The following is a 206,386-nucleotide window of genomic DNA, read 5'->3' as shown; positions in this document are numbered from 1 at the left end:
TACTGAGGATTATAGGTAAATATGAAATATTTTCGGGAGTTAATTAATTACCAAATATTTAACATTCAATTAAACAAATATAAACATAAACCGCAAGTGGAATGAACATTTATTATTCATTAATTTAATTACAGTGTAGCCGGGTTTTAGATTTGCGCGACAAAACCCGGTTTTTTTTCAGGCGCGGCGAGTTGCCAGCCAGCAAAGTAGCGATCCCGCGCAGACCATTAGTGCGCCCTGCCAGAAAGATAGCGAAAGCGGTGCACTGAGTAACACAGCAGCCAGTGCGGAAGAGAGCACTGGGGTAAAATAGGAACCTACGGCCATGATGGTCACGTTGCCATGCAAAATTCCAATATTCCACGCTGCATAGGCAAATCCTAACGTTAATGCCGCTGAGAACATTTTAATAGTTACCGAAGTGCTGAAAATCATTTCTGGTTGAGGAGTCATAAAATAGTAAATCCACAAACTTGCGGCTGTTAGTAAAACGAACACGGTGATGCCGTTAAAGCCTTTTGCATATTTATTGGTCACAGTGCAATACGTTGCCCAGATAAAAGCGCCGAGAAAGGCGAGAAAATAGCTCAGCGGGCTGCTGGCAACATTGTTGATAATTTCATCAAGGTTAAGGCCATTTTCACCACCCAATACCCAACAAACCCCGGTCAATGCGATAAGTAATCCAGGGATCACCAGCCAGGTTGATTTTTGACCATTAAATAAAATAGCAAACAATATCGTCAGACTCGGCCATAGATAATTGACCATACCGACTTCAATAGCCTGGTGACGAGTAGCCGCATAACCGAGAGCCAGCGCTAAACATATTTCATAGGTAACAAAAAGCACGCTACCTGCGATTAAATAACGAACAGGAATTTTTCTGATATTCGGAAAGCCAACGGTAAAAATCAGCAACAGGCCACTTAACGAAAAAATCATTGCTGCGCCACCCGCAGGACCCAGTCCTTCACTTACCCCACGCATGAGTCCGACCATCGTGCTCCACAGCACGATGGCAATGAGCCCAATTAACGTTGCTTTTTGTTTTGTCATTCTGATTGTCTGTCCATGGTACTGGCAAAAATTTAAGCTGAAATTTATAGCATCTTTACACCATAGCGCGCTAATTAATTGCCTTTCACATACTCCCTTATGGGTACAAAGGTTAAACAAAGTGCACTATTTAGTAGCGGAACCGTTTCGTTATTGATTTGACGCAAAAAAAATATGGATATAGCTGATAGTTTCGTCGCGAAGTTGTACATGTCATCTTTCAATTATGCCGCGCTGGCGCGATTTGAGAGATGTCCTGTACGAATCCCTGCAAAAAAGAGGAAAGCAATGGACGTCAGCCGCAGACAATTTTTTAAAATCTGCGCGGGCGGTATGGCGGGAACAACAGTAGCCGCTTTGGGTTTTGCACCCAAAATGGCACTGGCTCAGGCGCGAAACTATAAGCTGTTACGCGCCAAAGAGATCCGAAACACCTGCACATACTGTTCCGTAGGTTGCGGGCTATTAATGTATAGCCTGGGAGATGGAGCAAAAAACGCCAAAGAGTCGATTTACCATATTGAAGGGGATCCGGATCATCCGGTGAGTCGCGGGGCATTATGTCCTAAAGGCGCAGGATTACTGGATTACGTGCACAGTGAAAACCGTCTGCGTTACCCGGAATATCGCGCTCCTGGTTCCGACAAATGGCAGCGTATCAGCTGGGATGAAGCATTCACCCGTATCGCGAAGCTGATGAAAACTGACCGTGACGCCAACTTTATTGAGAAGAATGAGCAGGGCGTAACGGTAAACCGCTGGCTTTCAACCGGGATGCTGTGTGCATCTGCGGCAAGTAATGAAACCGGCATGCTGACGCAAAAATTTGTGCGCTCACTCGGCATGCTGGCAGTAGACAACCAGGCGCGCGTCTGACACGGACCAACGGTAGCAAGTCTTGCTCCAACATTTGGTCGCGGTGCGATGACCAACCACTGGGTTGATATTAAAAACGCTAACGTCGTGATGGTGATGGGCGGTAACGCCGCTGAAGCACATCCGGTGGGATTCCGCTGGGCGATGGAAGCCAAAAACAACAATGATGCCACGCTGATTGTTGTTGACCCTCGTTTTACACGTACAGCTTCGGTGGCGGATATCTATGCGCCAATTCGTTCCGGCACGGACATTACGTTCCTGTCCGGCGTCTTGCTGTACCTGATTGAAAACAACAAAATTAACGCTGAATACGTTAAGCATTACACCAACGCCAGCCTGCTGGTGCGGGATGACTATGCTTTTGAAGACGGTCTGTTCAGCGGGTATGACGCGAAAAAACGTCAATACGATAAATCGTCCTGGAACTACCAGTTCGATGAAAACGGCTACGCGAAACGCGATGAAACGTTAAGCCATCCTCGCTGTGTCTGGAACCTGCTAAAACAGCACGTTTCCCGCTACACGCCGGATGTGGTGGAAAACATTTGCGGTACGCCGAAAGAAGACTTCCTGAAAGTCTGCGAAGTGCTGGCCTCCACCAGCGCCGCCGATCGCACCACCACATTCCTGTATGCGCTGGGTTGGACTCAGCATACCGTCGGGGCACAGAACATCCGCACCATGGCGATGATCCAGTTGCTGCTCGGCAACATGGGGATGGCAGGTGGCGGTGTCAACGCCTTGCGTGGTCACTCCAACATTCAAGGGTTAACCGACTTAGGTCTGCTCTCTACCAGCCTGCCGGGCTACCTGACGCTGCCGTCAGAGAAACAGACAGATCTGCAAACCTATCTGGCCGCGAACACGCCAAAAGCGACATTGGCCGATCAGGTTAACTACTGGGGCAACTATCCGAAGTTCTTCGTCAGTCTGATGAAGTCTTTCTACGGCAATGCTGCGCAGAAAGAAAACGACTGGGGCTTTGAGTGGCTGCCGAAGTGGGATCAGTCCTACGACGTCATCAAATACTTCAACATGATGGATAGCGGGAAAGTCACCGGTTACATCTGTCAGGGCTTTAACCCTGTTGCGTCCTTCCCGGACAAAAACAAAGTGGTGCAGAGTCTCAGCAAACTGAAGTATCTGGTGATTATCGATCCGCTGGTGACCGAAACCTCAACATTCTGGCAGAACCACGGTGAATCAAACGACGTTGATCCGGCGTCGATTCAGACCGAAGTTTTCCGTTTACCTTCTACCTGCTTTGCGGAAGAGGACGGCTCCATCGCCAACTCTGGCCGCTGGCTGCAGTGGCACTGGAAAGGTCAGGATGCACCGGGTGAAGCCCGTAACGACGGCGAAATTCTGGCTGGTATTTACCACCGTCTGCGCGACATGTATCGCACTGAAGGCGGTAAAGGCGTAGAGCCAGTGCTGAAAATGAGCTGGAACTATAAGCAGCCGGACGAACCGCATTCTGAAGAAGTGGCAAAAGAGAACAACGGCTATGCGCTGGAAGATCTCTACGATGCCAACGGTGTACTGGTTGCGAAGAAAGGTCAGTTGCTTAACAGCTTTGCGTTGCTGCGCGATGATGGTTCTACGTCATCGTCCTGCTGGATTTATACCGGTAGCTGGACCGAGCAGGGCAACCAGATGGCCAATCGCGATAACGCCGACCCATCAGGTCTCGGTAATACGCTGGGCTGGGCCTGGGCATGGCCGCTGAACCGTCGCGTGCTGTATAACCGCGCCTCGGCGGATCCACAGGGCAAACCGTGGGATCCAAAACGCATGCTTATCCAGTGGAACGGTACGAAGTGGACGGGTAACGATATCCCGGACTTCAATACCGCGGCACCGGGCAGTGGCACCAATCCGTTTATCATGCAGCCGGAAGGGCTGGGTCGTCTGTTTGCTATCGATAAGATGGCGGAAGGTCCGTTCCCGGAACACTACGAGCCGATGGAAACGCCGCTGGGTACTAACCCGCTGCACCCGAACGTGATCTCCAACCCGGCAGCGCGTCTGTACGAAGCGGATAAACTCCGTATGGGCACGAAACAGGACTTCCCGTACGTCGGGACGACCTATCGTCTGACCGAACATTTCCATACCTGGACCAAGCACGCATTGCTGAATGCGATCGCCCAGCCAGAGCAGTTTGTGGAAATCAGCGAAACGCTGGCGGCAGCGAAGGGGATCAACAACGGCGATCACGTGAAAGTCAGTAGCAAGCGTGGATTTATTCGCGCAGTTGCCGTGGTCACCCGTCGTCTGCGTACTTTGAACGTCAATGGTCAGCAGGTTGAAACGGTTGGGATCCCAATCCACTGGGGCTTTGAAGGAGTCGCGCGTAAAGGCTATATCGCCAACACCCTGACGCCGAATATCGGTGATGCAAACTCGCAAACGCCGGAATACAAAGCGTTTTTAGTTAACATCGAGAAGGCGTAAGGGAGGCGAACATATGTCTATGGAAACGCAGGACATCATCAAACGGTCCGCAACAAACTCCATCACGCCGCCGCCTCAGGCTCGTGATTACAAAGCAGAGGTCGCGAAGCTGATCGACGTTTCCACCTGTATAGGTTGTAAAGCCTGTCAGGTGGCATGCTCAGAGTGGAACGATATCCGCGATGAAGTTGGCCACTGCGTCGGGGTTTATGACAACCCCGCCGATCTCAGTGCCAAGTCCTGGACGGTGATGCGGTTTACCGAAACCGAACAGAACGGCAAGCTGGAGTGGTTGATTCGTAAAGACGGCTGTATGCACTGTGAAGATCCGGGCTGCCTGAAGGCGTGCCCGTCTGCCGGGGCCATCATCCAGTACGCCAACGGGATTGTCGATTTCCAGTCAGAGCACTGCATTGGCTGCGGCTACTGTATTGCCGGGTGTCCATTTAATATTCCGCGCCTCAATAAAGAGGATAACCGCGTGTATAAATGTACGCTGTGTGTGGACCGAGTCAGCGTCGGGCAGGAACCTGCCTGCGTGAAAACGTGTCCGACCGGGGCAATACATTTCGGCACCAAGCAGGAAATGCTGGAAATGGGTGAACAGCGTGTGGCAAAACTGAAAGCACGCGGTTTTGAACATGCCGGTCTCTACAACCCGGAGGGTGTGGGCGGCACGCACGTCATGTACGTTCTGCATCATGCCAACCAGCCGGAACTGTATCACGGCCTGCCAAAAGACCCGCAGATTGATACCTCTATCAATCTGTGGAAAGGGGCGCTGAAACCGCTGGCCGCTGCCGGATTTATCGCCACCTTCGCCGGACTGATATACCACTACATTGGTATTGGTCCGAATAAGGAAGTGGACGACGACGAGGAGGATCATCATGAGTAAGTCGAAAATGATTGTGCGCACGAAGTTTATCGACCGCGCCTGTCACTGGACGGTGGTGATCTGCTTCTTCCTGGTGGCGCTGTCGGGGATTTCATTTTTCTTCCCGACTCTGCAATGGCTGACGCAAACCTTCGGTACGCCGCAGATGGGACGCATTTTGCATCCGTTCTTCGGCATACTGATTTTCGTGGCGCTGATGTTCATGTTTGTACGCTTTGTGCACCACAACATCCCGGATAAGAAAGATATTCCGTGGCTGAAAAACATTGTGGAAGTACTGAAAGGCAATGAACACAAAGTGGCGGATGTGGGCAAATACAACGCCGGGCAGAAAATGATGTTCTGGTCGATCATGAGCATGATTTTCGTGCTGCTGATCACCGGTATCATTATCTGGCGTCCGTACTTTGCGCAGTTCTTCCCGATGCAGGTCGTGCGCTATAGCCTGCTGATCCATGCGGCGGCGGGGATTATCCTGATGCACGCCATCCTCATCCATATGTATATGGCATTCTGGGTGAAAGGATCGATTAAAGGTATGGTCGAAGGGAAAGTGAGCCGTCGTTGGGCGAAGAAACATCACCCACGTTGGTATCGCGAAGTTGAAAGACAAGAAGCGAAAAAAGAGAGCGAGGAAGGGGTTAACTAATCCCTGATGTTCCCTCTACGCAATGGCGCTACATCGGTAGCGCCATTTTTTTGCCAAAAAAACGTCATGTTTCTGTCATCTGCTGAACGTAAGGTGTTGTCTTTCCGATAATAGAAGAGTTAAAAGACAATGCATCTGGTGAAAAAATTACTCGCAGTCAGCGTGTTTCTTTGTGCTTCAGCTCAGGCGCAGAACATCCTCGAATTTCCTCAGCCGGAGAACAACCCGGAAGAGTTTTATGCCGTAACCGAAATCCCGGCAGGCGGAATGATTAAATATGAAACCGACGCCAAAACCGGTTTTATCGTTGCCGATCGCTTCCAGTCAATGCCGGTTGCCTATCCCGCCAACTACGGGTCACTCACCCAGTCTTTAGCCGGTGATGGCGATCCGCTGGACGTCATTTTTTATACCCGTGCACCGCTGGCTCCGGGAACGCTGATTAAGCTGCGCGCTATTGGCGTACTGAAGATGATCGACGGTGGTGAAAAGGACGACAAAATTGTTGCCGTTCCGGCCAGCAAAATTGACCCCACTTATGACGACATCAAAGAGTTGAGCGATCTGCCCAAGATTGAAGTTCAACGTCTGGAATCTTTCTTCCGCGTGTACAAAGATCTGCCGGAAGGGCGCAAGAAGGTCGAATTAAACGGTTTCAACGACGCCGCTACGGCAAAGCAAGAGATCAAACAGGCCTGGGATGCCTGGAAAGAGAAAAAACCTCAGTAATAAATGGTATGCCGGATGGCATAAGTTTATCCGGCATTTACTTTTATCACTGTACTGCCAGCTTACGCAGGCGTGAAATATCCACGCTTTTTTGGGCCTCTGCCAGACTCCAGGTATTTTGCAGGTTTAACCACATTTCGGGTGAACTGCCAATCACTACAGAAAGTTTAATCGCCATCTCAGGCGTCAGGGCTGCCTTCCCGGTTAATAGTCGACTTGCCGTTGAAGGCGCAATCTCCATAGCTCTGGCAAACTCGCGCAGGCTGACATTGAGTTCTTCCAGCGCTTCCTGAATGATATCCCCAGGACGGGGATGATTTGCCATCTTCATCAATGATAGTCCTCGTAGTCCAGTATGTACGCGTCGCATCCTTGTTCCTTCAAGAGGAACGCTACCATTGATGTTCCGTTAAACGCAACACCAAGATTGCGATATTTAAAATTGTGCGGCGAATGTGCAAAAAGAAAAAGAGAGAAGGGGAATATCTGGAAAGCGTCACGCAAGAATTGCCGGATGGCAGGCCTACACGCGCATTTTGCTGATGTAGGCCGGATAAGCTTGCGCCATCCGGCAATAAAGGTTACTCCAGTTGTGAGTTCAGACGCTCAATCTCTTTACGCCATTGCGCCTGTAACAACGGTTTCTGGTGCTTCGGCTTGCGCGCGAGATCGTCGGCCAGACGCTGTTCCAAATCGAGGAGTTGTTCCAGCAATCCATCGCTGTCACCGCTTATTTCAGCTTTCACTTCGACCACCGTTTTGGGAACGGTTATCTCCGCGGACGTTTCCCGAATACGCGCATTGACCGCCTCCAGATCGTGCCATTCACTGAGCTCGCCATTGTCGATTAACCAGAACCGATTACAGCTTTGGCTGATAAGCTGCCGGTCGTGACTGACCAGCAACACGCCGCCGTTATAGCTTTGTAGCGTTTCTGCCAGCGCCTCTTTGCCTTCCATATCCAGATGGTTGGTCGGTTCATCGAGCATCAGCAGACTGTAGCGTGCAAGCGTCAGCCCCACAAACAGTAGCCGGGAGCGCTCACCGCCGCTTAATGTACTGACCCGCTGCGCATGACGAACCCACGGAAATCCCGCGCTAATCAGCGCCATCTTGCGAATCTCTGGCTGCGGGGCAAACGCTTCCAGCGCGTCAAACAATGAATCGTTATCGGCAAGCTGATGCAGCGTCTGGTCGTAATAACCCAGCGTAACGCGCGGGTGCAACACCAGTGAAGGCGATGCCAACTGTGACTGAAACTGTTGCCAGATAAGCCTTAACAGCGATGATTTCCCGCAACCGTTACGACCGACAATCGCCACGCGATCGCCGCTTTTTAACCGGATACCGGCAATGGAAAACAGCGTATCTGCGCCGGGAGCAGGGGCTACAGACAGATTGGTCATCTCCAGCAAACGATCTGCACGCAGGGCATCACCCTGTAATGTTAGTGTCCACTGACTTCCTGACGTCACTTCTGTTTGCACCTCTTTCAGACGCTGTACCTGTTTTTCCATCTGCTTGGCCTTGCGGGAGAGATCTTCGTTGTCGTAGACCCGCCCCCAGGTTGCCAGCCGTTTGGCGCTGGCAGTCACCCGGTCTATCTCTTTTTGCTCAGCCTTGTGACGCAGAGCATCGCTGACATCTCTTTCCGTCAGCGCCTGACGCGCCGCGCTACAGGGTAGATCGAAGGCATGGAGGGTGCGATCGCGCAAGATCCAGGTTCCGTGAGTCACCGCGTCCAACAACTGCGGGTCGTGGGAAACCACCACAAAACTACCAGACCAGTTCTGTAAGAACTGCTCCAGCCACAGTAATGTTGGCAAATCCAGGTGGTTACCCGGCTCATCCAGCAGCAGCAAGTCAGGATTACGCATCAGCGCCCGCGCTAATAGCAAGCGCGTGTGCTGGCCACCGCTCAACGTTTGCGCTGTCAGAGACAAATTCTCCGGCGTGAAACCCATTTCGGCGAGCAACGCTTCAACCCGCCACTGCTGAGCTGCACGTTCGTGCTCGGGAAGTTGAGCAAGAACCGCTTCCTGCAGCGTAAGGGGCAGTATATCGTCAGGTAGATGTTGTTCTACACGCGCGAGATGGCAGTGATTCGCCTGCGCGATTGACCCACTTGTGGGCGAGATCGTGCCATCGAGCAGTTTTAACAGCGTGCTTTTGCCGCAGCCGTTGTAACCGATAAGCCCGATGCGGTCGCCTTTTTTCAGGGTAAAGGAAAGATCGTCGAATAGCGTGCCGAATGCCGTATCAACGTGTAAGGATTGTGCGGTTAGTAATGTGCTCATTGTTGCTTACTCAAGAGTTACAGGCGTAAAAACGCCTCGTCAAACATCGCTGACGATAACCCGGTAAGCCCGAGAGAAGGGGATTTAGAAGTTAGCTTCGCTCAAGCAGAAGTTATCGCAGCACGATACCGATAACGCTTGAGCACTGGCGATCGCCAAAAGCATGTGAATCGATAAAACGTTCACAGTACAGCATAAGTATCCTCCTTTTATTTTTCAGAATGTTGATCGGTAGCGAAAGTGTAATCGCAAGTTACGCAAAAGCGCAAGTGTCGAACGCCCGGCAGCAGAGTGCCGCCGGGCAAACCGTCAAATAGAGGTTCGACGGTAGTCGCGATATTCTGCCTGCCAGAAATTATCGTCAATCGCCTGTTGCAGCGCTTCGGCGGAGGTTTTAACCGCCACACCTTGTTGCTGAGCCATTTTACCGACGGCAAAGGCAATGGCGCGAGAAACGGTCTGAATATCTTTCAGCTCCGGTAACACCAGTCCTTCGCCGTTGAGCACCAGCGGTGAATACTGCGCCAGCGTTTCACTCGCCGACATCAGCATTTCATCAGTGATGCGTTTGGCGCCAGAAGCAATCACACCCAGACCAATACCCGGGAAGATATAGGCGTTGTTACACTGGGCGATTGGGTAAATTTTATCTTTCCACAGTACCGGTGCGAACGGACTACCGGTCGCAACCAGCGCGTTACCTTCGGTCCAGGCGATAATATCCTGTGGCGTAGCTTCAACACGGGAAGTGGGGTTAGACAACGGCATGACGATCGGACGCGGACAATGCTTGTGCATTTCGCGGATGATCTCTTCGGTAAACAGGCCGGTTTGTCCGGAAACGCCAATCAGGATATCCGGCTTAACGTTGCGCACCACATCGAGCAACGACAGGACATCTTCTTGGGTATCCCAGTGCTGGAGATTTTCGCGTTTTTGCACCAGTTTGGTCTGGAAGGAGAGCAGGTTCGGCATTTTGTCTGTTAACAGGCCGAAGCGATCGACCATGAATACACGTTGACGCGCCGCTTCTTCGCTTAAACCTTCACGCTGGATTTGCGCAATGATCTGCTCGGCGATCCCGCAACCGGCTGAACCCGCACCGAGGAAGACGATGTTCTGTTCGCTTAACTGGCTACCTGCCGCGCGGCTAGCTGCAATCAGCGTACCGACGGTAACCGCCGCGGTGCCCTGAATATCGTCGTTAAACGAGCAAATTTCATCGCGATAACGGGTCAGCAGCGGCATAGCGTTTTTCTGCGCGAAATCTTCAAACTGCAACAGCACGTCCGGCCAGCGATGCTTCACGGCCTGGATGAATTCATCAACGAATTCGTAGTATTCATCATCAGTGATACGCGGATTGCGCCAGCCCATATACAGCGGATCGTTCAGCAGTTGCTGGTTGTTGGTCCCCACATCCAGTACCACCGGAAGAGTGTAGGCCGGGCTAATTCCGCCACATGCGGTATACAGCGACAGTTTACCGATTGGAATGCCCATCCCGCCGATCCCCTGATCGCCCAGACCTAAAATACGTTCGCCATCGGTGACAACGATGACCTTGATATTGTGGTTAGGGACGTTTTGCAGGATATCGTCCATATTGTGGCGGTTCTGATAAGAGATAAACACGCCGCGCGCGCGACGATAAATCTCAGAGAAACGCTCACAGGCTGCGCCGACCGTTGGGGTATAGATAACAGGCATCATCTCATCAAGATGATTATGCACCAGTCGGTAAAACAGGGTTTCGTTGGTGTCCTGAATGTTGCGCAGGTAAATATGTTTGTCGATTTCGGTTTTGAATCCCTGATATTGGATCCAGGCGCGCTCAGCCTGTTCTTCAATCGTCTCGACCACTTCCGGCAGTAACCCCAGCAGGTTGAAGTTACGGCGTTCTTCCACACTGAAGGCGCTCCCTTTATTCAGTAAAGGGAATTCCAGCAGTACCGGGCCAGCGTAGGGGATGTAAAGGGAACGCAGTTTTTTGGTTTCGTTTTCCATGTCACTCACTCTTTTTTGAATAACCGTCCCTGGCGCTCTTTATGATCGTATGTGGCCTGTCCGCCAGGGAAACGGGCGAAGTATAAAGCATTGTGAATGGGTTAAGGGGTTTTATAAGCAAAAACACCACTGCGGTTGCAATGGTGTTTATCTCGTTATTCAGTCAGACGTGCGAAAGGCTACTTGCCGTCAGTGCGGCGCTTTCTTCCAGTAGGATTGTTGACCACGTTGGTTTTGTCACCTTCGGTCACGACTTTACGTTGATTTGAGATTTTGTGGTCCAGTCCGAGAATATGACGGGCCTGACGGTTCGATTTCATTCTAACTCCTTAATCCTGTTACTGGTTTCAAGGGCGAGCCCGTATGAAAACGGACGAAATACAACCTGATATAAAGCCGATGTTCAACATAACGGCTTTCTGGATGGTCGGTCATTTTATCTGAAAGGTCAATGCTTAAGCGGCAAATGAGAACTATCCCGTATGTAACATGCTTTTTCCCGGACGTCCTATACTAGTAACTCCGACGACAACACAGGAGAGCGGTAATGACTATCCATAAGAAAGGTCAGGCACACTGGGAAGGCGACATTAAGCGCGGCAAAGGCACTGTGTCGACCGAAAGTGGCGTGTTGAATCAGCAACCGTATGGGTTTAATACACGATTTGAAGGTGAGAAAGGCACCAATCCTGAAGAGTTGATTGGCGCGGCCCATGCAGCCTGTTTCTCGATGGCGCTTTCGCTGATGCTGGGTGAAGCGGGGTTTACGCCAGATGCCATTGATACCACTGCCGATGTTTCTCTGGATAAGGTAGATGCCGGGTTTGCGATCACTAAAGTCGCGTTGCATAGCCAGGTGAGCGTGCCGGGGATAGACGCCGCCACGTTTGACGGCATCATCCAGAAAGCAAAAGCCGGATGCCCGGTATCGCAGGTACTGAACGCGGAAATTACGCTGGATTATCAGCTGAAGTCTTAATCGTGGCGTGCCGGATGCGACGATGTCTTATCCGGCCTACAACGTATAAGGATATTGTGCCGGATGTAAGTCGGTCTTATCCGGCACCGGATGATGTTATTGCGCTACCCAACCGCCATCCATATTCCACGCCACACCGCGCACCTGCGCCGCACCGTCTGAACATAAGAATAACGCAAGATTCCCTAACTGCTCTGGGGTAACGAATTCACGCGACGGCTGCTTTTCCGCCAGCAGGGCATCACGCGCGGCTTCAGGCTCTGCGCCTTTGGCAATACGCTTATCGATCTGTTGCTGAACCAGCGGCGTGAGCACCCAGCCGGGACACAGCGCATTGCAGGTTACCCCCGTCTGCGCGGTTTCCAGCGCAATGGTCTTGGTGAATCCCACCACACCGTGCTTCGCCGCTACGTAGGCAGATTTCTCTTTTGAAGCCACCAGACCGTGAACAGAAGCGATATTAATGATTCGACCCCAGTTACGCTCGCGCATACCAGGAAGCGCCAGACGCGTGGTGTGAAAAACGGAAGAGAGATTAATGGCGATAATCGCGTTCCATTTATCAACCGGGAAGGTTTCCACCGGGGATACATGCTGGATCCCCGCGTTGTTGACCAGAATATCAACACCGCCGAATTCGCTCTCGGCATAGCGCATCATATCGGCAATTTGCGCTTCATCGCTCAGATCCGCGCCATGATAGCCTGGTGTTTTGCCATATTGCGCAACAGCGTCTTTGGCGGCATCCACATCACCAAACCCGTTAAGGATCAGGGTAGCGCCCGCTTGCGCCAGCACCTGTGCGATACCTAATCCGATACCGCTGGTCGAGCCGGTAACCAGGGCGATTTTTCCCGTTAAGTTCATGATGATTCTCCTTAAACAATTCCGGTGGTGTAGAAGACGCCGATGACAAACAGTACGGCCAGACTTTTAATGACGGTAATAGCGAAAATTCCGCCATACGCCTGACGATGGCTGAGACCGGTGATAGCCAATAAGGTAATGACCGCGCCGTTATGCGGTAGGGTGTCCATACCGCCGCTGGCCATAGATGCCACGCGGTGGAAGACTTCAAGTGGGATATTGGCAGCGTGAGCGGCTGCAATGAAGGTATCAGACATGGCAGCAAGGGCAATACTCATCCCGCCAGACGCCGAACCGGTGATCCCGGCAAGCGTGGTGATGCTGATAGCCTCATTGAGCAGCGGGTCAGGAATAGCCGCCAGCGCTTTTGACAGCACGAGGAAACCTGGCAGGGCGGCAATCACTGCGCCAAAACCGTACTCTGACGCGGTATTCATCGCCGCAAGGATCGCACCGCCAACCGCCGTTCTGCTGCCTTCCGCCAGGCGACCTTTAATGTTGCGGTAGCCGAAGAGCACCACCAGCAGGATCCCAGAAATCAGCGCCGCTTCCACTGCCCAGATAGCGGTGATTTTACCGACTTCGGTGGTAATCGGCTTGGCGAGCCCCGGAAGCTCAAGTTGATGCGTGGCGCCATACCATTGCGGGATCCAGCGGGTAAACAACAGGTTAAATACCCCAACCAGGATCAGCGGAGAGATCGCGATGATCGGATTCGGCAGGTTAATGTTATCCGGCGTTTCCGGCTCGTTTAACAGTTCAGTCCCATAACCCTCATTCTTAGCCTGTGCTTTACGACGCTGACGTTCGAGATAAACCAGACCAACAACGATGATAAACACGGAACCTATCAGACCCAGCCACGGCGCGGCCCAGGCGTTTGTCCCGAAAAAGCTGGTCGGAATAATGTTCTGGATCTGCGGCGTGCCTGGCAGGGCATCCATGGTGAAGGAGAACGCGCCCAACGCAACGGTTGCCGGGATCAGGCGTTTAGGAATATTGCTCTGACGGAACAGTTCGGCCGCGAACGGATACACTGCAAAAGCCACTACGAACAGGGATACGCCGCCGTAGGTCAACAGCGCACATACCAGCACAATCACCGGGATGGCATGACGACGACCAAGGATGTTGATAGCGGCGGCAACAATGGAACGTGAAAAACCGGACAACTCGATTAACTTGCCAAACACTGCACCCAGCAAGAACACCGGGAAGTAAAGCTTCACAAAACCGACCATTTTTTCCATAAACAGGCCGGTGAAGGCGGGGCCGACGGCGCTGGGTTCGGTAAGCAATACAGCACCTAATGCCGCGATGGGGGCAAACAGGATGACGCTGTATCCGCGATAGGCTGCCAGCATCAGCAGGCCCAGCGCTGCCAGGGCGATTAATACACTCATCATGACTCCTTATTATTATATTGGGGTACAGAAAGAGATGTTATGGTTTCAGGGCAAAGCGCAGTTGATGCTCTCTGCGTTGCTGGATGTATTCCTTGCGTGAATCATCCCAGTGATAAAACCCCTGACCGCTGCGTAAACCGGTATCACCGTTGGCAACCTTGTCAGCGACCAGTGACAGCATGTCGCTACCGGTTGCCAGTTCCGGGAGCAGATGCCGGCAAATGTCCTGCACCGTAGAGAGTCCGGTCATATCTGCTGCCTCCAGTGGACCAACCATCGCATAGCGACGTCCAAGCGAGGCGCGCATCACCTGATCAACCACTTCTGCGCTGGCGATGCCGCTTTTAACGATATGTAGCGCTTCACGCAGCAGGGCAAACTGCAGTCGGTTGCCGACAAACCCAGGGGCGGCGCGGTCGAGCACCACCGCCTCAAGTTGCATCGCGATCAGCATTTGTTGTAATTCATGGAGATATTCCGGCTTCGTTGCGGTGCCAGGCACAATTTCGACCAGCGGAATAAAATGAGGCGGGTGCCAGAAATGGGCTATCAGTAACCGCTCGGGATGGGCGAGCTTTTCCGCCAGTGCATCCGGCGGCAGGCCGCTGGTGTTACTGGCAATAACGGCCTCCGGCGCGATCAGCTCTTCCAGTTGGACATACAGTGCATGTTTGAGTTCGAGCCGCTCCGGGATCGCTTCAATCAATAGCTTGCATGCGGCAATATCCTGTAGCGAGGTCGTGCCGCGCAGACGAGACACGACCGTCGTTTTTTCACCAATGGCAAATTGGTCGGTGGCTATCAGCTCATCCAGGATACCGCCGGCAACTCCGCTTATTTCTGCAATTCGGCTGCTATCGGTATCGTATAACCAGACATCGTGACCATAACGGGCGAAGTGGGTAGCAATGCCGACGCCCATTAAACCCGCCCCCAGGACGCAGATAGGTTTACTATGCATGAGATACCTCCTGTGAACGCTCCACTGCCAGCGCCACACCTTGACCGCCGCCCACGCACAACGTAGCCAGCCCTTTTGCGGCGTTGCTGCGAGCCATTTCGTGCAGCAGTGTTACCAGAATCCGGCAACCTGATGCGCCAATCGGGTGCCCTAGCGCAATTGCGCCGCCGTTCACGTTCACCCGGTTGCTGTCCCAGTTCAGGGATTCGCCAACCGCCAGCGCTTGTGCGGCAAATGCTTCGTTGGCTTCGATAAGATCCACGTCATTCAGCGTCCAGCCAGCACGTTTCAGGCACTGGAGGGACGCTTCTACCGGCCCAATCCCCATAATGGCGGGCTCGACGCCAGAAACCGCGTAGCCTGCCACCCGGGCCAGTACCGGCAGATTGAGTTCTGCTGCTTTGGCAGCGCTCATTAACATCACCGCGGCGGCACCATCATTGATGGATGAGGCATTTCCGGCGGTCACCGTACCGTTACCTGGACGAAATGCTGGTTTAAGTTGCGCCAGCTTGTCGGCCTGAGTATCCGGGCGAGGCTGTTCGTCACGATCCACCACACGTGGCGGTTTTTTACCCTGCGGGACGCTGACCGGCGTGATTTCCGCGCTAAAACGACCCGCTTCAATGGCGGCGGCGGCTTTTTGCTGGGAGCGCAGGGCAAAAGCATCCTGTTGCTCACGGCTGATAACAAACTTATCCGCCAGGTTTTCGGCAGTAATTCCCATGTGATAATCGTTGAACGCATCCCACAGACCGTCATGCACCACGCTGTCTTTCATGCTGGCATGACCCAACCGCAGACCGGCCCGCGCGCCGTCGAGAAAATAGGGCGCATTACTCATGCTCTCCTGGCCTCCGGCAATCACGATTTGCGCATCGCCACAGCGAATCGCCTGTACCGCCTGATGCACCGCCTTCAGACCCGAACCACACACCAGATTAATGGTTAACGCGGGTGTGGTGACTGGCAAACCTGCGCGTAATGCCGTTTGTCTGGCCGGATTCTGACCGCAGCCCGCGGCCAGAACCTGACCTAAGATCACCTCATCAATTTGCTCGGGTTCCACAGCCGTTTTTTCCAGCAGCGAACGGATCACCACTGAACCAAGCTCAACCGCGGAAAGTGGTGCCAGCGCGCCATGAAAACTGCCAATCGGGGTGCGCGTTGCCGCGACAATGACAACATCCTGCATGGTCAGCTCCTCAGTTAAATTGCATTTCGGGGACAGTTTCGGGAACGATCAGCTTACCGGCGGTTCTGGCGACAATCTCATCCACGCTAATGCCCGGTGCGCGTTCACGCAGAATGAACGCACCGTCGGCAATTTCCAGCAGAGCCAGGTCGGTAAGCACGCGTTTGATGCAGGCCACGCCGGTCAGCGGCAGAGTGCAGGCGGGAAGCAGTTTCGACTCACCGCTTTTGGAAGCATGGGTCATTACCACGATGATATTGTCGGCTCCGGCAACCAGGTCCATCGCGCCGCCCATGCCTTTCACCATTTTTCCGGGGATCATCCAAGAGGCGATATTGCCGTTAACATCGACTTCAAACGCACCGAGCACCGTCAGATCAACGTGGCCGCCGCGGATCATGGCGAAGGATTGCGCCGAGTCGAAAATCGCCGCGCCTTTGCGCGCCGTCACGGTCTGTTTCCCGGCGTTGATCATGTCGGCATCAATTTCGTCTTCTGTGGGAAACGGCCCCATACCGAGCAAACCGTTCTCTGATTGCAGCATCACGTCCATGCCATCAGGGATATAATTTGCCACCAGCGTGGGAATACCGATCCCAAGGTTGACGTAATAACCGTCGCGCAGCTCGCGGGCGACGCGCATCGCCATTTGTTCACGCGTTAACATGGTCAGGCTCCTTTCTGGCGCAGGGTGCGTTGTTCAATACGTTTTTCAAACTGCCCCTGAATGATGCGGTTAACGAAAATTCCGGGAGTGTGAATCGCAGCCGGGTCCAGTTCTCCGGGAGGGACAATCTCTTCAACTTCCACGACGGTAATGCGTCCGGCAGCGGCCATCAGCGGATTAAAGTTCTGTGCGGTGTGGCGATAGATGACGTTGCCGTACCAGTCGGCTTTCCAGCCTTTAACCAATGCAAAATCACCGGTTATCGCCTGCTCAAGGATGTAAGGGCGTCCGGCAAACTCGCGAACCTCTTTCCCTTCTGCCACGGGGGTTCCATATCCGGTCGCGGTAAAAAATGCCGGGATCCCCGCGCCGCCCGCGCGCAACTGCTCTGCCAGCGTACCCTGTGGCGTCAGGATGGCTTCCAGTTCGCCGCTAAGCACCTGCTTCTCAAACAGGGCGTTTTCCCCTACATAGGACGCGACCACTTTGCGCACCTGACGCGTTTCCAGCAGTACGCCAAGGCCAAAGCCATCCACGCCACAGTTGTTTGATACAACGGTAAGTCCCTGTACCTCTCGACGGCGTACTTCGGTAATCAGGTTTTCAGGGATCCCACATAAACCAAAACCGCCCGCCAGCAGCGTCATGTTGTCGGTCAGTCCTTCCAGCGCCTCTTGATAAGTGGCAACACGTTTATCCAGTCCAGCCATACACTTGCCTCCCCAGTTGTCCTTGCCGACATCATTGGGGGTGAAAAATGATTTGTTAATTTTAAATTTGTGACTCACTCATTGGGTTTTTTTATCAATTTAATGTTAATTAAAGGTATTCAACAGGTTAAAGGAATGCGAAATGGGAATGAGCATCAAACAGTTACGCGCGTTTTTAGCGGTAGCTCACACTCTGAATTTTGCTCATGCCAGCGAAAGACTGAATATGTCGCAACCCGCGTTAAGCCTGGCGATTAAAGGACTGGAAGATTCTCTGGGCGGGGCGTTACTGTTAAGAACTACCCGCAAAGTGACCCTGACACAGGAGGGAGAAACGCTGCTGAATATGGGGCGACAGCTGCTGGCGGACTGGGAGAATACGGAAGAAGCCATGCGCCAGCGCTTTACGCTGCAACGCGGTAAAATCTCGATCGCCGCCATGCCCTCATTTGCCACTAACGTCCTGCCATCGGTACTGAAAACATTTCGTGATTCTTATTCCGGTATCAACGTTACGGTTCATGATGTGATCAATGAACACGTGATTGAAATGGTCAGTGAAGGGCGTGTCGAGCTGGGCATAGCCTTCGAGCCGGACTATTCGGGACATCTGCATTTCACGCCGCTCGGCGTGGATCGTTTTATCGCGATTGTCCCGCCAACCTGTCGGCTGGCAGGCAGGGATCGTATTGCGTGGCGCGAACTGCTGACGCTGGATTTCATCACCCTGCAACGCCCGTCCGCCGTGCGGCTGATGCTGGAAGAACAACTGGTGCAAAGCGGACATACGCTGGAAGTAGCGCTGGAGAGCCATCAATTGGTAACCGTTGGCCGTCTGGTGGCTAACGGTCTGGGCGGTAGCGCCGTACCTGCACTTTGCCGCACGCAAATGACAGAGTTAGGCGCAACCTGTATCGATCTGGATACGCCGGTGATCCAGCGTCGGATCGGGGTTTTGCGTTCGGCGCATCATAAATTATCTACCGCTTCCGAGGTGCTGGTGGATTCACTGAAAAAGGCGTATCGCACCTGACTTTTCTCAACGGCTCAGGTCATGTAACCGCCCGCCAGCAGCGAACGTCACATCCGGTATCACTCTTCAGCAATGCCTGTTTTTTCTCACAACCGTGGGTTGCCAATGGACATCTGTCACGGAAAAAGCAGCCCTGGGGCAACGTTCGGTTTCCCGGTAGCTCAGTTTTACGTAACACCAAATCTTCCGCCAGCGGTGCGCCCGTTTTAGGGACCGAGTCCAGCAATAATCGTGTGTACGGATGCGCGGGGTGAGTGAGGACCTGTTGGGCGTCGCCCAGCTCAACAATTTGCCCGAGGTACATCACCGCCACACGGTCGCTCATATGGCGGACCACCGACACGTTGTGCGATATCAATACGTAGGTCAGATTTCTGCGTGCCTGTAGCGACACCAGCAGGTTGAGAATTTGCGCCTGTACGGAGATATCCAGCGCTGAAGTGGGCTCATCGAGGACGATAACATCAGGTTCTGACGATAACGCCCGGGCAATAGCAATTCGCTGGCGCTGCCCGCCGGAAAACGCGTGCGGTAAGCGGTCGAGATATTCAGGACGAATGCCCACCTGTCGTGCCAAATCCTCGGCAAGCATGCGTCGTTCACGCTCCGGGCTCCGTTTTTGGATCCACACCGGCTCGGTAATTATCCGCCACACCGGTAATCTAGGATCCAGCGATGAAAGAGGGTCCTGAAAGACCATTTGCATCCCGTTATGCTGTTTTTCACCACGGCGAGAATAGCTTCCCTGACTGGGTTTCAACATGCCCATCAGCAGTTGCGCCAGCGTACTTTTTCCACAGCCGGATTCGCCAACAATCCCCAGCGTTTCACCCTGGCGAATCTGTAAATCCAGACCGTTGAGCGCATGCACTCGTTCCGTAATCTTGCCAAGCCAGTTTTTACGCGCAGGAAAGTTGACATGAACATCCTGCAGCGCCAGTAAAAAATCAGACATGTGTTGTCTCCAGTTGCGGATACCAGCAGGCAGATTGTTGATCCGCGCCTCCCTGATTACTTAACGCAGGCGTTTCTTCACAACGAGGACCGGCGGCAAAGCAGCGCTCGCGAAACGCGCATCCGGCAGGTAAGCAGGTTAGGTTCGGCACGGTGCCGGGAATGGCGGGCAGCAATGCGCGCGGTTCGCCGTGTTCCGGTGCACATTTCAGCAAACCGATGGAATAGGGGTGCGTCGGGCGTTGAATAACGGTTTGCGTCGGGCCACTCTCAATCACGCTCCCGGCATACATGACATACAACCGGTCGCACAACTGTGAAACCACCGCCATATCATGACTGATAAATAACACGGCTGTTCCGCTGGCGCGTGCTTTTAACTTCAGCAAACGCAGCACCTGCAGTTGCACCGTGACGTCCAGCGCGGTGGTTGGTTCATCGGCAATGATAAGCTCCGGCTCGCACGAAAAAGCCAGCGCAATCATCACGCGTTGGCGCATCCCGCCGGAAAGCTCAAACGGAAAACGTTTCATGACCTCCGGCGCATCCGGGATTTGCATCTCTTCGAGTAGAGCGACGGCTTTCTGGCGGGCATCCGTGCGGCTTAATGCCTGATGATGGCGGATCACTTCCACCATTTGCTGGCCGATGCGGCGAGTCGGATTCAGTGCCGTCATGGGCTCCTGAAAGATCATCGCGACGCGCGCGCCGCGCCATTGGCGCATTTGTTTCTCACTGGCGTTGAGCACATCTTCACCCAGCAGCGAAACGCGTCCCTGGTGAATACGATAGCTTCCTTCCGGTAGCAGACGCATGGTGAGCATGGCGGTTACGGACTTACCGGATCCGGATTCACCCACCACGCCAACGATTTCTCCGCGGTTGATGTGCAGTGATACATGGTTCAGCGCGTGCACATCAGCTTTATAGCCGGGAAAACTCAGATGCAAATCTTCGATTTCCAGTACGGGTTGTGTCATGACTGTTTTCCTCCGGCTTTCGGATCCAGCAGATCGCGAATACCATCGCCAAAGAGATTAAAGCCCACGGCGGTAATCAGAATGGCGGCGCCGGGAAAAGCACAATACCACCACTGATCAAGCACGTAATTGCGGCCAATTGCGACCATCGCGCCCCATTCAGCGCTGGGCTGCTGCGCGCCCAGACCAATAAACCCGAGCGTGGCGGCCATCAGGATCGCACTGCCGATATCCAGCGATGCCTGCACAATGAGCGGCGGTAGAGAATTGCGTAAAATGTGCCAGCTAATCAGATGCCAGCGTGAAGCGCCGTAGGTCCGGGCAGCCTGTACATAAGTAAACTGGCGCACCACTAACGTCTGACCGCGGGCGAGGCGTACATAGAAAGGGATACGGACGATTGCAATCGCCAGCATGGCGTTAAACAGGCTGGGACCCAGCGCAGCGGCCAACGCCATCGTCAACACCAGCGAAGGAATGGACAGCATAATGTCCATCATCTGCATAATTATTGCGTCGGCCCGCCCGCCCATGACACCCGACAAGCAGCCCAGCAGTGATCCCAGTCCTCCGGCGATACCCACTACCACCAGGCCCGCAACAACAGATTGCTGACTTCCTACCAGAACGCGGCTGAACAGATCGCGGCCGACTTCATCGGTTCCAAACCAGTGAGCGGCTGACGGGGGCAGCAGGCGCGCACTCAAATTGATGGCATTCGGATCGTGGGGTGTTATCCACGGCGACAGCACCATCAACAGCAGTATCAGTATGATGATGACCCCGCCAACCAGCGTCAGCGGGCTACTTTTCATCATCCAGAACAGCCTGGCCCAGTCCGTGCGGCGGCGTGCTGTCTGAGGGGCGGTCGGTGTTTCTTGTGTGAGCATCATTCAGCACCTCCACGTCCAATTCGAGGGTCTACCCACAGATAGAGTAAATCCACCACCAGGTTGACCAGCACATAGGCGAACGAGACCACCACCGCAAATCCCATTACCGCCGGGAAGTCGAGCGCCTGAATTGAAGTCACCACCCAGGCGCCCATGCCTGGCCAGGCAAAAACCGTTTCGGTTAATACCGCACCGTAGAGCAGATCGCCCAGCGCCAGGCCGAGGACGGTGATTGATGGGATGAGTGCGTTAGGCAATGCATAGCACAGCACGATGTACCAGCCTGGTAACCCGCTGGCGCGGGCGGTACGAATGTAATCTTCACTCAGCTGCTCCAGCATGGCGGAACGAATCTGACGGGCAACGATCCCGAGATGTACAAAAGCCAACGTCAGCGATGGCAAAATCAGGTGCTGAAGCGCATTGAAAAAGACTTCGCCGTTGCCTTCCAGCAGTGCATCAATCAGGTAGAAACCGGTGACGTGAGCAGGTGGATCCAGCCAGTCGTCTAAACGTCCACCGCCGGGTAAAATTTGCAGATGACCGTAAAACAGCACGATAACCCCCAGCCCCAACCAGAATGCAGGTGTGGAGATACCGGTAATTGCCATTAACCGAACAAGGTGATCGAGCCAGCGGTTACGCCAGACCGCAGATAAAATACCCAGCGGGATACCTATCACCAGTGCCAGCAACAAAGAGCAGAAAGCCAATTCAAGGGTCGCGGGAAAGAAGATGCGCAGCTCATCCAGTACCGGACGCCCGGTGCGAATAGAGGTGCCTAAATCGCCGTGAAAAATGTCGCTGACATAGCGAAAAAACTGGACATACAGCGGCTGATTCAGCCCCAGCTGTTGGCGAATATTTTCGACAATTTCATCGCTGGCACGGTCGCCCGCCAGCAGCCGCGCGGGGTCGCCAGGTATCAGGTGTGAAATAATAAAGGTGATTACGCAAACACCGATAACCACCAGAATAAGTCCCCAGCATCGCTGGCGTAAAATACTCCAGAACGTCATTAGCTTCCCCTTGCGGAGCCAGAGCGGCTCCGCATAAACGTGGCTTATTTACTCATGGTGGAGATATTGAAGACCTGTTCCAGCATGGGGTTGAATACAAAACCTTTGACGTCTTTGTTCATCGCCAGCTGATAGTTTTTCTGGAATAAATAGACGTAGGCCGCTTCATCAATCACGATGGTTTGCGCCTGCTGGTAGTCATTGGTTCTGGCCACCTGATCGGTCGTGGTCAGCGCACTACGCAGCAGCTTATCGACCTCACCGTTTTCATAGAACGAACGGTTACCCGGCAAGCCTTTCTTATCTGACTCAAACCAGTAGTTCATAAACATGTACGGGTCGGCGAAGTCCGGACTCCAGTTGCCAATGGCTATGTCGTAATCGCCTTTACCCACGCGGTCACGCATGGTGGCGTTTGCCAGTTTTTCCAGTTTCACCTTAATGCCCAGTTTGCCAAGGCTTGCCTGGGTGGCGAGCGCGATAGGTTCCCAGTTAGGGTCATTATCGGAATAGAGGAAGCTCAGGCTTTCAGGTTTGGTGGCAACTTTGTCCAGGGCCGCTTTGGCTTTGGCTTCATCAAAGCTGTACTGCATGGCCTTATCGTCAAAACCCCACATGCCTTCCGGGATCGGGCCACGCATTTGCTTTCCATTGCCGCTCAGAATCCCGTTGACCATGCCTTTATAATCGGTGGCCCACGAGATGGCGCGGCGTAAATCCACCTGATTGAGCGGGGCTTTACTGTTGTTGAGATACAGATAGGTCACGCGCAATGAGGGATAATCCGCCACGTTCACTTTGCCTTCCTGTTTCAAAGCGGCAAGCTGGTCAACAGGCAGCGCATCGGCAATGTCGATATCACCACGCGACAGTTGCAGACGACGGGAGGCGCTTTCACCAATGATTTTGACTGAGACACGCTTAAATGTCGGTTTCGCCCCGGAATAATGCGGGTTCGGCACCAGCACCAGCTGTTGTCCTTTTTGCCAGCTCTTCAGCATGAAGGGACCAGAGCCTGCCGTGTTCTGTGCAAGGAATCCGCGAGCATCGTCTGCGGCATGCTCTTTTAAGATGGCCGGGTTAATGATTGAGGCACCGTCATTTGCCAGCGTATACAGAAACGGGGCAAACGGCTGGCTGAGAGTAAATTTCACCGTGTTGTTATCAATAACGTCGACCTTCAGATCCTTCGGGAAAGCCTCCGCCGGTCCCTGACCAATTTTGAGCAAACGTTCAAAGGATTGCTTTACCGCATCTGCCGTTACCGGTGTTCCGTCAGTGAATTTGGCATCGTTTTTCAGGGTAAACGTCCACTCTTTCTGATCGTCAGAGGCTTTCCAGCCGCTGGCTAAATCACCTTCAACTTCCGTGGAGCCTTTACCTCCGTCGGTTTTGTATTGAACCAACCGCTGGTAAGAGGGATAGGTGACCGTCCAGTCATTGTTATCGATGGTCACGGCGGGGTCGAGCGTCTGCGGATCGGCGGCTTTACCAATCACCAACATATCTTTGGGAACGGCAGCCTGTGCGGCGGGCAGGGCAAACGCTAACGCAACGGCTATCAGAGCGGGGCGGAAAAACGTGTTTAACGCAGGTGTAGTCTTCATAACCAGGCTCCAGAATTAAAGGGGATGTTGTGTTGTTATAGACGTGACAGTGTAACAATTTATTTGATCGTCAAGCAGCGGGTAACGGGCGGCATCAGGTAATTCAAAATGCCACCATTCGCTGTTAATCCCGACAAAACCACCACCAAACATAATGGCATTAAGCAGCAGGCGGTTACGCTGCGCTGCCGGGGGAACCGAGGGGTGCCAGGCATGGGATCGGTCGTGCATTTCATCAAAACCGGCCCCCATATCAAGGAGATGGCCGCGATCGTCCATTAACGTAACGTCAATGGCCGTTCCGCGACTGTGATTGGAACCAATTGCGACATCGACAACATACTGTGGGTCGGGACAGGCATTCCACAGTATCGCCTGCGCCTGCTGGGGGCGATACGCGTCGTACACCACCAGCGACAATCCCGCCAGTTGCGCAATGCTGATGCTTTTAGCCAGCGCGGTTACCGCCTCGGTATGCAACAGGCAACGCGCTTCCCGGTAGATAGGTGCGCCGGTAATGTTGTCGGCAGTAGCGTATTTAAGATCGATATGCAGCGACGGAAATATCACCGACAGATCGACCAGTTCTGGGAGTTCTGACATAGCACGTTTCCTGTTTATTGTTCGAATTGACCAAATTGTTGTTGTAACTGGCGATTGGTTTGCAGGCGTCCTGCGAGGGCGTCACCCAATTGCGCCACCACCGCAGAAAGTAATAAGTTGAACAGACAGCTCACCGGTGCCAGTGAGTCCCAGAAATGTCCGGTGTCGGTTTTTACCTGAAGTGAATCAATGGAATAATCCCTGGCCCATGGGCACCACACATCGGTAATGAGCGCCAGCGGAATACAGCGTTCTGTGGCGACGCGGCAATATTGTCGCGAAATAGCGGAGTAGGCGCGCATATCGGTAATAACCACGTAAGGCTGGCTGAATCCCGAGTTCAGCGACTCAACCCAACTGCCGGAAAGGCCTTCGGAGTAGCTGACTTTAGGTCGCAGGTATTCCAGGTGACTAAAAAAGGCGTTGGCGATCCCGCGGGTGGACTGGATCCCGAGGATGTAAACGGCTTCCGCATGCGCCAGCTGCTGTGCAATGCGTAGAAACGTCTCACCCTGAGCAAGTTGATAGACGTGGGTAATAGCGTCGATCTCCAGCAACAGTGACTGATGCGCCCGATCCGGCAGGCTTTGTTGCTGGTGCCAGGAGTCCAGTCGTTCATTCATTCCCCAGGGTTGATACGGAACAACGGGTAGCTCACGCAGACTGGCTTTTGCATCCTCAAGATTACGAAAGCCCAGTTTACGCAGATAACGTCCGACGGTAATGCCGCTGGTTCCGGTTGCTTTAGCGATGCCATCCGCGGTTTCAAATGGGATCTGCACAGCATGGGCTAACAGCCACCCAGCCACGCGCTTTTCGCTGGGCGTCAGATGGCTAAAGGTTTGCTCTATGCGGGTAAATAACTCTGGTTTGGCTGTCATTACCTTCTCGCTGTTAGTTGTCTGTCAGATTCCGTATCTCTGTTAGCGAATTAACAATGCAGGACGCGTGCCATGTCAGTAACAGCGGCTCGCCGGGCTGCTTTTGTTAAATCCCAATCCATATTCATTAACTAATGATCAACATTTGTGCAGCGTAGTTCAGTTTTGGTGCAACGGCAGGGGAAGCGGGGTATGAATCTGCTGATTTCGTCGTAACGATCACATTGTGGGCAACATTTGTCCCTAAGACATAAGAATCAGTAATGGGAAATATAAATTTCAGCCATATCAATAACCGCAATCTTTATTCTTATAACGGTAAGGGTATTATTTTTCACGAGCTACATTAACGGTGTTAAGCGCAAGTGTAGATATTATTAATATTATACATGGAGTACTACAATGAATAAATTCTCCCTTTCTACAGCAGGTATTCTGGTCGCAGCGCTGTTAACCAGTGTCAGCGTCAATGCAGCAACAGATAACGCTAAAACTGAAGTGACTCCGAAAGGCATGAACTGCCAGGAGTTTATTGATTTGAACCCACAAACTATGGCTCCGGTGGCCTTCTGGGTGCTCAATGAAGACGAAGACTTCAAAGGTGGCGATTACGTAGACTATAACGAAACCGTTACGACCGCAGTTCCTCTGACCGTTGAACTTTGTAAGAAACATCCGCAGAGTGAATTAAGTAAAATAAAAGACGAAATCAAAAAAGAATTATCCAAATAAGATTAAGTTGTTATTAAAACCCAGCCAAAGTGCTGGGTTTTGTTATTTGTGACGCTGTCACTTATTTGTTTTGCAATACTTAAGAAAACTTTATAAAGATATAAACGCCTGTGCCGATACTGGATAAAAGTTAGCCTTTTGCAGAAGGAGTTTGTATGGCCTGGTATCCTACTCGTATTTCAACGCGTTTAACCATCGGCGGCATTCTGCTGCTTGCAGTAACGACCCTTGTTATCGTGGTAATTATGCTCTGGCGCGGTCAGCCGCGTGTCGTTGAAATCAACACCGCCCTGATCGAAGAAACAGGGCAAGGTTTAACCCGTCAGTTGAGTACCGTATTGTCCCGAATTGAAGGTGAGACCGTCAGTCTGTCGCGACTGGCTGAAGTGTTGCCTAACGATGAATCTTTGTACCAAAGCGTCGTTCCGCATCTTATTGGTGAAGGTAAAGACTCGATTATTACTGGCGGGGGCATCTGGCCAGAACCAGACGCCTTCAGCGCAGGTGTGGAGAAAAGAAGCTTTTTCTGGGCGCGTAATGCTGAAGGAAAGCTGGTGTACTCCAACGACTATAACGTTGAAGGATCAAGTGGATACCACAATGAAAGCTGGTATCAGCACGCCAAAGGGCAATCACAAAACAACTGCCTGTGGTCTGATGTTTACCAGGATGCCAGTTCTGGCGTCAACATGGTGACATGCAGCGTGCCTTATCAACAGGCGGGCAAGTTTGCCGGTGTCGCTACCACCGATATCCGTCTGGATAACGTCGCCACTTTCATGCAGCAGCAGGGAAACAGCACCGGCGGTTACGCGTTTGTGGTAGACAAGCAGGGACAAATTCTCTATTTCCCGCAGGCCGACCTGGCCAAACATAAAACCATTAACGATTTGGCGCAAAGCGCGCAGTGGCTTATCCCGGTGCAAAACGGTCTGAAATCTTTGCGCCCGACAGATGGGGTGAAGACTATCACGCTGGCAAACGACAACGTCCTGAATACAGCGTCACAGGTAATGCTGTTCCCGATGCCAGATACCGGCTGGGTCGTAGGGCTTGCGACACCAGAATCACGTATTGTCGGTCTTGCCAAAGTGATGATGCAGGACGTTCTGGAAGTATTGATCCCTATCATGACGCTGTTGCTGGTGGGATCATGGCTGGTGGTTCGTCGACTGATTTCACGTCTTGATGATACTCGTCAGGCACTTGATGACATCGCGCAGGGAGAAGGCGATCTTACCCGTCGGCTGGATGTTCGTGGCAAAGACGAGATTTCGGCTATCGCCGAGGCGTTTAACCTGTTCGTCGATAAAATCTCGGCCATCCTGATCACCGTCAGAAGCAGTAGCACAGTGGTGGCGAATAACGCTGTTAGCCTTGCTGACAGTAATATGGAGCTTTCATCTCGCGTAACGCAGCAGGCCGCTGCGCTGGAAGAGAGTTCGGCGGCTATGGAGCAGTTAAATGCGACCGTTCATCAAAACGCCAGTAATACACAACTGGCGGATGAGCTATCCGATAGCACCGCGCAAACGGCCAACCGCTGCGGCGATGTGATGCAAGGCGTGATCTCTACGATGGATAACGTCAGCGCCTCATCCGGCAGAATGGTGGAAATTGTCGCGGTCATCGACAGCATTGCGTTCCAGACCAATATTCTCGCCCTGAATGCCGCGGTTGAAGCCGCCAGAGCAGGTGATGCTGGCAGAGGGTTTGCTGTCGTAGCCTCAGAAGTGCGCACGCTGGCTCAGCGCAGTGCCACTGCTGCCCAGGAAATTAAAGTGCTGATTGATGAATCCGTTTCTCATGTAGGTAGCGGAAGTCAGCAAATCCACACTGCCGGCGAACGTCTGGGAGAACTGGTCAGCAATGTGCGTCAGGTGCGCCAGTTGATGGGGGAAATACGCGTTGCGGGTGAAGAACAACGTAAGGGCGTTTCCGAAGTCACGCTGGCCGTTACCGAAATGGACAGCACCGTTCAGCAAAACGCCTCATTAATTGATGATGCCGCAGCACGGACGCAGGCGCTGAAAGAAGAGGCGGAACAGCTGGCAATGCTGGTTTCGTCATTCAGACTACCTGAGCCTTCCGTTGCCTGATAACGACATCATATCCGGGGGCAGACCTTGCGCCCGGATAATTCCAGTATAATGCCCCTTAAGTAAGATTTTCCGTTTTAACTCCCTTTTATTGTGTCTTATAAGATTTTGAACTCCACTTCACTTAACTCTATAATATTGGGTGTAAAGTCGGTTTTATCCCAATAAGAGCCAATATTATGGATTTAACGCTAAATACTGCAGCTGATATCGTCAAACTGCTTTGCGACAGATTACGTAAAGAACGACTCGCGCGGCAAATGACGCAGGCTGATGTTGCAGCGCGTTCAGGTGTCGGTGTGAATACCGTTTCGAATCTGGAAGCGGGTAAAAATGTAGGATTTGAGAATCTGGTCAAAGTCGCAATGGTGTTAGGCTATGGCGATGCACTGGAGGGGTTATTCAAACCCAGGATTGATAGTCTGGATGACATTTTGCGTTACGAAAAGAGCGCAACGCGCCAGCGGATCAAAAGGAAAAATTCTGATGCCTGAACAAGTTGATGTCTTCTATGAAGGTTGGGGTGAAAAATGGCTGTGGGGAAAACTGGTGTCTTCCACAGCCCTGACCGGACGTCCGTTGATCGCCTTTGAATACAGTGAAGATGCCTTACGTAAGGGCCTGGAACTGTCCCGACTGATGTTACCGCTGAACGGTCCCCGTTTGCGCAGGGATTTCCCAGCTCATCAGTTGGGATTACCCGGACCGGTCTATGATTCACTACCTGACGGCTGGGGCATGCTGTTGATGGACCGATTATTTAAACGCCGCGGACTCAACGCAGCACGCATAGGTCCATTAGAGCGTTTAACCTGGGTCGGCAACAACGCGATGGGCGCCATGACATTCCAGCCAGTTCAGTCAGATGTCGAGATGCTGTCAAAAGAGGATGTTCCTCTCGAACAACTGGCCGCTGAGGTTCAGGAAGTCCTGAGCGGCGAAGGCGGAGAATTCTTGCAAAAACTGCTCCAGATGGGCGGTTCGCCACAAGGAGCAAGGCCTAAGGCGCTACTTTATCGTGACACTGTCACGCATAAATTCACCACGGTGCCGCTACCCGGGAGCGAAAGCTGGCTGATTAAATTTCCCGCCAGGCATGAGCATGCTGAGGTATGTGCCATCGAAGCGGTTTATGCTGAATGCTTGCGCCAATGTGGGATCACCACGCCCGATACGGCGTATTTCAATCTGCCCGGCGGACAGGCGGCATTTGCCACTCGCCGTTTCGACCGTGACCAGTCGACACGAATTCCTATGCAGAGTCTGGCGGCACTTACCGGGGCAAATTACCAGATCCCCGGTGCTTTAGACTACCGGGATTTTCTGCGCGCCACGCAGATTTGTACCAATGATGTCAGAGAAAAGGCAAAAGCGTTTGAGCGCGTGGTTTTCAACGTGGCTTTTAACAACCGCGACGATCACCCGAAGAATTTTGCCTATTTAATGTCAGCCGATGGAAACTGGACTCTGGCTCCGGCTTACGACGTCACCTGGTGCGAAGGGCCTGGTGGGTATCACCAAATGGACGTGCTGGGAGAGGCGCTGGATATCGAAAGAAAGCATCTTCAGTCGCTTGGCGTTCAGGAAGCTGAGTTATCTGCTGACCATGTGAGCGGCATAATCGAAAAAGTCTGTCACTTTGCCACGGCATTGAGCGCTATCGCCAGGGACAAATATCCCGATCAGATAACGCAATCCACGTTGAAGACGATTCAGAAACAAATTGATGATAATGTCCGCCGGTTAATGTCCCGGTAACGCAGATACAGCCGCTACACTTAGCGAAGAATTAAATCTGAGTGGGGCAACGTTATGGCTGAATTTGTCTTGAATATGCTGCAACACACACCGGTTTGGGTGTATCTGCTGTTTATCTTTCTACTGTACCGAGGGATTAAAGCCAGAACGCCCGCCACAGTTACGCTGGAAAAGCTGGCGCTGATCCCCGCTATTTTTCTTTTCTGGGATATCTACGATTTAATCACTTATCGCGACCCGACCCTCATTACGTATATCCAGTGGGCGATAGGTATTATCAGCGGCGCAATAATTGGCTACATGTTGATTAACCCCAGTCGTTTGAGTCGCAGTAGCGCACCGCGGAGTATTCAGCGTCCGGCAGATTATTCTGCATTGCCATTTATGCTGCTGGCATTCGGCGTTAAGTACGTACTTGGCGTACTTAACGCCATTGCCCCCGACGTTTTACGTCAACCCGCAATGAGCGCTCTGGCTATCATTACAGGCGGCATATTCGCCGGCGTTTTTGTGGGGAAATTTACCCGCTACGTGAGCGTCTGGCTCAGGCTTCCCGCTCAGGACAACCATTAACGTCCCCAACGATTGCGAATATAAGTCACAGCTTCCTGCGTTTGCGGTTGATTAAGGTAATCTTCGCGAAACAGGATCGTGCCGTTGATGTACGGTTCGGATTCGTTTAGATCGAGCTGCTTTTTCAGCTCCGGTACACCGCCTTTGACCGTCCAGTCAGGCTCTTTTCTCGATGGTTCACCGACTTTATACAGCGCTACACCAATGTAGAGGCGAGTGTTGGTTGATTTCACGACATCTGCCCACCATTTTGCCAGCACATCGTAGCGCGCTGCGTCTCGGGCAAAAGGCCAGTAGAGTTGCGGCGCGATGTAATCCAGCAAGCCTTGTTGCACCCAACGGCGGGTATCGGCATACGACTCATCATACGCTGCTGCGCCGCGCGTGTCGGAGCCAGCCGGATCGTGCGAACGGTTGCGCCATACCCCCGCAGGGCTGACACCGAATTCAACCTCAGGCTTGAGTTTCTTGATGGTCCGCGATACCTGGGCAATCAGCCGTTGCGTGTTATCGCGACGCCAGTCCGCTTTGGAAGCGAATCCCTGGCCGTATCTTCTGAAGGTCTGGCTGTCATTGAGCGCAGAGCCGGGAGACTCGGTATAGAAGTAATCATCAAACTGCACGCCGTCAACCGGGTAGTTCTCAACCACTTCCGCCACGATGCTGGTTATCCAGTCACGCACGTCGGGAATTCCGGGGTCTAACACAAAACGCTCGCCCGCGGTGCGGATCCAGTCCCGATGCAGGACGTAGACGCTGGACGGTGTTTGTGACAACGTGCTGTTTAATTCAGTGACCGTCGAAGGTTTGGTGTTTACGGACACGCGATAGGGGTTAAGCCAGGCATGAACTTTCATTCCGCGCTTATGCGCTTCATCGAGCATAAACTGCAGCGGATCGTAACCTGGATCCTTGCCAATCGTGCCAGTCAGGGTATCTGACCACGGTAGGATCTTTGACTTCCACAATGCGGTCCCATCGGGCTTAACCTGGAAAAAAACGGTGTTAATACCCAGCCGTTTCAGGTTGTCCAGCTTATCCGTCAGCGCTTTTTGCTGCTGGCTGATGCGCACGGCAGGCGAACTGATGTTCACGGATGAGATCGGCGGCCAGTCAAGACGTGAAACCGTCGCCAGCCAGATCCCGCGCACTGGCTCCTTGCTCTGCTGGGGTTTGCTCACCGGAGGTTGCTCAGTGGTTTTGGGGCCGGGCGGTTGTGAAGAACAGCTGCCAAGTAACAACATACTGCCCACAAGTACAGCAAACCATTTCATGTTGGTCAGCGGTAGTCTGGCACGAGAACGGGCGAGAATCTTCGCCAGTTTTTTCTGATAATTTCCTGAAAAGAAACCGGATTCTGCCATCTGACTTTGCTCTTATTTCTTCTTATTGCGGCTGTTAGCCCAAGGGTCGAAGGCCGGTTCGGGGGTGTTGTTTGAGGACTGGTCATGCAGCGAATCAAGGTACAGCGCTTCGACTTCTGCCCGCGCCCACGGCGTACGGCGCAGAAACTTCAGACTGGATTTAACGCTCGGTTCATTTTTAAAGCAGTTGATATTAATGCGTTGCGCCAGCTCAGCCCAACCATAACGTTCAACCAGGGCATTGACCTGCATTTCTAGCGTCACGCCATGTAAAGGGTCTTTAGAATTATGAGCATTCATATGAAGTCCAGTTCAGTGGTTCCAGATTTTGTCAGTAGTGAGACGGGAAGAAGGTTACAAGAAAGCAAAGCTGCCAGCAACGGCAGAAAGCGGTATGGCGCGACAAGCCGTACGCCATACCGGCAATGGATGGATCAATACTCTTTAAAAGCCAGTTCCAGACGGGCAATCAACGGTTTAAACAGGTAACTCATCAGGGTTCGTTCACCGGTCTTGATCGTCACGCTGGCGGGCATTCCCGCTTTAATTTTGTAATCGCCCAGCAAACGCGCGCCCTCTGCTGAAACCTGTACTTCCGCAAGGTAGTAAGGCTGCTGAGTGGCTTCATCAATTAAGCGGTCCGCAGAGATAGTCAGAACCCGGGCCGGAACCGACGGTAACAGCGCGTGGTTAAGGGCAGGGAATAGCACATCAACGGTTAAACCGGGGACCAGTTTATCAATGGCATGTACGGGTATTTTGGCATCGATTTGCATCGGTTGTCCGGCGGCAACGATATCCATAAGATGTTCGCCGGGTTGAATGACGCCGCCCACGGTACTGACTTTAACATCCAGCACGATACCGTTAATCGGTGAGCGGATCTCGGTGTTATCCAGCTCGTGACGGGTGGACACCAGTTCATCCTCCAGCATTGCCACTTCTTTTTGATTTTCCGTCAGTTCAGACTCAACTTCACGTAAATATTGATGACGCACCTGGTAGGCTTTAATTTTTAATTCGTTTTGCTGCGATTTCAGTTTGGCAATGTTAAGAATATCTTCTGAAACGCTGCCAGATATTTCTGCCGCCTCGCGCTCCAGCACCAGTAATTGCGCTTTGGGATAATAGTTTTTTTCACTCAGCGCACGAATAGCCCCTAACTCCCGGTTAATCAGAGAAAACTGGTGGTCGCGATAGCCTTTTATTTTATTGAGATTATCCGTTTGTCCTACCAGACCATCGAGCGTTTCCTGAATCATCGACAGTTCATCCTGAACCGTTTTGCGACGGGTATCGAAAAGTTTGGCCTGCAAATTTCTGACTTCTGCCAGCCTTTTATTGCCAGACAATTGCTGCGTTAGCGTAGTATTAAAGACGATCGCATCGAGGCCATCGCGTTCTGCTAACAGGCGATCTTCGATACTTTTTGCAGAGATATATTGGGCATTTAACGCGCTGAAACGCATTTCAAGCTGCATTTTATCCAACCGGACGAGGACCTGATTTTTCTTCACCAATTCGCCTTCTTTGATAAAGATATCCGTTACCCGACCGCCGCTCAGATGCTGAATGGTTTTGCGGTTACTCGATACGGTTACCGTACCATCGGCGACCACGCCCGCATCTAATGGAGCTTGCACTGCCCAGAGGATAAAACTACCGACACCAAGCACAATGACAATCACGCCCCGGATAATCGGCGACCAGATATTGGTATCTACGCCAGCAGAGGCCGCGTTCTCAGATTTCTTTTTCATCTTCATGCCTCGCGTTGCTGTTCAGAAGTGGATGGAGAAGGCGTAGCCACCGGCTTCAGTACGTTGGCCTGACGCAAATGAGCAAAAACTTGATCGCGGGTACCAAACTCCTGTATAGCGCCATCGTTAAGCAGCAAAACCTTATTGACCACGCCGAGCAGCGTCGGGCGATGTGAGATAATGACGGTAGTTTGTCCCTGTGTACGCAGGGTGTTGATGGCTTTAACGAGTGCAAATTCGCCCGCATCATCAAGATTGGCATTCGGTTCATCAAGCACGATAAACGCAGGGTTGTTATACACGGCGCGCGCCAGACCGATGCGCTGCCGCTGCCCGCCGGAGAGCTGGTATCCACCTGCGCCCAACAGCGTGTCATAACCTTGTGGCAATCGCAGGATCATCTCATGAACGCCTGCCAGTAATGCGGCGGCGACGATAAGCTCACTGTCATTCTGCGCGAAGCGGGCAATGTTTTGCGCGATGGTACCGTCAAACAGTTCCACATCCTGCGGCAGATAGCCAATAGACGGGCCCAGCAGCGCTTTATCCCACTGACAAATATCTGCGCCGTCTAATCTGACTTTCCCTGATAACGGTTTCCAGACGCCAACCAGAACCTTTGCCAGCGAGGTTTTCCCTGAGGCTGAGGGGCCGATAATCCCCAGCACTTCACCTTGCTCCAGCTGGAATGAGATATTACGCAGTAGCGGGGAAGGCTGGCCGGGGGCTGCAGCGAAGACGCTTTCGACGCTGATGTTGCCATTCGGACGCGGCAGGGTCAGTACCTCTTTCGGCGCCGGATACTCCTTCAGCAAGGTTGAGAGCTGATGCCAGGCGCTACGAAATTGCACGAACTGCTTCCAACTGCCAATAACTTGTTCTACCGGGTTGAGGACGCGGCCAAGAATGATCGAGGCGGCAATCATCAAGCCCGGAGTAATATGGCCGCCAATCACCAGTAACGCTCCGGCCCCCAGCGCAATCGACTGTAGCAACACCCGCACAAAGCGGCTGAGACTGCTTAACCCGGCCGTTTTGTCGGCAATCTGCGTTTGTAGCGCCAGCACTTTGTTATGCTGCTCCTGCCAGTTGGACTTCAGAGTCGAGAGCATTCCCATCGCCTCAATGGCATCGGCGTTTTGCAACTGTTTATTCAGTTTACTGGCATTGTTAATGGTTAAGGCGTGCGCTTGCTGAATCGGGCGTTTGGTAGAGATTTCAGATACCAGCGTCAGAATAAATAATAATGTTATTCCGCCGAGAGAAAGGTATCCCAGAAGGGGATGGACCAAAAAGGCGATGAACAGATATATCGGCGTCCAGGGAATATCCAGTAAGGCGAACAGACTATTCCCGGAAAGAAACTGACGGATCTGATCCAGTTCGGCTAAAGATTGCGCCGGGTTGTTATCACCGGTAACCATCTTTCTTTTAAAGGCTGCGTTAAAGACCAACTGACTTAGCTTTATATCCAGCCTGTTGCCAAGCCTGACCATAACCTGCGCGCGGGCAGATTCAATCATGGCAATAACGATGTACAAGCCGACAATCAATAAGGTTAACATTAACAGCGTGGTGGTATTTTTACTGACCAGCACACGGTCGTAAACCTGTAGCATATAAATTGCCGGCGCCAGCATAAGCATATTAATCACACAACTAAAAAACAACAGAATCAGAAAAGTGGGTTTCGTTCCCTTTAATGCATCATTCAGTTCTGTTGGCGTATGCTGGCGCGACATAGTCTTCTCCTTATACGATCAATGAACTATTGCCATTGTTGCTGGCAAGGGTGGTGGGCATTTCCAGATAAAAGTCACCAATATTCACGGTGGTCGAATTGACGCCCACCAATGTGATGGTATCTGTACCGATAGTCACAATGGTGTTGCCATTGTTTCCGGTGATAGACACGCTGCTGGCAAAGTTACCCGCGTTGATACCTAACAAGACGAGATCAAGGAAGTCCTGCCCGCCGTTGGGGTTACTGTCAAAACCGTTAATTCGGTCCTGCCCAAAGTTGGCGCCAAAGGCGAAGATATCGCTCCCGGCACCACCGTCCAGAATGTCGTTACCTTCCTGACCATTGAGAATATCGTCCCCGCTACCGCCGGAGAGGGTATCCGCACCCGCACCGCCAATCATGACGTCGTTGCCAACTCCACCTTGCAGGTTATCAGCGCCATCTCCGCCATCGAGGAAGTCATTCCCGATACCACCAAACAACTGGTCGTTACCGCCCATACCAAACAGATAGTCGTTACCAGAACCGCCCGTAATGGTATTCGCAATGGCATTACCGGTACCGATAAAGCTGCCGCTACCGGTAAATACCAGTTCTTCCACGTTATTGGTGAGGTCGTAACTGCTAAGGTTGGTTCGGACAATGTCCGTGCCGCCATTCACACCTTCGATAACTACATCACCGAAATCATCAACGATGTAGGTATCATCGCCCGCGCCGCCGGTCATACTGTCGGCACCAAGCCCACCATCAAGCGTGTCATTACCGGCATCACCTTGCAGAATATCTTGCCCAGCCTGACCAGAGAGGTTGTCGTTTCCCGCACCGCCGATGAGCAGATCGTCACCTGCACCGCCGAGTAAGGTGTCATTACCCCCTTCACCGCGCAGGATATCGCTCCAGGCAGTACCGACGAGGGTGTTAGCCCCGTTGGTACCAACAATCAGATCGCCCACGGGTTGGGTGGTGGTCGACGTCAGGACAACAGGGGGATTGCCTTCATCGTCGACGACAGTAACGACCACCTGCAATGTTCTGCCGACCATAGCCTGGCCCGGCGTATACGTAGCGGATGTCGCGCCGTTAATATTGACGAATCCGATTGGCGAACTCATTCTCCATTGATAAGTGAAATTACCGCCGCTCAGACCATCAGCGTCAGCAATGCCTGAAACCACCGCGGTCAGCGTCAGGCTTTCAGTTGGGGTGAGGTCGTTAATTACCGGCACACCGGTCGTGGCCTGATTTCGCGGTAGGATCGCCTGAGTTTGTGCCGACACCAGGGTTTCAGCGTCGCCCATGCGGTCATTAAAACTGGCTACTACACGCAACGGTGCACCCTGAATAGCGGCAGGCACTCTGAATTCAAGGCCTGTTGCCTGATCTCGCCATTGGCCGTTGACGAATGCTTGCCAGGTCATGGTGATGGCCACATCTGCCGCCAGCCCGTTACCATCCAGCAAGTTCGCCGCGTTGACGCGCAGCAGGTCGCCCACCGAAGGGTTAGGATTGCTGATGGTAAGATCGCCCGTCGCTTGCTGCGCCGTCACCCACAGCTGCTTCCCATCGCCAAACTCCAGTTTTTCGATGTTCAACAGACGGTCAATGCCATCATTCAGGTTCAGCGCGGCATCCGGCGTAGCGTGATCGACGCGCAGGCTACCGTCCGCCATACGGGTAAAGACATAGTTGCTGCTAACATCACGGTACACCGCGACGTCAGTTTCCGTGCCGTTACCTTCATGCAGGATTTCTCGCACAATCGATAGCTGATTCGGTTTCAGCGTGCCGGCCAGCATGTACGATTTCAGTTCGGCCATACCTTCGGCGCTGGTGAGTCCCGCCATACCTGTAACGGCAATACGAACGTTGAGCCATGCATCACCATCAATGATATCGTTACCGGCTTTACCCATAATGCGGTCGCTACCACCACCGCCGAGTAAAATATCGCTACCATCATCAGGGTTTAGTAGCACCGCGTCCGGATTTGTAGAACGCTCTACGCCGAGAATAGCCTGTAAACCGTTGATCCGGTCCGCACCTTCCTGGGTCAGGTTGTTAGAGAGGGGAACGCCCTGAACAGGCGCAGTACCTATCGGCTGTTCTGTTCCGGTCAGGATATCGTCGTATTTCCAGCCCGACAGCCCTTCAACAAGATCAAAACGGTCGCGTAGAATAAACTCCTGCTGGTTGACGAAAATAGGGATCCCAAGGTCAGAGTTAGCGCCATTTGGGTCGCCTTTATGGATAGCCCAGTCGAAACCGGCCATGCCATTATTGCGCTGGATCCCCGCGCCCTGAACCATGATGTCGTCACCGGCTTCGCCATCGTAGTCGGTGTCGTTACCCTGACCGTTGAGGACATCGTGACCGATAATGGTACTGTTGAAGAACAACTCGGAGTTGTCACCCGCCAGCGTGTCAAACCCGTCGCCGCCTTCCAGCCAGTCATCGCCTTCGTTGCCCATCAGGAAATCACCACCCGAGCCACCAAGCGCAAAGTCGTTATCCTGACCCGAGAAGACCTCCTGCGCATCTTCGCCGACCACCACGAAGTCGCTACCGCTGCCACCAAAGACCAGATCGTTTCCGTTACCGGAGAAGATAACGTCATGTCCGGCATCACCGTGCAGGAAGTCCGCATCACCCACAGGCGTACCGGTATCGGTAATAATGTCATCACCGTCACCGCCATGGACCACATCTGCTTCGTCGCCGCCGTCAAGTCGGTCATCTCCGCCATCGCCCCACAGACTGTCGATCCCTTTACCGCCGATTAACGTATCGTTGCCTGCCGTCCCTCCAAGCACCACATGCCCATCGCCGGTATATTTCAGATACCCACCATCGGCAAAACTATCGCCGTCAACATCCGCACCTGGGTCGCGACGCACCAACAACGGCGAGAGCAGATCCTTCAGCGGATTACCCCATTTCGGGTCAATTTCCGTTTGCAGCACGCGGTTCACTTCAAAAATATGGTCCGGTGTCTGGAACAGGTTAGCGGGCAGGTGGGAGGAGCCTTCATCACCAAGATCGCTGTTACGCATTACCAGCGCGGAAAACGAGTTGGCCTCCAGCTCATTGAGTAAGTTCAGCCCCTGAACGCGGCTCAGATAGTAGAAACGATCGCCGTCCTGAAGCATTTCCATTTGCGTTTCAAAGACGAAGTTGAAGGTTGAACCGAGCATGCCGCCAAATTCATTTTTGCGCTCTGCCAGCCCGCCAATCCAGAAATCGACCATATTCAGGCCGGTCTCTTTGGTTGCCCACGCTCCGGTACTGTTAAAGAAATCCATCGCATCCGCAGGTGGGGCATTGCTGGCGTCGCCAAACAACAGGAAGTTAACCGCTGCACGCTTACCTTCGAGGCTGGTGGCGTTGAGGATCAGTTCGTGCTGGCCATAGGCGGCCATAAAGTTAATGATTGAAGCGGGATTTTTCAGATAGGTAGTGAAGTCAGCCCAACTGGTATAAGGCTTCAGTTGACTATCACCGCTTAATGCAAAAAACTGCTCGCGAGCCTGGTTCAGCGTCGGCATTGCGGTATCACGGCCACGGGCTATATTAAGCGCACCTAAATCGAGGGGCAGGCCGATGAGATTATTACGCAGAGCATCGGTAATAAATTCATCAATTTCGTTACCCACCTGACGCGTCATACCACGCACAATTGCGCCAATAGCCTGATCGTCCGTGACGGTGGCCCCGTTGATTTGATTGAATGCTACTGGATTCAGGAATGCTGAAATCAGGTCAATATCACCGCTTTGCATATCAATGTCGGTACGCGCCACGGTTTCTGTCAGCATTGAATGCCCAAAACGGTAAACAACATGCGCAAACTCTGCAAAGATCAGCGGGTTAATATCCGCCGTGTTGGAGAAGACAAACGGATCGACGGCAGGTTGTACGGTACGGGCAAACTCCTCGAATACGAGGTGCTGATATTGCATTTCCGTGGAGAAGCGGCCTGCCTGGAATAGGTACTCGCCGTTCCATACCAGAGTATTGGTATCGGCAGGTAATTCCGTGATTTGATGGTTGGGCATCAACCACTGATTAATGAGGTCGATATCGCCGGTTTCCAGTAGAGTGGTTTTATACTGTTCAACCAGGCGGTTATGTTCGCTGTGAAAAACGGCGTGCACCGCGGTTAAACCTATATTTTCGTTCCCGCGCCCGTCACCGGTAATAAAGTGACGATCGAGCAGTTCGTTATCATAGGTTCCTGCCGGTTGCGGTCCTTCGCTGCCGATGGCGCTGTCATCATCTGCCAGCAGACCTGCTTTTGGCGCGGCGGTATGAGCGATGTCATCCAAAAACGCATGACCGGTACGGAACGTCTCCGGGGGTAACAGACCGCCGTTGGCTTCAACCAGCCCTCCGGTGGTCACAATCTGTACCTTTCCGTTTTCACTTAAAATCAAATTACCGTAGCGATCCGTTGCCAGCAGGGGAACATTAAATACGTCCTGATCGGTGAGTTTAATACCCAGCAGAGTTTCAGCCTGGTTTTTAACGTCGGCCCAGGTCGCCAGTCCACCGTTCGCACCGCCTAATAAATTCCCTGTAGGCTCAGGTTTCCCATCAATAATGACGTATTCGCGGATGAAAATCTGATGTGAAGGATGGGAGGTGTAGGTTTGGTTTTGGTCGATGAAGGGGGTTGTCAGGTTTACTGTCTCTCGATTTTCATCCACCGTTGCCCGGGTTAATAGCATAAAGTTTGTCGATGACCCTTCCACATATAAAGGGTCATCGGGCTGTAGCGGAATGAAAACGATACCGTTGCCTCCTTTGGGAATCAAATCCAGACCGTGGTCAAAAAACTGGCCAAAGAAGGTCATCCAGCCGTTAAAAGCAGGGGAGAGACCGATATCGGGAGACTGGTTAGGAATGGATAACGTTTCTCCGTCTCCTGTAATAGTCCCCCCGCCGGGTGCATCTTTTAACGCGTTAAATACCTCCAGTGCGGCCGGGTTAGACGCCGTTTGATCAGAAATTAAGTTACTAATAATACGTGGGTCGGCATCAATAACGGTGCCACCAATTTGGATATAACTGGTCATTTGGTCTGCATCTTGCCAGTTTAATGCGGTCAATCTCGGCATTGACTGGTCAGCAGATCCGTATAACTCCTGGCCCGGTAGAAGGTTATTCCATGAACCATCTACCGTACGAAGTCCATAGGGCAATAGCGGACTGGAGACTAATTCTCTAAGCAATTCAGCATTAACGCTACCATCCGGGTTAGTTGCCGCTTCGGATATTTTGATCTGCTTAAGAATAAAAGCAAGATCGTGTAGAGTGACAGTAAAGTCATATTGTGAGGCCATAAGTCATTACCCCTATCTTTACCTGTATTAGCTATCATCACTCTTTTCTTCTGCTTACAGAAACTGACAGAAGAATGAGTCGTATCAGATACCTGATTGTTATTGCATGATTAAAATTCCATATTTTAGAAATGAAGTATCCATGACCTGATTAGAGTTATTCTCCTGAGATTTAGTTAGCACAATAAGATATTCACCTCACTTATATATTAGGTTTTAGTGGTTAATAATCATCGTGCCCCATTGAAATCACAGGCATATTTGAGACACGAAGTTTTGAGAAGACAAGGTCTCCTCAAGGCTGTAAAGGTTTTACTTTTTAAAACGCATATTACAGTTATGTGATGATCATAACTATGGTTTTTCCGTTGGCGACTTCACTCATACTTTATTATGAAAAGATTAAATTTTCATTTCTTTACATTAGAATTTATGTCAAATCGCTTATTAAGAAGAATTCTCATTAAGTCGACTTTTAAGATGTCATTGTGTTGAATTATAAAATTTAATATTGGATGAAATTTAACACGACATCATTCCTGATGCCTGATTATGCTATTAGCATAAATCAATACAGTGTGATAGCTGACCCTACGTTTAGTAAAGAACGCCCCCCTCCAAACAGGTAATGCAATGAAAAAAAATATAATTTTTCTCTCCGGGATGATTTTTTCGTCAGTCGGTCACGCCAGCGCGCTCTACTTCTATGAAGTCGGAACGGAGGATACCGCACTGGCTGGTGCAGGGCAGGCCGCTCGTGCTCAGGATGCCTCTACGCTGTTAACGAACCCAGCGGGGATGACTCGTTTACCTGACCATATGGTCACCGGAGGATTACAGGCGATGGGCGGAGATATTCCCTATACGCTGAATAATACGACAGATGGAAGACAAAGCCCTGGCAATGTAATGACACTTTTCCCCAATGCCAGCATGTTTTATACGCAACGGCTGAGTGATACCGTTTCTGCCGGTTTGGGTTTGTACGGCAACTATGGGTTAGGTATCGACTTTGGCAACTGGGCAGGGGATCGGTTAATTAAACAAAGTACCATGGTTGCGATGACGCTGAGTCCCGGCGTTGCATGGAAACTAAGTGATAAGGTGTCGGTTGGCGCAGCTGCAGGGCTAAACTATGGTTTTCTGTCGCTAAGCAGAGATGTCGACGGCCACGATGAAAAACAAAGCGATCATGATTGGGCGATGAATTACCACCTTGGCTTATTAATGGACTTAACTGACAATACACGGGCGGGCGTAACCTGGACCAGCAAGACTGATTATCATTTTAATATTGACGGGACAGCGCGTTTCCCTAATTTACCCAATATTGGATATGACCTGCCGATCTCCACACAAGTCCGTGCTCCGCAGCAGGTAATGTTTAGTCTGGTTCACGATATCAACAGGCAGTGGTCAGTGATGGGTGATCTAGGCTGGCAGGACTGGAGTCAGTTTGGCAGCCCGCAGATTACAATAAATGGTCAGCAAAGCGATCGTGATAATCGTCTGAAAGATACATGGCATACCGCGCTGGGCGTACAATATCATCCCGATGAGCAGTGGCGCATTAATGCCGGTATTGCCTATGACAGTTCACCGTACAAATCGCAAAGTGATGTAGCACTTTCGATGCCGACCGGCGATGAATGGCGACTTGCCACCGGTGCACAGTACCAGATTACACCAGCCAGCAATATTGGCGTTGTCGTTGAGTATTTGCACATGCAGTCGTCCAACGTTAAATCTGATATCTTTGCAGGCCAGTATAAAAACCCGTGGTTATGGTTTGCCAGCGTCAACTACAGCTATCAATTCTAGCGCCACTATTCCCGATTTGATATTTCACGCATTGTTAATAGTCACCATGGCGGATTATCTATCCGACAGTGTCTGGTGACCATCTGCTGGTGGTCTTATCATACACGCTGGTTTAAATAAAAATAAATTTGTACTTTTATTATTGAGCAATTTATGGTTTTAATATGAATCTGTACTACCTTCATGGAATATAGGTAAAAGCATATTGTTGTCTCAATCAAAATAATACAGGTTTGATTATGCAAATTTCACCTCCGGTACGCCCAGAACAAAGCATACAACGTTTAATGCAAGTACTTGAACCTATTGCAGAAAAGCTGAAAGTTGTGCCGCGGCGGCGTATCATGTGGAAATACAAGAATAAGCCTCAACTCTACCTTTTTTTGCAAGGGGAACTGTCCATTTTACGTTCTTCTGATGGTTTGTTAATCGTGACCGTCTATGAACCCCATCTGTTCGGTATTGCCGAAATGATCCAACCGGTACACGGCCATTTATTGCGCGCTGAAGCTGAGTCAACCTTATTACGCGTCGATGCCGATAAAGCACGAGAACTCTTTCACCAACAAAACCTGTGGGAAGATGCGGCGGCTGTGCTTTCATATCATACGGGCTATCTCTTTTATCGTGATGATTTAGTTGTACAGCAGCGTACTTATTCAGTGATTCGTAACCACCTCGAAGAGATGATTTTGTTGCCGGAAGAGACGCGCACGCGAGTCTCTATTTTGGATTATATTCAGGATCGGACCCACTTATCGCGCAGCAGTGTTTTAAATGTTGTATCTGCGTTAAAAAAAGGGGGTTATATTGATTTTGAGCGCGGAGGGTATCTTACTTCCATCAATAAAATGCCTGAGCGATTTTAAATAAACCCACAAACAAGTTATAAATCGATTATCAACATAACTTTAATGCCCTATTGTAGCGACACGTTATATATCAATCGTAAGAAAATCCTCCTCATCATTCTCTGAGGAGTTTTTTTTGTTATTCGATAAGAGAGTTCACGGACTGATTGATGCTTAACAGTCCTGCTTGATTATGCTCCTTATAATAAAAATTGTTCATCTGTTGCATTTGTTCGAGCTTTGTTAAAGAAGCATAAACCTGGTATGCCTGACTATGAACGTCAAACATCTCTCTTGGTTTAACTTTATGAAGATACTCATTTTTTAACGAACTCACGACGTTTTCAATTTGCTGTTTATTTTCCTGATATAAGGACAGGGATGCCGAGTCACGAGTTGATTTTGACTCGGGTTGTGCCTGAACAACAGGGATTACCATTTTATTGATTTTCACAACATTCTCTGGGGGAGACGTATTACAGCCAGCAAGTATCCCAGTGATGAGAAGTAGATAGAGAGTGCGCATATTTTGTGTTCTAAAGAAAATGAATGCCAATCATTATCTTTTTAAACAGTCAGGTGTCTACTAATGTTTTGTTTAAATAAAAACAAAAGAAAATTTAAAATTAAATGTTATTTCATCATCTGGTTTAACAATGTCATGTTAGCCTATGAACATTGAATCATGGCAACCTGATAAATACAGTTTTGCGAAAATTATCAACGATCAGAGAAGCAGGGTTTCTTTCTTCTTGAGAATATATTATTAGATGAGGATTTATGAAACTAAATAAACTAATGAGTTATCTGGCTGTAGCAGGTGTGTGTTCAACATCATTAATTTCACTACCTGTAATGGCACAGGAAGGGGCAAAAGATGCGACTGCTCAGACCAAAAGTGTGAATGACGCCTTATATGGTCAATTGCCATTTACTGATAAAACTGATTTTATGAACGCACATAAAGGTTTTATTGCTCCGCTTCCCAGTGAATTGATTAAAGGGAAGCAAGGAAATGTTGTTTGGGACCCTCAACAATATGCCTTTATCAAAGAGGGCGAAAAAGCCCCCGACACGGTTAACCCAAGCCTGTGGCGTCAGTCGCAACTGATCAATATTGGCGGCTTGTTCCAGGTCACCGATGGCGTATATCAAATCCGAAATCTTGATCTTTCGAATATGACAATTATGGAAGGGAAAGAGGGTATTACGATCATTGATCCGCTGGTATCGGCAGAAACTGCGAAAGTTGGAATGGACCTTTATTATAAAAATCGCGGTAAAAGACCGGTTGTTGCCGTCATTTATACGCACAGCCATGTTGACCACTACGGTGGCGTCCGCGGTGTGATTGATGAAGCAGATGTGAAATCCGGTAAAGTGAAGGTATATGCACCGGCTGGTTTTATGAAGGAAGCTGTATCTGAAAATATTATGGCAGGTAACGCCATGAGTCGCCGAGCTAGTTACATGTATGGCAATCTGTTGAAACCAGATGCAAAAGGCCAGGTCGGTGCGGGGCTTGGTACGACAACCTCCGCCGGTACGGTCACGCTGATTGAACCCACTAACTATATTACCCACACCGGGCAGAAAGAAGTTATAGACGGCCTAACCTATGACTTCATGATGGCACCGGGATCGGAAGCTCCTTCCGAAATGCTGTGGTATGTAGAAGAGAAGGGTATGATCGAAGCTGCAGAGGATGTCACCCATACGCTACATAACACCTATTCACTACGTGGTGCGAAGATCCGCGATCCGCTGGCATGGTCAAAATATATCAATGACGTTATTGGCCGCTGGGGTGGAAAGGCAAACATTATTATTGCTCAGCATCACTGGCCGACCTGGGGTAATGAAAATGTGGTGAAGTTAATGAAAAGTCAGCGTGATATGTACCGTTACATTAACGATCAGACGCTGCGCATGGCTAACAAGGGGCTGACTCGTGACGAAATCGCCGCTAACTTCAAACTGCCGTCTGGCCTGGAAAAATCATGGGCCAGTCGTGGATACTATGGTTCTGTTAGCCATGATGTGAAAGCAACGTATGTCTTTTACCTCGGCTGGTTCAACGGTAATCCGGCAACACTGAATGAATTACCGCCCGTTGATGCCGCGAAGAAATATGTCGATTATATGGGCGGCGCTGATGCAATCATGCAAAAAGCGAAAACGGATTACGCCCAGGGCAATTACCGTTGGGTAGCGCAAGTCACTAACAATATCGTCTTTGCTGATCCGAGCAATAAAGAAGCTCGTAATCTGGAAGCCGATGCCCTTGAGCAAATGGGTTACCAGGCTGAGTCCGGTCCATGGCGTAATTTTTATCTGACGGGTGCACAAGAATTACGCAACGGTGTGGTAAAAGGCGCGACGCCAAATACCGCCAGCCCAGATACCGTTAAGGCCATGTCGCCGGAGATGTTCTTTGATTATCTCGCGGTACATATTAACGGAGAAAAAGCGGCAAATGCGCAGGCAGTCTTCAACGTCGATTTAGGTGCTGACGGCGGTAAATACAAACTGGAACTGGAAAACGGGGTTCTCAACCATAGCGCTGATGCACAGGCCAGCAATGCTGATGCCTCTATTACACTTAACCGTGCAACGTTGAACAAAATCATTCTCAAGGAAGAATCGCTGAAACAGGCAGAAGAGAAGGGTGATGTACAAATTTCCGGCAATCAAGCCAAGCTTGATGAGTTCCTCGGGTATTTAGATAGCTTTGATTTCTGGTTTAACATGGTAACGCCTTAATTATTGAGACACACCATGCCATAACCCGCCAACACTGGCGGGTTTTTTATTGTTGATTATCAGGGCGTTGAATTGAAAAAGACTGTATAGCAGTTGCTATACATAAGCCTTATGACCACAGTGGGATTTGTAACTGCACCTGAGCCGCTAACTCACATTCATCAATTGGCGGAATTTGTCAGCGGAGAAATTGTTCTCGATGATTGGTTAAAGCAAAAAGGGCTAAAAAATCAGGCTCTCGGCGCAGCCAGGACGTTTGTTGTCTGCAAAACAGACACGCGACAAGTTGCTGGCTTTGATTCACTGGCTACTGGTAGCGTCAACCACACAGAAGCAACAGACAATCTTCGGCGTAACATGCCAGATCCAATCCCCGTAATTATCCTTGCCAGATAGGCCGTGGATCTTTCTGTTCGTGGAAAAAGGTTAGGGGCCGATCTGCTTCACGATGCGGTACTGCGGTGTTACAAAGTGGCAGAAAAAATTGGCGTGCGTTCCGTTATGGTGCATGCGCTCACAGACGAAGCTAAACGTTTTTATATTCACCACGGATTCAAAGCATCTCAGCTGCAGGAACGAACTCTGTTCCTTAGGCTTTCATGATTGACTATTCGACTAATGAGCAGAGCAGAGGAGGCCAATGACCGAACGAGGCCACATGGGAACTCAACTGAGTGCGCATCAAATTGTATTTAACATAATATACATTATGCGTACTCAGGTAGATGGAGGCTGAATCTGATGTTTTATGGTCATCCTTGTACAGTTCAATAATGACGCCTTAAAACCCTTTCAAGCGCCATTTCTCAGTTTTGAATGATGACCTCGACTACAACTGGTTATTCAGTTCGTTATATACTGTTCATGGTGCATCACTTACTTTTCGATAAGCGGTAATAAAATTGAGCACCTATCGGACAATGCAAAACAAAAAAAGCAAAACCATCCTACGCTTCGCGCTCTTAGTATTCTTTACCTCTATGCTATCTGGCTGCACATTAACCCGTGTTTCTGACAGCTCACACGCCAAAGAGATCCAGGAGCTAAATGTTATTGGCCTGAGCCTTGAGTCAGCAAGGAAAAGAGCAACTGAAAAAGGTTTTGTGTGCAGCGAGTACGGAAACGTAAACACGGTTGTCACTGACGATGGTGAGCATCGATGGCTTCAAACTGAATGCAGTAAGAAAAGCGCGGAGCTGTTCTGCCCGCAAATGCGTTTTGTCGTTCTTAATGTCGATCCCAACACGAATAGAGTCGTTGATGTCGGCAACTATATTAATCAACACGCCTGTTTTTGAAGACAACACCTGCATCTTGCGCTAATTATCGTATCGACTAAAGGACGCCATCTTGCTCATCAGAATCATCATCGCAATGGTCGCATTTGCCGGCAACTCCGTACTTTGCCGACTCGCGTTGAAGGGGATGCATGCTGATGCTATTTCATTCAGCAGCCTCCGGTTGATAAGTGGCGCAATTGCCCTCTTTATATTTATTGCGATAACATCTGACAGCAGAAAATTTAAGTTCAAGTGGTTAAATACCCTGCTCCTTTGCATCTATGTTTTTGCATTCTCCATTGCCTATGTTTCTCTCAGCACCGGCGCTGGTGCCCTGCTGCTCTTTGGTACTGTTCAGCTCGTCATGACGGTATGGGGAATAGCTCAGGGAGAAAAACTCGTAATTTTAAAAATAACAGGAATACTCGGGGCATTGGCTGGAATAGCAATATTGTTGCTTCCTGGTGCAGAACGCCCTTCCTTTTATGCCGCAATAATGATGGTTATTGCTGGGTTAGCCTGGGCTTTCTACAGTATCACAGGGAAAAAAATCACGGATGCTGCTGCCTCAACCGGGGGGAATTTCATACTGGCAATCCCGGTCGCTTTGATTATTCCCCTGTTCTTCCACTCTCATCTTCATATTGATATATATGGATTAGTTCTGGGTGTGCTTTCTGGTGCAATTACATCGGGAGGCGCATATCTGCTCTGGTATTCATTGCTCCCCTTACTCAGGTCCACAACGGCCAGTACCATTCAACTCAGCGTACCTTGTCTGGCCACTCTCGGTGGGGTCATATTTTTGGGCGAAACGCTTACCATCAGAATCCTTCTCGCAAGCGTCATTATTTTGACAGGAATTGGCTTAGTTATTTTCTCTGATATGAGAAAAGGACCAAAATAGTCTGATAAATTATCGGCATAGGCGATACAAAACATGTTGTGCCAATCGATGATCTGACGGCAACGCGGGATGCACAAACTCTTCTGCTTTATTCATACCAAGTCGTATCATCAGATTCTCTGACGGTTTATTCAGCACAGAAGTAAATGAAACCACTTCATTTAGCGCCAGTACGTCAAAGGCAAATGCCAGGCTCGCTTGTGCGGCTTCTAACGCCAGACCCTGGTGCCAGTATGCTTTAGCAAGACGCCAGCCTATTTCGGTGCAGGGTGAAAAATGAAATTTATCAGGTTGCGGATGCAACCCCACACAGCCCACAAACTGGTGTGTTTCTTTTAGCTCTACGGCCCAAAATCCCCAGCCGCGAGCTGCAATACCTTCACTAAATCTATCGGCCAGGTTATCGCTTTCAGCAGTCTGTAGCGGTGCAGGGAAAAAACGCATCACGTCAGAATCGGCATTGAGTGCAGCGAAAGGGGCTCGGTCTTTAGCTTCCCACTGTCGTAATATCAACCTTGATGTTTCCAGCATATTCCTGCCCTTATCATTCATTTTCATATAATCTTCTAAAATAAGTGGCTCATCGGCAAGGGCTTATACCGTCCTTTTCCGACTTTTCCTCTCATACTGGAGATTTATACATGGCCGACTGGAACCCTTCGCTTTATCTGCAATATGAAACTGAACGTTCAAGACCCGCCGCGGAATTACTCAGTCGTGTGGCGTTAGAAAATGTCCGCTCAGTTGTTGACCTTGGTTGTGGCCCGGGAAACAGTACGGCATTGCTGCATCAGCGCTGGCCCACGGCAAAAACAACAGGAGTCGATTCCTCTCCTGCTATGCTGAATGAAGCACGCAACGCATTACCTGACTGCCATTTTATCGAAGCGGATATTAGCCAGTTTCAGCCCGAGCATCCTGTGGATCTGCTTTATGCAAATGCGTCGTTACAGTGGGTGCCCGATCACTATGAATTATTCCCACATTTGGTCTCACTACTGGGTCACAACGGTGTTCTGGCCGTGCAAATGCCGGATAACTGGCTGGAGCCCACGCATGTACTGATGCGCGAAGTGGCTTATGAACAAGATTACCCAGATCGGGGACGTGCTCCGCTTCCTGGCGTCCACGCCTACTATGATATTTTGACCGAAGCGGGTTGTGATGTGGATATCTGGCGTACAACTTATTATCACATTATGGATTCGCATCAGGCAATTATCGACTGGGTAAGCTCAACGGGTCTGCGCCCCTGGTTGCAGGATTTAAGCGAAAGCGAGCAGCGTCATTACCTGGCTCGCTACCATGAACTGCTCCAGGAACAATATCCATTGCAGGAGAACGGCAACATTTTACTGGCATTTCCGCGATTGTTTATTGTTGCCAGGCGCAATAGTTAAGCGTTTATCATCAGACAGATCACAGGACTGGCCTATCGAGTATGCGCGCCCTCGCCTTTTTATCATAAGGATCTAGTGGCTATGTCTGGCATCTGCTAGTGTCTTGCAACATGTTTCTGACGGGGGGTTGTTATGTCTAAAGTCTACATTGGTGGGTGTCTGTGTGGCTCGATCCGTTTCACAGCCAGCAGTCCAAATAATTCCCATACCTGCTCCTGCGATATATGCCGGAAACATACGGGTGCCCCGACTGTCGTCTGGATTGAGTTTGATGCAGAAAATGTAGAATGGACGGGAAAAGCCGGAAAACCGACAACCTGGCGCTCATCAGAAACGACCAGTCGGGCCTTTTGCCCTCAGTGCGGCAGTTCGGTGGGCGCCATCGATGACGCCCCGGTCATTGCGCTTTTAGCCGGCGCTTTTGACGATCCTAACGATGAAGACCTTGCGCCGGAGTTTCATTCGTTTTCCGATATGCAACCCGCGTGGTGGCAAAACGAACGGCGCTAAGTGAGTTGATAGTGCTTATCCGGCATCTGTTTTGCTGGCACATTTGTTTCATCGTTCATTTGCAGTAAATCGATTTCGATCGCATTGCAAATCGCATCCAGCGGCAGGTCATTGTTCTCAGTACCAAACGGATCTTCAAGTTCTTCCGCAAGCGTATCGAGCGAGATAAAAGTATAGGAAATAAGCACTGAAATAAACGGCGTCATGTAGTGCAGATCCACCACTAAGGCGAACGGCAGCATGATACAAAACAGGTACACCGTGCGATGAAGGATCAAAGTATAAGCAAACGGAACTGGTGTATTCGCGATTCGCTCACAACCTGCCAGTACTGCCGACATATCATTTAATCTGTTGTTTAAACTATGAAATAATATATCGGACAGCTGTCCATCTCGTCTGCGTACGGCCAGCCACTCGCCCATCAGCAACAAAATGCGGTTTGCCGGGGATTGTGCGGCAAATACCGTCTGCAGATCTTTCGCGCTGAGATATTTGGCCAACGGCTCCGCCTGTGGGTTTCGACGTAACGTCATGCGTAAACAGTGGGCAAATGCGATTTGTAGACGCACAAACTGTCCCAGTTCTGCATCGTCCGGTAAGGTGGTTTTTACCTCACGCAGAAGCGATCGGGAAGCAATCATCAACTGCCCCCACAGGTGTCGGGCTTCGACATAACGTGAGTAGCAGGCGTTATTGCGAAAACCTAAAAAGATCGCAATCGCCACGCCGAGAATGCTGAACGGCGCAAGGGTAAATTTTATGCCCAGCATCGTATACCAGGGCAACATGATAATAACGGCAATGGAAAGCAGGAAGTTCAGCAGCAGACGTGAAAATATTTTGGATAATACGGAACCGTGCCAGACGAATATCAGACGTATCCAGTGTTGTTGGGGGCGAACGATCATGGTTATCTTCGGGAAAATGTGAAATCCGTCACATTAGACGTGATCGCGATTAATGTTGCAAGTTAATCGCAACATTAACTAAACAACCAGAACAATACCGCACTTGAGCTACAGAATGGCTCCGTATTTAATAAAAAATAGTATGTTGTAACTAATCAATATCCTAAAAAACCCGGCCTGAGCCGGGTCATCGGTAGTCGTCTTAGCACAGTGGTTTAACGGCTTCACGCATACCTTTTGCCAGAATGGTCTCCAGATCGGCAGAGACCTGTTCCACCAGTCCAGAAACCTGCGTCAGATCTTGTTCCCAGTGATCTTTAACACCCAGTACAGATTTGACCAACGCTTCGGTGCTTATCTGGCGATCGCGATGCTGAGACCACAGCTGTTGAAAACGTTCAATCCAGTGCGCATCATCCTGAACCGGATAAGACTCACCGTTGCGCTCTCCACGATAAAAAGCAATTAACGCAGCAAGCGCAAACGTTAAACGCGCCGGCAGTTTACCGCTAGCCTGTTGCCCTGCCAGCAGTTGCGGCAATATACGGGTGCGGAATTTGGTCATGCCATTCAGGGCAATAGATAGCAGCTGATGCTTGATATACGGGTTGCAGAATCGACCGGTTACCGCGCTGGCAAAAGAAGCTAACTCATCACGTGGTAAATCCAGTACCGGAATGATCTCTTCATAGATCGCTTTCTCCACGAAGGCGCAAATTTCTGCGTCATTCATCGCCTCGCCCACTGTGTCCAACCCTGCCTGCCATGCAACAGGGACCAGCGCGGTGTGAGCACCGTTGAGAATCGCCACTTTGCGCTCTTTGTACGGTTTGATGTCATCCACGATCAGGACATTCAGCGGATACTTATCCAGACGTAGTTCTGCGGCTAATGACTTCGGCCCCTGAATGACAAACAGATAGAAATGTTCTGCGGTGTCGAGGAAAGCATCATGATAGCCCAGTTCAGATTCGAGCTTAGCTACCTCATCACGCGGATAGCCGGTAACAATACGGTCCACCAGCGTGGAGCAAAATGCATTGGCCTGATCCAGCCACTGAATAAACGCTTCCGGCAACGCCCATTCCTGAGCGTAGCGCAGAACCAGTTCACGCAGTGCATCACCGTTGTAATCAATCAGTTCGCAAGGGATGATAATCCAGCCTTTATCCAATGCGCCGTTAAAATAGCTGAAGCGTTCGAACAGCAGACGCGTCAGTTTAGCCGGAAAACTTACCGCTGGCGCGTCGTCAAACTTATCACCCGCGTGGTAACTGATACCTGCTTCCGTGGTGTTAGAGAACACAAAACGCATATCAGGATTATGCGCCAGTTTCAGGAACTCATCGTATTCGCTATAGACGCTGATTTCACGGTTAACTGAACGAATTAGACGGGCATCGCTAACAACCTCGCCCTTCTCATTCAAACCACGAATGATAGTGGTATAGAGGCCATCCTGCGTACTCAGCGATGGCGGGAAGGTGCTTTCGATAGGACGAACAATGACCACACCAGCGTTCAGATCGGTATGTTCGTTCAGCAGATCAACCTGCCAGTCTACAAAGGCGCGCAGGAAGTTTCCTTCACCAAACTGAATAATGCGTTCAGGATACTGAGCACCGGGGAAATCGCGACGATTTAGTGTTTGCACAATGGGTTCCCTTTATGATTAGTCATACAACCTGATTGAATTGGTCCAATAGGTTAGCAAACTTTAATACATTGAAACCCTGTTTTGATCAATCCCCGGCGACAAATTAGAGCGTTTTATAGAAAAGTGTGGTCCCGGTCAGCGTCCCATCGGGCATTTGGGCGTAATCAGGTATCACCCCTATCTTTTTCCACCCGCAATTGTGGTAGAACAACTCCGCGCCACTGCCCGTCGCCGTATCAAGCACCAGCAGCGTTTTACCTTGTTGACGCGCGCAATTTTCCAGTTCGGTCATCAAATCACGGGCCAGGCCACCGCGTCGCGCTGAGGGGTGAACCAGCAGTTTGGCGACATCAGCGCGATGAGGTTGATTTTCGGGTTGATCGATAATGAGTTGGACGGTACCGACAAGCGCCCCCTGCGCGTTCTGCGTACCAAGAACGATCCGTTCTCCGCGAGAAACACTTTGCGCGATGTTCATCCAGAAAGGCTCTGATTTTTCTCGATTAAAGGGCAGCATAAAACTGATGGAGGCGCCGTCATTGACGCACCGTTCAAGAACATCGCTGAGTTCGTCGATTCGCGACAGAATCTGTGCCGCGCTCAGCACAAAGCAGGGTTTGCCGGAAGCCATGGTTTCTCCTTAGATTGACCCCCTCATACTGCTTTTAACAATCACGTAACACAAGGGGGCATATCATAGGATAAAGTTATCTATGGCTTATTCATTTGGAGCACTAACCAGTGGTAAATAACCGTGACAACGTAACGTTGCTGTTCATCGTTTAACGTTACGCCCTCAGGTATATCATGCCATTTCGCCAGACACCCTCGACAGCACGTCGCCGTAGCATGTTGAGCGATAAATACCGGGTGACCCCGCATGGGAGTCTGTTTACCATCATTGGCAGGAAACGCCGGTGCCAGTCGTTTAGCAATAAAATCCGCAGCATGTTGCTCGATGACAGGCGCACCTTTATCCAGACAATACTGCCTTTCTTTCTGACCAAGACGAAACCGCGAGCGAAACGTTGATTTCGCCAGCCTGGCAAAAAGAGGATCGAGCGTTTTCATCAGTAAACCGAGCGCCCCAGCTGTTGTGTTAATTGCTCCAGCACGGCGATACCGGCCAGTGAATTTCCCGCCGGATCCAGTTCCGGACTCCAGACAGCAATCGCCATCTCGTGTGGCACTATCGCCACGATTCCGCCACCCACGCCTGATTTCGCCGGAAGTCCGACCCGCCAGGCAAATTCCCCTGCGTTCTGATACATGCCGCTGGTCGCCATCAGTGCGTTTATCTGCCTGGCCTGCATCGGTGTGACCACGGGCTCCGTAAGATGAAAGGCATGTCCTTGATTTGCTAAAAAGACAAAGGTTCGTGCCAGTTCCACGCAGCTCATTTTCAGCGCGCAGTAGTGAAAGTAATTTTGCAAAACGGTGGTCACGTCATGGTGAAAATTGCCGAAGGATTTCATCAGCCAGGCAATAGCAGCGTTGCGTGCCGAGTGCTCAAACTCTGATCGTGCAACCGTCGTGTCATAGGCGATATCCGAAACGCCGCTTAACGCCCGCACCACTTCCAGCATCCGTTGACGCGGTGCACTCAGACGTCCTTGCAGCATATCGCAAACCACCAGCGCCCCGGCGTTAATAAAGGGATTGCGAGGGATGCCCTGCTCCATTTCCAGCTGTACCAGGGAGTTAAAAGGATGACCAGAAGGATCTTTGCCTACGCGCTGCCAGATCTCCTCTTCCTGATAATGACGCATCGCCACGACCAGACTGAGCACCTTTGAAATCGACTGAATAGAAAAACGTTCTTGCGCATCTCCCGCCTGATAGTGCTGTCCATCAACGGTGCAAATGGCAATACCCAGTTTTGAACCATCGACGGAAGCTAATGCAGGAATGTAATCAGCGACTTTACCCTGACCAATCAGCGGACGAACCTGCTGCACAATGGTCTCTAAAATTGAATTGTCCATGGCCCTGGCCACAACATGCTCCTTGCTCGCAGGTATGAAAGGCCTGCGAGTATAACAGAGCTGAATACGCAACGTCAGGCCGGAAGGCGGAATCTGGCCACGGCCTGCATAAGCTGATTAGATTCATGGTGAAGTTGTAAGGAAGAATCAGATGCAGCATTTACCAGGTCACTGGTTTGTCGGGCTTCGCCGTTCAGTACATGAAGCTGACGGGTTAACTGGTGAATACTGTTCCCCTGATTTAACGTTGCAGTCGAAATGTCGTTCAGTAACGCGCCGAGGTTTTCCACCAACGAAATAACCTGCTGTAAATTCTTATCAAGTCCGTTAACCGCCTGAAAGCCCTCTTCAATGCCCTGTAACGAGTGTTTAATCAGTGTCTGAATGTTTTGCGTAGACTGACCGCTTTTTCGCGCCAGCAGTCCAACTTCTTTCGCAACCACGGCAAACCCGCGCCCTTGCTCCCCTGCATGCGCTGCCTCGATTGCCGCGTTGAGAGCCAGGATATTTGTCTGAAATGCAATGTTGTCAATGAGCGTTGTAATCCCTCGCATTTCAGACGAGCGAGTCACAATCGCCTGCATTGACGCATTTACCGTCGCCATCATTCGGTCTCCGCCTGCCGCAATATCACGCGCCTGCACTGCGCGTTGATTCGCCAGTTCAGCAAAACCACTGTTATCCTCAACATGCGTTTCCAGAACCGAAATATGCGATGTCACAGTACTTAACTCTTCACTTTGTTTTGCCGACTGCTGGTATAGCTGTTTATTGTTCTGCGCAAGTTCGTTGATATTTCCTACCATTGCGGTGGTGGCATCATTCACCTGCCGCACCAGCGCACAGAGCCCCTGCTGCATTGCAGCAATACGTGAACTTAATTGCGCCACTTCCCGATTAAACTGACTCACCTGCGGGGCCGGACGAGACAGATCCCCGGCCGCTAAAATATCGATATGATCGATCAGCCGGCGCAGCGGCATAATCACCCAACGGAACATACTGCGCCAGACCAGAAAGGCGATAACCACCAGCACCAGAGGAATAAACAAAAATAGATTCTGTAAACGCTCAAGACTGGTCAACAGCTGCTGACGTCCAGCTTCCGCATGTCGCCCACTGTCCTGCTGAAAGCGGGCGTAATTACCGTTAAAGTCTGTCTGAAAGGCCTGCACGGGTACGGCAAAAAACGCATCAATGGAACCTGACTGCATCAGACCGTCCGCCTGCTCCTGAATACCGCTATAAAAACGCTGATAGCTCTTCGTTAGATCCGGGTCCGGTTGCGGCTTCAGATCCCGCCAGGCATCCCATGCACTTTTTGACTGCGCCAGCGCCCGATACGCCTCTTCCATTAACGGACGCCAACTCCCATCTGAACCGGTGGCGGCATCCTGCATAAAATAAATCCCCGCCCGGTTAAGTAAATCGCTGGCAGATAATAACGCCACCCGCGCTTCATCAACCTTTGCCTGCTGCAAAAGCGCGAGTTGATTACGCCCTTCATTATGTTGCGCATCGCTGACAGAGGCCGAGAGCATCAAGGAGGACACGACCTGCAAAACAGAGAACAGCGCAATAATGCAAAAAATGCCGGTTAACAGACCAAACTGACGGGGTAAAAGACGATGGAAAATTTGCGTTATGTTCATATTACTCTTCTGTATCAAAGCGTTAGACGCGAGTGTACGGAGAGTAAATGACAGAAAAATTGCAGAAATAAGACAGGTGCCCCCAGCGGAGGCACCTACACCATCAAAGGCGGTTTTTCCAGACGGTCTGCACGTTACAAAACTCATGCAGGCCAAAGTGCGAAAGCTCGCGGCCAAAACCACTTTTCTTCACACCACCAAACGCAACGCGGGCATCGCTGGCGCTGTAACCATTGATAAATACGCCACCACACTCCAGGCGTGACGCCATCTTCTGTGCCAGTGCTTCATCAGCAGTAAATACCGTGGCGGATAAGCCGAAATCACTGTCATTCGCCAGCGCTAAAGCATGTTCCGCATTCTTCGCCACGGTAATTGCCGCCACCGGACCAAACAGCTCCTGGCGGAACGCCGTCATTTCAGGGGTGACATCGCCCAGTACCGTCACGGCATAGTAGTTGCCCTGACCGGCAATTTTTTCCCCGCCGAGAAGTAACCGCGCTCCTTCAGCAAGGGTGGCTTCAACCTGCTGGTGCAACTCATCACGCAGATCAAATCGCGCCATCGGCCCCAGATCGTTTTCTTCGTTCAGCGGATCGCCCATTTTGAGCGCGCTTGCGGCGGCCACAAAGCGTGAAGTAAATTCTGCCGCGATCCCTTCTTCGATAATAAAGCGTTTGGCTGCCGCACAAACCTGCCCGGTGTTCTGATAACGCCCGGCGACCGCCGCCTTAACGGCCAGATCGAGGTCAGCATCATTGAGGACAATAAACGGGTCGGAGCCGCCCAGTTCAAGCACACATTTTTTCAGCGCGGCACCCGCCTGGGCGCCAATCGCCGCACCGGCACGTACACTGCCTGTCACCGTTACCGCCGTAATACGCGGGTCATTGATCATCTGACTGACCCCGGCGTTATCGGCATTCACCCACCCATAGACCCCCGCGGGTACACCAGCATCAGCGAAAACCTGCGCAATAATTGCAGCACAGCCGGTTACGTTAGGTGCATGCTTTAGCAGGTAACCATTTCCGGCCAACAGAATCGGAACGGCACCTCGCATTACCTGCCAGAGCGGGAAGTTCCACGGCATGATCGCCAGAATGGTTCCTACCGGACGATACTCAATCACCGCCTGGTTATTTTCCACCAGCGTGGGTTCCGGACTGAGCATCGCCGGTCCATGCTCGGCGTACCAGTCACACAACGCAGCTGATTTGGCGACTTCAGCACGCGCCTGCTTAATGGGTTTACCCATTTCACGTGAGATACACTGCGCCATCTCTTCCGCACGATGGCGCAGAGCCTGCCCGATATGGCGTAGCGTTTGCGCACGGTGCTCAACGGAAGTGCGTTTCCATTCGCTATAGCCATTCGCCGCAAGGTTCAGCGCATGATCAATCTCTTTCACGCTGGCCCACGGTGTCGCCGTCAGCCTTTCACCGCTGGCAGGGTCAACGGAAATCGCATGTGTTGCTGCTGTGATAGTCATAAGTGCCTCTCTTTATCGCAGGGTATGGTTATATCATGAGCATATTTACTCTTTCTGAAAAATGAATAATATTAACCATACCATTCACGAATAGAGAAGATTATGGATCTGACGCAGCTGGAAATGTTCAATGCCGTCGCGGAGACTGGCAGTATTACGCAGGCCGCCGCGAAGGTGCATCGCGTGCCTTCCAATCTCACCACCCGTATACGTCAGCTTGAAGCCGACCTGGGCGTCGATCTGTTTATTCGTGAAAACCAGCGTCTGCGGCTTTCCCCGTCCGGGCATAACTTTTTGCGCTACAGCCAGCGGATCCTGGCACTGGTTGAAGAAGCAAGGATGGTGGTCGCTGGGGATGAGCCACAAGGACTCTTCTCTCTCGGCTCGCTTGAAAGTACAGCAGCAGTACGCATCCCCGCCACGCTGGCTGAATATAACCAGCGTTACCCTAAAATTCAGTTCGCGTTGGCGACAGGTCCTTCAGGCACAATGCTGGACGGCGTGCTCGACGGTACATTGAACGCTGCCTTTGTCGATGGCCCAATTACCCATCCGGGACTTGAAGGAATGCCGGTCTACCGCGAAGAGATGATGATTGTCACGCCTAACGGTCATCCCCCCATTCAGCGGGCCAGCGACGTTAACGGTTGCAGTATTTACGCCTTTCGCGCCAACTGTTCCTATCGCCGCCATTTCGAAAGCTGGTTTCATGCCGATCGCGCCATGCCCGGCACCATTCATGAAATGGAGTCATATCACGGCATGCTGGCCTGTGTCATTGCCGGCGCGGGTATCGCAATGATCCCGCGTTCGATGCTGGAGAGCATGCCTGGACATCATCAGGTCAACGCCTGGCCGCTAAGCGAGAACTGGCGCTGGCTGAATACATGGCTGGTCTGGCGCAGAGGTGCAATGACACGGCAGCTGGAGGCGTTTATTGAGGTGTTGAACCCTCAGTTATCACAGAGCCCTGAATAACTGACGATCCTCAAAGAACATGAATACCTGTAAATCCGGGTGAAGTCATACACCCGGAATTTCATTATTATTGAAATAGTTAAAAATACGAGGAATGTTAGGCTGCAAATTGTGGCGCCCTGCCAATGAAATGAGATCCGCATCACAAAATGATTGTATTTTCGCCAGCAAACGTTTTAAGATCGTGGCCTTACCTTTTCGCAGCTAATCCTCTTATTTGATATGACAACAGACACTGTTTCCCGCAAGGTCGCGTGGCTACGGGTAGTTACGCTTGCCATTGCCGGTTTTATTTTCAATACCACAGAGTTTGTCCCTGTTGGCTTGCTGTCCGACATCGCACAAAGCTTCAATATGCAGACCGCTCAGGTCGGGATCATGCTGACGATCTACGCCTGGGTTGTCGCCCTGATGTCGCTCCCCTTTATGTTGCTCACCAGCCAGGTGGAGCGCCGAAAACTTCTGATTTGCCTGTTTGTTGTGTTTATCGCCAGCCATGTACTCTCTTTCCTGGCATGGAATTTTACCGTGCTGGTAATTAGCCGTATTGGTATTGCCTTTGCGCACGCGATTTTCTGGTCAATCACCGCATCGCTGGCAATTCGTTTGGCTCCTGCCGGGAAACGCGCACAGGCTCTCAGCCTGATTGCCACTGGCACCGCACTGGCGATGGTGTTGGGGCTGCCCATCGGGCGTATCGTCGGTCAGTATTTTGGCTGGCGCACGACCTTCTTCGCCATCGGTATGGGGGCGTTAGTTACCCTGCTTTGCCTGATTAAGCTCCTGCCCAAACTACCCAGTGAGCACTCCGGCTCTTTAAAAAGCCTGCCCGTGTTATTCCATCGCCCGGCATTGATGAGTCTGTATCTACTGACGGTGATTGTGGTCACCGCGCATTACACGGCCTACAGCTATATCGAGCCGTTTGTGCAGACCGTCGCAGGCCTGAGCGCAAACTTTGCTACCGTGCTGTTGCTGGTACTGGGTGGCGCGGGAATTGTCGGTAGCGTCATTTTCGGTAAGCTGGGTAATTTGCATGCGTCCGTGCTGATTAGCAGTGCCATTGCCCTGTTGACGGTATGCCTTATGCTGTTACTTCCCGCTGCTGACAGCGAAATGCACCTTGCTATCCTGAGTATTTTCTGGGGCGTTGCCATCATGCTGATAGGTCTGGGTATGCAGGTGAAAGTGCTGGCGCTTGCTCCTGATGCAACTGACGTCGCAATGGCACTGTTCTCAGGTATTTTTAATATCGGCATTGGCGCTGGCGCGCTGGTAGGCAATCAGGTGAGTTTGCACTGGTCGATGTCTACGATTGGTTACGTCGGCGCAGTGCCTGCCGTGGTGGCGTTGATATGGTCGGTGATTATCTTTCGTAAATGGCCAGTATCGCTGGAAGAACAACCTCAACATTCATAAAAAAATATGCCCGGTAGATATTACCGGGCACAGTGTTTTAAGCGTAGGTTTTGATAATTTCCAGCACGCCGTTAATAATAAACTGTACACCCATACACACCAGCAAGAAGCCCATCAAACGAGAAATCGCTTCGATACCACCTTTGCCGACCAGGCGCATGATCCCCCCGGAACTGCGCAAACAGCCCCACAGTATAATCCCGACAACCGCAAAAATAATCGGCGGCGCGATCATGATCACCCAGTCCGGAAATTCGGAGCCATGACGCACGGTTGATGCGGAACTGATGATCATCGCAATCGTCCCCGGGCCGGCAGTGCTTGGCATAGCCAGCGGTACGAAGGCGATATTGGCAGTCGGTTCGTCTTCCAGCTCTTCTGACTTGCTTCTCGCTTCCGGAGAATCATGCGCCTTCTGCTGCGGAAACAGCATCCGAAAGCCGATAAACGCAACGATTAACCCACCCGCAATACGTAGTCCGGGAATCGAAATCCCGAAGGTATTCATCACAAGTTGCCCGGCATAGTACGCCACCATCATGATGGCAAACACGTAAACGGACGCCATGAGTGACTGACGGTTACGCTCTGCGCTGTTCATATTGCCTGCAAGGCCAAGGAACAACGCCACGGTGGTTAACGGGTTTGCCAACGGTAACAGGACTACCAGCCCCAGTCCTATTGCTTTAAACAAGTCCATCATAATGTCATCTTTCCTGTGCGTTAATCGTCAACGGCAAGTATACGGTGAAATCCGCGAGATAAGCCATTTTCGTGGTGTAAGGATTCATTTTTCATCCGCACGTATAAACCATAATTATCAAACCGTTAAAATTCCACTCGCCAGGTATTAAGTCTGATGATTTAGCAAAACGTGGCATTTGCGGATCCATTCGTTTGACTTATATTTGCCTAAGCAATAATATCAGCCGTGACTAACTACTTGCCAGGGCAACCATTGTGAAAAACACCAGTGATCTGTTTAACGAAATCATCCCACTGGGTCGTTTGATCTATATGGTTAATCAGAAAAAAGATCGTTTGTTAAACGACTATCTGTCACCGCTGGATATCACGGCATCGCAGTTCAAGGTGCTCTGCTCCATCCGTTGCGCGGTGTGCATCACCCCTGTCGAATTGAAAAAAGTGCTGTCTGTCGACCTTGGCGCCCTGACGCGGATGCTGGACAGACTGGCCTGTAAAGGCTGGATAGAAAGGCTTCCGAATCCACATGATAAGCGTGGCGTGCTGGTGAAACTCACCGAGCATGGCGCAGCAATTTGCGAGCAGTGTCATCAATTAGTAGGGCAAGACCTGCACCAGGAACTAACAAAAAACTTAACGGCGGATGAAGTAGCCACACTTGAGCACTTGCTTAAGAGAATCCTGCCGTAAACAGAAAGAGGTATGACGATGTCCAGACGCAATACTGACACAATCACTATTCATAGCATTTTGGACTGGATCGAAAATAACCTTGAATCGCCGCTCTCACTGGAAAAAGTGTCAGAGCGTTCAGGTTACTCCAAATGGCACCTGCAACGGATGTTTAAAAAAGAAACCGGTCATTCACTGGGTCAATACATTCGCAGCCGTAAAATGACTGAAATAGCGCAAAAATTAAAAGAAAGTAACGAGCCCATTCTTTATCTGGCAGAGCGTTACGGTTTTGAGTCTCAGCAGACGCTGACCCGGACATTCAAAAACTATTTTGATGTTCCGCCGCATAAATACCGTATGACGAATATGCATGGCGAATCGCGCTATTTGCTTCCACTCAATCAATGTAATTGCTAATCGCCAGTTAACGACGTAACCGAGGAAATCATGAAACTTCTGTCTTATGCAATGCTGGCCCTGCTGTTTGTTGTTTCGGGTCAGAGCATGGCGGAACAGACCGCGCAACCTGCCACCCAGAACAGTCGCGACGCGATGATTATGCCCCCTGCGCACGATCAGTCCCCGTTCGATTTTAATCATATGGGCGCAGGCAGCGACAAGTCCGACGAATTAGGTGTGCCTTATTACAATATGCGCAACCTGTAATTATATTGCCCCGCCACTGCGGTAATGCCAGTCAGTTAACATCTCAGTTTCGTAAGCATCAACCTGTGCTGGCGGGAGTAAAGAACAGGCTATCTCGGAGAAAGAGTTCCGTTCACCTCATGTTCATCGTTTCTCTGAAACACGGATTCCCGTGAACGTGTAAAGGGCGTTCTCCGTCACGCCCTTTACAATCCCGGCTCCCGGCGGGAAAATTGCCACTTCGTGGTTCCCTCCGCTTATTCCTTCAGGCTACCGGGCCGGGCGCGAGGTAGCATCCATGCAAAGCGCGCCCTGAACCCGCATCCATGCGGGTTCTCCCGGCCTTACGGAAACACGTCGGCAATTTTCAGCCGGACCAACTCACACCTCACCTTCTGCGTTTTTTGTTAAAACAGCAAAATAGATTTAACTGGAAGCCAGAGCGTTGAAGCGATGACCCCGGTCCGGCTGAAAATCGATGAGGCGTTGACGGCTGACCGGGGCTGTCCGCAGGGATGCGGACAGAGGGGACGGCCTGCATGGACGCAGGCTCGGCCCCGACCCGACAGGCAGACGGCATAAGACGAATAGCTCGCGTAGCGACGATTTTCCCGCCGGGAGCCTGGGATGCAAGGGAGACGGCGGTGAGTCTCCCTTGCTCGTTCACGGGTATCTACGCTTCAGAGAAATGATACCGCTGAGGTGAACGGAACCATGAGCAATAACCACATGTTCACCATACATGCTTAACTGACGAGCATTACGCCACTGCGGGGCTTTTTTTAGCCCCTCACCGACGCAACCTTACGCAACCGAAAGCCAAACACATTGATATACAACCCTGCCATGATCAGTAGCGCACCGACCAGTTGCAATCCGGTCAGCGTTTCATCCAGCAACACGACTGCACTCGCCAGCCCGACAACCGGCACCAACAGCGATAACGGTGCTACCCGCCAGGTCTCATAGCGTCCGAGTAACGAACCCCAGATGCCATAACCCACGATGGTCGCCACAAACGCCAGATAAACCAGTGACAGAATGGTTGTCATATCTATCGCTACCAGGCTTTGGGTCATTTGCGTTGGACCATCGAGAATCAATGATGCGAGGAAGAACGGAACAATGGGGATTAACGCGCTCCATACCACCAAGGACATTACGGCCGGACGCGATGTATGCTGCATGATTTTTTTGTTAAAGATATTGCCGCAGGCCCAGCTTAGCGCCGCCGCCAGCGTCAGCATAAAACCGAGCATGCCAACATGCTGCCCGTTCAGACTGGCCTCAATCAGCACCAGCACGCCAAATACCGCCAGCGCAATGCCTACCAGTTGTTTACCCTGCAGACGTTCGCCAAAGGCAAATGCCCCAAGAATGATGGTGAAAAACGCCTGAGCCTGCAATACCAGAGAAGCTAACCCGGCAGGCATACCGAATTTGATAGCGCTAAAGAGAAACGCAAACTGCCCAAAACTGATGGTTAGCCCATAGCCGAGCAACAGCGAAAGTGGGATTTTCGGCCTGGCAACAAAGAGTATTGCCGGGAACGCCACCAGTAAAAAACGCAGCCCTGCCAGCATTAAGGGGGGCATATTATGCAGCCCCACTTTGATGACCACAAAGTTCAGTCCCCAAACCACAACGACCAGTAACGCTAATAACCCGTCTTTACGCGACATACCACCGCCCCTGCAAATATTAAATTTTTGTAAACAAGTTAAAGTAACGGAAATCGTTGTGCCGTAACAGATCATTATTTCAGGTAGGCCATGCAAGGCATTTTCGGACAACTTATTGAGTGTACATCACAGTTTTTGCATGCTATTTGTTTCTTATATCTAAAAAAAACATAACAACATGCATTGTCGGGCAGGAAAATGAATATCTCTCTGAGAAGATCCACTCTCGCGTTACTCGCGTCATCTTTGTTATTAACAATTGGCCGTGGCGCCACTCTGCCATTTATGACGATTTACCTCAGTCGGCAGTATCATCTGAGCGTCGACCTGATCGGCTATGCGATGACTGTCGCGCTGACCATTGGCGTGGTGTTCAGCCTTGGCTTTGGTATTCTGGCCGACAAGTTTGATAAAAAACGCTATATGCTGCTGGCAATTTGTGGCTTTGCGTCCGGCTTTATTGCGATCCCACTGGTGCATAACGTGGTGGTAGTGGTTTTGCTCTTTGCTCTGATCAACTGCGCGTACTCCGTCTTCGCCACGGTGCTGAAGGCCTGGTTTGCCGATAATCTGTCTGCCACCAACAAGACTAAAATTTTCTCGCTTAACTATACCGTGCTGAATATTGGCTGGACCGTTGGTCCACCGCTGGGCACGCTGCTGGTGATGCAAAGCATTAACCTGCCATTCTGGCTGGCTGCCGCCTGTTCAGCATTGCCACTGGTGTTTATCCAGACCTGGGTAAAACGTTCGACTGTACCATCAGAAGGTTTAAACGCCGCAGAGTGGTCCCCCTCGGTACTTTTGCGCGACCGGGCATTATTCTGGTTTACGTTGTCAGCCTTTCTGGCATCGTTTGTTGGTGGTGCTTTTGCGTCCTGTATTTCGCAATACGTCATGGTGGTCGCCGATGGCGATTTTGCCGAGAAAGTCGTCGCGGTCGTCCTGCCCGTTAACGCCGCCATCGTAGTATCACTGCAATACGCACTTGGTCGCAGGCTCACCGCCACGAATATCCGCCCGTTAATGACAATGGGTACAGTCTTCTTTGTCGTTGGCCTGGTCGGTTTCGCGTTCTCCGGCAACAGCCTGTTGTTATGGGGAATTTCTGCTGCCTTTTTCACTATCGGCGAAGTCATTTACGCACCGGGTGAATACATGCTTATCGACAACATCGCGCCAGCAGGCATGAAAGCCAGCTATTTTTCCGCCCAGTCGTTGGGCTGGCTTGGCGCAGCGGTTAACCCATTAGTCAGCGGCGTCATTTTAACCACATTGCCACCATGGTCGCTGTTTGTAGCGCTGATAGTGGCGATCGTTCTTGCCTGGGCGCTCATGATAAAAGGCATGCGCGCCAAGCCCTGGGGGCAGACGGCGGTCTGCTGATGAGTTTAGCGACAGAGCCGAAGCCGCTCTGTCGCATACCTCAGATAGCAACCAGTCCTCGAACGCCCTCGGCCTCCATATTTTTACCGTCGCCGCTTTGAATAATGCTGCCCCGCGACATCAGCAGGTATTTGTCGGCTAGCTGCTGCGCAAAATCATAGAACTGCTCCACCAGCAAAATGGCCATATCACCCCGGTGTGCCAGTTGAGAAATCACCTGACCAATCTCTTTAATTACCGAAGGCTGAATCCCCTCGGTGGGTTCATCGAGGATCAACAGCTGTGGGCGACTTGCCAGTGCTCGCCCAATTGCCAGTTGCTGCTGTTGCCCGCCGGACAAATCTCCGCCCCGCCGATGCTTCATCTCCTGTAAAACCGGAAAGAGCGCGTAAATATCATCCGGCACATGTCGGGCCTCCGGTGCAGAAAAACGGGAAAGACCGAGCAGCAAATTCTCTTCTACTGTCAAACGCGGAAAAATATCGCGGCCCTGTGGGACATATGCCACACCGGCCCTGACCCGCTGATGCGGCTTCCAGTGAGTGACATTTTTTTCCTGCCAGAGCACGCTTCCGCTACGGGCCGGAATAAGCCCCATCAGACACTTCAGTAGCGTTGTTTTCCCCACGCCGTTACGTCCCAGCAAACATGTCACCTCGCCGATACGCGCTTCAAAGCTCACCCCGCGCAGAATATGGCTGCCACCATAATATTGATTCAGTTCTTTCACCTGCAGCATTTGAACTCCTTAACGCCCGAGATAGACTTCAATAACCTGCTCGTTGGCCTGCACATCGCGAAGGCTCCCCTGAGCGAGGACACGTCCCTGATGTAATACTGTCACGCGATCGGCAATGGTTTCGACAAATCCCATATCGTGCTCAACAACCATCAGAGAGTGCTTTCCGGCAAGCTGGCGAAACAGCTCCGCTGTGTATTCCGTTTCCGCATCCGTCATCCCCGCCGCGGGTTCATCCAGTAGCAATAAATGCGGCTCCTGTACCAGCAGCATGCCAATTTCGAGAAACTGTTTTTGTCCATGCGAAAGCAGACCGGCGCGGCGGGCCCGCTCATTACTCAGTCGCAATAGCGCCAGTACGTCATCAATACGATCCCGTTGTTCGCCTGAGAGTCGTGCCCGTAGAGAACCCCAGACAGATTTATCATTTTTCAGCGCCAGTTCCAGGTTCTCCTCCACCGTTAAGGCTTCAAATACCGTGGGTTTTTGAAATTTCCGTCCAATCCCCTGACGCGCAATGGCGATGGGATCCAGCGTTGTTAAATCGGTCGACTGATCGTATATCGCACGACCACTTTGCGGTCTGGTTTTACCGGTTATGACATCCATTAACGTCGTTTTTCCGGCACCGTTGGGGCCAATAATACAGCGCAGCTCCCCGACACCAATATTGAGCGAGAGATCCGTTAACGCCTGGAATCCGTCGAAATTAACGTTAATTTTTTCCAGTTGCAGCACCGGGTCAGTTTGTTCACGAAACCGATCGCCCGGCATCTGGCGAGTAAAAAGTCCTTCATCTGGCTGCATTATTTGTCTCCCTTGCGAAACAGGCCAATCACACCACGCGGTAAAAAAAGCGTAACGCCAATAAAGATCAGGCCAAGAAATAGCTGCCAGTATTCCGGCATAATGACGGTAAACAGGCTTTTAGCACCGTTCACCAGTACGGCGCCAAATACCGGACCGATCAGGGTTCCACGTCCGCCGAGAGCAACCCAAATCGCCGCTTCAATCGAGTTGGTCGGCGACATTTCGCTGGGATTAATAATCCCTACCTGCGGGACATAAAGCGCCCCGGCCAGGCCGCACAGTACAGCGGAAAGCGTCCACACCAGTAACTTGAAACCTTTCGGATCGTAACCACAGAACATCAGACGGTTCTCGGCGTCGCGCACGGCGGTCAGAATACGACCAAACTTACTGCGGGCCAGCGCAAGTCCCAGCCATATTGCCAGCACCAGCAGCATAACCGTCGCCAGAAACAGCGCGATCCTGGTTGACGTTGCAGTCACCGGAAACCCCAGAATGGTGGTAAAACCGGTAAAACCGTTATTTCCCCCAAAGCCGGTTTCATTGCGGAAAAACAGCAGCATTCCGGCGAAAGTCAGGGCCTGGGTCATGATGGAGAAATAGACCCCTTTGATTTTTGAACGGAAGGCAAACCAACCAAATACCAGCGCCAGCAGGCCCGGCACCAGAACAACCAGCAGCATCGCCCAGAGAAAATGTTGCGTCCCCCACCAAAACCACGGCAGCTCGCTCCACGACAGGAACGACATAAAGGCCGGCAATCCTTCGCCGGAAGCCTGGCGCATCAGGTACATCCCCATTGCATAGCCCCCCAGCGCGAAGAAGATACCGTGTCCCAGCGAGAGCATTCCGGCATAGCCCCACACCAGATCCAGTGCGACGGCCACAATGGCATAGCAGAGAATTTTCCCAGCCAGCGTCAACGTCCACACCGATATGGCCAGCGGATGCTCCGCAGGTAACAGCGCAAGAAACGGCAGAATAATCAGCGCCAGCAGTAAGCCCAGACCCAGCACGCGTGTCACACGTGGCGCTTTACGCACAAGCGTTATTGTCATTGGCATCGTCATCAGTCAATAACCCTCCCTTTCAGCGCGAACAGTCCCTGAGGTCGTTTCTGAATAAACAGAATGATCAGCACCAGGATCATGATTTTGCCCAGAACCGCCCCCACCTGAGGCTCCAGAATTTTATTGAAGATCCCCAGCCCAAATGCCGCAGCCACGCTCCCGGCAAGCTGCCCAACGCCGCCCAATACCACGACCAAAAACGAATCGATAATGTAGCTTTGCCCCAGTTCCGGTCCTACGTTACCTAATTGCGAGAGCGCCACGCCTCCCAGTCCGGCAATCCCTGAGCCGAGACCAAAGGCCAGCATATCGACTCTCCCGGTGGGTACGCCGCAGCAGGCCGCCATATTGCGATTTTGCGTCACGGCACGCACGCGCAGCCCGAGACGCGTTTTATTCAACAGCAGCCAGGTGAAGAACAGCACCAGCATGGCAAAGCCAAGCACCACTATTCGGTTCCATGGCAATATCAGATTGGCATAAACCTGAATACCGCCGGAAAGCCATGCAGGATTGGCGACTTCCAGGTTTTGCGCGCCGAAAGCCATACGCACCAGTTGGATGAGCATCAGGCTGATACCCCAGGTCGCAAGCAGCGTTTCGAGCGGGCGGCCGTATAAATGGCGTATCACCCCGCGCTCCAGAAGCATTCCTACTGCCGCAGTCAGCAAAAAGGCAACAGGGAGAGCAATAACCGGATACCAGGCTAACCCGTGTGGGAAAAACTGGCCCATCAGCTGTTGCACCATCCAGGTACAGTACGCCCCGAGCATTAACATTTCGCCATGCGCCATATTGATGACGCCGAGTAATCCATAGGTTATCGCCAGACCCAATGCCGCCAGCAGCAAAATAGAACCCAGTGACAGTCCCATGAAGGCCTGCCCAAGAAGATCCCCAATCTTCATGCGATGAGCGATGGAATTCAGGCTTTCGCCAGCGGCAGCACGCACGCGGGCATCGGGTTCATGTTCGGCCCGGGTGAATGGCTGCAGGCGCGCCTGAGTTTCAGGATCATTTGACGCGCCTAATAGCTCAATTGCCTGACGCCTGACCTCCGGCGAGGTGCTGCTCAGTTGCAGATTTGCCAGAGCAATAGCGAGTGCGGATTTCACATCACCATCTGACTCCTGAGCCAGTCGTTGCTGTAAAAACGACAGCATGCCCGGCTGCGCCTCACGCTGTAATGTACGAGCTGCCTTTCCCCTTTCCGTGACACTGTCACTTAAAAGTTGATGAACAGCCAACGCTCCGGCCACCAGATTACGCAGGCGGTTAGTCAGGCGAATTTTTTTTAGTTCGCCGTTCGGGGCTGTCGCTGTTCCTAACGGCTGTACGTGCGGGCCGTTCATGATGAAGGCATTTTTCGCACTATCGGTCAGCAGGTTCTCATCTCGTAGCGCGCTGAGCAGCGGGATGCGCTGAACATCGGGATTCACGGCCCATTGTTCAAGCAAAGCGGCCTGCTGAGTCCGGTTGGCGGCGGAAAAGGTATCGGCATCTGCGGCCTGCGCTATCCACGGCAAAAACCACATTAGCAACAACACACCACGAATAAAGCGCATAGCTTTCATGAGCGTTCTCCAAAGCATTACCCTCCCGCAGGAGGGCGTTAGATCAGTTGCTGGCGGTTTTCACAGGCTGTTCAGATTTTTTATCATTACCAGCGATGTACGGACTCCACGGCTGGGCGCGGACCGGCTCATCGGTTTGCCAGACCACGTTAAACTGGCCGTTGCCTTCAATCTCGCCAATCATGACGGGTTTATGCAGGTGATGGTTGGTCGCATCCATAGTCAGGGTAAAGCCTGATGGCGCGGCGAAGGATTGCCCCGCCATAGCAGCACGAACTTTATCCACATCGGTAGTTCCGGCTTTTTCTACCGCCTGCGCCCACATATGCAGGCCAACATACGTAGCTTCCATTGGGTCGTTCGTCACCACCGAATCAGCATTCGGTAATTTGTGCGCTTTGGCATACGCCCGGTAATCAGCGACAAACTTTTTGTTGGCCGCATTATCGACGGACTCAAAGTAGTTCCAGGCGGCAAGGTTGCCCACCAGCGGTTTGGTATCAATACCGCGTAGCTCCTCCTCACCTACGGAAAAAGCCACGACCGGCACATCGGTGGCTTTCAGCCCCTGATTGGCTAACTCTTTATAAAACGGTACGTTAGAATCCCCATTGATGGTCGATACCACCGCCGTTTTACCCCCTGCGGCGAATTTTTTAATACTGGCGACAATGGTCTGGTAATCGCTGTGTCCGAATGGGGTGTACACCTCTTCGATGTCTTTATCGGCGACCCCTTTTGAATGCAAAAAGGCGCGTAAAATTTTGTTGGTCGTGCGCGGATAAACATAATCTGTGCCCAGCAGGAAGAAGCGTTTCGCGCTACCACCGTCCTCACTCATCAGATACTCAACCGCAGGGATCGCCTGCTGATTAGGGGCTGCGCCGGTATAGAAGACGTTAGGCGACATCTCCTCACCTTCATATTGCACTGGGTAAAACAGCAGACCGTTTAACTCTTCAAATACCGGTAGAACCGATTTACGCGAAACCGATGTCCAGCAGCCGAAAACTGCCGCTACCTTGTCCTGACTCAGCAATTGCCTTGCTTTTTCTGCAAATAACGGCCAGTTCGAGGCCGGGTCAACCACCACCGGTTCCAGCTTTTTACCCAACACACCACCCTGAGCATTTATTTCATCGATAGTCATCAACGCCACATCTTTTAGCGGCGTTTCGGATATGGCCATCGTGCCGGATAACGAATGCATGATGCCAACCTTAATGGTGTCGGCTGCCTGAACGCTAAAACTCACGCCCATTGCTACAACAGAGGCAGAAAGTGCAAAAGCTTTTAAAAATGTACGACGCTGCATAGTTTCACTCCTGAAATTAGACTTGCTGAAAGCTCCGGTGCAGCCGGGCAGACAAAACGGTGCAAATTAAGGGTGTTCAGAAGTGATAAGGCAAAAACGATGCCAGATATTAAAATACCCTATAAAATCAATAAATTAGAACTCTACACACAAAGATCAGTATTCCATTTCCCCGCCAAAAGGATTAATCACACGAAAAAATGAACCACCATGAAACAACCCTGCATTATAAACGTGCAACAATCTGTGTCAGCATCACACCGTCATAACAGCGTCTCAGGGTTTAAAAACAGGGTTATTTGTGCGCAGATAAATGTGTCTCGTCACTATTATTTATTTTATACGACGTGATCATGTCAAAAATTTACTTTTCAGCCGAAATAATCACACAGTTCAGCCTTTGTTTAAGATTGAATTGCTACTATAGTCATAAGCGAGGTGAACTTAAGGTAAGAGAGGAAACTCACAGATAAAGGAGCATTTACTATGCTGGGTAATATGAATATTTTTATGGCTGTTCTGGGAATTATTTTATTTTCCGGTTTCCTGGCCGCGTATTTTAGCCACAGATGGGATGATTGATGAACGGAGATAGTCCTGCACCGACCCGGCCCCTTGTAGCGTAACTGCACAAGGGGCCATTTTTTTACCTGAATCGCGCTCGCGGTACCTTTTTCCTGATTTACAGATAAAAAAAACCGCCGGATAAACCAGCGGTAAATGCTTGCATGGATAGATTTGTGTTTTGCTTTTATACGCTATCTGGCAATTCCCTGCGAAGATAACGGATAGTCAGCTAACCTATCATCGACAACCCCAATGAAAGTTAAACGAAACGCAACTACCTCAAAGCGTTTTCGAAAACTCACGCACTGAGGGGATACGAGGTCTCGTCATTGATGTCCACCAACGCGATCTGCTCATTTTCATTCATAAACATACAGCGATTTCTGCCGGTCTGTTTCCCCTGATACATCGCCCTGTCAGCCCGACCAAGCGCGGTATCCAGCGTTTCACCCTGTTGAACCCGGGTTATGCCAGCCGTTACCGTGATACCGATCTCTCCATCAGAGTAGGGAATTTTTTTCTGACCAATCAGACGACAAAGTCGCAAACCCGCCTGGCATGCCTGCTCGTCCGTTTTTGTTCTAATGATGATAATGAACTCTTCTCCACCGTAGCGGTACGCCACTTCATCATATCGCGTCCATGACAATAAATTTGATGCCAGAGCCCGCAATACCACGTCACCAACCAAATGGCCGTAGGTATCGTTAACGTATTTAAAACGATCGATATCCAACAACAATAAATAGAGATTAAGCGGTTCGGCATCGAGCAACTGCCGATCAAAAGACTCATCAAGCATTCTTCTGCCAGGTAAACCTGTTAATACATCGATATTACTACGGATACTCAATAAATATATTTTGTAGTCCATTACAGATGAGGTAAATGCCAGAAGCGCGTCCTGGAAACTGTCGAAATGCCATGAGTGGCTACGTTTCTCCACTATAGCCAATAGCAACTCCTTGCCTAATAAATGCATCTTTTCGTGAGTGGCACTTATCTTGCTCACGTAACTACAATCATCCTCATTGTACCGCGATTGATTATTAAGCCACTGTCCAAATCGACAAACTAAATGCGAGTTTTCACCCATAATATCAGGCTGTGTTACATCTGAAGACACCACGCAGCGGAACATCTTTACCAGCCATTTGTAGTGGGCATCAATGGACTTGTTCAACTCAATCAAAATTGTATCTATTTCCTTCGTATTTCTCATCATCACGTTCTCTCTCCCTGTTCGAGCGTTTCTGATGGAATTATCTTAACGATAAAAAAGAAAATTTATGTAAATTTTTTAATAGTAATTAATAAGCCGCGATTAACAATAGCATTGCGCTATGCCACTGGTCGCGGCATAGCGAGTATCGCCGACTCAGTTCATACCTGGCTCAAATTGGTCGCGGTTCATTGAGCCTTTTATTTTCGCGGATAGATAAAAACCGTTAAGAAAGCTGATGTGTATGCCTTAAGCTTTTTATAGCTATGAATGTCCAGTGTCAGTGTTGCTACCGTCAGAGTTGTTACGGTCAGGGTAAAAATTACAATATCCCCTGCAGTCGCCAGTGGCCAATTCTCAAAGTAGGTTTGCAGACTGTTAAGGACGATTTTATCAACAAGTTCTGTACGTTCAGGCATGTTTAAGACCTCTATGAAGTTCAACGTTTTGGAACAATGATTGTCGCACAGAGTAAAAGTAACTTTTTCCGGTAAGGACGTTAAATTGCAGGGTTCTTTTCTTAGATAATTCAAATAAACGGGCATCACATCCGGTTGTTGATGCGCGAAGCGACAGTAAGCAGTAGGCCGGATGGCGCTTCGCTACCCGGCCTACTGCGTAATTCCCTTTTCAGCACAATGATGAATTTATCGGCATCATTATGTTTAACTAAGCTGAATTGAGGACTTTCCCCCTCTGAACAAACCTTACGCGCTCAAACCACGATGTTCCAGCATCGGCTCCATTTTTGGATCGCGTCCGCTCCACTGGCGGTAAAGTTCAGTTAAATCAGTGCTATTTCCACGAGACAAAATCGCTTCGCGGAATTTCTGCCCGTTTTCGCGGGTTAATCCGCCCTGCTCTACAAACCACTGATAGCCATCATCGGCCAGCATTTGCGTCCACAAATAGGCGTAATAACCTGCGGCATAACCGCCGCCGAAGATATGGGCAAAATAGCTGCTGCGATAACGAGGCGGCACAGCCTTGAGTTCCAAACCTTCTGCTGCCAGCGCCTGCTGTTCAAATTGATCAACCGAAAGAGATAACGCGCTATTTTCCAGACTGTGCCAACGCATATCCAGCAATGCAGCACTGAGCAGTTCGGTCATGTCGTAACCTTTGTTAAACAGGCTGGCCCGCTGCATCTTATCCCGCAACGCCTGCGGCATTTGCTCCCCGGTATCAACATGACGAGCAAAACGAGCAAAGACCTGCGGATGACTTGCCCAGTGTTCGTTGATCTGCGAAGGAAATTCAACAAAATCACGCGGAGTGTTGGTCCCTGAAAGCGTGGCATAACGCTGAGTAGCGAACAGGCCGTGCAACGTGTGCCCAAACTCATGAAATAACGTAATAACATCATCCCACAATAACAGTGCAGGCTGACCTTTTGCCGGTTTTTGATAATTACACACGTTGTAAATAACCGGCCGGGTTTCATTGAGTTGCGATTGCTCAACAAAATTGCCCATCCAGGCACCACCGCTTTTCGATTCCCGGGCAAAGAAGTCGCCGTAAAATAACGCCAGACCTACGCCATCGTGATCAAATATTTCCCATACCCTAACATCCGGGTGATAAACAGGAATGTCGAACCGTTCTATAAATTTTATGCCAAAGAGTTGATTGGCCGTCCAGAAAACGCCCTCGTTCAGCACCGTATCAAGGGCAAAGTAAGGTTTGAGCTGCGCCTCATCCAGAGCATATTTCTCACGACGAACCTGCTCAGCATAAAATGCCCAGTCCCAGGCCTCGACGTTAAATTGCCCCTGTTCGTGATTGATAACATTCTGGATTTCGGCCTGTTCATCCAATACCCGAGCTCGCGCGGCAGGAACAATCGCCCGCATGAAAGTCAGTGCTGCTTCCGGTGTTTTTGCCATCTGGTCGGCAATTTTCCATGCCGCGTAATTGGCAAAACCGAGTAGTTTCGCCTGCTGCATCCGGATCTCGACCAGTCGCTGAACAATCGCCCGAGTATCGTTAGCGTCATTGTTTTCTGCTCTCGTCCATGCGCGGTTGAACAGATTTTCACGAGTCTGGCGATCGCGTAACGCCGCAAGCGCCGGTTGCTGTGTCGTGTTCAATAGCGGGATAACCCAACGCGCTTCAAGCCCTTTATCCTTTGCAGCTTCGGCGGCAACGGCAATTTCCTCTGCACTGAGTCCATCCAGATAACGTGCATCATCCACCACCAGAGCACCGGACTTGTTCGCCGCCAGCAGCCGTTGATTAAACTGGCTGGTCAGCGTGGCGGACTCCGTATTGAGCACTTTAAGGCGGGTTTTATCCGCCTCATTCAAACGTGCGCCAGCTAGTACAAAACGCTGGTGGATGACCTCCAGCAAGCGTGATGATTCGCTATCCAGTCCCAGCGAACCTCGCCGTTGCCAGACCGCTTCAACGCGCGAGAAAAGTGCTTCATTGAGATAGATATCATTGGCAAGGCTCGCCAGTTCCGCGGAAAACTCTTCATCAAGGCGCTGTAGTTCATCGTTGGTGTGTGCCGCCGTCATCGCGAAGAAAACGCTGGTTACGCGTGTCAGCAAAGCGCCACTTTGTTCAAGCGCCAGCAACGTATTGGCAAAATCAGGGGCTTGCGGGTTTTGCACAATCGCCTCGATCTCTGCACGTTTTTGCCGCACACCTTCATCGAACGCGGGGCGATAGTGCTGCACATCTATCTGATCAAACTGCGGGGCCTGATACGGCAATGTGCTGTGGTGAAAAAAAGGATTCGTTAACGACATCTTTCACTCCTGAAAACGATTTGTTTACCAGAGTAGACTTCCCGGGAATCAACCGCAATCACGTTACGCAGGAATAGCTCTGAACGGAAATGACGTGCTATGGTAGTACTACATAAAAAGCGTTGAGGAACAGTGAGATGATCGTTTTAGTAACCGGAGCAACCGCAGGTTTTGGTGAGTGCATTACGCGTCGTTTTATTGAGAATGGGCATAAAGTTATTGCCACCGGACGCCGCCAGGAGCGCCTGCAGGAGCTCAAAGATGAGCTGGGTGACCGCCTCTATACCGCGCAACTGGACGTACGTAATCGTGCATCAATCGAAGAAATGATGGACACCTTACCCGCAGAATGGCGCAATATTGATGTTCTGGTCAACAACGCGGGTCTGGCGCTGGGCCTTGAGCCTGCCCACAAGGCCAGCATTGAAGACTGGGAAAATATGATCGACACCAACAACAAAGGGCTTGTTTATATGACACGCGCCGTTCTGCCTGGCATGGTTGAACGCAACCGCGGTCATATTATCAATATCGGCTCTACAGCGGGCAGTTGGCCATACGCTGGCGGTAACGTCTACGGTGCGACTAAAGCGTTCGTGCGCCAGTTTAGCCTGAATTTACGTACTGATTTACACGGCACTGCAATTCGCGTTACCGACATCGAGCCGGGTCTGGTTGGCGGTACGGAATTCTCTAATGTCCGTTTCAAAGGTGATGATGCCAAAGCTGAAAAAGCCTACGAAAATACCACGGCGCTGACCCCGCAAGATGTTACAGAGGCGGTATGGTGGGTGGCTTCTTTACCGACTCATGTCAATATCAATACCCTTGAAATGATGCCTGTCGCGCAGTCTTTTGCCGGACTGAGTATTCATCGTGGCTAATTACTCTGCCCGGCCTTGCGCCGGGTATAGATAGCCTGAAAGAAGTGATAAAATATCCGGGTTAACTCTCTAAAAAGTAAGAATGAATGACCGTAGAAACGCAGCTCAACCCTACACAGCCAGTAAATCAACAGATTTACCGTATTCTTCGCCGTGATATCGTGCATTGCCTGATTGCACCCGGTACACCGCTGTCGGAGAAAGAGGTTTCCGTACGCTTTAATGTGTCACGCCAGCCGGTACGAGAAGCATTCATCAAACTGGCCGAGAACGGCCTGATTCAGATCCGTCCGCAGCGTGGCAGCTATGTGAACAAGATTTCGCTGTCGCAGGTGCAAAACGGCTGTTTTGTTCGCCAGGCAATTGAATGTGCCGTTGTACGCCGTGCCGCATCGCTGATCAACGATCAACAGTGCTACCAGCTTGAACAGAATTTGCATCAGCAGCGCATCGCAATTGACCGAAAACAGATCAATGATTTCTTCCAGCTTGATGATGAGTTTCATCAGAAACTGGCTTTAATCGCCGAGTGCCAACTCGCCTGGGATACCGTTGAGAATATAAAGGCCACAATTGACCGCGTTCGTTATATGAGCCTGGATCATATTTCCCCGCCTGAAATGCTGTTACGTCAGCATCACGATATTTTTGCCGCCCTTGAGAAGCACGATGGCGATGCGGTCGAGCGCGCAATGATGCTCCATCTCCAGGAAATTGGTGAGTCCGTTCAGCTCATCCGCCAGGAAAATAGCGACTGGTTCAGCGAAGATTAATACTACGCTCACCTCACACCGGGGTGAGTTTCTCCTGCATTTTCCCCTCTTCCGCATAACTGCATAAAAAAAGCTGTGATTTTGATCGAAAACAAAAAAAATCATTAACGAGAAGCGTATTTATATTGCGCCCGTTACGTGGGACTAAAAGCCCACGGGCTTTGACGGTAAGTTGGAAAGGAGAAAACACCATGAAAACATACGATCGTAACCGTAACGCAATCACCACTGGCAGCCGCGTCATGATCAGCGACACCGGACTCACAGGCCGCATTACAGCGATAGATACCGATGGCCTGACCGCTGAGCAGATCCGCCGCGGGAAAACAGTGGTAATCGAAGGATGTGAAGGAAAATACGCCCCCCTCGAGCTGATTCGTTTAGGCATGAACTGATTGGTGTGAATGCCAGAAAACACAGCGCCATCTGGCCCGTTGAAAGCCAGATGGCGACATAAAACATATTCTTCGTTACTTCAGTTTTTCTGCATACTTCGCAACTGTAGACTTCGCCCCTTCAGCCAGTAAAGCAAGATACGCTTGTGTGACCTGACGGTTGAACAGCTCAACCTGCGGCAGTTCGCGACCAAAAATAGCATCAATTGCCAGCAGCGCCTGAACGCGCTCTTCGCCCTCGTTACTGCTACGCACTGCATTCTGGATCACCGGCAACAGTGGATCGCTAATTTCAATCGCCTGGCCCTGTTCATCCACACCACCTACGTAACGCATCCAGCCAGCCACACCCAGTGCCAGCAGCGCAAAGTCACTACCGTGAACAATGTGCCAACGAATGGAATCAAGCATACGCTGCGGCAGCTTTTGGCTGCCGTCCATGGCGATCTGCCAGGTACGATGACGGAGCGCCGGATTGCTGTAGCGCTCAATTAACAGATCGGCATAACGCTGTAAATCAACACCTTTTACTTTCAGCGTAGGGGCTTGTTCCTGCAACATCAGCGCACGGGCAGCAAGACGATAATTTTCATCGCCCATGCAATCATTAATATGCTGATATCCCGCCAGATAACCAAGATACGCAAGGAAGGAATGGCTGCCGTTGAGCATACGCAGTTTCATCTCTTCAAATGGAATGACATCAGCCACCAGCTCAGCACCGGCTTTCTCCCATTCAGGGCGACCGGCGACAAAGTTATCTTCAATTACCCACTGGCGGAACGGTTCACATGCAACGCCTGCCGGGTCGCGTACGCCGGTGATATGTTCAATTTTGTCCAGCGTCTCTTGCGTAACAGCTGGGACAATGCGGTCAACCATTGTTGATGGGAATGTCACATGTTGTTCGATCCACGCGGCCAGTTCCATATCCACCGCTCGGGCATATGCAGTGACAACATTGCGCATCACATGACCGTTTTCTGGCATGTTATCGCAGGACATCACGGTGAAGGCGGCTAAACCCGCAGCTTTGCGACGCGCCAGGGCTTCAACCACCACGCCCGGCGCAGTTTTTGGCTGTTTGGAGTTTTGCAGATCGGCTGCAATCATTGGGTTGTCTAACATCAGTTGGCCGGTCGCCGGAGAATGGCAGTATCCTTTCTCGGTGATGGTCAGGGAAACGATCGCAACCTGCGGTTCACACATCGCTGCCAGTACGCTTTCCAGACCATCAACCTGCGCATGCAATGCGTTTTTCACCACGCCCACGACTCTCGCAGTCCAGGCATCAGCAGACATCTCTGCAACGGTATACAGATTATCTTGCTGTTTCAGATCGAAAATCTGCTGCTCGCCGCCAATCAGGTTCACTTCGCAGTAGCCCCAGTCACTGCCATGATCGGCGGCCAGAATGTCTGCGTAAACACCCTGATGTGCGCGGTGAAACGCGCCAAACCCCAGATGAACAATACGCGGAACCAGTTTTGAACGATCGTAGTCAGGAAGTGCAGCCTTTGCCGCTAAGAGCTTATTTTGCATGGTATGGCCTACTTATAAATGAAATCAGGACTGTTCCAGAGTAACGCCTGTATGGTTGTATGTTTTGATTTGCATTAAGCTTTTTATGATTGGTATGACATCATGCAAAGCTGTGTAATAGCATGGGCAGCGTACGAGTACATCCGCCCATGCTACTGTCTGGTATCAGCTTGTCTGAGTCACCGAGCAACGAACCTTCTCGGCTTTATTCACCTCGGCAGCATCCTCAAGCACGCTCAGGTCGCGATCTTTCACTTCTGGCATCAGCAACGCGGAAATCAGACCAATCAGTGAATAAGCAATGACCATCACCAGAATTGGCCACCAGGAATTAGTCATGTTGCAGAAAATACCCGCCAGAACCGGACCAAAACCAACGGCAACTAACCCGCCCGCCTCTTTTGAAATCGCCATTCGCGTAAACCGGTTACGCGCACCGAACATTTCCGCCATGGTTATATTTTCGAGAGCAAATAACCCCAATACGGCAAAGTTATGAATAACAATCAGTGCCGTCATAATGACACCCGGGCTATACGTTTTATCCACTACAATTGACAGCATCGGGTAAGCCAAAATAATTGCTGAGATATTCAGGATAATATAAGGCAAACGTCGACCAAATTTATCAGACAACCAACCAAGCAACGGTATTGTAATAAAGCCTAACACCGAACTGATCATTAAGGCATCAGTGGGTATAGATTTATCAAATAACAGCGTCTGCACTAAATAACCGGCAAGGAAGGTTTGAATTAATCCTGAATTACCCGCTTGTCCAAAACGTAGGCCGGTTGCCAGCCAGAAAGATTTACTGGTAAACATCGCCCCCAGCGTATTTTCTGACGAATTATTTAATGCCGGAGCATTTTCTTCATCATTTACTTTCTCAAATACCGGGCTTTCTTTGAGATTCATACGCAACCAGATGGCAAAGATCATCACCACGACACTCGCCAGGAACGGAATGCGCCAACCCCAGGCTAATAACTCCTCACGGTCGAGCGCAAAGAACATCACCGCCCAGATGGCCGTTGCGCTAAGGGTTCCACAGTTGGTTCCCATGGCAACAAGTGAGGAAATAATGCCACGTTTACCTTTTGGTGCGTACTCAGCAAGCATCGTGCCTGCGCCCGAGATTTCAGCTCCTGCACCAAGCCCTTGCACGATACGCAGCGTCACCAGTAGCACAGGCGCAAAGATACCAATTTGTGCATATGTTGGCAGCACACCAATTAAGGTCGTACAAATTCCCATCATCGTAATGGTAATAAACAGCACTTTTTTACGGCCGATGCTGTCTCCCATTTTGCCAAATATAAATGCGCCAACGATACGAGCAATATATCCTGCACCGTATGTGCCCATCGCTAAAATAAGCGCCATGGCGGCAGACTGTTCCGGGAAAAATATTTCATGGAATACCAGTGCGGCACCCAATGAATATAGCTGAAAATCCATAAATTCGAGCGCAGTCCCCAACCATCCGGATACGGCAGCTCTAACCAGATCTTTCGTGGATCTTTCGTGTTTTTCTTGATTCATATTGGCTATCTCTAAGAGGTAAGATGCGTACCACTTACTCGCAGTTATTTATATTATTCAGTGAATGTGAGTAAGACTTTGCAGCAGTGCTGCTGATCTTTCTCAAACAATTCAATTGCGTCTGTAACGTGGTGATAGTCAAAAGTGTGAGTAATAAGTTGATTAGGATCGATAAGTCCGTTGACCAACCAATCAATCACAACCGGGAATTTGTTCGCATTTAACCTTGAGGAATAAATGGACAGTTCTTTCCCGGTAATGCCTTGTTGAATAATCTGACAAGGATCACTGGAGAAGCCCATCAGAACAATTCGCGCAGCCGGCGATGCAAGCGTGATAGCCTCCTGTAAAATGGATGGATGGCAAGCTGCATCCACGATGATGGTCGGTTTTAGCCCGTTTTCCGCCAGGAACTCTTGCAACGAGTGCTGACTATTATTGATGGCCCAGTCTGCACCGCACTGCTTCGCCATATTCAGGCGTTCATCGATTCTGTCGGCAATCACCACTGTTTTTACTTTATAGACACGTTTAAGCGCCTGTACGGTGGTAAGCCCCATAGGACCCGCGCCATAAATCAGCGCAATATCGTTCTCTGTTGGTTTAATTTGCCCGGTCACGTTTGCGGCGATGGTGAAAGGCTCCACCATAACTGCATGCTCATCAGGCACGGCGTCAGGGATCGTCCAGGCATTTTTCGCCGGCACAACCGCGTACTCGCTGAAACCGCCATCGCGGTGCACGCCCAGAACCACCAGCGATGTACAAACGTTAGGTTTACCAATTGAACAGGGATAACAATGTCCGCAGCTGATGACCGGATCAACGGACACCCGCTCGCCTATTCGCGAATGGTCAACGCCGTCACCCACAGCCTCGATCACGCCATAAAACTCGTGGCCAATCACACGTGGGTATTGCGCAAATGGATTATGACCGCGGTAAATATGGCTGTCTGAACCACAAATTCCTGCCAGTTTCACTTTTACCCTGACCTCACCTGCTGAGGGCTCTGGCACCGGTCGTTCGGCGATAATCAGCGTATTCGGTTTTTCAATCACGATACTTTTCATAGCAAATCACTCCTTACCAGTTCCACAGCGTGCCATCTTCCAGGCGAGCAACAGGCAGATATGCAGGGTCATACGGATATTTCGCCGCCAGTTTTTCGTCAAACTCGATCCCAAGGCCGGGTTTGTCTCCTGGGTGCATATAGCCGTTATCAAAGGTCCAGTTATGCGGGAACACTTCCAGCATCTGCTCGGAATAACCCATATATTCCTGTACGCCGAAGTTCGGCACCCAGAGATCAAAATGTAGCGCAGCGGCCATGCACACAGGCGACAGATCGGAAGGTCCATGTGAACCGGTACGTACTTGATACAACGACGCAAAATCGGCAATCCGGCGCATACCGGTGATACCACCCGCATGGGTGATGGTGGTGCGGATATAGTCGATCAGTTGTTCTTCAATAAGCTGTTTACAGTCCCATATACTGTTGAACACTTCCCCTACCGCTATCGGCGTGACCGTATGCTGGCGGATCAGGCGGAAGCACTCCTGGTTTTCAGCTGGCGTTGGATCTTCCATCCAGAACAAACGGTACTGTTCAATGCTTTTGCCGAAACGGGCCGCTTCAATTGGCGTCAGACGGTGGTGCATATCGTGTAAAAGGTGTTCGTTGAAACCAAACTTGTCACGCACGGCAGCAAACAATTTGGGTGTGAAATCCAGGTATTTCTCCGTTGACCACAACTGCTCTTCCGGCCATTGCCCTTTGGTGGCGGGTTCGTAGGCCAGTCCTTTGCCTTTAGACATACCGTAAGTGGTTTTCATGCCCGGCACGCCGCACTGCACGCGAATGGCTTTAAAGCCCATTTCTTTATGACGCGCATAATCTTCGAGTACGTCATCAACGGTATGGCCTGTGGTGTGGCAGTAGACCATAACCCCTTCACGAGAAGCTCCGCCGAGCAACTGGTACAATGGCATATTCGCCGCTTTCGCTTTGATGTCCCAGAGAGCCATATCCACTGCGGAAATCGCCGACATGGTGACCGGCCCACGACGCCAGTACGCGCCTTTGTAGAAAAACTGCCAGATATCCTCAATACGATGTGCATCACGACCAATAAGCTGCGGACACACGTGATCTTTCAGATACGACGCCACGGACAGCTCGCGTCCATTTAACGTGGCATCTCCCAGCCCGGTGATCCCATCTTCTGTCGTAATTTTCAACGTCACAAAATTACGTCCAGGACAGGTAACAAAAACATCAGCCCCAACAATCTTCATTTCTTATTCCCTACATCTGTTCTTGTGATGCAGGAAATTTACCCAACTGAGCTACTACCATACAAGTATGAAGATCAAAAAAGTGCTGTTTGATCACAAAAAAGGCGCTATGCGCGCCCCCATCCAGCCACAATGATCAACATGCCGCACAACGCCACCAGCGCGCCAGACCAGTCATACAAACTGAGTTTTACACCATCGACAATGCGTAGCCATAGCAGCGCGGTCACCACGTAAACACCGCCATAGGCTGCGTATACGCGCCCGCTGGCTGCCGGGTGCAGTGTCAGCAACCAGACGAATAAAGCCAGTGACACCCCGGCGGGTATCAGCAACCAAGCTGTAGCTCCTCGCTTAAGCCAAAGCCAGGGTAAAAAGCAGCCAATGATTTCGCATAACGCGGTGATGAAAAAAAGGAATGTGGTCTTAAGCATTGATGTTATTCAGTTACCTTCGGTTTAACCATGATACGACAGAATCTCGTTAGCGTATCCATATCCACCGGGTGGGTATGCCCGCAAACTGGAATAGTGTAGAATTTAACCCTGTTTTATCGTTTTTACCCTTTCCCATAAAAGGAATTCACCATGAAAATTACACTGACCAAACGCCTGTGCCTGACGACTATGCTGACGCTGGCTGCGGCTGTGTACACCTCTTCCGCATTTGCTGAAACCAGTAAACTGATCATTGAATCCGGAGACAGTGCGCAAAGTCGTCAACAAGCCGCAATGGAAAAGGAACAATGGAACGATACGCGTCAGCTTCGCCAGAAAGTCAACAAACGTGTAGAGAAAGAGTGGGACAAAACCGACGCTGCCTTCGATAGTCGTGATAAGTGCGAACAGAGCGCTAATATTAATGCGTACTGGGAACCCAACACCCTGCGCTGCCTTGACCGCCGTACTGGCCGCACCGTTGCCCCATAATCATTGCACTTTGAAGGATATTGAAAGGATACGATATGACTAGCGCCCTCAGTGTTAAGTTGCGCCCGCTGGAGCGTGAAGATTTACGATTCGTCCATCAGCTTGATAATAATGCCAGCGTAATGCGTTACTGGTTTGAAGAACCTTACGAAGCGTTTGTTGAGCTGTCAGACCTGTATGACAAACATATCCACGACCAAAGCGAACGTCGCTTCGTGGTGGAGTGCGACGGTGAAAAAGCCGGGCTGGTGGAGCTGGTTGAAATTAACCATGTGCACCGCCGGGCCGAATTTCAGATCATTATTTCGCCGGAGTATCAGGGGAAGGGTCTGGCCTCACGGGCGGCTAAGCTTGCGATGGATTACGGCTTTACCGTACTTAACCTCTATAAGCTGTATTTGATCGTTGATAAAGAGAACGAAAAAGCTATCCACATCTACCGTAAACTCGGCTTTATGGTCGAAGGTGAGCTGATTCATGAATTCTTTATCAACGGCCAATACCGCAACACTATCCGCATGTGCATCTTCCAGCAGCAGTATCTGGCAGAACACAAAACAGCAGGCCCTAACCTGCTGCAACCTACCGCTCAGTAAAGGCGATTAGTAGTAATCGATAGTGTTTTCAATCGAGTAATGATGTTCAACTGCCGGCTTCACGCTCTCGTCAACGATAACGAGCTGGCAGTTGACCGGATTTGCGTATTCATCGTATTTGCACGTTTGTTTGACATTGCCTAACGGATGATTGTTGAGCAGGCTCACCGCGGTGTAATCCAGTTTCTTCAACGGGTCGACCGACGGTTTGGCATCAACCTGTAAGGTATTGTCCTTATTGACGGTTGTTTTACCCAGCGGGTAGCCTTCCGCATCATATCGGTACTGCACCTTCATCTCTTTGCCCGTGGCAGAAACGACAAAACCGTTATCGTCGGTATCCCACACCACACCTGCCGCTGGCAGTTCCGCCAGTTGGCATTTGCCCTGTAAACGGATCCGTTTTTCCAGCGTTTCGGCATCCCGATAGTAGTTCGCATCCAGGACCAGCGCCATGCCGGTATTGTTTTCGATATCGTGCAGTTCAAGCGTATCGAAACACCCTTCCTGTGACAGCGTACCAACAACCCGCTTAGTGACCTCACCTTTATCATTAAGCAGCGTCTGGCTGAAATCTTTCACCGGCCCACGCAGCGGGTCGAAATCAAATTCATTGGAAAAACTGGCCATTTCCGGCGTAAAGGAAACCAGCCCTTTGGCGTTATCACACCCAACCAGCACGACACACAGAAATCCTAACAGGGCCTGTTTCTTCACATTTTTCACCGGAATAAGAAGATAATTCTCAATCATATTAGCAAATACAGTTATTTACACCAGAAATGCTAATCTTAGTCTATGTCGATAACAAAGGAGCTGATGATGAAATACATAACAGGACTGGCCGCGCTCATACTGCTAGCCGCCTCACCGCAGGTTCTGGCGGCCCCGGCGTCATGTGAACGCGTGAAGAGCGATATCGAACAGCGCATCATCAATAATGGCGTCGCAGAGTCCAGCTTTTCGCTGAACATTGTCCCCAACGATCAGGCCGATCAACCTGATTCACTGGTGGTAGGCCATTGTGCAAACGATACGCACAAAATTCTCTATACCCGGACCAACAGCGGCAACGCCCCTGCCAATAGCACCCCAGCCCAAGACGGACACGCCGCCGAACCGCAATAAATCTCCCCCTCCGTACGCGGAGGGGTACTCCTGTTTGATATGCATTAAGATGGCATACCCATAAGGGGGTAAACTCATTCCATTATTAGCATGCTATTAATTTCGTTATAAATATTCATATATAACGATAACTATAATGGAGTGAGTTATGTCGGAAACTGAGCAATATGGAGGCATCAGCCGCAGGACATTAGTGAAATCCTCGGCTATCGGTTCGTTGGCGCTGGCCGCGGGCGGGCTGTCGTTACCTTTTGGCATACGAACTGCAGCAGCAACGGTACAGAACTCAATACACCCCGTTGAAGATAAAGCTGTCTGGAGTTCTTGTACCGTAAACTGCGGCAGCCGTTGTCTTTTACGCCTGCACGTAAAAGATGATGCTGTCTACTGGGTCGAATCTGATACAACGGGGGATGATACCTACGGTAATCACCAGGTTCGTGCCTGCTTGCGCGGTCGTTCGATTCGCCGTCGCATGAATCACCCTGATCGCCTTAAATATCCCATGAAACGTGTAGGCAAACGCGGAGAAGGAAAATTTGAGCGTATCACCTGGGATGAAGCACTGGATACCATTAGCGGTAATTTGAAGCGCATCCTGCAGGATTATGGTAATGAAGCCGTCCACGTACTGTACGGTACAGGTGTAGATGGTGGGAATATTACTAACTCCAATGTCCCCTATCGCTTGATGAATTCATGCGGCGGATATTTGAGTCGCTATGGTAGCTATAGTACCGCACAAATCAGCGCTGCCATGGGTTATATGTTTGGTGCTAACGACGGCAACAGCCCGGACGATATCGCCAATACAAAACTGGTTGTCATGTTTGGCAACAACCCTGCCGAAACCCGCATGAGCGGCGGTGGTGTAACCTGGTATGTTGAGCAAGCCCGCGAACGTTCAAACGCCCGAATGATCGTTATCGATCCTCGTTATAACGATACTGCCGCTGGCCGTGAAGATGAATGGCTTCCTATACGTCCGGGAACTGACGCTGCATTGGCGGCGGCGATTGCATGGGTGTTAATCACCGAAGATCTGATTGATAAACCTTTTCTCGATAAATACTGCGTTGGCTACGACGAAACCACTCTTCCTGCCAGTGCCCCCCGGAATGCGCACTATAAGGCCTATATTCTGGGCGAAGGCTCGGATGGGATCGCCAAAACACCAGAATGGGCTTCGCACATTACCAGCATTCCTGCTGAAAAGATTATCCAGTTGGCACGTGAGATTGGATCGGCGAAACCCGCTTATATCTGCCAGGGTTGGGGGCCGCAACGTCACTCCAACGGTGAACAAACTGCCCGCGCTATTACTATGCTCTCAGTTTTAACAGGCAACGTAGGGATTAATGGCGGTAACTCAGGCATGCGTGAGGGAACCTGGGATCTGGGCGTGGAATGGTTCTCCATGTTAGAAAATCCGGTTAAAACACAGATATCTGTCTTTACCTGGACGGATGCTATCGATCATGGTGCAGAGATGACCGCTACCAAGGACGGTGTTCGCGGCAAAGATAAGCTGGACGTGCCTATCAAGTTTATCTGGTGTTATGCCAGTAATACGCTCATCAATCAGCATGGCAATATCGCGCATACCCATGAAGTCTTGCAGGATGACAGCAAGTGCGAAATGATCGTCGGTATTGAGCATTTTATGACTGCCTCCGCAAAATACTGCGACATCCTGCTGCCTGACCTGATGCCAACCGAACAGGAAGATCTCATCTCACACGAGTCTGCCGGGAACATGGGGTATGTCATCCTTGGTCAACCAGCTACCTCGCCGAAATTTGAACGTAAACCCATTTACTGGACGCTAAGCGAAGTTGCCAAACGTCTTGGCCCGGATGTGTACCAAACGTTCACCGAAGGTCGTACGCAGCAAGAATGGGTGAAATACCTGCATGCCAAAACCAAAGAGCGTAACCCGGAAATGCCGGATTACGAGGAGATGAAAACAACAGGCATATTCAAGAAAAAATGTCCCGAAGAACACTATGTTGCTTTTCGTTCTTTCCGGGAAGATCCCAAGGCTAACCCATTGAAAACGCCATCAGGGAAAATTGAGATTTACTCTGAACGGCTTGCCGCCATCGCAGAAACATGGGAACTCAAAGACGACGAGATTGTTCATCCTCTTCCAGCTTATGCACCAGGCTTTGACGGTTGGGACGATCCTAAACGCAAAACATACCCACTGCAGCTCACAGGGTTCCACTATAAGGCGAGAACCCACTCCAGCTACGGCAATATCGACGTGTTACAGCAGGCTTGCCCGCAGGAAATCTGGATGAACCCCATCGATGCCAATACACGTGGTATTCGTAACGGCGACACGGTAAGGGTGTTTAACAATAATGGTCAGATGCTGATCGCGGCGAAAGTGACACCACGCATTTTGCCAGGCGTCACTGCCATCGGGCAAGGGGCATGGCTCAATGCCGATATGTTCGGCGATCGGATCGATCATGGTGGTTCAATTAACATTCTCACGTCGCATCGACCATCTCCGCTCGCGAAGGGAAACCCATCCCACAGTAATCTCGTTCAGGTTGAAAAGGCTTAAGGTGTAACCCACATGACAACTCAGTATGGATTTTTTATTGATTCCAGCCGTTGCACAGGGTGTAAAACCTGCGAGCTGGCCTGTAAAGACTACAAAGATCTCACGCCTGACGTCAGTTTCCGGCGGATTTACGAATACGCAGGTGGTGACTGGCAGGAAGACAACGGCGTCTGGCACCAGAACGTTTTTGCTTACTATCTCTCTATCTCCTGTAACCACTGCGAAGATCCGGCCTGCACCAAGGTTTGTCCAAGCGGCGCTATGCATAAGCGTGAGGATGGTTTTGTGGTGGTCGATGAAGACGTGTGCATTGGCTGTCGCTACTGTCATATGGCCTGCCCGTACGGTGCGCCACAGTACAATGCTGCGAAAGGACATATGACCAAGTGCGATGGCTGTCATGATCGCGTGGCAGACGGCAAAAAGCCCATCTGCGTCGAGTCCTGTCCGCTGCGTGCGCTGGATTTTGGCCCCATCGACGAACTGCGCAAAAAACATGGTGAACTGGCTGCCGTCGCCCCGCTACCGGGTGCGCACTTCACCAAACCGAGTATTGTGATCAAACCAAACGCCAATTGCCGCCCGACCGGGGATACCACGGGTTTTCTGGCTAATCCAAAGGAGGTGTAAAATGGGAAATGGATGGCATGAATGGCCGCTGGTACTGTTCACGGTGCTGGGCCAGTGCGTAGCCGGGGCGCTGATCGTAAGTGGTTACGGCTGGCTGACCGCTAAGGACGAGCTGGTAAAACAACGTATCGTTCGCAGTATGTTTTTTCTCTGGCTGGTGATGGGCATCGCCTTTCTCGCCTCGGTCATGCATTTAGGTTCGCCGCTGCGCGCGTTTAACTCGCTGAACAGAATTGGCGCATCGGCGCTGAGTAACGAAATTGCCAGCGGTTCACTGTTTTTCGCCGTCGGTGGCCTGTGGTGGCTGGTGGCGTTTCTCGGTAAAATGCCCGCAGCGTTAGGTAAAATCTGGCTGCTGTTGAGCATGCTGCTGGGCCTGGTATTTGTCTTTGCGATGACCAACGTCTACCAGATAGACACCGTCCCAACCTGGTATAACGGCTATACTACACTGGCGTTTTTCATGACGATGCTGCTCAGTGGACCGCTATTTGCCGCTCTGCTGCTGCGTGCTGCAGGTGCTTCTTTTAACGCCGCCAGATTCGCCGGTATCAGCGTATTGGCTCTGCTGGTTACGGTGGCCGTTATTGTGCTGCAGGGACTGTCGCTCGGCGAGATCCACAGTTCGGTACAATCCGCCAGCGCGCTGGTTCCCGACTACGGAAGTTTACAGGTCTGGCGTGTCCTGCTGCTGGCTGCGGGTCTGGGTTGCTGGATATGTCCGTTGATCCGTCGCAAAGGACCGTCCACTGGCGGGTTAGCGCTCGGGTTAACTCTGGTGCTTGCCGGTGAAATCATTGGCCGCGGATTATTTTACGGTTTACATATGACAGTCGGAATGGCTGTCGCAGGTTAACTTTCGGGTGCGGGGCAACCCGCACTGTTCAGGATTGTTTGCATGACCCATTTTTCACAACGTGACAACTTTTCTACCGCAGCGCGTGTGCTCGGCGCGCTGTTTTACTATGCCCCAGACAGTGCAGAAGCTTCGGCACTGGTCAGTGCGTTAACAACCGATGGCTGGCAGGCGCAGTGGCCGCTTGAAAAGACAACGCTTTCGCCGTTAGTCGCACAGTTTCAGGCTGAGGCCGATGAGTCTCTTCCGCAGGCCTGGCAACGTCTGTTTGTTGGCCCTTATGCGCTTCCTTCTCCGCCCTGGGGGTCCGTCTGGCTGGATCGTGAAAACGTATTATTTGGCGACTCCACGCTGGCATTACGTCAGTGGATGCGGGACAACGGCATCCAGTTTGCCATGCAGCAAAATGAGCCAGAAGATCACTTTGGTTCGCTGCTGTTACTGACAGCCTGGCTTGCTGAGAACGAACGCCACACCGAGTGCGAGCAATTGTTGGCCTGGCATCTGTTCCCATGGTCATCGCGCTTCCTTAATGTGTTTATCGAAAAAGCCGATCACCCGTTCTACCTGGCGCTGGGTGAGTTGGCGCGTCTGACGCTGGCACAGTGGCAATCACAGTTACTGATCCCGGTAGCCGATAAGCCTTTGTTCCGTTAATTTCGTCACAGGCAGGACGCGTCCTGCCTGTGGTGCATCCTGATGCGCACGCTGAGCTTTTGCTTCTGTTGCCTAATAGCCGCAAAATAGAGCGTCTGAATTTTCCAGTCTGGCCACTCATGCATCACTTACATGCTTACCCTGACCTGCGTGCCATGTTCCGCCGCCTGCTGATCGCCGCGTTGATTGGCGTCCTTGCTGCGCTGGCCGTCGCAGGATTTCGTCATGCCATGCTGCTTCTCGAATGGTTGTTTCTGAGCAATAACACGGGGAGTCTGGTCAACGCAGCGACAAACCTTTCGCCTTTAAGGCGTATGCTGACACCTGCACTCGGCGGTCTGGCGGCTGGATTACTACTGTGGGGCTGGCAAAAATTTAACCGTTTACGTCCACAGGCTCCCACTGATTATATGGAAGCCCTGCAAACCGACGGACAATTTGACGTCAGCGCAAGCCTGATAAAATCGCTGGCCTCGTTACTGGTCGTCGCCAGCGGGAGCGCCATCGGGCGTGAAGGTGCCATGATTTTACTGGCGGCACTGGCGGCCTCCTGCTTTGCTCAACGCTTTACCCCGCGTACAGAATGGAAGTTATGGATTGCCTGCGGCGCCGCTGCAGGTATGGCTGGAGCCTATCATGCCCCGCTGGCAGGCAGTTTATTTATTGCTGAAGTGTTGTTCGGCACGTTGATCCTGGCATCATTGGGGCCGGTGGTGGTATCCGCCGTCGTCGCTCTGCTCACCACCAATCTGTTGAGCGACAGCAATGCGCTGCTGTATACCGTGCACCTGTCGCGGGAATTGCATGTCCTGGAATACGTGATGATTGTCAGCACCGGTCTGGTTGCGGGCATCTGTGGACCGCTTTTCATGTGGTTGATGACCGCCAGCCATAGTGTATTTTTGCGTTTAAAACTCTCGCCGCCGTGGCAACTGGCGCTTGGCGGGCTGATCGTTGGCCTGCTTTCATTGCTCACGCCTGCGGTCTGGGGGAATGGCTACAGCGTGGTGCAGTCATATTTACTTTCACCACCGCTGCTGGCCGTGGTTAGCGGAATTTTTATCTGCAAATTACTGGCAGTGCTTGCCAGCAGTGGATCCGGTGCCCCTGGTGGCGTGTTTACGCCAACGCTGTTTGTCGGCTTGTCGGTGGGCATGTTGCTGGGTCAGGTATGGGGATTATGGCTTCCTGGCTCGGATGATATTGCTATTTTGCTAGGATTAACGGGGATGGCCACGCTACTGGCGGCTACCACGCATGCACCAATAATGTCGACGTTGATGGTTTGTGAAATGACCGGGGAGTATCGCCTACTCCCCGGATTACTGATCGCCTGTGTCCTGGCGTCGGTGCTGTCGCGTACGTTACGCCACGACTCTATCTACCGACAGCACGCTGCCGAGCATTGACAGGCGGATGTACTGTGACAGCTCACGCTGCTCTGCACGAGGCAGATAAGGCAGTTCACCGATCAGCGGTGCAGGTAATTTTTTACCAAGCACATCAATGATTTCCGCATAATGCGCCAGCCCCGGGTTAATGCGATTCGCAACCCAGCCAATCAACGGCAGTCCGTCGCTGGCTATCGCCTGCGCGGTGAGGATCGCATGATTAATACAGCCTTCCTGGATACCCACTACCATCAGCACCGGCAGTTGTTCCTGCACCACCCACTCCGATAACGGACGCAGATCGTTCATCAAGCTCCGCCAGCCTCCGGTGCCTTCCACGACAACGTGATCGACTTTTTCGCTAAGGCTTGCGAGACCGTTGGATAACAGGGTGTAATTGACCGGACCACTATGCGCCACGCTACTTTCATCTTCGCTCAACGCAATTGGGTTAATCGCCTCATAAGGCAGCTCGATAGATGACACACTTTGCAGTACCAGTGCATCTTTGTTGCGCAGACCTTCAGGCGTCTCTTTGCTGCCTTTGGCTACAGGTTTGTAACCCGCAACGCTTTTACCCCCTGACGCTAACGCTTGTAGTAATGCGCGGGAAACCACGGTCTTCCCAACAGAAGTGTCTGTACCTGTAATAAAGAAACGCTTCAGCATCACTAACTCCACCGTTATGCTTTGAAAATATAAGTCAGGAAAATAAAACAGTGGAGAAAGTCTAAGGTATGACGACCAGGATCAGCTTGAGATAGCGCAATTTTTCGTACAACAGTTAAAAAATGTTAACCCTGTAATAGACGAATCAACAAAGAACCGTTATACATCGCGTCCTTCACGAGCGCCGCCCCCGCCATCGTCCCCTGATTGGTAAACTGGGTGCTTTCAACGACTATATGCTGACTGTAAGCCGGAAGCGCCTGCTGACGAATGCTGTCAGCGATGGTAGGGAACAAGATATCTGCCGCTTTACTGAGCGGAGAGCCAATCAATATCTTTTGCGGGTTGAACAAATTCACCATGATGGCAAGAATTCGACCGACGTGGGTCCCGACGCCGCTAATGATATCTTTCGCCAATAAATCACCCTGCATGGCCGCCAGACACAGCGCGTCTACCGTTAACGGTTGTCCATGTAGAGAAGAACTCATTGACTGCTTCAGGCGCACCTGTGCCAATTCGAGCACGCTGTCGACGCTGGCGATTGTTTCCAGACAACCATGGTTACCGCAGTAGCAGCGTTTACCATAGGGATCGACCTGCGTATGGCCAATCTCCACCAGGCTACTGCTGCCTGCATGCAGCAAATGGCCGTCAGTGATCACCCCTGCACCCACGTTATGATCGATCACCACCTGAATGACGTCGCGCGCACCACGCGATGCGCCAAAAAGCGCCTCGGCCATCGTCCAGGCGCTGATATCGTGCTGAATATACACCGGCACGCCGGTATGGTTCTCAAGCGCTTCGCCCAACGGCATCTCTTTGACATCTTCGTAAAATGGCATGCGATGAACAATACCGTTTTCAGTATCAATAATACCGGGTAAGGTGATGGCGATGGAGGTTAAGCGCTCCAGCTTTTGCTGGTGGCGGATGAAAAACTGATCGACCTGGGTTATCACGCGATCCAGCAACGGTGTTTCGCTGACCAGCGCCATTTCAAGACAATCTTCAACCACCAGCTTGCTGCTCAGATCGCGTAGCGCCAGAAAAATCTCGCCACGACTGATACGAATGGATAAGTAGTGCCAGGCTTCCGTTTCGACAACCAGCCCAACGGCCGGACGCCCACGGCTACCCGCTTCCTTAATTTCCAGCTCTTGCACCAGATGCGCTTCGAGCATTTCGCGGACAATTTTGGTAATGCTGGCAGGCGCCAATTGTGCCAGGCGAGAGAGATCAATACGCGATACCGGACCCAGCTGATCAATCAGGCGATAAACCGCGCCCGCATTGGTCTGCTTAATTTGATCGATATGCCCAGGCTGACTATCAGCAACCACCACTTACTCCCTTTATTTTCGCGCTCCGAAATAATCTGCGGACTATGGTGAAGCACTTCAATGGCTTCCGTCAACTTTTTACTTAGCCTTGTGATTTACTGCACATTTTCACCCATTTTTAAACTAAATTAATCGCCTGAACGGCCGCCAGCAACTGCTCGCGAAAGCGTTGTGCGGCGTGACTTTGCTCATGATGCTTTGGCCACACTAACCACATTTCCGAGACAGCATCTTCTTCCGCTATCGGGATCCAACACATTTCATACAGCTGCACCCGTTTAAAAGAAGCAGGAAGTATAGAAACCCCTAATCCTGCGGCCACCAGCCCGATAATAGTCATCGCCTCGCCAACCTCCTGCGCAATCGTCGGTTTCAGTCCATAGCGACGCATCAGGCCCAGAATATCGTCATACAACCCTGTCCCCACATGGGGGTCAAAAAAGACAAATGGCTCATTCGCCAGCTCGGCCAACGTGACCACGGGTTTTTGCGCCAACGGATGCGCGCGTGGGATCATCGCCATTAGTGGTTCATGCAGAATAATTTCGCGCGCCAGCGTTTCCGGAAGCTGCGTATTGCGCAGTAGTCCCAAGTCCAGCGTACCTTCATTGAGCGGAGCAATTTGCTCACGCGTGTTCATTTCGCGGGTTTGCATATGCACTGCCGGGTAGCTTTGGCGAAACAGAGATAAGGTATCTGAAACCGCTTTGATAAACGGCGCGGACGACGTAAAGCCGATACGCAATTCCCCTGCTTCTCCCAGATGCAAACGCTCAGCCCTGGCGGCGGCTTCATTAACCAGCCCGAGGATCTGCCGACTGTCGGCCAGAAACTGCTTTCCGGCAGAAGTCAGCGCCACGCTACGGTTAGTTCGGGCAAGTAACCGGGCGCCAACCTGTTGTTCAAGGATCTGGATCTGCTGACTTAGCGGCGGTTGCGAAATGTTTAGCCGCGCCGCCGCCCGACCAAAATGCAACTCTTCGGCAACGGCCACAAAGTAACGTAAATGACGCAGTTCGATATTCATATTTTTAAAATATTATTTGAGATTATTAATATATTAGACAGAATATTGTGATTTTCATACTCTTAAGGCTGGTCCTGTAGACGTAATTGAATGAGCAAGGATTTCAAGTGAGCCGTACAACAACTGTCGATACCGCGCCAACAAGCGATGTTGATGAACAGATAGTTACCCCGCCGGATGGATTTATCAAACGCGGAACATCCCCATTTATGCGCGTCACGCTGGCGCTGTTTTCCGCCGGACTGGCGACTTTTGCCCTCCTCTATTGCGTACAACCCATACTACCAGTGCTTTCGCACGAGTTTGGGGTTTCTCCCGCCAGCAGCAGTATCTCGCTTTCCATCTCAACGGCGATGCTGGCTATAGGGTTACTGTTTACCGGCCCACTTTCAGATGCTATTGGCCGCAAGCCGGTGATGGTTACCGCGCTGCTGCTCGCCTCTTGTTGCACACTGCTTTCAACGATGATGACCAGCTGGCACGGTATTTTAATCATGCGGGCGCTGATAGGACTTTCACTGAGCGGCGTCGCGGCAGTAGGGATGACCTATCTGAGTGAAGAAATTCATCCTAGTTTCGTCGCCTTCTCAATGGGCCTGTATATCAGCGGTAACTCGATTGGCGGTATGAGTGGTCGCTTGATCAGCGGCGTGTTTACTGACTTTTTTAACTGGCGTATCGCGCTGGCGGCGATCGGCTGTTTTGCCCTTGCCTCTGCGCTGATGTTCTGGAAAATCTTACCGGAATCGCGTCATTTCAGACCCACGTCGCTGCGCCCGAAAACGCTGTTTATCAACTTCCGCCTGCACTGGCGCGACAGAGGCTTGCCGCTGCTGTTTGCGGAAGGTTTTTTACTGATGGGATCGTTTGTCACGCTGTTTAATTACATCGGCTACCGCCTGATGCTCTCCCCCTGGGAGCTCAGCCAGGCGGTTGTCGGTCTGTTATCTGTGGCGTATCTGACCGGGACCTGGAGTTCGCCAAAGGCGGGTTCTATGACCACTCGTTATGGCCGTGGCCCGGTCATGCTCTTTTCAACTGGCGTGATGCTGGTTGGACTGTTGATGACCCTGTTCACATCGCTATGGCTGATCTTTGCCGGGATGCTACTCTTTTCAGCCGGATTCTTTGCCGCGCACTCCGTAGCAAGCAGCTGGATTGGACCACGGGCAAAACGCGCTAAAGGCCAGGCTTCTTCCCTGTACCTGTTCAGCTATTATCTGGGATCCAGTATTGCCGGTACGCTGGGCGGTGTGTTCTGGCACAGCTATGGCTGGAACGGCGTGGGCGGATTTATTGCCCTGATGCTGGTGTTGGCATTGCTGGTCGGTGCGCGTTTGCACCATCGTCTGCACGTATAATCCACGATGCCCGGGTTCCGGGCATCACCTTCATCACCCAGGCTGTAACGTCTGAGCCGCTATTTGCAAGGCAATAACCGTCCCGTTCATCACTATATGCAGCATAATTGGCATCAACAGGCCGTTGCTTTTCAGTCTGGCCAGGATCAAAACCTGCGACACAAGAAACAACATCAACAGCGTGCGTAGATCCACATACTGAGTATGCATGATGGCAAAAATGACCGATACCACGACTGACGATAGCCAGGTTTTATTATTGAACCAGTACTGGAACGCGTTGAATAAACAGCCTCTGAAAACAATTTCTTCATAAACTGGCGCAATAAATATCAGGGTCAACGTAGATAACCACAACGCGTAACTACTTAAGGATATTTGGCTGGTCACCCACGCTTCGGTTTGTTTAAGCCCCAAAACCAATGGCAGGATAAGCTGAATAAACAGCAGCGCCGTGAACAAAATGGTAAACCACCTGGCGTTGAAAATGCCTTTGCCCAGCCCCTCTCTTTTTCTGAAGAAGAAGTAATACAGCGGAACCAGCACAACAAATTCCAGCGCAAACAGCAGTGGGAAAAGCAACCCTTGGGCAAGCAGATCCTGACTCGCGGGGAAAAACAACGGGGTAAACGTGAGGCCAAACATCAGTAAAAACATTGAAAAGCAGCCAGCAACTGCTTTAGTCCTGGCGATATACAGGTTGTCGGCATCCTGTGACATAAGATCTCCTTGCGCTCATCGAAGATAAGTTGATGAATTACCAATATATGATAAAAATTCTCATTATCACTGACAACCTACCAACTTTTACGCAATGCCCACGGGTGCAACGCCAAAACCCTCTTTACTCCGGAACTTCACCGTCAACTACTCAGTGGAGAATCCGCCAGCGGCAACCAAAAACGGAAGCGGGCCCCTGCCGTTGAGCTAACCAGGCTGATATCCCCCCCATGGAGTTCAAGCATTCTACGCACGATCAGTAAGCCCAGGCCGCCGCGCTCAGCCCTCTGCTCACGGGGAACTAACGCGGTCGGGCGCTGAAATAATACTTCTCGCACAGCTTCTTCTACCCCTGGTCCGCTATCCTGCACTTCGGCTAATAAACGGTCTTCATCACGCCAGACTTTTAGCCGCACTTCGCCTCCGTCAGGCGTATGACGGATAGCGTTATCCAGCAAATTCGTCACGACTCTTTCTATCATCGATAAATCGGCATTCACCAACGGTAGCGGTCCCATGACGTCAAGGTGCAACTGCAAATGACGCGTGGCAACAGGGAGATCAAATTTCTGCGCCACATCCTGGATCAATTCACCAATAGCAAAACGTTCACGCTGCGGTTTTATACCGCCATGCTCCAGTCTTGCCAGCTCAAACAGCTGTTGTGACAGATGGCGAACCTTATGCCCCTGGCGCAGCGCGATGCTAAGATAATGTCGGTTTTCCTCCGGCGTCATCGTATCGGCTTTCAGCGATAGCATTTCCAGATACCCCAACAGCGAAGTCAGCGGCGTGCGTAAATCGTGCGAAATATTGGCAATGAACTCTCTGCGCTGACGATCGCTGTCTGCTAATAAATCCCACTGCTGGGCAATCTTCTGCGCTAACTCGATAAACGCATTGTTCAGCAGCGCTATTTCATTCTCCGGTGCCGGTTCGGGATTTTTTTGCGCCAGCTGTTTGATGACGGTAATGCTGTCATTCTCCAGTTTTACCACCTGTCCGGTTAGCCTTTTCACTGGATTCGTCACCCATCGCCACACCAGAAAACCTGCAATTCCGGCGGCTAATAAAACCAGTATTAACGTCCAGGCCACGGTATTCCAGAGCGTTTTTTGCCAGGCGGTATTCGCCAGCATATTCAGATCTTCGCCCTGCAGAATAATATACAAATAGCCATGTAGTTCACCGTTATATAAAACCGGTGCGGCGCTGAATACTTTTTGCTGGCTGCTACGCGGATCGTTGCCATATACGGGCAACACATCTGAGCTAAGGAAATCCTGAATCGGCTGTACGCTAATATTCTGTCGCTGGATATGCCCAGGCGGTGCGGCATCAGCGAGTATTTCACCTGACGGTGAAACAAGATACAGCTCCACGCTGGGGTTGAGCGTCATCAGGTGATTAAACAATCCTTTTAAGGTCTGGCGATTAACCTGCCCACTGGCATCAATAAGCGACTCACTTTTGACGATCTTGCTCGCCAGCTCCAGCGAGAGCCTTTGCACCATGGCGTCGCCATACTGTTTGCTACTGCGAACCTGGACAACACTGATGGTAACAGCGCAAATCAGCATAATGGCGGTAAAGACGAGGGTCAGACGCTGGCTTAGCGACAGGCGATAAATCATGGCTGATGCTCCGCGTTAACCGCAGCAAGCTTATAGCCTCGCCCCCAAACCGTGAGAATAATTTCCGGCTCAGCAGCATCCTTTTCAATTTTGGTCCGCAGGCGATTAATATGACTGTTCACCGTATGCTCATACCCTTCATGCTGGTAGCCCCATACCTGATCTAACAGCGCCTGACGCGAAAAGACCTCGCCTGGATGACGGGCGAAAAAATAGAGCAGATCGAATTCGCGCGGTGTCAAATCGAGGGATTTACCATGCTGCCGGACTTCCCGGGCTAATGGGTCAATCTCTACACCATGAACGGTGATAATCCCCGCCTCCATACGTAAGTTCTGACTCATCGCTTCCTGACGGCGAAACAACGCCTTCACCCGGGCCATCAACTCCAGCACCGAGAAAGGTTTGGCCATATAATCATCGGCCCCCATTTCCAGCCCCAATACACGGTGCGTTTCGCTGGTGCGGGCGCTGATGATAATGACGGGCAAATAAAAACTCATTTGGCGAATGCGACGGCAAATCTCCAGCCCATCGACACCCGGCAGCATCAGATCGAGGATAACGGCATCCCAGACGTGTCTCTCCAGCTGTTCAAGCGCTCGCGTGCCGTCCGCCTCATGAACAATCTCGTACCCCTCATCCTTCAGGCTAAGCTGCAAAAGTGAGGCAATATCGCTGTCATCTTCCACCAAAAATATCTTTTTCGCGCCTGCCATCAGTGTCATCCCCCTCTCGTCGTGCTGAAAGCTTACCTCAGGCAAGGGGCGGAAGTTATCACAAAATTTTTAACTTTTCGTGAGGATCCAGGGATACGCATGCGAGCAGTATGCCGTTATAGACACGTCAGACATCAACAGGGAAACGTCGCTTTGTTTTCCTTAACATGAAAATAAGAAGGAAAAGTCATGCTAAAAAAACGTCCACTTCGGGAAGCAGATGTTACAGCCGAGTCAGTATTTTTTATGCAACGACGACAGATCCTCAAAGCATTAGGGATAGGTGCGGCTGCGGCCACGCTGTCCTCCCCTGCACAGGCTAATTTACTGGATTGGTTTAAAGGCAACGATCGTCCACCCGCACCCGCAGGCAAAGCGCTTGAGTTCACAAAGCCCGAACGCTGGCAAAACAGCCTGTCTCTGACGCCAGAAGACAAGGTGACGGGCTACAACAATTTCTACGAATTTGGTCTGGATAAAGCCGATCCTGCCGCCAATGCCGGTAGCCTGAAAACCGATCCCTGGACGTTAACCATCAGCGGTGAGGTAAACAAACCTTTAACCCTGGATCACGATGCGCTGACCACACGCTTTCCATTAGAAGAGCGTATTTATCGGATGCGTTGCGTTGAGGCCTGGTCGATGGTTGTGCCGTGGGTGGGTTTTCCGTTGCATAAATTACTGGCACTGGTTGAGCCAACCAGTCACGCCAAATACGTCGCCTTTGAAACACGCTACGCCCCCGATGAAATGCCGGGCCAGAAAGACCGCTTTATTGGTGGTGGGTTGAAATATCCCTATGTCGAAGGTCTGCGGTTGGATGAGGCCATGCACCCGCTCACACTTCTCACCGTAGGCGTATATGGCAAAGCGTTGCCGCCGCAAAACGGGGCGCCGATACGCCTGACCGTCCCCTGGAAGTACGGCTTCAAGGGCATTAAATCAATAGTCAGTATTAAGCTGACGCGTGAGCAGCCGCCGACGACCTGGAATATGTCAGCACCGAATGAATACGGTTTTTACGCCAATGTAAATCCGCAGGTCGATCACCCTCGTTGGTCTCAGGCCTCGGAGCGTTTTATCGGTTCAGGTGGCATCCTCGATGTACAGCGACAGCCTACGCTGCCTTTTAATGGTTATGCCGATGAGGTGGCATCGTTATATCAGGGCATGGATCTACGGGAGTATTTTTAAGTGAGGCTAACCGCAAAACAGATAACCGGTCTGAAAGTACTGCTGCATCTCGCCGGTTTTTTACCCCTGCTATGGCTCTTCTGGGCCGCGCAGCATGGCGGGTTGGGAGCCGATCCAGGAAAAGATATCCAGCACTTTACGGGCATTACCGCGCTGAAGTTTTTGCTGGCTACCCTGCTGATATCACCGCTCGCGCGCTATGCAAAGCAGCCGTTATTATTTCGCACCAGGCGGTTGTTAGGTTTATGGTGTTTTGCATGGGCCACACTGCATATAACCAGCTATGCTCTGCTGGAACTGGGTATACAAAACCTGGGATTGTTGGGTCGTGAACTGGTTTCACGTCCATGGCTAACGCTGGGTATGGCCGGTTGGATTATTTTGTTCTTGTTGACGTTGACCTCCACGCAAGCCGCGCAACGTAAAATGGGCAAACGCTGGCAAACGCTGCACAACTACGTTTACCTGGCCGCCGTTTTGCTACCGCTGCATTACCTGTGGTCGGTAAAAGTGTTATCGCCGCTCCCCATTATTTACGCCATCTGTTTTGTGGTGCTGCTGGCTTTCCGCTATAAAAAGTTGTTACGGAAAAGCCGGTATAAAGGTGTGTTTATGAAAAGTGAGTGAACCGCGGTAAACTTCTTAACCACACCTAAACAGAACGAGAACAAAAAATGAGTAACAATGATAATTACCATCAGCTCACCCGCACGTTCCAGCGGCTCTCTCGCTTCTCCCACCTCTCGGCAATCGCCAGTTGGGACATGTTTACCATGATGCCGCCAGGCGGAAGCAAAGCCCGCGGCGAAGCGCTGGCTGAGCTGAGCGTGCTTGAACATCAGCTGTTAACCGACCCGAAGGTGGCAACATGGATCGCCGCAGCGCAACAGGAAGACCTCAACGATGTAGAACAGGCGAACCTGCGCGAAATGTCGCGACTGCATCACCAGGCATCCTTGTTGCCCGAATCGTTGGTAGAAGCAAAATCACTTGCGGGAAGCCGCTGTGAGCATGCCTGGCGTAGCCAGCGACCGGCAAATGACTGGGAAGGATTTTCCGAAAACCTGAAAGAGGTTGTGAAGTATAGCCGCGAAGAAGCCCGACTACGCGCAGAAGCTAAAGGCTGTTCGCCGTATGACTCATTACTGGACATCTTTGAACCAGGAATGACCAGCGCGCAGTTGGATGTCCTTTTCGCGGACGTTAAAAGCTGGCTGCCCGATCTGCTAAACAAAGTGGTGGCAAAGCAGTCTCAAAAGTCGCTCATCGCCCCGGTAGGTCCTTTCCCAACCGCAATTCAGCGGAAACTGGGCCTTGAAACGATGGCGCAACTGGGATTCGATTTTGCGGCTGGTCGACTGGATATCAGCGCACATCCCTTCTGTGGCGGCGTACCGGAAGATGTTCGCATTACCACCCGCTATGATGAAAACGAATTACTCAGCGCACTGTTTGGCGTGATCCATGAAACCGGTCATGCGCGCTACGAGCAAAACCTGCCACACAGCTGGTCTGGGCAACCTATCGCTCTGGCACGCTCAACCGCCATTCATGAGTCCCAAAGTTTGTTCTTTGAGATGCAGCTGGGACGCAGTAAAGCCTTCCTTATGCGGTTAATTCCGGCTGTAACGCGCCACTTTGGCGATCAGGCAGCGTTTGAAGAAAGCAATTTCATCGCCTGGAACCAGCAGGTCAAACCCGGGTTTATCCGCGTTGATGCCGACGAGGTAAGCTACCCTGCTCACGTGATCCTGCGTTATGAAATCGAACGTGCGCTTATTAATGGCGATATTGAAGTGGATGATATCCCGGCATTGTGGAACGAGAAAATGCAGGCCTGGCTGGGACTCTCAACGATCGGAAACTATCGTAACGGTTGTATGCAGGATATTCACTGGACCGATGGCGGCTTTGGCTACTTCCCTTCCTATACCCTGGGCGCCATGTATGCAGCGCAGTTGTTCAGTGCCGCTAACCGCGCATTGCCTGATTTGAATCAGTCTATTGCGCAAGGTGAGTTTGGCGCCCTGTTTGACTGGTTACGTCAGAATATCTGGCAGCATGGCAGCCGCTTTACCACTGAACAGCTTATTACCCAGGCGACCGGAGAGCCGCTCAGCAGCCGTTATTTCCGCGCTCATCTGGAAGCCCGCTATTTGTAATCTTATACCGTGAGTCATTGTACATATCGTTACACGCCGAAACCAATGACTCACGGAAGCCCTCTGATTACAGCGATATAGTTATTTCAACGGCCCCGCAGTGGGGTTGAATGAAAAACCAAATCGAGGGTATGAGAATGAAAAAAGTATTAGCTCTGGTTGTTGCCGCTGCTATGGGTCTGTCTTCTGCTGCGTTTGCTGCTGAGACAACTGCTACCACCGCTCCGGCTGCTGCTGCAACCACGAAAGCAGCCCCGGCGAAAACCACTCATCACAAAAAACAGCACGCTAAAAAATCCACCGCTAAACCAGCGGCAGAACAAAAAGCGCAGGCTGCCAAAAAACACACCAAAAAAGCTGCCACTAAACCGGCTGTAGAACAGAAAGCACCAGAGCAGAAAGCTCAGGCTGCTAAAAAACACACCAAAAAAGCTGCCACCAAACCAGCTACAGAACAAAAAGCACCAGAGCAGAAAGCTCAGGCCGCTAAAAAACACACCAAAAAAGCAGTAAAACACGACACCGCTAAACCAGCTGCTCAACCTGCTGCATAACACATTTGTAGTCACTATGGCGTCCCCCACGCCATAGCATACGGCGCTAAATCGACCTGATTTAGCGCCGCCTTTCGGAGGGTAAAATGGTGTCACATTACCGCTTTGAGTTCATTCTTATTACTCTGATAATTTGCGCACTCATCGCCATGCATTTTTATCTTTCTTGAGTGTAGTTATCTGATTTTACTCCCACTTTCCCGCCGTCCCGTCTATAGTATTAACTGAGGGTTTGCTGTTAAAAATCATAATTCCCCACCAGAGTGTGCTATGCAAAAAACCATTGCTGTGTTACTGGGTTCAATTTATTTACTTCCTGTCGTTGCACATGCGGATCAGCCTGCAACGGCCAGCGCTGAAGCAGAAAATATAAAAACGCTGTTTTTTGGTCATGACGATCGCACGAAAGTAACGGACCCAACGCAATCACCGTGGGACGCTATCGGACAACTGGAAACAGCCAGTGGTAATCTGTGTACCGCCACGCTCATTTCACCGCATCTGGCCCTGACTGCCGGACACTGTTTGCTCGCTCCACCGAAAGGCAAACCGGATAAAGCCGTCGCGTTACGCTTTGTGTCAAAAAAGGGCGTCTGGCGCTATGAGATCCATGGAATCGAAGGACGGGTTGATCCCTCACTCGGTAAACGTTTAAAAGCCGATGGAGATGGCTGGATTGTGCCGCCATCAGCAGCCCCGTGGGATTTCGGTCTGGTGGTGCTGCGTTACCCGCCTTCCGGAATCACGCCACTACCATTATTTGGAGGTGATAAAGCGGCGTTAACCGCGGCGTTGAAAACCGCCGATCGTAAAGTCACACAGTCGGGCTATCCAGAAGATCATCTTGACGACTTGTACACCCATCAGGATTGCGTAGTGACCGGCTGGGCGCAGAATACCGTCTTATCACACCAGTGCGATACGCTTCCGGGCGACAGCGGTTCACCATTGATGTTGAAGACAGATTCAGGCTGGCAGTTGATTGGTGTACAAAGCTCAGCACCAGCAGCGAAAGATCGCTGGCGAGCCGATAATCGTGCTATTTCCGTTACCGGTTTTCGCGATAAGCTGGAAGAGTTGGCGAAGGAATAACATATGCTGCCCGCATTAACGGGCAGCACGGATATCAGGCAAGTTTAATCATCACCATTCCGGCCAGCAGCAGCGCCACACCGATCCAGCCTTTATTATTCAGGCGCTGACCAAACAACACCCAACCAGCCGCTAACGTCGCGGCAATCCCGAATCCGCCCCACAAGGCGTAGGCAACAGAAAGGTCAATGCCTTTTACCGCCTGCGACAGCGCGCTAAAGGCCGCTAACACGGCAGCCAGCGACAGCACGCCATAAATCTTGCGGCGAAATCCATCAGAAAACTTCAAAAAGACGTTAGCGACAATTTCCAGCACGATGGCCATGCCAAGCCAGGCACCATGAACCCACTCAAACTGCTGCATGGGTCACCTCTTTGCTCGTTTTGGCAGGTTTTCGAGTCCCAGACTTGATCAGCACAATGCCTAATACCAGCGAGACCAGCCCAGCCACTTTCATCGTGGACAAGGTTTCGTCAAATAACAACACACTAAACAGCGTAATAAATAAAATACCGATACCTTCCCACAAGGCATAGGCCACACCAAGGGCAATCTTTTTAACGGCGAAACTGAGAAAAATATATGATAAGGCGATCATTACCAGCATTAAAATAAAGCCCGAATTACCATGACCGACGCTTGCCCATTTCATTGACAGCGTACCGGTAATTTCAGCCGCGATGGCCAGACCTAATAATATCCAGTAAAACATGATGCTTCTCCTGCTTGAGAATATAGTCCTTTGGGCCTACTGCATGCAGTAAACCAAAAAATAGAATCAGTTAGCTCAGCGCACAGCGCCAGCTCAGGCAGAAGAAGGGACTAAAGCGCGTTGCGCCAGTGTTGCTCACCCGCAAGCAAGAAAGTGGAGGAGGTACGAAGAAGTGTAGGTAAACGCAAAAACATCCTGAACATATTGTCCATAATATTACAATTATCCGCAGTGTTGCTTCTCATCATCGCGGATGATAATTGTCCTCGGTAGTTAAACACAGATGATTTGTATCATAGCTTCAAGACGAACTCAAAGTCTTTTCACTTCTTTACCTGCCCCATTTGATTTTTGTTATAACGGCTCGACGCAAATCACATTATTATGCAGATTCAAAAATAAAAAATGCGGGAATACACATGGCGAAACCGATCATCACGCTTAACGGTCTAAAAATAGTCATTATGCTGGGCATGCTGGTTATCATCCTGAGTGGTATTCGCTTTGCCGCAGATATCATCGTCCCCTTTATTCTGGCGTTATTTATAGCCGTTGTGCTAAACCCCATGGTGCAGCGGATGGTCAAGCTTCGCATACCTCGCGTATTTGCGGTGTCATTGCTTATCGTTATTATTGTCATGCTAATGGTGCTGCTGTTGGCGTATTTAGGTACATCCTTAAATGAACTTGCGCGTACGCTACCGCAATATCGCTCTTCACTGGTTATCCCACTGAAAAATCTTGAACCATGGTTACAACGCGCAGGGATCGGCGTTTCCGTGGACGAGCTCGTCAAATATATCGATCCAAACGCGGCAATGACGCTGGTGACCAATTTGCTGGCGCAGCTTTCAAATGCCATGTCATCGATATTTTTACTGCTACTGACTGTCGTTTTTATGCTGCTGGAAGTACCGCAATTGCCCAACAAACTCAAACAAATGATGAGCCGCCCCATTGAAGGTATGGCGGCGATTCAACGCGCCATCGACAGCGTCTCTCACTATCTGGTGCTTAAAACGGCAATCAGCATTGTGACCGGGTTGGTCGCCTGGGGCATGCTTGCTGCATTGGATGTGCGCTTCGCCTTTGTCTGGGGATTACTGGCCTTCGCCCTGAACTACATCCCTAATATCGGTTCGGTATTGGCAGCCATTCCCCCTATTGCTCAGGTGCTGGCATTCAGCGGCCTTTACGATGCGCTGGTGGTTTTGGCAGGCTATCTGGTGATCAACCTGGTATTCGGAAATATCCTCGAACCTCGGATCATGGGCCGCGGGCTGGGGCTGTCCACGCTGGTAGTGTTTCTGTCGTTGATCTTCTGGGGCTGGTTGCTCGGTCCCGTGGGGATGCTGCTTTCTGTGCCGCTGACCATCATCGTGAAAATCGCGCTTGAACAAACCAACGGCGGTCAAAGCATTGCCGTACTGCTTAGCGATCTGAATAAAGAATGAGTTTTCGCCCCGCCATCGCGGGGCATTTCCTTTATCGTTTCACGCGGAAAGCCAAAACAGCGCTTAACAGCGTAAATAGCGCTATTATCCACGCCATAGTCCAGGGCGTGCCATCACTGAAGGCGGCCAGCAGTAACGATGAAATAATACCGCTGCCATATTGTAACGCGCCAATAAGCGCCGAAGCTGAACCCGCAATGTTCGGTACCGCATCCAGCGCAGCGGCAGTCGACGTCGCGGCAATAATGCCATTCATTGAGAAAAACAGGAAAACGGTGACGATAATCGCAATGACGCCACCTGATTCCAGCTTAACCAGCAGCGCAAGCACAACAGCAGCCAACGCCGCCAGCATCGTCGCATACTTCAGCAGTTGTTCCAGAGGGTGCCGCTGTACCAGACGACGATTTACCACGCTCATCGCCATAACGCCGACAATGTTTAGCGCAAACAACCAGCCGTAATGCTGTGGATCAACATGGTAATAGCTAATATAAACAAACGGTGACCCGGTAATAAACGCATACGCACCGACGTAATAAAACGTCAGGCTCAGGGTATAGCGCATAAAACGCCCATTGGTTAACAACGAACGGTAATTACGAAATGCACCAGCTAAAGAGGCTTTCACCCGCTTCTCTTCCGGCAATGTTTCGGGCAGCCAGTTTAAGGAGATAAACATCAGCGCACCAATCACCACCAGCAGCCAAAAAATAGAGTGCCAGGTGCTCAGGCGAATAATTTGCCCGCCAATCAATGGCCCGGCGATTGGCGCAATCGCCATCACCAACACCAGGGTCGAGAGCATTTGCGCCGCACGGGTACGAGCAAAGAGATCGCGGATCATCGCTCGCGCCAGCATAGGCCCGGTACAGGCACCAAGCGCCTGAAACACCCGCCAGAAAACAATTTGCGTAATACTTGTAGACAGCGCACACCCTGCGGAACCAATGATAAATAGCACCATGCCGATAAACAGCGGCTTACGCCGCCCCATATGATCGCTAATCGGCCCCCAAATCAACTGTGCAATAGTAAAACCAATTAAGAAACCGGTGATCGTCAGCTCAACATTGCCATGTAAATCCTCGGCCATCGTCGGCATTGCTGGAAGATAAATATCGGTAGAAAGCGATGTAAAGGCCATCAGGCCACTGAGGATCAAAATAAAAGTAAGACCGGTATGGCTTGCGGTGGCTACCGGCGAGGCATGTTCACGTGTACGCATAGTGCCCTGTCATGTTCTAAAAAGTCAGGTCGCAGTATATCTACAACGTATTGCTGCGATTAGACGGTTAAAACAGCATGAGTTTATGAATTGCAATCATGAATAGTGAAATCATATGCGTCTTATTCTGTGATGCACTTCCAATAATATCCTGCCAGAAATGAATACTACTCATAGGTTCATGCGAATTTCACAGACTAATCGTATCAACACAGATTTGCTAATCTGCAGCCAATACAACGATGATGCTCGGGAGACCTCTATGAATACAACAGTTCTGAATAACGGTGTTGAGATGCCCCTGCTCGGATTTGGCGTTTATCAAATGACCGATGCCAGCGAATGTGAGCAAGCCGTACGTGATGCCATTGACACAGGCTATCGCCTGATTGATACCGCTGCCTCCTACCAGAATGAAACTCAGGTCGGCAATGCACTTAAGCAAAGCGGAGTCCCCCGTGAGGCGCTTTTTGTGACTACCAAACTGTGGTTACAGGATACCAACTATGCAGGCGCCAAGGCGCAATTCGCACGTTCTCTGCAACGGCTTCAACTGGATTATATTGACCTTTATTTGATTCATCAGCCCTATGGCGATGTGCACGGTGCCTGGCGCGCGATGGAAGAATTATATGAAGAAGGGAAAATCCGCGCGATTGGCGTGAGTAATTTTCATCCGGATCGTCTGGCGGATTTAATGGCTTTCAATCGCATTATTCCAGCCGTTAACCAGATTGAGGTGAATCCTTTTCATCAGCAGCCGCATGCCGTCGCCTGGATGCAGAGCCGGAACATTCAGCCGCAAGCCTGGGCACCGTTTGCCGAGGGACGCAATGACCTGTTTCAGAACCCGGTCTTAGCGGCTATTGGTGAAAAATATGGCAAAAGCGTTGGTCAGGTCGTGCTGCGTTGGATTTATCAGCGTGGGATTATCTCGCTGGCGAAAACCGTGCGTAAAACGCGGATGGCCGAGAATATTCAGGTGCTGGACTTTGCCCTAACGGCGGAAGAGATGACGCGAATTGCCGCGATGGACAGCGGAACCAGCGCGTTCTTCTCGCATCGCGATCCGGCTCGTGTGGAATGGGTCACCCAGCGTAAACTGGATGTTTAAAAAAACGGCCTCCGCAGAGGCCGTCTTACTTTTACTGGCAATTACAGCGCTTTCAGGATCGCATCCACGCTGGCTTTGGCATCACCAAACAGCATATGGGTGTTATCTTTAAAGAACAGCGGGTTCTGCACACCTGCATAGCCGGTGTTCATTGAACGTTTGAACACAATGACGTTCTGCGCTTTCCACACTTCCAGCACCGGCATACCGGCGATCGGGCTGCGCGGGTCATCCTGCGCTGCCGGGTTTACCGTATCGTTGGCGCCAATAACCAGCACGGTATCGGTATCGGCGAAATCATCATTGATCTCATCCATTTCCAGCACGATGTCATAAGGTACTTTGGCTTCCGCCAGCAGCACGTTCATATGACCTGGCAAGCGCCCTGCTACCGGGTGAATACCAAAACGCACTTTGATGCCGCGCGCGCGCAGTTTCTCAGTGATTTCCGCGACCGGATACTGTGCCTGAGCCACTGCCATGCCGTAGCCTGGGGTGATGATCACGGAGTGCGAGTTCTTCAGCATTTCTGCTGTGTCTTCCGCAGTAATCTCACGATGTTCACCCACTTCTTCATCAGACCCGGTAGAAGAACCGTCAGAACCAAAGCCGCCCGCAATAACGCTGAAGAATGAACGGTTCATCGCCTTACACATAATGTAAGACAGGATCGCACCAGAAGAACCGACCAGCGCACCGGTAACGATCAGCAGATCGTTGCTCAGCATAAAGCCCGCCGCCGCTGCCGCCCATCCTGAATAGGAGTTAAGCATTGAAACGACGACCGGCATATCCGCACCGCCGATGGAAGCCACCAGATGCCAGCCAAAGGCCAGTGCAATAATGGTCATCACCAGCAGTGCCAGAACCTGCAGGCCCACGCTTTCGGTACGGACAAACACCACCAGCAGCAGGAAAGAAACAACCAGCGCCGCCAGGTTCATTTTGTGACGATTCGGCAGCATCAGCGGTTTAGAGGAGATCTTGCCGCGCAGTTTGCCAAAGGCCACCACAGAACCGGTAAAGGTTACCGCACCGATGAAGATACCCAGGAACACTTCCGTCAGGTGAATGTTCACCAGAATCGGCTCCAGGCCCGTATCGTGATACAGGTAGCTGTTGAAACCCACCAGTACCGCAGCCAGACCGACGAAGCTGTGCAGAATTGCCACCAGCTCCGGCATCTCGGTCATTTCGACTTTCTTCGCCAAACGAATACCAATCGCGCCGCCGATGATCATCGCTACCAGGATCCACGCAACGTTGCCGGTATCCGGACCAAAAATCGTAGCAATCAGCGCAATCGCCATCCCGGCGATACCGTAGTTGTTACCCTGCTGAGAGGTTTCGTGTTTCGAAAGCCCCGCCAGACTAAAAATAAACAGGATCGCGGCAACAATGTATGCAGCTGTAACTAATCCTCCAGACATATGTTACCCCTTAGTTTTTCCGGAACATTTTCAGCATGCGCTGAGTCACGGTGAAGCCACCGAAAATATTAATGCTGGCAATAAGCACCGCGATAAAGCTCAGGAAACTCACCCAGCCACCCTGGCCAATTTGCAATAACGCCCCAACCACGATAATCCCCGAGATGGCGTTAGTTACTGACATCAGCGGAGTATGCAACGCATGTGACACATTCCAGACCACGTAGTAACCCACCACGCAGGAAAGCGCGAACACCGTAAAGTGACCAAGGAACTCTTTCGGTGCGACGTCGGCGAGCCAGCCAAACAAAATCACTACCAGCGCCATCAGCGCATATTTGCGCCACGGAGAGACAGGTTTTTTCTCTTCTTTCGGCGCAGGTGCGGCTTTTGGCGCAGCCTGCGGCTGAGCAGAAACCTGGATAGGCGGCGCAGGCCAGGTTATTTCACCATCACGAACTACCGTGACACCACGCACAACCACGTCGTCAAAATCGACAGTGATATTGCCGTCTTTCTCTTTGCACAACAGTTTGAGCAGGTTGACGAGGTTCGTGCCGTACAATTGGGAAGATTGCGTTGGCAGACGGCCAGGCAGATCGGTATAACCGATAACCTTCACCCCGTTCTCGGTGGTGGTCACCTGATTAGGCACGGTATATTCGCAGTTACCACCGTTTTGCGCGGCAAGATCGACAATCACGCTGCCCGCTTTCATCGAATCAACCATTTCACGGGTGATCAGTTTCGGGGCCGGTTTGCCCGGGATCAGCGCAGTGGTAACGATAATGTCGACGTCTTTCGCCTGCGCAGCGAAGAGTTCCATTTCGGCTTTGATGAACGCTTCGGACATCACTTTGGCATAGCCATCGCCGCTGCCCGCTTCTTCTTTAAAGTCCAGTTCAAGGAACTCTGCGCCCATACTCTGCACTTGTTCCTTCACTTCCGGACGGGTATCAAAAGCACGCACGATAGCGCCCAGGCTGTTTGCCGCACCGATTGCCGCAAGACCTGCCACACCCGCACCAATCACCATGACCTTGGCAGGTGGAACCTTGCCTGCGGCGGTGATCTGGCCAGTGAAGAAACGACCGAATTCATGGGCGGCTTCAACAATAGCGCGATACCCGGCGATGTTCGCCATCGAGCTTAAGGCATCCAGCGACTGTGCGCGTGAAATACGCGGCACGGAGTCCATCGCCATAACTGTCACGTTGCGCTCTGCAAGCTTTTGCAACAGTTCAGGGTTTTGCGCGGGCCAAAGAAAACTCACCAGCGTCGTGCCCGGATTGAGTAACGGAATTTCCGCCTCCTCCGGCGCATTGACCTTCAGGATGATCTCTGACTGCCAGACTGCATTTCCATCAACAATCTCTGCGCCTGCTTGTACAAACGCTTTATCGTCAAAACTCGCCAGTTGACCTGCACCGCTTTCAACCGCGACGCTGAAACCCAGTTTAAGCAGCTGCTCAACGGTCTTCGGCGTGGCTGCTACGCGGGTTTCATTGGTTAACCGTTCTCTTGGTATGCCAATTCGCATAATGTTCCCTTCCATCTGTAATTATGATGATGGTTTATCAATGTTCGCACGAGGCATGCGCGCACTCTCGAGAGAGGTCAGTGTTACCTCAATAAAATAAAACAGTAACAAACTCTGTATAACCTACTGAAAATGACGCCTGTGATCTAGCGCCAAAAAACAGTATTTATTATGAAATTCGCGAAATAGAGATGAATCGAACCTCAGACAGATAAAATGCCCTAAAAATAGCCCACAAAGGCTGATAATTCGCTCAAGCGAAGCGGCAAAACATGATTACCCACCTGCTAAAAACAATTAATTAACATTAAATTAACTTATGAAATTCAACTGCTTTATCAGTTTTGGTCACCAAACGCCGAAATTTTCGGCATATCACAAAATGTTATCGATGTTGTTACGCCAGGTGGCACGATGAGTGAAAATTGACGCAGACACTGACGCAATTTAAATGCAATAATCAGCGACGTTTCTAGTCAATAACAATACCAGTACCTGGTTTGCGCAAGGCGAAGGATTATTTTTATGAAGCTTAAGAACACTCTCCTGGCGTCCGCACTTATTTCTGCGACTGCTTTTTCTGTAAATGCAGCGACAGAATTGACGCCGGAGCAAGCGGCTGCCCTGAAACCCTATGACCGCATTGTGGTCACCGGCCGTTTTAATGCTATCGGTGACGCGGTTGCTGCCGTTTCACGCCGTGCAGATAAAGACGGTGCAGCCTCCTTTTATGTTGTTGATACCTCAGATTTTGGCAGCGGCGGTAACTGGCGCGTTGTTGCCGACGTCTATAAAGCCGACGCTGAAAAAGCGGAAGCGTCAAAAAACCGTGTCATTAACGGCGTTATGGAATTGCCTAAAGACCAGGCCGTTCTGATAGAACCTTACGACACCGTAACGGTACAGGGTTTCTACCGTAGCCAGCCTGAAGTAAACGATGCCATCACCAAAGCAGCGAAAGAGAAAGGCGCTTACTCCTTCTATATCGTGCGTCAGGTCGATGCCAACCAGGGCGGCAACCAGCGTATCACTGCATTCATCTATAAAGCTGATGCGAAAAAACGCGTTGTTCAAAGCCCTGATGCGATCCCTGCAGATTCAGATGCTGGTCGTGCCGCATTAGCAGCAGGTGGCGAAGCCGCGAAGAAAGTTGAGATCCCAGGCGTAGCAACTACCGCTTCTCCGAGTGCTGAAGTCGGACGCTTCTTCGAAACGCAATCCACCAAAGGCGGACGTTACACTGTCACGCTTCCGGATGGCACCAAAGTTGAAGAACTGAACAAAGCGACCGCCGCCATGATGGTACCGTTCGACAGCATCAAGTTCACCGGTAACTACGGCAACATGACGGAAGTTTCTTATCAGGTAGCAAAACGCGCAGCGAAGAAAGGTGCGAAGTACTATCACATTACCCGCCAGTGGTCAGAACGTGGTAACAACGTGACGATCAGCGCCGATCTGTATAAGTAATACCCAATGCCTTATCAGGTCTACAGCCCTTGTAGACCTGATAATTTTCCGCGTTTCAGTTCCCAGGCAAAACAAAAACAGCAGTATTAAGACAACTTTTCACACTATTAGTCACAAATCTCTCTATCCCCATTGCATGCGTTCTCTTCTCTCCGTAAAATCCCGCGCCTTAGTGGCTTTCACCATTTTTATGCGGTTTGCCAAAATAATTATTCTCTCACTCTCGTTTTTGTAACTGGATACAAATGGAAAAGAAATTGGGTCTGAGCGCACTGACCGCGCTGGTTTTAAGCTCAATGCTCGGCGCTGGCGTTTTCAGCCTGCCACAAAATATGGCGGCAGTAGCCAGCCCGGCTGCATTACTGATTGGTTGGGCGATTACCGGTGCGGGTATCCTTTTGCTCGCCTTTGCCATGCTGATCCTGACGCGTATCCGTCCTGAACTGGATGGCGGTATCTTTACTTATGCGCGTGAAGGTTTCGGCGAACTGATTGGCTTCTGCTCCGCGTGGGGATATTGGCTGTGCGCTGTTATCGCTAACGTTTCGTATCTGGTCATCGTTTTCTCTGCGCTCAGTTTCTTTACCGACACACCAGAATTACGTCTGTTTGGCGACGGTAATACCTGGCAGTCGATTGTCGGCGCATCGGTACTGTTATGGGTAGTCCATTTTCTGGTGTTGCGGGGAGTACAAACCGCGGCCAGCATTAACCTGGTCGCTACTCTGGCAAAACTACTGCCGCTGGGCCTGTTTATCGTGCTGGCGTTCATGCTGTTTAAGCTCGACACCTTTACTCTTGATTTCACCGGCGTCGCGTTAGGTGTGCCTGTCTGGGAGCAGGTCAAAAACACCATGCTCATTACCCTGTGGGTTTTCATCGGTGTGGAAGGCGCGGTGGTGGTATCTGCCCGCGCCAGAAACAAACGCGATGTTGGTCGCGCCACGTTGCTGGCTGTACTCGCCGCACTGGGCGTTTACCTGTTAGTCACCTTGCTATCTCTCGGCGTTGTCGCGCGGCCAGAACTGGCGGAGATCCGCAATCCATCAATGGCCGGTCTGATGGTTAAAATGATGGGGCCATGGGGCGAAATTATTATTGCCGCGGGTCTGATTGTTTCCGTATGCGGTGCCTATTTAAGCTGGACGATTATGGCGGCGGAAGTACCGTTCCTCGCCTCCACGCACAAAGCATTTCCGCGTATTTTTGCACGACAGAATGCACAGGGTGCGCCATCGGCATCGCTGTGGCTAACCAACATCTGTGTACAAATCTGCCTTGTGCTGATCTGGCTCACGGGTTCCGACTACAATACGTTACTGACTATCGCCTCAGAGATGATTCTGGTGCCCTATTTGCTGGTCGGCGCATTTCTGTTAAAAATTGCCACCCGTCCGATTCATAAGGCTGTCGGTATCGGCGCGAGTCTTTATGGCATATGGTTATTGTATGCGTCAGGTCCGATGTACCTACTGCTGTCTGTGGTGTTGTATGCGCCAGGGCTGTTGGTCTTCCTTTATGCCCGTAAAACGCACACGCATGAAAACGTATTAAAACGCCAGGAGATGGCGCTGATCGGCCTGCTGCTTGTTGCTGCGGTGCCGGCTACCTGGATGCTGATGGGGTAACGTTATACCCATCGTTCGCGACATATGGAGATTACGATGGGTAAAAAACACCCTTTGCCAATTCTTATCACCGGAGGTGGTCGTCGTATCGGCCTCGCCGTCGCATGGCACTTTCTGAATCAAAAACAGCCAGTTATTGTCAGCTACCGTACTCACTATCCTGCCATTGACGGCCTGCGAGAAGCGGGGGCGATTTGTATCCCGGCTGACTTTTCCACGGATGAAGGTGTGCTGGCCTTTGCTGATGAGGTCAAAGCACAGACGGATGGCTTGCGCGCCATTGTGCATAATGCCAGCGCCTGGGTCGCCGAAACACCCGGCACACCGCTTAGTGAAGTACTGTCACGCATGATGCAGATCCACGTCAATACGCCCTACCTGCTCAACCACGCGCTGGAAGGATTGCTACGCGGTCATGGGCACGCAGCCAGCGACATCATCCATTTCACGGACTATGTTGTGGAGCGTGGCAGCGACAAGCACATTGCTTATGCTGCCAGCAAAGCCGCGCTGGATAATATGACCCGCTCGTTCGCGCGCAAACTGGCACCGGAAGTGAAAGTGAATGCGATTGCCCCCTCGCTTATCCTGTTTAACGAGGGTGACGATGCAGAGTATCGCCAGCAGGCACTGAACAAATCACTGATGAAAACCGCGCCAGGTGAAAAAGAGGTCATTGATTTAATTGACTATCTGTTGACCAGCTGTTTTGTCACCGGACGTAGTTTTGCCCTTGATGGCGGGCGTCATCTGCGTTAGTGCAGTTTGATCCAACAAAAGATCAGCAACCACGCGCTCAGGCTCCAGCACACTACTGCACCGCCGAGCGCGACGGGTAAGCGCATAAACCCGGTGAAATACCACAGTGAAACAAGGTAGACAAAATAGGGAATAATCGACCACATGCTGAATACAATGGTTGTACGTAACGCCTCGATCCCTCGTTCACTGGCCACGATATAGTGGGCAATCAACGCAAACGTCGGGAAAAGTGGAATTAATCCAGCAATATAGTAATTCTTTGTTTTCGCCAGCAAACCAATCAACACCACCACCAGCGCACCGAGCGCCGCTTTTATAACGAGTCCCATCACTCTGCCTTAACACACCAATAACATCAGCCCCTAGCATAACGGAAGCGTTCTTGTTTAGAAAAGATTAATGGAAGGAAAAACCTGGTCGGTGTATGTTGGCGTTTTATATTCAAAATGAATGATATGAACACCATCGTATTTGTTGAAGATGATCCCGAAGTTGGCTCACTGATTGCAGCCTATCTGGCCCGGCATGATATTGAGGTTATCCTTGAATCTCGTGGTGATTTGGCCGAGGAGAAAATCCTGCAAGTTCAACCCGATCTGGTGTTATTAGATATCATGCTGCCGGGAAAAGACGGGATGACTATCTGCCGCGATTTACGCGGGCGATGGCAAGGCCCGATTGTCCTGCTCACCTCGCTGGACAGCGACATGAACCATATCCTGGCGCTGGAAATGGGCGCCTGTGATTATATCCTGAAGACAACGCCACCCGCTGTGCTGCTGGCTCGCCTGCGCCTGCACCTGCGACAGAATGAACACTCAGTCCAGTCTAAAGGCATTCAGGCGGTAACCATCACTCCGCACACAACGCTGCGTTTTGGCACACTCTCTATCGATCCCACCAACCGCTCCGTGCTGCTCGGCGGCGAGCAAATCTCTCTTTCCACCGCTGATTTTGAATTACTGTGGGAGCTGGCAACCCATGCCGGGCAGATTATGGACCGTGATGCGTTGCTAAAGAACCTGCGTGGCGTAAGTTATGACGGCATGGACCGCAGCGTCGATGTCGCGATTTCCCGGTTACGCAAAAAACTGCTTGATAACGCGACTGAACCCTATCGAATCAAAACGGTACGCAACAAAGGTTATCTGTTCGCACCGCACGCCTGGGACGACGCGCCACAGAAGTAATGTTACCGGGCCGATCTCATTGGTCGGCTGGATCCGTTACACTGTCACGTAAAATCGTCTACAGAACAGGCATATAAACGCCATCCGACGCCGTTCCACACTTTTTGTGTGGCTGTAGCCCTCCCCCCTCCCTATAATCCGTCGCGGTCCTGAACCCTTATGGTTCATAGGTTTTTTCGCACTAACAAAACTCTTTCCGGCATTTCAGGTGCTGAATGAGGCAAGAGGCTACAATATGTTCGTAACGCTCGCGTATATCGCGTTCTTTTTGGTTTGTTCATGGGCGATTTTTAGAATCAACCAAAAAAGTCACTCTCTTTCAAAAAGCGTCTTCATCGCTATTTTTATGGGTGCCGTTATCGGCTTATCCCTGCATCTCATTGCTGCTGACGAAAGTAAAACAGTTATCGACTGGTATAATGTTATCGGCAACGGTTATGTTAATTTACTGAAGCTGGTTGCGGTTCCGCTGATTTTCATCTCTATTCTCTCAGCCATTAATAAGCTCGAAAACAGCGCTGGCATTGGGAAAATGTCGTTAACCATCGTCGGATGCATGCTCTGTCTGGTAATGATTGCCGGTTTTATTGGGCTGTTGACTGCGCATGTATTAGGTCTGGACGCCAGTGCATTTGTTCATATGCAGTCCACACTGACGGCAGACGATGTGAGTAAAACTGCCGCCATTTCACTGCCTAAACTGGTTACATCTCTGATCCCAACGAATATCTTCCTCGATCTAACAGGAGCCAGAAGCGTTTCCGTCATTGGCATTGTTATCTTCACCCTGCTTGCCGGCGTGGCATTATTAAAGGTCAAACAAGACGCCCCGCAAGAAGGTGAAAAATTAAGTGCTGGCATTAACGCTATCCAGATTTGGGTGATGAAAATGGTGCGTATCGTTATTGCCCTCACCCCTTATGGTGTGATGGCATTAATGGCAGGCGTATTTTCCGCGTATCGATTTGAACAATTTGCCAGTCTGTTAGGCTTTATTGCTGCCTGTTACCTTGCGATTCTGATGATGTTTATCGTCCACGCACTGATACTGGTTCTGAGCGGTAATAATCCCGTTCACTATTTTAAAACTGTCTGGCCAGTTTTAACCTTTGCATTTGTTTCACGCAGCAGTGCCGCATCGATTCCACTGGCTATTTCCGCACAAGAAAAATTTGGCGTGCAAAACACCATTGCTAATATTGCAGCTTCATTCGGCTCCAGCATGGGTCAAAACGGCTGTGCCGGGATCTATCCGGCTATTATGGTGGCGATGATTGCTCCAACAATTGGGATTGATCCGCTATCAGTACATTTTTTGCTCGCCATGCTACCTGCGATTGCGCTGGGTTCTATTGGGGTGGCGGGTGTAGGCGGTGGCGGAACATTTGCTGCGCTGATCGTCCTTTCAACGCTGAACTTCCCGGTCGCGCTGGTGGGGATTTTCATTGCTATCGAGCCTGTCGTCGATATGGCCAGAACGGCATTAAACGTGAACGGTTCGATGATGTCTGGCGTGCTGGCTAACAGGCTCCTGAAAAAGAGTGCTGAAAAACCACAACCCGTGAACGCGAATTAGTCAGTCCTAAAAAGATCAAAGCCTTCCTGTTCCTGGAAGGCTTTCTTTTGTGTCAACTAAACGTCAGTCCGTCGTATTTTTTCCAACGGTAGTTTACGGCGGAGATAATCCAGCAGCCGATAAAGACGCCAATAATCGCAAATCCGACATTCCCCATATGGTCACTCAAATCGCTGACGGTATCCCACAAACCACCCTGGAGCGAAAACGCGTCAGAGAGAAGCCCCAGCGCCTCCAGTCCGCCGATAAATAGCGCAACAATCACGGAAGTCCCGGTAATGGTCATATTGTAATAGAGCTTGCGTTGCGGCTTATTGAACGCCCATCCGTAGGCCTCAACCATCAGAATACTGTCGAGACAATCAATTAACGCCATACCGCAGGTAAACAGCGCCGGGAACACGAGAATTGACCAAACCGACATGCCGCTGGACGCGCTTGAAGCAGAAATTCCCAACAGAGAAATTTCAGTAGCGGTATCAAAACCCAAACCAAACAGAAAGCCGACAAAATACATATGCCAGTCTTTACCTACCAGCCGAAACGCTGAGCGGAAAAGCCAGTTCAGAGGGCCTGAAACTGTAATGTCTTCCGTGGTGCCATCGTAAGTACCGGTGCGTTTAAGATAGCGGAATGCCTTCCAGACCTGGCAGAAAATAATGAGATTAATGGTAGCCAGAATCAGCAAAAATACGGCAGAGACCGTAGTTCCTATCAGACCGCCGACATTCTGAAACCATGCCATATGTTGCTTAAACACGCTGGTAGTCAGCGCAATGCCAATGCTCGCCAGCACCACAATGGTGGAGTGTCCCAGAGAAAACCAGGCCCCCGTCGTCAGGGCACGTTTTTTCTGCTGCATGAGTTTACGCGTAGCGCTGTCTATCGCGGCGATATGATCGGCATCTACGGCATGGCGCAAACCATAGCACCACGCAATCAGACTCAGTGCCAGCAACGAAGTGTTGTTGCTAAACGCGGTGAAAGCCCACAGCCACGCCACGATGTTTGCCCCGATGAGTAAAACCATCAACAAAAGAATATTCGGGCGTTTTTTTAATAATGAAAACAATGCGTTCATTGTTTCCCGCCAACTAAATTTGAGCTAAACAACACACCATACCGCCGTTCATTGATTGATTAATACAACGTTTACCAGGCTAATGATAACTCTTAAGAATTACTAACCCAGTGTCGTAGATCAAAGTTGATTACCACCTGAAGCAAGTTCCGCTATCGCTAGCTCCGCAATACGCAGAGGCACCGTTGCGCTGTCACCCTCTTGCAGAAACCAGACGGACGACAACCCACACCAGGCAACAATCCACATCAGTAAACGCTGCCGTTCAATGCGGGCGATTTCAGACACAATGTTGACTCGTTGCGTGAATCTTTCCGGCAGAATGGCGACATATCTGGTGGGTTCGGCAAGATCGGGGTTAGTAAAAATATTGGCGAAATCAAAACCGCGCTCGCCCACCAGCCCTTTAGGATCGATAGCCAGCCATCCTCTCGTTCCGAAATCAAGAATATTGCTGTGGTGTAGGTCGCCGTGTAATACGACTTCATCGTGGGGTGAAGATAGCAGTATGTTTGCCACCGCAGCACAACGCGTCAGGATACCACCATGCTTTTTCGCGGCAGGAGCCAGATCGCGAAACCAATGATGAAGAGGTGTTAACGCAGGCGTAGACGCATTTCGGGTGAGATGGAGTCTACTGGCAGCATGGCAAATAATGCGACAGGCCTGCGCATCGTTGCCAGTCCAGGACATGTCCGCTAAAGACCCTGTCCCTGTCGCACGTTCCAGCAGAATCACCCCTGCTGCATGAGCAAGTACTTTCGCTGCGCCATTTCCGTTCCACCAGACCATGAGTTCACAGCCGATCCGTTCACTGTCATCGTCGGTGATCTTAAGTATGGCTTTCTGACCGTCCTTGGCCACCACCACAGGCAAAAGTTGCGATGTGTGCGTTTCAAACGGTTCACCATCTTGAGTGAGTCCCCAACGGTTGAGCCAGGTGTTGAACAGACGATTTTCCAAACAATATCCTCATTTTTTCTCTGGAAGATGGTAATAAAACGAATCCGTGTCGGCATTATTCCTGTTTTCTTTTGGTTGAGCCACAACCACCCACTTCCATCACCACTGACTTACCGGGTAGAGCACTAACAGGCACATCCTTGTGTAGCTATGTGCCATGCTGACTGTGTTCAGTAAATGAGGGGGAAACGATGATCACGTTATGCAAAACCTGTGGAACATCCTATGAGGTAACTGGCGCCCACCCGGAACATTGCGATATCTGCGAGGATGAACGTCAATATGTCCCCACGAACGGGCAGACATGGATCGATTTTGACACCCTGTGTGCATCACATACAAATAAATGGAAGCAACACGACAGTACTCTCCTTAGCATCCGCACCGTTCCTGATTTTGCAATTGATCAGCGCGCGTTTCTTGTGCGTACCCCAGAAGGAAATATTCTTTGGGACTGCATTGCCACGCTTGACGATGCCACAAAAACGCTAATAACGTCCCTTGGCGGGCTTAAGGCTATCGCGATATCGCATCCTCATTACTACACCACCATGCAGGACTGGGCTGCGGAATTTAACGCGCCGATTTACCTTCACGCCAGCGACAGAAGGTGGGTAATGCGCGACAGCCCGTGGATTCGATTCTGGGATGGCGACACCATTGAGTTAACCCGTAGCGTCACGGTGATACGTCTCGGCGGACACTTTGCTGGCGGCTGCGTCCTGCACTGGGCGCGTGACGAAGGCGTGGTGCTTTCCGGCGACATCGTCCAGGTGACGCCTGGTGCGCATGCAGTTTCATTTATGTGGAGTTACCCCAATATGTTACCGTTGCCAGCCGCCACCGTCAGCGACATCACTCAACGCCTGAGCACAGTGAAATTTAAGCAACTTTACGGCGCATTTGAGGGAAAAGATATTACGCAAAATGCCGATGAAATTGTGCGCCGTTCAGGTGAAAAGTATATTTCCTGCCTCAGGTAAACCGGCAGTTTATTCACCAATCATTCTTAGGAAGGTAAAAATGGATAAAACTGATAAACCACGCCCATTACAGATATACTCACTATCACACTGATTATAAAGTAGGTTTTGAAAGGCTGCTTTTGTGTTTTATGGCGAAAGATTTGTTGACCCGCAATCGCTCCACCCCACCCGCCTACAACGCCAAACATCAGCAATGTGGATTCCGGCACTCTACGCCAGTCCTTGCGTGCCGCCATTTTGTCCACGCCGTATAACAGCAGCGTCAGTATGTTGGCGAGCAGAAACCATATAACAAGAGGGTGAGTGGTGAAAATGCAGCCGACCGCTGCGAAAATGAGTAGCGAATAACACCAGCGATTGAGATTCATATTTTCAGTCACAGCACTTTTCAGGAAGTATCGGCACGCATTATACGCAAGGTCAGTCATCCGTGCCACGGGTGAGGATATCCCCTTTATTATTATGGCTATCACCCTCAGAAATAGCGCGAATTCTCTGGTCTGCGGCGTACCTAACAATTCAAACAAGAGAGCCGTTTTCATTATTCAGAACAAATGGTAATTTATTAAACCCAAATGGAGAAATTGTTCTGGAGTCACAAGGATGAGAAAATACTCATATCCATATTTGTTTTTTGTTACCGTCTCATTTCTCGGTGTATTTTTTCTCTTTTACTGGTGGAAGGTAACGATATACAGTGCGACTTTTCTCTACCCGCTCACATCCAAATACCTCATGCTTATTTCTCTGGCAGTGTCATTTTTAATTACCCTATTTCTGGTAGGTAATGGGATAATGAAAAAAAGTCCCTTCCAAACTTATCTGAAATTATTTGGTAGCATCAGCATTGCCATGGTGCTTTTTTCAGTGATCACAGTTATGGCGATAACCTGGTTCATTCCGGGTGTCCCCTCGTCCTATACCGCCCCATACACCTATGCTACAGGAAGTTCTAAGAGTTGTTCGGGGGCTGATGTTGACGATCCGGATCTCGGGACTAACATCAGAATTTGCTATCCAGAAGGTAACTACGAATATAACGACACAATCTACGTTGAGAAACGAAGTAACCTTTTAGGTGCGGTCGTGACATACGCCAGAACAACCCCATCCCGATTTTGATTAACTTATCGCGTAGTAGCCCATGCGTGATCCCGCGAAAGGTCATTACACGATCGTAGCGGCCATAAGAATGCAGAAAAGAGTTATACAGTGTACTCTGCCTGGATAAACGCGCCAGATGGTGATCAGATAACCTTCTGAACCCACGCATCGGCGGATACCGCTGTGCCCACTTTGCCCCTGAGGGACACGTGCACTCGCTAACTTATTGAGCGTTCGGTGATTTTTTATGAAAAAACTGTTTGTGCAGTTTTACCTCCTGCTGTTTGTCTGCTTTTTGGTGATGACCCTGTTGGTCGGTCTGGTATACAAATTCACCGCAGAACGCGCAGGGAGACAGTCGCTCGACGATTTGATGAAAAGCTCGTTGTACCTGATGCGCAGTGAACTACGCGAAATCCCGCCACGCGACTGGGGTAAGACACTGAAAGAGATGGATTTAAACCTCTCATTTGACCTTCGCGTTGAACCGCTGAATAAGTACACACTGGATGCCCCAACCATGCAGCGTTTGCGCGAAGGCGATATTGTGGCACTTGACGATCAATACACCTTTATTCAACGCATTCCTCGCAGCCATTACGTGCTGGCCGTCGGCCCGGTTCCCTATCTCTATTTTCTTCATCAAATGCGCTTGCTGGACATCGCACTGATGGCGTTTATTGCTATCTCACTGGCCTTCCCGGTACTGATCTGGATGCGTCCGCACTGGCAGGAAATGCTTAGACTCGAATCCGCCGCACAACGTTTTGGTGAAGGACATCTGAGTGAACGCCTGCATTTTGACAGCGGTTCCAGCTTTGAGCGCCTGGGCGTGGCGTTTAACCAAATGGCCGACAACATCAATGCGCTGATCGCCAGTAAAAAACAGCTCATCGATGGTATTGCCCATGAGCTTCGTACCCCGCTGGTACGTTTACGTTACCGGCTGGAAATGAGTGATAACCTCACCGAGCAGGAATCTCAGGCGCTGAATCGTGATATCGGCCAACTGGAAGCGTTGATCGAAGAGTTACTGACCTACGCCCGCCTGGATCGCCCGCAAAATGAACTGAAACTCAGCGTACCGGACCTGCCTGTTTGGTTGACAACCCATCTGGAGGATGTGCAAAGCGTGAATCCTGCCCGTACGGTGCGCCTACGTCACCTCGAAACTGGCAACTATGGCGCGCTGGATATGCGCCTGATGGAGCGGGTCCTGGATAATTTGCTGAATAATGCCCTGCGCTATTGCCAGTCTACAGTGCAAGCCAGCCTGCTACTGGACGGCAATCAAGCCACACTGGTAGTGGAAGACGACGGCCCCGGCATTGCGCCAGACGCTCGCGAACAGGTTTTTGAACCGTTTGTACGCCTTGATCCCAGCCGTGACCGGGCAACCGGCGGTTGCGGGCTTGGGTTAGCCATCGTCCACTCAATTGCTTTGGCTATGGGCGGAACGGTCGTCTGCGATGAAAGTGAACTTGGCGGCGCCCGGTTTACTTTCCGTTGGCCCGTCTGGCATAACATTCCTGAAATTTCAGCTGCCTGACCTATTCTGCTCGGTGGTCAGGCGGTGGATGTTGTGCTATAAAAAAGTATGTTGTAACTAAAATGGTAAATCTATGGCCCGTTACGATCTCGTCGACCGCCTGAACGGCACCTTTCGCCAGATGGAACAAGAACTGGCGCTTCTGAACGAAAACCTGTTGCAGCAGACGCTGCTGATTGCCCGCGTATTCTCGTTACCGGAAGTGGTCAAAGAGGCAGAGCATGCCCCTCTGCAGAGCATTGATGTTAAGCAGCATTTAGGCAAAGAGGCTGAAGCGCTGGCACTGCGCCATTACCGTCACCTGTTTATTCAGCAACAGTCCGAAAACCGCAGCAGCAAAGCGGCCGTCCGCCTACCGGGTGTATTGTGCTATCAGGTTGATAACGCGGCGCAATGTGCTCTGGAAGAACAAATCCAGCGTATAAACCAGTTGAAAACCACCTTCGAGCGCATTGTTACAGTGGAATCAGGGCTGGCGCCGGCAGCACGTTTCGAATGGGTGCATCGCCACCTGCCGGGGCTTATTACACTGAATGCCTATCGCACGCTCACCGTTGTCAGAGATCCTGCCACCCTGCGATTCGGCTGGGCTAATAAGCACATCATTAAAAACCTGAAACGCGATGAAGTACTGCAGCAACTGGAAAAAAGCCTGACGTCACCGCGCAGCGTACATCCCTGGACACGTGAAGAGTGGCAGGCGAAGCTTGAACGCGAATATCAGGATATCGCCGCCTTACCGCAGCAGGCCCGCCTGAAAATTAAAAGGCCGGTAAAAGTACAGCCTATTGCCCGCGTCTGGTACAAAGGAGAGCAAAAACAGGTGCAATATGCCTGCCCGACGCCTCTGATTGCTCTGCTTAACAACGACAACGGAATGACCGTACCGGATATCGGCGAGTTACTGAATTACGATGCCGATAACGTTCAACATCGTTTTAAACCTCAGGCGCAGCCGTTGAGATTGATTATTCCCCGGCTGCACCTGTACGTTGCGGATTAACTGCCTGGCCGCATGCTGCCAACCATCAACTCCGGACGTACCCAGCTGTCGAACTCCGCTTCGGTTAGATATCCCAGCGCCAGAGCGGAGGCTTTTAGCGTTAGCCCCTCTTTATGCGCTTTTTTGGCAATTTCAGCCGCTTTATCGTAACCGATATGGGTGTTGAGCGCGGTCACCAGCATCAGCGACTCATTGAGCAGTTGATCTATTCGTTCACGGTTGGGCTCGATTCCCGTCGCGCAATGCTCATTGAAGCTTTCCATTCCGTCCGCCAGCAGGCGTACCGACTGCAGGAAGTTGTGGATGACCATCGGTCGGTAAACGTTGAGCTCAAAATTACCTGACGCCCCGCCCATATTGATGGCGACATCATTGCCCATTACCTGACAGCACAACATGGTCAGCGCTTCGCACTGGGTTGGATTGACCTTGCCCGGCATGATTGAGCTGCCCGGTTCGTTTTCCGGAATTGAAATTTCGCCAATACCGCAACGCGGGCCGGATGCCAGCCAGCGTACATCGTTGGCGATTTTCATCAGCGACGCTGCCAGTCCTTTTAGCGCTCCGTGGGCATGAACCAGAGCATCGCAGGTGGCCAGCGCTTCAAATTTATTCGGAGCGGTAACGAACGGCGCGCAGGTAATGACCCGCAGTTCATCCGCAACCCGGCGGGCGTATTCGGGATGAGTATTCAGTCCGGTACCTACCGCGGTTCCCCCCAACGCCAGTTCTGCCACATGCGGTAAACTGTTTTCAATGTGTCTGAGGTTATGTTCAAGCATTGCTACCCAGCCGGAAATCTCCTGGCCAAGTGTAAGTGGAGTTGCATCTTGCAGATGTGTACGACCAATTTTAACGATATCGGCGAAAGCGTGGGACTTATCACTGAGCGTTTTGGTTAACACATTTAATTGTGGGATCAAAGATTTACGCAGCGTCAGCAGCGCTGCAACGTGCATTGCTGTCGGGAAGACATCGTTCGAGCTTTGGCTTTTATTAACATCATCGTTGGGGTGTACTTTTCGCTCCATCCCCCGCACGCCGCCCAGCAATTCGCTGGCTCGGTTTGCCAATACCTCGTTCATGTTCATATTGCTTTGCGTGCCTGAGCCGGTTTGCCAGATGGCTAGCGGAAACTCATCGCGGTGTTTATCTGCCAACACCTCATCTGCAGCCTGCATAATAGCCCTGGCTTTATCCTCCGCCAGCAGCCCCAGATCCTGGTTAACCTTTGCCGCAGCGCGTTTCGTCAGCGCCAGCGCATGGATCAGCGAGACCGGCATTTTCTCCGTAGAGATACGAAAATGCTCCAGCGAACGTTGGGTTTGCGCGCCCCAAAGCTTATCGGCAGGAACATCAATCGCTCCCATTGAATCATTCTCGCGGCGTACCGTTACCATTACCTGCTCCTTACATTAACAGTTGATTAGGTTATGTTTCGACATTGCCCATTTGCATTGGTCTTATGAGTATTAACGAGGTTAAAGCTGTCGTTTGGTGGTTCGTGCGGTAAAAAAAACCGCCCCGAAGGGCGGCTGACGTTACTTAACGCAGCGTGCGCACTGCGACGTCTGAATTTGCTTGAAGAAATCGTTGCCTTTGTCATCTACCAGGATAAACGCCGGGAAATCTTCCACTTCAATTTTCCAGATGGCTTCCATCCCGAGTTCCGGGTATTCCACGCACTCCAGACTCTTGATGCTGCCCTGAGCCAGTACCGCTGCGGGGCCGCCAATACTGCCTAAATAGAAGCCGCCATGCTTATGGCAGGCGTCGGTCACCTGCTGGCTGCGATTACCTTTCGCCAGCATAATCATGCTCCCACCAGCAGCCTGAAGCTGATCAACATACGAGTCCATACGTCCGGCAGTGGTTGGCCCCAGCGAACCCGAAGCATAGCCTTCCGGCGTTTTTGCCGGACCTGCGTAATAGATCGGGTGATCTTTAACATACTGCGGCAAACTTTCGCCGTTATCCAGACGTTCTTTCAGTTTCGCATGCGCAATGTCACGGCCAACGATAATTGTACCGTTGAGCGACAGACGCGTGGAAACCGGATACTGAGAAAGCTGAGCCAGAATCTCTTTCATCGGACGATTGAGGTCAATACGCACCGCTTCACCCTCTCCCGCCTGGCGCAACTCTTCTGGTATATATTTACCAGGATTGTGCTCCAGTTTTTCAATCCAGATACCTTCACGGTTGATCTTGGCCTTGATATTTCGATCGGCTGAGCAAGAAACGCCCATACCAACCGGACACGACGCACCGTGACGCGGCAGGCGGATCACGCGGATATCATGCGCGAAGTACTTCCCGCCAAACTGCGCGCCCAGTCCCAAATTCTGCGCCTCAATCAGCAGCTCTTTTTCCAGCTCCACATCGCGGAATGCCTGACCATGTTCGTTACCTTCTGTCGGCAGTTCGTCGTAGTATTTTGCAGAAGCCAGTTTGACCGTTTTCAGCGTAGCTTCCGCTGACGTTCCGCCGATCACAAACGCAATGTGATACGGCGGACAAGCCGCAGTGCCCAACGTACGCATCTTCTCAACCAGGTAATTTTTTAATTTTCCCGGCGTGAGCAGCGCTTTGGTTTCCTGGTACAGATAGGTTTTGTTCGCCGAACCACCGCCTTTGGCAATGCACAGGAATTTGTATTCATCGCCGTCGACGGTATACAAATCGATCTGTGCTGGCAGGTTGGTGCCGGTGTTCACCTCTTTATACATATCCAGCGCGGCGTTTTGTGAATAGCGCAGGTTGTCTTCGATATAGGTGTTATACACACCACGAGCCAGCGCCTCCTCATCGCCCCCTCCGGTCCAGACACGCTGACCTTTTTTACCCACAATAATCGCGGTTCCGGTGTCCTGACAGGTCGGCAAAATGCCTTTTGCCGCGATGTCAGAGTTACGCAGAAATTGCAGAGCCACATACTTGTCGTTTTCGCTGGCTTCCGGGTCGCGCAGAATATCGGCTACCTGCAGTTGATGTGCGGGACGCAGCATAAACGACGCATCATGGAAGGCCTGACGAGCCAACAGGGTTAAGGCTTGCGGTGCAACTTTAACAATCTCCTGCCCTTCAAATTCGGCAACAGAGACATAGTCGCTGGTCAGCAGATAGTATTCGGTATCATCCTTTTTGAGGGGGAAAGGATGCTGATAATGAAAGGGTTTGTTTGACATTGTGCTCTCACTTACTGCTCGGTCTGGTTATTCTCTGGGCAGATGTTCCATTGCCCTGCTTCCCTGCCGCAGATCCGGTTGTAGAAGGAAGAGCTTTCTGCAACCGGAATTACTCAGGGTATTAAAAGCGAGTCACCATATCCTACACATTTTTTTAACAAAAACTGAGACAAGTACGACTTTTTACATGTGCAGGTTACTTCCCTCAGGGTTTCTTGGTTTAATAGCCGTAGAAAATTCAACATTGAAACAAGGCTTGATAATGCAAAAACTCATCAACTCAGTGCAGAACTACGCCTGGGGAAGTAAAACGGCGTTAACGGAACTCTATGGCATTGCCAACCCCACTCAGCAACCGATGGCTGAGCTGTGGATGGGTGCGCATCCGAAAAGCAGTTCGCAGGTTCTCGGCGCTGACGGTCAGACGGTTGCTCTGCGCGACGTTATCGAGCACGATAAATCCGCGCTGCTGGGCGATGCCGTTGCGCAACGTTTTGGTGAACTGCCCTTCCTGTTTAAAGTGCTCTGCGCTGCTCAACCGCTTTCGATTCAGGTTCATCCTAACAAGCACAACTCTGAAATTGGATTTGCCAAAGAAAACGCCGCGGGGATCCCGATGGATGCGGCCGAGCGCAACTACAAAGATCCTAACCACAAACCAGAACTGGTATTTGCTTTGACGCCTTTCCTGGCGATGAACGCATTCCGCGAGTTCTCAGACATTGTTGCATTGTTACAACCCGTTTCCGCCGCACATCCGGCTATTGCGCATTTCCTGGAAGAGCCGAGTGCGGAACGTCTGAGCTATCTTTTCGCCAGCTTGCTGAATATGCAGGATGAGGAGAAATCCCATGCGTTGGCGATCCTGAAATCGGCGCTGAACAGCCAGCAGGGAGACCCCTGGCAAACCATCCGTCTGATCGCCGACGTCTACCCGAACGACAGTGGGCTCTTCTCCCCGCTGCTGCTCAATGTGGTGAAACTCAATCCAGGCGAGGCTATGTTCTTATTTGCCGAAACCCCGCACGCTTACCTGCAAGGTGTGGCGCTTGAGGTGATGGCTAACTCGGACAACGTGCTGCGTGCCGGACTGACGCCAAAATATATTGATATCCCGGAACTGGTCGCCAACGTGAAGTTTGTCGCCAAGCCTGCAAACCAGTTACTGACCACGCCGGTTGAATCTGATGGTGAACTGGACTTCCCGATCCCGGTTGACGATTTTGCGTTCTCCCTGCATGACCTTACTACCAATGGTGCAGATATCAGCCAGCAAAGTGCAGCCATTTTGTTCTGCATAGAGGGTGAAGCTGTACTGAGCAAAGGTGAGCAACGCCTGGTGCTGCTACCGGGTGAATCGGCCTTTATTGGCGCGAATGAATCGCCGGTTAACATCAGTGGCGCAGGTCGTTTAGCACGAGTTTATAACAAGCTATAGCAAGATACTGATATTTTTAACAACTCTTGCTAAGCTGTAGTGAGTTAAAGACATGTCACTCCTCCAGGCGTCTTCAAACGCCTGGTTTTATTTTATGGATATCGAAATGAAAAAATCGCTGGTAGCTGCGGGTGTGGTGGTTGCGCTGGGTATCGTCTGGACGGGCGGTGCCTGGTACACAGGTAAGAAACTTGAAACGCATCTCGCCGAGATGGTGACGCAGGCAAACGATCAGTTAAAACGTTTCTCCCCTGAGGCGGGTATTGAACTGAGTTATCAAAACTACCAGCGCGGGGTGTTCAATAGCCAACTGCAAATGGTGGTGAAACCCATCGCCGGGCAGGCAGATTCCTGGCTAAAACCGGGGCAAAGTATCGTCCTGAATGAAACCGTCGATCACGGTCCATTCCCGCTGGCCCAACTGAAATCACTGAATCTGGTCCCGGCTATGGCCTCCGTGAAAACGACGCTGGTCAATAACGACGTTACCAAACCGCTGTTTGATATTGCCAAAGGTGAGTCGCCATTTGTCATTAACTCCCGTATCGGCTACAGCGGCGATACCCGTTCCGATCTCTCCCTCAAACCACTGAACTATGAGAAAGGCGACGAAAAAGTAGCCTTCAGCGGCGGGGAATTCCAGTTTACAGCAGACAAAGAAGGTAACGCTGTCTCGCTGACAGGCAATGCGCAAAGCGGCGTGGTCAACGCGGTCAACGAGTATGACCAGAAAGTACAGATGACTTTCAATAACCTGAAAACTGAGGGTTCCAGCAGTATTGCCAGCTTTGGTGAGCGCATCGGCGACCAGAAATTATCACTCGATAAACTGTCGATTTCCGTCGAAGATAAAGAGTTGGCGGTTCTGGAAGGTATGGGTATTGATGGTAAATCCGATCTGATCAACGACGGTAAAACTGTCAACAGCCAGTTGGATTACACACTGAACAGTCTGAAATTGCAGGGTCAGGATATGGGTAGCGGTAAACTGACGCTGAAAGTTGGCCAGATTGACGGTGAAGCACTACACCAGTTCAGTCAGCAATATAGTGCCCAAACCAAGGCACTGATGGCGCAGATTGATGTGGTACAAAATCCTGAGCTTTATCAGCAAAAAGTCACTGAAGCCTTCTTCAATGCGCTGCCGATTCTGATGAAAGGCGAGCCGGCTATCACCATTGCCCCACTGAGCTGGAAAAATGCAAAAGGTGAAACCGCATTTAATCTGTCACTGCTGCTAAAAGATCCGACAGCGAATACTGAGGAACCACAAACGCTGGCTCAGGAAGTGGATCGTTCGGTCAAATCACTGGATGCTAAACTGACGATTCCGGTCGATATGGCGACTGAGTTCATGACGCAGATTGCCAAAATTGAAGGTTATCAGCAGGAACAAGCGGCCGATCTGGCGAAGCAACAGGTGAATGGCCTGGCGGCAATGGGTCAGATGTTCCGTATTACAACGATGCAGGACAACGTCATCGGTTCCAGCCTGCAATACGCAAACGGCCAGGTAACGTTAAACGGACAAAAAATGTCGCTCGATGAGTTTGTTGGCATGTTCGCTATGCCTTCTCTCGGCGAACCGGATGCCCCGGCTATCCCGCAACAGTAAATACGCGTGACAACAGGTCCGATAACCGTGTGCTTATCGGGCCTTTTTTATTTTGCCACCACCAGCCGGGCGGAAAGCGTCAGGTTACGCGAGTGACCATCATCGTGCCCAATGCGCTGTAGCATGCGCTCAGCAAGGGTATATCCCATTTCACGCGCGGGCGTGCAGGCCCAAATAATGGGGATATCGTCCAGTGCATTTTCCGCTACATCGGCAAATCCGGCTAACGAGATCTGCTGTTCGAAGTAGCGATCTACGCCAATTTCACCACTCTGACGCCCTGCTCTCATCAGGCCAAACCAGGCACCAGCGGCTATGGTTTCGTTGTAGCATACCACTGCGCTGATCGTTGGGTTGCGACGTAACAGCGCGGTCACCTCTTCTGCGGCCTGCTTTTGGCTGGATGAACACTCCAGCACCCAGTCGCTATGAAACGGTAAACCATACTTTAGCAACGTCGTACAATAGCCGCCGACACGCTCCGCGCGGGTCAATGAAGAACTCTGCCCCCCCAACCACGCGATTCGCTGATGCCCATGGCGTATCAGATGTTCAACCAGCAATTGCGCTGCCTGCATGTTGTCAGGCCTGACGGTGTCAACGTCATCCAGGTAGCTGGCCCGAGACGCAAACACCACCGGAATCCCCTTATCGGCGGCCAGTTGTTGCAGGTCGTCGCTACTGCCCGCAGCCCCGGCGATCACCACACCATCAACCCCTTGATTAAGCAGCATAGCGAAACGCTGCGCCAGCTGTTCGCCATCTTTGCCGCCATGTAATAAAAATACCATGCGCCCCTGCGCTTCTAATGCTTCCGTCAGACCTGCCGTCAACTCGGCGTAAAACGGGGTGGAGAGATCACGCACGATCAAACCAATTACCCCGCTCTGCCCACCACGCAGCGCTGATGCCTGGCGATTACGCACAAACCCCAGTTGCTCGATAGCGGCATTCACCCGTTCGCCGGTCGCGGATGAAATACGGCCTTTTCCACTGAGCACCAATGAGACGGTACTAACCGAAACACCCGCGGCCAGCGCAACATCATGGATGGTTATTTTTTTGGCTATAGCCATAAAAACGGAAAACTCCCTGATAACGTGACGGATAAAACGTTTTATCAATCACTTATATTTATACGCTCTATTATCGTTCGATAATGTGATTTATACCGCACTAAAATTAGGTAAAACGTTTTATCTTCTCGCCATCATTAGTCAGCCAGCTTTTACGAGGAGTCGTTTGATGACGACGAGAACCACACCAAAAATAACGTTATGGGAATTTTTCCAGCAGTTGGGCAAAACCTTTATGCTGCCCGTGGCTCTGCTCTCATTCTGCGGGATCATGTTAGGGATCGGCAGCTCGTTAAGTAGTCATGATGTCTTAACGCTGATCCCGGCATTGGGTAATCCGGTACTGCAGGCTATTTTTACCTGGATGAGCAAAGTAGGCTCATTTGCGTTTAGTTTCTTACCGGTGATGTTCTGTATTGCCATACCTCTCGGTCTTGCTCGCGAGAACAAAGGCGTAGCGGCGTTTGCCGGTTTTGTTGGTTATGCGGTGATGAACCTTGCCGTCAACTTCTGGTTAACCGCGAAAGGTATCTTACCTACCACAGATGCCGCGATCCTGAAAGCCAACAACGTGCAGAATATCCTGGGGATCCAGTCGATCGACACCGGGATCCTAGGCGCTGTAATTGCCGGGATCATCGTCTGGATGCTGCATGAACGTTTCCACAACATCCGCCTGCCGGATGCACTGGCCTTCTTCGGCGGTACACGTTTTGTGCCAATTATCTCTTCAGTGGTGATGGGACTGGTCGGCCTGGTTATTCCCCTGGTTTGGCCGGTTTTCGCCATGGGCATTAACGGGCTCGGCCACATCATCAACAGCGCGGGCGAATTTGGTCCAATGCTGTTTGGTACCGGTGAACGTCTGCTGCTGCCCTTTGGTCTGCATCATATTCTGGTGGCGCTCATTCGCTTCACCGAGGCTGGCGGCACGCAGGAAGTCTGCGGTCACAGCGTGAGCGGCGCACTGACTATTTTCCAGGCTCAGTTGAGCTGCCCGACAACTCAAGGCTTCTCTGAAAGCGCAACCCGCTTCCTGTCGCAGGGTAAAATGCCGGCATTCCTCGGCGGTTTGCCGGGGGCTGCGCTCGCGATGTACCACTGCGCTCGCCCTGAAAATCGTCATAAAATTAAAGGATTATTAATTTCTGGCCTCATTGCCTGCGTGATCGGCGGTACAACCGAACCCCTCGAGTTCTTATTCCTGTTCGTTGCCCCAGTTCTGTATGTGATCCACGCCCTGCTGACCGGTCTTGGTTTCACCGTGATGGCAGTGTTAGGCGTCACCATCGGTAACACGGACGGTAACCTGATTGACTTTGTGGTATTCGGCATCCTGCACGGACTCTCTACCAAATGGTATCTGGTCCCTGTTGTGGCGGCGATCTGGTTTGCTGTGTACTACGTGATCTTCCGTTTCGCCATCACACGCTTCAATCTGAAGACCCCGGGTCGTGACGTCGAAATTGCCAGCAATATCGAAAAAGTCATGGCGGGAGCACCGGGTAAATCCGGTTACAACGTTCCTGCCATTCTGGCGGCGCTGGGCGGTGCGGAAAACATTGTCAGTCTGGATAACTGCATTACCCGTCTGCGCTTGTCAGTGAAAGATATGTCGCTTGTTAACGTACAAGCGCTGAAGGACAATCGCGCCATTGGCGTAGTACAACTCAATCAGCATAACCTTCAGGTCGTTATTGGTCCGCAGGTCCAGTCAGTGAAAGACGAGATCGCCGTTCTGATGAACACCGTACAGGCATAAGGACAACAGTATGTTTGATTTTTCAAAGGTGGTGGACAGGCACGGTACCTGGTGTACCCAGTGGGATTACGTTGCCGACCGTTTTGGTTCAGCCGACCTGCTGCCGTTCACCATCTCCGATATGGATTTTGCCACCGCACCTTGCATTCTGGAGGCGCTGACTCAGCGCCTGTCACATGGCGTGCTGGGTTACAGCCGCTGGAAAAATGATGAATTTCTGGCGGCAATTAGTCATTGGTTTCTTACGCGTCATAATACCCAAATCGACCCTCAGTCGCTGGTTTATGGCCCCTCGGTCATCTATATGGTGTCGGAGCTGATCCGCCAGTGGTCTTCTGCGGGTGATGCGGTGGTAATTCATACACCGGCGTACGACGCGTTTTACAAAGCGATTGAAGGTAATCAGCGCCAGGTATGCGCTGTCGGACTTGAAAAGCGCGCTGACGGCTGGGTTTGCGACATGGTTGCGCTGGAAAAAGCGCTGTCCCGGCCTGAAAGTAAAATTCTTCTGCTTTGCAGTCCGCAAAACCCAACGGGTAAAGTGTGGACGCGCGATGAACTGGAAACCATGGCAGAGCTGTGCCAACGCCACGGTGTAAAAGTCATCTCCGATGAGATCCATATGGATATGGTATGGGGAGACCAGCCACACATTCCGTGGAGCAACGTCGCACGCGACAGCTGGGCGCTACTCACCTCCGGCTCAAAGAGTTTTAATATTCCGGCATTAACCGGGGCTTACGGAATCATTGAGGATGCGCAAAGCCGCAACGATTACCTCAGCGCGTTAAAAGGCCGCGATGGCCTTTCCTCACCTGCGGTGCTGGCGCTTAGCGCCCATATTGCCGCTTATCAACAGGGCGCAAGTTGGCTTGATGCGCTGCGCGAATATCTTGCCAGTAATCTGCATTACGTTGCCCGTGAGCTTAATACCGCCTTCCCCGAACTCAACTGGCAGGTACCGCAATCCACCTATCTGGCATGGATTGACCTCCGCCCGCTCAAAATTGATGACCATGCACTGCAAGATGCACTCATCCACCAGCAGAAAGTTGCCATCATGCCCGGATACACATACGGAGAAGAAGGACGCGGTTTTGTGCGCCTCAATGCCGGATGTCCACGATCCAAACTTGAAAAAGGCGTTCAGGGGTTGATTAACGGCATACGTTCTGTACGCTAATAAAATTTGCGCAATGAAATTATTCATTGCGCAACATAGATTTTTATCCCGATTTTTTCTTATAATACGACGCACTTTACCTAAATACACGAGTGCGACCATGATTGATACTTCCCTCCCCCTGACCGACGTCCATCGCCACCTTGATGGTAACATCCGTGCACAAACGATCCTGGATCTGGGTCGTCAATTCAATTTAACACTTCCGGCACAAACGTTGGAAACTCTGATCCCTCATGTACAAGTCACATCAACTGAGCCAGATTTAGTGAGCTTTTTATCCAAGCTCGACTGGGGCGTGAAGGTACTGGCCTCGCTGGATGCCTGTCGTCGCGTGGCATTTGAGAATATTGAAGATGCAGCACGTAACGGTCTGCACTATGTAGAATTACGTTTTTCTCCAGGCTATATGGCGATGGCGCATCAGCTCCCGGTTGCAGGTGCGGTTGAAGCCGTCATCGCCGGCGTACGCGAGGGCTGCAAGACCTTTGGCGTCGAAGCACGCTTAATTGGCATTATGAGTCGTACTTTTGGCGAAGCCGCCTGCTTGCAGGAACTGGATGCACTGTTAGCCCACCGAGACCATATTACGGCACTGGACCTGGCCGGTGACGAACTGGGGTTCCCGGGCAGTCTGTTCCTGTCCCATTTCAACCAGGCACGCGATGCCGGCTGGCGTATTACCGTACATGCGGGCGAAGCCGCGGGACCAGAAAGCATCTGGCAGGCCATTAAAGAGCTGGGCGCTGAGCGTATTGGTCACGGCGTTAAAGCCGTTGAAGATCGTGCGTTGATGGATTACCTCGCCGAGCACCGTATCGGCATCGAATCCTGCCTGACATCAAATATTCAGACCAGCACCGTTGCCTCACTAGCGAACCATCCGCTGAAAACGTTCCTTGAGCATGGCGTTATCGCCAGTTTGAACACGGACGACCCGGCTGTTCAGGGCGTGGATATCATTCACGAGTACACCATTGCCGCACCAGCGGCAGGCCTAACGCGCGAACAAATCCGCCAGGCGCAAATCAACGGTCTGGAAATGGCATTCCTGAGTAACGAAGAGAAACGTACACTGCGCGAAAAAGTCGCCGCAGCGTAACAGGTAAAGTGCCGGATGGCGCTAACGCTTATCCGGCCTGCGTTGGTTTTCATTGTAGGCCGGATAAAACGCCTGAGCATCTCCATCCGGCATTAGCCCAATCAAGCAAGGCACAGCGTCGAACGATGTTTCGCGGATTCGATACCCAGCTCAATCAGCTCCATAATTTGGATAGCCTGTCTCGCTGGTACCGGGTTTTCACCGTTACCGTTTAGCGCATCACGAATACCAGCATAGTACGCCGGATAGTTGCCCGGTACGGTAAGCCAGGTTTCTTCAACCTGCTCTTCGCCTTCTACTCGCGTCAATACGCCATCACGCATATCATAACCCCAGTCTTCCTGTGGCAGTCGCTCGCCATTTTTCAGACGCTCTTCCTGCGGGTCAAGACCATACTTCACATAGCTGCCACGCGATCCGTGCACAATATAACGGGCCGATTCTGCGGCAGCGAGCATGGTGCCATGCAGGATCACACGACGTTGCGGATACGTCAGGATGGCATGGAAGTAATCCGTCGCCTGCGCGCCCGGACGCAGCTGGGCCAGGTCTACCGTCAGGCTGACAGGCAAACCAAACAGGTTTATCGCCTGATCCAAAAGATGCGGTGCTAAATCGTACCAGATACCGCTTCCCGGACCGCCCTGTTCACGCCAACGGTCACGAACCTGCGGGCGGAAACGATCGAAATGGGATTCGAAATACGCCACCTCACCCAAAACACCATCCGCCAGCAGAGCTTTCAGCGTTAGAAAATCACTGTCCCAGCGACGGTTATGGAACACAGACAACACGCGCCCGAGGCTGCGCGCCAGCGCATCCAGCTCACGAGCTTGTGACAGTGTCACAGTAAAAGGCTTATCAACAACCACATGTTTGCCCGCTTCCAGCGCAGCTTTCGCTAACGGAAAGTGTGTGTCATTAGGCGTGGGGATCACAATCAGGTCGATATTTGGATCGTTAAAAAGATGCTTAGGCTCAGCAACAACCGCCACCGTAGGCCAGTCTGCCTTCACTTTTGCTTCATCACTACTGGAAACCGCAACCAGTTCCAGGCCCGGCGTACCCACAATCAGGGGGGCGTGGAAGGTTTTGCTGGCATAACCATAGCCAATTAGCCCAACGCGGATGTTGTCACTCATGTTATTGCCTCTCAATTCAGGACTAACCTATTTCACACCATACCTTGCAACGTCTCAATAGTTTAATAACCTTTGTGCTACAAAGGTTGTTTTTTAACTTAAGTCAAACATATGCCACTTATGCTTAACTTGCAGCGAAAAAGAGGTAGAAATCGTTCCCAATCATCTTGCTGTATTAATGATAGATTAGTAACATTTGCAGCCTGTGTTTATGGATAAATCAAAGCAAATGTCATCAGTAATGAATCGTCTTATTGAATTAACAGGTTGGATTGTTCTCGCCGTCTCCGTGATCCTGCTGGGTGTTGCCAATCATATTGACAATTACCAGCCACCAGAGCCCGTTGCGGCAGTGCAGAAGAAATAATCATCCGCAGCCTTATATTGCCCGGCAATTAACATTGGTAGTTGCAGGGTTTGCCGGTAAAAGATCGCTTTCTGTCAAAAAAAGCGAATTATGCCGCATCCCGCTCCGCTGCATATTGCCAGCGATCGCTATGCGCGTTACCCTTGCCGCAGACGCGCATAGCGCCTGCTTTTTCACAGGTATGAACACTCTTCTTACATTTGCACGTAAATCCGCTTTTACCTGTGCTCGTTGTTTATTTTTATATTTTCTACTCCGTTGGTATTATTTTATTAATATGGATCTGCATTTATGACCGTTCAGGATTACTTATTAAAATTCCGCAAAATCAGTTCACTCGAAAGTCTGGAAAAACTGTTCGACCATCTGAACTACACGCTCACCGACGATAGCGACATTATCAATATGTACCGTGCCGCTGACCATCGCCGTGCGGAGCTTATCTCCGGTGGCCGCCTGTTTGATATCGGTCAGGTACCTAAATCAGTCTGGCATTACGTGCAATAAAGAAGAAAGTAGCGCTCAACGTTAAAAGCTTTATAATAATTGCCCCAAAATGAATGGCATGATTGATTGCGCGCGTAAACCTGGAGAAGAGATGACTACCACACCGGCACAACGTATCGGAGGCTGGCTACTTGGGCCACTGGCCTGGCTGTTAGTCGCGTTGTTGAGCGCTTCGCTGGCGTTATTACTTTATGTCACTGCGCTGGCTACACCACAAACCTTCAAAACGCTGGGTGAGCAAAGTACGGCCAATTTGCTGTTATGGGGCGTCTCCTTTATTACCGCGATCGCCATGTGGTATTACACACTGTGGCTGACGATTGCGTTTTTCAAACGCAGAGCCTGTGTGCCTAAGCATTACATTCTGTGGCTGCTGATCTCCGTGTTGCTGGCGATTAAAGCGTTTGCGTTTTCACCCGTCCCAGACGCTTTTGCCGTGCGCCAACTGCTGTTCCCATTACTGGCTGCAGCACTGTTGGTGCCCTATTTCAAACGATCGCAGCGCGTTAAATCGACGTTTGTGAACCCGTAATAACCCTACAGTTAACCTGTTGTCGCCTGTTGTAGATTGTCAGATAATAGGCGGCTTTTTTATTTCAGGCCGAAAAATGACTGATTACCTGCTGCTGTTTGTCGGAACTGTACTGGTCAATAACTTTGTACTGGTCAAGTTTCTGGGCCTCTGCCCATTTATGGGTGTTTCCAAAAAACTGGAAACCGCAATGGGTATGGGCCTTGCCACGACGTTTGTCATGACGCTGGCCTCCATTTGCGCATGGCTGATTGATACCTGGATCCTAATCCCGCTCAATCTCATCTATCTGCGCACGCTAGCTTTTATTCTGGTTATCGCCGTCGTCGTGCAGTTTACCGAAATGGTTGTGCGCAAAACCAGCCCTGCGCTGTACCGCCTGCTGGGGATCTTCCTACCGCTGATCACCACTAACTGCGCAGTGTTAGGTGTGGCGCTACTGAACATCAACCTCGGCCATAATTTTTTACAGTCGGCGCTATACGGTTTTTCCGCCGCCGTCGGCTTCTCGCTGGTGATGGTACTGTTCGCCGCGATCCGCGAACGCCTCGCCGTGGCGGACGTCCCAGCGCCGTTTCGCGGCAATGCGATTGCGCTGATTACTGCTGGTTTAATGTCATTGGCCTTTATGGGCTTTAGTGGTTTGGTGAAGTTGTAATGAATGCTATCTGGATTGCCGTTGCCGCAGTGAGTCTACTGGGTCTGGCGTTCGGCGCTATTTTGGGGTACGCCTCACGACGTTTTGCCGTTGAAGATGATCCGGTCGTGGAGAAAATTGATGAAATTCTCCCGCAAAGCCAGTGTGGACAGTGCGGCTATCCGGGCTGTCATCCTTACGCTGAAGCGATAGGCTCTCAGGGTGAAAAAATTAACCGTTGCGCCCCCGGTGGCGAAGCGGTGATGTTAAAAATTGCCGCCCTGCTGAACGTCGACCCGCAACCTATTGATGGCGATGAACAAGACGTTACGCCGGTGCGTATGCTGGCGGTCATTGATGAAAATAACTGTATTGGGTGCACTAAGTGTATTCAGGCCTGCCCGGTCGATGCGATCGTGGGCGCGACCCGCGCCATGCACACGGTAATGAGCGATCTCTGCACCGGGTGCAACCTGTGCGTTGACCCGTGCCCGACGCAATGTATTGAATTACGCCCGGTAGCCGAGACACCCGATAGCTGGAAATGGGATTTAAACACCATCCCTGTGCGCATCATTCCTGTGGAACAACATGTTTAAGTTATTCTCTGCATTCAGAAAAAATAAAATCTGGGACTTTGATGGCGGCATTCATCCACCAGAAATGAAAACCCAGTCAAACGGAACGCCGTTGCGACAGGTTCCGCTGGCACCGCGTTTCGTTATTCCGCTGAAACAACATATTGGTGCGGAGGGTGAACTGTGCGTAAACGTGGGTGACACCGTGCTGCGTGGTCAGGCATTAACCCGCGGACGTGGCAAAATGCTTCCAGTCCATGCACCAACATCAGGCACCGTTGTTGCCATTGCCCCGCACTCCACCGCGCATCCTTCGGCACTGGCTGAGTTGAGCGTCATCATAGACGCCGATGGCGAAGATCGCTGGATTGAGCGAGACTGCTGGACCGATTACCGCTCCCACAGCCGGGAAGAGCTTATTGCGCGTATTCATCAGTTCGGCGTCGCCGGACTGGGTGGCGCGGGTTTTCCCACCGGCGTTAAACTGCAGGGCGGTGGAGATAAAATTGAAACGCTAATCATTAACGCCGCCGAATGCGAACCTTACATTACGGCAGATGACCGCCTGATGCAGGACTGCGCGGCGCAGGTCGTCGAAGGGATCCGCATCCTGGCGCACATTCTTCAGCCACGCGAGATCCTCCTGGGTATCGAAGATAACAAACCGCAGGCGATTTCTATGCTGCGCGCGGTGCTGGCTGATTCACACGATATTAGCTTACGCGTGATCCCCACCAAGTACCCGTCCGGCGGGGCCAAGCAGTTAACACAAATCCTGACCGGCAAGCAGGTTCCCCACGGTGGACGCTCCTCAGATATCGGCGTGTTGATGCAAAACGTCGGAACCGCCTATGCAATTAAACGTGCAGTAATTGATGGAGAACCGATCACCGAACGTGTCGTTACGCTTACCGGTGAAGCCGTCAGCCGTCCGGGCAACGTCTGGGCGCGTTTAGGCACGCCGGTTCGTCATCTGCTCAACGATGCGGGATTCTGCCCTTCCGCCGACCAGATGGTGATTATGGGCGGGCCGCTGATGGGCTTTACGCTGCCGTGGCTGGATGTCCCGGTGGTGAAGATAACCAACTGTCTTCTGGCACCCTCTGCCAGTGAAATGGGTGAAACGCCGGAAGAGAAAGGCTGCATTCGCTGTAGCGCATGCGCCGATGCCTGTCCGGCGGATCTCCTGCCACAACAGCTTTACTGGTTCAGTAAAGGGCAACAGCACGACAAGGCAACGGCCCACAATATCGCTGACTGCATTGAGTGCGGTGCCTGCGCCTGGGTATGCCCAAGCAATATTCCGCTGGTGCAATATTTCCGTCAGGAAAAAGCCGAGATTTACGCCATTAGCCAGGAAGAAAAACGAGCCGCTGAAGCGAAAGCTCGGTTTGAAGCCCGCCAGGCGCGCCTTGAACGTGAAAAAGCAGCACGTCTTGAGCGCCATAAGAGCGCCGCTGCTCAGCCGGCGGCCAAAGATCATGATGCCATTGCCGCCGCGCTGGCTCGTGTAAAAGAAAAGCAGGCTCAGGCGCTGCAGCCAGTGGTAATTCAGGCAGGCGAAAAACCTGACAATAGCGCAGTGATTGCCGCACGCGAGGCGCGTAAGGTGCAAGCTCGTGCTTCCCGTATGGAAAATCCGCCGCAAAGTGAAGGCAGCAGTACGGATACAGATCCACGTAAAGCGGCCGTGGAAGCGGCAATTGCCCGCGCCAAAGCCCGCAAACTTGAACAAGAACAAGGTAACGGAAACGGCCGAACCGGCTGATCCACGTAAAGCTGCCGTGGAAGCGGCAATTGCCCGCGCAAAAGCCCGCAAACTTGAGCAAGAACAGGTAACGGAAACGGCCGAACCGGCTGATCCGCGTAAAGCCGCCGTCGAAGCAGCAATCGCCCGCGCCAAAGCCCGCAAGCTCGAGCAGCAGGCGGTAGCTGAAACAGCCGAACCGGTTGATCCGCGTAAAGCCGCCGTCGAAGCGGCAATCGCCCGTGCCAAAGCCCGCAAGCTGGAGCAGCAGGCGGTAACAGAAACAGCCGAACCGGTTGATCCGCGTAAAGCCGCCGTCGCGGCCGCTATCGCACGCGCTCAGGCAAAGAAAGCCGCACAGCAGCAGGTTGTAAACGAGGAATAAATGGTATTCAGAATAGCAAGCTCCCCTTATACCCATAACCAGCGCCAGACATCGCGTATTATGATGCTGGTATTACTTGCTGCATTACCGGGGATCGCTGCTCAGCTGTGGTTCTTTGGCTGGGGCACGTTGTTCCAGATCGTTCTCGCGTCCATCAGCGCTATTGCTGCCGAAGCGGGTGTGCTTAAACTACGTAAACAACCCATTGTGCCAATTTTAAAAGACAACTCTGCGTTACTCACCGGGTTGCTATTGGCCGTCAGTATTCCGCCCCTCGCTCCCTGGTGGATGGTGATATTAGGCACGGTATTTGCGGTTATCATTGCGAAACAGCTGTATGGCGGGCTCGGACAGAACCCGTTTAACCCTGCCATGATTGGTTATGTCGTGCTGCTCATCTCATTTCCAGTACAGATGACCAGTTGGCTGCCGCCGCATGAAATTGCGGCTACGGTGCCTGGATTCCTTGACGCCCTGAACGTTATCTTTAACGGACATACCGCCAGCGGCGGGGATATGAATTCGCTGCGTATGGGCATCGATGGTATCAGTCAGGCAACGCCTCTTGATACCTTTAAGACATCCCTGCATGCAGGACGTACCGTTGAGCAGGTGATGCAATACCCGATCTACAGCGGCATGCTGGCAGGCGCTGGCTGGCAGTGGGTGAACCTTGCCTGGCTGGTTGGTGGCATCGTGCTGTTATGGCAAAAAGCGATTCGCTGGCATATTCCGGTTAGCTTTCTGCTGTCACTCGCCGTTTGTGCCACTTTGGGCTGGATTTTCTCGCCAGACTCACTGGCATCGCCTCAGTTGCACTTGCTTTCCGGCGCGACGATGTTAGGTGCGTTCTTTATTCTTACCGATCCCGTTACGGCATCAACAACCAACCGTGGTCGTCTGATTTTTGGCGCGCTTGCTGGCCTGTTAGTGTGGTTGATACGCAGTTTTGGCGGTTATCCTGATGGCGTGGCCTTTGCCGTGTTGCTGGCAAATATCACTGTTCCCCTGATTGATTATTACACCCGCCCGCGCGTGTACGGACATCGCTAAGGACTAGATATGCTGAAAACGATTCGTAAACACGGTATTACACTGGCGCTGTTTGCTGCGGGCTCGACGGGGTTAACCGCAGCAATCAATCAATTAACCAAGTCAACCATTGATGAACAGGCCGCGATACAGCAAAAAACGCTGTTCGATCAGGTTCTGCCTGGCGATCGCTACAATAATAACTTGTCTGAAAGTTGTTATCTGGTCGATGCGCCGGCGTTGGGTAAAGGTACGCACCGCGTATATATTGCGCGCCAGGACGATCGTCCCGTTGCAGCGGTTCTTGAGGCCACCGCACCAGATGGTTATTCCGGCGCAATACAACTGCTGGTAGGTGTCGATTTCACGGGTACCGTGTTGGGTACACGGGTTACCGAACACCATGAAACGCCGGGGCTGGGCGATAAAATCGAACTGCGCCTGTCCGACTGGATCACCCATTTTAGCGGTAAAATAATTTCTGCGGATAACGACTCTCACTGGGCTGTGAAAAAAGATGGCGGCGACTTTGACCAGTTTACTGGCGCAACCATTACACCACGTGCAGTAGTTAACGCGGTTAAACGTGCCGGCCTGTATGCGCAGACGCTACCTGCGCAACTCCCTCAACTTAGCGCCTGTGGAGAATAACCATGAGCGAAATTAAAGACGTTATTGTCCAGGGATTATGGAAAAATAACTCCGCGCTTGTGCAGCTACTCGGGATGTGTCCGCTGTTAGCCGTCACCTCTACCGCCACTAACGCGCTGGGTCTTGGACTTGCGACTACGCTCGTCCTGACGCTGACCAACCTGACGATTTCAGCCCTCCGTCGCTGGACACCGCCTGAAATTCGCATTCCGATTTATGTCATGATCATCGCCTCCGTGGTGAGCGCGGTGCAGATGTTGATCAATGCCTACGCCTTCGGCCTATATCAGTCTCTGGGCATCTTCATCCCGCTGATTGTGACTAACTGTATTGTGGTTGGCCGTGCAGAAGCCTTCGCCGCCAAAAAGGGCCCTGCGTTATCCGCACTTGATGGTTTCTCTATCGGCATGGGCGCAACCGGTGCCATGTTTGTTCTGGGTTCGCTGCGTGAAATAATTGGTAACGGTACACTGTTTGATGGTGCAGACGGTTTGTTGGGTAGCTGGGCCAAAGTCTTGCGCGTTGAGATCTTCCATACTGATACGCCGTTTCTGTTGGCCATGCTGCCACCAGGCGCGTTTATTGGTCTGGGTCTGATGCTGGCAGTGAAGTATCTGATTGATGAGAAAATGAAGAAACGTCGTGCCGAGGCGGCTGTCGCGGACAGTCCCGCGGGTGAAACAGGGAATGTGTAATGAACAAAGCAAAACGTCTGGAAATACTGACGCGCCTGCGGGATAACAACCCGCATCCGACCACTGAGCTTAATTTTACATCGCCGTTTGAATTGTTGATTTCGGTTTTGCTCTCTGCACAAGCGACCGATGTCAGCGTCAATAAAGCGACGGCTAAGCTATACCCCGTCGCCAATACGCCTGCTGCGATGCTGGAGCTCGGCGTTGAAGGTGTTAAGTCCTATATCAAGACAATCGGTTTGTTTAACAGCAAAGCGGAAAACGTAATTAAAACCTGCCGCATCCTGCTGGAACAGCATAATGGTGAGGTGCCTGAAGACCGTGCTGCGTTAGAAGCTCTCCCCGGAGTTGGGCGAAAAACGGCTAATGTGGTGCTAAATACCGCCTTTGGCTGGCCCACTATTGCCGTAGATACCCACATTTTTCGCGTCTGTAATCGCACGCAATTCGCCCCGGGTAAAAACGTCGAGCAGGTTGAAGAGAAGCTGCTGAAAGTTGTACCCAGTGAATTTAAAGTCGATTGCCACCACTGGTTAATTCTTCATGGCCGCTACACCTGTATCGCCAGAAAACCGCGCTGCGGTTCCTGTATTATTGAAGATCTCTGCGAATTCAAAGAGAAAGTCGATATCTAATGCTGCCGGGGCATCCTCTTTGCCCCTTACATACATAACGATTAGTTATGCACTCCCCAGAGTTTCTTTTCCCGACAATGATGCCATTCAATTGCTCAAATCTAATGCAATATTCTTGTTAATTAACACCTGAGCAGGTTAATCGTTTTTTTAGCAAAAGAAATTTCTATCTATACGTGATCCAGATCATCCAGCTAACACAATGTTAATAAATTTTTATTTTTTAGTTAAGGTGACAATTAGATGACCTAACTGCACACTTTATAAACAAAACATTACACTGCCTATTTTTCAGATAATGGCCTATATCACTGGATTCAACCTTAAATAGCAGAACATATCGCCACATTGCGGTTCCGTCGGTGATTAAACAGTGTAAAAATCTGCCATTTTAAAAATGAAGAAATTTAACGCTAGATAACATTTCGCAGCCCCGACGATTTCACCAGTCATGATATATGTAACAGATTATTACAAACCACTTGTCTGAATGGTCAAGATAGTGAACATTACTTGCCGTTTCCCCTCCCACTATAACAATCGGACGGATGAACTTGACTCATCACGTACCTGAACACCCCCGTTGATATGGGATGTAAAAAAAGAGGTAAAAGTGTCTACTGCAAACAATAAACCAACAGAAAGCGTAAGTTTAAACGCCTTCAAACAACCAAAAGCGTTCTATCTCATTTTCTCTATTGAGCTGTGGGAACGTTTTGGTTATTACGGCCTGCAAGGGATTATGGCCGTCTACCTGGTTAAACAGCTGGGTATGTCAGAAGCGGATTCCATCACCCTTTTCTCGTCCTTTAGCGCCCTGGTGTACGGTCTGGTTGCCATTGGCGGCTGGTTAGGTGATAAAGTTCTGGGAACAAAACGTGTCATTATGCTGGGTGCCGTTGTGCTGGCCATCGGTTATGCGTTGGTAGCATGGTCCGGTCACGATGCGGGTATCGTTTATATGGGCATGGCGGCCATCGCGGTCGGTAACGGCCTGTTTAAAGCAAACCCATCCTCCCTGCTCTCTACCTGCTATGCCAAAGATGACCCGCGTCTTGATGGTGCATTTACCATGTACTACATGTCCGTCAACATCGGTTCATTCTTCTCTATGCTGGCAACGCCGTGGTTAGCTGCGCGTTACGGCTGGAGCACCGCGTTCGCTCTGAGTGTCGTGGGTATGCTGATTACCGTTGTTAACTTCGCATTCTGTCAGCGCTGGGTTAAACAGTACGGTTCTAAACCTGACTTTGAGCCGATCAACTTCCGTAACCTGCTGCTGACCATTGCTGGCGTGGTGGTACTGATCGCGATTGCAACCTGGTTGCTGCACAACCAGCAGATCGCTCGTATGGTTCTGGGCGTCATTGCGCTGGGTATCGTGTTCATCTTCGGTAAAGAAGCATTCACCATGCACGGTGCTGCACGTCGTAAAATGATCGTCGCCTTCATCCTGATGCTGGAAGCGATTATCTTCTTCGTGCTGTACAGCCAGATGCCGACCTCGCTGAACTTCTTTGCGATTCGTAACGTTGAGCATTCTATTCTTGGCATTGCTTTCGAACCTGAGCAGTACCAGGCGCTGAACCCGTTCTGGATCATCATTGGTAGCCCAATCCTCGCTGCTATCTATAACAAGATGGGCGATACCCTGCCGATGCCGACCAAGTTTGCGATTGGTATGGTGCTGTGTTCCGGTGCGTTCCTGATCCTGCCACTGGGCGCGAAATTCGCTACCGATGCGGGCATCGTTTCCGTTAACTGGCTGATCATCTGCTACGGTCTGCAAAGTATCGGTGAGCTGATGATCTCCGGCCTGGGTCTGGCAATGGTGGCACAGTTGGTTCCGCAACGCCTGATGGGCTTCATCATGGGTAGCTGGTTCCTGACCACTGCCGGTGCAAACATCATCGGTGGCTACGTCGCTAACATGATGGCTGTACCAGAGAACGTGACTGACCCGCTGATGTCCCTTGAAGTCTACGGTCGTGTGTTCCTGCAGATTGGTGTTGCAACGGCGGTTATCGCTGTTCTGATGCTGCTGACGGCACCGAAACTGAATCGTATGACTCAGGACGATGACGTCAATGAGAAAGCCTCTAAGGCCGCGACAGCGTAATTCTCAGGGAAACTCATTTTCAGGCCGCTAACTGTTGTTAGCGGCTTTTTTTTTGCCTGAGGTAGCACTACCATACGATATACCTCAGCCAAAAGGAGTTACCGATGAAACTGTTCTACAAACCGGGCGCTTGTTCTCTCGCTTCCCACATCACACTTCGTGAGAGCGGTAAAGATTTCACGCTGGATGGTGTTGATCTGATGAAGAAACGTCTGGAAAATGGCGATGATTTTTTCGCGGTAAACCCAAAAGGGCAAGTTCCCGCGCTGCTGCTGGATGACGGTACGCTACTTACCGAAGGCGTCGCCATCATGCAATACCTGGCGGACACCGTACCAGACCGTCAGCTCCTTGCCCCTACCAGCAGCCTCTCCCGGTACAAAACCATCGAATGGCTTAACTACATTGCGACAGAACTGCATAAAGGCTTTACGCCTCTGTTCCGTCCCGATACACCGGAAGACTTCAAGCCAACCGTTCGCGCGCAGCTGGAGAAAAAAATGCAGTACGTGAATGAATCTCTGAAAGACGAACAATGGATCTGCGGCCCGCGCTTCAGCATTGCCGATGCCTATCTGTTCACCGTGCTGCGTTGGGCTTATGCGGTTAAGCTAAATATGGCAGGATTAAGCCATATCGACGCGTATATGGCCCGTATGGCTGAACGTCCGGCGGTTGCCGCAGCGCTTAAAGCAGAAGGGTTAAATTAATTGCGGTTGCCGGGTGACGCTAACCCGGCCTACAGCTAAACATATGCCCGATAAGCGAGAGCGCCATCGGGCATTTATTACAGCTGCGTCGCGCTGAAGTAGTGTTCAGGCTTCGCGATACGATCCTGCGCGGCCACGACCTGCAGCTCATACTCGTGCATTTCTTTGGTGGTAATCATCACTTCATATACCGCCGCCGTCACATGCTCAAGCGCCTGCTGTAAAGACGCGCCCTGCAGCAGTTTCACCAGCAACAAGCCACTCGTCACATCACCCACGCCAACCGGTTGACGTGCGCCAAAATCGACTAACGGGCGACTGATATGCCACGCCTGTTCAGCAGTGACCAACAGCATCTCGAAACGATCGGTGCTGATACCTGCGCGTGCCAGATGCTTCACCAGTACAATTTCAGGTCCCTGAGCGATCAGTTCACGCGCTGCCGCAACGGCCTCATGGACATTGTTCACCGCATGCTCGCACAGAATTTCGAGCTCAACCAGATTCGGGGCAATAATGTCACTAGCCGGAAGCGCATGACGTACATGAAATTCCGCCACTCCGGGTGCGACAATACAGCCCTTTTCAGGGTGTCCCATCACCGGATCGCAAAAGTATTTGGCCTGCGGATTGGCCGCTTTTACTTTGCGTACAATACCCAGAATATGCTCGCCCTGTTCAGCTGAGCCAAGATAGCCACTCAGTACGGCGTCACAGGTCTGGAGTTTATCAATATCAGCAATGCCCTGAACAATTTCAGTCAGGTGGCTCGGCGGCATAACGCAGCCGGTCCATTTGCCATACTGCGTGTGGTTTGAAAACTGGACGGTATTCAGCGGCCAGACGTTTGCGCCAAGACGGCGCATTGGAAACTCTGCTGCACTGTTGCCCGCATGACCAAAAACAACGTGGGACTGGATGGCGAGGATATTCTTCATTTTACTTACCACAACCCTGAAAAAATAAAGGGGCGTAGTTTCCCACGCCCCTGCTAACTCAATCTTACTTCCAGCAAATCAGACAGTAGTTCTTCTTGCCACGGCGCAGTAAGGTGTAGCGCCCGAACAGGATATCACTCTCCTGGAAGAAATATTCCGGATCGGACTGCTTCTCACCGTTGATGGTCACGGCGTTAGACGCAATGGTCTTACGTGCCTGACCGCGAGAAGGCTGCAGCTCAGAGTCCACCAGCGCCTGCATCAGATCGGCACCTTTGTCCATCTCGATCATCGGCACGCCATCCTGCGCCAGCTGTTCGAAATCAGCTTCGCTCAAATCGCTCAAGTTACCGTTGAACAAACTTTCGGTGATACGTTTTGCTGCGACCAGACCTTCTTCACCGTGAACCAGACGCGTGACCTGCTCAGCCAGAACATACTGGGCACGCGGCGCTTTACCGCTATTTTTATCTTCCTCTTCCAGCGCATTGATCTCTTCAATGTCCATGAAAGTGAAGAATTTCAGGAAGCGATAAACGTCCGCATCGGCGGTGTTGATCCAGAACTGGTAGAATTTGTACGGACTGGTTTTCTTCGGATCCAGCCACACTGCGCCGCCTTCCGTCTTACCGAATTTGGTGCCATCAGCTTTAGTAATCAGTGGTACGGTCAGACCAAAAACCTGATTCTGGTGCAGACGACGGGTCAAATCGATACCCGAAGTAATGTTACCCCACTGATCAGAACCACCAATCTGCAGTGCCACGCCGTGCAGCTTATTCAGGCAGGCAAAGTCATAACCCTGCAGCAGGTTGTAAGAAAACTCGGTAAAGGAGATCCCCTGATCGTCACGGTTCAGACGCTGCTTAACCGCTTCTTTGTTGATCATCTGGTTAACGGAGAAGTGTTTGCCGATATCACGCAGGAAAGTCAGTACGTTCATACCGCCAAACCAGTCGTAGTTGTTCGCAGCTATCGCCGAGTTGTCGCCACAGTCGAAATCGAGGAACGGTGCAACCTGTTTGCGGATTTTATCCACCCACTCCTGCACGGTGTCCTCGGTATTCAGTTTACGCTCGGCGGCTTTAAAGCTCGGGTCACCAATCAGACCGGTTGCGCCACCTACCAGTGCAACAGGCTTATGGCCTGCCTGCTGGAAGCGTTTCAGGCATAACAATGGAACCAGATGCCCCAAATGCAAGCTGTCAGCGGTAGGATCGAAGCCGCAATAGAGCGCGATCGGGCCTTGCGCCAGTCGCTCTGCTAACGCTTCCTCGTCCGTCACCTGGGCCACTAGCCCCCGCTCTTGCAATTGTTTAATCAAGTTACTGCTTGCCATCAAAATCTCCATGTATAAAACGACTGCACCTTTGCCGGTACACGACTTTTCGCCTGATGCGAAAGAAACATAGAATAAAGCGCCGGATTGATCAGCACCAGCGCTTAAAACAAGAAATTTGCATCTTTAGGGGGCAAGGCGATCAATTTTCCACGCGTTATCTTCGCGTTGGTATAAAAAACGATCGTGCAGGCGGTTTTCACCACCCTGCCAGAATTCCATTTGTTCGATACTCACGCGAAAGCCGCCCCAGAAACTGGGCAGTGGGACTTCCCCTTGCTGAAATTTCTGCTTCAGTTCGAGGAATTTGCTTTCGAGAATACCGCGCGCGGAGATCCGACTGGATTGTTTAGAGACCCAGGCGCCAATCTGGCTGTCGCGTGGGCGACTGTGGAAGTATTTCACCACTTCGAGTGTGGAAAGACGCTCGGCCTTGCCGATTACCATCACCTGCCGTTCCAGCGTATGCCAGGGAAATAAAAGACTGATGCGCGGATTTTTCTCGATCTGATGCGCCTTACGGCTGCCAAGGTTGGTATAAAACACCAGCCCTTTGTCATCATAATGTTTGAGTAACACGATACGCTGATACGGCTGGCCATTTTCATCGACGGTCGCAACGACCATTGCGGTGGGGTCGGCCAGTTTGGCATCACAGGCTTGCCCCAGCCAGCGCTCAAACAGCGCAAGGGGTTCGGCGGGAAGATCGCGGCGGCGAAGACCGCCTTTCGTGTATTCACGGCGCAGATGCGCGATTTGCTGCAATTCGTCGTTATCAGACATGATGTTGGGCTACGGATTGTCAGTGGGTGACGCTATTGTGCGCCGCCCAGGTGAAAATCTCAACGCTTCGGGTTCTGTAACTGACAGTTATTTAGCACAATTCTGTCTCGTTTATAGACCGTTGCCTCGTCGCCTTTAGACCAAAAAACGTAGATACCATCGGTATAACGCGCGCCTGATGCCGACACGCCCTGTTTGAGGTTCAATAGCTGATTATCATAAACAAAGCTTGCCATCTGGCGGGTATTGTTCAGCTTCACTGTCAACGGTTTTTCGTCACAGCGGTATTCAAGCGTATCCGTTTGCATACGCTCGACAAATTGGTTGTACACACTACAACCGCTAAGCAGTACGGGCAGACACACTAACAACAGTTTTTTCATAGCCATATCCTGAAGACTTTCCTGGTCCCGGAGGGTAATGGCACCCTCCCTAATATCCCTAGTTTACCGGCATACCGCGCTGAATAATTTCAGTTAACTCTGAGTTCGTGGATTGGCAGGATAAATTGCCCCTAACACACTCGGCTCTGACGCCCCCGTCACAGACGGTAAATTTCCCGGTAATCCGGCCAGCGTTCGCCACGCCAGCCAGGCAAAGGCTAGCGCTTCCATATCATCACCGCTGATCCCGGCTTCATCGGTAGAGGTAACCTCTGTTCCCGGTAATAGTGCCGCCAGACGCATCATCAGCAGTGGATTACGACTGCCACCACCGCATACCATAAGTCGATCACAGCCGCCGCTTAATAATACCTGCTCTGAAATGGTGACTGCCGTCAGTTCGGCAAGCGTCGCCTGCACATCTCGTGGGCTAATTCCCGGGAACTGCGCCAGATGACGCTCTATCCAGCCGTAATTAAAATACTCACGGCCGGTACTTTTCGGCGCAGGCGCGGAAAAATAAGGGTCGTTAAGCATATTTTGCAGTAATGGCAGGATCACCATTCCCGAAATGGCCCACTGCGCATCTTTGTCGTAGGGCTGGCCACATTGCCGCCAGATCCATGCATCCATCAACATATTGCCCGGCCCGGTGTCGTATCCGCGAACGGGTTGTTGCGGAATAAGCAGAGACAGATTGGCAATCCCGCCGATGTTTAACACCATTCGTCGTTCCGTTGGATGTGCCAGCAGTGCCTGATGAAACGCGGGAACGAGCGGTGCACCCTGCCCGCCAAGGGCGATATCACGTCGACGAAAATCGCCGACTACGGTTATCCCGGTACGCGCGACAATCTGGTTGTTATCACCAATTTGCAGCGTGTGTGGCGCAGCACCGTTTGGTTCATGCCACACGGTTTGCCCGTGGCAACCAATCGCAACGATATCCTGCGGTTTCAATTTTTCTTGCGCCAACAGCGCATTCACCGCCTCAGCAAATAGATAACCGAGCTGTGCGTCTAACTGACCAAACTGAGAAAGTGTAAGCTGCTGCCCCTGGCAGATATCCAGAATCGCTTGTTTAACATGAATGGGGATGGGCCAGGTCAGACTCGCCTGCTGCGCAACCATCGTTTCATCTATTGTCGCCAGCACAACATCGACGCCATCAAGGCTGGTTCCAGACATTACACCGATAAAACGGCCCGATTTCATAGGTCATCCTTTTAAGCAAATTAGCCTTGACACTCAACCATAAAGTGTCGACTAATGCCATGCTTCCTTAATGATTTTTGGTGGCTAATCATTACAATGATCGTTTAATTACATCAATTACATGAATGATTCGTTTATACTCGGTTGATCTGATTTCGGTTAAGATTTTCATATTGTTCCAGTAGAACATGTGACCTTAGGCTCACAAATGCCATATAATTTAACCATGAAGGGTGCTTTATTAGCGTTTCGTGGTGACAAAGGAGATTTGTAAATGATTAAACGTGTGCTGATTGTTTCATTAATGGGCGTATCTTTAGCGGGTTGCGTTAACAATGATAGCCTTTCAGGTGACGTGTATACCGCATCCGAAGCGAAACAAGTTCAGAACGTTACCTACGGTACGATTGTTCATGTTCGTCCGGTGCAAATCCAGGGTGGCGATGACGCAAACGTGATTGGTGCTATTGGTGGTGCGGTACTCGGTGGGTTCCTCGGTAACACCGTCGGCGGCGGTACGGGTCGTTCATTAGCGACAGCTGCAGGCGCAGTTGCCGGTGGCGTAGCGGGTCAAGGCGTACAAGGTGCGATGAATAAAACCCAGGGTGTGGAACTGGAAATCCGTAAGGACGACGGTAATACCATCATGGTGGTTCAGAAACAGGGTGCGACCAAGTTCTCAGCCGGCCAGCGAGTTGTTATGGCTAACAACGGCAGCCAGGTTACCGTGTCTCCGCGCTAATCAAATTCACGTGTGGTCAGACCCTGGCCACACGTCATCTTTTTGCTTCAGCCCTGTGACTGCAGCTCAATAATATTGTGTTCCAGCCTGGCGACCAGTTTAATCAGCAGATCAATTTCCTCAGCTGAAATCCCTTCCAAAATTTCTCCACGCGTCTTGTTGATAACCGCTTCCATATCAGCGATCAGCGGCTCTGCTTTTTCTGTCAGTTTAATTCTCTTTGCCCGACGATCGCTGGCGCAAGTCTGTCGTGAAATGAGTCCCTTTTCTTCTAACTGGTCAAGCGTACGTACCAACGAAGGCTGCTCGATGCCAATCGCTTTAGCCAACTGAATCTGCGATTGATCCGGCGGCAACTGATGAATGTTGTGCAGCGTAACCCAATGCGTCTGCGTCAACTCCAGAGGTTTCAGGCGATGGTCAATCAGAGCACGCCAAATGCGCACCAACCGTGCCAGATCAGAACCTAATGGCGATTCCAATTTCATCTCCTTATAATTAGCTTGCTAAGTTATTGTGCTGATTTTAGAATAGTGTGCAGCATTTGTATTCCCAAAACAAATGTATTGCCAAATTTGCTTACCAGCTGACATTTTTTCAGACATTATGCGTTACGGAGACTCATTGTCTCTTTTTTGCTAAACCTATAGCAATGCTCTCTTCCGCCAAGGATTTTGCCCGTGAAGTTTATGTTTAATGCAACAGGATTGCCCCTACAAGATTTAATGATCGGCGCATCTGTCTACTTCCCTCCTGTTTTCAAGGCGATTGTAGCAGGATTTATTCTCTGGCTGGTTGTTCATCGCCTGCTGCGCGACTGGATTTACTCCGGCGAAATCTGGCATCCCCTGCTAATGGATCTGTCACTCTTTACGCTTTGTGTGTGTCTGGCCTTTGTTATGCTGATAGCGTGGTGATTATGTCGCTTAAAACCGTTAAATACTTCTCCACTATTATAGTCGCTGCAATCGCAGTTTTCGCCGGATGGTGGATGTGGAATTACTATATGCAATCGCCCTGGACACGTGATGGTAAAGTGCGTGCTGAGCAGGTCAGCATCACACCGCAGGTGTCAGGCAGCATTAGCGAACTCAATATAAAAGATAACCAGTTTGTGAATAAAGGCGATATCCTTTTTGTTATCGACAAGACGCCATTTCACATTGCTGAACTGAATGCGCAAGCGCAACTGGCAAAAGCGCAGTCTGACCTGGCGAAAGCCAATAACGAAGCCAACCGCCGCCGTCATTTATCGCAAAATTACATCTCGGCCGAAGATCTCGATACCGCAAATCTCAACGTGAAAGCCATGCAGGCGAGCGTTGAAGCAGCAGAGGCCAGTCTGCGCCAGGCACAGTGGCAACTGACGCAAACAGTGGTCAAAGCCCCCGTAGCGGGCTGGGTTACTAATCTTTCAACCCGTACCGGAGACTACGCTTCAACCGGTAAGCCTCTGTTTGCCCTTGTCGACAGTCACTCTTTTTATGTGATGGGGTATTTTGAAGAAACTAAGTTGCGTCACATTCGCGAGGGTGCGCCTGCCCTTATCACGCTCTACAGCGGTAACACAAAGTTACAGGGTCACGTTTCCAGTATTGGCCGTGCCATCTACGATCAAAGTGTGGAAAGTGATTCCGGCCTGATTCCCGATATCAAACCCAACGTGCCGTGGGTGCGTCTGGCGCAGCGTGTCCCGGTACGCATCGAATTCGACGCCCTGCCGCACGATGTCACGCTGGTGTCAGGTACAACCTGCAGCGTATCCATCGGCCAGCGTAAATGAAACTGCCCTGCCTGACGCCAGGCAATTTGCCGTGGTTTAAAGCCACGGCGGCACAGTGGCGTTATGCGCTGCGTAACACCATTGCGATGTGTCTGGCGTTAACGTTCGCTTATTATCTGAATCTGGACGAACCCTATTGGGCGATGACCTCGGCTGCGGTGGTCAGTTTTCCCACCGTCGGCGGGGTTATCAGCAAAAGTCTGGGTCGCGTGGCGGGTAGCCTACTGGGAGCCACCGCCGCACTGATTATTGCCGGTCATACCCTTAATGAGCCGTGGCTGTTTTTGCTGAGCATGTCGGTGTGGATCGGTTTTTGTACCTGGGCCTGTGCACATTTCACCAATAACGTTGCCTACGCCTTTCAACTGGCGGGTTATACGGCGGCGATCATTGCGTTTCCCATGGTCAATACCGTGGAAATTACGCAGTTATGGGATATCGCGCAGGCACGTGTGTGTGAAGTCATCGTCGGTATTCTGTGTGGCGGCGTGATGATGATGATCCTGCCCAGCACCTCCGATGGCACAACGTTACTGACTGCATTGAAAAACATGCATTCACGTTTACTGGAACATGCCAGCCTACTCTGGCAACCAGACACCACGGATGCCATTCGCACAGCCCATGAAGGTGTTATCGGGCAGATCCTGACCATGAACCTGCTGCGTATTCAGGCATTCTGGAGTCATTACCGCTTTCGTCGCCAGAATGCTTTGCTCAATTCGCTGTTGCACCAGCAGTTACGCATGACCAGCGTGATTTCCAGTCTGCGCAGGATGCTGCTGAACTGGCCTAATCCCCCGTCCAGTACCCGGGAAATCATCGAACAGTTGCTCAGCGAACTAATAAAATCCAATGCTAATAGCTACACCGTCGCACGTATTATTGCCCCACTGCGGCCCGTCGATGCCCGCGACTATCGGCACGTCGCCTTCTGGCAACGACTGCGTTATTTTTGTCGACTCTACCTGCGCAGCAGTCATTATCTGCATTTACTGGAAAATGGTGTTACCGCCGAGCGTATTAATATCGCCCGCACGCCGGGGCTTGCTCGTCATACCGATAATGCGGAAGCTATCTGGAGCGGGATACGTACGTTCTGCACTTTGATGCTTATCGGCGCATGGAGCATTGGCGCACAATGGGAATCAGGCTCTGGTGCACTCACGCTCGCCGCGATCAGCAGCGTGCTGTATTCCGCCGTCGCCACGCCGTTCAAGTCGCTTTCTTTGCTGATGCGTACGCTGGTTCTACTGTCGCTATTTAGCTTTGTGGTTAAGTTTGGCCTGATGGTGCAAATTTCCGACCTCTGGCAGTTTATTCTCTTTCTCTTCCCGCTACTCGCCACCATGCAACTGTTAAAGCTGCAGATGCCTGCGCTGGCAGGTCTTTGGGGGCAGCTGATCGTATTTATGGGATCGTTTATCGCGGTGACCAATCCGCCGGTATATGATTTTGCTGATTTCCTGAATGACAACATAGCGAAAATCACCGGCGTGGCACTGTCATGGCTGGCTTTCGCCATTCTGCGGCCCGGATCGGATGCGCGGAAAAGTCGCCGCCATATTCGCGCCCTGCGTCGGGATTTTGTCGATCAGCTCAGCCGACATCCATCACTCAGTGAAAACGAATTTGAATCGCTGACCTATCATCACGTCAGCCAGCTCAGCAACAGTCAGGATGCGCTGGCGCGACGCTGGTTATTACGTTGGGGGGTCGTCTTGCTGAATTGCTCGCACGTGGTGTGGCAACTACGCACCTGGGAGGCGCGTTCAGATCCGCTGGCTCGCGTCAGGGACGTGTGTATCTCGCTGCTGCGCGATGTAATGAGCGAACGTGGCGTCCAGCAACGACCACTGAATGCCACGCTGAGTGAGCTACAGCGCATCTGCGATACGCTTGCCCACCATCATCAACCTGCGGCGCAGGAACTGTCGGCACTGGTCTGGCGGCTACACTGCTCGCTTTCGCAGCTCGAACAGGCGCCGCCGCCGGGCACTCTCAGTCGTTGATTATTTGATAACACCACAGGCGTAGCGCGCTCCGCCACCGCCAAGCGGTTTCGGTTGATCGGACATATTATCGCCGCCCACATGGATCATCAGCGCTTTGCCTTTAACCTCATCGATCGTTTTCAACCGCGGCGCAACGACCGCCGTTGTGGCGTTACCGTCGTTATTCACCACCAATAGCGGCAGGTCGCCCATATGACCTGCGCCTTCCGGGCCTTCATGTTTGCCGGTTTGGTGCGGATCATAATGGCCGCCAGCCGATTCTGCGGCTGAGGCTTTCCCTTCTTTAATTGCCGGTTGGCAGCTGCCGTTCATATGCACATGGAAGCCATGTTCACCTGGCGGCAACGCTTTCAGATCGGGCGTAAACTCCAGCCCCTTTGCGGTTTCAGCAATAGTGACGGTACCAATCGCCTGGCCGACGCCTTGCGACGTGACCAGATTCATCGTCACTTTTTCTTTACTGGCAGCCTGCGCACCTGCACAGGCGAGTAGAGTGATAATGGCCAAACTCAAACGCTTCATAAGACCTCCGTCCAAAAGGTGTCTGATTGTTAAGTGTAAACCAGTGACACAATTTTGAACGGAAACGCGCCAAAAACGCGATTAGGGTACGTCGTAACCCAGCGCCGCTTTACGAATGCGGAACCATTGCTGGCGAGACATGTTCAGCGATTCAGACTCAATGGCAGCACGTACGCGCTCTATTTTTCCTGAGCCAATAATCGGCAGCGGCTGAGACGGTAAACGTAAAATCCAGGCGTATACCACCTGTTCAATAGACTGCGCGTTCAACTCTTCTGCGATTACGGCAAGCTCATTACGTAAAGGCTGGAAAGCATCGTCATTAAACAGACGCCCACCGCCAAGGCAGGACCAGGCCATCGGGTGAATGCGCAACTGTTGCAGTTGATCTAAAGTACCATCCAGCAGGAGCGGCTGATGTACCGGTGAGATCTCAACCTGGTTGGTCGCCAGAGTAAACGGCAGACGTGATTGCAGCAGTGAGAACTGTGCCGGGGTGAAGTTAGAAACGCCAAAGTGACGCACTTTGCCGCTGTGGTGCAATTTTTTAAACGCATCAGCTACGTCGTCAGCATCCATAAGCGGATCGGGACGGTGAATCAGCAGCAGATCAATATGATCGGTGGCCAGCAGCTTCAGCGATTCTTCCGCACTGGCAATAATATGCGCGCTGTCGGTGATGTAGTGACCCAACGCATTTTCCGCGCGCGCCGTCGTCGCGATCCCGCATTTGGTCACAATCTGCATTTTTTCACGCAAATGCGGAGCCAGCTTCATTGCCTCACCAAACGCCGCTTCACACTGGTATCCACCGTAAATATCGGCGTGATCGACGGTGGTAACGCCCAGATCCAGATGCTCTTCAATAAAGCTGACTAGCTGGCGCGCGGACATATTCCAGTCCATCAGGCGCCAGTACCCCATCACAAAGCGAGAAAATTCCGGGCCTTGCGGCGCAATAGTAATACGCTGAACCATAGCAGCTTCCTTTTAAGTGAATGTGCCTCGAGTATACGCAATTACGCTTTTAAAAGAGTGAAGGTTGTTGCGGTTCTTCCGAAGGGTTGGCTTTGTTTGCTCGTAATTTACGCATCAGGCGCTGACGACAAAGCCGCAGCACTTCCTGCTTTTGGGCATCGCTCATATTTTGCCAGTTAAAACGCTCATCCCGACTGCGAAAACAGCCACGGCAAAAGCCGCGTTCGTCAGACTGACATATTCCACGGCATGGGCTCTGGACGGGGAAAAACTCCAGCTGTTCGGCCACATCCCCTCCTTTAGTAAGATTGATATACCTATTGAAGACGTTAACTGAATTTCTCGCAAGCGCTATTGCATTAGACCGACTGGTCTATTACACTCCTTTTCATGAACAAAATCACTGAACACGATACACGCGAACATCTGCTGGCGACTGGCGAACTGCTGTGTATGCAGCGCGGCTTCACCGGCATGGGTTTAAGTGAGTTACTCAAAACCGCTGAAGTCCCCAAGGGTTCGTTTTATCACTATTTTCGCTCTAAAGAAGCGTTCGGTGTCGCGATGCTGGAACGCCACTATGCGGCCTATCATCAGCGACTGGCTACGCACTTTGATACGGGTGCGGGAAACTACCGCGACCGTATTCTGGCCTACTATCAGGAAACCCTGAACCAGTTTAGCCAGCACGGCATTATTAGCGGCTGTTTAACTGTAAAACTGTCTGCCGAAGTGTGCGATCTGTCAGAAGATATGCGCACAGCAATGGATAAAGGCGCGCGGCACATTATTGTGCTGTTAGCGCAGGCGCTGGAGAAAGGTCAGGCCAGCCATTGTCTGTCCTTTGTTGGCGAGCCGTTACAGCAGGCGCAGGTACTGTATGCGCTGTGGCTTGGCGCCAACCTGCAGGCCAAGATTTCTCGTAGCGCTACTCCGCTGGAAAATGCGCTGGCGCACGTTAAACACATCATCACAACGCCTGCCGTTTAACAGGCGTTTTTATTTTCTTTGTTACTAGACGACCGGTCTATTCAGGAGTACCACATGTCATCTGAAAAACTGTTTTCCCCACTGAAAGTGGGTGCCATTACGGCAGCAAACCGCGTATTTATGGCGCCACTGACGCGTCTGCGCAGTATTGAGCCTGGCGACATCCCTACTCCGCTGATGGCCGAGTATTACCGTCAACGCGCCAGCGCGGGTCTTATCATCAGCGAAGCGACGCAGATTTCCGCACAGGCGAAAGGCTATGCCGGAGCACCCGGCCTACACAGCGAAGCACAAATTGCCGCATGGAAGAAAATCACCGCTGCCGTACACGCTGAGCAAGGTCATATTGCTGTCCAGTTGTGGCACACCGGGCGCATCTCTCACGCCAGTCTGCAGCCAAACGGTCAAGCTCCAGTTGCACCTTCCGCGATTAGCGCTGGAACCCGTACCTCGCTGCGCGATGAAAACGGCCTGGCAACGCGTGCCGATACCTCAATGCCACGTGCGCTGGAAACCGAAGAGATTCCAGGCATCGTTAATGACTTCCGTCAGGCGATAGCCAATGCGCGCGAAGCGGGTTTCGACATGGTTGAACTGCACTCTGCCCACGGCTACCTGCTGCACCAGTTCCTGTCGCCAACGTCTAACCAGCGTACCGATCAATACGGTGGCAGCGTCGAAAATCGTGCGCGCCTGGTGCTGGAAGTAGTTGATGCTGGTATTAAAGAATGGGGTGCCGATCGCATTGGTATTCGCGTCTCCCCAATTGGTACGTTCCAGAACGTCGACAATGGTCCGAACGAAGAAGCCGATGCGCTGTATCTGATTGAACAATTGGGCAAGCGCGGTATCGCTTACCTGCACATGTCTGAGCCGGACTGGGCCGGTGGCGAGCCGTATTCCGATGCGTTCCGCGAAAAAGTTCGCGCGCGCTTCCACGGTCCTATCATTGGTGCTGGTGCCTACACCCCTGAAAAAGCAGAAGCGCTGATCGAGAAAGGTCTGATCGACGCCGTTGCTTTTGGTCGCGCCTATATTGCTAACCCGGATCTGGTGGCGCGTCTGCAACGCAAAGCGGAACTGAATCCACAACGTGCCGAGAGCTTCTACGGCGGCGGCGCGGAAGGTTACACCGACTATCCTACCCTCTAACGTCACAATCTCCGTTCTGCCATTGATAGCGGCGTAACAACGCCGCTATACTAAAACAACATTTTGAATGTATTAGCCATTTTCGAAGGGGAAAAAAATGCGTTTACTCCATACCATGCTGCGCGTGGGTGACCTGCAGCGTTCCATCGAGTTTTATACCAACGTGCTGGGCATGAAGCTGCTGCGTACCAGCGAAAACCCTGAATATAAGTACTCTCTGGCTTTTGTCGGCTACGGTCCTGAAACCAGTGAAGCAGTAATCGAACTGACCTATAACTGGGGTGTCGACAAGTATGATCTGGGTACTGCCTATGGCCATATTGCTCTGAGCGTAGACAACGCGGCTGAAGCCTGTGAACGTATTCGCCAGAATGGCGGTAACGTAACGCGTGAGGCAGGTCCGGTAAAAGGCGGCACCACAGTGATTGCGTTTGTTGAAGATCCGGACGGCTATAAAATTGAGCTGATCGAAGAGAAAGACGCCGGGCGCGGCCTGGGCGATTAATCTCCCCCCTCGGGCGCAGATCGTCTGTGCCCATAGTTTTATACTCATCATTTTGCCATAATACGCGCTGCAATTTTCCCGTATTAAGAGACCCAGATGTCCGATAACGCTCAACTTTCCGGTCTGTGTGACCGTTTTCGTGGTTTTTATCCTGTCGTCATTGATGTCGAAACCGCAGGGTTCAATGCCAAAACCGATGCACTGCTTGAGATTGCAGCCATCACACTGAAAATGGATGAACAAGGCTGGCTGATGCCGGACACGACGTTACATTTCCACGTAGAGCCGTTTGAAGGTGCCAATTTGCAACCGGAAGCGCTCGCCTTTAACGGTATTGACCCTAACAATCCGCTACGCGGTGCGGTCAGCGAATATGATGCACTGCATGCTATCTTCAAAATGGTGCGTAAAGGCATTAAAGACAGCGGCTGCAATCGGGCGATAATGGTGGCGCATAACGCTACGTTCGACCACAGTTTTATGATGGCGGCGGCAGAACGCGCCTCGCTGAAACGTAATCCGTTCCATCCATTTGTAACCTTTGATACAGCAGCATTAAGCGGCCTGTCACTGGGGCAGACAGTGTTGTCAAAAGCGTGCCTGGCGGCGGGAATGGAGTTTGACGGGAATCAGGCGCACTCGGCGCTGTATGACACCGAACGTACGGCCGTGCTGTTTTGCGAAATCGTTAACCGCTGGAAACGTCTCGGCGGCTGGCCTTTGCCGGTACCCGAAGAAGCGTAACGGCGACATAAAAAAAGCGACCATTTCAGGTCGCTTTTTTACTTTTGCTGATATTACTCAGCGTCCGGCTCTTCGGTTTTGTATTTCGCAGCTGTTTCTTTAATCAGCTGCTGCAACTCACCGCGCTGGTACATTTCGATCAAAATGTCACAACCGCCAACCAGCTCACCATCGACCCACAGCTGTGGGAAAGTTGGCCAGTTTGCGTATTTCGGCAGTTCGGCGCGAATATCCGGGTTCTGCAGAATATCAACATAAGCAAAGCGTTCACCACAGGCTGACAGCGCCTGCACAGCCTGAGCGGAGAAACCGCAGCTTGGCAGTTTAGGAGAACCTTTCATGTACAGGAGAATCGGGTTTTCAGCGATCTGGCGCTGGATTTTTTCGATAGTGGTGCTCATTATCTTGCTTCCTTAAACTTCTTTTACGGCAGTAGTCTGACATTGTAACGGGTCAGACAGGCAACGGAAAATAACATTTTCATTACGCGTTATTATTTTATCCCCTGACGCTAAAAGTTGCATTCACAATCTCACTTATCCCCTGCAAACATGTGGATTTGATTATCTGCTCACCAACTCCAACGTTAATTGCTGTTTTTTTTTGCGGTCGGTTACGAAACATAGTTTTAAACAAAAAAAGCTATTAACTTTCCCTCTTTCTATAGATTAGAATCGTCAAGTTTTGAAAATCACACGCAGGCACGATAGACCTGCCTTACCAGAGGACTGCTCAGTGGCGCGGATAAACCGAATCTCGATCACGCTCTGTGCTTTACTTTTTACTACACTGCCCTTTACGCCTATGGCTCATGCTTCCAAGCAGGCCAGGACGACACCTACCAATTCTCACACCATCAAAACGGTAGATAAAAAGAAAAGCGCAACAACCAGCCAAAAAACAACAAAGACCAGCAAGAAAACGGCGACAAAAACCACCGGCAAAACCAGCAACAAAACCGCTTCCTCTTCCAAAAAACGTACTGCCACTCCGGCAAAGTCGACTAAAACTGCAAATCGCCGTGGTAAAACTGCCGCAGCACAAACCGCAGCCGTGACCTGGACTGAAAAATGCACACCGCGCAAAGGTCATAAACCACGCTGCGTGAAGGTGAAAACTACTGCACCGACTACGCTTGCTGACGCACATAAAGTGAAGGTGCAGAAAGCGACTAAAACCGCTATGTCCACCCTGATGAACCAAATCGGTAAACCTTATCGCTGGGGCGGCTCCTCGCCAAGAACCGGGTTTGACTGCAGCGGTCTGGTTTATTACGCCTATAAAGATCTGGTGAAGTTCCGCATTCCGCGTACCGCGAACGAAATGTATCATCTGCGTGATGCCGCACCAATTGAACGTGGCGAACTGAAAAATGGCGATCTGGTCTTCTTTCGTACCCAGGGTCGCGGAACAGCCGATCACGTCGGCGTTTACGTCGGCAACGGTAAGTTTATTCAGTCACCGCGTAGCGGGCAGGAAATTCAAATCACCTCTCTGAGCGAAGATTACTGGCAGCGCCACTATGTGGGCGCTCGTCGGGTAATGACGCCAAAAACAATTCGCTAAAAACTTACCCTACAGAACATGCTGTAGGGTAAGTTCTTCTTTTGCATAACCTTTCAATTTGCTACCCTATCCTTACTCACAATGAGGCTATTGTGTGTACTCAATATAAATAATAAGGAGAGAAGCAATGTCGTTTGAATTACCTGCATTACCGTATGCCAAAGATGCTCTGGCACCGCACATTTCTGCCGAAACGCTGGAATATCACTATGGCAAACACCATCAAACCTACGTGACCAATCTGAACAATCTGATTAAAGGCACGGCGTTTGAAGGCAAATCACTGGAAGAGATCGTTCGTAGCTCTGAAGGCGGTGTATTCAATAACGCAGCACAAGTATGGAACCACACGTTCTACTGGAACTGCCTGGCACCGAACGCAGGTGGCGAACCAACCGGTAAACTGGCTGATGCAATTGCCGCCTCCTTTGGCAGCTTTGCAGATTTCAAAGCACAATTCACCGATGCCGCTATCAAAAACTTCGGTTCTGGCTGGACCTGGCTGGTTAAAGGAACGGATGGCAAGCTGGCTATCGTCTCCACCTCCAACGCAGGTACTCCGCTGACCACCGACGCGACGCCGCTGATGACCGTTGACGTATGGGAACACGCCTACTACATCGACTATCGCAATGCCCGTCCTGGCTACCTGGAACATTTCTGGGCGCTGGTGAACTGGGAATTTGTTGCGAAGAACTTCGCTGCATAAAAAAGATAACGCAGAAGGACTTCCTTCTGCGTTTTTGCATTAATTCGCGGTAGTGAAAGCCTCTTCAGGCTGTCTTCTTGCGGAAATGAACACCAGCAGCAGCGCAAGACCCGCCACAATCGCCCCCATCACCGGTACAAAACTGTAGCCCAGGCCGCCAGATATCACCGCCCCACCGGCCGCAGCCCCCAGAGCGTTCCCCAGATTAAACGCACCAATATTGACTGACGATGATAATCCAGGCGCTTCGCTGGCAACGCGCATCACACGCATCTGCAACGGTGGAACGACCGCAAACGTCGCCGCGCCCCAGACCACCATACTCACCGCCGCTCCCAGCTCATTACGCGCAAGGAAAGGAATGGCCAGCATAATAACCATCAGCAGCAGTAAAAAGCCTTTCAGCGTACCGTTGACTGAACGGTCAGCCAGTTTGCCGCCAAAATAGTTACCGATCGAGAAGCCAACGCCTATCAACACCAGCATGCCGGTAACAAATGCCGGCGTAGCATGAGTGATAGTATGCAGAACCGGCGAAATGTAGGTATAAAGCGTGAACATCGCCCCAGCACCCAGTACGGTAGTCAGTAACGCCGACAGCACCTGTGGACGCATCAACACCGCCAGCTCGCTGCGGACATCCGGGCGCTCGCCTGCTCCACCCTTGGGTAATGAGAAGAACAGGCTAACCATCGCAATGACGCCCAGCCCCGCAGTGGCCATAAACGACATGCGCCAGCCGATGGTTTCACCAAGCCAGGTCGCAGCCGGAACGCCGCCAATATTAGCGATGGTTAACCCCATAAACATCGTTGCCACGGCGCTGGCCTGTTTATGTTTGGGTACCACACTGGCAGCAACCACAGAACCGAGACCAAAAAAGGCTCCATGGTTAAGACTGGTCAAAATACGCGATAGCATCAGCGTGGTGTAATCCGGCGAGATAGCCGAAAGCACATTACCCAGCGTGAAAATCGCCATCAGGAATATCAAAGCATTACGTCGCGCACGATGAGACAGCAGCAATGTCATCAGCGGTGCACCTACCATCACACCTACCGCATAAGCGCTGATCAGCATGCCGGCCGCCGGAATCGAGACGTCCACACCTTTGGCAATGACGGGCAACAGCCCCATTGGCGAAAACTCGGTGGTGCCAATACCAAACGCCCCGATTGCCAGCGCCAGTAAAGGGTAATTGATTTTCATATTTCGACTCCGTATCGTCGAGCCGTGGCACGACATAAAGTAAGAGTCAAAAGCATGACATTGATCGCAAAATTAATAAAGTTAACAAAACTGCAAAAGACTTTTGCTTATTCGCAAACAATAGAGGGGAGAAGACGAGTCAAAGAGATGAGGGAGAGCTAACTCCCTCGGGGGAATCAATGCAGCGCTGCGGTCAGACCACCCGCGACGATCAAACCCAGAACAATAATGGTAGTCACTAACGAAAATTTCAGATCGGTGCTCATCAAGTTTTCTCCTTTTTATTCCCACACAAAAAGTGATATTGCGCATTTTTACACACTTGAAAGCAAAAATCTCTCACGATTTATATTGATAACTGCTTTTAACTCTTCCCCTTTTCGTTAAGATCAGACAAAATTCCACGCTTACTTGATTAGCGTACCGGCCATTGACCCCTTCCTGACGTTCCGTGTCGTTTTCCCGGCGTGCCGCAACCCTTACGTTGCGATAAGGGTGTGTAAAGGCAAACGTTTACCTGGAGTATTCTCAGGAGCTTAGGATATGGTCTGGAGTGAGATGTAATGGCAACAATTAAAGATGTAGCGAAGCGAGCAAACGTTTCCACTACAACCGTATCACACGTAATTAACAAGACGCGCTTTGTCGCGGAAGAAACGCGTAATGCTGTCTGGGCAGCGATCAAAGAACTGCACTATTCTCCAAGCGCAGTGGCTCGCAGCCTGAAGGTGAATCACACCAAGTCTATCGGCTTGCTGGCGACCAGCAGCGAAGCGGCATATTTTGCCGAAATTATCGAAGCCGTTGAGAAAAACTGTTTCCAGAAAGGCTATACCTTGATCCTGGGTAACGCATGGAACAGTCTCGAAAAACAGCAGGCTTATCTGTCGATGATGGCGCAAAAGCGCGTTGATGGTCTGCTGGTGATGTGTTCTGAATATCCGGAGTCGCTGCTTTCGATGCTCGAAGAGTATCGCCATATCCCGATGGTCGTCATGGACTGGGGCGAAGCAAAAGCCGACTTTACCGATACGGTCATTGATAACGCCTTCGAAGGCGGTTACATGGCGGGTCGGTATCTGGTAGAACGCGGTCATCGTGAGATTGGCGTGATCCCAGGCCCAATGGAACGTAACACCGGGGCCGGGCGTCTGGCGGGCTTTATGAAAGCGATGGAAGAAGCGCTGATTAAAGTGCCTGAAAACTGGATTGTCCAGGGCGATTTCGAGCCTGAATCCGGCTATCGCGCCATGCAGCAAATTCTGTCGCAGTCGCATCGTCCGACCGCTGTCTTCTGCGGTGGCGATATTATGGCAATGGGTGCGCTGTGCGCCGCTGACGAAATGGGGCTGCGCGTACCGCAGGATGTCTCACTCATCGGCTACGACAACGTGCGCAATGCCCGCTTCTTCACGCCAGCCTTGACGACCATTCACCAGCCGAAGGATTCACTGGGTGAAACGGCCTTCAACATGCTGTTAGACCGTATCGTGAATAAACGTGAAGAGTCACAGTCTATCGAGGTGCATCCGCGCCTGGTTGAGCGTCGCTCCGTTGCCGACGGTCCGTTCCGCGATTACCGCCGTTAAGCCTGTTGTGCGGGAGTCTCATCTGGCTCCCGCAGCCATTCCTTGTTCAACGTTTCACTATCCCCTAAATAGTCCAGTAACCAACTCAATGCCGGTGACGTATCGTTCTGCTGCCATGTCAGACAGCATGCGGCATCAGGAAAGGGGTTCTCCAGTTGCAGCGCAACCCATTTACCGCTATCGATCCACGGCTTGGCAAAATGCGTCGGTACCATGCCCACGCACAATCCCGCGGACAAACAGGTCGCTGAAGATTCCCAGTCCGGCACGACGACGCGCTTTTGGTTATCCAGCAGCCAGGTAATACGCTTCGGCAATGTTCGGGAGGTATCTTCGCGCACCAGTGACGGCCAGTTGCGCAACGTGTCATCACTTAGCGGCCCAGGCATTGACGCCAGTGGATGATGGCTGGCTACCACGCAGCTCCAGCTCAGCATTCCCATATCGCGGAAGGTATAACGCCCCCCGACCGGAATGGCCTGTGTGGCACCGATGGCCAGTTCCACGCGTCCATCAGACAGTGCATCCCACACGCCGTTAAACACTTCCTGAAAAACTAACAACTCCACATCATCAAAGTGACGGTAGAAATCCACGATCATCTGTCGGGTACGCTCAGGGCGGACAATGTTATCTACCGCGATAGCCAACTGTCCGCGCCAGCCGTTGGCAATTTGCTGACATTGCTGGCGCGTGATCTGCATTTTTTTGATAACAGAGCGGCCTTCTTTTAAAAACCATGCCCCGGCAGGCGTTAATTCCACATCCCGATGGCGTCGCTCAAAAAGTGGCACCGCCAGCCACTCTTCCAGTTGGCGCACAGTGTAGCTTACCGCCGAAGGTACACGGTGTAACTCCTGCGCAGCCGAACTAAAACTACCGTTACGCGCAACCGCATCAACCACTTCAAGTGAATATTCAGACCACATATTCTGCCTGCAAAAAATTTGAAATCAGTAAGCAAATATTAGCGTTTCACAGCGAGAATTACACTCACTACACTCAGCGGCATTGTTCTACTGCTAAAAAAAGAGAAATGATGATGCAACCTGGGAAAGGGTTTTTAGTCTGGCTGGCAGGTCTTAGCGTGCTCGGTTTTCTGGCAACAGATATGTATCTGCCCGCCTTCGCCGCAATTCAGTCCGATCTGCAAACACCTGCATCTGCCGTCAGCGCCAGCCTGAGCTTGTTCTTAGCCGGTTTTGCCGTCGCACAACTGCTGTGGGGACCGCTCTCTGACCACTATGGTCGCAAGCCTATTTTGCTGCTGGGTTTATCTATCTTCGCACTGGGCAGTCTGGGCATGCTGTGGGTTGAAAACGCCACTGGTCTGCTGGTACTGCGCTTTGTTCAGGCCGTTGGCGTCTGTGCGGCATCGGTTATCTGGCAAGCGCTGGTTACCGATTATTATCCTTCACAAAAAGTAAACCGCATCTTTGCCACCATTATGCCGTTGGTCGGGTTATCCCCTGCACTCGCCCCGCTATTAGGCAGTTGGATCCTGGTACATTTTTCCTGGCAAGCCATTTTTGCCACTCTGTTTGCCATTACTCTGATTCTGATGCTTCCGGCGCTGCGTTTAAAGCCAACGCTTAAAGCGCGCGATGACAGCCAGGATAAACTGACTTTCGCCACCTTGCTGCGCTCGAAAACTTACCGTGGAAACGTGCTGATTTATGCCGCCTGTTCCGCGAGCTTTTTCGCATGGCTGACGGGTTCCCCGTTCATCCTCAGCGAAATGGGTTATAGCCCAGCGGTAATTGGTCTGAGCTATGTTCCGCAAACTATCGCCTTCTTAATTGGTGGTTACGGTTGTCGTGCTGCGCTGCAAAAATGGCAGGGTCGTCAGCTGCTGCCCTGGTTACTCATTCTGTATGCCTTCAGCGTTGTAGGCACCTGGGCGACCGGCTTTATTCATCATGTTGCATTGGCTGAAATCCTGATCCCATTCTGCGTTATGGCGATTGCGAACGGCGCAATCTACCCTATCGTTGTCGCTCAGGCATTACGCCCTTTCCCACAGGCCACCGGACGCGCAGCCGCATTGCAGAATACGCTGCAACTGGGTTTATGCTTCCTGGCAAGCCTTGTCGTTTCCTGGTTGATTGCCACCCCGCTGCTCACCACCACCAGCGTTATGCTGACAACAGTATTGCTGGCTGCTGTGGGATACAAAATGCAATCACAGAAAACTGACGCCCCGCAAACAGATGACCGTGCGCAAATTGCCCACGGAGAGTCGCACTAATAACGGCAGTGGGAATTAGTTAGCCCGCTAACAATTATTGGTTGAATCGTCAAATATTCAAGCATATACTGATTTTCGGTTGTTAAAAAAAAGATAATTTTAATGTGTTAACGGGGACAAGAACGTTCCCGTTTTACCACGGATGGCCTTTTCGGCAAGGGTTTCTCCCTTCCTCTGTTCTACGTCGGATTATAGATTCGCGGATTAATTCCGTGAGATTTCTCACAAAGCCCAAAAAAGCGTCTACGCTGTTTTAAGGTTCTGATCACCGACAAGTGATGGAGAAGCTATGAGTTCATCATGTATAGAAGACGTCAGCGTACCGGATGATGACTGGTACCGCATTACCAATGAATTATTGAGCCGTGCAGGCATTACCATTAATGGCCCGGCACCGGCGGATATTCGTGTAAAGAACCCCGATTTTTTCAAACGCGTATTGCAGGAAGGATCGTTAGGGTTGGGTGAAAGTTATATGGATGGCTGGTGGGAATGCGACCGGCTGGACATGTTTTTTAGTAAAGTCTTGCGCGCCGGTCTTGAAAACCAACTCCCCCGCCACTTTAAAGATACACTACGTATCGCCACGGCTCGCCTGTTCAATTTACAGACCAAAAAACGTGCGTGGATGGTCGGCAAAGAACATTACGATTTGGGCAACGATCTCTTTACCCGCATGCTTGACCCCTATATGCAGTATTCCTGCGCCTACTGGAAAGATGCCAATACCCTGGAAGCTGCCCAGCAGGCGAAGCTCAAAATGATTGCTGAAAAATTGCAATTGAAGCCAGGAATGCGGGTGCTCGATATTGGTTGTGGCTGGGGGGGCTTGTCCCAGTTTATGGCATCGCAATATGGCGTAAGCGTGGTGGGTGTGACCATTTCGGCAGAACAGCAGAAAATGGCACAGGAACGTTGTGCTGGGCTGGATGTCACCATTTTGCTGCAGGATTATCGCGACCTGAACGACAAATTTGACCGCATTGTCTCCGTCGGCATGTTTGAGCATGTAGGGCCGAAAAACTACGCCACCTATTTTGAGGTGGTCGATCGTAATTTAAAACCGGATGGTCTCTTTTTACTGCATAGCATCGGCTCCAAAAAAACCGACAATAACGTTGACCCGTGGATCAATAAGTATATCTTCCCAAACGGGTGTTTGCCGTCAGTTCGCCAGATTGCCAACGCCAGCGAAGCGCATTTCGTGATGGAAGACTGGCATAATTTTGGCGCGGATTACGACACGACGCTGATGGCATGGCACGAGCGTTTCATGAGCTCCTGGCCAGAAATCGCCGATAACTATACCGAACGTTTCAAACGGATGTTCAGCTATTACCTGAACGCCTGCGCCGGGGCGTTTCGTGCTCGCGACATTCAGCTATGGCAGGTGGTATTTTCCCGCGGCGTTGAACACGGTCTGCGCGTTCCCCGCTAATCGTTATCGCCCCCGTAGCAACGGGGGCTTTACTCTCAGGTTTAGGCTCCCGCTTCGCCCGTTATGTTGCTGATGGCGCTTTCACGCGCCGCCAGTACACGCTCAACGGTATCAACCACCGCCTGCGTTTGGGGATCGATTTCGATATTAACCCGTGCGCCCAGCTTTTTCTTGCCAAGCGTCGTACGCTCCAGCGTTTCCGGGATCAAATGCACACAGAAACGTGTTGGCGTCACTTCACCGACTGTCAGACTGATACCGTCAATACCAATAAATCCTTTGTACAGGATATATTTCATCAGCGACGGATCCTGGACTTTAAACCACACCTGACGGTTATTCTCCGAGGTCAGAATTTTCGACACTTCGGCAGTGGTCATAATATGGCCCGACATTAAATGCCCGCCAATCTCATCACTGAATTTTGCCGCACGCTCAACGTTAACCAAATCTCCGACCTTCAGATCGCCCAGGTTGGTGATACGCAGCGTTTCTTTCATCAGATCGAAGCTTATCTGGTTACCGTTAATTTCGGTGACCGTCAGGCAGCACCCATTGTGGGCAACCGATGCGCCGGTCTCCAGCGCATCCAGCATATATTCAGGCAACTCCACTACATGCGTACGAAAATTTGGTTTTTCATCAATGGACACCAATTTTGCGGTGCCCTGCACAATACCCGTAAACATACTTCCTACTCCTGAACTCAATTAAGACATCTCTGCACAGCACAATAGCAGGTGGAAATTCAGGTTGCCAGCAATGCGCCACCAGCGCCTGTTTTTTCACTGGAGAATTACGGATTCCTCGCTACAATAGACTGAAATTTCCCCTGCTTTTTCTCCTTGCTGCCATATAAGGCGGCTTTTTTAGTCTCTCAAATAACAACAATATAGTGGTGTACACGTGCAAAAGTATGTAAGTGAAGCGCGTCAGTTATTAGCTCTGGCAATTCCGGTGATTCTTGCGCAAATCGCCCAAACAGCAATGGGATTCGTCGATACCGTTATGGCGGGCGGATACAGCGCGACGGATATGGCGGCCGTCGCCATTGGTACGTCCATCTGGCTACCGGCCATTCTGTTTGGTCATGGACTGCTACTGGCGTTGACCCCAGTAATTGCGCAACTCAATGGTTCCGGACGCCGCGACCGTATCGCCCATCAAATACGTCAGGGATTCTGGCTGGCGGGCAGCGTCTCTGTTCTGATTATGGTTGTGCTATGGAACGCGGGGTACATTATTCGCTCCATGCATAACATTGACCCAGCGCTGGCAGATAAAGCCGTTGGTTACCTGCGTGCCCTGCTGTGGGGCGCACCGGGTTATCTGTTCTTCCAGGTGGCCCGTAACCAGTGCGAAGGATTAGCCAAGACTAAACCGGCGATGGTGATGGGATTTCTCGGCCTGCTGGTGAACATTCCGGTTAACTACGTTTTCATTTATGGACATTTAGGCATGCCAGAACTGGGCGGCGTGGGTTGTGGTGTGGCAACAGCAGCGGTTTATTGGGTGATGTTTATCGCCATGCTTTCTTACGTCAAACGCGCGCGTTCGATGCGCGATATCCGTAATGAGCGTGGTTTCCAGAAACCTGACACTGCAGTAATGAAGCGTCTGGTACAGCTGGGTTTACCTATCGCGCTGGCGTTATTTTTCGAAGTAACGCTGTTTGCAGTGGTCGCGCTGCTGGTTTCCCCGCTGGGGATTGTCGACGTAGCCGGACACCAGATCGCACTGAACTTCAGTTCGTTAATGTTCGTCCTGCCAATGTCTCTGGCTGCCGCCGTCACCATTCGTGTCGGTTATCGACTGGGCCAGGGTTCCACGCTGGATGCGCAAACCGCAGCCAGAACAGGTCTGGGTGTCGGTGTTTGCATGGCGGTCGTAACGGCGATTTTCACCGTGACATTCCGCGAGCACATTGCCCTGCTCTACAACAACAACCCGGAAGTTGTCGCTCTGGCCGCGCAGCTCATGTTACTGGCCGCGGTGTATCAAATATCGGACTCTATCCAGGTTATTGGCAGCGGGATCCTGCGTGGTTATAAAGATACGCGTTCCATTTTCTTTATTACCTTTACGGCATACTGGGTGTTGGGTCTGCCGAGCGGTTATATTCTGGCGCTTACCGATCTGGTAGTTGACCGGATGGGACCGGCGGGATTCTGGATGGGCTTTATTATCGGCCTGACCTCTGCGGCGATACTGATGATGCTGCGGATGCGGTTTCTACAACGCCAGCCATCATCGGTTATTTTACAACGCGCTGCGCGATAACCCCATAATAGCCGCCGTCTGGCGGCTTTTTTACATCCTCAGAACGGGCTGGCGTTTTGGGCATCCATCCATTCCTGGCTGATGGGGTGCCTGAAATGCAATTCACTAGCATGCAGCATCAGCCGTGGCGTTTGTTCAGTGCCTGGCAGCAAACGCCCGCCATACAAATCACACCCTAAAATGGGATGTCCTAACTGCTGACAGTGGATCCGTAGTTGATGGGTACGCCCGGTTGCAGGCGTCAGTTGCACCCGCGTCAAGGGGAGCAACGCACCCTCTTCCTGACGATGATAAAAACGCTCGACAACCTGATAGCGCGAGCGTGCGGGTTTGCCGTTGAGAGCACAAATCGACATCAATGGAAACAGCGCCGGGTCTTTAGCAATCGCTGCATCGATAACCCCTTCGTCGTTTTCCAGATGCCCGCATAACAGCGCGCTGTACACCTTAGTGACCGTACGCTGGCTGAACTGCTGGCAAAGTGCGGCGTTGATAGCCTTGTTACGAGCGACCACCATCAGCCCAGAAGTGCCGAAATCAAGCCGATGTACCAGCGTGCAGCCAGGGTAAATCTGTACCAGGCGGTGATGTACCGAATCGAGATTCTGCGGATTTTTCCCCGACAAGCTAAGCAGTCCGCTGGGTTTATTGATGAGCACCAGATGCTCGTCCTGATAGAGGGTCTCAATCTCGTCATGGCAAGGCGGGGCAATAAAGGTATCGAGGATCGTAGACATCAGGCGGCCAGAATGAAGTGTGGGCACGGATGATAACGAATTTTCATCGCAGTGGCGAATCGGAGCGCTGACACAATGACTGGCATGGTAGAGTGTGATTTATCCTGAGTGCGATGAGAGGGTTACTCTGTGCAACAAATCGATTTTTACATGGTGGATGCCTTTACCACCACGACGTTTAGCGGTAATGCCGCAGCAGTCTGTCCGCTCACGGACTGGTTGCCCGATGAAACTTTATTAAAGATGGCGCAGCAGCATAACCAGTCAGAAACCGCTTTTTTTGTCGACGATGAGAATGGTTTTGAGCTGCGTTGGTTTACCACTCAGGGAGAAATCAATCTTTGTGGACATGCCACGCTTGCCGCCGCGCATGTCATCTTTGAACATCTGAATTACCCGGAAACGAAAATCCAATTTGCTACCCGCTTTGTGGGACCGCTGACGGTCACGCGCAGCGGTGAATGGCTGACGCTTGATTTTCCGGCCTGGCAAAGCGAATCTGTCGTGCCACCTGCTTTACTGCTGGAAACATTAGGCATCACCGAATACAAAGAGGTGCGCGTGGCACGCGATTACATGGTGGTGCTGGAAAATCAACAGCAGGTTGAGGCTGTACGCCCGAACATCCACGCCATGCTTCCGCTGGGGAAAATGGTGTGCATCACCGCGCCGGGTGACGGGGAATACGATTTTGTCAGCCGTTTCTTCTGCCCGGGTGAAGCCGTCGCGGAAGACCCGGTCACAGGCTCGGCACATAGCATGCTGATCCCTTACTGGGCTGCAAAACTGAATAAAACACAGATGCTGGCGCGCCAGGTCTCTGAACGCGGCGGGGATTTACGCTGTCAGGTAGCAGGAACGCGTGTTTATATCAGTGGCCAGGCGATAACTTATCTGACCGGTAAAGTGCTGCTGCGCTAGCAGCCTTACCCGCAATAACCAATCCATGGAGGATTTATGTCGAACAAACTCGTGCAGATACACTTTGATTTTCATGGTCCGTTTGGGGCTGAGATGTCGAATCAGCTCGTTGAACTGGCTGAATCAATCAACCAGGAGCCGGGGTTCATCTGGAAAATCTGGACCGAGAACGAAGCAAACCACGAAGCGGGTGGCATATACCTGTTCCAGGACGACGACACCGCGCAGGCCTATATCAAAAAGCATACCGCCCGCCTGAAGCATCTGGGTGTGGAAGAAGTAACGTTCAAAATCTTCGATATCAATGAACCGTTAAGTAAAATTAACCACGGTCATATCGGCTAATCGTTTGCCTTAGACGCCCCGTCCGGGGCGTTTCTTCTCTTCCCCTGCTTTCCCCTCATCAAAAGCGATCCCCTCTTTCGTCGCCTCGCGATTGCGCTATAGCGTGTGCCAGGTTTGCAATAGTTCACAAAATCATCACTCGCGAAAACTATCTCTAGCCGGAAGTGGCATAAAGGCGTATAAAATAATACAAACAGTATTATTTTATACAAAATGAATCATCAGCCACAGGAGGTTTATTATGTCCGCGGACATTACACTGAACTCATCTGCCGGAAGCTTCCCGCCAGCAGGTCATTACTCGCACAGTACAACGGCTGGCGGCTTCGTCTTCATTTCCGGGCAGTTGCCGGTCACTTTCGACGGCGAGAAAAAAGCGGATGCCTCTTTTGAAGATCAAACCCGGCTGGTACTCAAGAATATTGATGCTTGTCTGGCGGGTGCTGGAGTTTCCCGTCAGCATCTGGTGTCAGTTCGCGTCTATGTGACGGATATGAACCAGTGGCCGACGTTTAACAAAATCTATGGGGAATGGATCGGTGATTTTCGTCCATCCCGTGCAGTAGCAGGTGTTGCGGAACTTCATTATGGTTTTGCGCTGGAAGTTGAAGCTATTGCGTTGGCCCCACAAGCGTGACGTTTAACAACATACGGGTGAACAACAATGACTGAAACAATACTGCCTGATTATAACGATGTTGCCGCTGCGGCAGAGCGCATCGCAGATTATGCTAACAAAACGCCGGTAATGACATCCCGAACGGTTAATGAAGAATTTGGCGCGGAAGTTTTCTTCAAGTGCGAAAACTTTCAGAGAATGGGCGCCTTCAAATTTCGCGGCGCTATGAATGCGCTACGCCAGTTCACACCACAACAACGCGCTGCGGGCGTCGTGACGTTTTCTTCCGGTAACCATGCGCAGGCCATTGCCCTGTCGGCAAAATTATTGGGGATTCCGGCGACGATTATCATGCCGCATGATGCCCCGGCAGCCAAAGTCGCGGCGACGAAAGGCTATGGCGGAAAGGTGGTAACTTACGATCGCTATACTGAAGATCGTGAAAAAATTGGTCGGGACCTGGCAGAGAAACAGGGATTAACGCTGATCCCCCCTTACGACCATCCGCACGTGATTGCAGGCCAGGGCACCGCCACAAAAGAGCTGATTGAAGAAGTGGGTCAGTTAGACGCCCTTTTCGTGTGTCTGGGCGGTGGTGGCCTGCTCTCAGGATCCTCTCTGGCGGCCAGACATCTGTCTCCCGACTGCATCATCTATGGTGTCGAACCTGAGGCGGGTAACGATGGTCAACAGTCGTTCCGCAGCGGAAAAATAGTTCATATCGATACGCCCAAAACCATCGCTGACGGTGCTCAGACTCAACATCTCGGAAATATTACATTTCCGATTATTCAGCAAAACGTGAACGATATTCTGACTGTCTCAGACGATGAATTAGTCGCCTCAATGAAATTTATCGCTGAACGTATGAAAATTGTCGTTGAGCCGACCGGGTGTCTGGGTTTTGCTGCCGCCAGAGCGTGCAAAGCTGAACTTCGCGGCAAGAAAATCGGCATTATAATCAGCGGCGGAAACGTGGATATCAGTCGCTACAGTGAATTTCTGGCCGGATGATAAACAGGGTATCTGCATGCAGATACCCTACTGTTACTGTCTGTACACTCCTGTCTGGAAAAATGATCCCAGGTCACTGTAAACTGCTCGCAATCATGGCAACAGGCATCACCGCAGGAGACTGGCATGCCAAAAACCGACAATAACTCGCTTCTCAGCCAAATTGATACTATCGCCAGGGGATTGAGTGAGACCTTCTCTCCGTTTTGCGAAGTGGTGGTTCATGACCTCAAAAATCCTGAACATGCCATTTTGTCCATCCATAATAATCTTTCCGGACGTCAACCCGGTCAGCCAGCAACCGAGCTTGGCCTGGCGAGAATCGCATCACCTGACTTTCCCAGCATCATTGCGAACTACAGTAATCAGTTTGCCGATGGTCGCCCGGTGAAAAGTACCTCAATTGGTATCAAGGACGAAGAAGGCAAATACGTAGCAGCACTTTGCCTGAATGTCGATATGACGCTGTTTCGTGGTATGCAGAGTACTCTTGCGCGTTTTACTGAAACCGAAAATTCCCCCATTAAGGAACATATCGATCCCGGCAGCAATGAAGTCATACGCCAGCGTATTGATGACTTTGCCGCTAAACGCGCGACGACGGCCAGGGCCCTTAAACCTCAAGACCGTAAGCTGCTGATTCAACAATTACGCCAGGACGGTTTACTGAACGTACGCAAATCTATGGACACAGTAGCGCAGCATCTGGGCGTTTCCAGGGCGACTGCTTATCTGTATGCCCGTCAGTCAGTTCAGGCGGGTGAATAAACGGATTCAGATAGACCGCACTTGCCGCGTATAGAATGTCTGTTCTTGATTACCGACACGAAGCGCTCCCGCCATACTAAGGGCGGCTTCGTGCCCAATATAGTTATCCACCAGTAAACAACCAAATCCAGCGACAGTGAAAAAATAAACCTTTATTTTCGTGCGTATTTATTGGCGCTGAGTAAATAGATGATTTATTTTTGTACATAGATAGTGAAATTTAGCTTTACTCAAATAATACTACCAGAATTGTTAATGCATCACAGTCGAAAAAACAACAACTAACTCACTGATTTGAAAGAATTAAAAAATCATTGAATTTATTGCACCAACAATACCTATGCAATATATATAAATAGCGTGATATCTAAATTATAATTCTTTTACATCCAGCTGATTGGTGAGGTAAGAATGCGGTTAATCGTCATGTTAGTAAGCTTTATGCTCTCCTTCCAGCTCTGGGCGGGTGAACTTTCCGCGCCTACCGGTAAAGTACTCTTAACGCTGTCGGGTAATATTGAAAATACAAATGCAGACGGGAAAGCCGTTTTTGATACCGCCAGCCTTGAGAAACTGGGCATGGTCAGTTTCCAGACCACCTCTCCCTGGTATAATGGACGCACTACCTTTACGGGTATTCCGCTACAAAAGCTCATGGATTATGTTGGGGCGAACGGTTCTATTGTTAAGGTCACTGCGCTCAATGACTACACCACCGTTATCCCTCTCAGTGATTTCAAAAAATACAATGCTATCCTTGCGTTAAAAATCAACGGAAAATATATGCGCATCCGTGACAAAGGCCCGTTATTCATTGTGTACCCCTATGACAGCATGCCGGAACTGAATAATCAGATTTATTATTCAAGGTCTGCATGGCAGGTCAGTAGTATGGATATTGAGTAAGCGTTCAGAGGAACATCATGAACAGAATACTGGCTGGCATCATCTTTTTTCTTTTTATATCTACCGGGTATATATCTTTCCTCGTGCATGAACGGCAACAAGAGTTACAGAAACTGACTCACTACACCGATTCCTGGTCTGCTGCTCAGCTGGTATCACAATATTACCGATTTGAATCGTTGCTTGGCCTTTACACTATCGATGATACGATGAATCTCGATGATGTACGCATGCGCCTCGACATTATGCTTAGCCAGAGTGATTTAATAAAAGAAGGTGACCTTGGGCGTTACATAGAAAGCAATATAGCCCACCGCGAGCTGGCGGTAAAACTTGAAAATACCCTTAGCTTTCTGGATGTTAATCTAGAGAAAATGAACCGTTCAGCACTCCAGACTTATCTGAAAAAAATGCATACTCTGGATGCGCCACTGGGTCGTCTTTCATCTGGTGCGTTAAACAAGGATGTTAACTCGATCAATAACGCCAACCAAAAAATTCAAACGCTGTACTATATTTATTCTGCAACCTCTGTGCTGCTGATAATACTGAGTGCGATTCTGGGTGTGCTCATTTTCTATCAAAACAGAAATATTCTGCGGGCGCACCTGCAGGTCAAGAGTCTTGCCGAAGAACTGCAGAAATCTAAAGAAAAACTGCAAATGCAGAATGCTAAACTGGAATATGACGTTTACCATGACTCTCTTACCGAGATGAATAACCGTCAGCTATTCTGGAGCGATTTAAATAAAACAATTGAGACAGCTGAAAAAAATCACGATTCTGTGACTGTGATGTTGTTTGATTTAGATCGATTCAAAGAGGTAAATGATACGTATGGTCATGATGCAGGAGATATGTTGCTACGCCAGATATCAGACCGACTGGTTTCAATGAGCCGTACTTCGGATACGCTGTATCGCCTGGGTGGCGATGAATTTGCGTTTCTCTCAAGTGGCCTGACAGAAAGTCACGCCGTTTCGCGGGCCCAGAAAATATGTGAATTTATCAGCCAGCCCTACACTATCTATAACACGATTATCAACATAACCACCTGTGTTGGCATTGTTATCTCGGAAACAGAACGCCGCTCCGACTATCTTTATAAATTTGCCGATCTGGCCCTTTATGAAGCTAAAAATGAAGGCTCTGGGAAGATAAAAGTCTTCCGGCAACGAATGTTAGAAAAGCTACAAGAAAGCAGAACGCTTGAGCATGATATGGCATTGGCAATAGTGAACAAAGAATTCGTGGTGTATTACCAGCCGATTGTCGATTCTTTCAGCCAGGAAATTTATAGCTACGAAGCCCTTATTCGCTGGCGCCACCCTCTAAAGGGCCTCCTGTCGCCGGATAACTTTATTCCTGTTGCTGAAAAAACCGGAATGATTAATGAGATGGGGAAAGCGGTGCTTGAAATTGCCTGCCGGGAAGCGGCTTGTTGGGCGATTCCTGCTAAAATTTCCGTCAATGTCTCTCCTGTCCAGCTAAGCAGCAAAGCCTTTGCCGGCATCGTACTGTCTATTCTGAAAGAAACAGGACTCCCAGCCGATCGTCTTGAACTGGAAGTAACAGAGTCCTCTCTCTTTACTGAGAGTACGACGCCGATGAATACGCTTAATAAGCTCAGAGCTCTGGGCGTAAAAATCTCCATCGATGATTTTGGTACCGGCTATTCTTCTCTTTCGCGCCTAAGCAGGCTTGCCTTCGATAAAATTAAAATAGACAAGTCCTTTGTGCATTCAATATCCACACAGGAAGACGCCCTTAATATCATCAAACTGATCACCGGCATGGCGAAATCCCTTAATATGAAGGCTGTTGCAGAAGGTGTTGAAACGCATGAGCAACTGGAGAGACTTCAGGCACTGGGCTGCGATTTCGCACAAGGATATCTGTTTGGTAAACCTCAATCTTGTGTCAATGAGGAAATCAGAAACGGCCAGGTTACACGATTAAACAACAAAAGAACGATGCCATGAAGGCTTTCACCAGGCTTTTACTGTGAGCAGCACGCTGAGTAGCAATGTCGACGTCAAACTTTTCCTGACCTGAGGTTCCAAAAATGACCACTTTTTATCAGCTTACTGCCACCAGTCTGAGTGGTCAGATTATCTCAATGGACGACTATGCAGGTAAGCTGGTACTGGTGGTTAATACAGCCAGTCATTGTGGTTTCACACCGCAATACGCGGGCCTTGAGGTGCTCTATAAGAAATACGCCTCACAGGGCCTGGTGGTGCTTGGTTTCCCCTGCAACCAGTTCGGTAAGCAGGAACCCGGTGGAGCCGACGAAATCTCGCAGACCTGCCACGTCAACTACGGTGTGAGTTTTCCAATGTTTGAGAAAGTGGAGGTTAACGGCGCCGGTACACACCCAATTTTTCGTTACCTGAAAGATGAATTACCCGGCATGCTGGGTGGGCGAATCAAGTGGAACTTCACTAAATTTCTGATTGGGCGCGACGGCAAACCGCTTAAACGTTTTGCCCCCTTCACTACTCCAGAAAAAATAGAAACCGTCATCCTTGCTGCACTTAAAATCTAAAGGTTGCTGTCATTCGAAAGTCACATTAATACCGTGGACATTCGTTAGTTTTATCTTCAGCAAGTCATCGTATTAGCCAAAATAAGCGACTATCTACAGCTAAAGTTGGTAATTCTCCTGAACGGTTCTATAGTCGGGACTGCTTCTCATTACAGGGTTCACTAATGCGATTTAACGGACTGACTAAAGGTTTCTTCATTTTCATACTTGCCCTCGTGACCTGGGCATTCTTCGATGTGCTGTCCCCCTACTTTTCCGCCATTTTGTGGGCCGCGATATTAACGACTATCTTTAACCCGGTAAAAAACCGACTGCGTAGCGCGCTTGGCGAACGCAACGGGCTGGCATCGTTGATTACCATCGTCATTATCTGTCTGATTGTCTTTATCCCGCTGATGGTAATTCTGTCATCGCTGGCCATTGAACTGAATGTGGTGTACACCAAACTGCAACAGAATGACACGCAGTTCCCGGAAGTTGTCACTTCTGTTCTTTCGTATCTTCCTGACTGGGTCAGAGGGTTTCTGGCAGAACACAATCTGGATGATGTCGCGCAGATCCAGAAAAAATTGTCAGATGTCGTACTGCAAGGTGGGCAGTATCTTGCTGGCAGCGCATTCCTGATCGGGAAAGGCACATTCGGCTTTGCTATCAGCTTTGGCATCATGCTGTATCTGCTGTTTTTCTTACTGAAGGATGGACCGTATCTGGTGCGCCAGATTCTGGACTCATTACCGCTTTCTGATTTTGCCAAACAGCACCTGTTTGCCAAGTTCGTCGGCGTAACACGGGCAACCGTCAAGGGCACGGCAGTTGTAGCATTGGTTCAGGGGATTCTTGGCGGCATTGCGTTTGCGATTGTAGATATCGACGGCAGCGTTCTGTGGGGCGCGTTGATGGCGTTTCTCTCCCTCGTGCCCGCCGTCGGTTCAGCGATCGTCTGGGTACCAGCAGCAATTTTCCTGTTCGCCACCCACCAGCTATGGCAAGGGCTGTTTATCGTTGGCTTCTTCGTGATTATCGTTGGGCTGGTGGACAATATCTTGCGCCCGCTGCTGGTAGGTAAAGACACCAAAATGCCAGATTATCTGATTTTGATTACCACTCTCGGTGGCATGGAGATCTACGGCATTAACGGCTTTGTGATTGGCCCCCTGATTGCTGCACTTTTCATAACCTGCTGGAACCTGTTTTCCGGGCGTGACCATGAAGGTAACGTGGAAGGAATCGACGAAGCCTTTATGGAAGAAGGAAAAAATCCTCCAGATTTATGATTGCAGGACGATAACAAAAGGCGGTTTCAGGACCGCCTTTTTTATTTTCACGCAAAATCATGCGTTTCCTATAATTGCAATCATACGTATTCATTAATCGTCGCAGAAGGAACTAATCAGTGCGAATAGCCACAATCACCAACTGGGCCTATAGCGCGACGGTATGCCTGACCATTGCCTCCGGCGTTGTCATGCTGATGGCATCCAGCGCCGATAACACAGAACGCCAGGTGGTGGAGCAGCGTTATCAGTTCGATCAACTTACCGAAGAAGTCGAACTCGATGCCTGGTCGCTGTCCGACCTGGCGCGCGACTACGTTATTGCAAAAGATCCTGAGGTGCTTAATGCCTACCGTCAGAAAGAAGCGACGCGGAAAGCTGTTGAGCATCGTCTGTCGAAGCTCAAAGACCTTGGGGCAACGGATGAAGAACTGGCTCTATTGCACGAAGGGCTGCAGATTGTTGATGCCCTGCAGGACGAACAAGCTGCGGCGTTTGCCAGCGTCGCGCGCGCAGAAGAGCCGCAAGCTATTGCACTGCTCTATGGGAAGTCCTATGAACAGGAACTGGAGCGCGCCCAGGACCGGATAGATCATTTTCGCCAGCTACTCGATAGCCGCGTACGCAACATGATTGAAGATGCAACCCAGTCATCCCGCATGCTACGGACGGCCTCTGAAGTGATGGTCGGTCTGACGGCGCTGCTGTTTTTATTCGTTCTCGGTTTCATTTTAAAGCGTCGTGTCCTGCGCCCCGTCGTGCGTTTGAGCGATGTCGTAAACCGTCTCGCATCGCAGGATTATGCCGTTGAGACGCCCAGCTTTAACCAGATCGATGAGATTGGCGATATGGCACAGGCGATCCGAATATTTCGCGAGAACGGCCTGGCGCGTCAGAGACTGGAGAAAGAGCGAGATGCCGACTGGGCAATCCGCGATCTGCTGGCACGTATGACACAGCGTCTGCAGGGCTGCGAGAGTTTTGCCGATGTCATCAATGTGGCGGAACTGTTTGCACCGAATATTGCCCCAGGTATTGCCGGGCGGCTTTACATACTGGACCGGGAACCCTGGCAAATGCGCTGCGTTGCACAATGGCTCTCACCGCAGGGTAAAGCGGATGCGTTCCACCCGGACGAATGCTGGGCAGTGCGCCGTGGCCAGAGTCATCCTCCGGTACAAGGTGAACCCGATATTGCCTGCTACCATCTGCCGGAGTCATGCCAGCAGCATACCCTGTGCGTCCCGCTAATTGCCCAAGGCGAAGCCATCGGCCTGCTCTCATTCCAGAACCTTAGCGATGATTCCGCCCCCTCTCGTGCGTATCTGGAGCTGATGGCAGAAGCACTCGGCCTCGCATTAGCCAACCAGCGTCTGCGTGATGCCCTGCTGGAAAAAGCGCTCTACGACCCGCTAACAGGACTGCGCAACCGTCATCATCTTGAAGATACACTGCGTACCCAGATGAGCCAGGCAGTGCGTAACAAAGAGCCGATCAGTTGCCTGATGATCGATATCGATCATTTCAAAAATATTAACGACCGCTTTGGCCATGAGGCGGGCGATAGCGTGATTAAGAGTATCGCCGCGACTATTCAGCGCGTTGTCCACGACAGCGGTATGGCCTTCCGCTACGGCGGTGAAGAGTTTCTGGTACTACTGCCCAATACGGATGAACAGGCCGCTAACCGTTTTGCGACGGAAATCTACAACGGCGTGCGCGAACTGTCGTTACGCTTTGGCGTTTCCGATATTGGACACGTGGATGTCTCTATTGGCGTCGCCAGTTACCCGCAGCATGCCCAGAGCGACAACCTGTTACGCGCCGCAGATGTCGCACTGTACCGAGCTAAAGAGTTGGGACGTTCGCGCATTGTGAGCTTTGGCATGCTGGAAGCAAGCTGATATGTCCCATCACTTCAGGCATTGCTTTACCTCTACGCCAGGCGGTGATATGTTGACTGGATGAACACAAAAAACGATATCACCGCTTTTAATCACAACCAGTGGTGGCTGCCTTCTTAAAGGCGGTCAGAATGTGTTTTCCCCATTTTTAGATAACCGCCGAAAGGCGGTTATTTGCATTTACAGACCCCTTTCGGTTTTATGACTAAGGAGTCTGACATGAACAACAAAACTATCATCCTCACAGGCGATCGTCCCACCGGCCCGTTGCATCTCGGCCATTATGTGGGCTCACTGCGCCAGCGCGCCACGCTGCAACACGATTATCAGCAGTTTATATTGGTGGCTGACCTGCAAGGGCTGACCGATAACGGCAGCACACCGCAAAAGATCCGCAACAATATTCCCGAAGTGCTGGCTGACTATCTCGCCGCAGGAATAGACCCGTCACTCACCACCATCTGTCTGCAATCGGCACTGCCTGCCCTCGCTGAGTTAACCGCGCTTTATATGAACATCGTTACCGTGGCTCGCGTAGAGCGTAATCCTACGGTTAAAAACGAAATTGCGCAGAAAGGGTTCGCCCGCTCATTACCGGTTGGCTTTCTGGTTTATCCCATCAGTCAGGCGGCAGATATTACAGCCTTCAAAGCCGAAGTCGTTCCCGTCGGCGACGATCAGTTGCCAATGATTGAACAGACTAACGAAATCGTGCACAAGATGAATAGCCTGTTACCGGCCCCCGTCTTATCGCACTGCAAAGCGCTGCTGAGTGAAACCAGCCGCCTGCCAGGAATCGACGGAAATGCCAAAATGTCAAAATCGCTTGGTAATACATTGCTCCTGTCAGCCAGCGAAGAAACCATTCACCGCGCGGTCAGCGCAATGTACACCGACCCCAATCATTTAAAAGTGTCCGATCCAGGGCAAATAGACGGCAATATGGTATTCACTTACCTCGACGCTTTTCATGCGGATAAAGCAAAAGTTGCGGAGATGAAAGCGCATTATCAGCGCGGTGGGTTGGGTGACCGGACATGCAAAAACGAGTTGGAAATATGCTTGCAAGAGCTCATCGCCCCGATGCGCGAGCGGCGCGCAACCTACATCCAGGATAAAGGTATGCTGATGGCGATGCTTAAAAAAGGCAGCGAACAGGCGCACGACGTCACACAGCAGACATTAAAAGAAGTGAAGCAAGGACTGGGTTTGCCGGTGTTCTGATCTCGGATAACAACGGGTTCGATAAATAAAGATAACTCCCGACAAATAACAATCGCCGGGAGCTATCAGAAGCCCCCCTCTATGAAGGGGGCCGGTTCCCGTATTGCTGATTAACGTCAGTATGAGGTACGTCTGTATTGACGATACTGCGGATGCCAAAAAATCTCGTCAATTTTGGCTCGTAATAATTCTTCAGGTATACGAATGGCTACACCATCGCATTGCGCTGCAATGCCAACATTAAAGGCAATAGCTTTTGTTACTTCCTGAATATTATTAATATCCGGTAATAATGAAGAATCTTTATTGACTTTCATTGGCGAAAAAGAAGCTAACGTTCGGCTTGCCGTTATTAACATATTCTCCGTAATTCGTGTGGCGCGGCTTGCCAGACACCCTAGCCCAATACCAGGGAAGATATAAACATTATTGCATTGTGTAATAGGATATTCCTTCCCTTTGTATATTACGGGATTAAATGGACTTCCCGTTGCAACAATGGCGTTTCCCTCTGTCCATTCAATGATATCTTCCGGCCTCGCCTCGACCCGTGAAGTTGGATTGGATAACGGCATAATTATTGGGATCTTACAGTGGCGGTACATTTCCCTAATAACAGCTTCGCTAAACAAGCCTGGTTGACCGGTAACCCCTATCAACACCGTCGGATGCGCATGGCAAACAACATCCATCAGCGTCATTTTTTCGCTTTCCACACCCCAGCTTTCGACGATCGTTCGCGGCTGCGACAGCTGTTGCTGAAAAGGTGGAAGGTTTGCCTGGTCATCAGTCAACAATCCAAACCGATCCACCATAAAAATTCTGGCGCGAGCTTCTACTTCAGACAAGCCTTCAGCGATCATCTGCTGAACAATGTGTTCAGCAATACCACAACCAGCCGATCCTGCCCCCAGAAACACCACTGTTTGCTCGCATAATGAACGACCGGAGGCTGAGCTTGCCGCCATTAGGCATCCTAGCGCAACGGCAGCAGTTCCCTGGATGTCGTCATTAAAACAGCACATCTCATCTCTGTATCGCTCCAGAAGAGGAAGTGCCGTTTGCTGTGCAAAATCCTCGAATTGAAGTAGGACCTCAGGCCATCGACGTTTAACCGCGTTAATGAACATATCGACAAACTCAAAATACTCTTCCCCGGTAATTCTTGGGTGACGCCATCCCATGTAAAGGGGATCATTTAGCAGTTGAGAATTATTGGTACCAACATCCAGCAGAATGGGCAACGTATTTGCCGGATTTATACCGCCGCAGACGGTATACAAAGACAGTTTCCCTATTGGGATCCCCATGCCGCCAATACCTTGATCCCCAAGTCCCAGGATTCGTTCGCCATCGGTGACGACGATAACACGAATATGCTGTTTCGTGGCATTGTGCAATATATCATCGATTTTATGGCGATCTGGCCAAGCGATAAATAAACCTCTGGCCCTGCGGTAAATATCAGAAAAGTGTTCACACGCATGACCAACAACTGGCGTATAAATAATAGGTAGCATTTCTACTAAATGCTTGCTCACCAGATAATAGAATAGCGTTTCGTTAGTATCCTGAATATTCCTGAGGTAAATATGTCGTGCAATAGCAGATTTAAAATCGCTAAACTGGCGATATGCTCGATGAGATTGCTCCTCAATTGTTTCAACTGCGTTGGGAAGCAGTCCTTCCAGATTGAATACCACTCGCTCCTCTTCGCTAAAACCACTCCCTTTATTAAGAAGAGGAGATTCGAGTAGAACAGAACCTGAGTAGGGAATATAGAGCAAGTTATCTACAGTTTCATTTAGCATAGTGTTCATCCAGATAAATATCTTCCGTATTCAGTTACTATTACATGCTGGAAATTATCGTATTAGCGATTAACATCGTTATGATTCCACCCAGTGCCGGAATGACCGTTCTGCGTACGATCATAAATGGGGAGCACTCACCCGATTTACTGACGGCAATAATAATGCCGGCTACAGGCGACATGGCGCGTCCCATCCCTGCCATCAGTTGCATCGGCAGCAGCATATGTACGGCGTTCATACCAAACTTTGTTGCAATAGACTGCGCCATACCGGCAAACGAAAAGAAGGCTGCAACCCCCGATCCTGTCAGAACGGCCGTTACCCCGACCAAACATGCCATTACAATTGTCATGCTGGTGAAGCCAAAGCCAGCGTTATGTGTCGCATCAAGTAAATAGTCCACTGCACCAATTTTTTGTAATCCCTGGGCGAAGATTTCGGCACATACCAGTAATGACACAATACTGGTGAACATACTCCCCATGCCTTTAAAGAAGACTTGCACACCCTTGCAGCACTCTTTAAAGTTTCGTTTCACACATAACTCAAAAATAAAGGCAACAAGAGTTCCGATAACCATTGCAGTTACGACATCAACTTTAATGGTATCAATAACCAACGGACTGAACACCAATACCAGAACGACAGGAAAAATGGGCAATAATCCGTACAACTTAGGTGCTGGCGTTTCATCTTTTTCAGCAACTTCAGGTTGCACAGCATGTTGCGACACAACAACATGACCATCTTTTTTGTCAAAATATTTCGCCGTAAAATAAATTAATATAGCAACGACAACCATCACCGCCGCAGCTACCGGCATCTGATAATGAGCAAAATACAGTGCTGTTTCCATGCCAGCATATTCAGCAGCTAAATTCGCCGTACCAACGGCTGGCCCAAGATCCATAAAGGCACACATGCCAATCATAGCCGCAGCAGCTGCCTTACTGACCCCAAGCCGAACCAGAACGGGGAAAAATGTCACCAGCAATAACATTGCAAGGCCTGCAGCGCTGGAGATGGCAACATGCAGCAATTGCGCAAAAATGTAGCCGATGGCAAGGATCAGGTAAGGTGCTTTTAAAGCCTCCAGCGGCCGGATACAGACGTCAACCATCGCCTTTGACGCTTTAATATGATCCATATAACTGGCGAAACCACCAGCTGCCATAATAATCAAACCTATCCCTGCCACCTGCGTTGATAATGAACTTTTTACAAAGGCAAATATATCAATCCAAACAGACCCCGTGGATTTTGCATTTCCATATAATATACTTTTTTCAGGGTAAAAAATGGCTGTAATTGTCAGAAGAGAAAGTCCAGCCAATAGCAGAATAGTTTGCGGCTGGTAATTTTTTATAATTAACCAGGCTGCAATAACAGTAATAAGTATCGCAATAATGAAAGCACTCATGGATATGCTCCGTTATTTAATCATCAAAATATTAATAATCCATATAACCACAGTTGTTATATGAGGATAATAATTTAGTTGAGTATGTATAATGTATTCAGATGAAATTATGTCCTTTCATCTGAATTAATATCGTTAAGCATCATTCCAGCAACCAGTGCGGTTCTGGTAATGATATTTTCGGGTAATATATGCTCATAGAGCGCATGGATACCGGCTCCTGTCGCGCCAAGGCCATCTAATGTAGGGATACCTAACGCCGCGGTGAAGTTTCCATCGCTACCCCCTCCAGCCGATTTAGCGGAAATCGTAATTCCCAGTATTTCTGCAATTTTTTGCGCTTTTTCAAATAGCTGTTCGGAAGCTGAAGAACGTTCCATCGGTGGGCGAGTTTGACCCCCTTCAATCCTGAGTTGGCTACCCGACAAATGAGGGGTCAAACGGGTGATAGCATTATGGATCCGTGCGGCTTCTGACTGGTTTTCAACTCTGGTATCAATTTCTAATTCGGCATGATCCGCGACGACATTGACCCGAGTTCCTCCCCGTACAATACCAACGTTAACGGTGGTGCCGCGTTCAGGATCATTCAACTCTCGCAATTTGAGGATCTGAAAAGCCATTTCCTCAATAGCACTAACCCCCTCACCTGGATTATTACCTGCATGAGCAGCAAGCCCTGTGATAGCAATCCGGTAGCGACCAGTTCCTTTACGGGCGATTTTTAAGTCACCGTGAGTTGTTGCGGGTTCAACAACCAATACCTGCTCAGATCCTATCGCATTACGGGTAATCCATTCCTTCGAACTTGGGCTTCCGAGTTCTTCATCACTATTGCACAGGAAAACAATGCGTTTATTGTTGAGCAGCCCGAGCTCTTTTAGCGCACGAACCGCCCAGATCGACTGAACCATCCCGGCTTTCATATCGAGGATCCCCGGGCCATACCATTTACCCTCTTCTTCGCGAAGTGAGAGTATCCCTTTATCCCATACCGTATCGAAATGCCCCAAAATTGTGGTTTGTGGCCCCTCTTTTCCCAGCATAAATTTTAACTGATTACCATAGTGTGCCTGGTTTTCTGTTTCTGCCTTAATGCCCAGACGCTTTTCGAAAATAGCCTTTAAAACATCACCACAGTGGTCAACAGCAGCTTTATCCGTAGAAGGAGACTCAGCCAGTACCAAATCACTGATATCTTCCCTGATCTGGTCAATATGTTTCTGTAAGTAATTAACAACGCTCTTCATTGCCACACTCTCCGTATAGGTATTTACGGTTAGTATGTAACGAATTGCGATTGAAAAAGAATCAGGCACCTATGCTAATATTGTTGCCTTCAGGTCAACAATAATGGCAAAAACATGACATTGAGCACCTATCCAGAAAAAGCGATCCGTTATTTATATATGGTCGGATTGTACGGTGGGATCCGCAGAGCCGCCGACATCCTTGGCTTTAACCCTTCTGTTGTCAGTCGCCAAATCTCTCTTCTGGAAAGAACGATACAGCTGCCATTGCTGGAAAAAAGAGGACGTAACGTTGTCCTCACCGAGGCAGGAAGATTACTGGCTGATGATTACGCCATTACTCAACAAAAACGCAATGAACTTGAGCGGCAACTCAGCGATATGCGCCATATGCGTGGAGGGACCGTTACGCTGCGCGTTGGACAAGGGATGGTCCAGGAAATCATTACCCACGTCGTGAGTGATTTTGCCCAAATCTACCCGAATGTGTTTGTCGATATCACCTCTGGCAACATGGAAACATCGATGGAGCTCATTGCAAGAGGTGAAGTGGATATGGCCGTTGGATTTGGTCCCGTTGGACAACCAGCACTTAAACGATATAGCTATAATCGGGGAGCCATTTGTGCAATTGTCAGGAAAGATCACGCTATTTCTGGCTTAAAGAAGGTAACCCTTCAGGAGCTTTCCCAGCATCGCCTGATCGCTATGCATGAAAATTTTGGACTTCAGCGATATCTCACCGCGATGTTTCGTGATGAAGCAATTATGTTCAGGCCATCCTACTGCTGTAATTTGTTTACCAGCGCAATAGCCCTGTGCAGTGCGGGACTAGGGATTGCTTTTATGACTGAACAAACCGCTAATGCTAATTCTTATCCTGGGGAATTGGTGGCAATACCGATTGATCATCATATTGCCAGAGAGTGTCAGTGGCATGTATTGCGCAGTTCTGATCATCGTTTTACACCGGCGGCGCATTACTTATGGAAGTTACTGTGTAATTATTTAAGTGATTCCAGCACGTAGGAATGCGTAACATTACATGAGAAGCAGTGCTCCCTTTCTTACGACTGCTTAGTGCTGTGAGTTCAACCGATGGACGCAACACACTTATTGAACCGCTCTGCGGATGATTCATGGTCTAGCGTTTTTCCTGGCCTTTCGTTGAGTTGTCTGACATAACCAGGTTTTGCGGATCGCAAACCTGCAAAATTTGCTCCCTCATCCATAAATGCGCAGGCGAAGTACTGAGTGCCGGGCTGTAATAGGCTTTTAGAACATACTGTGGCGTCGGAAACGGGGGAGCGAACACCACCAGATTTTTCATATCAAAAACTGATGAGATACCCCGCTTGGGAAGTGTGATAACCAGATCAGTATTTGAAACGATGATCGGGGCAATCATCAGGCTTGGCAATTCAACAACGACCCGGCGACGTACCTGCTGACTTTCCAGATAACGATCGATAACACCCCGTGATTCCAGCCATGGACGCACCACAACATGTCCGGCGCTCAGATAACACTCATGGGTGAGAGTGTCTTGAATATCAGGGTGACCGCGACGCACAGCAACCACGTAATCATCAGTAAAGCAAATGATGGATTCAATGCCGCGCCGTGGGGCTTTCTGCTCTTCTTCAAAGCCAAGGGCATAATCAACTTTGCCTGAGAGCAAATCTTCGTCGGCGTTAAAATCGCGTGAGTAGATAATCTTAATGGTAATACCCGGCGCAAGACTGTTCACCCTGGCAATTAAGCCTGGCAGGATAACGGCGGCTGTGTAGTCCGTGGCGGCAAAGGTAAAACTCTCCCGGCTTTTTTCCGGCTCAAAGTGTTCTGGCTCATACAGGCAGGACGAAAGACTACCCAACGCAACAGAAATACTGGCCGCAATGCTTTCGGCTTTTGACGTGGGTACCATGCTTCCACCGGTGCGCACGAATAAGGGATCGTCGAGTGATGCTCGTAAGCGATTGAGCGCATGACTCAGTGCGGATGGGCTTAGTGCCAGTTCGTTGGCAGCCTCCGTCACGCTTCCATGCCGATAAAGCGAATCGAATATAAGCAATAAATTCAGATCGATCTTGCGCAACGTTGACATCATGGTTCTTCTTTCCCGGGTAATATTTAACTCAACAATAAATGAAAACTGTACATTTTAGTGTTGCATAAAATGCAGCGAAAGCAGGATGAAAAAAAGATAGTATATTTCCAACAAAATGATTCTGAAGAGGCAAAACCATGTCTACCCCTGCATTCCGTCTGGCCACCGCAGCTGATGTTGACCGTTGCTATAATATTGAAATCACGTCCTACGAAGGGGATGAAGCAGCAACGCGCGAGAAAATTGCCACCCGTATTAACCGCTATCCGGAAGGTTTCATGTGCATGGAGTTGGACGGCGACGTTGTAGGGTTCATCAATGCAGGCTGTGCATGGGAAGTCGTCATGTCTGATGAAGAGTTTAAAGAACTGGTAGGACACGATCCGGATGCGCCAAATGCTGTGATCATGTCTGTCGTTCTTCACCCGGACTACCAGGGAAAAGGATACTCGTCGTTACTCATGCGTGAATTCGTGGGACATATGAAGGCAATGAACAAAAAAACCATACACCTGATGTGCAAAGATCACCACGTCGATCTGTACGCTCATTTCGGTTACCAGTATATAAAACCGTCAGAATCAGAGCACGGTGGAATGGTCTGGCATGAAATGATGATGACGCTCTGATTTAACGATCCAGACACGACTCTTTTTCTGCTCATCTCCGGTTTGCGCTGACAGTCAGCAGTGGTTGTCAGCGCCCCATCATGAGACGTTTTTTCTATGCAAAATAAGCGAACTACTCCGCAGACGCTTAAGCGTACACGCCATTTTTAGATGGCCACTATCGGTGGCACCATTGGTTGCTGTACTGTATTTTAAATTACGTGTGCTGTGTGCCAAAAGCTGACCGTCACTATTCGGTTTTCGTCGATAAGTAGGCCAGTATAAAATCAAAATTGCAGCGCCATCCACCAGGATAGCATCATTTAGGTAAGGCTCGTTCGCATTGAAAATTGTCCCCCCAGTCGCGCATCGCAAGTAAAACCGGTTTCAACGAGACACCCAGTGGGGTGAGTTCATACTCCACTCTCGGAGGCACTTCAGCGTACACGGTACGGCTGATGATGCCATCGGCTTCCAGTTCGCGTAGCTGTAGCGTAATCATGCGGCGAGTGGCAGTATCAATAAGCTTACACAATTGGTTAAAGCGCTGTTTTCCATCAAGCAAATGAAAAAGAATTATCGGTTTCCACAGCCCGCCAATAACCCCAAGTGTGACTTCAACAGAACATCCAGTGCGTTGGGTGTTGTGCTGCCGGGACATTTTCTTATCTGAAAATTCATCGGTATCATTCATGTAACTTAGTCTCAAAATTGTGCGTACTTGATAGGTTAATACCTGGCAGTATAATAGATTTACTTCGTTATGGAACGAGTAATTTTAAAATAATCATGACTATACTTATAAAATAATTACAGCCACCACTTATCGAATATTAATTTAATGTCTTTAATGGTTTACGTATTAATTTATGAAATCAATCAAGAGGATTTATGAAAGCAATAGCTATTACACACTCAGGTGAGCAGAGCGATAATCTTGATTATCTCCTTGAGATTGATATACCTGTTCCGATTGCTACCGGGCGCGATCTTTTAATTGAAGTGAAAGCCGTTGCGGTTAATCCTGCCGATGTTAAGGTTCGTGCGTGGCATAATACCAATACGCCTCGCGTACTGGGCTGGGATGCGGTCGGTATTGTTAAATCTGTCGGTGAAAACGTGACGCTGTTTAAAACAGGTGATGAAGTCTGGTATGCAGGAGCGTTAACGCGTCCGGGCAGCAATTGTGAATATCAACTGGTCGATGAGCGCATCGTAGCGCATAAACCCACATCACTTAGCCGCGCTTCAGCCGCAGCCATGCCGTTAACCAGTATCACCGCATGGGAGTTGCTGTTTGATCGTCTTGCCATTGAAGAAGGTGGCAACACTGGCGATACACTGCTGATTGTCGGCGCGGCTGGCGGTGTGGGGTCCGTGCTAACACAGCTGGCACGGCAATTAACCAAAATGACCGTTATCGGCACCGCCTCCCGGCCAGAAAGTCAGGAATGGGTAAAAAGCGTCGGGGCGCATGAGGTCATCGATCACAGTAAACCACTCGATGAAGAACTGGCCCGCATCGGCATTAACGAAGTCACCCATGTGGCAAGTTTGACAAATACCGACGATCATTATCACGAATATATAAAAATCATCGCTGCACAGGGAAAACTAGGCATTGTCGATGACCCTAAATTTATTGATGCGGTACCGCTGAAAGGAAAATGTATTTCACTGCATTGGGAAGCAATGTTTGCCCGCTCAATGTTCGAAACAAAAGATATGATCAACCAGCATTTATTACTTAAGCGAGTTGCTGAATTAGTGGATAACGGTGTTATTCAGACTACGCAAGGAGATAATTATGGTCATATTACCGCAGAAAATTTGCGCAGGGCTCATAAAAAAATAGAAACAGGTAGGATGATCGGAAAAATTGTTCTTGAGAACTTTTAACACGCCCTCCCCCCTCTTTTCGTGAATATCAAATTAATTAAGGTCAATATATGAAATGCTATAAATTAACCGGTCTTTCCAATCCTGCCTTAAAACTTGAAACCATCACAGCCAGCGCGCCAGGTGCCGGGCAAGTTGCCATTGCCATAAAGGCTGTTTCCTTAAACTACCGTGACCTGATCGTTACCGAGTATGCCAAAGATAGCGTTCCCGTCTCTGACGGAGCCGGTGTGATTGTGGAGGTGGGTGAAGGTGTTACGGATTATCAGGTGGGCGACCGTGTCGTCATTGGTTTTATGCCTGACTGGGTAGAGGGCAGCTATTCAGAAGCGAAGAAAGCCTCCTCTCTGGGCGGCTCTGGCATTGATGGCGTCTTAACCGAGCGTTTTATTGTCTCCTCCACCAGCATTTGCCGCATCCCTGATAGTCTCTCTTTTGAAGAGGCGGCTACCCTCCCTTGTGCTGCGGTTACCGCCTGGTCTGCGCTGTTTGAGCACGGCACATTAGCACCGGGCAGTACGGTTCTGCTCCAGGGGACCGGTGGCGTCTCCATCTTTGCTCTGCAAATGGCAAAATTAGCGGGTTGTCGGGTCATCATCACCTCCAGCTCCGATGAAAAGCTGGCCCGCGCTCGCGAGCTTGGTGCCGATGAAACAATCAACTATAAAAAGACCCCAGAATGGGCAGACGAAGTGCTGAAGCTGACCAACGGTCAAGGGGTCGACCTTGCGGTTGACGTGACCGGGCCCGCTACGCTGAATTTAACGACCAGGGCCACGCGTTTTGGCGGTCGCATTTCGTTGATTGGCGTGCTCTCAGGGTACAATGGCACGATTGACATCGGCATTCTGGAAAAGCGCATTTCGCTGCAGGGCATCTACGTTGGGCCGGTATCGACACTGGAAAAAGTCGTTCACTCCGGCATTAAACCTTATATTGACCAGGTATTTACCTTTGATGAAGCCGAACTGGCTTATCAAACCCTGAAGGGAAGCCAGCATTTCGGGAAAGTTGTCATCAAAATCTGATTGATCCGTGAACGACAAATTGACACCTGAATAGTAATAAAGAGGGGGGTAAAGACAATTTGTCTTGTGACAGTAAACTTGTCTTTGATAAAAATCAGGTGCTGATTAATCACTGACCCTTCTCGACTTACTCGTGATGAGGCAAGCCTTACTGGCGAGGTCTGGTTTCTATATCGGGCCATACTCAGGATGCTTTTTCATGTACTGTCATGATAAAAACCAATGGGCCTTCCCCCCTGTTTTCATAGAAATGAGGAACATCCGTTCTGGCCGTTGCCGAACAACCGGTCTTCACCAGATACGGATGATCCTGTACGCCCAGTGTAAGCGTGCCCATCTGAACATAAAATAACTCAAGCGTCCCTTGCGGGTGACCGGGCGAAGCAAACTTTTCCCCAGGCTGCATTTCCCACATCCAGAGCTCTGTCATATCAGGACCACCCGATCCCGCGAGCAACCTTGCTCTCCCGCCTTTTTCCCCCTCCCACAATTCTGGGATCTCATCTTCAGCAATGAGATGCACGGTCGGTTTTGAACTGACATCCACAAAGTCAGCCACCGAAACGCCCATCGCGGCAGCCAGGCGGCACAACAAGGCAATGCTGGGATTCGCCCGGCATCCCTCAATATCAACCAGCGCCCCTTTGCTGACGCCTGCCCGGCGGGACAGCTCATCGAGTGATATTTTCTTTTGCTTACGATACTGCTTAATCCGCTGAGATACGGCTTCATTCACGGTACTGGCAATAGTATCAGCATCGGTCATTAAATTGACTTTTTTGGTCATCGGTCATTATCATGGAATAAATTAGTCATTACAGGATTATCACGTGCTAACAGTATCTCCGTCAATTGCCCCTGAAATTTATCGTATTGCACCCGGTTTTCGGGCGCTAAGTATCTATGTAAAAGCCGCGCCGGTGCTGAACCCCGGTATTGGAGAAACGGCACTGCGAGAAGCATGTGAAGCAGTAATGGTCGGTAAACCTGAATGGGCGGAGTCTCATCTGGCCGCATGGGCTGAAATTTTCCAGAGGTTTGGCGCAAAACCCAAACGCACTCCTTGTTCAGCTGATGCGTTACGTAAGCGTGTATTACGCGACGGTGTAATGCCAGCGCTCGATCCCATCGTTGATCTTTATAACGCCGTTAGCCTCCGCTTCGCCATTCCGGTTGGTGGAGAGAACATCGCTACCTATCAGGGTTCACCACGTCTTATTGTGGCAAAAGGAACAGAACCTTTTGATACTATAAAAGAAGGTGCTTCTGCAGTTGAATATCCTTCACAAGGTGAAGTTATCTGGTGTGATGACCACGGAGTAACTTGCCGCCGCTGGAACTGGCGACAGGGGATCAGAACCCGCTTAGGCGTTGAGGCTCAGCAGATGTGGTTCATCCTGGAGAGTCTGCCGCAAATGCCCCTTGAGAAGCTTTATGAAGCCGGAAAGACGCTGACTGACGGTCTTGAAAAAATGATGCCCGGTCTGTGGTTAGATGTGACTCTCATCGAAGAGCAATGCCATTAATCTCATTCAGGAAAAACACAATGTTCACCGGCTTGTCTGCTTTTCCGTTAACCCCGATTACCGCCAGCAGCATCGACGAACCGGGGTTCAGTAAGATTCTGACCCGCCTTACGGCAGCCCATGTTGATTCTCTTGGTATTCTGGGGTCAACCGGAAGCTATGCGTATCTGACTCGAGAGCAGCGCAAGCGCGTAGCAATGTTGGCAAAACAGCATGCCGGGGACATCCCTGTAATGGTGTGTGTAGGGGCGGTCAGTACCGATGCCATTCTGCATCTGGCAGATGATGCTCAAGCAGCCGGCGCAGATGCCCTTCTGCTCCCGGCGGTCAGCTACCAGTCACTCCGTGATGAAGAAGTCTTCGCACTATTCGAGACAGTTACCCAGCAGGTGTCTATACCGGTGTGTATTTATGATAATCCGGGCACCACGCATTTTACCTTTACGGATGAACTGCACGGGCGTATCTCATCACTTGAAGGTGTTCGCTCGATTAAGATCCCCGGTGTCCCGGATAGTCCGGTGGCAGCGACGGAACGGGTTGCGGCGTTACGTCAGCACCTGCGCCCTGACGTAACCATCGGTATTAGTGGCGATGCCTCTGCCGGGCTGGGATTAAATGCAGGCTGTGAGGTCTGGTACTCCGTGTGCGGCGGTTTGTTCCCGGAAACAGCAAAACAGATCACAGAGGCTGCAGCAGCGCAGGATCATGCTCGCGTCACAGCACTAACAACCCGACTGGAACCATTGTGGGCGCAGTTTCGTAAACATGGCGGAAGCATTCGCGTGATTGCCGCTGCCGCTGGCGTGCTGGGACTTACCGATACGGACTGCCTGCCTCGTCCTCTGCAACCGTTATCAGCAGGCGATATCACGGACATTGCCCGTGTGATAACCACGCTGAGTCTGAAGTAACCGACACTGAGAACCGACAGTCAGCCGGTCCTTCTGCAATCTGACCGGCAAATTGCCTTCATGGCAACCCTTCGGTATACAAAAACTCCGGCTAAGGCAGGTCTTGCCCGCTATGCCAGTTCCGCGATGCATCAAATTTTCATTACTGTTTTCTGTCCATTGCAGGAACCAGCACGAAAGCCATAAACAAGAGAATACTAATCAGCAAAAAAGCATCAGAAAATGCCATTGTTTGAGCTTGCAACATCATCATGTGACTCAGTAATTTTGTTGCTGCCAGTAGTCCAGTGGTACCGTCACTTCCTCCCTGAATGAAAATAGCGTTGTAACTGGTAATGAACTCATTGACAGTTTGTGGCACGGACGCCACTTTTTCCCCAATCCTTTGGAAATGAAAATTAGTCCGGTTATTTAGAATAGTCCCGCACAGAGCAATTCCGATAGCGCCTCCCAAATTGCGCGTCAGATTAAAGACCCCCGATGCCAGTTTCAGCCGTTCTTTCGGTATACCGCCCAGGGTTAATGTCACGATGGGTGCCATCGCAAATTGCTGCGAAACGCCTCTGATAGCCTGCGGTAGCAGTAATTCTTGCCATCCCCATTGATGGGTTATTGGGGTGAAAAGAAACATAGAAAATGCAAATCCACCCAGCCCAACCATCAATAACCATTGCAGGTTTATTTTTTTACTCAAATATAAATAAAGAGGCACTGACAGGATTTGAAATATACCGGTCGTGCAAACAGCCACGCCAATGTCCATCGAGCTAAACCCTCTGACCTGCCCCAGAAATACCGGCGTCAGGTAAACGGTTGAGAATATCCCAACACCTCCGGCAAAAGAGAAAAAACAACCTAGCGAGAAGTTTTTATCCCTGAACGCATAAAGATCCATAATGGGATTCGATATAGTGAGAGTGCGTAGCGTAAATAAAAGCGCGCTCACCAGTGTCAGACTCGATGTCAACATAATCGTACTGTCGTCAAACCATCCCCACCGGGCCCCTTCCTCCAGAGAGTATTCCAGACATCCCAGTGTAAGCGCGAGTAGTGCAATGCCAGGATAATCAGCACCTTTAAGGAGTGCCAGGTTGGGTTTATCAACATCGACCAGGAAAGGTATGCTCATCAACAGATAAAGACCAGGTACTATATTGATATAAAAAAGCCAGCGCCATTCAAGGTTATCGGTAATCCATCCTCCAAGGGTTGGCCCAAGCATTGGGGATAGCGATGCCAACGCACTGACTACGGCGGCAGCTAACCCCAACTCCTTTCCCTGGTAATAAATAAAGGCAGTGGTAAAGACCAACGGGATCATCGATGCTCCCGCAGCTCCCTGCAAAGCGCGGAACACAATCATGCTCTGAATATTCCATGCCAGACCGCAGGCCACGCTCATTACGGTAAAGGCCCCGGCAGAGAGCGTAAAAAGCCAACGGGTGGAGAACACCCGCGAGAGCCATCCCGAGAGAGGAATAATAATGATTTCTGCAATCAGATAGCTGGTCTGAACCCATGCCATCTCATCTTTACCTGCTGAGAGTCCGCCGCCGATTTCATTAAGGGAGGCCGAGACAATCTGAATATCAAGCTGGGCAATAAACAGTCCAATACACATACTGGCAAAGGCAATATGTTTTCGCATAGCTGCCCCCATCAGTGTCGTTCGTTGACGCTAACGGTCACTGAAAGCCCGGGGCGAAGAATCCGCGCCAGTTCATCTGTTTTATCAATGGCAATCCGCACCGGAACGCGTTGCACTATTTTAGTAAAATTGCCGGTAGCATTTTCTACAGGGATCAGGCTAAAGGTGGCTCCAGTTGCTGGCGCCAGGCTTTCGACGTATCCGTGAAAAACGTTGCCGTGTAGAGCATCTGCCCGTATCTCCGCTTTCATCCCGGGTTTCATCCCGGCAATCTGGCTTTCCTTAAAATTCGCATCGATCCACAGACCGCTGCTCGGGACAACGGAGGCTAATTGCGTTCCTCCCGCCACCCAGCTACCAACACGAGCACGACGGTTTGCAACAGTACCTGTTATAGGGGCCCGAACAACCGTGTATTCCAGATCGAGCAACGCCCGATCCAGTGCCGACTTCGCCTCCTTAAGACCCGCTCTTGCGACTTCCAGTTGAGCAGATAACATTGTCAGGCGCTGCTGCTCAGTCTGGTAATCATTCGCTGCTTTGCGTTCTCTGGCTATCATCCGTTGATAATCAAGCCGGGCGTTATCTTTGATTTGTTGAGAAATGGCCGCCGACTTTGCCAACAGTTCGTAACGCTGGCTGTCTTTCAAACTCTTTTGAACATCGAGTTTTGCCGCCTGCCAGGTTTCAGCGGCACTCGCTATAACCGATTGCTGCATCGTGATACTGGCACGAATACTGTCGAGGCAGGCTTTGCTTCTTGATACTTTTGCCTTGGATTGAGCAACAGCAGCGCGATAATCACGGTCATCCAGGCTAAGGATAATATCGCCTGCTTTAACGAGTTGATTATCACGAACCTCAATCCGGGATATATAACCAGATACTTTACTGGCCACGACGGTGATATTCGCCCCGATATAAGCATCATCCGTTGATTGTATAAAGCGCCCATTCATTAACCACCATCCGTAAAAAATAACACCAGCCATCAGGCAAATTATTCCCACTGTGCTGATAAGGTGTCTTTTAAAAAAAATCATCATTAATTGCTGCCACTCAGATTGTCTTCACACCGTGCACCCTGATGAGGTTGCACAACCGATACAGAAAAATTAACATGTCTTTTTTGATAATTAATGCCAATAAACACATCCAAAATGACAATTACGCTACAACCAGAAGCTCTGCCGGGGCACCACATCATCGGGCTGGATTCTGAACATTTGAACGGAGGGATAGTGCCGTGGCATAAGCACATTTATGCCCAACTGCTCTATCCTGCGGAAGGCGTCGTGAGGGTATGGGCGGGAGACAGCGTCTGGATGGTCCACGCCAGTTGTGCATTATGGCTGCCGCCGCAGATGCCGCATAAATTTGTAGCAACAGGTAACGTTTTGCTGAAAACCGTACTGATCAACGAGGCGCAGAGCAAAATAGTAGGAAATACGTGTTTTACGACCGGGATATCACCGCTGTTAAGAGAGTTACTGATTGCAATAAATCAGCTTACGCATCAGCAAAAATACAATGCTGACAGTGAACAGCAGAAGCGTTTTGCTGCCCTGGAGACATTAATATTGCAGGAAATAAAATCAGGGGGAAAAGTATCGCTGGAACTTCCCTGGCCACGGGATGTACGGCTCCAGTCGCTTTGCGAAGAGTTAATGAGTCATCCAGGATATCTGCCCACGCTGGATAATCTGGCCGATAAACTCAGCGTCAGTAATCGCACGCTTATGCGTCTCTTTGTGAAAGAAACTGGCCTGACATTTCGACACTGGATCCAACAAATGCATGTCATAAGCGCAATCTCATTACTGGAAGAAGGGAGTTCTGTAGCGAAAATAGCTCACCATTTGGGCTATTCCTCAGCGGAATCTTTCGGGAATATGTTTAAACGCAAGACCGGCTCTTCACCGGGGAAATATAGCGCCTCGATAAATTAAGATATGCTATGACATTTTTATAGGAACAATATGTTAGCTCCTCACTGAAAGCTGCGCTTTAAACCTTATCGACGGTAGCTCAGTGCCAGTAGCGGAAGTTAGTAACGTCCGCCCTGCATCACCTGGAAGGACGCAGATCAATCTCTTCCCGCCAGAAAAAGAGCGATAATGACATTCCTTTTGAGATCAGGCGTTCAAAAACGTCGATTCATTTCTCTTGCCTGTAACCGGAGAGGCGGCGCTCAAGGTTGGTCCGAACCTGCGACCACTCATCATCAATTATGCTGTATCGTATGGAAGTACGTTTTCGACCATCAGGCATAATTCGTTCATTTCTGATGATGCCTTCCTGGACCGCGCCAATACGGAGAATGGCAGCCTGGGAACGCTCATTCAATACATCAGTCGTAAACTGAACGCGAACACACTTAAGTTGCTCAAAGGCGTATCGCAGCAGTAACAGTTTACTCTCGGTATTTGCAGCTGTTTTTTGCCAGCTTTGTGAATACCAGGTATGACCAATTTCGAGTTTTCGGTTTTCGCGATCAATCTTCCAGAAACGCGTTGACCCAATGACACGTTGGTCGGATGAGAGCGTTACAGCAAACGGCATGACAGTGCCTTCGGCCTGCCCCTTCAAGGCTTTCTGAATATACGAATCAGCGGTGTCAGCAGACGGAACCACCGTAAATGGCAAGGACCAAAGCTCCCCATCTTGAGCCGCATCAATCAATAGTTGAGCATCAGTCTTAAGCAGAGGACGGAGCGTTACAAGAGATCCTTGTAAAGTAGGAGTCATATTTGTGGCCTCACAGTTCTTTTGTGTCGATGGATTGGGCAGCATAATCCTGTACTGAATTGCTTACTATGCTCCGTTTGCATTTAATAATCGACCAATCAAGAGGCTATTATCTGCCCACCGTTCATAATATATGACAATGTTAGTCATTTCCCCGTGCGGTGATAACAGTCGTCAACGTCCGTTCCTCGCTGTGAGTTCAACTGATGTCTCCAAAACTGTCCGTCCCATGCCAGAAGCGGAAGTGACGTTTGTCACAGTGTGTTTTATTTATGGCTCGATAGCGTTGAATGCTCGTTTCGCTGATTTGCCTGAGCAGAGTGCAATACCACAGACAATCAGTAGCGCGCTGACCAGATGATATAAATGTAATGGTTCACTGAGAAACATCACGCTGAATAAACCACCACTCAGCGGGATGAAATGGGAAAACACTTCTCCACGCGTCGCGCCAATCGCCTGAATGCCTTTATTCCACAACAAATACGAGAGCCACGACGGAAAAATGATCAGGTACAGCAGACCAATAACCAAACCGCGGTGACTAAATTCCGCAAGCGGCGGAATACCATTTTTTGCCATAGAGAAAATCAATATTGGAAGAAGCATTATGGCACCTATCGTCGCGCTAACGGCCACAAACGCATTTCCCCCCACTTCACGAGGTTTAAGACGTAGAAATGCGCAATATACCGCCCAACTTGCTGCTGATCCCATCGTCCACAGATCGCCACGATTGAGGTGTTTTAGGGTATCCAGGTGCCATAAATCCCCCTGCATCACCAGACAGACCACACCAAAAGAGCTGATAATAACTCCAGCGATATTCTGAATTGTTATTTTTTCTTTGAAAATAGTTTTATTGATCAATAAAACCAATGCCGGTGTCGTAGACAAATAAATGGCAGCATTAAGTGAGGAAGTATATTGCAGACCAATGTACAGAGTCAGTGGAAATAATACCTGACCAAACAAAGCCAGGAAGATGATTATGTGAGAAGAACTCTGCATAACATTCCATTGCCCGCGAATCTGCCTGTAGTAAAGCGCTACCAGCAACATGGCAGTGAAGATCCAGCGAGCAGAGGATAATAGAACAGGGTCAACAAGACTGACCAATAGATGTCCTACCACATAATTCCCACCCCAAAAGCACGCGGCGAGAGTGAGTAATAAATAAGGCATAGCTATACCCTTTAATAATACATTTTTGTTCCCTGGAACATTACCGCGAAGAAAATGGAGATGCTAATATAAAGTTTTGCTCAAATGGCATCGTTTTAAACTATGAAATTTACCCTCAGGCAACTTGAATTTTACATAGCATTAGCAGAAACATTGCAAGTTTCTAAAGCTGCCAGCCGTTGTCACGTTTCGCAGTCTTCCATGACTGTCGCGTTACGGAATCTGGAAGAGGCACTTGATGCACAGCTCTTCCTGCGTCAGCCAAAAGGCATTCGGCTCACTTTGGCCGGGGAACGCTTTCTGACGCATGCCCGTACGATTATCAGCAACAGCCACATCGCCCTGGAGGATTTGCATCGCCAACCGGAAACGACTACCGGAAAGGTGCGGATAGGGATAGCTCAGACGCTTTCGGCTTACCTGCTACCGGAGATGCTGAGCGACATTGAAAACCGTTTCCCCTTACTGGAAATTGACTATTTCGAGGCCACGGCTCCTGACCTGCTGGCTGCTCTGCGCCAGCAGCAGGTCGATTTTTGTCTACTTCTCACATCAAACATTCAGCGCGACAGCGACCTGGAGGTCGAAACCATTATTCGCTCGCTGCGCCAGCTGTGGATCGCCCCAGGCCATGCTTTATTGAGTCAGTCTGTTATCCGCCTGCGGGATATCGTGAAGCTGCCCTTTTTGATGCTCGAAACCGATCAATATCCCACGGTGATCACCAATGTCTGGCAGCACGCTGGCTATCAGCCCTCCATCCACTTTCGCAGTAACTCTTTTGAAGCCGTGCGCAGCCTCGTCGCCCAGGGCAACGGTATCACCATCTTATCCGACCTGGTCTATCGCCCCTGGTCGCTAAACGGTCAGCGCGTCATTCGTCGGACGATCGAAGACTGTATCACCTACATGGACGTCGGCGTGGTCACCAACGCCGGACAACCACTGTCAGCTCCAGCTCAGCGATTTAGGGATTTTTTACGTTCGCTGATTGTGAGACTTGAGGGTAAGAGCTAAGTGCGTTGTTAAAAATCCGTTCAGGGAAACTAATGAATGAATATGCGCAAGGCTCCGTCCCAGGGTACAGAACATATGCTGGGCATACATCTTGAATTGCAACACAACCTTCTGCCAGTGCTGTTGCGACCTCTACGTTATGGAATACCCGCCCTTTTGATTCGGATATCTACGTGAGCCCAGCTACCGGGGAACGACTCATGAAAGATTAAGAATGAGCAGTTCCTGCTTACCCCCAAACTACTGATGAAAAACGCGCATACCGAGAGGCGCTCACTCATTACTGAATGGTTGGAACGGACAGTTTTTTGTGACATGCATCAACTAATTATCCTCACAATGTTAATTAACAGAGTTTATAACCGCATTTATATATGTGTTGTGGATAATTATATGGAGTTATTATGATTTCTTCGGTAAATCGTGTTGGTTATGGTTATGTTGACAGCCTTAACTACCTTAATGATAAGGCAACACCTCCCGCATCGAAGTCAACATCAGGTCAAATCTGCCCTCAGACGGGTTTATGGAAAAATGAGTCATACAAGGTTGTTACAAGTGTCGATAAGGGGGAAGTGATGCCTCAGTACCAGGGGCGGGATGTTGAGTGGGAGTTTGAGCATACAGGTAACAACAAGGATGGCATGCAGCTCAGCGGTGAGATTGAATAAATTATGGTTATGCTTAAGTTTTTCAATCAAATGGCCGCAATGAATAGATAGTAAGATATCACTATCTTATTTTGTGCCTCATTATAATAAGTTCAAAATCTCTTCTTTGTGCCTGTTCGAGTCCGTGCCCGTGCAGGCTTTTTTTTACATCAATTTTCTCGGATAACATTTAACCACGACTGTCCCGTCCTACCGCTTCCAGTCTGATTAAACTCCGCCCTAGAAGTCCAGATCCAGTTGACTGGGCTTTTGCGCGCATTCAGCGGGCAAATTCGAGATACAGACCATGCCAGATATCGTTCTCCATCATCGTGAGTATGGACAGACAGAACCATTTTCTGTCCGATTTGTCCTCGTTTCTGGACTGCGATCGAGGGAAAAGAAACCGTACTTTCCTAAAAGGTCTTTTCCATACAGCAGGGAAAGCGGTATGAAACGAGCAGCCGTTATGCGGATCGGGTAAGTTTGTTGAACAACAGGACACCGTCCCGATGCCCCCATTACGCCACCAGCGCACAGCCTGAATAAAAAACGCGCTGCAAAATCAACAAAATATAATCAACCTGCTTAATTACTCTGCAATCGCGTGAGATCGGGAAGAAAAATGCTATTTCCCTCTTGCCTCATTCGGTCTGTGCCGCTAATATTCGTCCCCGTTGTCACCTACAACGTTGCGTTCATAGCTCAGTTGGTTAGAGCACCACCTTGACATGGTGG

The 206,386-nt window shown here is 50.7% G+C and carries 194 protein-coding genes, 1 tRNA gene and 3 pseudogenes (1 of these 198 running past the window's edge); 106 read left to right on the top strand and 92 right to left on the bottom strand.

From position 1 onward, the window contains the following. Positions 1-177: 177 nt before the first annotated feature. Positions 178-1,059: an aromatic amino acid efflux DMT transporter YddG gene (gene yddG / locus BZK41_RS08795; protein ID WP_079937908.1), complete on the bottom strand. Its 882-nt coding sequence runs from the start codon at positions 1,057-1,059 to the stop codon at positions 178-180. A gap of 288 nt (positions 1,060-1,347) precedes the next feature. Between yddG and fdnG the strand changes: the two genes are divergently transcribed. The 4 genes from fdnG to BZK41_RS08770 all read left to right on the top strand — a co-directional run bounded on the left by fdnG (position 1,348) and on the right by BZK41_RS08770 (position 6,671). After that, positions 1,348-4,395 (top strand): formate dehydrogenase-N subunit alpha, encoded by a 3,048-nt coding sequence (gene fdnG / locus BZK41_RS08785; protein WP_139762585.1) that lies wholly within the window; start codon positions 1,348-1,350, stop codon positions 4,393-4,395. Positions 4,396-4,408: 13 nt separating this feature from the next. Beyond that, the gene (gene fdnH, locus BZK41_RS08780) at positions 4,409-5,293 is read left to right on the top strand and encodes a formate dehydrogenase N subunit beta (protein WP_003833024.1); all 885 of its coding nucleotides are present in this window, start codon (positions 4,409-4,411) and stop codon (positions 5,291-5,293) included. Further along, positions 5,286-5,942, top strand: coding sequence for a formate dehydrogenase-N subunit gamma (gene fdnI, locus BZK41_RS08775; protein ID WP_003020054.1), 657 nt, complete (start codon positions 5,286-5,288; stop codon positions 5,940-5,942). The genes fdnH and fdnI overlap by 8 nt, the downstream gene beginning before the upstream one ends. 129 nt (positions 5,943-6,071) lie before the next feature. Continuing rightward, positions 6,072-6,671, top strand: coding sequence for an inorganic diphosphatase (locus BZK41_RS08770; protein WP_079937906.1), 600 nt, complete (start codon positions 6,072-6,074; stop codon positions 6,669-6,671). 46 nt (positions 6,672-6,717) lie between these two features. Here BZK41_RS08770 and BZK41_RS08765 read toward each other — a convergent pair whose 3' ends face one another. From BZK41_RS08765 to sra, 4 genes are all read right to left on the bottom strand, one after another. After that, positions 6,718-7,002 (bottom strand): HigA family addiction module antitoxin, encoded by a 285-nt coding sequence (locus BZK41_RS08765; protein ID WP_003833018.1) that lies wholly within the window; start codon positions 7,000-7,002, stop codon positions 6,718-6,720. A gap of 250 nt (positions 7,003-7,252) precedes the next feature. Beyond that, positions 7,253-8,968, bottom strand: coding sequence for an ABC-F family ATP-binding cassette domain-containing protein (locus tag BZK41_RS08760; protein ID WP_079937905.1), 1,716 nt, complete (start codon positions 8,966-8,968; stop codon positions 7,253-7,255). A gap of 309 nt (positions 8,969-9,277) precedes the next feature. Next, positions 9,278-10,975 carry a malate dehydrogenase gene (maeA, locus tag BZK41_RS08755; RefSeq protein ID WP_079937904.1) on the bottom strand — a complete coding sequence of 566 codons (1,698 nt, stop codon included), beginning with the start codon at positions 10,973-10,975 and terminating at the stop codon, positions 9,278-9,280. 179 nt (positions 10,976-11,154) lie between these two features. Next, positions 11,155-11,295, bottom strand: coding sequence for a stationary-phase-induced ribosome-associated protein (sra, locus tag BZK41_RS08750; RefSeq protein ID WP_079937903.1), 141 nt, complete (start codon positions 11,293-11,295; stop codon positions 11,155-11,157). A 227-nt stretch (positions 11,296-11,522) separates the two neighbouring features. On the opposite strand from sra, the gene osmC reads away from it, so the two are divergent. After that, on the top strand, positions 11,523-11,954 hold the full coding sequence (gene osmC, locus BZK41_RS08745; protein ID WP_003833007.1) for a peroxiredoxin OsmC: 432 nt from the start codon (positions 11,523-11,525) through the stop codon (positions 11,952-11,954). Between the two features lie 96 nt (positions 11,955-12,050). On the opposite strand, the gene BZK41_RS08740 is transcribed toward osmC, so the two are convergent. From BZK41_RS08740 to BZK41_RS08715, 6 genes are read right to left on the bottom strand one after another with little or no spacing between them, the layout of a single operon-like run. Further along, positions 12,051-12,821 carry a 3-hydroxybutyrate dehydrogenase gene (locus tag BZK41_RS08740; RefSeq protein ID WP_079937902.1) on the bottom strand — a complete coding sequence of 257 codons (771 nt, stop codon included), beginning with the start codon at positions 12,819-12,821 and terminating at the stop codon, positions 12,051-12,053. Positions 12,822-12,832: 11 nt separating this feature from the next. Beyond that, a complete protein-coding gene (locus tag BZK41_RS08735; protein WP_196776256.1) occupies positions 12,833-14,227 on the bottom strand; it encodes a GntP family permease in 1,395 nt (464 codons plus the stop codon). Between the two features lie 37 nt (positions 14,228-14,264). Next, positions 14,265-15,188, bottom strand: a complete 924-nt coding sequence (locus BZK41_RS08730) for a 3-hydroxyacyl-CoA dehydrogenase family protein (protein ID WP_079937901.1) — start codon at positions 15,186-15,188, stop codon at positions 14,265-14,267. After that, positions 15,181-16,383: an acetyl-CoA C-acetyltransferase gene (locus tag BZK41_RS08725; RefSeq protein WP_079937900.1), complete on the bottom strand. Its 1,203-nt coding sequence runs from the start codon at positions 16,381-16,383 to the stop codon at positions 15,181-15,183. Before BZK41_RS08725 ends, BZK41_RS08730 begins: the two co-directional genes overlap by 8 nt. 10 nt (positions 16,384-16,393) lie before the next feature. Then, on the bottom strand, positions 16,394-17,050 hold the full coding sequence (locus tag BZK41_RS08720; RefSeq protein WP_003020022.1) for a CoA transferase subunit B: 657 nt from the start codon (positions 17,048-17,050) through the stop codon (positions 16,394-16,396). Positions 17,051-17,052: 2 nt separating this feature from the next. Next, complete coding sequence (locus tag BZK41_RS08715) at positions 17,053-17,760, bottom strand: CoA transferase subunit A (RefSeq protein WP_003020020.1); 708 nt, start codon at positions 17,758-17,760, stop codon at positions 17,053-17,055. 142 nt (positions 17,761-17,902) lie between these two features. On the opposite strand from BZK41_RS08715, the gene BZK41_RS08710 reads away from it, so the two are divergent. Then, positions 17,903-18,793, top strand: a complete 891-nt coding sequence (locus BZK41_RS08710; protein ID WP_079937899.1) for a LysR family transcriptional regulator — start codon at positions 17,903-17,905, stop codon at positions 18,791-18,793. Between the two features lie 19 nt (positions 18,794-18,812). On the opposite strand, the gene BZK41_RS08705 is transcribed toward BZK41_RS08710, so the two are convergent. The 7 genes from BZK41_RS08705 to BZK41_RS08675 are packed head-to-tail and all read right to left on the bottom strand — an operon-like array spanning position 18,813 to position 25,730. After that, complete coding sequence (locus tag BZK41_RS08705) at positions 18,813-19,748, bottom strand: ABC transporter ATP-binding protein (protein WP_079937898.1); 936 nt, start codon at positions 19,746-19,748, stop codon at positions 18,813-18,815. Continuing rightward, positions 19,741-20,727: an ABC transporter ATP-binding protein gene (locus BZK41_RS08700; RefSeq protein WP_079937897.1), complete on the bottom strand. Its 987-nt coding sequence runs from the start codon at positions 20,725-20,727 to the stop codon at positions 19,741-19,743. The genes BZK41_RS08705 and BZK41_RS08700 overlap by 8 nt, the downstream gene beginning before the upstream one ends. Beyond that, positions 20,724-21,620, bottom strand: coding sequence for a D,D-dipeptide ABC transporter permease (gene ddpC / locus BZK41_RS08695; RefSeq protein ID WP_079937896.1), 897 nt, complete (start codon positions 21,618-21,620; stop codon positions 20,724-20,726). The genes BZK41_RS08700 and ddpC overlap by 4 nt, the downstream gene beginning before the upstream one ends. After that, positions 21,617-22,639, bottom strand: a complete 1,023-nt coding sequence (locus BZK41_RS08690; protein WP_003020008.1) for an ABC transporter permease — start codon at positions 22,637-22,639, stop codon at positions 21,617-21,619. The genes ddpC and BZK41_RS08690 overlap by 4 nt, the downstream gene beginning before the upstream one ends. A gap of 44 nt (positions 22,640-22,683) precedes the next feature. Continuing rightward, the gene (locus BZK41_RS08685; protein ID WP_079937895.1) at positions 22,684-24,246 is read right to left on the bottom strand and encodes an ABC transporter substrate-binding protein; all 1,563 of its coding nucleotides are present in this window, start codon (positions 24,244-24,246) and stop codon (positions 22,684-22,686) included. 15 nt (positions 24,247-24,261) lie between these two features. After that, positions 24,262-24,849 carry a D-alanyl-D-alanine dipeptidase gene (gene ddpX / locus BZK41_RS08680; RefSeq protein WP_079937894.1) on the bottom strand — a complete coding sequence of 196 codons (588 nt, stop codon included), beginning with the start codon at positions 24,847-24,849 and terminating at the stop codon, positions 24,262-24,264. A gap of 14 nt (positions 24,850-24,863) precedes the next feature. Next, on the bottom strand, positions 24,864-25,730 hold the full coding sequence (locus BZK41_RS08675; protein WP_079937893.1) for a MurR/RpiR family transcriptional regulator: 867 nt from the start codon (positions 25,728-25,730) through the stop codon (positions 24,864-24,866). 402 nt (positions 25,731-26,132) lie between these two features. Here BZK41_RS08675 and hdeB point away from each other — a divergent pair, with 402 nt between their 5' ends. From hdeB to BZK41_RS08650, 5 genes are all read left to right on the top strand, one after another. Next, on the top strand, positions 26,133-26,462 hold the full coding sequence (hdeB, locus tag BZK41_RS08670) for an acid-activated periplasmic chaperone HdeB (protein WP_003019999.1): 330 nt from the start codon (positions 26,133-26,135) through the stop codon (positions 26,460-26,462). Between the two features lie 155 nt (positions 26,463-26,617). Beyond that, complete coding sequence (locus tag BZK41_RS08665) at positions 26,618-28,561, top strand: methyl-accepting chemotaxis protein (RefSeq protein WP_079937892.1); 1,944 nt, start codon at positions 26,618-26,620, stop codon at positions 28,559-28,561. 179 nt (positions 28,562-28,740) lie between these two features. Further along, complete coding sequence (locus BZK41_RS08660; protein ID WP_071446394.1) at positions 28,741-29,055, top strand: helix-turn-helix transcriptional regulator; 315 nt, start codon at positions 28,741-28,743, stop codon at positions 29,053-29,055. Then, the gene (locus BZK41_RS08655) at positions 29,048-30,319 is read left to right on the top strand and encodes a type II toxin-antitoxin system HipA family toxin (RefSeq protein WP_079937891.1); all 1,272 of its coding nucleotides are present in this window, start codon (positions 29,048-29,050) and stop codon (positions 30,317-30,319) included. Before BZK41_RS08660 ends, BZK41_RS08655 begins: the two co-directional genes overlap by 8 nt. A 54-nt stretch (positions 30,320-30,373) precedes the next feature. Beyond that, positions 30,374-30,892 (top strand): hypothetical protein, encoded by a 519-nt coding sequence (locus tag BZK41_RS08650; RefSeq protein WP_079937890.1) that lies wholly within the window; start codon positions 30,374-30,376, stop codon positions 30,890-30,892. Here BZK41_RS08650 and BZK41_RS08645 read toward each other — a convergent pair. The 5 genes from BZK41_RS08645 to BZK41_RS08625 form a co-directional block, all read right to left on the bottom strand. Continuing rightward, positions 30,889-32,256: a glycoside hydrolase family 10 protein gene (locus BZK41_RS08645; protein WP_079937889.1), complete on the bottom strand. Its 1,368-nt coding sequence runs from the start codon at positions 32,254-32,256 to the stop codon at positions 30,889-30,891. The two genes, BZK41_RS08650 and BZK41_RS08645, sit on opposite strands and share 4 nt — an antisense overlap. A gap of 12 nt (positions 32,257-32,268) precedes the next feature. Next, positions 32,269-32,556, bottom strand: coding sequence for a VF530 family DNA-binding protein (locus tag BZK41_RS08640; RefSeq protein ID WP_079937888.1), 288 nt, complete (start codon positions 32,554-32,556; stop codon positions 32,269-32,271). Between the two features lie 134 nt (positions 32,557-32,690). After that, entirely contained in the window at positions 32,691-34,016 is a 1,326-nt protein-coding gene (locus BZK41_RS08635) for an HlyD family type I secretion periplasmic adaptor subunit (RefSeq protein ID WP_079937887.1), read from the bottom strand. Between the two features lie 2 nt (positions 34,017-34,018). Beyond that, positions 34,019-35,758, bottom strand: coding sequence for a type I secretion system permease/ATPase (locus BZK41_RS08630; RefSeq protein ID WP_079937886.1), 1,740 nt, complete (start codon positions 35,756-35,758; stop codon positions 34,019-34,021). A 10-nt stretch (positions 35,759-35,768) separates the two neighbouring features. Then, positions 35,769-41,102, bottom strand: coding sequence for a peroxidase family protein (locus BZK41_RS08625; RefSeq protein ID WP_079937885.1), 5,334 nt, complete (start codon positions 41,100-41,102; stop codon positions 35,769-35,771). A gap of 633 nt (positions 41,103-41,735) precedes the next feature. On the opposite strand from BZK41_RS08625, the gene BZK41_RS08620 reads away from it, so the two are divergent. Continuing rightward, the gene (locus BZK41_RS08620) at positions 41,736-42,923 is read left to right on the top strand and encodes an outer membrane protein transport protein (protein WP_079937884.1); all 1,188 of its coding nucleotides are present in this window, start codon (positions 41,736-41,738) and stop codon (positions 42,921-42,923) included. 239 nt (positions 42,924-43,162) lie between these two features. Beyond that, positions 43,163-43,792, top strand: a complete 630-nt coding sequence (locus tag BZK41_RS08615) for a winged helix-turn-helix transcriptional regulator (protein ID WP_079937883.1) — start codon at positions 43,163-43,165, stop codon at positions 43,790-43,792. Positions 43,793-43,913: 121 nt separating this feature from the next. Here BZK41_RS08615 and BZK41_RS08610 read toward each other — a convergent pair whose 3' ends face one another. After that, positions 43,914-44,228, bottom strand: coding sequence for a hypothetical protein (locus BZK41_RS08610; RefSeq protein WP_249417965.1), 315 nt, complete (start codon positions 44,226-44,228; stop codon positions 43,914-43,916). Positions 44,229-44,554: 326 nt separating this feature from the next. Between BZK41_RS08610 and BZK41_RS08605 the strand changes: the two genes are divergently transcribed. From BZK41_RS08605 to BZK41_RS08590, 4 genes and pseudogenes are all read left to right on the top strand, one after another. Further along, positions 44,555-46,537, top strand: coding sequence for an alkyl sulfatase dimerization domain-containing protein (locus BZK41_RS08605; protein WP_079937881.1), 1,983 nt, complete (start codon positions 44,555-44,557; stop codon positions 46,535-46,537). Positions 46,538-46,657: 120 nt separating this feature from the next. Beyond that, positions 46,658-47,140 (top strand): annotated as a pseudogene (locus BZK41_RS08600) (GNAT family N-acetyltransferase). Positions 47,141-47,457: 317 nt separating this feature from the next. Further along, on the top strand, positions 47,458-47,835 hold the full coding sequence (locus BZK41_RS08595; protein WP_079937880.1) for a hypothetical protein: 378 nt from the start codon (positions 47,458-47,460) through the stop codon (positions 47,833-47,835). Between the two features lie 52 nt (positions 47,836-47,887). After that, entirely contained in the window at positions 47,888-48,724 is an 837-nt protein-coding gene (locus tag BZK41_RS08590) for a DMT family transporter (RefSeq protein ID WP_079937879.1), read from the top strand. 9 nt (positions 48,725-48,733) lie between these two features. Here the strand turns inward: BZK41_RS08590 and BZK41_RS08585 are convergent, their stop codons facing one another. Next, the gene (locus BZK41_RS08585; RefSeq protein WP_079937878.1) at positions 48,734-49,255 is read right to left on the bottom strand and encodes a GNAT family N-acetyltransferase; all 522 of its coding nucleotides are present in this window, start codon (positions 49,253-49,255) and stop codon (positions 48,734-48,736) included. A gap of 110 nt (positions 49,256-49,365) precedes the next feature. On the opposite strand from BZK41_RS08585, the gene tam reads away from it, so the two are divergent. Next, positions 49,366-50,124: a trans-aconitate 2-methyltransferase gene (gene tam, locus BZK41_RS08580; RefSeq protein WP_079937877.1), complete on the top strand. Its 759-nt coding sequence runs from the start codon at positions 49,366-49,368 to the stop codon at positions 50,122-50,124. A gap of 132 nt (positions 50,125-50,256) precedes the next feature. Next, positions 50,257-50,634, top strand: a complete 378-nt coding sequence (locus tag BZK41_RS08575) for a GFA family protein (RefSeq protein ID WP_003032441.1) — start codon at positions 50,257-50,259, stop codon at positions 50,632-50,634. On the opposite strand, the gene BZK41_RS08570 is transcribed toward BZK41_RS08575, so the two are convergent. The 7 genes from BZK41_RS08570 to sad form a co-directional block, all read right to left on the bottom strand. Then, positions 50,631-51,545, bottom strand: coding sequence for a bestrophin family protein (locus BZK41_RS08570; RefSeq protein WP_079937876.1), 915 nt, complete (start codon positions 51,543-51,545; stop codon positions 50,631-50,633). The genes BZK41_RS08575 and BZK41_RS08570 overlap by 4 nt on opposite strands. 202 nt (positions 51,546-51,747) lie before the next feature. Then, entirely contained in the window at positions 51,748-53,199 is a 1,452-nt protein-coding gene (locus BZK41_RS08565) for a tagaturonate reductase (protein WP_079937875.1), read from the bottom strand. 106 nt (positions 53,200-53,305) lie between these two features. After that, positions 53,306-53,833, bottom strand: a complete 528-nt coding sequence (locus BZK41_RS08560; RefSeq protein ID WP_079937874.1) for a GNAT family N-acetyltransferase — start codon at positions 53,831-53,833, stop codon at positions 53,306-53,308. Positions 53,834-53,913: 80 nt separating this feature from the next. Beyond that, the gene (locus BZK41_RS08555; RefSeq protein ID WP_079937873.1) at positions 53,914-54,273 is read right to left on the bottom strand and encodes a DUF4186 domain-containing protein; all 360 of its coding nucleotides are present in this window, start codon (positions 54,271-54,273) and stop codon (positions 53,914-53,916) included. Next, positions 54,273-55,199 carry a glutaminase B gene (gene glsB / locus BZK41_RS08550; RefSeq protein WP_079937872.1) on the bottom strand — a complete coding sequence of 309 codons (927 nt, stop codon included), beginning with the start codon at positions 55,197-55,199 and terminating at the stop codon, positions 54,273-54,275. Before glsB ends, BZK41_RS08555 begins: the two co-directional genes overlap by 1 nt. Before the next feature lie 62 nt (positions 55,200-55,261). Then, entirely contained in the window at positions 55,262-56,839 is a 1,578-nt protein-coding gene (locus BZK41_RS08545) for a methyl-accepting chemotaxis protein (protein ID WP_079937871.1), read from the bottom strand. Positions 56,840-56,942: 103 nt separating this feature from the next. Further along, entirely contained in the window at positions 56,943-58,331 is a 1,389-nt protein-coding gene (sad, locus tag BZK41_RS08540) for a succinate-semialdehyde dehydrogenase (protein WP_079937870.1), read from the bottom strand. A gap of 102 nt (positions 58,332-58,433) precedes the next feature. Here sad and BZK41_RS08535 point away from each other — a divergent pair, with 102 nt between their 5' ends. Both BZK41_RS08535 and BZK41_RS08530 read left to right on the top strand, forming a co-directional pair. Then, positions 58,434-59,309, top strand: a complete 876-nt coding sequence (locus BZK41_RS08535) for a LysR family transcriptional regulator (RefSeq protein WP_079937869.1) — start codon at positions 58,434-58,436, stop codon at positions 59,307-59,309. Between the two features lie 222 nt (positions 59,310-59,531). Continuing rightward, on the top strand, positions 59,532-60,728 hold the full coding sequence (locus tag BZK41_RS08530; RefSeq protein WP_079937868.1) for a sugar transporter: 1,197 nt from the start codon (positions 59,532-59,534) through the stop codon (positions 60,726-60,728). A 37-nt stretch (positions 60,729-60,765) separates the two neighbouring features. Here BZK41_RS08530 and BZK41_RS08525 read toward each other — a convergent pair whose 3' ends face one another. Continuing rightward, positions 60,766-61,431 (bottom strand): MarC family NAAT transporter, encoded by a 666-nt coding sequence (locus BZK41_RS08525; RefSeq protein WP_063941584.1) that lies wholly within the window; start codon positions 61,429-61,431, stop codon positions 60,766-60,768. A 257-nt stretch (positions 61,432-61,688) separates the two neighbouring features. On the opposite strand from BZK41_RS08525, the gene marR reads away from it, so the two are divergent. From marR to marB, 3 genes are read left to right on the top strand one after another with little or no spacing between them, the layout of a single operon-like run. Next, positions 61,689-62,123, top strand: coding sequence for a multiple antibiotic resistance transcriptional regulator MarR (gene marR / locus BZK41_RS08520; RefSeq protein WP_003832935.1), 435 nt, complete (start codon positions 61,689-61,691; stop codon positions 62,121-62,123). A gap of 18 nt (positions 62,124-62,141) precedes the next feature. Further along, a complete protein-coding gene (marA, locus tag BZK41_RS08515; RefSeq protein WP_003032424.1) occupies positions 62,142-62,525 on the top strand; it encodes an MDR efflux pump AcrAB transcriptional activator MarA in 384 nt (127 codons plus the stop codon). Between the two features lie 30 nt (positions 62,526-62,555). Next, positions 62,556-62,774, top strand: coding sequence for a multiple antibiotic resistance protein MarB (marB, locus tag BZK41_RS08510; protein WP_003832934.1), 219 nt, complete (start codon positions 62,556-62,558; stop codon positions 62,772-62,774). Between the two features lie 761 nt (positions 62,775-63,535). On the opposite strand, the gene eamA is transcribed toward marB, so the two are convergent. Further along, positions 63,536-64,435, bottom strand: a complete 900-nt coding sequence (eamA, locus tag BZK41_RS08495; RefSeq protein WP_079937867.1) for an O-acetylserine/cysteine exporter — start codon at positions 64,433-64,435, stop codon at positions 63,536-63,538. A gap of 198 nt (positions 64,436-64,633) precedes the next feature. Between eamA and ydeE the strand changes: the two genes are divergently transcribed. Further along, a complete protein-coding gene (gene ydeE, locus BZK41_RS08490) occupies positions 64,634-65,821 on the top strand; it encodes an efflux MFS transporter YdeE (protein WP_079937866.1) in 1,188 nt (395 codons plus the stop codon). A gap of 40 nt (positions 65,822-65,861) precedes the next feature. Here the strand turns inward: ydeE and urtE are convergent, their stop codons facing one another. From urtE to urtA, 5 genes are read right to left on the bottom strand one after another with little or no spacing between them, the layout of a single operon-like run. Continuing rightward, a complete protein-coding gene (urtE, locus tag BZK41_RS08485) occupies positions 65,862-66,560 on the bottom strand; it encodes an urea ABC transporter ATP-binding subunit UrtE (RefSeq protein WP_079937865.1) in 699 nt (232 codons plus the stop codon). Positions 66,561-66,569: 9 nt separating this feature from the next. After that, entirely contained in the window at positions 66,570-67,367 is a 798-nt protein-coding gene (urtD, locus tag BZK41_RS08480) for an urea ABC transporter ATP-binding protein UrtD (protein WP_079937864.1), read from the bottom strand. Continuing rightward, positions 67,367-68,440 carry an urea ABC transporter permease subunit UrtC gene (gene urtC / locus BZK41_RS08475; protein ID WP_079937863.1) on the bottom strand — a complete coding sequence of 358 codons (1,074 nt, stop codon included), beginning with the start codon at positions 68,438-68,440 and terminating at the stop codon, positions 67,367-67,369. Before urtC ends, urtD begins: the two co-directional genes overlap by 1 nt. Further along, entirely contained in the window at positions 68,440-70,014 is a 1,575-nt protein-coding gene (urtB, locus tag BZK41_RS08470) for an urea ABC transporter permease subunit UrtB (RefSeq protein ID WP_079937862.1), read from the bottom strand. The genes urtC and urtB overlap by 1 nt, the downstream gene beginning before the upstream one ends. A gap of 43 nt (positions 70,015-70,057) precedes the next feature. Next, positions 70,058-71,329 carry an urea ABC transporter substrate-binding protein gene (gene urtA, locus BZK41_RS08465; protein WP_003832925.1) on the bottom strand — a complete coding sequence of 424 codons (1,272 nt, stop codon included), beginning with the start codon at positions 71,327-71,329 and terminating at the stop codon, positions 70,058-70,060. A gap of 486 nt (positions 71,330-71,815) precedes the next feature. Here urtA and mgtS point away from each other — a divergent pair, with 486 nt between their 5' ends. After that, complete coding sequence (gene mgtS, locus BZK41_RS26890; RefSeq protein ID WP_003032406.1) at positions 71,816-71,911, top strand: protein MgtS; 96 nt, start codon at positions 71,816-71,818, stop codon at positions 71,909-71,911. Positions 71,912-72,194: 283 nt separating this feature from the next. Here the strand turns inward: mgtS and BZK41_RS08460 are convergent, their stop codons facing one another. The 3 genes from BZK41_RS08460 to dcp form a co-directional block, all read right to left on the bottom strand. Continuing rightward, positions 72,195-73,121, bottom strand: coding sequence for a diguanylate cyclase (locus tag BZK41_RS08460; protein ID WP_079937861.1), 927 nt, complete (start codon positions 73,119-73,121; stop codon positions 72,195-72,197). Between the two features lie 197 nt (positions 73,122-73,318). Further along, on the bottom strand, positions 73,319-73,537 hold the full coding sequence (locus BZK41_RS08455) for a hypothetical protein (protein ID WP_079937860.1): 219 nt from the start codon (positions 73,535-73,537) through the stop codon (positions 73,319-73,321). 288 nt (positions 73,538-73,825) lie between these two features. Continuing rightward, positions 73,826-75,871: a peptidyl-dipeptidase Dcp gene (gene dcp / locus BZK41_RS08450; protein WP_079937859.1), complete on the bottom strand. Its 2,046-nt coding sequence runs from the start codon at positions 75,869-75,871 to the stop codon at positions 73,826-73,828. 137 nt (positions 75,872-76,008) lie between these two features. Between dcp and ydfG the strand changes: the two genes are divergently transcribed. The 3 genes from ydfG to ydfZ all read left to right on the top strand — a co-directional run bounded on the left by ydfG (position 76,009) and on the right by ydfZ (position 77,923). Next, a complete protein-coding gene (gene ydfG / locus BZK41_RS08445) occupies positions 76,009-76,755 on the top strand; it encodes a bifunctional NADP-dependent 3-hydroxy acid dehydrogenase/3-hydroxypropionate dehydrogenase YdfG (RefSeq protein ID WP_079937858.1) in 747 nt (248 codons plus the stop codon). Between the two features lie 86 nt (positions 76,756-76,841). Further along, positions 76,842-77,528, top strand: a complete 687-nt coding sequence (locus tag BZK41_RS08440; protein WP_003032396.1) for a GntR family transcriptional regulator — start codon at positions 76,842-76,844, stop codon at positions 77,526-77,528. A 191-nt stretch (positions 77,529-77,719) separates the two neighbouring features. Continuing rightward, on the top strand, positions 77,720-77,923 hold the full coding sequence (ydfZ, locus tag BZK41_RS08435) for a putative selenium delivery protein YdfZ (protein WP_079937857.1): 204 nt from the start codon (positions 77,720-77,722) through the stop codon (positions 77,921-77,923). 75 nt (positions 77,924-77,998) lie between these two features. On the opposite strand, the gene BZK41_RS08430 is transcribed toward ydfZ, so the two are convergent. The 5 genes from BZK41_RS08430 to BZK41_RS08410 form a co-directional block, all read right to left on the bottom strand. Next, positions 77,999-79,465, bottom strand: a complete 1,467-nt coding sequence (locus BZK41_RS08430) for a mannitol dehydrogenase family protein (protein WP_079937856.1) — start codon at positions 79,463-79,465, stop codon at positions 77,999-78,001. A gap of 165 nt (positions 79,466-79,630) precedes the next feature. Next, entirely contained in the window at positions 79,631-81,010 is a 1,380-nt protein-coding gene (locus BZK41_RS08425; protein ID WP_048214215.1) for an MFS transporter, read from the bottom strand. A 53-nt stretch (positions 81,011-81,063) separates the two neighbouring features. Beyond that, the gene (locus tag BZK41_RS08420; RefSeq protein ID WP_079937855.1) at positions 81,064-82,083 is read right to left on the bottom strand and encodes a Zn-dependent oxidoreductase; all 1,020 of its coding nucleotides are present in this window, start codon (positions 82,081-82,083) and stop codon (positions 81,064-81,066) included. A 13-nt stretch (positions 82,084-82,096) separates the two neighbouring features. Further along, positions 82,097-83,311: a starvation-sensing protein RspA gene (gene rspA, locus BZK41_RS08415; RefSeq protein ID WP_079937854.1), complete on the bottom strand. Its 1,215-nt coding sequence runs from the start codon at positions 83,309-83,311 to the stop codon at positions 82,097-82,099. A gap of 107 nt (positions 83,312-83,418) precedes the next feature. Next, positions 83,419-83,745, bottom strand: a complete 327-nt coding sequence (locus BZK41_RS08410) for a YnfA family protein (protein WP_008784733.1) — start codon at positions 83,743-83,745, stop codon at positions 83,419-83,421. A 153-nt stretch (positions 83,746-83,898) separates the two neighbouring features. On the opposite strand from BZK41_RS08410, the gene BZK41_RS08405 reads away from it, so the two are divergent. After that, positions 83,899-84,240, top strand: coding sequence for a DUF1283 family protein (locus tag BZK41_RS08405; protein WP_079937853.1), 342 nt, complete (start codon positions 83,899-83,901; stop codon positions 84,238-84,240). A gap of 35 nt (positions 84,241-84,275) precedes the next feature. Then, on the top strand, positions 84,276-84,836 hold the full coding sequence (speG, locus tag BZK41_RS08400; protein WP_003832900.1) for a spermidine N1-acetyltransferase: 561 nt from the start codon (positions 84,276-84,278) through the stop codon (positions 84,834-84,836). 6 nt (positions 84,837-84,842) lie between these two features. Here speG and BZK41_RS08395 read toward each other — a convergent pair whose 3' ends face one another. Beyond that, positions 84,843-85,553: a YnfC family lipoprotein gene (locus BZK41_RS08395; protein ID WP_079937916.1), complete on the bottom strand. Its 711-nt coding sequence runs from the start codon at positions 85,551-85,553 to the stop codon at positions 84,843-84,845. A gap of 102 nt (positions 85,554-85,655) precedes the next feature. Here BZK41_RS08395 and BZK41_RS08390 point away from each other — a divergent pair, with 102 nt between their 5' ends. The 6 genes from BZK41_RS08390 (at position 85,656) to clcB (ending at position 92,091) form a co-directional block, all read left to right on the top strand. Continuing rightward, entirely contained in the window at positions 85,656-85,964 is a 309-nt protein-coding gene (locus BZK41_RS08390; RefSeq protein ID WP_139762584.1) for a DUF1161 domain-containing protein, read from the top strand. A 148-nt stretch (positions 85,965-86,112) separates the two neighbouring features. Further along, a complete protein-coding gene (gene ynfF, locus BZK41_RS08385) occupies positions 86,113-88,539 on the top strand; it encodes a selenate/tellurate reductase subunit YnfF (RefSeq protein ID WP_079937851.1) in 2,427 nt (808 codons plus the stop codon). A 12-nt stretch (positions 88,540-88,551) separates the two neighbouring features. Then, a complete protein-coding gene (dmsB, locus tag BZK41_RS08380; RefSeq protein WP_042308489.1) occupies positions 88,552-89,169 on the top strand; it encodes a dimethylsulfoxide reductase iron-sulfur subunit DmsB in 618 nt (205 codons plus the stop codon). 1 nt (position 89,170) lies between these two features. Further along, positions 89,171-90,025: a dimethyl sulfoxide reductase anchor subunit family protein gene (locus tag BZK41_RS08375; RefSeq protein ID WP_079937850.1), complete on the top strand. Its 855-nt coding sequence runs from the start codon at positions 89,171-89,173 to the stop codon at positions 90,023-90,025. A 42-nt stretch (positions 90,026-90,067) separates the two neighbouring features. Next, complete coding sequence (gene dmsD, locus BZK41_RS08370; protein WP_079937849.1) at positions 90,068-90,682, top strand: Tat proofreading chaperone DmsD; 615 nt, start codon at positions 90,068-90,070, stop codon at positions 90,680-90,682. Positions 90,683-90,801: 119 nt separating this feature from the next. Next, positions 90,802-92,091: a voltage-gated ClC-type chloride channel ClcB gene (gene clcB, locus BZK41_RS08365; RefSeq protein WP_079937848.1), complete on the top strand. Its 1,290-nt coding sequence runs from the start codon at positions 90,802-90,804 to the stop codon at positions 92,089-92,091. On the opposite strand, the gene bioD is transcribed toward clcB, so the two are convergent. From bioD to BZK41_RS08350, 3 genes are all read right to left on the bottom strand, one after another. Beyond that, positions 92,047-92,742 (bottom strand): dethiobiotin synthase, encoded by a 696-nt coding sequence (gene bioD, locus BZK41_RS08360; RefSeq protein WP_020996409.1) that lies wholly within the window; start codon positions 92,740-92,742, stop codon positions 92,047-92,049. The genes clcB and bioD overlap by 45 nt on opposite strands. 125 nt (positions 92,743-92,867) lie before the next feature. Further along, complete coding sequence (gene mlc / locus BZK41_RS08355) at positions 92,868-94,088, bottom strand: sugar metabolism global transcriptional regulator Mlc (protein ID WP_003832888.1); 1,221 nt, start codon at positions 94,086-94,088, stop codon at positions 92,868-92,870. 118 nt (positions 94,089-94,206) lie between these two features. Beyond that, positions 94,207-95,115 carry a LysR family transcriptional regulator gene (locus BZK41_RS08350; protein WP_079937847.1) on the bottom strand — a complete coding sequence of 303 codons (909 nt, stop codon included), beginning with the start codon at positions 95,113-95,115 and terminating at the stop codon, positions 94,207-94,209. Between the two features lie 107 nt (positions 95,116-95,222). Between BZK41_RS08350 and BZK41_RS08345 the strand changes: the two genes are divergently transcribed. Further along, the gene (locus tag BZK41_RS08345; RefSeq protein ID WP_003028925.1) at positions 95,223-96,476 is read left to right on the top strand and encodes an MFS transporter; all 1,254 of its coding nucleotides are present in this window, start codon (positions 95,223-95,225) and stop codon (positions 96,474-96,476) included. A 33-nt stretch (positions 96,477-96,509) separates the two neighbouring features. Here the strand turns inward: BZK41_RS08345 and BZK41_RS08340 are convergent, their stop codons facing one another. The 3 genes from BZK41_RS08340 to BZK41_RS08330 all read right to left on the bottom strand — a co-directional run bounded on the left by BZK41_RS08340 (position 96,510) and on the right by BZK41_RS08330 (position 99,549). Further along, positions 96,510-97,196: a type II CAAX endopeptidase family protein gene (locus BZK41_RS08340; RefSeq protein WP_079937846.1), complete on the bottom strand. Its 687-nt coding sequence runs from the start codon at positions 97,194-97,196 to the stop codon at positions 96,510-96,512. Between the two features lie 143 nt (positions 97,197-97,339). After that, positions 97,340-98,830, bottom strand: coding sequence for an ATP-binding protein (locus BZK41_RS08335; RefSeq protein WP_079937845.1), 1,491 nt, complete (start codon positions 98,828-98,830; stop codon positions 97,340-97,342). After that, positions 98,827-99,549 (bottom strand): response regulator transcription factor, encoded by a 723-nt coding sequence (locus BZK41_RS08330; protein ID WP_079937915.1) that lies wholly within the window; start codon positions 99,547-99,549, stop codon positions 98,827-98,829. Before BZK41_RS08330 ends, BZK41_RS08335 begins: the two co-directional genes overlap by 4 nt. Positions 99,550-99,738: 189 nt before the next feature. Here BZK41_RS08330 and msrP point away from each other — a divergent pair, with 189 nt between their 5' ends. The 5 genes from msrP to BZK41_RS08305 all read left to right on the top strand — a co-directional run bounded on the left by msrP (position 99,739) and on the right by BZK41_RS08305 (position 104,551). Next, on the top strand, positions 99,739-100,743 hold the full coding sequence (gene msrP, locus BZK41_RS08325; RefSeq protein ID WP_079937844.1) for a protein-methionine-sulfoxide reductase catalytic subunit MsrP: 1,005 nt from the start codon (positions 99,739-99,741) through the stop codon (positions 100,741-100,743). Continuing rightward, the gene (gene msrQ, locus BZK41_RS08320) at positions 100,744-101,370 is read left to right on the top strand and encodes a protein-methionine-sulfoxide reductase heme-binding subunit MsrQ (RefSeq protein WP_079937843.1); all 627 of its coding nucleotides are present in this window, start codon (positions 100,744-100,746) and stop codon (positions 101,368-101,370) included. It abuts the gene before it with no gap. 47 nt (positions 101,371-101,417) lie between these two features. Beyond that, the gene (locus BZK41_RS08315) at positions 101,418-102,905 is read left to right on the top strand and encodes a carboxypeptidase M32 (RefSeq protein WP_079937842.1); all 1,488 of its coding nucleotides are present in this window, start codon (positions 101,418-101,420) and stop codon (positions 102,903-102,905) included. Positions 102,906-103,042: 137 nt separating this feature from the next. Further along, the gene (gene asr / locus BZK41_RS08310; RefSeq protein ID WP_079937841.1) at positions 103,043-103,459 is read left to right on the top strand and encodes an acid resistance repetitive basic protein Asr; all 417 of its coding nucleotides are present in this window, start codon (positions 103,043-103,045) and stop codon (positions 103,457-103,459) included. A gap of 270 nt (positions 103,460-103,729) precedes the next feature. Then, positions 103,730-104,551 carry a serine protease gene (locus tag BZK41_RS08305; protein WP_079937840.1) on the top strand — a complete coding sequence of 274 codons (822 nt, stop codon included), beginning with the start codon at positions 103,730-103,732 and terminating at the stop codon, positions 104,549-104,551. 34 nt (positions 104,552-104,585) lie between these two features. Here the strand turns inward: BZK41_RS08305 and mdtI are convergent, their stop codons facing one another. Both mdtI and mdtJ read right to left on the bottom strand, forming a co-directional pair. Continuing rightward, positions 104,586-104,915: a multidrug/spermidine efflux SMR transporter subunit MdtI gene (mdtI, locus tag BZK41_RS08300; RefSeq protein WP_003832870.1), complete on the bottom strand. Its 330-nt coding sequence runs from the start codon at positions 104,913-104,915 to the stop codon at positions 104,586-104,588. Further along, positions 104,902-105,267, bottom strand: a complete 366-nt coding sequence (gene mdtJ, locus BZK41_RS08295) for a multidrug/spermidine efflux SMR transporter subunit MdtJ (RefSeq protein WP_162623449.1) — start codon at positions 105,265-105,267, stop codon at positions 104,902-104,904. The genes mdtI and mdtJ overlap by 14 nt, the downstream gene beginning before the upstream one ends. Before the next feature lie 416 nt (positions 105,268-105,683). Here mdtJ and BZK41_RS08290 point away from each other — a divergent pair, with 416 nt between their 5' ends. Continuing rightward, the gene (locus BZK41_RS08290) at positions 105,684-106,718 is read left to right on the top strand and encodes an AI-2E family transporter (protein WP_079937839.1); all 1,035 of its coding nucleotides are present in this window, start codon (positions 105,684-105,686) and stop codon (positions 106,716-106,718) included. Positions 106,719-106,749: 31 nt separating this feature from the next. Here BZK41_RS08290 and BZK41_RS08285 read toward each other — a convergent pair whose 3' ends face one another. Then, entirely contained in the window at positions 106,750-107,946 is a 1,197-nt protein-coding gene (locus BZK41_RS08285) for a multidrug effflux MFS transporter (protein WP_079937838.1), read from the bottom strand. A 262-nt stretch (positions 107,947-108,208) separates the two neighbouring features. On the opposite strand from BZK41_RS08285, the gene BZK41_RS08280 reads away from it, so the two are divergent. Then, the gene (locus BZK41_RS08280) at positions 108,209-109,060 is read left to right on the top strand and encodes an aldo/keto reductase (protein ID WP_079937837.1); all 852 of its coding nucleotides are present in this window, start codon (positions 108,209-108,211) and stop codon (positions 109,058-109,060) included. Positions 109,061-109,101: 41 nt separating this feature from the next. Here BZK41_RS08280 and pntB read toward each other — a convergent pair whose 3' ends face one another. Further along, complete coding sequence (pntB, locus tag BZK41_RS08275; protein WP_003832859.1) at positions 109,102-110,490, bottom strand: Re/Si-specific NAD(P)(+) transhydrogenase subunit beta; 1,389 nt, start codon at positions 110,488-110,490, stop codon at positions 109,102-109,104. A 10-nt stretch (positions 110,491-110,500) separates the two neighbouring features. Then, positions 110,501-112,030: a Re/Si-specific NAD(P)(+) transhydrogenase subunit alpha gene (gene pntA / locus BZK41_RS08270; protein ID WP_020996412.1), complete on the bottom strand. Its 1,530-nt coding sequence runs from the start codon at positions 112,028-112,030 to the stop codon at positions 110,501-110,503. A gap of 525 nt (positions 112,031-112,555) precedes the next feature. Between pntA and ydgH the strand changes: the two genes are divergently transcribed. The 3 genes from ydgH (at position 112,556) to folM (ending at position 115,887) form a co-directional block, all read left to right on the top strand. Continuing rightward, complete coding sequence (gene ydgH, locus BZK41_RS08265; RefSeq protein WP_079937836.1) at positions 112,556-113,500, top strand: DUF1471 family protein YdgH; 945 nt, start codon at positions 112,556-112,558, stop codon at positions 113,498-113,500. Positions 113,501-113,745: 245 nt separating this feature from the next. Then, on the top strand, positions 113,746-115,128 hold the full coding sequence (locus tag BZK41_RS08260) for an amino acid permease (protein ID WP_079937835.1): 1,383 nt from the start codon (positions 113,746-113,748) through the stop codon (positions 115,126-115,128). A gap of 36 nt (positions 115,129-115,164) precedes the next feature. Further along, a complete protein-coding gene (gene folM, locus BZK41_RS08255; RefSeq protein ID WP_079937834.1) occupies positions 115,165-115,887 on the top strand; it encodes a dihydromonapterin reductase in 723 nt (240 codons plus the stop codon). Here the strand turns inward: folM and BZK41_RS08250 are convergent. Beyond that, entirely contained in the window at positions 115,884-116,219 is a 336-nt protein-coding gene (locus BZK41_RS08250; RefSeq protein WP_003832844.1) for a GlpM family protein, read from the bottom strand. The genes folM and BZK41_RS08250 overlap by 4 nt on opposite strands. 117 nt (positions 116,220-116,336) lie before the next feature. Here BZK41_RS08250 and rstA point away from each other — a divergent pair, with 117 nt between their 5' ends. Together rstA and BZK41_RS08240 are read left to right on the top strand one after the other, a co-directional pair. After that, positions 116,337-117,080 carry a two-component system response regulator RstA gene (gene rstA, locus BZK41_RS08245; protein ID WP_079937833.1) on the top strand — a complete coding sequence of 248 codons (744 nt, stop codon included), beginning with the start codon at positions 116,337-116,339 and terminating at the stop codon, positions 117,078-117,080. 235 nt (positions 117,081-117,315) lie between these two features. Then, entirely contained in the window at positions 117,316-118,656 is a 1,341-nt protein-coding gene (locus BZK41_RS08240) for an L-cystine transporter (RefSeq protein WP_079937832.1), read from the top strand. A 52-nt stretch (positions 118,657-118,708) separates the two neighbouring features. Here the strand turns inward: BZK41_RS08240 and BZK41_RS08235 are convergent, their stop codons facing one another. After that, positions 118,709-119,737 (bottom strand): HoxN/HupN/NixA family nickel/cobalt transporter, encoded by a 1,029-nt coding sequence (locus BZK41_RS08235; RefSeq protein ID WP_079937831.1) that lies wholly within the window; start codon positions 119,735-119,737, stop codon positions 118,709-118,711. Positions 119,738-119,857: 120 nt separating this feature from the next. Beyond that, positions 119,858-120,700: an aminoglycoside phosphotransferase family protein gene (locus BZK41_RS08230; protein WP_079937830.1), complete on the bottom strand. Its 843-nt coding sequence runs from the start codon at positions 120,698-120,700 to the stop codon at positions 119,858-119,860. Between the two features lie 191 nt (positions 120,701-120,891). On the opposite strand from BZK41_RS08230, the gene BZK41_RS08225 reads away from it, so the two are divergent. Beyond that, positions 120,892-121,683: an MBL fold metallo-hydrolase gene (locus BZK41_RS08225; RefSeq protein ID WP_079937829.1), complete on the top strand. Its 792-nt coding sequence runs from the start codon at positions 120,892-120,894 to the stop codon at positions 121,681-121,683. A 26-nt stretch (positions 121,684-121,709) separates the two neighbouring features. Here BZK41_RS08225 and BZK41_RS08220 read toward each other — a convergent pair whose 3' ends face one another. Next, on the bottom strand, positions 121,710-122,054 hold the full coding sequence (locus BZK41_RS08220; protein WP_079937914.1) for a DUF1294 domain-containing protein: 345 nt from the start codon (positions 122,052-122,054) through the stop codon (positions 121,710-121,712). Between the two features lie 235 nt (positions 122,055-122,289). Between BZK41_RS08220 and BZK41_RS27730 the strand changes: the two genes are divergently transcribed. The 3 genes from BZK41_RS27730 (at position 122,290) to tus (ending at position 125,342) form a co-directional block, all read left to right on the top strand. Further along, complete coding sequence (locus BZK41_RS27730) at positions 122,290-122,808, top strand: hypothetical protein (RefSeq protein WP_079937828.1); 519 nt, start codon at positions 122,290-122,292, stop codon at positions 122,806-122,808. Positions 122,809-123,037: 229 nt separating this feature from the next. Then, the gene (rstB, locus tag BZK41_RS08210; protein ID WP_079937827.1) at positions 123,038-124,339 is read left to right on the top strand and encodes a two-component system sensor histidine kinase RstB; all 1,302 of its coding nucleotides are present in this window, start codon (positions 123,038-123,040) and stop codon (positions 124,337-124,339) included. 73 nt (positions 124,340-124,412) lie between these two features. Then, a complete protein-coding gene (gene tus / locus BZK41_RS08205) occupies positions 124,413-125,342 on the top strand; it encodes a DNA replication terminus site-binding protein (RefSeq protein ID WP_079937826.1) in 930 nt (309 codons plus the stop codon). Here the strand turns inward: tus and fumC are convergent. Together fumC and fumB are read right to left on the bottom strand one after the other, a co-directional pair. Then, a complete protein-coding gene (gene fumC / locus BZK41_RS08200) occupies positions 125,339-126,742 on the bottom strand; it encodes a class II fumarate hydratase (protein WP_079937825.1) in 1,404 nt (467 codons plus the stop codon). The genes tus and fumC overlap by 4 nt on opposite strands. 141 nt (positions 126,743-126,883) lie before the next feature. After that, positions 126,884-128,530, bottom strand: a complete 1,647-nt coding sequence (gene fumB, locus BZK41_RS08195; protein ID WP_079937824.1) for a class I fumarate hydratase — start codon at positions 128,528-128,530, stop codon at positions 126,884-126,886. A 262-nt stretch (positions 128,531-128,792) separates the two neighbouring features. Between fumB and manA the strand changes: the two genes are divergently transcribed. Both manA and BZK41_RS08185 read left to right on the top strand, forming a co-directional pair. Further along, positions 128,793-129,968 (top strand): mannose-6-phosphate isomerase, encoded by a 1,176-nt coding sequence (gene manA / locus BZK41_RS08190; protein ID WP_079937823.1) that lies wholly within the window; start codon positions 128,793-128,795, stop codon positions 129,966-129,968. A gap of 106 nt (positions 129,969-130,074) precedes the next feature. Continuing rightward, a complete protein-coding gene (locus BZK41_RS08185; protein ID WP_079937913.1) occupies positions 130,075-131,583 on the top strand; it encodes a YdgA family protein in 1,509 nt (502 codons plus the stop codon). Positions 131,584-131,630: 47 nt separating this feature from the next. Here BZK41_RS08185 and BZK41_RS08180 read toward each other — a convergent pair whose 3' ends face one another. Continuing rightward, positions 131,631-132,659, bottom strand: coding sequence for a Mal regulon transcriptional regulator MalI (locus BZK41_RS08180; RefSeq protein WP_079937822.1), 1,029 nt, complete (start codon positions 132,657-132,659; stop codon positions 131,631-131,633). Between the two features lie 169 nt (positions 132,660-132,828). Here BZK41_RS08180 and malX point away from each other — a divergent pair, with 169 nt between their 5' ends. The 3 genes from malX to add all read left to right on the top strand — a co-directional run bounded on the left by malX (position 132,829) and on the right by add (position 136,706). Next, positions 132,829-134,421, top strand: coding sequence for a maltose/glucose-specific PTS transporter subunit IIBC (gene malX, locus BZK41_RS08175; RefSeq protein ID WP_048226592.1), 1,593 nt, complete (start codon positions 132,829-132,831; stop codon positions 134,419-134,421). 10 nt (positions 134,422-134,431) lie between these two features. Further along, on the top strand, positions 134,432-135,604 hold the full coding sequence (locus tag BZK41_RS08170; protein WP_079937821.1) for a MalY/PatB family protein: 1,173 nt from the start codon (positions 134,432-134,434) through the stop codon (positions 135,602-135,604). Between the two features lie 100 nt (positions 135,605-135,704). Then, positions 135,705-136,706, top strand: coding sequence for an adenosine deaminase (gene add / locus BZK41_RS08165; protein ID WP_079937820.1), 1,002 nt, complete (start codon positions 135,705-135,707; stop codon positions 136,704-136,706). A 101-nt stretch (positions 136,707-136,807) separates the two neighbouring features. Here the strand turns inward: add and BZK41_RS08160 are convergent, their stop codons facing one another. Further along, positions 136,808-137,848, bottom strand: coding sequence for an oxidoreductase (locus tag BZK41_RS08160; RefSeq protein ID WP_079937819.1), 1,041 nt, complete (start codon positions 137,846-137,848; stop codon positions 136,808-136,810). Positions 137,849-138,089: 241 nt separating this feature from the next. Between BZK41_RS08160 and blr the strand changes: the two genes are divergently transcribed. From blr to gstA, 12 genes and pseudogenes are all read left to right on the top strand, one after another. Beyond that, positions 138,090-138,215: a division septum protein Blr gene (gene blr, locus BZK41_RS08155; protein WP_003029134.1), complete on the top strand. Its 126-nt coding sequence runs from the start codon at positions 138,090-138,092 to the stop codon at positions 138,213-138,215. A 291-nt stretch (positions 138,216-138,506) separates the two neighbouring features. Further along, the gene (ydgT, locus tag BZK41_RS08150; protein WP_079937818.1) at positions 138,507-138,722 is read left to right on the top strand and encodes a transcription modulator YdgT; all 216 of its coding nucleotides are present in this window, start codon (positions 138,507-138,509) and stop codon (positions 138,720-138,722) included. Positions 138,723-138,813: 91 nt separating this feature from the next. After that, complete coding sequence (locus BZK41_RS08145; protein ID WP_020996422.1) at positions 138,814-139,254, top strand: DUF2569 domain-containing protein; 441 nt, start codon at positions 138,814-138,816, stop codon at positions 139,252-139,254. Between the two features lie 76 nt (positions 139,255-139,330). After that, entirely contained in the window at positions 139,331-139,912 is a 582-nt protein-coding gene (gene rsxA, locus BZK41_RS08140; RefSeq protein WP_003029144.1) for an electron transport complex subunit RsxA, read from the top strand. Further along, positions 139,912-140,490 (top strand): electron transport complex subunit RsxB, encoded by a 579-nt coding sequence (gene rsxB / locus BZK41_RS08135; protein WP_032943340.1) that lies wholly within the window; start codon positions 139,912-139,914, stop codon positions 140,488-140,490. Before rsxA ends, rsxB begins: the two co-directional genes overlap by 1 nt. After that, positions 140,483-142,601, top strand: a pseudogene (rsxC, locus tag BZK41_RS08130) (electron transport complex subunit RsxC). The gene rsxB and the pseudogene rsxC overlap by 8 nt, the downstream one beginning before the upstream one ends. Further along, positions 142,602-143,654, top strand: a complete 1,053-nt coding sequence (gene rsxD / locus BZK41_RS08125; protein ID WP_079937817.1) for an electron transport complex subunit RsxD — start codon at positions 142,602-142,604, stop codon at positions 143,652-143,654. A gap of 9 nt (positions 143,655-143,663) precedes the next feature. Then, positions 143,664-144,284 carry an electron transport complex subunit RsxG gene (gene rsxG / locus BZK41_RS08120; RefSeq protein ID WP_079937816.1) on the top strand — a complete coding sequence of 207 codons (621 nt, stop codon included), beginning with the start codon at positions 143,664-143,666 and terminating at the stop codon, positions 144,282-144,284. A gap of 2 nt (positions 144,285-144,286) precedes the next feature. Beyond that, positions 144,287-144,979: an electron transport complex subunit E gene (locus tag BZK41_RS08115; protein ID WP_079937815.1), complete on the top strand. Its 693-nt coding sequence runs from the start codon at positions 144,287-144,289 to the stop codon at positions 144,977-144,979. Further along, a complete protein-coding gene (nth, locus tag BZK41_RS08110; RefSeq protein WP_003029161.1) occupies positions 144,979-145,614 on the top strand; it encodes an endonuclease III in 636 nt (211 codons plus the stop codon). Before BZK41_RS08115 ends, nth begins: the two co-directional genes overlap by 1 nt. A 613-nt stretch (positions 145,615-146,227) precedes the next feature. Beyond that, positions 146,228-147,733 (top strand): dipeptide/tripeptide permease DtpA, encoded by a 1,506-nt coding sequence (gene dtpA, locus BZK41_RS08100; protein WP_020996425.1) that lies wholly within the window; start codon positions 146,228-146,230, stop codon positions 147,731-147,733. Positions 147,734-147,837: 104 nt separating this feature from the next. After that, entirely contained in the window at positions 147,838-148,443 is a 606-nt protein-coding gene (gene gstA, locus BZK41_RS08095; protein ID WP_079937814.1) for a glutathione transferase GstA, read from the top strand. A 77-nt stretch (positions 148,444-148,520) separates the two neighbouring features. Here the strand turns inward: gstA and pdxY are convergent, their stop codons facing one another. From pdxY to anmK, 5 genes are all read right to left on the bottom strand, one after another. Next, complete coding sequence (gene pdxY / locus BZK41_RS08090; RefSeq protein ID WP_079937813.1) at positions 148,521-149,381, bottom strand: pyridoxal kinase PdxY; 861 nt, start codon at positions 149,379-149,381, stop codon at positions 148,521-148,523. Positions 149,382-149,445: 64 nt separating this feature from the next. Further along, positions 149,446-150,720: a tyrosine--tRNA ligase gene (gene tyrS, locus BZK41_RS08085; RefSeq protein ID WP_003029168.1), complete on the bottom strand. Its 1,275-nt coding sequence runs from the start codon at positions 150,718-150,720 to the stop codon at positions 149,446-149,448. Positions 150,721-150,846: 126 nt separating this feature from the next. Continuing rightward, positions 150,847-151,503, bottom strand: a complete 657-nt coding sequence (gene pdxH, locus BZK41_RS08080; protein WP_003029169.1) for a pyridoxamine 5'-phosphate oxidase — start codon at positions 151,501-151,503, stop codon at positions 150,847-150,849. A gap of 59 nt (positions 151,504-151,562) precedes the next feature. Further along, on the bottom strand, positions 151,563-151,892 hold the full coding sequence (gene mliC / locus BZK41_RS08075; RefSeq protein ID WP_085951051.1) for a C-type lysozyme inhibitor: 330 nt from the start codon (positions 151,890-151,892) through the stop codon (positions 151,563-151,565). Between the two features lie 87 nt (positions 151,893-151,979). Beyond that, entirely contained in the window at positions 151,980-153,101 is a 1,122-nt protein-coding gene (gene anmK / locus BZK41_RS08070; RefSeq protein WP_079937812.1) for an anhydro-N-acetylmuramic acid kinase, read from the bottom strand. Positions 153,102-153,375: 274 nt separating this feature from the next. Between anmK and slyB the strand changes: the two genes are divergently transcribed. Then, positions 153,376-153,843 (top strand): outer membrane lipoprotein SlyB, encoded by a 468-nt coding sequence (gene slyB / locus BZK41_RS08065; protein ID WP_003029175.1) that lies wholly within the window; start codon positions 153,376-153,378, stop codon positions 153,841-153,843. A gap of 47 nt (positions 153,844-153,890) precedes the next feature. Here the strand turns inward: slyB and slyA are convergent, their stop codons facing one another. After that, positions 153,891-154,331, bottom strand: coding sequence for a transcriptional regulator SlyA (slyA, locus tag BZK41_RS08060; RefSeq protein WP_019076732.1), 441 nt, complete (start codon positions 154,329-154,331; stop codon positions 153,891-153,893). 192 nt (positions 154,332-154,523) lie between these two features. On the opposite strand from slyA, the gene BZK41_RS08055 reads away from it, so the two are divergent. The 3 genes and pseudogenes from BZK41_RS08055 to BZK41_RS08045 all read left to right on the top strand — a co-directional run bounded on the left by BZK41_RS08055 (position 154,524) and on the right by BZK41_RS08045 (position 157,663). After that, the gene (locus BZK41_RS08055) at positions 154,524-154,760 is read left to right on the top strand and encodes a DUF1656 domain-containing protein (protein ID WP_003029180.1); all 237 of its coding nucleotides are present in this window, start codon (positions 154,524-154,526) and stop codon (positions 154,758-154,760) included. A 2-nt stretch (positions 154,761-154,762) separates the two neighbouring features. Then, a complete protein-coding gene (locus BZK41_RS08050) occupies positions 154,763-155,626 on the top strand; it encodes an HlyD family secretion protein (protein WP_079937811.1) in 864 nt (287 codons plus the stop codon). Beyond that, a pseudogene (locus BZK41_RS08045) lies at positions 155,623-157,663 on the top strand (FUSC family protein). Before BZK41_RS08050 ends, BZK41_RS08045 begins: the two are co-directional and overlap by 4 nt. Here BZK41_RS08045 and sodC read toward each other — a convergent pair. The 3 genes from sodC to BZK41_RS08030 form a co-directional block, all read right to left on the bottom strand. Next, entirely contained in the window at positions 157,639-158,163 is a 525-nt protein-coding gene (gene sodC / locus BZK41_RS08040; RefSeq protein ID WP_079937809.1) for a superoxide dismutase [Cu-Zn] SodC, read from the bottom strand. The pseudogene BZK41_RS08045 and the gene sodC overlap by 25 nt on opposite strands. Before the next feature lie 81 nt (positions 158,164-158,244). After that, the gene (locus BZK41_RS08035) at positions 158,245-159,141 is read right to left on the bottom strand and encodes an aldo/keto reductase family oxidoreductase (RefSeq protein ID WP_079937808.1); all 897 of its coding nucleotides are present in this window, start codon (positions 159,139-159,141) and stop codon (positions 158,245-158,247) included. Between the two features lie 49 nt (positions 159,142-159,190). Continuing rightward, positions 159,191-159,430, bottom strand: a complete 240-nt coding sequence (locus tag BZK41_RS08030; protein ID WP_043016432.1) for a DUF1289 domain-containing protein — start codon at positions 159,428-159,430, stop codon at positions 159,191-159,193. 101 nt (positions 159,431-159,531) lie between these two features. Here BZK41_RS08030 and BZK41_RS08025 point away from each other — a divergent pair, with 101 nt between their 5' ends. The 4 genes from BZK41_RS08025 to rnt all read left to right on the top strand — a co-directional run bounded on the left by BZK41_RS08025 (position 159,532) and on the right by rnt (position 162,532). Then, complete coding sequence (locus BZK41_RS08025; RefSeq protein WP_079937807.1) at positions 159,532-160,131, top strand: TetR/AcrR family transcriptional regulator; 600 nt, start codon at positions 159,532-159,534, stop codon at positions 160,129-160,131. A gap of 54 nt (positions 160,132-160,185) precedes the next feature. After that, entirely contained in the window at positions 160,186-161,283 is a 1,098-nt protein-coding gene (locus BZK41_RS08020) for an alkene reductase (protein WP_032943320.1), read from the top strand. 97 nt (positions 161,284-161,380) lie between these two features. Continuing rightward, positions 161,381-161,788, top strand: a complete 408-nt coding sequence (gloA, locus tag BZK41_RS08015; protein ID WP_003832762.1) for a lactoylglutathione lyase — start codon at positions 161,381-161,383, stop codon at positions 161,786-161,788. Positions 161,789-161,884: 96 nt separating this feature from the next. Continuing rightward, the gene (gene rnt / locus BZK41_RS08010; RefSeq protein ID WP_003029200.1) at positions 161,885-162,532 is read left to right on the top strand and encodes a ribonuclease T; all 648 of its coding nucleotides are present in this window, start codon (positions 161,885-161,887) and stop codon (positions 162,530-162,532) included. Positions 162,533-162,585: 53 nt separating this feature from the next. On the opposite strand, the gene grxD is transcribed toward rnt, so the two are convergent. Continuing rightward, entirely contained in the window at positions 162,586-162,933 is a 348-nt protein-coding gene (gene grxD, locus BZK41_RS08005; RefSeq protein ID WP_003832760.1) for a monothiol glutaredoxin 4, read from the bottom strand. A 334-nt stretch (positions 162,934-163,267) separates the two neighbouring features. Here grxD and BZK41_RS08000 point away from each other — a divergent pair, with 334 nt between their 5' ends. Beyond that, positions 163,268-164,098, top strand: a complete 831-nt coding sequence (locus BZK41_RS08000) for a C40 family peptidase (protein WP_079937806.1) — start codon at positions 163,268-163,270, stop codon at positions 164,096-164,098. 127 nt (positions 164,099-164,225) lie between these two features. Next, on the top strand, positions 164,226-164,807 hold the full coding sequence (gene sodB, locus BZK41_RS07995; protein WP_003029205.1) for a superoxide dismutase [Fe]: 582 nt from the start codon (positions 164,226-164,228) through the stop codon (positions 164,805-164,807). 39 nt (positions 164,808-164,846) lie between these two features. On the opposite strand, the gene BZK41_RS07990 is transcribed toward sodB, so the two are convergent. Then, positions 164,847-166,016 carry an MFS transporter gene (locus BZK41_RS07990; RefSeq protein WP_008784665.1) on the bottom strand — a complete coding sequence of 390 codons (1,170 nt, stop codon included), beginning with the start codon at positions 166,014-166,016 and terminating at the stop codon, positions 164,847-164,849. Positions 166,017-166,192: 176 nt separating this feature from the next. After that, a complete protein-coding gene (gene cydH / locus BZK41_RS26875) occupies positions 166,193-166,282 on the bottom strand; it encodes a cytochrome bd-I accessory subunit CydH (protein WP_003029209.1) in 90 nt (29 codons plus the stop codon). Between the two features lie 297 nt (positions 166,283-166,579). Between cydH and purR the strand changes: the two genes are divergently transcribed. Next, complete coding sequence (purR, locus tag BZK41_RS07980; protein WP_003832757.1) at positions 166,580-167,605, top strand: HTH-type transcriptional repressor PurR; 1,026 nt, start codon at positions 166,580-166,582, stop codon at positions 167,603-167,605. Here purR and punR read toward each other — a convergent pair. Then, positions 167,602-168,534: a DNA-binding transcriptional activator PunR gene (gene punR / locus BZK41_RS07975; RefSeq protein ID WP_079937805.1), complete on the bottom strand. Its 933-nt coding sequence runs from the start codon at positions 168,532-168,534 to the stop codon at positions 167,602-167,604. The two genes, purR and punR, sit on opposite strands and share 4 nt — an antisense overlap. Before the next feature lie 113 nt (positions 168,535-168,647). Here punR and punC point away from each other — a divergent pair, with 113 nt between their 5' ends. Together punC and cfa are read left to right on the top strand one after the other, a co-directional pair. Then, positions 168,648-169,853 (top strand): purine nucleoside transporter PunC, encoded by a 1,206-nt coding sequence (punC, locus tag BZK41_RS07970; protein WP_079937804.1) that lies wholly within the window; start codon positions 168,648-168,650, stop codon positions 169,851-169,853. A 289-nt stretch (positions 169,854-170,142) separates the two neighbouring features. Next, complete coding sequence (gene cfa / locus BZK41_RS07965) at positions 170,143-171,291, top strand: cyclopropane fatty acyl phospholipid synthase (RefSeq protein WP_079937803.1); 1,149 nt, start codon at positions 170,143-170,145, stop codon at positions 171,289-171,291. A gap of 41 nt (positions 171,292-171,332) precedes the next feature. On the opposite strand, the gene BZK41_RS07960 is transcribed toward cfa, so the two are convergent. Next, complete coding sequence (locus BZK41_RS07960) at positions 171,333-171,980, bottom strand: riboflavin synthase (protein ID WP_003832752.1); 648 nt, start codon at positions 171,978-171,980, stop codon at positions 171,333-171,335. Positions 171,981-172,197: 217 nt separating this feature from the next. On the opposite strand from BZK41_RS07960, the gene mdtK reads away from it, so the two are divergent. Next, on the top strand, positions 172,198-173,571 hold the full coding sequence (gene mdtK / locus BZK41_RS07955; protein WP_079937802.1) for a multidrug efflux MATE transporter MdtK: 1,374 nt from the start codon (positions 172,198-172,200) through the stop codon (positions 173,569-173,571). A gap of 38 nt (positions 173,572-173,609) precedes the next feature. Here mdtK and BZK41_RS07950 read toward each other — a convergent pair whose 3' ends face one another. After that, on the bottom strand, positions 173,610-174,308 hold the full coding sequence (locus BZK41_RS07950) for an RluA family pseudouridine synthase (RefSeq protein WP_079937801.1): 699 nt from the start codon (positions 174,306-174,308) through the stop codon (positions 173,610-173,612). Between the two features lie 129 nt (positions 174,309-174,437). Here BZK41_RS07950 and BZK41_RS07945 point away from each other — a divergent pair, with 129 nt between their 5' ends. From BZK41_RS07945 to trpS, 11 genes are all read left to right on the top strand, one after another. Next, on the top strand, positions 174,438-175,229 hold the full coding sequence (locus tag BZK41_RS07945) for a PhzF family phenazine biosynthesis protein (protein ID WP_079937800.1): 792 nt from the start codon (positions 174,438-174,440) through the stop codon (positions 175,227-175,229). Positions 175,230-175,265: 36 nt separating this feature from the next. Then, positions 175,266-175,574, top strand: a complete 309-nt coding sequence (locus tag BZK41_RS07940; RefSeq protein WP_079937799.1) for a monooxygenase — start codon at positions 175,266-175,268, stop codon at positions 175,572-175,574. Positions 175,575-175,815: 241 nt separating this feature from the next. Continuing rightward, positions 175,816-176,211, top strand: a complete 396-nt coding sequence (locus tag BZK41_RS07935; protein WP_079937798.1) for a RidA family protein — start codon at positions 175,816-175,818, stop codon at positions 176,209-176,211. A gap of 27 nt (positions 176,212-176,238) precedes the next feature. Continuing rightward, the gene (locus BZK41_RS07930; RefSeq protein WP_079937797.1) at positions 176,239-177,207 is read left to right on the top strand and encodes a threo-3-hydroxy-L-aspartate ammonia-lyase; all 969 of its coding nucleotides are present in this window, start codon (positions 176,239-176,241) and stop codon (positions 177,205-177,207) included. A 126-nt stretch (positions 177,208-177,333) separates the two neighbouring features. Further along, entirely contained in the window at positions 177,334-177,975 is a 642-nt protein-coding gene (locus BZK41_RS07925; RefSeq protein ID WP_079937796.1) for a PAS domain-containing protein, read from the top strand. Between the two features lie 411 nt (positions 177,976-178,386). Then, a complete protein-coding gene (locus BZK41_RS07920; RefSeq protein WP_079937795.1) occupies positions 178,387-178,881 on the top strand; it encodes a molybdopterin-dependent oxidoreductase in 495 nt (164 codons plus the stop codon). Between the two features lie 17 nt (positions 178,882-178,898). Further along, the gene (locus BZK41_RS07915) at positions 178,899-180,863 is read left to right on the top strand and encodes a bifunctional diguanylate cyclase/phosphodiesterase (RefSeq protein WP_079937794.1); all 1,965 of its coding nucleotides are present in this window, start codon (positions 178,899-178,901) and stop codon (positions 180,861-180,863) included. An 83-nt stretch (positions 180,864-180,946) separates the two neighbouring features. After that, a complete protein-coding gene (locus BZK41_RS07910) occupies positions 180,947-181,429 on the top strand; it encodes a glutathione peroxidase (protein ID WP_079937793.1) in 483 nt (160 codons plus the stop codon). Positions 181,430-181,593: 164 nt separating this feature from the next. After that, a complete protein-coding gene (locus tag BZK41_RS07905; protein WP_079937792.1) occupies positions 181,594-182,703 on the top strand; it encodes an AI-2E family transporter in 1,110 nt (369 codons plus the stop codon). Positions 182,704-182,822: 119 nt separating this feature from the next. Next, complete coding sequence (locus BZK41_RS07900; RefSeq protein WP_079937791.1) at positions 182,823-184,607, top strand: diguanylate cyclase; 1,785 nt, start codon at positions 182,823-182,825, stop codon at positions 184,605-184,607. A gap of 219 nt (positions 184,608-184,826) precedes the next feature. Next, positions 184,827-185,831, top strand: coding sequence for a tryptophan--tRNA ligase (gene trpS / locus BZK41_RS07895; protein ID WP_079937790.1), 1,005 nt, complete (start codon positions 184,827-184,829; stop codon positions 185,829-185,831). Between the two features lie 116 nt (positions 185,832-185,947). Here the strand turns inward: trpS and BZK41_RS07890 are convergent, their stop codons facing one another. From BZK41_RS07890 to BZK41_RS07880, 3 genes are all read right to left on the bottom strand, one after another. Further along, positions 185,948-187,642, bottom strand: coding sequence for an NAD-dependent malic enzyme (locus tag BZK41_RS07890; RefSeq protein ID WP_079937789.1), 1,695 nt, complete (start codon positions 187,640-187,642; stop codon positions 185,948-185,950). Between the two features lie 40 nt (positions 187,643-187,682). After that, complete coding sequence (dcuC, locus tag BZK41_RS07885; RefSeq protein WP_079937788.1) at positions 187,683-189,065, bottom strand: C4-dicarboxylate transporter DcuC; 1,383 nt, start codon at positions 189,063-189,065, stop codon at positions 187,683-187,685. A 107-nt stretch (positions 189,066-189,172) separates the two neighbouring features. Beyond that, positions 189,173-190,315, bottom strand: a complete 1,143-nt coding sequence (locus tag BZK41_RS07880; RefSeq protein ID WP_079937787.1) for a M20 family metallopeptidase — start codon at positions 190,313-190,315, stop codon at positions 189,173-189,175. Between the two features lie 114 nt (positions 190,316-190,429). On the opposite strand from BZK41_RS07880, the gene BZK41_RS07875 reads away from it, so the two are divergent. Then, positions 190,430-191,344: a LysR family transcriptional regulator gene (locus BZK41_RS07875; RefSeq protein WP_079937786.1), complete on the top strand. Its 915-nt coding sequence runs from the start codon at positions 190,430-190,432 to the stop codon at positions 191,342-191,344. Between the two features lie 115 nt (positions 191,345-191,459). Here BZK41_RS07875 and BZK41_RS07870 read toward each other — a convergent pair whose 3' ends face one another. Further along, on the bottom strand, positions 191,460-192,422 hold the full coding sequence (locus BZK41_RS07870; protein WP_253193751.1) for a LysR family transcriptional regulator: 963 nt from the start codon (positions 192,420-192,422) through the stop codon (positions 191,460-191,462). A 140-nt stretch (positions 192,423-192,562) separates the two neighbouring features. Here BZK41_RS07870 and BZK41_RS07865 point away from each other — a divergent pair, with 140 nt between their 5' ends. After that, the gene (locus tag BZK41_RS07865) at positions 192,563-193,054 is read left to right on the top strand and encodes a GNAT family N-acetyltransferase (protein ID WP_079937784.1); all 492 of its coding nucleotides are present in this window, start codon (positions 192,563-192,565) and stop codon (positions 193,052-193,054) included. A gap of 298 nt (positions 193,055-193,352) precedes the next feature. On the opposite strand, the gene BZK41_RS07860 is transcribed toward BZK41_RS07865, so the two are convergent. Then, positions 193,353-193,727 carry a helix-turn-helix domain-containing protein gene (locus BZK41_RS07860; protein ID WP_353424682.1) on the bottom strand — a complete coding sequence of 125 codons (375 nt, stop codon included), beginning with the start codon at positions 193,725-193,727 and terminating at the stop codon, positions 193,353-193,355. A gap of 197 nt (positions 193,728-193,924) precedes the next feature. Between BZK41_RS07860 and BZK41_RS07855 the strand changes: the two genes are divergently transcribed. Together BZK41_RS07855 and BZK41_RS07850 are read left to right on the top strand one after the other, a co-directional pair. Further along, positions 193,925-194,932 carry a zinc-binding alcohol dehydrogenase family protein gene (locus BZK41_RS07855; protein WP_079937783.1) on the top strand — a complete coding sequence of 336 codons (1,008 nt, stop codon included), beginning with the start codon at positions 193,925-193,927 and terminating at the stop codon, positions 194,930-194,932. Between the two features lie 50 nt (positions 194,933-194,982). Beyond that, complete coding sequence (locus BZK41_RS07850) at positions 194,983-195,960, top strand: NAD(P)-dependent alcohol dehydrogenase (RefSeq protein ID WP_079937782.1); 978 nt, start codon at positions 194,983-194,985, stop codon at positions 195,958-195,960. 184 nt (positions 195,961-196,144) lie between these two features. Here BZK41_RS07850 and BZK41_RS07845 read toward each other — a convergent pair whose 3' ends face one another. Continuing rightward, positions 196,145-196,747 (bottom strand): helix-turn-helix domain-containing protein, encoded by a 603-nt coding sequence (locus BZK41_RS07845; protein ID WP_079937781.1) that lies wholly within the window; start codon positions 196,745-196,747, stop codon positions 196,145-196,147. Positions 196,748-196,790: 43 nt separating this feature from the next. On the opposite strand from BZK41_RS07845, the gene BZK41_RS07840 reads away from it, so the two are divergent. Then, on the top strand, positions 196,791-197,486 hold the full coding sequence (locus BZK41_RS07840) for a B3/4 domain-containing protein (RefSeq protein WP_079937780.1): 696 nt from the start codon (positions 196,791-196,793) through the stop codon (positions 197,484-197,486). A gap of 20 nt (positions 197,487-197,506) precedes the next feature. Further along, positions 197,507-198,400 carry a dihydrodipicolinate synthase family protein gene (locus BZK41_RS07835; RefSeq protein WP_079937779.1) on the top strand — a complete coding sequence of 298 codons (894 nt, stop codon included), beginning with the start codon at positions 197,507-197,509 and terminating at the stop codon, positions 198,398-198,400. Between the two features lie 142 nt (positions 198,401-198,542). Here BZK41_RS07835 and BZK41_RS07830 read toward each other — a convergent pair whose 3' ends face one another. Further along, positions 198,543-200,060, bottom strand: coding sequence for a DHA2 family efflux MFS transporter permease subunit (locus tag BZK41_RS07830; protein WP_172313122.1), 1,518 nt, complete (start codon positions 200,058-200,060; stop codon positions 198,543-198,545). Next, positions 200,060-201,091, bottom strand: a complete 1,032-nt coding sequence (locus BZK41_RS07825) for an HlyD family secretion protein (protein ID WP_079937777.1) — start codon at positions 201,089-201,091, stop codon at positions 200,060-200,062. The genes BZK41_RS07830 and BZK41_RS07825 overlap by 1 nt, the downstream gene beginning before the upstream one ends. A 117-nt stretch (positions 201,092-201,208) precedes the next feature. On the opposite strand from BZK41_RS07825, the gene BZK41_RS07820 reads away from it, so the two are divergent. After that, positions 201,209-201,997: a helix-turn-helix transcriptional regulator gene (locus BZK41_RS07820; protein ID WP_079937911.1), complete on the top strand. Its 789-nt coding sequence runs from the start codon at positions 201,209-201,211 to the stop codon at positions 201,995-201,997. 208 nt (positions 201,998-202,205) lie between these two features. Here BZK41_RS07820 and BZK41_RS07815 read toward each other — a convergent pair whose 3' ends face one another. Both BZK41_RS07815 and BZK41_RS07810 read right to left on the bottom strand, forming a co-directional pair. Further along, positions 202,206-202,796 carry a GNAT family protein gene (locus BZK41_RS07815; protein WP_079937910.1) on the bottom strand — a complete coding sequence of 197 codons (591 nt, stop codon included), beginning with the start codon at positions 202,794-202,796 and terminating at the stop codon, positions 202,206-202,208. Between the two features lie 270 nt (positions 202,797-203,066). After that, complete coding sequence (locus tag BZK41_RS07810; RefSeq protein WP_079937776.1) at positions 203,067-203,981, bottom strand: DMT family transporter; 915 nt, start codon at positions 203,979-203,981, stop codon at positions 203,067-203,069. 102 nt (positions 203,982-204,083) lie between these two features. Between BZK41_RS07810 and BZK41_RS07805 the strand changes: the two genes are divergently transcribed. The 3 genes from BZK41_RS07805 to BZK41_RS07795 form a co-directional block, all read left to right on the top strand. After that, the gene (locus BZK41_RS07805; protein WP_079937775.1) at positions 204,084-204,998 is read left to right on the top strand and encodes a LysR family transcriptional regulator; all 915 of its coding nucleotides are present in this window, start codon (positions 204,084-204,086) and stop codon (positions 204,996-204,998) included. Between the two features lie 404 nt (positions 204,999-205,402). Next, positions 205,403-205,669 carry a hypothetical protein gene (locus tag BZK41_RS07800; RefSeq protein ID WP_079937774.1) on the top strand — a complete coding sequence of 89 codons (267 nt, stop codon included), beginning with the start codon at positions 205,403-205,405 and terminating at the stop codon, positions 205,667-205,669. A 673-nt stretch (positions 205,670-206,342) separates the two neighbouring features. Beyond that, positions 206,343-206,386: transfer RNA gene (locus BZK41_RS07795), tRNA-Val, on the top strand; it runs 33 nt beyond the window's last position.

It is taken from the genome of Citrobacter sp. A316 (assembly GCF_002042945.1).
Taxonomy (GTDB): domain Bacteria; phylum Pseudomonadota; class Gammaproteobacteria; order Enterobacterales; family Enterobacteriaceae; genus Citrobacter; species Citrobacter portucalensis.
This window is presented reverse-complemented; position numbering and strand designations above follow the sequence as displayed.

Coding starts and splice junctions, on each gene's coding strand:
- sad (WP_079937870.1), bottom strand. CDS start 58,331: ATGACTATCACAGCAGCAACACATGCGATTTCCGTTGACCCTGCCAGC.
- BZK41_RS08640 (WP_079937888.1), bottom strand. CDS start 32,556: ATGAATGCTCATAATTCTAAAGACCCTTTACATGGCGTGACGCTAGAA.
- slyB (WP_003029175.1), top strand. CDS start 153,376: ATGATTAAACGTGTGCTGATTGTTTCATTAATGGGCGTATCTTTAGCG.
- BZK41_RS08525 (WP_063941584.1), bottom strand. CDS start 61,431: ATGATGGACTTGTTTAAAGCAATAGGACTGGGGCTGGTAGTCCTGTTA.
- BZK41_RS07905 (WP_079937792.1), top strand. CDS start 181,594: ATGCGATTTAACGGACTGACTAAAGGTTTCTTCATTTTCATACTTGCC.
- BZK41_RS08025 (WP_079937807.1), top strand. CDS start 159,532: ATGAACAAAATCACTGAACACGATACACGCGAACATCTGCTGGCGACT.
- BZK41_RS08545 (WP_079937871.1), bottom strand. CDS start 56,839: ATGAACATAACGCAAATTTTCCATCGTCTTTTACCCCGTCAGTTTGGT.
- urtA (WP_003832925.1), bottom strand. CDS start 71,329: ATGCAGCGTCGTACATTTTTAAAAGCTTTTGCACTTTCTGCCTCTGTT.
- rstB (WP_079937827.1), top strand. CDS start 123,038: ATGAAAAAACTGTTTGTGCAGTTTTACCTCCTGCTGTTTGTCTGCTTT.
- BZK41_RS07890 (WP_079937789.1), bottom strand. CDS start 187,642: ATGCTAAATGAAACTGTAGATAACTTGCTCTATATTCCCTACTCAGGT.
- BZK41_RS08710 (WP_079937899.1), top strand. CDS start 17,903: ATGGGAATGAGCATCAAACAGTTACGCGCGTTTTTAGCGGTAGCTCAC.
- tus (WP_079937826.1), top strand. CDS start 124,413: ATGGCCCGTTACGATCTCGTCGACCGCCTGAACGGCACCTTTCGCCAG.
- BZK41_RS08220 (WP_079937914.1), bottom strand. CDS start 122,054: ATGAATCTCAATCGCTGGTGTTATTCGCTACTCATTTTCGCAGCGGTC.
- BZK41_RS08685 (WP_079937895.1), bottom strand. CDS start 24,246: ATGAAGACTACACCTGCGTTAAACACGTTTTTCCGCCCCGCTCTGATA.
- BZK41_RS08440 (WP_003032396.1), top strand. CDS start 76,842: ATGACCGTAGAAACGCAGCTCAACCCTACACAGCCAGTAAATCAACAG.
- eamA (WP_079937867.1), bottom strand. CDS start 64,435: ATGTCGCGTAAAGACGGGTTATTAGCGTTACTGGTCGTTGTGGTTTGG.
- BZK41_RS08770 (WP_079937906.1), top strand. CDS start 6,072: ATGCATCTGGTGAAAAAATTACTCGCAGTCAGCGTGTTTCTTTGTGCT.
- BZK41_RS07825 (WP_079937777.1), bottom strand. CDS start 201,091: ATGATTTTTTTTAAAAGACACCTTATCAGCACAGTGGGAATAATTTGC.
- ynfF (WP_079937851.1), top strand. CDS start 86,113: ATGTCGGAAACTGAGCAATATGGAGGCATCAGCCGCAGGACATTAGTG.
- BZK41_RS07880 (WP_079937787.1), bottom strand. CDS start 190,315: ATGAAGAGCGTTGTTAATTACTTACAGAAACATATTGACCAGATCAGG.
- purR (WP_003832757.1), top strand. CDS start 166,580: ATGGCAACAATTAAAGATGTAGCGAAGCGAGCAAACGTTTCCACTACA.
- cydH (WP_003029209.1), bottom strand. CDS start 166,282: ATGAGCACCGATCTGAAATTTTCGTTAGTGACTACCATTATTGTTCTG.
- BZK41_RS08180 (WP_079937822.1), bottom strand. CDS start 132,659: ATGGCTATAGCCAAAAAAATAACCATCCATGATGTTGCGCTGGCCGCG.
- BZK41_RS07915 (WP_079937794.1), top strand. CDS start 178,899: ATGAACAGAATACTGGCTGGCATCATCTTTTTTCTTTTTATATCTACC.
- BZK41_RS07820 (WP_079937911.1), top strand. CDS start 201,209: ATGACAATTACGCTACAACCAGAAGCTCTGCCGGGGCACCACATCATC.
- BZK41_RS08305 (WP_079937840.1), top strand. CDS start 103,730: ATGCAAAAAACCATTGCTGTGTTACTGGGTTCAATTTATTTACTTCCT.
- marB (WP_003832934.1), top strand. CDS start 62,556: ATGAAACTTCTGTCTTATGCAATGCTGGCCCTGCTGTTTGTTGTTTCG.
- BZK41_RS08575 (WP_003032441.1), top strand. CDS start 50,257: ATGTCTAAAGTCTACATTGGTGGGTGTCTGTGTGGCTCGATCCGTTTC.
- ydgH (WP_079937836.1), top strand. CDS start 112,556: ATGAAGCTTAAGAACACTCTCCTGGCGTCCGCACTTATTTCTGCGACT.
- BZK41_RS08430 (WP_079937856.1), bottom strand. CDS start 79,465: ATGCAAAATAAGCTCTTAGCGGCAAAGGCTGCACTTCCTGACTACGAT.
- punC (WP_079937804.1), top strand. CDS start 168,648: ATGCAACCTGGGAAAGGGTTTTTAGTCTGGCTGGCAGGTCTTAGCGTG.
- tam (WP_079937877.1), top strand. CDS start 49,366: ATGGCCGACTGGAACCCTTCGCTTTATCTGCAATATGAAACTGAACGT.
- rstA (WP_079937833.1), top strand. CDS start 116,337: ATGAATGATATGAACACCATCGTATTTGTTGAAGATGATCCCGAAGTT.
- BZK41_RS08020 (WP_032943320.1), top strand. CDS start 160,186: ATGTCATCTGAAAAACTGTTTTCCCCACTGAAAGTGGGTGCCATTACG.
- BZK41_RS07930 (WP_079937797.1), top strand. CDS start 176,239: ATGACTGAAACAATACTGCCTGATTATAACGATGTTGCCGCTGCGGCA.
- osmC (WP_003833007.1), top strand. CDS start 11,523: ATGACTATCCATAAGAAAGGTCAGGCACACTGGGAAGGCGACATTAAG.
- anmK (WP_079937812.1), bottom strand. CDS start 153,101: ATGAAATCGGGCCGTTTTATCGGTGTAATGTCTGGAACCAGCCTTGAT.
- BZK41_RS07940 (WP_079937799.1), top strand. CDS start 175,266: ATGTCGAACAAACTCGTGCAGATACACTTTGATTTTCATGGTCCGTTT.
- BZK41_RS08425 (WP_048214215.1), bottom strand. CDS start 81,010: ATGAATCAAGAAAAACACGAAAGATCCACGAAAGATCTGGTTAGAGCT.
- BZK41_RS08730 (WP_079937901.1), bottom strand. CDS start 15,188: ATGCATAGTAAACCTATCTGCGTCCTGGGGGCGGGTTTAATGGGCGTC.
- BZK41_RS08555 (WP_079937873.1), bottom strand. CDS start 54,273: ATGAAAACGCTCGATCCTCTTTTTGCCAGGCTGGCGAAATCAACGTTT.
- BZK41_RS08560 (WP_079937874.1), bottom strand. CDS start 53,833: ATGGCTTCCGGCAAACCCTGCTTTGTGCTGAGCGCGGCACAGATTCTG.
- BZK41_RS08740 (WP_079937902.1), bottom strand. CDS start 12,821: ATGAACTTAACGGGAAAAATCGCCCTGGTTACCGGCTCGACCAGCGGT.
- BZK41_RS08705 (WP_079937898.1), bottom strand. CDS start 19,748: ATGTCTGATTTTTTACTGGCGCTGCAGGATGTTCATGTCAACTTTCCT.
- ddpC (WP_079937896.1), bottom strand. CDS start 21,620: ATGATGCTCACACAAGAAACACCGACCGCCCCTCAGACAGCACGCCGC.
- BZK41_RS07845 (WP_079937781.1), bottom strand. CDS start 196,747: ATGACCAAAAAAGTCAATTTAATGACCGATGCTGATACTATTGCCAGT.
- BZK41_RS08160 (WP_079937819.1), bottom strand. CDS start 137,848: ATGAGTGACAACATCCGCGTTGGGCTAATTGGCTATGGTTATGCCAGC.
- rsxB (WP_032943340.1), top strand. CDS start 139,912: ATGAATGCTATCTGGATTGCCGTTGCCGCAGTGAGTCTACTGGGTCTG.
- gstA (WP_079937814.1), top strand. CDS start 147,838: ATGAAACTGTTCTACAAACCGGGCGCTTGTTCTCTCGCTTCCCACATC.
- pntA (WP_020996412.1), bottom strand. CDS start 112,030: ATGCGAATTGGCATACCAAGAGAACGGTTAACCAATGAAACCCGCGTA.
- BZK41_RS08605 (WP_079937881.1), top strand. CDS start 44,555: ATGAAACTAAATAAACTAATGAGTTATCTGGCTGTAGCAGGTGTGTGT.
- BZK41_RS08535 (WP_079937869.1), top strand. CDS start 58,434: ATGGATCTGACGCAGCTGGAAATGTTCAATGCCGTCGCGGAGACTGGC.
- BZK41_RS08350 (WP_079937847.1), bottom strand. CDS start 95,115: ATGAATATCGAACTGCGTCATTTACGTTACTTTGTGGCCGTTGCCGAA.
- BZK41_RS08145 (WP_020996422.1), top strand. CDS start 138,814: ATGACTACCACACCGGCACAACGTATCGGAGGCTGGCTACTTGGGCCA.
- fumB (WP_079937824.1), bottom strand. CDS start 128,530: ATGTCAAACAAACCCTTTCATTATCAGCATCCTTTCCCCCTCAAAAAG.
- rsxA (WP_003029144.1), top strand. CDS start 139,331: ATGACTGATTACCTGCTGCTGTTTGTCGGAACTGTACTGGTCAATAAC.
- trpS (WP_079937790.1), top strand. CDS start 184,827: ATGAACAACAAAACTATCATCCTCACAGGCGATCGTCCCACCGGCCCG.
- mdtI (WP_003832870.1), bottom strand. CDS start 104,915: ATGCAGCAGTTTGAGTGGGTTCATGGTGCCTGGCTTGGCATGGCCATC.
- BZK41_RS08315 (WP_079937842.1), top strand. CDS start 101,418: ATGAGTAACAATGATAATTACCATCAGCTCACCCGCACGTTCCAGCGG.
- bioD (WP_020996409.1), bottom strand. CDS start 92,742: ATGCTGAAGCGTTTCTTTATTACAGGTACAGACACTTCTGTTGGGAAG.
- urtD (WP_079937864.1), bottom strand. CDS start 67,367: ATGCAGCCAGATGAAGGACTTTTTACTCGCCAGATGCCGGGCGATCGG.
- mgtS (WP_003032406.1), top strand. CDS start 71,816: ATGCTGGGTAATATGAATATTTTTATGGCTGTTCTGGGAATTATTTTA.
- BZK41_RS08050 (WP_079937811.1), top strand. CDS start 154,763: ATGTCGCTTAAAACCGTTAAATACTTCTCCACTATTATAGTCGCTGCA.
- ydfZ (WP_079937857.1), top strand. CDS start 77,720: ATGAAAACATACGATCGTAACCGTAACGCAATCACCACTGGCAGCCGC.
- BZK41_RS08455 (WP_079937860.1), bottom strand. CDS start 73,537: ATGCCTGAACGTACAGAACTTGTTGATAAAATCGTCCTTAACAGTCTG.
- malX (WP_048226592.1), top strand. CDS start 132,829: ATGACGACGAGAACCACACCAAAAATAACGTTATGGGAATTTTTCCAG.
- nth (WP_003029161.1), top strand. CDS start 144,979: ATGAACAAAGCAAAACGTCTGGAAATACTGACGCGCCTGCGGGATAAC.
- BZK41_RS07850 (WP_079937782.1), top strand. CDS start 194,983: ATGAAATGCTATAAATTAACCGGTCTTTCCAATCCTGCCTTAAAACTT.
- BZK41_RS07925 (WP_079937796.1), top strand. CDS start 177,334: ATGCCAAAAACCGACAATAACTCGCTTCTCAGCCAAATTGATACTATC.
- BZK41_RS08660 (WP_071446394.1), top strand. CDS start 28,741: ATGGATTTAACGCTAAATACTGCAGCTGATATCGTCAAACTGCTTTGC.
- BZK41_RS08410 (WP_008784733.1), bottom strand. CDS start 83,745: ATGCTTAAGACCACATTCCTTTTTTTCATCACCGCGTTATGCGAAATC.
- BZK41_RS07835 (WP_079937779.1), top strand. CDS start 197,507: ATGTTCACCGGCTTGTCTGCTTTTCCGTTAACCCCGATTACCGCCAGC.
- BZK41_RS07865 (WP_079937784.1), top strand. CDS start 192,563: ATGTCTACCCCTGCATTCCGTCTGGCCACCGCAGCTGATGTTGACCGT.
- msrP (WP_079937844.1), top strand. CDS start 99,739: ATGCTAAAAAAACGTCCACTTCGGGAAGCAGATGTTACAGCCGAGTCA.
- tyrS (WP_003029168.1), bottom strand. CDS start 150,720: ATGGCAAGCAGTAACTTGATTAAACAATTGCAAGAGCGGGGGCTAGTG.
- dmsB (WP_042308489.1), top strand. CDS start 88,552: ATGACAACTCAGTATGGATTTTTTATTGATTCCAGCCGTTGCACAGGG.
- BZK41_RS07800 (WP_079937774.1), top strand. CDS start 205,403: ATGATTTCTTCGGTAAATCGTGTTGGTTATGGTTATGTTGACAGCCTT.
- BZK41_RS07960 (WP_003832752.1), bottom strand. CDS start 171,980: ATGTTTACGGGTATTGTGCAGGGCACCGCAAAATTGGTGTCCATTGAT.
- BZK41_RS07920 (WP_079937795.1), top strand. CDS start 178,387: ATGCGGTTAATCGTCATGTTAGTAAGCTTTATGCTCTCCTTCCAGCTC.
- manA (WP_079937823.1), top strand. CDS start 128,793: ATGCAAAAACTCATCAACTCAGTGCAGAACTACGCCTGGGGAAGTAAA.
- BZK41_RS08615 (WP_079937883.1), top strand. CDS start 43,163: ATGCAAATTTCACCTCCGGTACGCCCAGAACAAAGCATACAACGTTTA.
- BZK41_RS08280 (WP_079937837.1), top strand. CDS start 108,209: ATGAATACAACAGTTCTGAATAACGGTGTTGAGATGCCCCTGCTCGGA.
- slyA (WP_019076732.1), bottom strand. CDS start 154,331: ATGAAATTGGAATCGCCATTAGGTTCTGATCTGGCACGGTTGGTGCGC.
- BZK41_RS07990 (WP_008784665.1), bottom strand. CDS start 166,016: ATGAAAATCAATTACCCTTTACTGGCGCTGGCAATCGGGGCGTTTGGT.
- BZK41_RS08630 (WP_079937886.1), bottom strand. CDS start 35,758: ATGTCGCGCCAGCATACGCCAACAGAACTGAATGATGCATTAAAGGGA.
- folM (WP_079937834.1), top strand. CDS start 115,165: ATGGGTAAAAAACACCCTTTGCCAATTCTTATCACCGGAGGTGGTCGT.
- urtC (WP_079937863.1), bottom strand. CDS start 68,440: ATGACGATGCCAATGACAATAACGCTTGTGCGTAAAGCGCCACGTGTG.
- BZK41_RS08530 (WP_079937868.1), top strand. CDS start 59,532: ATGACAACAGACACTGTTTCCCGCAAGGTCGCGTGGCTACGGGTAGTT.
- BZK41_RS08650 (WP_079937890.1), top strand. CDS start 30,374: ATGGCTGAATTTGTCTTGAATATGCTGCAACACACACCGGTTTGGGTG.
- BZK41_RS07875 (WP_079937786.1), top strand. CDS start 190,430: ATGACATTGAGCACCTATCCAGAAAAAGCGATCCGTTATTTATATATG.
- BZK41_RS08625 (WP_079937885.1), bottom strand. CDS start 41,102: ATGGCCTCACAATATGACTTTACTGTCACTCTACACGATCTTGCTTTT.
- BZK41_RS08235 (WP_079937831.1), bottom strand. CDS start 119,737: ATGAACGCATTGTTTTCATTATTAAAAAAACGCCCGAATATTCTTTTG.
- BZK41_RS08390 (WP_139762584.1), top strand. CDS start 85,656: ATGATGAAATACATAACAGGACTGGCCGCGCTCATACTGCTAGCCGCC.
- ydfG (WP_079937858.1), top strand. CDS start 76,009: ATGATCGTTTTAGTAACCGGAGCAACCGCAGGTTTTGGTGAGTGCATT.
- punR (WP_079937805.1), bottom strand. CDS start 168,534: ATGTGGTCTGAATATTCACTTGAAGTGGTTGATGCGGTTGCGCGTAAC.
- BZK41_RS08655 (WP_079937891.1), top strand. CDS start 29,048: ATGCCTGAACAAGTTGATGTCTTCTATGAAGGTTGGGGTGAAAAATGG.
- pdxY (WP_079937813.1), bottom strand. CDS start 149,381: ATGAAGAATATCCTCGCCATCCAGTCCCACGTTGTTTTTGGTCATGCG.
- add (WP_079937820.1), top strand. CDS start 135,705: ATGATTGATACTTCCCTCCCCCTGACCGACGTCCATCGCCACCTTGAT.
- BZK41_RS08340 (WP_079937846.1), bottom strand. CDS start 97,196: ATGTCACAGGATGCCGACAACCTGTATATCGCCAGGACTAAAGCAGTT.
- BZK41_RS07870 (WP_253193751.1), bottom strand. CDS start 192,422: ATGTCAACGTTGCGCAAGATCGATCTGAATTTATTGCTTATATTCGAT.
- BZK41_RS08595 (WP_079937880.1), top strand. CDS start 47,458: ATGCAAAACAAAAAAAGCAAAACCATCCTACGCTTCGCGCTCTTAGTA.
- BZK41_RS08665 (WP_079937892.1), top strand. CDS start 26,618: ATGGCCTGGTATCCTACTCGTATTTCAACGCGTTTAACCATCGGCGGC.
- BZK41_RS08700 (WP_079937897.1), bottom strand. CDS start 20,727: ATGACACAACCCGTACTGGAAATCGAAGATTTGCATCTGAGTTTTCCC.
- BZK41_RS07815 (WP_079937910.1), bottom strand. CDS start 202,796: ATGACTCCTACTTTACAAGGATCTCTTGTAACGCTCCGTCCTCTGCTT.
- speG (WP_003832900.1), top strand. CDS start 84,276: ATGACTAGCGCCCTCAGTGTTAAGTTGCGCCCGCTGGAGCGTGAAGAT.
- BZK41_RS08335 (WP_079937845.1), bottom strand. CDS start 98,830: ATGATTTATCGCCTGTCGCTAAGCCAGCGTCTGACCCTCGTCTTTACC.
- BZK41_RS08115 (WP_079937815.1), top strand. CDS start 144,287: ATGAGCGAAATTAAAGACGTTATTGTCCAGGGATTATGGAAAAATAAC.
- BZK41_RS07860 (WP_353424682.1), bottom strand. CDS start 193,727: ATGAATGATACCGATGAATTTTCAGATAAGAAAATGTCCCGGCAGCAC.
- grxD (WP_003832760.1), bottom strand. CDS start 162,933: ATGAGCACCACTATCGAAAAAATCCAGCGCCAGATCGCTGAAAACCCG.
- BZK41_RS08690 (WP_003020008.1), bottom strand. CDS start 22,639: ATGACGTTCTGGAGTATTTTACGCCAGCGATGCTGGGGACTTATTCTG.
- BZK41_RS07935 (WP_079937798.1), top strand. CDS start 175,816: ATGTCCGCGGACATTACACTGAACTCATCTGCCGGAAGCTTCCCGCCA.
- urtE (WP_079937865.1), bottom strand. CDS start 66,560: ATGCTGCAGGTGAAAGAACTGAATCAATATTATGGTGGCAGCCATATT.
- marA (WP_003032424.1), top strand. CDS start 62,142: ATGTCCAGACGCAATACTGACACAATCACTATTCATAGCATTTTGGAC.
- dcuC (WP_079937788.1), bottom strand. CDS start 189,065: ATGAGTGCTTTCATTATTGCGATACTTATTACTGTTATTGCAGCCTGG.
- BZK41_RS08285 (WP_079937838.1), bottom strand. CDS start 107,946: ATGCGTACACGTGAACATGCCTCGCCGGTAGCCACCGCAAGCCATACC.
- maeA (WP_079937904.1), bottom strand. CDS start 10,975: ATGGAAAACGAAACCAAAAAACTGCGTTCCCTTTACATCCCCTACGCT.
- clcB (WP_079937848.1), top strand. CDS start 90,802: ATGCATCACTTACATGCTTACCCTGACCTGCGTGCCATGTTCCGCCGC.
- BZK41_RS08405 (WP_079937853.1), top strand. CDS start 83,899: ATGAAAATTACACTGACCAAACGCCTGTGCCTGACGACTATGCTGACG.
- BZK41_RS08185 (WP_079937913.1), top strand. CDS start 130,075: ATGAAAAAATCGCTGGTAGCTGCGGGTGTGGTGGTTGCGCTGGGTATC.
- BZK41_RS08250 (WP_003832844.1), bottom strand. CDS start 116,219: ATGGGACTCGTTATAAAAGCGGCGCTCGGTGCGCTGGTGGTGGTGTTG.
- BZK41_RS08570 (WP_079937876.1), bottom strand. CDS start 51,545: ATGATCGTTCGCCCCCAACAACACTGGATACGTCTGATATTCGTCTGG.
- dmsD (WP_079937849.1), top strand. CDS start 90,068: ATGACCCATTTTTCACAACGTGACAACTTTTCTACCGCAGCGCGTGTG.
- BZK41_RS08420 (WP_079937855.1), bottom strand. CDS start 82,083: ATGAAAAGTATCGTGATTGAAAAACCGAATACGCTGATTATCGCCGAA.
- dcp (WP_079937859.1), bottom strand. CDS start 75,871: ATGTCGTTAACGAATCCTTTTTTTCACCACAGCACATTGCCGTATCAG.
- BZK41_RS08645 (WP_079937889.1), bottom strand. CDS start 32,256: ATGGCAGAATCCGGTTTCTTTTCAGGAAATTATCAGAAAAAACTGGCG.
- BZK41_RS08725 (WP_079937900.1), bottom strand. CDS start 16,383: ATGCAGGATGTTGTCATTGTCGCGGCAACGCGCACCCCGATTGGCAGT.
- fumC (WP_079937825.1), bottom strand. CDS start 126,742: ATGGTAACGGTACGCCGCGAGAATGATTCAATGGGAGCGATTGATGTT.
- BZK41_RS07805 (WP_079937775.1), top strand. CDS start 204,084: ATGAAATTTACCCTCAGGCAACTTGAATTTTACATAGCATTAGCAGAA.
- BZK41_RS08735 (WP_196776256.1), bottom strand. CDS start 14,227: ATGATGAGTGTATTAATCGCCCTGGCAGCGCTGGGCCTGCTGATGCTG.
- gloA (WP_003832762.1), top strand. CDS start 161,381: ATGCGTTTACTCCATACCATGCTGCGCGTGGGTGACCTGCAGCGTTCC.
- BZK41_RS08035 (WP_079937808.1), bottom strand. CDS start 159,141: ATGGTTCAGCGTATTACTATTGCGCCGCAAGGCCCGGAATTTTCTCGC.
- BZK41_RS08720 (WP_003020022.1), bottom strand. CDS start 17,050: ATGTTAACGCGTGAACAAATGGCGATGCGCGTCGCCCGCGAGCTGCGC.
- BZK41_RS08225 (WP_079937829.1), top strand. CDS start 120,892: ATGATCACGTTATGCAAAACCTGTGGAACATCCTATGAGGTAACTGGC.
- ydeE (WP_079937866.1), top strand. CDS start 64,634: ATGAATATCTCTCTGAGAAGATCCACTCTCGCGTTACTCGCGTCATCT.
- BZK41_RS07830 (WP_172313122.1), bottom strand. CDS start 200,060: ATGGGGGCAGCTATGCGAAAACATATTGCCTTTGCCAGTATGTGTATT.
- BZK41_RS07950 (WP_079937801.1), bottom strand. CDS start 174,308: ATGTCTACGATCCTCGATACCTTTATTGCCCCGCCTTGCCATGACGAG.
- BZK41_RS07810 (WP_079937776.1), bottom strand. CDS start 203,981: ATGCCTTATTTATTACTCACTCTCGCCGCGTGCTTTTGGGGTGGGAAT.
- BZK41_RS07855 (WP_079937783.1), top strand. CDS start 193,925: ATGAAAGCAATAGCTATTACACACTCAGGTGAGCAGAGCGATAATCTT.
- ydgT (WP_079937818.1), top strand. CDS start 138,507: ATGACCGTTCAGGATTACTTATTAAAATTCCGCAAAATCAGTTCACTC.
- pntB (WP_003832859.1), bottom strand. CDS start 110,490: ATGTCTGGAGGATTAGTTACAGCTGCATACATTGTTGCCGCGATCCTG.
- sra (WP_079937903.1), bottom strand. CDS start 11,295: ATGAAATCGAACCGTCAGGCCCGTCATATTCTCGGACTGGACCACAAA.
- BZK41_RS08290 (WP_079937839.1), top strand. CDS start 105,684: ATGGCGAAACCGATCATCACGCTTAACGGTCTAAAAATAGTCATTATG.
- yddG (WP_079937908.1), bottom strand. CDS start 1,059: ATGACAAAACAAAAAGCAACGTTAATTGGGCTCATTGCCATCGTGCTG.
- BZK41_RS08260 (WP_079937835.1), top strand. CDS start 113,746: ATGGAAAAGAAATTGGGTCTGAGCGCACTGACCGCGCTGGTTTTAAGC.
- BZK41_RS08240 (WP_079937832.1), top strand. CDS start 117,316: ATGTTCGTAACGCTCGCGTATATCGCGTTCTTTTTGGTTTGTTCATGG.
- BZK41_RS08765 (WP_003833018.1), bottom strand. CDS start 7,002: ATGAAGATGGCAAATCATCCCCGTCCTGGGGATATCATTCAGGAAGCG.
- cfa (WP_079937803.1), top strand. CDS start 170,143: ATGAGTTCATCATGTATAGAAGACGTCAGCGTACCGGATGATGACTGG.
- BZK41_RS08715 (WP_003020020.1), bottom strand. CDS start 17,760: ATGGCTGGACTGGATAAACGTGTTGCCACTTATCAAGAGGCGCTGGAA.
- BZK41_RS08620 (WP_079937884.1), top strand. CDS start 41,736: ATGAAAAAAAATATAATTTTTCTCTCCGGGATGATTTTTTCGTCAGTC.
- BZK41_RS08375 (WP_079937850.1), top strand. CDS start 89,171: ATGGGAAATGGATGGCATGAATGGCCGCTGGTACTGTTCACGGTGCTG.
- ddpX (WP_079937894.1), bottom strand. CDS start 24,849: ATGTCAGAACTCCCAGAACTGGTCGATCTGTCGGTGATATTTCCGTCG.
- BZK41_RS08760 (WP_079937905.1), bottom strand. CDS start 8,968: ATGAGCACATTACTAACCGCACAATCCTTACACGTTGATACGGCATTC.
- asr (WP_079937841.1), top strand. CDS start 103,043: ATGAAAAAAGTATTAGCTCTGGTTGTTGCCGCTGCTATGGGTCTGTCT.
- sodB (WP_003029205.1), top strand. CDS start 164,226: ATGTCGTTTGAATTACCTGCATTACCGTATGCCAAAGATGCTCTGGCA.
- urtB (WP_079937862.1), bottom strand. CDS start 70,014: ATGAAAGCTATGCGCTTTATTCGTGGTGTGTTGTTGCTAATGTGGTTT.
- rspA (WP_079937854.1), bottom strand. CDS start 83,311: ATGAAGATTGTTGGGGCTGATGTTTTTGTTACCTGTCCTGGACGTAAT.
- BZK41_RS27730 (WP_079937828.1), top strand. CDS start 122,290: ATGAGAAAATACTCATATCCATATTTGTTTTTTGTTACCGTCTCATTT.
- hdeB (WP_003019999.1), top strand. CDS start 26,133: ATGAATAAATTCTCCCTTTCTACAGCAGGTATTCTGGTCGCAGCGCTG.
- mliC (WP_085951051.1), bottom strand. CDS start 151,892: ATGGCTATGAAAAAACTGTTGTTAGTGTGTCTGCCCGTACTGCTTAGC.
- BZK41_RS08585 (WP_079937878.1), bottom strand. CDS start 49,255: ATGCTGGAAACATCAAGGTTGATATTACGACAGTGGGAAGCTAAAGAC.
- BZK41_RS08330 (WP_079937915.1), bottom strand. CDS start 99,549: ATGGCAGGCGCGAAAAAGATATTTTTGGTGGAAGATGACAGCGATATT.
- rsxG (WP_079937816.1), top strand. CDS start 143,664: ATGCTGAAAACGATTCGTAAACACGGTATTACACTGGCGCTGTTTGCT.
- blr (WP_003029134.1), top strand. CDS start 138,090: ATGAATCGTCTTATTGAATTAACAGGTTGGATTGTTCTCGCCGTCTCC.
- fdnH (WP_003833024.1), top strand. CDS start 4,409: ATGTCTATGGAAACGCAGGACATCATCAAACGGTCCGCAACAAACTCC.
- BZK41_RS08635 (WP_079937887.1), bottom strand. CDS start 34,016: ATGAAAAAGAAATCTGAGAACGCGGCCTCTGCTGGCGTAGATACCAAT.
- rnt (WP_003029200.1), top strand. CDS start 161,885: ATGTCCGATAACGCTCAACTTTCCGGTCTGTGTGACCGTTTTCGTGGT.
- BZK41_RS07910 (WP_079937793.1), top strand. CDS start 180,947: ATGACCACTTTTTATCAGCTTACTGCCACCAGTCTGAGTGGTCAGATT.
- rsxD (WP_079937817.1), top strand. CDS start 142,602: ATGGTATTCAGAATAGCAAGCTCCCCTTATACCCATAACCAGCGCCAG.
- BZK41_RS08460 (WP_079937861.1), bottom strand. CDS start 73,121: ATGATGAGAAATACGAAGGAAATAGATACAATTTTGATTGAGTTGAAC.
- pdxH (WP_003029169.1), bottom strand. CDS start 151,503: ATGTCTGATAACGACGAATTGCAGCAAATCGCGCATCTGCGCCGTGAA.
- BZK41_RS08675 (WP_079937893.1), bottom strand. CDS start 25,730: ATGACAGCCAAACCAGAGTTATTTACCCGCATAGAGCAAACCTTTAGC.
- fdnI (WP_003020054.1), top strand. CDS start 5,286: ATGAGTAAGTCGAAAATGATTGTGCGCACGAAGTTTATCGACCGCGCC.
- sodC (WP_079937809.1), bottom strand. CDS start 158,163: ATGAAGCGTTTGAGTTTGGCCATTATCACTCTACTCGCCTGTGCAGGT.
- BZK41_RS08170 (WP_079937821.1), top strand. CDS start 134,432: ATGTTTGATTTTTCAAAGGTGGTGGACAGGCACGGTACCTGGTGTACC.